This window comes from Nocardia nepalensis, assembly GCF_048910785.1.
GTDB classification, from domain to species: Bacteria; Actinomycetota; Actinomycetes; order Mycobacteriales; family Mycobacteriaceae; genus Nocardia; species Nocardia nepalensis.
Map to the genome: position 1 here is coordinate 1 of NZ_JBKBET010000040.1, position 230,686 is coordinate 230,686.

Genomic DNA, 230,686 nt, shown 5'->3' on the forward strand with positions numbered 1-230,686 from the left:
ACCCACACCCACCCCAGGGGGTTTGTGTGGTGCATCTGTATCTGTGTGTTGTTTCAGATACCGCACAGTGGACGCGTAGCTTCTTTGTTGGTAAGTCCTCGGCCGATTAGTACCAGTCACCTACACCCGTTACCGGGCTTCCAGTTCTGGCCTATCAACCCCATGGTCTGTGGGGGGCCTTAACCACTCGAAGGTGGTGAGAAACCTCATCTTGGAACAGGCTTCCCGCTTAGATGCTTTCAGCGGTTATCCCTTCCGAACGTAGCTAACCAGCAGTGCCCTTGGCAGGACAACTGGCACACCAGAGGTTCGTCCGTCCCGGTCCTCTCGTACTAGGGACAGCCTTCCTCAAGTTTCTGACGCGCGCGGCGGATAGAGACCGAACTGTCTCACGACGTTCTAAACCCAGCTCGCGTGCCGCTTTAATGGGCGAACAGCCCAACCCTTGGGACCTACTCCAGCCCCAGGATGCGACGAGCCGACATCGAGGTGCCAAACCATCCCGTCGATATGGACTCTTGGGGAAGATCAGCCTGTTATCCCCGGGGTACCTTTTATCCGTTGAGCGACACCGCTTCCACTTGCCGGTGCCGGATCACTAGTCCCGACTTTCGTCCCTGCTCGAGCTGTCACTCTCACAGTCAAGCTCCCTTGTGCACTTGCACTCGACACCTGATTGCCAACCAGGCTGAGGGAACCTTTGGGCGCCTCCGTTACATTTTAGGAGGCAACCGCCCCAGTTAAACTACCCACCAGGCACTGTCCCTGAACCAGATCATGGTCCGAGGTTAGAAGTCCAATACGATCAGAGTGGTATTTCAACGATGACTCCACCAACACTGGCGTGCCAGCTTCACAGTCTCCCACCTATCCTACACAAACCGTACCGAACACCAATACCAAGCTATAGTGAAGGTCCCGGGGTCTTTTCGTCCTGCCGCGCGTAACGAGCATCTTTACTCGTAATGCAATTTCGCCGAGTCTGTGGTTGAGACAGCAGAGAAGTCGTTACGCCATTCGTGCAGGTCGGAACTTACCCGACAAGGAATTTCGCTACCTTAGGATGGTTATAGTTACCACCGCCGTTTACCGGGGCTTAAATTCTCAGCTTCGCACCCCGAAGGGCGCTAACCGGTCCTCTTAACCTTCCGGCACCGGGCAGGCGTCAGTCCGTATACATCGTCTTACGACTTCGCACGGACCTGTGTTTTTAGTAAACAGTCGCTTCTCTCTGGTCTCTGCGACCACACCCAGCTCAGACCGCAAGGGCCATCACCAGACGTGGTCCCCCTTCTCCCGAAGTTACGGGGGCATTTTGCCGAGTTCCTTAACCACAGTTCTCTCGATCGCCTCAGTATTCTCTACCTGACCACCTGTGTCGGTTTGGGGTACGGGCCGTGTACCAACTCACTAGAGGCTTTTCTCGGCAGCATAGGATCACTGAATTCACCTCAATCGGCTACGCATCACCTCTCAGGCTCAATGTTGTGCGGATTTGCCTACACAACGCCCTACAGGCTTACACCAGTACAACCACTGACTGGCCCAGCTACCTTCCTGCGTCACCCCATCGCTTGACTACTACAGCAGGGGTCGTGCGCAGCCCCATCCAGCTTCCCGAAGGAAGTCTTTCAGGTTTTGGGCACTTAGCACCACTGATTCGCCATTGGGCGCGGATACACGGGTACGGGAATATCAACCCGTTGTCCATCGACTACGCCTGTCGGCCTCGCCTTAGGTCCCGACTCACCCTGGGCGGATTAACCTGGCCCAGGAACCCTTGGTCATTCGGCGGACGAGTTTCTCACTCGTCTTTCGCTACTCATGCCTGCATTCTCACTCGCATAGCCTCCACGGCTGGATCACTCCGCCGCTTCCATGGCTACACGACGCTCCCCTACCCATCCACACCACTGGAAGAAGATCCGTAGACCAACCTCGGTGTTATGTGTGAATGCCGCGGCTTCGGCGGTGTACTTGAGCCCCGCTACATTGTCGGCGCAGAATCACTTGACCAGTGAGCTATTACGCACTCTTTCAAGGGTGGCTGCTTCTAAGCCAACCTCCTGGTTGTCTTCGCGACTCCACATCCTTTTCCACTTAGTACACGCTTAGGGGCCTTAGCCGGCGATCTGGGCTGTTTCCCTCTCGACTACGAAGCTTATCCCCCGCAGTCTCACTGCCACGCTCTCACACACCGGCATTCGGAGTTTGGCTGATTTCGGTAAGCTTGTAGGCCCCCTAGACCATCCAGTAGCTCTACCTCCGGTGTGAAACACGTGACGCTGCACCTAAATGCATTTCGGGGAGAACCAGCTATCACGGAGTTTGATTGGCCTTTCACCCCTACCCACAGCTCATCCCCTCAGTTTTCAACCTAAGTGGGTTCGGGCCTCCACGACGTCTTACCGTCGCTTCACCCTGGCCATGGGTAGATCACTCCGCTTCGGGTCTAGAACATGCGACTGGAAACGCCCTATTCGGACTCGCTTTCGCTACGGCTACCCCACACGGGTTAACCTCGCCACATGCCACTAACTCGCAGGCTCATTCTTCAAAAGGCACGCCATCACCCACCCACCCGAAGGTGGCGCAGGCCCTGACGGATTGTAAGCGCACGGTTTCAGGTACTATTTCACTCCCCTCCCGGGGTACTTTTCACCTTTCCCTCACGGTACTAGTCCGCTATCGGTCACCAGGGAGTATTCAGGCTTACCGGGTGGTCCCGGCAGATTCACAGCAGATTTCACGGGCCCGCTGCTACTCGGGCACTTTTCACGAGAGCCAAGAAGTTTTCGTTTACCGGACTATCACCGTCTATGGCAGGCCGTTCCAGACCACTTCAACTAACAACTTGGTTTCTAACTCTCGCTCATCACGGCAGTGATGAGAAGAAAAGCCCCACTACCCCACACGGACAACGACTGCCGTCTATCACATCCGCATGGTTTAGCCTCATCCGCTTTCGCTCGCCACTACTCACGGAATCACTATTGTTTTCTCTTCCTGTGGGTACTGAGATGTTTCACTTCCCCACGTTCCCTCCACACACCCTATATATTCAGATGCGGGTAACACGACATCACTCGTGCTGGGTTTCCCCATTCGGAAATCCTCGGATCTCAGCTCGGTTGACAGCTCCCCGAGGCTTATCGCAGCCTCCTACGTCCTTCATCGGCTCCTGGTGCCAAGGCATCCACCGTACGCTCTTAAACACTTACTAACAAAGATGCTCGCGTCCACTGTGCAGTTCTCAAACAACACACCCACTCAAACCCCAACCCCGCACCAGCAGAAGACCTTTCAGCCTTCCCGGTATGACAGGAGATCCGAGCGGATCGTTATCTTGCCTGGAAAGAACGCCTGTTCTTTCAGGACCCAACAGTGTGTCGATATATTCACCGCGACCAACCACACAGGATTGATCGAATGCGATAAAGCTTGTCAGCGTTCCACCCATGAGCGTCCGCAGTTCTACATGTGAGAACTAAACGGTCTCTGACGCGGTCGAGGACGACTGTTCGAACCGACCAGCGTAGAAGTGCTCCTTAGAAAGGAGGTGATCCAGCCGCACCTTCCGGTACGGCTACCTTGTTACGACTTCGTCCCAATCGCCAATCCCACCTTCGACGGCTCCCTCCACAAGGGTTAGGCCACCGGCTTCGGGTGTTACCGACTTTCATGACGTGACGGGCGGTGTGTACAAGGCCCGGGAACGTATTCACCGCAGCGTTGCTGATCTGCGATTACTAGCGACTCCAACTTCACGGGGTCGAGTTGCAGACCCCGATCCGAACTGAGACCGGCTTTAAGGGATTCGCTCCACCTCACGGTATCGCAGCCCTCTGTACCGGCCATTGTAGCATGTGTGAAGCCCTGGACATAAGGGGCATGATGACTTGACGTCGTCCCCACCTTCCTCCGAGTTGACCCCGGCAGTCTCTCACGAGTCCCCGCCATTACGCGCTGGCAACATAAGATAAGGGTTGCGCTCGTTGCGGGACTTAACCCAACATCTCACGACACGAGCTGACGACAGCCATGCACCACCTGTACACCGACCACAAGGGGGCCTACATCTCTGCAGGTTTCCGGTGTATGTCAAACCCAGGTAAGGTTCTTCGCGTTGCATCGAATTAATCCACATGCTCCGCCGCTTGTGCGGGCCCCCGTCAATTCCTTTGAGTTTTAGCCTTGCGGCCGTACTCCCCAGGCGGGGTACTTAATGCGTTAGCTACGGCACGGATCCCGTGGAAGGAAACCCACACCTAGTACCCACCGTTTACGGCGTGGACTACCAGGGTATCTAATCCTGTTCGCTACCCACGCTTTCGCTTCTCAGCGTCAGTTACTTCCCAGAGACCCGCCTTCGCCACCGGTGTTCCTCCTGATATCTGCGCATTTCACCGCTACACCAGGAATTCCAGTCTCCCCTGAAGTACTCTAGTCCGCCCGTATCGACCGCAAGCCCACCGTTGAGCGGTAGGTTTTCACGATCGACGCGACGAACCGCCTACAAGCTCTTTACGCCCAGTAATTCCGGACAACGCTCGCACCCTACGTATTACCGCGGCTGCTGGCACGTAGTTGGCCGGTGCTTCTTCTACAGGTACCGTCACTTACGCTTCGTCCCTGTCGAAAGAGGTTTACAACCCGAAGGCCGTCATCCCTCACGCGGCGTCGCTGCATCAGGCTTCCGCCCATTGTGCAATATTCCCCACTGCTGCCTCCCGTAGGAGTCTGGGCCGTGTCTCAGTCCCAGTGTGGCCGGTCACCCTCTCAGGTCGGCTACCCGTCGTCGCCTTGGTAGGCCATTACCCCACCAACAAGCTGATAGGCCGCGGGCCCATCCTGCACCGATAAATCTTTCCACCACAAAACATGCATCCCGTGGTCATATCCGGTATTAGACCCAGTTTCCCAGGCTTATCCCGAAGTGCAGGGCAGATCACCCACGTGTTACTCACCCGTTCGCCGCTCGTGTACCCCGAAGGGCCTTACCGCTCGACTTGCATGTGTTAAGCACGCCGCCAGCGTTCGTCCTGAGCCAGGATCAAACTCTCCGTTGAAGACTCTCAATCACACCCCAAAGGATGCAATCAGAAGAATTAACCAGAGTCCGAAAACCTTGGCAAAATCAAACGCCAGCAAAAGTATTTGCTGACTAAAATGTCCAGCCCCACCACACGGGGGTATGAGGAGCCGGAACCAATAAATAATTGGCACTGACATTCATCGACACACTATTGAGTTCTCAAAGAACACACACACAAACCATCTCGCGGGTTTCATCCCGGTCGATCGGTGAGGCAACTTATCCAGCTTAGCTCAGCCTTGAACCCGAATCAAAATCGGGGTCTCGTTCGAGCTAGTGTGATCGTCAGGCGCTCTACGTCCTACCTCGTTTCCCTGGTCCTTGGCTCAGCCTTTCGGCTCAGCGCGTCGGCCCCGGGTCGGTGTCCGTGTCGCTCTGACTCGAATAAAGTTACGTGTCGGCGTGCACGATGTCAAATCGCCTGGTCAGGAACGGTTTTCGACGAAACGAAATCGTCGCCTGCCGTTCACATGATCAATCCGCGGCGCCGACTCGCTCCACCTGACCACCCAATGCCTGCAGCTGCTCAACGAAATTCGGGTAGCCGCGGTCGATGTGGAAGACGTCGTGCACCTCGGTGGTGCCGTCGGCAACCAGACCGGCAAGTACCAATCCTGCGCCCGCCCGAATATCCGAGGACCACACCGGCGCACTCGACAGCCGCGGAATTCCGCGCACCACCGCGTGATGTCCATCGGTGCGCGCATCGGCGCCCAGCCGGATCATCTCCTCCACGAAACGGAAACGCGCCTCGAAGATGTTCTCGGTGATCATCGAGGTGCCGTCGGCGATCGCGGCGAGACCGATGGCCATCGGCTGCAGATCGGTCGGGAAACCCGGAAAGGGCAGCGTCGAGAAATTGACCGCCCGCGGCCGCTCGGCCTGGATCACCCGGAAACCATCCGGTTCGAACGAAATACGCGCGCCGGCCGAGCGCAGCTTGTCCAGCACGAGGGACAGGTGCTTGGGATTCACCCCGGTGACCCGGACATCGCCCATGGTCATCACCGCGGCGATCCCCCAGGTCGCGGCCACGATCCGATCACCGATCACCTGGTGCGTGGTGGGCTCGAGGCGCTCGACACCCTGGATGGTGAGCACCGAGGTCCCCGCGCCGCTGATCCGCGCGCCCATCCGAACGAGCATGTTGCAGAGATCGACGATGTCGGGTTCGCGGGCGGCGTTGTCGATGACCGTCTCGCCCTCGGCCAGCACGGCCGCCATGAGGATGTTCTCGGTCGCCCCCACCGAGGGAAAGTCCAGCCTGATCCGTGCACCCTGCAGTTCGTCCGCGCGCGCGACCACACAACCGTGCTCGATTTCGCTGGTCGCGCCGAGCAGCCGCAGACCCGCCTGATGCATATCCAACGGCCGCGAACCGATCGCGTCACCGCCGGGCAGCGCGACAACCGCCCGCTTGCACCGCGCCATCAGCGGACCGAGCACACAGACCGACGCGCGGAACTGCGTCACCGCGGGGAAATCCGCGTGGTACTTCGGCTCCGCGGGCGTGTTGATCGTGACGACCGAACCGTCGATCATGACGTCGCAGCCGAGGCCGCGCAGCACATCACCCATCAACGGCACATCGAGGATGTCCGGGCAGTTCGTAATGGTGGTCGTGCCCTCGGCCAGCAAGGCAGCCGCCATCAACTTGAGGACGCTGTTCTTCGCACCCCCGACCGCGACCTCACCGACGAGTCGATTCCCGCCAGTAACCAAAAACCGTTCCATGCCGCCTCTCCGCGTATTCGGCGCACTGTTGGTGCAAAGGATAGTTGCGTTGCGGGCCGGCGGTAGCAGTGCCGGGGTTATATCCAGGTAGCTGGGACGCGTTCCGGGGTGTCCAGCAACTTTTGCGTGTCGCGCCGCGCACCATTGCGAGCGGCCAGTGGTTCACAGTCCTGTGTCGTAGGTCTCATTCAGAAGTTACCCACGCCCACACGAGATCAGTCGTGCGGTTCGCAACGATTACGTCTGTTCCCCACCAGGCTTCCACAGCACATCGCCGCCCGGGTTGGCGACTCGGCTGAGGATGAACAGCAAGTCGGAGAGGCGGTTCAGGTACTTCGCCGGGAGGATATTCGTATCGTCCGGATGCGCCTCGATCGCGGCCCAGGCGGAACGCTCTGCGCGCCGCGCCACCGTGCGGGCGGTGTGCAGCAGGGCGGCCAATGGTGTGCCGCCGGGCAGAATGAACGAATTCAGCGGTGGCAGTTCGGCATTGAACTCATCGCACCACGCTTCGAGCCGGTCGATATAGGGCTGGGTGATGCGCAGCGGCGGATACTTCGGCTCCGCGACGACCGGTGTCGACAGATCCGCACCCGCGTCGAACAGATCGTTCTGCACCTGCCGCAACACCTTCAGCAACTCCGGCGCGGGTTCGCCCAATGCGACGGCGACACCGATCGCGGCATTCGTCTCGTCACAGTCCGCATAAGCGACCAGCCGCGGATCCGTCTTGCCCACCCGCGAGAAGTCGCTGAGACCAGTGGTCCCATCGTCGCCGGTCCGCGTATAAATCCGCGTCAGATGCACACTCACACGTCCACCCTATCGCTGCCTACGAAACGGCTGATTCCGCAAGAACACGGGTAATTCGCCGGGTACGCCCAAAACTCAGTGGCCACTGGACCGCGAGCACCCACGTCTGGCAAACGGTTCGGGCAGGGGGCGAGCACGCTCACGGTTTCAACCTAGAGCCCCGGTAGGCGGCGGGTGCGATCCGACGGTCGGGATTCGACCCAGGACAGGAACGCCGCGAGTGAGCCGCGGTCCAGGGCCAGTTCGTAGTTGCCGTCATTGTCGGAGACCGCGGTCACCGCGATCTCATCGGTCATGATGTCGTATTCGTCGCCGCGCGGGCCGCGCCGATCACCGATCTCGATGCCCTGGCGTCGAATGGTGGAGTCCGGGCCCAGTTTGAGGCTGGAGAGTTTGTAGAAGACGACGCGATCCTCGTCGTATCGAATCAGACCGTGCCGCCAGCCCTGCCCGCCGCGCGCGGGCAGCACTCGCAGGATCGCGGCGGTTCCGCCGCGGCGCAACATGATCAGCCGATAGGTGGAGGCGAGGGCCAGGAGAACGAGCGTGAGCACCAGAATGATCAGGAGAACCATCCCGGTCTGCAATGCTGTTCGTCCCTTCGCTCCGCCGCCGTGTCGACGACACGGTATTCGATCGGCGGTGTTCGCAGGCCCTCCGTGGCTTCGCAGGCTACCGCCTCCGGGCCCTGATGCGCACACCGCCGTTCGGCCATTCAACCATGGCCCAAAGTTTACAAATGGCGGGGCCTTGTCTTTGAAAGATCGAGGCCGGAAATGCCACTGTCGGCGGCGAAGGAAGCCTTCGCCGCCGACAGTGTCGTACGCAATCCCGATGCGGTGCTTACGCGTTCGCGTTTGCCTCCTCGACCGCGCGCACCTGGCCCTCGGCCGCCACCTTCTGTTCCTCGGTGGCGTCGGCGTCGGCCAGCACCCGACGGGCCGCCTCGACGTCGATCTCATCGGCGAACTCCGCGGACTCGGCCAACACCCGGACCGAGGTCGCGGTCACCGAGAAGAATCCGCCGTGCACCGCCGCGGTGATCCGCTCACCCTCGGTGGGCACGATGCTCACGATGCCGCCCTCGACCAACTGGCCGAGCAGTGGCTCGTGGCCCGCCAAGATGCCGATCTGGCCCTCGGTGGTCTGCGCGCTGACGAACGTCGCCTGGCCGGACCAGAGCAAACGCTCGACGGCGACGAGATCAACTGACATCTCCGCCATGGGTGACTACTTTCCGGCGATCTTCTTCGCGGCCGCCTCGACGTCGTCGAGACCACCGCAGGAGTTGAACGCCTGCTCCGGGAAGTGGTCGAACTCGCCCTTGCAGACGCGGTCGAACGCCTCGATGGTGTCGGTCAGCGGCACCACGGAACCCGGCTGGCCGGTGAACTTCTCGGCCACGATGAAGTTCTGGCCGAGGAACTTCTCCAGACGACGGGCCCGGCCGACGAGGACCTTGTCCTCTTCGGAGAGCTCGTCCATACCGAGGATGGCGATGATGTCCTGCAGTTCCTTGTACTTCTGCAGGATCCGCTTCACCTCGTTGGCGACCCGGAAGTGCTCGGCGCCGACGATCGAGGCCTCCAGGATGCGGGAGGTCGAGGTCAGCGGGTCGACGGCCGGGTAGATGCCCTTCTGCGAGATCGGGCGGGAAAGCTCGGTCGTCGCGTCGAGGTGGGCGAAGGTGGTCGCCGGAGCCGGGTCGGTGTAGTCGTCGGCGGGCACGTAGATGGCCTGCAGCGAGGTGATGGACCGACCACGGGTCGAGGTGATGCGCTCCTGCAGCTCACCCATCTCGTCGGCCAGCGTGGGCTGGTAACCGACGGCGGACGGCATGCGGCCGAGCAGGGTCGACACCTCGGAACCGGCCTGGGTGAACCGGAAGATGTTGTCGATGAACAGCAGCACGTCCTGGTGCTGCACGTCGCGGAAGTACTCGGCCATGGTCAGGGCCGAGAGGGCGACGCGCATACGGGTGCCCGGCGGCTCGTCCATCTGGCCGAAGACGAGGGCGGTGTCCTGCAGGACGCCCATCTCTTCCATTTCCAGGTGCAGGTCGGTGCCCTCACGGGTGCGCTCACCGACACCGGCGAACACCGAGGTGCCGGAGAACTCACGCGCGATACGGGTGATCATCTCCTGGATCAGCACGGTCTTGCCGACACCGGCACCACCGAACAGACCGATCTTGCCGCCCTTCACGTACGGGGTCAGCAGGTCGATGACCTTGATGCCCGTCTCCAGGATCTCGGTCTTACCCTCGAGCTGGTCGAATGACGGGGGCTTGCGGTGGATGCCCCACTGCTCGCCGTCGCGGCCCAGGCCGGGGGTGTCGAGGCAGTCGCCGAGGGCGTTGAACACGTGGCCCTTGGTGATGTCGCCGACCGGCACCGAAATCGGCTTGCCGCTGTCGGTGACGGTGGCGCCACGGACCAGACCGTCAGTGGGCTGCATCGAGATGGTGCGCACGATGTTGTCACCGAGGTGCTGGGCGACCTCGAGGGTCAGGGTCTTGGCCACCGAGGTCAGGGTGATCTCGGCGTGCAGAGCGTTGAACAGCTCAGGGATCGAACCCCGCGGGAACTCGACGTCCACGACGGGGCCGATGACGCGGACGACGCGACCTGTTTTCGCGCCCGTCCGGCTCTCTTGAGTGACAGCTGCGGTCATTTGTTGGTTCTCTTCCTGCGCTTAGTCGCGGTCGGAGCTCGAAGCCAGCGCGTTCACGCCGCCGACGATTTCGCTGATTTCCTGCGTGATCTGGGCCTGCCGCACCGAATTCGCCTGCCGGGTAAGCACATTGGCCAGTTCGTTGGCGTTGTCGGTGGCTGCCTTCATTGCGGTGCGCCGAGCCGCGGACTCGGATGCCGCTGCCTCGAGCAACGATGAGTAGATGCGGGTGTTGATGTACTTGGGCAGCAGCGCCGCCAGCAGCACATCGGCATCGGGCTCGAACTCGTACTGGGCCGTCAACTCGGACGGGGCGACCCCGTCGGAGAAGGAGTCCTCACCCAACTCGAAGTTCTCGTCGACGAAGCTGACCTGGATCGGCGCCAGGCGGCGCACCTCCGGGGTCTGGGTCAGCATCGAGACGAAACGGGTGTACACAATGTGCAACTCGTCGACGCCCTCGATATTGCCGGTCCCGTTCGGCGCCGGCACCTCACCTTCGGAGCCCGCCATGAAGGCGTCAACGAGGTGGTGGCACGCGGCCGTGGCGTCGTTGTACTTCGGCTGCTGGGAGAACCCGGTCCACGCGTTGACCAGCGGACGACTCCGGAAGGTGTAGTACGTGAGGCCCTTGTTGCCCATCACGTACAGCACCGGCTCCTTGCCCTCGCCACGCAGGGTGACCATGAGCTCCTCGGCGCGCTTGAGCACGTTGGAGTTGTAGCCACCGCACATGCCGCTGTCACTGGTGATCACCAGGACGGCCGCACGGCGCGGGTTGGCCCGCTCGGTCAGCAGCGGGTGCGCCAGACTCGTCGACGCACTCGCCAGCTCGCTGAGGACCTTGGTGATCTCCTCGGCGTATGGCTTCGCGGCCGCAACCCTGGCCTGGGCCTTGGAGATTCGCGAGGTCGCGATCAGCTCCTGGGCCTTGGTGATCTTCTTGATCGAACTCACACCACGAATGCGGGAGCGCAATTCACGCAAGCTTGCCATCAGCGGTTCACACTCCCTTCATTCGCCAGAATCGAATAGCGCATCAGCTCGCTCGATTACTTCTCGACGTGCTTGCGGGTCACCGACAGCGATTCGACCTCTTCGTGGTCGAGCTCACCGGCGGCTGCCTCGTTCACGACGCGCGAACCGTCGGACGCGAGGAAGCTCTGCTTGAACTTGTCGGTGGCCGCCTTGATGGCATCGCCGTTCTCGTTGTCGAGCACCTTGCCGCCCTCGATGGACTTGAAGGCGTCGGCCGCGCTGCGGTGCAGATCCTCGAGCAGTTCGCTGTTGAAGCGACGGATGTCGCCGACCGGAACCGAGTCGAAGTAACCGGCGTCGACCAGGAAGATCGAGACGATCTGGTCCTCGACCGCGACCGGCGAGTACTGGTCCTGCTTGAGCAGCTCGACCCAGCGGGCGCCACGCTCCAGCTGCGCCAGCGACGCGGCATCCAGGTCGGAGGCGAAGGCGGAGAACGCCTCCAGCTCGCGGTACTGCGCCATTTCCAGACGCAGCGAACCGGCGACCTTCTTCATGCCCTTGGTCTGGGCGGCGCCACCGACACGGGAGACCGAGGTACCGACGTTGATCGCCGGACGGACACCCTTGTTGAACAGGTCGGACTCGAGGAAGACCTGGCCGTCGGTGATGGAGATGACGTTGGTCGGGATGAACGCCGAGATGTCGTTGGCCTTGGTCTCGATGATCGGCAGACCCGTCATCGAACCGGCGCCCATCTCGTCGGACAGCTTCGCGCAACGCTCCAGCAGACGGGAGTGCAGGTAGAAGACGTCACCGGGGTACGCCTCGCGGCCCGGCGGACGACGCAGCAGCAGCGAGATGGCGCGGTACGCCTCGGCCTGCTTGGTCAGGTCGTCGAACACGATCAGGACGTGCTTGCCCTGGTACATCCAGTGCTGGCCGATGGCCGAACCGGTGTAGGGCGCAAGCCATTTGAAGCCGGCGGAGTCGGAGGCGGGGGCCGCGACGATGGTGGTGTACTCCATCGCGCCGTGCGACTCCAGCGCGGTCTTGACGCCCGCGATGGTGGAGCCCTTCTGGCCGATCGCGACGTAGATGCAGCGCACCTGCTTCTTCGGGTCGCCGGTCTCCCAGTTCGCCTTCTGCGCGAGGATCGCGTCGATGCAGACCGCGGTCTTGCCGGTCTTGCGGTCGCCGATGATCAGCTGCCGCTGGCCGCGACCGATGGCGGTCAGGGCGTCGATGGCGGTGATACCGGTGGCCAGCGGCTCTTCGACCGGCTGGCGCTGCAGCACGGTCGCGGCCTGCAGCTCGAGCACGCGCTGCTCTTCGGCCTCGATCTCGCCGAGGCCGTCGATCGGCTGGCCCAGCGGGTTGACCACGCGGCCGAGGAACTTGTCACCGACGGGGACCGAGAGCACGTCGCCGGTGCGGCGAACCTGCTGGCCCTCTTCGATTTCCGCGAACTCGCCGAGGATGACCGCACCGATCTCGCGGTCCTCGAGGTTCAGCGCGACGCCGAGCACACCACCCGGGAATTCGAGCAGTTCATTGGCCATTGCCGAGGGCAGGCCGCTGACGTGCGCGATGCCGTCACTGCAGTCGGTGACAACACCGACTTCTTCGATGGAGGTTTCCGGGGTGTAGCTCTGGGTGTAGCTCTCGATCGCGCTACGGATCTCATCGGTGGAGATCGTCAGCTCCGCCATAGTCTTCCTGCTCTCGCTGTCTGGTCTGAATGTCGGGGGAGGTGGGTGTCAGGCCAGAGCCCGACGGAGCCGTTCCAAGCGGCCGGTGGCGCTGCCGTCGATGAGGTCGTCGCCGACCCGCACCACGACGCCGGTCAGCAGACTCGAATCGACCTGCACGTGCACCGTGACCGGCTTGCCGTAGATGCGCTGCAACGATGCCGCGAGATGGTCTCGCTGCTGGTCGGTCAGTGCGACCGCGGCACGCACATGCGCGACGATCTGGTCACGCCGGGCGGCCGCGAGGTCGGACAGTTCGGCGAACGCTTCGCCGATGCCCGCCTTCGGCCGGGTGATCACCTGGGCCGCCAGGGTCTGGGTGATGGGGTCGGCCTTGCCCGCGAGCAGCCGGTCGATCAGCTCGCGCTTGGCCTGGACAGGCTTTGCACGGTCCGAAACTGCCTGCTCCAGGTCGGGATTGTCGCCGATGATCCGGCCGAGCCGGAACAGTTCGTCCTCGACCGCCCCGAGCCGTCCGCTGTCGGCGGCCGACTCCAGCAGCGCCTCCTGGCCGAGCAACACCAGGGTGTCGACCAAATCGGCGGTGCGCGACCAGGTCTGGGCCACCGCGGTGGTCAGCACCGCCAGGGTGGCGGGGCTGACCTTGCCGCTGAAGACCCGCTCGCTGAGTTCGGCGCGCACCGAGCCGGGAACCGACACGTCCGCGAGCGCAACACGCAGCGAACGCTGGTCGTCCAGCACGGCGACAACGGCGAACAGTTCCGACCCCGTCGTGGCCGCAACACTGTCGCTTCCGGTCAGAGCGGCCCGAAGCGCCTCCCGTGCCCGGGAGCTTGCCTCGCGGCTCGCTGCGTACATGCTTCTCACTTTCGCGTCGCTACCTTCCGACCCCGATGCTGGCATTCGACTGATCGAGTTCGGACAGGAACCGGTCGATCGATGCCGCCTGCTTAGCTTCGTCCGAAACCGACTGTCCGATAATCTTTTCGGCCAAATCGACGGCAGTTTTGCCGACTTCGGCACGCAGCTCGGTCAGGATCTGCTGACGCTGAGCTTCCAGCTGGCTGTGACCGGCGGCGACGATGCGGTCGCTTTCGGCCTGGGCTTCCTCGCGCATCTGCGCGAGAATCTGCTGGCCCTGGGTGCGTGCGTCCTCACGGATGCGCGCGGCCTCGAGCCGAGCGTCGGCCAACTGCTGCTGGTACTGCTGCAGCGTCAGCTGGGCTTCTTCCTGCGCGGCCTCGGCCCGCTGGATGCCGCCCTCGATCTTGTCCGCACGCTCATCCAACACCTTGATCAGGCGCGGGATGACGTACTTGTAGAAAACGACGCCGATGATCGCGATGACGACCACCGACCACACGATGTCGTAGGTCTCCGGGAGCAGGGGATTGATGTCTTCCCCTGTCTCCGCGGCCAGTAAAGAAAGCGTGCTCATCGCAAACTCAGAAGATGAAGCCGGCGACGAGGCCGATCAGCGCCAGGGCCTCGGTGAACGCGATACCGAGGAACATGTTGGTGCGGATGGTGCCCTGCAGCTCGGGCTGACGGGCGATGCCCTCGATGGCCTTACCGACCACGATGCCCACGCCGATGCCGGGGCCGATGGCAGCGAGACCGTAGCCGATGGCGCCGTAGCCCTTGATCTTGTCGGGGGTAGCGGCTTCGGCGGCCAAGGTAGCGAGGCTCATGAGTCTTCCATTCCCTTTCTGTTGCTCACCCGCCGGTCGGCGTGGTGTAGCAGGTATTCGGTAGTCGTTCGGTCAGTGCGAATCAGCGTGTTGTGCGAGTCCGATGTAAACGGCGGTCAGCAGCGCGAAAACGTAGGCCTGCAGGAAGATGACCAACATTTCGAACAGCGTGAATCCGAGTCCGGCGAGCAGCGAGAACGGCGAGAACACCTTCATCCAGGCCGCGGCGTCGAACAGGAAGAACCAGGTGGCGCTGAAGAACAGCACCAGCATGATGTGACCGGCCAGCATGTTCGCCATGAGTCGGACGGTCAGCGTGAACGGGCGCAGGATGAACGTCGAGACGAACTCGATCGGAATCAGCAACACGTGCAAGGCGGGCGGAACATTCGGAACCACGATGCTGCTGCGCATGTAGGTGGCGAACCCGTACTTCTTGATACCCACGAAGTTGAACGCGAGGTACGCGATGAGGGCCAGCACCAGCGGCATGCCGATTCGAGCGTTCGACGAGATGTTCAGCCCCGGAATGATGCCGGAGAAGTTGAGAAACAGAACCGCGAAGAAGATCGTCGCGATCAATGGGAAGTACTTGCGACCGGATTCCTTACCGAGCACCTCGTCGCAAATCTGATCCTTGACGAACACCAAACCGGTTTCGGCTATGTTCTGCAGGCCGCGCGGGACGATGCGAGGATTGCGGAATGCCAGCACCATGACGAGCACCAGCACGGCGGTCATCAGCAGCCGGATCAGCATCAAACGGTCGAGTTCGAACGGCGTACCCTCGAACAGCACCGCTGGAGGGAAGAAGTCGGACAGCGATGGCGCGTGGAACTCGCCCGCCAAAGTGGTGACGCTCAGCGTTCTCTCCCGTGTTCGGGCCGCGGGTACGGTCATTCCCGCGGTTCGATCGGACATTGACGATCAATTGGGTCGACTCAGGTCGGCTCGAAATTCGTCAGCAGCTGTGCGGCATCCCGCATGGGCGTCTGTACGTAGTGTCGGCGACATCGTCGACATGCAGAACCGGAACCCCTCGGAGTCCGGTACGGCAGTAAGCATAGCTGCCGCTCGGCGGGATCTCGGTGATCCCCCCTTGCTTGGTCGCTTGCTTACCAACACTTTACCAAGTTATCTACGACAGCGTGTAGGTGGGTGCGATTATTGCTGCGCAGAGGGTGAATCGGACCTATCGGTCGGTATGTTTACATACGGAACCTTCTGCCGCAGAACGCCATACGTCTCCGCGCCGAGCACGATGAGCAAGGACCCGACCACGGTCAGGAACAGCGCCATTCGATCGTAGAAATCGAATCGCTGCAGCACCGCGATCACGATCATCGCGACCAGCAGCTTGCCCACCCAGCTCACCAACATGACCAGGCCAGCGGTGCTCGGCGGCAGCTTCGCGCCGAACAGCACCACGGCCGCGGTGGTGAGGATGAAGCCGCCGCCGATGGCCGCGCCGAGCAGCGCGCCCCAGAGTCCGGACAGGCCGGCGACCGCAGTGGCGATGGTCACCGAAAGCACCACCAACACGGCCAATCCGATCACGCCGTAACGCAGCGCCGCCTTCAGCGGAGCGTCGGGACCGGGGACGGGGTTAGTGAGACTCACGGACCGAACTTTACCCGGATATTGCCTTACGGATCCGCGGGCTCCTTGCGGCGCAGGCCGGGTATGGCGGTCACCACAAGCGCGAAAACCAGCCCGCCCGCCATCATCAGCACGACAATCCGGCGATCGTGGATGAGCGAAGTGCCGACCGCGCCGAAGGCGAGCACGCCGACCCATAAATAGATCACCAGCACAACGCGGCGGTGTGAATGTCCGATCTGCAACAGCCGGTGATGCAAGTGCATTTTGTCCGGTGTCGAGAAACTCACACCCGCACGCACTCGGCGCACGATCGCCAGCAGCAGATCCAACACCGGAATGAACATCACCGCACCGACCAGCAGCAGCGGCGAAAGCAGACCGATGATGTCGCGAGGTCCGTAGCCCGCCAAATTGATTCGACCCGAGGCGCCCGTCGACACCGCCGCCAGCATGAGCCCGATCAACATCGAACCGGAATCGCCCATGAATATCCGGGCTGGCGAAAAATTGTGTGGCAGAAATCCCAGACAGGCGCCCGCGAGCGCGGCGGCGAGCAGCGCGGGCGGATAGGTGTCGACCGAACCGCCCTGGCTGTAGAGCAGGCCGACGGAGAATACGAAGACCGCGCCCGCGCAGATCAGGCCCAGTCCGGCGGCCAAGCCGTCGAGTCCGTCGACGAAATTCATGGCATTGACCAGGGTCACGGTGATGCCGACGGTGACCAGGCCGCCCTGCAGTGCGTCCAACACCACGGTGGTGTCGTTGAACACGTTGTAGATGACGTACCAGCTCAGGCCCATGACCGCCATCACACCGGCGGCGGTGACCTGACCCGCGAATTTGGTCAGCGCATCCAGGCCCCACCGGTCATCGACGATGCCGACGAGCACGATGAGCGTGGCCGCGACCAGCACCGCCGGGATATCCGGCCGGTAGTCGAAACCCCGTCGCAGCGCGGGCAATTGGTGCGCGAAGAGCACGGCCGCGACCACCCCGACGTACATGCCGACCCCGCCCATCCGCGGAATCGGCTTGACGTGCACATCGCGTTCGCGCGGCACCGCGACCGCGCCGAAGGCGATGGCCAGCACTCGAATTCCGCCGGTGGCGAGGAAAGTAACCGTGCCCGAGATGAGGAGCACGAGCAGCAGCTCGCGCAACGGAACTACAGCACTCGAACCGATCATCCGATTATCTGATCCACCATGCGATCACTGCGTCCCGGGATCACCGCGTCGCGACGCTGGTCAGCGCCTCCGGGGACATCCCGAGCACATCGGCGATATCGCCGACCGATACCGCGCCCTCGCGCAGGATCCGCGGCTGATCTGCGGTGAGATCGACGATGGTGGAGGCGACGGCGTGTTCGGCCGGGCCGCCGTCGAGGTAGACCCCGACCAGATCGCCGAGCTGATCGCGCGCCTCGGCGGCGGTCTTGGCGGGCGGCTGTCCAGAGACATTGGCGCTGGACACCGCCAGCGGGCCGACCTCGCGCAGCAGCTCCAGCGCGACCGGGTGCAGCGGCATTCGCAGCATCACCGTGCCGCGCGTATCACCGAGGTCCCACGCCAGCGAAGGTGCTTGCTGCACAACAAGACTCAGACCACCGGGCCAGAACGCCCGGATCAGCTCGCGGGCCTGCGGGCGCACCGAGAACACCAGGCCGTCGATCGTGTGCCAGGAACCGACCAGCACCGGTACCGGCATATCCCGACCGCGCCGCTTGGCGGCGAGCAATTCGCTCACCGCGGTCGAATCGAACGCGTCGGCGGCCAGGCCGTACAGCGTGTCGGTAGGCAGCACGACCAGGCGTCCGGATTTAAGGGCGCTGGTGGCCGCGGTCAGTCCGGCGGCGCGCGAGTCGGGATCCGCGCAGTCGTAGACGGTACTCACGGCCCCCATCCTGTCACGCATGCCACTCGATGCCACCATCCCGGGGTGCGCGTAGCGGTCGGTGGCGCCGATCAGGTGCGGGTGGCGGCGACGAAGCGGGGCTTACCAGCGAGGTCCGGATGCTCGATGATGTCGGCGAATTCACCCTGTTTCGCCAGGAGGGCGGCCAGGTCGGAGCCGTTGGTGTCGTCGTGTTCGATGGCGCAGGAGCCGCCGGAACGCAGCAGGCGGGTGATGGTGGGAAGCATCTGCCGGATGACGTCGAGTCCGTCCGGGCCGCCGAACAGGGCCAGATGCGGGTCGTGGTCGGCGACTTCCGGATCGAGTTCGGCGTCTTCGGGTATATACGGCGGATTGGAGACGATGAGATCGACCTTGCCATTCAAGTCGGTGAGCAGATTCGGGTCGGTCACATCGTCGGCGTAGAGCGTGATCGGGGTGTCGCCCTCGGCAATGCGCAGGTCGGCATTGCGGCGCGCCCATTGCAGGGCCGCGGGATCGATCTCGATCGCGTGCACGTCCGCATCCGGGCGGGCCTGGGCGATGGCCAGCGCCAGCGCGCCGGAACCGGTGCACAGGTCGATCACGACCGGGGTGTGATCGTGCGGCAGCGTCTCCAATTGCGCCAATGCCCAGGCGAACAGCAGCTCGGTCTCCGGTCGCGGCACGAAAACGCCGGGACCGACCTCGAGATCGATCTCGCCCATCGAGGCGGTACCGGTCAAGTGCTGCAACGGAATTCGTTCCGCGCGCCGGGCGACCAGGGCGCGGTATTGCTCGATCACCTCGGGGGTGACCAGCGGTGTCAGCGCCAACCGGGTCCGTTCGACGCCGAGCAGGTGGGCGGCCAGATGTTCGGCGTCGGCTTGCGGACTGTGCACGCCCGCGGCGCGCAATGTCTCGACGGCTTGGTTGATGGCTGGGCGCAATGCCACACGAGTTCCGGACATGATGTCGACACTCCCCGTTCTGGGCGTACCCGGTGAGCTACCCATGTTGTCACCAACTCAGTTGATCTGTCCCGAACATCGGGCCCTGGCGTCGACTATTCCGCCGCCATGCGCGCTTCGCGATCCGCCTTGCCCAGTGCGTCCAGAAGTGCATCCATATCGCCATCGAGGACGGCGTCCAGGTTGTGCGCCTTGAAACCGATGCGGTGATCGGCGATCCGGTTCTCCGGGAAGTTGTAGGTGCGAATCCGTTCGGAGCGGTCGACCGTGCGGATCTGGCTGGCCCGGCCCGCCGCGGCCTCCTGATCGGCCTGTTCCTCGGCCAATGCCTGCAGCCGGGCCGCGAGCACCTGCATGGCGCGGGCCTTGTTCTGCAGCTGGGAGCGCTCGTTCTGGCAGGTCACCACGATGCCCGAGGGCAGGTGGGTGATGCGGACCGCGGAGTCGGTGGTGTTGACGCCCTGACCGCCCTTGCCGGAGGACCGGTAGACGTCGATGCGCAGATCCGATTCGTCGATCTGCACCTCTTCGACCTCATCGGGCTCCGGATAGATCAGTACGCCCGCCGCGGAGGTGTGGATGCGGCCCTGGGATTCGGTGACCGGAACGCGCTGGACGCGGTGCACGCCGCCCTCGAACTTCAGGCGCGACCACACACCGTCCCTGGTGGCGTCGCGGCTCTTGATCGAGAGCGTCGCATCCTTGTAACCGCCCAGGTCGGAGACGGTGACACCAAGGATTTCGACCTTCCAGCCGTGCCGCTCGGCGTAGCGCACGTACATGCGGGCCAGATCCGAGGCGAACAGCGCGGATTCCTCGCCGCCCTCACCGGATTTGACCTCGAGCACCACATCGTCGCCGTCGTGCGGATCGCGCGGGGCGAGCAGGTCGGCTAGTTGCTGCTCCAACTCGACGACCTGCGTCTGCAGGTCGGGGACCTCGGCCGCGAAGGCGGCGTCGTCGGCCGCGAGTTCCTGTGCGGCGGCGAGGTCGTCGCGCGCGGTCTTCAGTTTGCTGTAGGTGGCCATGATCGGGGCCAGCTCGGCGAAACGCTTGCCGACCCGGCGCGCGGCGCCCGGATCGTTGTGCAGCGCCGGATCGGCCAGCTGCGTCTCCAGGCCCGCATGCTCGGCCAGAATGTCATCGATCGCGGACGGTTGCGTCATGCTGCTTCCTCTCTTACCCGTACTGGCCACACAAAAGCGCCGACGCCCGGCCTGCTGAGCAGGACCGGGCGTCGGCGAGGAAGCTACTTGCTCTCTGCGTCGGCCTTCTTGCCGGCACGCTTGCCGTAGCGAGCCTCGAAGCGGGCCACGCGACCACCGGTGTCGAGGATCTTCTGCTTGCCGGTGTAGAACGGGTGGCACTGCGAGCAGACCTCGACGGTGATGTGTCCCGACTCCTTGGTGCTGCGAGTCTGGAAGGTGTTGCCGCAACCACAGACGACCGTGGTCTCGACATACGCCGGATGAATTCCTGCCTTCATGGATGTCCTCTCGATATTGGCCGCCGGGTCGCCCGTGCAGATCGCATGGACGTGAACCGGAGCCGACTAGGCGGGAGGTCTGCTCACCAGAGCAGACGCAACAGCCGTTCAGTATGCCAGAACAGCGGTTACGCTCCCAAAACGCCCCCGGCCCCGCCTTTGTTCCCGGCACCGTTCTCAGCCTGGTCGCCGCGCGCATACGCCCGCGCCCGATCCGTCCGGCCGCGAGTACTCCCCCCGCTCCTTCGCCCCAAGAAGTTCGGGCACGCGTGCGAGGAGCTCTTAGTGAACTCTTAAATCGAGTAGCTCGTAATTCAAGTAGCTCGTAATTCAAGTAGCTCGCTACTCGTGAATACGAACAGGCCTGTTCATAGAGTTTGAGGCTGATGCACATCGGCGTGCCGAGACAGAAAGGAGAACCCTGTGAACAGCCGCGTCGCTCTTGCGGTTTTCGTTTCGTTGATTCTCGCTGTCGCGGTCGGCTGGTTTGCCGCCCCGGACCGCCCGGACACCTACGCGTACGCGAAACCGACTGCCGCACAGTATGATCCGGCCAATACGGCCATGAGCTCCGGTAGCGGAGCCGCGACGACGGCAATCATCCTGGCCTTCATGATCGCGGGCGCGGCCGGCATCGGCCTAGCCTTCTTCAGCCCGAGAACGCCGCAAGGGCGCTCCCCCGCCGCCCCGCGCCTTTCGCCGGAGGTCGCGTACATCACGACCACCGCCGCGGACCGGCGACAGGTCGTGGATGTCAGTTCCCGACGAGTTACCCATGTGCGCACGAAAGTGGCGTCTGCGCAACGAGTACGGGGACTCCACCTCGGCGGAGTCCCCGTTCACTCATTCGTCGAGCGCGCCCGGCGCGGTCTTGCTTACCTGCATCAGGAACTCGAGGTTGTTCTTGGACTTCTTCAGACGGTCGATCAGCAGATCGATCGCCTGGTGCGAGTCCAGGCCGGACAGTACGCGGCGCAGCTTGTGCAGCACCGCCGCCTCGTCGGGGCTGAGCAGTAGCTCGTCCTTACGAGTGCCGGACGGATTGACGTCGACCGCCGGGAACACGCGCCGTTCCGCGATCTTGCGGTCCAGCTTGAGTTCGGCGTTACCGGTGCCCTTGAACTCCTCGAAGATCACCGTGTCACCGGTGGAACCGGTCTCGACCATGGCGGTCGCGATGATGGTGAGCGAGCCGCCGTTCTCGATATTGCGCGCCGCGCCGAGGAACCGCTTGGGCGGGTACAGCGCGGTCGAGTCGACACCACCGGAGAGGATGCGGCCCGAGGCGGGCGAGGAGTTGTTGTACGCGCGGCCCAATCGGGTGATCGAGTCGAGCAGCACCACAACGTCTTTGCCCATTTCCACCAGGCGCTTGGCGCGCTCGATGGCGAGTTCGGCGACCGAGGTGTGATCTGACGGCGGACGGTCGAAGGTCGAGGCGATGACCTCACCCTTCACCGAACGCTGCATATCGGTGACCTCTTCCGGACGCTCGTCGACCAGCACGACCATGAGGTAGACCTCGGGGTTGTTGGTGGCGATGGCGTTCGCGATGTCCTGCATGATCGTCGTCTTACCGGCCTTGGGCGGGGAGACGATCAGGGCGCGCTGGCCCTTGCCGATCGGCATGATCAGGTCGATGACGCGGGTGGTCAGCTTGTTCGGCTGAGTCTCCAGCCGCAGGCGCTGGTTCGGGTACAGCGGGGTGAGCTTGGCGAATTCGGGGCGCCGCTTGGCCGCCTCGACCTCACCGCCGTTGACCATGTCCAGCCGCACCAGCGGATCGAACTTCTGACGCTGGTTGCTCTGCTCACCGTCGCGCGGGGCACGCACCGCACCGGTGATCGCGTCACCGCGGCGCAGGCCGTTCTTGCGGACCAGGTTCATCGAGACGTAGACGTCGTTCGGTCCGGCCAGGTAACCCGAGGTGCGCACGAAGGCGTAGTTGTCCAGCACGTCGAGAATGCCCGCGACCGGCTGCAGGACGTCGTCCTCGCGGATCTCGAGCTCGCGGGCCTCACCGCCACCGGCGCCGCCCTCGCGGTCGCGACCACGACGACGTTCCCGGAAGCGACGTCCCCGCCGTCCGCGACCGCCCTCGTCCTCGTCACCGCCGCGGCTCGCGTCGCCGCGGCCACCGCCCTCGCCGCCGCGTCCGCCGTTGGCGCCGTTCTGGCCGCGCTCACCCTGACGTTCGCCCTGGCCGCGCTCACCCTGACGTTCGCCCTGGTTGCGCTCGCGGCGGCGTTCGCCCTGCTCCTGGTCCGACTTGGGCTCATCACCACGGGCCTCGCCCGCGGCGGCCTCGCCACCGGCACGCGCCTGGTCACGACCGCGACGCTGCCTGCCGCGACCGCGCTGACCGGCCTCGCGACCGGAATCCTCGGTGGTCTCCGACGGCGCGGCCTCGGCCTGCGCCTGCTCGGCCTTGGGTTCGGCCGACTTCTCGGCGGACTTCGGCGCGGCGGATTCGGCGACGGCCGCCTTCGCGGGAGCCTCCTTCGCCGGGGCTTCCTTCGCCGGAGCGGGAGCCTCCTTCGCCGGAGCGGAAGCAGCGGGCGCCACGTCGAGGGTGCCCTGCTCGGCCTTTACCGGCGCCGCCTTGGCGGTGTCCGCATCGGACTTCACCTCGCCACGCGCGGACTTTTCCGCCTTCGCCGACTTTCCGGCCTGATTTTCCTTGATGGCGGCGATCAAATCGCCTTTGCGCATTCCAGAGGTGCCTCGGATACCGAGCTCCCCCGCGAGCGCGCGCAACTGCGGCAACAACATTCCAGTCAGCCCCGATCGTGCGACGTCGGTTTGTTCGCTCATCTTCGAAATCTGTCCGGAGTCACTTTCGCGGTCCCCTGTCGGGCTGGAATCCACCCCGGGTGTCGCGAGCAGGTCCGTATCTGTCACGGAAATCCTTTCCTTCCCTCGACTGCCGTGTGCCGTTTCGAGGGTTCCGTCCCGCAGTCCGGGCGTTGTGCCGGACTCGGATGCGAGGGCCGAACAAAAAGCTCGGACCGGCGCTTTTGCCGTATCACCTGCCCCGCCGGACCGGCGGCTTCGCCACCAGTTCCTGAAAGGTGGGAGAGATCATTCCAGTTGCGCAGCTACGCAGCACCCCCATGGCCTGGAGGCTCGAGCCTGGAGCCTGCTGGAGCGATTGCCCTGATGAAGCACCGGCGTCTGATGCGCACGATGTACGGACGTGCTCAGGATAGCTGGCAACCTGGAACCTCGGCAAGGCAGACTCGCCGTTAGTCGACCTGGACGCCCTCCGCGAGCCCCGGCTCGACCACACGCAGCCCGTCGATGGCCGCGAGTGCACGGAGTTCGGCGGGGAATTCGCTGGTACCCAAGGCCAGTACGGTCGGCCCGGCGCCGGATACCGTGGCCGCGATACCGGCCGCACGCAGGCGGGCGATCCAAGCGGTGGTCAGCGGCAGCGCGGGCGCACGCTGGGTCTGGTGCAGTCGATCTGCCGTCGCGGGCAGTAGCAAGTCGGTGCGTTGGGTCAGGGCGACGACCGCGAGTGCGGCGCGGCTGACGTTGAACGCGGCATCGCCATGCGGCACGACCTCGGGCAACAGACCGCGGGTATGCGCGGTCGATGAGCGCTCTTCGGGAATCAGCACCACCGGACGCAACGTCGGATGCGGATCCAGGCGCACCGCGCGGTAGACACGGCCGTGATCGGTCGCCGCGGCGCCGTCGGTGACGGCGTCGGCGGCGGTTTCGGTCCAGGACACCACGACTCCGCCGAGCACACTGGCCGCGGCATTGTCGGGGTGGCCTTCGAATTCCGAGGCCAGCTGCACCAATTGGTCACTGCCGGTGGCCAATGCCGGATCCAGTTTCGCGGCCAGACCGCATCCGGCAGCCAGGCCGCCGACCACGGCGGATGCCGACGAACCGAGACCGCGCGAATGCGGAATCACGTTGCGGCACACCACATCGAGACCATCGGCCCAGACGCCCGCCGCCTCCAGGCCGCGTTCGATCGCGCGCACCACGAGATGCGAAGGGCCCCATGGCACATCGTCGGCGCCCTCACCCTCCACTCGGATGGTAAGGCCGGAATCGGTAGTGCGCACCTCGATCTCGTCGTAGATGCCCAAAGCCATTCCGAGCGAATCGAATCCGGGGCCGAGATTGGCGCTGGACGCGGGCACCCGCGCGGTCACGGACAGACCTGCCGGTAGCGTCCGAGTCATCAGCTGGCTTTCGCGCGAATTCAACTCAGGCCAGCTCGAGTTCGTGGGCGACCGCGATCGGGTCGACCGGAATCGCCTGCACCTGCGGCATTCCCGCGAGCGCGTTGTCCGGATCCTTGAGACCGTTGCCTGTCACCGTGCACACGACGGTCAGACCCGAATCCAGCCAACCCTCCGCGCGCGCGGCGAGCAGGCCCGCGATGCTGGCCGCCGACGCGGGCTCGACGAATACGCCCTCGGTCGCGGCGACCAGTCGGTACGCCGCCAGGATTTCGTTATCGGTGGCGGCACGGAAGGCGCCACCGGACTGCTCCTTGGCCTCCACCGCGCCGTTCCAGGACGCGGGCGCGCCGATCCGGATGGCGGTCGCGATGGTCTCCGGATCCTTGACCGGGGCGCCGTTGACCAGCGGCGCGGCACCGGCGGCCTGCACACCGAGCATGCGCGGCAGCCCGGTGGTGATGCCGTCGGCGTAGTACTCGCGGTAACCGCGCCAGTAGGCGGTGATGTTGCCCGCATTGCCGACCGGAAGGGCGTGCACGTCGGGGGCCTTGCCCAGCACATCGCAGATCTCGAACGAGGCGGTCTTCTGCCCCTCGATGCGAGCCGGATTCACCGAATTCACCAGACCGACGGTCGGGAATTCCGCGGTGACCTTGCGCGCGAGCTCCAGACAGTCGTCGAAATTGCCGTCGACCTGGATGATCTTCGCGCCGAGCATGACCGCCTGGGCCAGCTTGCCCATGGCGATCTTGCCCTGCGGGATCAGCACGGCACAGCTCATGCCGGCGCGGGTCGCGTAGGCGGCCGCCGACGCCGAGGTGTTGCCGGTGGACGCGCACAGCACGGCCTTCTGGCCGCGGTACTTCGCGTCGGTGATGGCCATCGTCATGCCGCGGTCCTTGAAGGACCCGGTCGGATTCAGGCCCTCGACCTTGAGATAGACATCACAGCCGGTCAGCTGCGAGAGGTGCGGTGCGGGCACCAGCGGGGTGCCGCCCTCGTACAGGGTGACCGGTTCCCAGTCGGCGGCGCCCGCCAGCCGATCGCGGTAAGCGGCGATCAGCCCGGGCCACCGGGAGTGCACTCCTGCCTGTGGCGCCACGCCAGTCGTACGCCCACCCGTCGCGCGACCGCCACCCCTCATCGAATCGCTACGCGATGCAGTCGTCATTCGTTCGTGCCTTCCAATCTCAGAACGCTGGTCACGGATGTGACGGATTCCATTTCCGCCAGGGCGGCGACGGTGTCCGCGAGCGCCGACTCCGAAGCATGGTGGGTGACGACCACCAGGCGCGCACCCTCGCCGTGCCCTTCCTGACGGACGGTGGAGATGCTCACCTCATGCTTGGCGAATTCGCCCGCCACCTTGGCCAGCACCCCGGGTCGGTCTGCTACCTGCAGGTTCACGTGGTAACGCGTGGGCGTATCGCCGATCGGCGCGATCGGTAGCTCAGCATAAACCGACTCGCCCGGAGCGCGGCCACCGTAGAACTTGTTGCGCGCGGCCATCACCAGATCGCCGAGCACCGCCGAGGCCGTCGGGGCACCGCCAGCGCCCTGACCGTAGAACATCAGCCGACCGGCGTTCTCCGCCTCCACGACTACGGCGTTGAACGCACCGGTGACGGCGGCTAAAGGATGCTTGCGCGGGATGAGGGCCGGGTAGACGCGCACCGAGACACGTTCCTTGCCGCCCTCGTCCGGACCCGGTTCGCCGGGGCCAGCCGCGACTCGCTCGCAGATGGCGAGCAGTTTGACCGTGCAGTCCAGCGCGGAGGCGGTCTCCAGATCCTCGGCGGTGATCTTGGAGATGCCCTCGCGGTACACATCGGCCGCGGTCACGCGGGTGTGGAAGGCCAGCGAGGCCAGGATCGCGGCCTTCGCGGCGGCGTCGTAGCCCTCGACGTCGGCGGTCGGATCGGCCTCCGCGTAACCGAGGCGGGTGGCCTCTTTCAGGGTGATCCCGTAGTCGGCGCCGGTCTCGTCCATGGCCGAGAGGATGAAGTTGGTGGTGCCGTTGACGATGCCGACCACCTTGTTGACCCGATCGCCGGACAGCGACTGGATCAGCGGGCGCACCACCGGGATCGCGCCCGCGACGGCGGCCTCGAAGTAGAGGTCGGCGCGGTTGCGCTCGGCGGCGGCGGCGAGTTCGCCGGTGTAGTCGGCAAGCAGGGCCTTATTCGCGGTCACCACGGATTTGCCCGCGTTCAGCGCGGCCAGGATGAGGCTGCGGGCCGGATCGATGCCGCCGATGACCTCGACCACCAGATCGACATCGTCGCGGGCGACCAGCGCGTCGGCGTCGGTGGTCAGCAGTTCGGCCGGGATGCCGCGGTCGACATCCAGGTTGCGCACCGCGACACCGCGCAGCACCACCGGCGCGCCCACGCGGGCCCGCAGGTCATCGGCATGATCGCGCAGAATGCGCACCACCTCGGTGCCGACATTGCCCATCCCGAGGACCGCGACTCCGATCGGACGGTCGGTTCCCCACACGCCGAACTTCACAACGTCGGTCATGATTCCACCTCCAGGCTGAGCAGATCCGCCACCGTTTCCCGGCGCAGAATGAGTCGCGCAACGCCATCGCGCACCGCGACGACCGCCGGACGAGTCAGCTGGTTGTACCGGCTGGACATCGAATAGCAGTACGCGCCGGTCGCGGCGACGGCGACCAGGTCGCCGGGGCCGACATCGGCGGGCATCCAGGTATCGCGGATGACGATATCCCCACTCTCGCAATGCTTTCCGACGACCCGGGCGACCACGGGCGCGGCGTCGGAGGAGCGCGAAACCAGGCGGCAGTCGTAGTCGGCCTGATACAGCGCGGGGCGGATGTTGTCGCTCATACCGCCGTCGACGCTGACGTAACGTCGGCGCAGTCCGGCGTCCAGCGAGACATCCTTGATGGTGCCGACCTCGTAGAGGGTGACGGTGCCCGGTCCGGCGATGGCACGGCCCGGCTCGACGGCGATCTTCGGTTCGGGCAGACCGGCGCGGCTCGCCTCGGTCGCGACCAGCTTGCGCAGGCTCGCGGCGAAGTCGTCCAGCGGCGGCGGATCATCCTGGGGCAGATACGAAATACCAAGGCCGCCACCGAGATCCAGCGTGGCGATCTGCATGGTGCGTTCGACGCCGAACTTGTCGATGGCCTCGCGCAGCAGACCGAGCATGCGGCGCGCGGCGATCTCGAAACCATCGATTTCGAAGATCTGCGAGCCGATGTGACTGTGCAGACCGACGAGTCGGAGATTGTCGGCCTCGAAGACGCGGGCCAGCGCCTCCATGGCATCGCCGCCCGCGATCGAGAAGCCGAACTTCTGATCCTCGTGCGCGGTCGAAATGTATTCGTGGGTATGGGCTTCCACGCCGACGGTGACGCGGACGAGCACGTCCTGCACCACACCGGCGCGGCCCGCGATGGCCTCCAGGCGCTCGATCTCGATCAGCGAGTCGACCACGATATGACCGACGCCCGCCTCGACCGCGGCCGCCAGCTCGACGGCCGATTTATTGTTGCCGTGCAAGGCGATTCGGTTCGCCGGGAAGCCCGCGTGCAGCGCGATGGCCAGTTCGCCGCCGGAGCAAACGTCGAGGGAAAGGCCCTCGTCGCGGATCCAGCGGGCGATCTCACCGCACAGGAATGCCTTGGAGGCGTAGTGAACTCGCGCATCCGGACCGAAGGCGGCGACCATATCGCGGCAGCGGGAACGGAAGTCGTCCTCATCGATCACGAACAGCGGCGTGCCGAACTGCGCGGCGAGTTCGTGTACCGGTACACCGGCCAGGTGCACGACGCCCTCGGCATCGCGAGATGCGTTGCGCGGCCAGACGTTTGCGGGCAGATCGATCATCTGCTTCGGATCGCTCGGTCGCTCCGCGAGGCTGGGTGCATGCGGAATCTCTGCGTGCCGGGGACCAGCGGGGTGCGCGCTCACGACTCCACCTCGCTGACGCTCGGCTCCGCCGTGACCGCGCGAGCGGCTGTGTCTATGGTTCGCTCGCTGCGCTCGCTCACTACATTCGCTCCGGTGCACTAACGCCGAGCAGCGCGAGGCCGTTGCTCAGCACCTGACGGGTGGCATTGGCCAGGGCGAGCCTGGCGGCATTGGTCGGGGTGACGGGTTCGTCGCCGAGAGGCAGTACGCGCAGGTTCTTATTGGTCTGGAACCGGTGGTAGGCGCCGGCCAGTTCCTCCAGATACCGCGCCACGCGGTGCGGTTCGCGCAGGCTCGCGGCGCTGGCGACGGCACGCGGGTACTCGCCGATGGTGCGAATGAGTTCGCCCTCTTCGTCGGCGGTCAGCAGACCGAAATCCGGTGTCACCGTGTCGTATTCGAATTCGGCGGCATTGCGCGCGATGGACGCGGTCCTGGCGTGTGCGTATTGCACATAGTAGACCGGGTTTTCGTTGCTCTGGCTGGTCCAGAGATTCAGGTCGATATCGATGCTCGAGTTCACCGAACTGCGCACCAGCGAGTAGCGGGAGGCATCGACACCGATGGCCTCGACGAGATCGTCGAGGGTGACCACGGTGCCCGCGCGCTTGCTCATCCGCACGGCGACACCGTCTTTGACGAGATTCACCATCTGTCCGATGAGCACCTCGACGGTGGCCGGATCGTCACCGAATGCGGCCGCGGCGGCCTTCAACCGGCCGATGTAGCCGTGATGGTCCGCGCCGAGCATGTAGATGCACAGATCGAAGCCGCGCGAGCGCTTGTTCTGGAAGTAGGCGATATCACCGGCGATGTAGGCGGCATTGCCGTCGCTCTTGAGGACCACCCGGTCCTGATCGTCGCCGTATTCGGAGCTGGCGATCCACCAGGCCCCGTCCTTCTCGTAGAGATCGCCGGAGTCCTTGAGCTTGGCGACGGCCTGCTCGACCGCACCGGAGGCGAATAGCGAACTCTCGTTGAAGTACACGTCGAAGTCGGTGCCGAATTCGTGCAGCGACTCCTTGATGTGGGCGAACATCAGCTCGACGCCCTCGGCGCGGAACAGCTCCAGTTGCTCCGGCTCGGGCAGGGTGGTGGCCTCGGGATGCCCGGCGACGATCTTGGCGGCGATTTCGCCGATGTATTCGCCCGCGTAGCCGTTCTCCGGGGTCGGCGCGCCGGTGGCGGCGGCGACCAGCGACTTGGCGAAGCGGTCGATCTGCGCGCCGTGGTCGTTGAAGTAGTACTCGCGGATCACGTCGGCGCCCTGCGCGGCCAGGATACGGCCCAGCGCGTCACCGACGGAGGCCCAGCGGGTACCGCCCAGATGCACTGGACCGGTCGGATTTGCCGAGACGAATTCCAGGTTGATCCGGATGCCCTTCAGGGTGTCCGAGGTGCCGTAGGCCGCGCCCGCGGTCAGCACCTGCTGCAGGATCGCGCCCTGCGCGGAGGCGGCGAGCCGGATGTTCAGGAAGCCGGGACCAGCGACTTCGGCCTTGTCGATGGCGTCCGCGCTGCCCAGGGCCTCGGCCAGCCAGGTCGCCAACTCGCGCGGATTCGTTCCGGCCTTCTTGCCCACCTGCATGGCCACATTCGTGGCATAGTCGCCATGTTCCGGATTACGGGGGCGCTCCACGTTGACCTCGTCGGGCAGGACCGCAGGGTCGAGTCCACGTTCGACAAGCACCTTCGCCGCGGTCGCACGAAGGAGATCTGCAAGGTCAGCTGGAGTCACGACTCTCTATCCTATGGTCTGGGCAGGTGCGCGCCTCGAGTGGGCACCTCGGCGGAGCACTCCGCAACCACCCAGCACCCATGCGTCAATACATGGAAAGAGCACAGCGAGCTATGCCGAGCAGCACGAGCGCCAAATCGGCCAAGGCCGTCCGGGCCGCGGGGAAGGTCGCACCTTCGCGCAAAAAAGGTGGCGGTAGAGCTTCGACGGGCAACGGTCCGTTGAAGAAGCGCCAGATTCCGTGGCTGGTCATCGGGGCCGCCCTGGTGATCGTCGCGCTGATCGGCGCACTCGCGTTCAGCCTGGTGCCGAAATACCGGGACAGGGCCGAACTCGAGAAGTTCACGCCGAGCGCGCAGAAGAAGGATCCCTCGGATCAGATTTCCGGGGTGACCAAGAAGGATTACCCCGCGGGATTGCACGTCGCGGGCACGCAGCGCGTCGCCTATGACCAGACGCCGCCGTTCGGCGGTCCGCACGATCAGGTCTGGGCGAACTGCATGGGCGTGGTCTACAGCAAGCCGATTCGCGTGGAGAACGCGGTGCATTCGCTGGAGCACGGCGCGGTGTGGATCGCCTACAACCCCGACAAGGTCGACGCGGCGGGCATCGACACGCTGAAGAAGAAGGTCGAAGGCAAGCCGTTCACGCTGATGTCGCCGTTCCCCGGCCTGTCATCGGCGGTATCGCTGCAGTCATGGGGCCATGAACTGAAGCTGGACAGCGCCGACGACAAGCGGGTCAACGAGTTCATCAGCGCCTTGCGCCAGAACCCGTACACCTACCCCGAGGTGAACGCCAGCTGCTCGAACCCCACGTTCGACGCGAACAATCCCACGCCGTACGACCCGACGCCGCCCGGACCGGACGCGGTTCCGATGGACGGTAAGGGCCTGTCCCAGGACCGGACCGAGCTCGGCGGAGCATCCGGCGGTCTGCCCGGTATGCCCAATATCCCCGGGGTGCCGAATATCCCCGGTCTGCCCACCGGAATTCCGACCCAGCCCGCGGAAGGTCAGTAAATGACCGCCGACACCAGCATCGAACCTGACGTTGCCACCGAGTCCGAGGGTTTGGGCGCACAGGCACGGCGGCAACGCACGCCGCTGCTGGTGCTCGGCGCGATCGGCATCCTGCTCATCGGTTTCGCCGTGGGGGTGCTGGCTCGGCTGCCGCTGGACGGCAATACCGAACCCGACCCGAGCGCGGTCGATATCGGATTCAGTCAGGACATGTCGGCGCATCACGCGCAGGCCGTCGAAATGGCCGGCGTCGCGCTCATCGGTTCCACCGATAACGACGTGCGCAGGCTGGCCTACGACATTCTGACCACCCAGCAGGGCCAGATCGGCCGGATGCAGGGTTGGCTGCAATTGTGGGGTAAGCCGAATCAGAACGTCGACGGCTATATGGGCTGGATGACCGAAGAGCCCGGCCACACGCATTCCGGCGCGGGCGCCACCTCCGGCCACACCATGTCCGGCCCCGCACCTTCGATGCCGGGCATGGCGACCACCGCGGAGCTGACCGCGTTGCGCCAGACCACCGGCCCCGCGCTGGACACGATGTTCCTGCAACTGATGCTGCGCCACCACCAGGGCGGCCTCACGATGATCCAGCACGCCGCCCAGCACGCCGAAACCACCGCCGTGCGCACCCTGGCCGCCACCATGGCGACCACCCAGCAGGGCGAAGCCCAACTGATCACCACCATGCTCACCGCCCGCAACGCGACACCATTGCCGCTGAACTGACCCCGGGGTGTCGGGCCGGAAACGAAACTCCCCGGCCCGACACACTTTTTGGCGGACGCCGATCAATGCGATACGCTTGCCCCGCCCGATCGGCCGCCGCAAGCGGCACCGTTCGAGAACTATCCCGCCCTCGTAGCTCAGGGGATAGAGCGTCTGCCTCCGGAGCAGAAGGCCGCAGGTTCGAATCCTGCCGAGGGCACAGTCGGGAAGCCTCATTTCCGCAGGTCAGCTACGGTCCGTGAATCGCGAAGGACTTAGCATGAACAGAAAAACCCCAGGTCGCGTGTCGCAGGTTCGAAACCTAGGGTGCTAGCTGTCAGCTAATCACTCAGCTCAAAGCGCCCGTGAAAACAGCGTAGCCAGGTTCGCCCTTGTTCTGCAGGTCGCCCACGTGTTCGTCGACGCTGACGAGATCACCGGCGTGCTCGACTGGTCCGAGGCGGCCAAGGGCGATGCCCTGTTCGACCTCGCCACCTTGATGCTCGGGCACGAGGAGCATCTCGGCGACGTCGTCGCCGGCCACGGCACCGACGTCGACCTCGACGTGATCCGCGCGTGGTGGTCGTTGCGAAGCCTGCTGGGGTCCGCTGGCGGTCGAGCACGGCTTCGACCCGACCTCGCCAGGCTGCGAGGTCGACGTGCTGAGAACCCGGGCGATGCGAGACCAACGAGAACGAGGCATCCAGTCATGCCGCTGAGCGCGTGATGGGTGGCGGTCGAGAGCGCAGGGGGAATAGAACCGGGACCGGCTCAATATTGTTGTTTTGCAACAAGTTCAGTGAAGCGGGGCGTCGTTGATCGAAGGGGGCGGGTGTGACGGCTCGTGTCTCGATCGGTCGGGTTGTTCGGTGCGGGCGGTCGCATTGCTCGGTGTGCGTTCCCACGTTCGTGGGGTGGCGGCACTCAATCTCTGGCCGGAGTTGATGCGACGTGGGCGATTGTGCTTTCACTCGTGAGCAACCACAGTGTGGTCAGGTCGTCGATGAACTCCTCGCGCGATACGGCGATGCTGTTGTCAAGCCAGTCGACCAGGGTGCGGATGCTGCCGTTGACCAGTACCGAGGCGGTGATGTCGATCATCGGGTGGTCGGTGTGGCTGATCGCGCGGGCGTCACCGGCAAGGATCGTCACTATGCGTCGGATAGCCAGGACGCGCTGCACGGAGGCGGCCTCCGTCGCGGCCATCTCACCAAAGAAGACGCGTGCTCGTCGAGGGTCATCGACCGCGTAGTCGACCAGTTTCTCGATCATGGTGCGCACGAGTTGCGGGCGCGGGACCGACAGGTCGTCGACCACGACGAGGGTGAGGATTTCGGTGGCCAGCTCGTCGATCACGGCTGCGGCGATCGCGTCGATATCGGTGAAGCTCTCGTAGAAGTATCGCTTGATCAGTCCAGCTGACGTGCATACCCGTTCGACGTTGAGCTGACGCCAACCTTGTTCGGCCACCACGGTGATCGCCGCATCGAGCAGCACCGCGCGCCGCCGAGCGGCACGTTGCTCGCCGGATTCTCCGCCGTAGTTCTGCTTGGTCGATGCGCTCACGCGGCTGATCCTCTCGTATTGCCTTTACCTCTTGACTGATCCCCCCAAGTCTGACACCTTTTCGTATCAGTATCTCTGATACGAATTAGTATCAGACTTGAGCCGGAGGAGCATCAATGGCGATTTCCGTAACCAGGACTCTGGATGTGGGCGAGGTCGGCGAGGCCGCGAGTGCGGAGCGGCACCCGGTGGAGTGGTGGTATGTGAACGCCATGCTCGACGCGCCGGGCACACCGATCGACGGCATGACGCTGGTGGTGGCGTTCTCGAAGTTCCGGGGCGTCATCGAGGAGGGGCGGCATGTGATCGTGTCACCGGACGGCGGGATCTTCGCCGACTTCGGTACCGGGCCGCTCGCGGAGGGCACCATTCGCGGTGATTCACAGCAGCTGGATGTGCGCAACGGGCGCAACTACCTGCGTGGCGGGTACCCGGATTACAAGCTGCACGCCGAGGGCGAAGCCGCCAGTGGCGCATACATATCCGCGACGCTGACCTATGTCGCCGAGGTGGAACCCGAACGCGAGGGCTACATCGACTCACAGTTCAAGCATTGGGTTCTCTACCGGGCGCGGGTCCAGGGCAGCATCGCCATCGGATCGCATACCTACCCGGTCGGCGGGCTGGGATACATCGAGCACTTGTTCGGCACCCTGGGCTGGCTGGAACCGTATCTGGGCGAGGTGGATCCGCCGCGTTTCGTCAATGGCTGGAACTGGTACTGGTCACCCGCCGCGGGTCCGTCCGAGTTGATCGTGCAGGCGGGCGGGTTCATCACCGAGGGCGAGCCGGTACCGTTCGTGTCGGCCTCGGCCGACGGAAAGACCTACGAGCACTTCATCACCGGCACCTTCCAGACACTGGAGACCCGCCGCGTGGACGGGGTGCCGCACGCACACAAGTTCCGCCTGACTGATCGCAACGACGCGGGCACCGTCGATCTGACCTTCACCCGGCGTGACGCCGCACAGCGAGCCGTCAAGCAGGCCCCGGGTGGCAACAAGGTCGTATTCGTCACCGGCTACACCGAATTGGAAGGCACCGTGACACTCGGTGACACGACCTACGACGTGACCGGCCGGGCGTTCGGCAGCGTATTCACCGTGTCGTTGAGCCCAGTGCTGGTGCGGGCCAGGAATCTCCCACCGGCGATACGGGTGCCCATCGGCAGAACGCTGCGGATCGTGCGGCAGCTCGCAAGGCAGGGGAATTGAATCATGGCTGCTCCCACCAAGTCTCGCCCTCTCCTCGACACTGAGACCGGGCTCATCCACGTCCGCCGTCCCGCCGACGGCAGCCACCTCGAAGACGTCGCGATCCACACCGCGCCCCAGGTCGCCGACATCGCCGCGCGATTGCGCGAGGCGCAGGTCGAGTGGGAACGCATCGGCGTCAAGGCCCGCGCGAAATGGCTGCTGCGCATGCGGCAGTGGCTGCTCGACAATGAGCACCGCCTCATCGAGATCAGCCAAGAAGAAGGCGGCAAGGTCCGCAACGAGCCGCTGCTCGAGACCATCCTGATGGTCGAGGTGATCGACTACTACGCCCGCGTCGCACCGAAACTGTTGTCGCCCAAGCAGGTTCGCGGCACATCACCGCTGGTGCTGGGGAAGCGATTCACGGTCAACCGCTCCGCGTTCCCGCTGGTCGGGGTGATCGGTGCCTGGAACTTCCCGTTGCTGCTCACTTTCGGTGACGCTATCCCGGCGCTGTTCGCCGGGTCCGCGGTGCTGCTCAAGCCGTCGGAGGTGACTCCGCTCGCCGTGCGTGAACTGGTGCGCGGCTGGCAGGAGATCGGTGCGCCGCCGGTGGTGGAAGTGCTGCTCGGCGGGGGCGAGACTGGCGCGGCGCTCGTCGATGCCGTCGATTTCGTGCAGTTCACCGGGTCGGTGGCCACGGGAAAGAAGGTCGCCCAGCGTGCGGCCGAATCGGTCACGCCGGTGAGCCTGGAGCTCGGCGGCAAGGATCCGTGCCTGGTGCTCGCGGGTGCGAATCTCGAACGGGCCGCCAATTGCGCCATCTACGGCGGCTTCGCCAACAACGGTCAGGTCTGCATGGGCTTCGAGCGGGTCTACGTCGAAGCCGGCGTTTACGACGAGTTCGTCGAACGTGTTGTGTCCAAGGTGAAGTCGCTGCGCTCCGGCGTCGATGAGCACAGCGATGTGGGTGCGCTGACCTCCGCACCCCAGATCGACATTGTCGACGCGCAGGTTCAGGATGCGATCGACAAGGGCGCGAAGGTGCTGACCGGCGGCCAGCGGCTGGACCGGCCGGGCACCTGGTACGCGCCGACGGTGCTGGTCGACGTCGATCATTCGATGACCGTCATGCGCGAGGAAACCTTCGGCCCGGTGCTGCCGATCGTGCGCGTCGCCGACGCCGACGAAGCAGTGCGCCTGGCCAACGACTCCGAATTCGGGCTCAGTGCAACAGTGTTCGCTGCCGACACCAAAGCGGGCGAACGCATCGCGGCCCGACTCGAGGTCGGCGCGGTGAATATCAACGACTTCCTGGCCAACATGACGTGTGCGGAAGTGCCGCAGGGTGGGTGGAAGAACTCCGGTATCGGCTCGCGCGCCTCGGAGTACGGTCTGCTGAAATTCACTCGCACCAAGGTGGTTTCGTCCAGCTGGCTCCCAGCCATGGACAGCGAACCCAATTGGTTCCCCTACACCCCCACCCGCTGGCGCATCTTCCGCGGCGCGGCCCGATTCGTCCACGGGCGCGGTCTCGGCCGCCTCGGCATTTCCTGAATTCCCCTACCCAGAACGGAACAACGATGTCCCTGTTCACCCGTTATCCCGAGATCCGCATCGCCGGAGCAACTGTCGCCATCACCGGTGGGGCGCGCGGTATCGGCCGCGCCACCGCCGAACTGTTCGCCGCCCACGGTGCGAAGGTCGCGATCGGCGATCTCGACGAGAAGCTCGCTGAGCGCACGGCCACCGACATCGGTTCGCGGTGCCGCGCCTTCGGTCTCGATGTGGCCTCGCGAGAGTCCTTCCGCGCGTTCATCTCCGACACCGAGGCTGCACTCGGGCCGATCGATGTGCTGGTCAACAATGCCGGCATCATGCCGCTGGGAAGCTTCCTCGAGGAACCGGACAACGCCTCCACCACCCAGATCAATGTGAACTTCCTCGGCCCGATCACCGGTATGCGCGCCGTGCTGCCTGGCATGATCGGCCGCGGCTACGGGCATGTCGTCAATGTCGCGTCCCTGGCCGGGAAGATGCCGACCCCCGGCGCGGCGGTGTACAGCGGCACCAAGCATGCCGTGGTCGGGCTCAGCGCCTCGGTGCGCGACGAGGTCGCCGAATATGGTGTCAGCGTCAGCACCGTGCTGCCGAGCCTGGTGCGCACCGAACTCGGTGCGGGTGTCGCCATGCCCGGCGCGGTGACCGTCGAACCGGCCGATATCGCGGCGGCCATCCTGGATTCGGTCCGCACCCGGCGCGCGGAGATCGTCGTGCCGCGCTGGCTCGGCGCGGCCGTGGACACCGCGAACCTGCTGCCGAGTTCGCTGCTGGAAGCGGGCCGAAAGCTGGCCGGTGCCAACAGCCGAAGCTCGGAGGCCAACAAGAGCACCGACCGCGCCGATTACCTGCGCCGTATCGCCGGGCAGGTGGGCGACGCATGATCACCGCGCTGACCAAACGCGTCACCGAGGCAGTTTGTGCCGCCACCTTGCACCTGCCGGTCACCGAGCGCGAGTTGGCCACGCCGCCCCAGGACAGCGGCCTTGCCCCGGTCCGGGGCGACGGTGGCCTGCCCGTACTCGGCTATTCGCTCAACGTCTTCGATGACCAGCTCGGATTGCAGCGGGTGCTCTACCGCCGCTACGGGCCGGTGCACTGGACCAACGCCTTCGGTACCCGGTTGGTGCTTGCCGTCGGGCAGGAGGCAATCGGTGAGGTACTGGCCAACCGGGACAAGGCATTCGCGAATGCGGGTTGGAGTCGCTTCCTCGGCCCGTTCTTCCATCGCGGCATCATCCTGATGGATTCCGACGAGCACATGTACCACCGCCGCATCATGCAGCAGGCATTCACCCGGCCCCGCCTGATCGGCTACCTCGAGGAGATGAATCCGGCCATCGAACGGGCGCTCGACAGTTGGCGGCCGGGCAGCGATTTCCCCATGTACCGCAGCGGAAAGCAGCTCGCCCTCGATATCGCGACCTCGGTGTTCATGGGCGCCGAACTCGGGTCGGAGGCGGCCACCCTGCACCGGGCATTCACCGCGACCGTCGAAGGCGGGCTGGCGATGGTGCGCGCCGACATACCGGGTGGGCGCTGGCATGCCGGTCTGCAGGGCCGCGCGGTGCTGGAACGCTACTTCCGACAGCACGTGGCCGCCAAACGCGCCGCGCCGGGCAACGAGATCTTCAGCGTGCTGTGCCAGGCCCAGGACGAGACCGGGGCCAAGTTCAGCGACGACGACGTGGTCAATCACATGATCTTCCTGATGATGGCCGCCCACGACACCTCCTCCACCACCCTGGCGATGATGACCTACTTCCTCGCCAAACACCCGCAGTGGCAGGACAAAGCGCGCGCGGAAAGCCAAGCCCTGGGCAAGTCCGCGCTCGCATTCGAGGACCTGGACCGGCTCACCGTGCTCGACCTGGTGATGAAGGAATCACTGCGGATGTGCTCACCGGTCGGCACACTGGCCCGCGAAACAATCCGCGACACAGAGCTTCTCGGCCACTACATTCCCGCAGGCACCCTGGTCGGTGTCGCGGTGGCCGCCTCGCATCGGATGGAACCGTGGTGGCGGAACCCGGACACTTTCGATCCGGAGCGCTTCGCCGAACCGCGCCGCGAGGACCGCAACCACCGCACCACCTTCGCCCCGTTCGGCGCCGGAGCACACAAATGCATCGGAATGTATTTCGGCGGAATGGAAGTCAAAGCCATCCTGCATCAGATGCTGTTGCGGTTCAGCTGGAGTGTGCCCGAGGGCTATGAACCGTCCATGGGCTACAACACCGGCCCGTACCCAGCCGACGGCGTGCCGATTCGCCTCACCCCTCGTCGGATCGTGACGGCATGACCGCACCTCGATCGCAGCGTGGGCACGCCTTCGACCAGCAGGTCGCCGAGGCGCGCCCCCTGCCAGTGACCGACGACGCGCACACCGCCGCCCCACCGCTGGGTGCCGACTCGCTGATCTGGAAGTTCTACGGCGATGTCCGCGTGCAATTGTTCGGATTCCAGCGCCTGGCCTCCACCGAGAACTCCATTGCCCAACTCGCCCAAGCGGTCTCGGACCACTCGGTCATATTCGGCGACTTTCTCGGCCGCGCCAAACGCACCGCGGTGCCGGTGCTGCGGACCGTCTACGGCCCCGACCCGCACGACTGGGGCCGCACCGTCCGCGACTTCCACAAACCGATCAAGGGCACCATGCCCGACGGCTCGCGCTACCACGCGCTCAACCCTGAGCTGTTCTACTGGGCGCACGCCACCTTCATCGACCAAATCCTCTACAACACCGACACTTTCATACGTCGCCTGTCCTATGAGGAGAAGGCTCGGATCTTCGACGAGGGACAGCAGTGGTACCGGCTCTATGGCGTGAGTTGCCGCAATCAGCCCCAGACCTACGACGAATTCCTCCGGTACTGGGACGACATGCTCGACCTCATGGCCGCCAATCCTATGGTCCGATACGGCACCGGCTACATCCGCAAGGGCATCCCCGGGCCACCGCGCATCCCGCGACCGGCGTGGAAACTGCTGTCCGCTCCGATCAACGGCTACACCCGCACCATGATCGTCGGCACCCTGCCACCGCAGACCCGCGCCGCGTGCGGGCTGCCTTGGAATGACAGACGGGAACGCAGGTTTCAACGCATCGCGGCGGCCATCCGCGCCATGAATCCGGCGCTGAATCGGCTGCCGATTCGGCTGCTGTACGCGCCGTGGGCAGTCGACGGCTGGAAGCACACCGGCGTCGACCCACGCGCACTGCACAACTGATCTTCCCGAACCGAAGGAGTTTCGGCGATGGCGGTTACCTACGCCTCCACCGCGCCCACCCTGTGCGCGGCATTCCAGGACACCGTGCGGCGCAATCCCGACAAGGTCGCGGTACGCACCGTCGGCGACGATGTGACCCTTACCTTCCAGGAGTGGGGTGAACAGGTCCGACGCCTCGCAGCCGGTTTCGCCGCACTGGAGGTGCGGCGCGGGGACACGGTCGCCCTGATGATGACCAACCGGCCCGAGTTCTATCCCGTCGACGTCGCGCTGCAACATCTCGGTGCCGCACCGTTTTCCATCTACAACACCTCCGCGCCCGAGCAGATCAAATATCTGCTCGAGGATTCCGGCGCGGTGCTCGTGGTCTGCGAAGCGCAATTCGTCGCCGGGGTGATCACCGCGCTCGACGGTGACGAGGCTCGTCGCGTGGTGTGCGTGGACAGCGCACCCACCGGCTGTGTGCACCTGAATCAGGTCGCGGCCCAGGGTGATCCGGCGTTCGATTTCGAATCAGTCTGGCGCGCTGTGCAACCCGATGACGTGCTCACCCTGATCTACACCTCCGGTACCACCGGCGCGCCGAAGGGCGTGCAGCTCACCCACGCCAATATGCTCGCGATGATCGATGCCACCGAACAGCTCATCGAACCCAGCGACGAGGAACGTGTCATCTCCTTCCTGCCTTCGGCGCATGTGGCCGACCGCTGGTCGGCGCTGTACACGCTGATGGTGGTCGGTAATCAAGTCACCACGGTGTCCGATCACAAGGACTTCGCCGCCGCACTGCTCGACACCCGTCCGACGTTCTTCGGCGCGGTCCCGCAGGTCTGGCAGAAACTGAAGGCAGCTATCGAACAGCGGCTCGAAGACGTGACGGGCATGCGGGGCGCGCTCGCGCGCTGGGCCGTGCGGGTCGGCCGTGAAGCCTCCGACGCGCGGCTGGACGGTCGGCCGGTCTCGGTGACCCTGGAGACACAACGACTTCTTGCCGACACACTGATCCTCGCGAAAATTCGAAAAGCGTTGGGCCTGGCCGACGTCCGCATGGCCGTCTCCGGTGCCGCACCGATCTCGTCGGAGGTCCTGCGGTTCTTCAACGGCGTCGGTATCCCGGTCTCGGACGCCTGGGGCATGTCCGAGCTGTCGGGCATGGCCACCATGAGCCCACCGGGACAAGTCCGGCTGGGCACGGTCGGCGTAGTGGTACCCGGCGCGCGACTGCGTCTCGCCGAAGACGGTGAGGTGCTGGTCCGCGGTCCCATCGTCATGAAGGGGTACCTCGGCAAACCGGCGCAGACCGCCGACACGATCGACGCCGAAGGCTGGGTGCACAGCGGCGATATCGGCGTCCTCGACGCCGACGGCTACCTGCGCATCATCGACCGCAAGAAAGAGCTGATCATCAACGCGGGAGGCAAGAACATGTCGCCATCGAATATCGAGAACCGGATCAAGGCCCACTCACCACTCATCGGCCAAGCGGTCGCGATCGGCGACAACCGCAAATACAACGTCGCGCTCATCTGCCTGGATATCGATGCAACAATGCCGTTCGCTGAAAAACACGGTCTTGCACACGATCCCGTCGTTCTGGCCGAGGACGCCGAAATCAACGCGATCGTCGCATCCGCGATCGAGCAGGCCAACAGCGAGCTGTCGCGCATCGAGCAGATCAAGAAGTTCGTGATCGTCCCCGACTTCTGGGAACCGGGTAGCGAGTTGCTCACTCCCACAATGAAATTACGGCGCAAACCAATCGACAACCACTACGCCGCCGCCATCGAGGAACTCTATTCCGGAGGCCCACGATGAAGAGGAGATGACGGGCGCGTCAGTGGTATTGGTCGTACCGGCCGAATCCAGCCGAACAACAGGCACCACCCGTCGCTACAGCTGGTCATCCGCTTCGATAACCAGCCGCCCGCCGAAAACCGCAGGTCGTTCCCGTTCTCATGTTCGACATGCCCAGCCCCGGGCGCCATAAAGTTGGGGCCGATTGACCAGCGGCCGCAGGGCATCGCGATCCCTCAGACGGGGTACGTACCCACGATGACCAGGCGTCTCCCAGTTGCCCATGTTTTGCGTGTCCTGCCGAGGGCACTCCACTCGCGGATGGCTCATGCTCAGGAAGAGCGTGAGCCATTGCTCGTTTCGTAGTGTCTTGTGGGGGTGCAACCCCCACACCCCCACCCGGAGGGCTTCGCCCCCGGACCCCCGAGTCTGGCCGGAGGGCTTCGCCCCCGGCAAAGATTGGACATGGGTCCGAACACCTTCGGGCGCACTTCACTCGCGGATGGCTCATGCTCACGAAGAGCGTGAGCCATTGCTCGTTTCGTAGTGCCTTGTGGTCCGCCCTGTCGGCGGGCCATGGTCGCCGCGCCGGGAAGGTCACGGCTGGTTGCTCGGTGGCGGCTCGAACGTGTCGGGCCACCGTGTCTCCTCGTATTGGATTCCCGTGAGATCGGTTCGCTCGTCGATAATTGCGTCGGTCAAATCAACTTGACGGAGGTGGGCGAAGTTGAGCATCGCGCCTCGAAGATCGACTCGCCGCATGTGCGCGTGGGAGAGCTTGACGCCGACCAACACGGCACCGGTCAGATTGCAATCGTCCAGATTCGGGTCGAATAGAACCGTCTTTTCCAGGCGGACTCTACGTAGGTCTGCGCCGCTGAGGTCCAACTTGCATTTGGACCAACCGTTTTCGGGCAGTTCGTTGTCGGAGGAGTACATGGTATGCAGGTGAATAGTTTTCACGAGCGCTGAGCGAACTTTGCGGTCGTCGTCGGTTTCGGTTCGCAGGTCCCGGAGATAGGCGCAGAGTAGATCGATACAAACCTGGCGCTCGCTATCGTTGCCGAAGGCGTGCCAGTCGTCCGCGAGCGCGGCCAATGCATAGACACCCGCGAGGCGGACGGCCGTAGCGTGGTGGGCCAACTGTTCGGCGACGGTCGTATATCGAGTCCGCAAGTCGCGAGCGGTTTCCAGCTTGCGCGTCTCCGATAGCTGCTTTCCCTGCTCGGCGAGTTGCAGCTCGAGGTGCTCGGCCTGCGCTTCGAGCTGCTCGGCGAGGCGATCCTTGTCCGCGGATATCTGATCCTGGGTGCTCTTCTTCGCTGCGTCGAGCTGCGCCTCGAGCTGCGTGGCCTGCTCACCGAGTTGCTTGGTGAGGCGGGACATGTCCGCGGATATCTGATCCCGAGTGTTCCTTTCCGCTCCCCGCCGGGTGACCCACGCACCGCACAGTGCGAGGGAACCCGCGATAATCGCACCGAAACTCGCCAACAGGGTCGCTTGGCCTGGGGTGAGGTCCTTCCAGGATTGTTGATACCTGAAAAAGAAGATGATTCCCCCGATAAGAGCGACAACGACGACAAGAATTACGAGAAACAGCCCGATCCCGCGCCAGGGGATCCTGCCGCGTCGCTCACCGCCTTGATCCGGGGTCGACTCGCGTGCCCTCCTCATTCAGATGATTATCGGCGGCTTGTGATCGCGGCACAATGAGCCCGCCACACACCGTGCGAAATCCAACCGGCTACGGCAAAGAATGGACTAATCCGCTGTCGGACCAATATGCGTGTTTCGTTGATTCCCGGTGGGGGCGGGTGTGCCGGTTTCGGCGAGCCCGGTCAGCGCCTGTGGCAATGGACCCTGGTGCAGGACGCCGAGGCGTTGGGTGGCGCGGGTGAGGGCGACATAGAGTTCGGCCGCGCCGCGCGGACCGTCGGCGAGGATTCGTTCCGGTTCCACGACCAGGACGGCGTCGAACTCCAGGCCCTTGGTCTCCGATGCCGTCACCGTGCCCGGTACGCCCGGTGGCCCGATCACCACGCAGGTGCCTTCACGACCGGCTTCGTCTTGTACGAATTCCTCGATGGCAGTGGACAGTTCGTCCTCCGCTACCCGCTTGGACCACGGCTGGACACCGCACGCGCGGACGGACTCCGGCGGCTGGACCCCGGGTGCGAACTCGGCGAGCAGCGCGGCGGCGACGGTCATGATCTCCGCCGGGGTGCGGTAGTTCACCGAAAGCGACCGGTAGACCCAGCGACCGGGCACATAAGGCTCGAATATCGTGTCCCACGATGTCGCTCCGGCCACCGACCGGCGCTGGGCGAGATCGCCCACCACCGTGAAGGATCGACCCGGGCAGCGCCGCATGAGCACCCGCCAGTCCATTTCGGACAGTTCCTGAGCCTCGTCGACCACGATGTGCCGGTAGGTCCAATCCCGGTCCGCGGCAGCGCGTTCGACGAGTTCCCGGGTGTCGCGCTCGAGGAAGCGTTCGGCGAGGTCCTCGGCGTAGAGCATGTCCTGGGCGAGCAGGCCGATATCGTCGTTCAGGTCCTCGCGCTCGATGAGAGTGTCGAACACGCCGGCGGCGTACTCGGCCTCGGCCTTGCGCTCCCGCTCGGCGGCACGCGCGGCGGCCTCGTCGGCGGCCTTGTCGCGGCCCAGCAGGTCGACCAGTTCATCGAGCAGTGGCACGTCCGACACCGTCCATGCCTCGCCATCGGCACGCCACAGGGACTGGTCGGCACCAGCCGCGCGCAACCGTTCCGGGGACGAATACAGCTGTGCCAGTAGCGTTTCCGGCGTCAGTATCGGCCAGAGTTCGTCGAGCGCGACGGTGAACTGGTCGTTGTCGGCGAGTTCGGCGAGCAGATCCGTCCGCAGGTTCTCCCAGGCTTCGCGGTCCTTCCTGGTCAGCCAGCCCCGGCCGATCCGGGCTATCGCCCGTTCGGTGAGCACGTAGGTGACGACCTCGCTGAACACCGTGCGAGCCTCGTTGTGCGGCAGTCCGCTCGCCAGTGCCTCCTCCCTCGCCCACTCCGCGGTCTCGGTGTCGATCCGCACCGTGACGTCCTTCAGTTCGATCGGTACCGGATACTCCGGTACCCGCTGCCGATCGGCGATCGCCGCCGCGAGCACGTCCAGGATCTTCAGCGAGCCCTTGAGCCGCGCGGCGTCCGGGGTGTCCTCGGCGGTGACGCGCAGACCGGGCAGCAGGTCGCCGGTGGTCATGAACACCACGTTGGTCTCGCCCAGCGACGGCAGCACGCGGCCGATGTGGTTGAGGAACGCCGGGTTCGGCCCGACCACGAGCACACCGTGGCGTTCCATCCGCTCCCGCTGGGTGTAGAGCAGGTACGCGACGCGGTGCAGCGCAACCACGGTCTTCCCGGTGCCCGGGCCACCCTCGATCACCAGCACCCCCGTGTGCTCGAGCCGGATGATCCGGTCCTGTTCGGCCTGGATCGTCGCCACGATGTCGCGCATCCCGTCACCGCGCGGCGCGTTGACCGCCGCGAGCAGGGCCGCGTCCCCGCGCTCGCCACCGCCGGGGCGGCCGAGCACCTCGTCGGTGAAATCGACCACTCGACGCCCGCGCGTGTGGAACTGCCGGCGCCGACGCATGTTCTCCGGCGTCGCGGCGGTGGCGATGTAGAACGCGCGCGACGCAGGCGCTCGCCAATCGAGCAACAGCGGTTCGTACTCGTTGTCCTCGTCGAAGATGCCGATTCGGCCGATGTAGGAATGTTCGCCCGAAAGGGTGTCCAACCGGCCGAAACACAGCCCGTTGTCGGCCACGTCCAGCCGCTTGGCCTCCTTGGCCAGCGCGCGCACCTCGACATCTCGTTCCATGGGCGTCCCGCCGGTTCCCCGCAACGCCGCGGTGTACCTCCCCCGCACTCGCGCGCGCTCGGCATCGAGCCGCGTGTAGAGCCCGGCGACGTAGCTCCGCTCGGACCGCAATTCGTCTTCATACCCCTGAGTCGGCACAAACCCCTCCTTTTCCTGGCTCGACGGTCCCGCGTGGTGCACGCGGACACTGTTTCTCGACTGACCGCGTCGAGCAGCCGCGTCGCGGCCTCGCATGTCGTGACTCCCGTCTCCGCAGGTTCTGGCTTCGGCCAGCGATTCTGCGGCACTGCCGGGGTCTTGCCGCAAGCCCCCGGGTGCGATATATGTTGAAAATGGAAGGGAGTTGCTACTCCTTTCCTTTTTTCGTCCGCTATTGCTGGATAACCTCCACGTGAAGCGGCGGCGCGTACGGCTCTTGGAAATCACCACCACTGGCACCTTCCGGGGGTGCATGGTGGTAGTGGGCGTCAACGACACCTTCGAGGAGCCACAATGGCTGCGAAGTACGAGCGAATCGCCGACGATATTCGCCACCGGATCGGGACGGGAGGGCGGATTCGACGTGCCGCCGAACGTCATCAGTGGGAGAAGGACCGCGCGCTCCTCTCGGAAGCAGTCCGAAGGTCAACCGGCGCAACCGAACACGACACCGGACTGACCATCGACGATCTGGAATTCTTCGCCCACTACCAAACAATCGAAGCGGATACCGGCGTTGCCGCCGTCTTCGATGTGCCGATCGGAACGCGCATTCTGCGCCGCGACTATCGAACCCAGCTCAAGGCCGCAGGCGCCGCGGTCAGCATCAGCACGTCGTATCTGGTCTACGACGTGGTGGCGGCGAACCCGCGGCTGCTCGATGCCGGTGAGGAACCGTGGCCCGGCGGCACCCAGCATCAGCTGCGGACCGTGAATATCGAGATAGATCGCGTTGTGGAGTCCATAACCGCGCATCTACCGAACGCGACCGAGATGGAGGAGCTCGACATACCGTCCGATGTCGCGGTCTTGGTGGTCCGCAAGCAGATGATCGATACGAGAGGACGTACCGTCGAGTTCTCCGACGTCGTGCTACCCGGTGACCGCACCGAACTCGTATTCGAAACTCAGCTCAGCCGATGGGACAGGCCATGACGCAACTCATCTCTGTCATCACCCCCGCTTACCGCCCGGTCGGCGAATACCTCACAGCCGCATGGAATTCCCTTGTGTCGCAAGAACTTCCGCCCGGCTGGCAGTGGGAGTGGATCGTCCAAGAAGACGGGACAACCGGCGACGTCGCGCCATTACTCCCACCGGATCCGCGCATCAAACCGGGATTCGGTCGACGTGGCGGTCCCGGCGTCTGCCGATCCCTTGCCCTCGGCCGGTCCACCGGAACCGTGGTGAAGGTTCTCGACGCCGACGACCAGCTGACGCCCGGCACGCTCGCACGCGACATCGCCGCGCTCCAGCAGACCGGCGTCGGCTGGACCACATCGTGTGTCCTCGACCTGCTTCCGGACGGTTCCACCGTGGGATTCGAATCCGACCCGGCGGATGGACGAATCCCCTCCGGCGCCGTCCTGAAACACTGGCGCGAGCACAACTATCGCGCTCAGGTCCATCCCGCGAGTCTCTGTATACGACGGGACCTGCTCTTGGCGGTGGGCGGATGGATGGCGCTGCCGGCCTCGGAGGACACCGGCCTGCTCCTCGCCGCCGATGCGCTCAGCGACGGGTGGTTCTCGGCGGAACCCGGCCTCCTGTACCGAAAGTGGACCGGACAGGTCACCGCCCATCCCGACCACACCGAGGCCAGGGAGATCGCCGCCCGAATGGGGCTGATCGCAGAACGGGCCGACATCCTGCGCTCGACAACGGAATTCCGGCTGACACCGCTCCCGGACCGACGGCCATTGGAGCAGATGTCCTAGCTCAGTGGGGATCCCGATCGTTGTTGCGGCCGCGGTGGCGCACGTTGCCGTAATCTTCCAGATAAGCCGGGGTTGATGGGAGGACGCGACGATGACATATCCGCCGGGCGGGCAGCCACCATACGGAGAGCCGCAGCAGCCGGGTTATGGGCAGCCGTATCCGCAGCAGGGTGGGCAGGGCTATCCGCAGCAAGGGGGCTATCCGCCGCCCGGTGGGCAGGGCTATCCGCCGCCACCGGGGTATCAGCCGCCACAGGGGTATCAGCCGCAGGGTGGTCCGGGCGGATATCCGCCGGGTTACCAGGGCTATCAGCCGCCGAAGAAGCGCAGGACGGGGCTGATCGTCGGGCTGTTGGTGTTGGTGCTGGTGATCGCGGGTGCGGTGGCCGCGGGCGTGGTGCTCACCGTGCAGGGAAAGACGCCGCTCGCCTCGGACGAGAAGAAGATCGAGGTGGCGATCCACGACTTCTACGACACACTCGGATCACATGGTTTCGCCGCCGCGGCGGCCAAGGCGTGCGCGGCCGATCGCGCGGAGTTCGACACACTGACCGAAGAGCAGAAGAAGGAATTCGATTCCGCCAAGGTCGAGGTCAAGATCGACAAGATCGCCGACATCGTCGTCACCGGCGACCGGGCCACTGCCAAGATCACCGGCAAACTCACGCTGACGATTCCCGGCGAGACCCCCGATACCGACACCGGCACCACCGAGCACCTGCGCAAGGAAGACGGGAAGTGGAAGGTCTGTTCGGCGGAGTCGGGTAAGAACTGACGTAATCTCGTCGAATGAGCTGCTGCGGACCGTCGCGTCGGACCTTCCTCAGCGCCATCGGACTGGCCGCGATGACCGTACTCGCGGCCCCGGGTTCGGTTCGGGCCCAACCGAATCCGCTCTTGGCGACCGATCTGGAGGTCGTGACGGTCACCGATCGATCGGTGATTCTCACCTGGACGACGGTGGCCCCGGATCCGAGCGGACGACTGCTGCCGGTCGATACCGATGCCGAGGTGCGCCTGGGTCCGGCGGACTCGCCAATGGCTCCGGCGACGGTCTACGCCGAGGACGAGCGCACCCCGTTCCACTACGCCGAAATCGACGGCCTCGAACCGGGTCGCAGCTACCGATTCGAGGCCTGGTCGAACGGCGCCCGGGCCGCGCCGGCCCTCTCGCTGACCACCCTCACCCCCGGAAGTCCGGAAACCACCGGCGAATTCACCACCCTGACACCGCCGCCGGGCCGCCCGCTGCGCACCCTCGCCCTCGCCAACGACGTGCACTACGGCGAACAGGTCAGCGGTCTCATCGTCAACAACCTGCCGCCGGGCTTCCGGCAGGAAACCGACCTGCCGCCCTATCCGGAAGTGATGCTGGCCGCACTGCTCGATGATCTGCGCCGCCCCGACCGCGGCGCCGACACACTGCTCATCGCGGGCGATCTCACCGCCGAAGCACGACCGGAGGAATCGCGCGCGGTCCGCACGCACCTGGACACCTGGGGCGCGCAGGGCCGCGACTACTTGGTCGTGCGCGGCAACCACGACCGACCACACGCCGGATCGGAATATCAGGGCTGCCGCGCAGCGTCCGCGGGTCATCACGACTGCTGGGCCGACAAGTTCAATCCCGGGCAGCAACTGATCGAGCACGAGGTGGGCGGCCTGCGGCTACTCGGCCTGGACACCAGCGAGCTCGACGGTTCGGGCGGCAGCATCGAACGCCCGCAATTCGACCGGCTCGGCGAACTGCTTCGCACAGATCCGGATCGCCCGACGCTGGTATTCGGCCACCACCCGGTGACCGCCGAATCCGGTTCGACCAATACCGCCGGGCCGCGTTTCGTCCTCAATCGTCCCGACAGCCTCGAACTACAGACGCTATACGAACGCGCACCCGGAGTATTTCTGCAGCACAGCGGCCATACCCACCGCAACCGTCGCACCCGTCCGGATACCGGCTGCGCGGTCGAATTCCTGGAAGTGGCGGCGGTCAAGGAGTATCCGGGCGGCTATAGCCTGCTGCGGCTGTACGAGGGCGGTTACATGATCAACTTCTACAAAACCCGCACCGCGGCCGCGCGCCGCTGGAGTGCGACGACCCGAGGCGAATACTTCGGGCTGCTGCCGGATTACACGCTCGGCACCTTCGCCGACCGCAATCACGTTGTGCTGCGGGACTTCTCGGGTCTGACCTGACCCGCGCGGAAATTCACCGCGGCCGCGGCCGTACCGATACCATCCGCGCACGTCGGACGCGGTATCTTGCTTAGGTAAGCCTCATCATATGAAGTGAAACCTTGCACGTGTCGGAAGGACTCGAACATGTCGATCAGATGGAAATCGATTTCCGCAGCGCTGGCCGTCGCCGTCACGGCGCTCGGCGTGGCGGCCTGCTCGAATTCCTCGGACGACAAGAACGAGATCACCGTCTACAACGCCCAGCACGAATCCCTCACCAAGGAGTGGGTGGCGGCGTTCACCAAGGAGACCGGCATCAAGGTCACGCTGCGCCAGGGCGGTGACACCGCGCTGGGCAACCAGCTGGTCGCCGAGGGCGCCGCCTCCCCGGCCGATGTCTTCCTCACCGAGAACTCCCCCGCCATGGCGCTGGTCGAGAATGCCGGACTGTTCGCCGACGTGGACAACAAGACCCTGGACCAGGTGCCAGCGCAGTTCCGTCCATCCACCGGCAAGTGGACCGGAATCGCCGCCCGCTCAACGGTTTTCGTCTACAACAAGGATAAGGTCGCGGCCGATCAGCTGCCCGCATCGCTGCTCGATCTGGCGCAGCCGCAGTGGAAGGGCCGCTGGGGCGCCGGCGTTTCCGGCGCCGACTTCCAGGCCATCGTCGCGGGTCTGCTCGCGCTCGAGGGCGAGGACGCCACCAAGGCCTGGCTCAAGGGCATGAAGGACAACGCCACCGCGTTCCCGAACAATGTCGCCACCATGAAGGCGGTCAACTCCGGCCAGCCCGACGGCGGTGTGATCTACCACTACTACTGGTACCGCGACCAGGCCAACACCAAGGAGAGCAGCAACAACACCGGACTGCACTACTTCAAGAACCAGGATCCGGGCGCCTTCGTCTCGGTTTCCGGTGGCGGCGTGCTGAAGTCGAGCAAGAAGCAGGAGTCGGCGCAGAAGTTCCTGGCGTTCATCACCGCCAAGGCCGGACAGGAGATCCTGCGCGACGGCAACTCGTTGGAGTACCCGGTCGCCAGTGAGGTCGCGGCCAATCCGGCGCTGCCGCCGCTGGCCTCGCTGCAGGCACCCGCAGTCGACCCGAGCAAGCTCGACGCCAAAAAGGTGACGGCACTCATGACCGAGGCGGGTCTGCTCTAGTCATGGCCGTTCGGACCGCTGTCGCCGCACCCCGGGTCGGGAGACCGGGGCCCCTCGTCACGACCGTCGCGCTGCTACTGGTGGCGGCGACGTTCGTGCCGCTCGGCTACATCGTGTCCACCGTCTTCTCGACCGGCCTGCACGAGGCGGCCGACCTGGTGTTCCGCCCGAGAGTCGGTGACCTGCTGCGCAATACGGCCGGGCTGGTGTTCGTCACCGTGCCCATCTGTGTGGTGCTCGGCGTCGGGCTGGCCTGGGTTGTCGAGCGGACGAATGTGCCGGGCGCGCCGTGGTGGGGGCCGGTCTTCGCGGCGCCGCTGGCCGTGCCCGCGTTCGTGAACAGCTACGGCTGGATCAGCGTCTTCCCGACCATGCACGGGCTGTGGGCCGGTGTGGTGATTTCCACGATGTCGTATTTCCCGCTGGTGTACCTGCCCGCGGCGGCCACGCTGCGCCGCCTCGACCCGGCGGTGGAGGAATCGGCGCGGGCACTGGGCTCCGGTCCAGTCGCGGTGTTCACCCGAATCGTATTGCCGCAGTTGCGATTGGCCATCCTCGGCGGCGGGTTGCTCATCTCGCTGCATCTGCTCGCCGAATACGGCGCGTTCGTGATGATCCGCTTCGACACCTTCACCACCGCGATCTTCGAGCAGTACCAATCCAGCTTCGCCGGTCCGGCGGGCAGCATGTTGGCGGGTGTGCTGGTGCTGTGCTGTCTGGTGCTGCTCGCCGGCGAGGCGGGGGCGCGTGGTAAGGCGCGCTACGCCAGGATCGGCAGCGGTGCACCGCGTGCCGCGGCTCGGGTTGCGTTGGGGCCGAGCACGATTCCGGTGCTGCTTGTTTTGGCGGCTGTTGTCGCCGGCTCGATCGGGGTGCCGCTGTGGACCATCGTGCGCTGGCTGCGCATCGGCGGTGCACAGGTCTGGGATCTCTCCGAGATCGGCACGGCGCTCGGACAGACCATCGGACTCGCGGCGCTGGCCGCGGCGCTCACCACGCTGTGCGCGTTCCCGGTGGCCTGGATCGCGGTGCGCTCCACATCGGCATTCGCCCGAATTGTGGAGGGCGCCAACTACATCACGAGCTCGCTGCCCGGCATCGTGATCGCATTGGCGATGGTGACCGTCACGATTCGGTGGGCGCCGCCGCTCTATCAGACGGTATCCATGGTCGTCGCCGCGTACGTGCTGATGTTCCTGCCGCGGGCGCTGGTCAGTGTGCGCGCCGGACTGGCGCAGGTGCCGGTCGGGCTGGAGGAGGTGTCGCGCTCGCTCGGACAGTCCGGTCCGGCCACCTTCCTGCGCGTCACACTGCGGCTGACCGCTCCGGCCGCGGCCGCGGCGGGGGCACTGGTCTTCGTGGCCGTTGCGACCGAGTTGACCGCGACATTGCTGTTGGCGCCCAGCGGAACTCGCACACTAGCGATGCGATTCTGGTCGCTGTCGGGCGAATTGGATTACGCCGCGGCCGCGCCCTACGCACTTATCATGATCGTCGCCGCGGTGCCGGTGACCTATCTGCTGTTCACCCAATCCAGGAAGGCGGCTGGGTTATGAGTCGGCTTGTCGTGGACGACGTTTCGAAGACGTTCGGCCATAACCAAGTGCTGGGCGGAATCAGTCTGGAAGTGCCCGACGGGAGTTCGACCGCGGTGGTCGGCTCGTCGGGTTGCGGTAAGACCACCCTGCTGCGGGTGATCGCCGGATTCGAGGCCCCGGACGCGGGTTCGGTCGCCATCGGCGCGGAAACCGTGACCCGCGACCGCTTTTCGGTGCCGCCGCAGCGGCGGAATGTCGGTTACGTCGCGCAGGACGGTGCGCTTTTCCCGCATCTGACCGTCGGCCAGAACATCGCCTATGGCCTGCGCAGTGGATTCTGCGGTCTGCGCCGTGGCAAGAATCGGGTGAACGAACTGCTGGAGATGGTTTCGCTCGATCCGTCCTACGCCGACCGTCGCCCCCATCAACTCTCCGGCGGCCAGCAGCAGCGCGTCGCCCTCGCCCGCGCCCTGGCCCGCAAACCCGACGTCATGCTGCTCGATGAGCCGTTCAGCGCACTCGACGCCGGACTGCGCGCCACCACCAGGCAGGCCGTGGCCGAGACGCTGCGCGCGGCGGGTATGACCAGCATTTTGGTCACCCATGACCAGGAGGAAGCGCTGTGCTTCGCCGAGCAGGTCGCGGTTATGCGCCAGGGTGTGTTCACCCAGGTCGGCGCTCCGGAAGAGGTTTACGCGGCGCCCGCCGACCTGTTCACCGCCAAGTTCCTGGGTGATTGTGTGTTGCTCGACGCGGTGGTCGACGGTGATGCGGCCAAGTGCGCGCTCGGCCGGATTCCGGTGCAGAAGTCCGCGTCATCCGGGCCGGCGACGATCATGATCCGGCCGGAACAGCTTGTGGCGCATGTGGTTTCGGATGGCGAGCCGAGCAGTGGAATCGTGTGCGATGTGGAATTCCGCGGGGCGGATGTGATGCTGACCATCGCACTCGACGGGGACACCGATCCGGTCCGTGTGCGCCGGGCCAGTGTCGCCGCGCCGACCGCGGGTCAGCGTGTCCATCTGGAGGTGCTCGGCACCGCCGTGGCCTTCGAAGGGGCCTGAACCACGGACACCCGGCTCGGTGGTGGCGTATCACCGAGCCGGGCACCCATGTGGCGCACCCCGCCTTGGAGCGAGCGGCGGGAATTGAACCCGCGTAAACGGCTTTGCAGACCGTTGCCTCAACCACTCAGCCACGCCCGCCTCGCCATGAATATTGCCGTCGCCCCATCGAATTGCCCACGGTTGCACTCACTGTGATCCGAACCGATGATCGAACCATCGCACTGCCGGTTCGACAGATCGCAACAACTGATTTCAAAGGGACATGGGTAACTCATCGGGTACGCCCAAACCTCGGCCAGGCACTGGACCGCCGGTCCGCAATGCGACTTTCGTGGCACGCACCGGTCGGTTGAAGATCCGGAGAGGCGAGCGAGCATGCAATGATCGAAACCATGTCACGGCCACGCCCACTCCCATTGGATCCGATCGAGGAGGCCCACCGTCAGTGGGTCGGGCACGGCTGGGGCGATGTCGCCGACGGAATGGCGGCGGTGACGTCGTTGGTGCGGGCCCAGCAAATCGTGATGGCGCGGGTGGACGAGGCTCTCAAACCCACCGGTCTGACCTTCTCCCGATATGAACTTCTCATGTTGCTATCTTTCAGTAAGACGGGTGGGCTACCCATGGCGAAGGCCAGCGCGCGCCTGCAGGTGCACCCGACCAGCGTGACGAATACCGTCGATCGGCTCGAGGCCGCGAAGCTCGTCGAGCGCGTGCCACACCCCAGCGATCGACGGGCCACTCTTATCGAAATCACCAATGCCGGAAGGGAATTGGTTGCGCAGGCAACCGAAGAACTCAACGCGAAAGTCTTCGCCGTCCCCGGACTTCCGCCGGATCGGCTGCACACTTTGTTGCAGTTGCTCGCCGAGTTTCGGCATGCGGCAGGCGACTTCGACACCGGTGGCGAACCGGCCCGCTGGTCGGCGCACGAGCAGTAGCGAATCATCCGAACCGGTCGGTCTTTACAGGGCTCGGACCACCTCCCGGTAACGGTCTGGCATCCAACTAGCGAATTGCCCGCCCCGTCGTCTTGGCAGCAGACCCGAAAGGGTCCACCATGGAAACCATGGTGCTGGTCCTGGGGGTATCGGCGGGCGCTGGTGGTGCTCGGGCGATGCTGACGCATTCCGATCAGCCGCATCTCCCCCCGATTGATCGATGCCAGGTGCCGCGTCGGGCGGGTGGTGGGGTCGAGGAACCGGTCTTCGAGGCGATCCGTCAGATGCGCGCGGCCGCCGACCGGCGCGACGAACTGATCACCGCAACCGCCGTGACCTGTCGCTGCCCGCTGCACGCCGACGCCATCCGCGCCACCGCTGGCCGCACCCGGCTCACCATCGTCGACGAACCGCTGGCCCAGCTGCGCTATCTGCGCTTCACCGGTCGCCTGCCCACCAGCGGCTCGGTAATCCTCTACGACCTGGGCAGTTCCGGTCTGACCATCACCCACGCCGACTGCCGCACCGACGCCATCCTGTCCAGCAAGCGCAGCACGGTACTCGGCGGCGACGGCTACGACGCACTGCTGCGCTGGCAGCTCGCCCGCGGCGGAGTGCTCACCGACAAGCTCACCAGCCGTAAGCACCGCGAAGAACTCAGCAGCGCCCGGGTGATCACCGCCATGGACGCCAGCTCCGGCGGGCGCGCGGTGGTCACCCGCAGCGACCTCGCCGAACTGTGCGCCGCTGGCATCCACCATTCGGCCTCGTTCGTCCGCCAAACGATCGAGGAAACCGGCGTCCAGCCGGAAGCGCTGGTCCTGCTCGGCGGCTGCACCCGCAACCCGAGCATCCGCGAAGAACTGGCCGAAATGATCGAACTCCCGGTCATTTACGACTCCGAGCCGGAGTGCGTCTCGGCCCGCGGCGCGGTGCTACTCGCCGCCGAACGCCGCACCGGCGATGTGCGCATGGCGCGCCTGCGCAGCGGAGCGCTGAGGGGTTCATTTATGCCGAACACCAGCGACCGCCGCAAACTCATTGCCGCCGTCGCGGTTACGGTCGCATTGGGCGCAACAATCGCTGGCCTGCTGGCCATGGACCACACCACCGCTCAGCCGCCGGATGGTGGTAACTCGCCGACTCCCGTCGAGATCGCAGGAATCCCGGCGAGACCGCACAACTGAGCCGTCTGCCCTGGTCGGAGCCGAAGGATGTTTCGGAAAGTCGCGAAATTCGGCGGCTCGGACGTCGGCCGTCGGGGGTGCCGCTTTAAGGAGTCTGCAAGCCATTGTTAGGGCGCTTGATGAATTGTGGACGCAATCGGTCAAGTGATCTTGGAGGTATGAATGGCGTTCGCAACCTCGTGGCAGATGCTCGAGACGTCGGCTGCGGTGCTCAAGTCGCGTAAGGAGTTGGCGGTTTTTCCGGCGCTGTCGGCGGTGGCGAGCATTGTGGTGGCCGTCACGTTCCTGGTGCCGATCTTTACCAGTCATTCCTGGGACAAGTCGTCGACGACTACCTATGTTTTGTTCGGGCTGATGTATCTGGTCTCGGCGTTCGTCACGATTTTCTTCAATGCGGCATTGATCTCGCAGGCGAATGTCGCGTTGCAGGGTGGGGATCCCAGCGTCGCGGACGGGCTCCGGGCGGCGGGCGCGCGGTCGCCGCAGATTCTGCTGTGGGCCGCGATTTCGGCGACGGTGTCGCAGGCATTGCGGTGGCTGCAGGATCGGGTTCCGTTTCTCGGGGTGATTCTGGCCGCGATTGCCGGGACCGCATGGGAGGTGATCACTTTTCTGGTGCTGCCGAAGATTGTGCTGGAGGATCGTAATGTTGTCGCCGCGGTAAAGGATTCGTCGACGGCGTTGAAGCGGACCTGGGGGGAGAATTTGGTCGGCAATGCCGGGCTCGGACTGTTCTCCGTGCTGTTCGCGCTGCCGGGCATTCTGGTGATGTTCGTGGGGTTCGCGATGTTCGCCACGGGCGCTGGGGCCGGGCTGGCGGTGGCCGCGCTCGGCATTGCGTGGCTCATCGTGACCGCAGTTGTCGTATCCGCGCTGTCCGGCATCTACCAGACGGCGCTGTACCGATACACCGTCGATGGCACCGCCCCGGTCGCCTTCGCTACGGCGGATCTGTCGCAGTCGTTCCGCAAGCGGCGCTGACATCAACCGAAAACAACTGTGCCCGACCGAGATCCACTCGGCCGGGCACAGCGCTTGCTCGTATACCTCAGTGCTGGAGGGTGTCAGCGGTTGGTGAACTTCGCCGGACGCTTCTCCACGAAGGCGCTCATGCCTTCCTTCTGATCCTCGATTGCGAAGAGCGAGTGGAAGACTCGACGTTCGAAGCGCAGGCCCTCGGAAAGGGTGGTTTCGAAGGAGCGGTTCACCGCCTCCTTGGCGATCATGGTGACTGGCAGCGACATCGACGCGATGGTTTCGGCGACCTCGAGTGCGGTGTCGAGCAGTTCGGCGGCGGGGACGATGCGGGAGACGAGTCCGGCGCGCTCGGCCTCCTCGGCGTCCATATTGCGGCCGGTGAGCACCAGATCCATGGCCTTGGCCTTGCCGATGGCGCGGGTCAGGCGCTGCGAGCCGCCGATGCCGGGGATGACGCCGAGCTGGATCTCCGGCTGGCCGAATTTGGCGTTATCGGCGGCGAGCAGGATGTCGCAGATCATGGCCAGCTCACAGCCACCGCCGAGGGCGTATCCGGCGACGGCGGCGATGGTCGGCTTGCGGAACTGCGCCAGCCGGTCCCAGCGGGCGAAGTAGTCGTTCATGAACATGTCCATGTACGACTTGGGCTGCATCTCCTTGATGTCGGCACCGGCCGCGAAGGCCCGCTCCGAACCGGTGATGACGATGGCGCCGATCGCGTCGTCGTGCTCGAGTTCGTCGAGCGCGGCGATGACATCGTCGAGGACCTGCGCATTCAGCGCGTTCAGCGCCTTCGGGCGGTTCAGCGTGATCCAGCCGACCCGGCCCTTGCGCTCCAGCAGAATCGTCTCGAAGTCGGGCCCTCCCGTCGCCCGACCGCCACCCCCCACGGAATCGCTTTGCGATGCTTGCATCTTTAGGCACCCTCTTGATCGGAACGGTCACGGATATCGGTGACAATAGCCGAGAAGTCCTTACCCGCCTGTGCCTGGTTGAAGCGGGTATAGATCTCGGCGGCGAGCACGCCGAGTTGCCCGTCGACGCCGTTATCGCGCAGGGCATTCGCGGCCAGGCCCAGGTCCTTGGTCATCAGCGCGGTGGCGAAACCGGGCTGGTAGTCGTTATTGGCCGGGCTGGTGGGCACCGGTCCGGGGACCGGGCAGTAGCTGGTCAGCGCCCAACTCTGGCCGGAGGCGGTGGAGACCACATCGAAGAAGGACTGGTGGCTCAGGCCCAGCTTCTCGCCCAGCACCAGCGCCTCGGACAGGCCGATCATCGAGATGCCGAGCAGCATGTTGTTGCAGATCTTCGCGGCCTGGCCGACGCCGGAGCCGCCGCAGTGCACAACCTTGCCGCCCATCACCTGGAGCACGTCGAGTCCAGCGGCGAAATCGGACTCGCTGCCGCCGACCATGAAGGTCAGCGTGCCCGCGGTGGCGCCCGCGACACCGCCGGAGACCGGCGCGTCCAGCGCGCGATGGCCGGCATCGCCGGCGAGTACGGCGGCCGCCTTGGCGTCGGCGACGTCGATGGTGGAGCAGTCGATGAACAGGGTGCCGGGGTCGGCGGCGGGCAGCAGCTCGGCGTAGACGTCGAGGACCAGCTTGCCGTTGGGCAGCATGGTGATCACGACATCGCGGCCCGCGGCGGCCGTGGCGGCCGAATCCACCACGGTGGCACCGTCTTTGCGCGCCTGCTCCTGTGCGGCGGGGACCGGGTCGAAGGCGAGTACGTCATAGCCGGCCTTGACCAGGTTCGCGGCCATCGGCCCGCCCATATGGCCGAGACCGAGGAAACCGATCTTCTTCGTCACTTGCTTGCCTCCGGTGTTGTCTGGTCGCTCGGCTGCTGCAATCGCAATTCCTTATCGCCCAATTCGGCGAAATAGGCGTCGACCTGGGCCGCGGTGACATCGGCGAGCGTCGCGGGCGACCACTGCGGATTGCGGTCCTTATCGATCACCTGCGCGCGAATGCCTTCGACCAGATCGTGCGAGGCCAGCGAGGCAATCGACACCCGGTACTCCTCGTTCAGCACCGCCTCCAGGCTCGTCGCGGCACGGGCGGCACGCAGTGAACGCAATGTCACCTTCAGCGCCACAGGCGATTTGGCGAGCAGTTCGGTGGCTGCCTTCGCGGCCTCCGGCGATCCGTGCGACCGCAACCGGCCGACGATCTCCTCGACCGTATCCGCGCTGTAGCAGGCATCGATCCAGTCTCGCTGGCCGATGAGATCGGATTCCGGTGCGTCCGTGGCGAATTTGGCGATGGCGATCTCGGCGGTCTCGGTCCGCAGGGTATCCAGCAGTGCCGGAATATCTTCCGAGGCGAGGTAATAGTCGGCGAAGCCCGCCGCGATGGCGTCACCGGCGGTCATCCGCGCGGTGGTCAGTGCGACGTGCGTGCCGATTTCACCCGGGGTGCGGGCGAGCAGGTAGGTGCCGCCGACATCGGGGATGAAGCCGATGCCGACCTCCGGCATGCCGATCTTGGAGCGTTCGGTCACGATGCGGTGGCTACCGTGGCCGGAAAGCCCGACACCGCCGCCCATCACGATGCCGTCCATGACCACGACATACGGCTTCGGGTATCGGCCGATCAACGCGTTGAGCACATACTCGTCGCGCCAGAAAACGCCGGTGGCCGAATCCGCGGTGGTGGCACCGCTTTTGGCGTCATTGTGAATGGCGACGATATCGCCGCCCGCGCACAGCCCGCGCTCCCCCGCACCGGTGACGACCACTGTGCGAACCTCGTCGTCATCCAGCCACGCCTGCAGTGCGGCGGTAATGGTCAGGGCCATCGGATGATTCAGCGCATTGATGGCCTTGGGCCGGTTCAACGTGATCAGACCGAGTCCGTCGCGCTTATCGATGACAACTTCGGACTCGTTCATGCTGCTCCTACCACCGAGCGGGCGACGACCACCCGCATGATTTCGTTGGTGCCCTCCAGAATCTGGTGCACCCGCAGATCGCGGACGATCTTCTCCACCCCGTATTCGGCCAGATAGCCGTACCCGCCGTGCAACTGCAGCGCCTTGTTGGCGACCTCGAATCCGGCATCGGTCGCGAATCGCTTTGCCATGGCGCACAATTCGACCTTGTCGTCGGCGTCCGCGTCCAGCGCCGCCGCGGCCCGCCACAGCAGGGTCCGCGCCGCCTCCAGTGCGGTGCGCATATCCGCGAGCTGGAATTGCAGTGCCGGGTTGTCCAGCAGTCGGCCGCCGAAGGCCCTGCGCTCGGCCAGATATGCCACCGACTTGTCCAGCGCCGACTGGCCGCCGCCGAGCGAGCAGGCGGCGATATTGAGCCTGCCGCCATTGAGCCCGTTCATGGCGATACGGAAGCCATTGCCCGGTACGCCGAGCATATTGGCGGCGGGCACCCGGGCGTTGTCCAGAATCACCTGGCGGGTGGGCTGCGCATTCCAGCCCATCTTCTTCTCATTGGCGCCGAAGGAGATTCCCGGGGTATCGGCGGGCACGATGAATGCCGAGATGCCCCGGGCACCCGCATCGCCGGTGCGCGCCATGATGACGTACACGTCGGTGCTGCCTGCGCCGGAGATGAATTGCTTTACCCCGGTGAGCAAATAGTCGTCACCGTCGCGAACGGCCTTGGTGCTCAGGGCCGCAGCATCCGATCCGACGCCCGGCTCGGTGAGTGCGTAGCTGCCGAGCCATTCCATCGAGGCCAGCCGGGGCAGCCAGTGATTGCGCTGCTCCTCGTTGCCGTAGCTGTCGATCATCCACGAAACCATGTTGTGGATGGAGATATACGCCGCGATGGCCGGACAGCCGGTGGCCAGCTGCTCGAAGATGCGCACAGCGTCGAGCCTGCGCAGCCCGGAGCCGCCGACATCCTCGCCGATGTAGATGCCCCCCATGCCGAGCGACCCCGCCTTGCGCAGCACATCCACCGGAAAGTGCTTCTGCTCATCCCATTCCAGGGCATTCGGGGCGAGGTATTCCTCGGCGAAATCGCGCGCCGTCTCGGCGATGGCGCGCTCGTCGTCATCCAGTACGAACACGATCGTCAACCTCCCGTCTATGGGCTCGGTCAGTCCATCGTCGGAATGACGAAGTGGTTGCTGTCCTTCAGACCGGAGGGCCAGCGCTGGGTGACGGTCTTGGTCTTGGTGTAGAAACGAATCGAATCCGGGCCGTGCTGGTTCAGATCGCCGAAGCCGGAGCGCTTCCAACCACCGAAGGTGTGGTACGCGATCGGCACCGGGATCGGCACATTGATGCCGACCATGCCGACCTGCACGCGGGCGGCGAAATCCCTTGCGGTGTCACCATCGCGGGTGAAGATCGCGACGCCGTTGCCGTATTCGTGCTCGTTGGGCAGGGCCAGCGCTTCGTCGTAGTCCTTGGCGCGCACGATCGAGAGCACCGGACCGAAGATCTCTTCCTTGTAGATCCGCATTTCCGGCGTGACCTGGTCGAAAAGCGTCGCACCTGTGAAGTAACCGCCCTCGCCGCCGTCCACCGACAGGCCGCGGCCGTCGATCACCAGTTCCGCGCCCTCGTCGACGCCGATCTGGACGTAGTTCTCGACCCGGCCGAGCGCATCCTTGGTGACCAGCGGGCCGAAGTCGGCGCCCGCGTCGTCGGAACGCCCGACGTTGAGCTTGGCGATCCGCTCGATCAGCTTCTCGCGCAGGCGATCCGCGGTCTCCTGTCCGACGGGGACGGCGACCGAGATGGCCATGCAGCGCTCGCCCGCCGAGCCGTAACCCGCGCCGATCAGTTGGTCGGCGACATCGTCGAGGTCGGCGTCTGGCATCACGATCGCGTGGTTCTTGGCGCCGCCGAAGCATTGTGCGCGTTTACCGTTCGCGGTCGCGGTCTCGTAGATGTATTGCGCGATCGGGGTGGAACCGACGAAGCCGACGGCCTTGACGGTCGGCGAGTGCAGGATCGCGTCGACCGCTTCCTTATCGCCGTTGACCACGTTGAACACGCCCGCGGGCAGACCGGCCTCGAGGAACAGCTCGGCCAGTCGCAGCGGCACCGAGGGATCGCGCTCGGAGGGCTTGAGCACGAAGGCATTTCCGCACGCCAGTGCCGGACCGGCCTTCCACAGCGGGATCATGGCCGGGAAGTTGAACGGGGTGATGCCCGCGACGACGCCGAGCGGCTGACGCATGGAGTAGACGTCGATGCCGGTGCCCGCGCTCTCGGTGTACTCACCCTTGAGCAGATGCGGGATGCCCGCCGCGAATTCGATGACCTCGATGCCGCGCTGGATATCGCCCTTGGCGTCGGGGATGGTCTTGCCGTGTTCGGCGGACAGCAGCGCCGCGAGGGAGTCCATCTCGTCCTGCACGAGCGTCAGGAACTTCATCAGCACCCGCGCGCGCTTCTGCGGGTTGAACGCGGCCCACACCTGCTGCGCCTCGGCCGCATTCGCGATCACGGCATCGACCTCGGCCCTACTCGCCAGCGGCACCCGCGCCTGCACCTGGCCGGTATTCGGATCGAAGACATCGCCGAAGTTGCCCGAGGCCCCGGCGACATGCTGCCCGCCGATGAAATGAGTGAGTTCGCGAACCATGCCAGTCCTGTTCTGGTAGACGACACCGCGCATCGCGCGATCTGCGGTCATCCTATAGTTGGATGTCCAAGTAAATACAGGCCGGCCGCCAGAGTGTGATTCATCCCACGGCAACCTTCCGGCGAACCGCTACACGCGCATGACCAGCGGCACGATGCGGCGCTGCGCGAATTCGCGGAGCTCGGACTCGGTGCGCAGCAGCGGCGGCGCATCCGGCGTGAGGGTGAGCGAATGCATCAGCCGCACCACTATCGCGGCCAACTCGGGCGCCTCGTCGGGCCGCGCCGGACCGACGGCGATGATCTGCTCGGTGACGAATGTCGTTGCCAGCGTGATGACTTCGGCAGCCTCAACAGTGACCGCGGGCAGCGTTTCCGACAGGACTTGTTGGACACCAACAGTTTTCAACACGTTTCTTGGACACTCGGTGAGTGGGAGCGACCAGGGACTCCGGTCCCGGCGGCCCGGTGTCGGTAAAACGAACGATTCTCGACATCCCGAAGTCCGTGAACACGGCGGGGGCAGCCGAGCGGAGTGGCAGACAACTTTGTCGGATAATCAGTGTTGTGGGAACTGAGATGGTGAGTCTGGTTGTTGCTCTCACGGGTGTTCTCGGAACCCTCAGTGCCACAGTCATCGCACAACGGGCGACCTTCAAGACTCAACAGCTGAAGGGGGAACAGCGCCGTCGGGAACTGGCGGACGATCGGGCAGAGAGTAACCACAGGTCAGTAAGGCAGGAGAAACAAGCTGTCTACGCTGAGCTCAATGCATCGGCGCGACACTATCGGTCCGTCGCTCATGACTGCCTCGTCGATAGGCGCCGTGGCCGTGAAGTCGACCTGACACTGTTGGAAACAGCACGAACGAGCTTTCGTGAGGTGGCAGCGCGAGCCCAGATGGTCATGTCAGAGCGCGCACTTGCGGTAGCCGACGAGGTAGGCCACGGGGTCGGAGTGGCGTTCCGCGCCGCGCGGGGCGACATGGACGATCTACTCTCCGACCCTGACGCATTCCAGAAACTGCACGATTGGATTGACCGCTCGCTGATCGAAGCCTTGAAACTGTTGCGTCGTGTCCTACGCGAGGACCTTGGGGTAGCAGAAACCGTTGAGGTCGAGACCGCCTGTAGATCACTTGCAGCTGAACGCGCCGCAGCGTATGACCACTCACGATACGTGGCAATGTTGAACGGCTTGATTGAGCACCCACCGCAAGAGCCGCCGCGAGAAGCGAGCATGTAACGCACAGGAAGCGCTCAGGGGTGTCGAGAACCGATCGATTCTCAGACGAGGGCCCTCACCCGACCAGGATTCGGGTGAGAGCCCTCAGCTATGTGTGGCGGCTACCTGTCGCCGGTCACAGCATCCTCGATGCCGATGGTGGCGTTGGCGAAGTACCGCACGGCGCCGGAGGCGGTGACATACGTACGCCATGTGCTGGTGCGGCGGTAGCCGTGGGTGATGAGTGTGCCATGGGCGTCGAGGGTCGCCGGGGCGTGCACCGATTCCCACCAGCCCTGGACGGTGCGCCCGGCCTCGGTGCCGTCTGGTAGCGGGAGCTCGAGGTTCGCTCGCGACACAGAGGCTGGTCCACGATCGCGCGGCCCGGATCGGCGTTCGTCAGGCGGGAGCTTCGGCGAGCGGGTGAGCCGCAGCGCGCCGACGGCAAGGAGGGCCGCGGGCGGCTGGTTGCGCGCCTTCACAACCAGCCGCCCGCGGCCACGTTGGGCCCACCGGGCGAGCCGAATTCGGTGATCGCCGCGACCACGACGGCATCGCGCATCGCGGTCGCCACGGCGGGCGCCTCGACCGTGGCCCAGGCCCCGGAACTGAACTCGCACCACTGCGCGATCCGATCGACGCACTCGGTAATCCACCGTCGGACCGGCCCACGGTCGGAATCCGGAGCGTCGAGGGCGCGCCATGTGTTCGCACTCATTTCGAAGCACCACCTTGCGAATTCGAAGAACCCCGCGATAGTTCCTGCCAGCGCAAAGGGTCGATATCCGGCAGCTGCCTCCATCGGAACTCGAGTCCGGATGGTTGTCGCCGGTTGCGGTCACGATGAGCCGAATCTCCCCGGCAATCGTTCGCCCGCCAGCGCGGGCGCGAAAGGCAGCGTGTTCGGCTAGCGATGTGACTGCCATCACCGTAGGATTAGTTTGACGTCCTAGTATCGGGCGCCATACAGGATCTCGCCGGAGGACCCCGTGGCCGATAGCACCGCGCTCCACACGCCGACCCATCCCGTCCGATTCGTGACCTCGGCCGCGCTATTCGACGGGCACGACGCCGCGATCAACATCATGCGGCGGATCCTGCAGGCGCAGGGGGCCGAGGTCATTCACCTAGGGCACAATCGCGCGGTCAGCGAGATCGTCGACGCGGTGCTCACCGAGGATGCCCAGGGCGTCGCGGTGAGTTCGTATCAGGGCGGGCACGTCGAATACTTCGAATATCTCGCCGATGCGCTGAAAAAGGCCGGGGCCGAACATGTTCGGATCTTCGGTGGCGGCGGCGGGGTGATCGTCGCCGAGGAGATCGCGCGACTTGCCGAATCCGGGGTCACCATCTTCTCCCCCGAGGACGGCCAGCGACTCGGCCTGCCCGGCATGATCAATCAGCTCATCCGCGCCTGCGATGTCGATCTCGCCGTGGAGCCGCCGGTGCTGGACGCGGTGCTCGCCGGTGAGCGGACGGCGCTCGCGCGTGCGATCACCTGCCTGCAGCAGGACACGCTGGCGGAGTGCGACCGGCAGACCCTTGCGGCGGCCGCTGCCGCGCGCAGCGTGCCGGTCCTCGGTATCACCGGTACCGGCGGCTCCGGAAAGTCCTCGCTCACCGACGAATTGGTGCGTCGCCTGCGTTCGGATCAGCAGGACAAGTTGCGGGTCGCGATTCTCGCGGTGGATCCGACCCGGCGGCGCGGCGGCGGCGCGCTGCTCGGCGACCGCATCCGGATGAACGCCCTCGATGGCGATCACATCTTCTTCCGTTCGCTGGCCACCCGGGGCGGACGCGAATTGCCGCAGAATATCGATGCCATCGTGACCGCCTGCAAGGCAGCGGGATACGACCTGGTGATCCTGGAGACCCCGGGCATCGGCCAGGGCGATGCCGCGGTCACCGAGCACGTCGACGTGTCGATGTATGTGATGACACCGGAATTCGGCGCGGCCTCCCAGCTGGAGAAGATCGACATGCTGGATTTCGCGGATGTGGTGGCGATCAATAAGTTCGAGCGCCGCGGCGCCGAGGACGCGCTGCGGGATGTCTCGCGCCAACTGGTGCGCAATCGTGAGGAGTTCACGAAATCACCCGATGATATGCCGGTATTCGGCACCAGCGCCGCCACTTTCAACGACGATGGTGTGACGGCGCTGTATCAGCACCTCACCGGATTGCTCGCCGCACACGGTCTGCACTTGGAGCCGGGCGTACTTCCCCGGGTGAATACCCGCACCTCCACCAGGTTCGCGCAGATCATCCCGCCCGCCCGGGTGCGTTATCTCGCCGAGATCGCCGAAACGGTGCGCGACTACCACGCCCAGACCGCCGAACAAATCGTTGCGGTACAGCGCCTGCAGCGCCTCGACCAGGTAGCGGCCGAGCTTCCCGATGACGCCGCGGTGGCCGAGCTGGCCGAAAAGGCTCGCGCCGCAGTACATGCCGACAATTCCGCACTACTCGCGGAGTGGCCCGAACTCGCCGAGTCCTATCGGGGCGAGGAGTTGGTGGTCCGGGTCCGCAATCACGAGATCCATACCTCGCTGCGCCGAGAGACGTTGTCCGGCAACTCCATTTCCCGCGTCGCGCTGCCTCGCTACACCGATCACGGCGAGCTGCTGCGATTCCTGCGCTCGGAGAATGTGCCCGGGCGGTTCCCGTTCACCGCCGGTGTCTTCCTGTTCAAGCGCGATAACGAGGATCCCGCGCGGATGTTCGCGGGCGAGGGCGATCCGTTCCGCACCAACCGGCGGTTCAAGGTGCTCAGCGAACATGCCGAGGCGACACGGCTTTCCACGGCCTTCGACTCGGTCACGCTCTACGGTCACGACCCCGCCGAACGCCCGGACATCTACGGCAAGGTCGGCACCTCGGGTGTCTCCATCGCCTCGCTCGACGATATGAAGGCGCTCTATGACGGTTTCGACCTGACCGCGCCGACCACCTCGGTATCGATGACGATCAACGGCCCCGCCCCGACCATCCTGGCCTACTTCCTCAACACCGCCATCGACCAAGCGCTGGAACGCTTTTCGACTACTGAAGGCCGCGAGCCCACGCCCGACGAGGCGGCGAACATCACCGCGCAGACCCTGGCGACGGTGCGCGGCACCGTGCAGGCAGACATCCTCAAGGAGGATCAGGGCCAGAACACCTGCATCTTCTCCACCGAATTCAGCCTGCGCATGATGGCCGATATCCAGGAATGGTTCGTGCGCAAGGGCGTTCGCAACTTCTACTCGGTCTCGATTTCCGGCTATCACATTGCCGAGGCCGGCGCGAACCCGATCAGCCAGCTGGCCTTCACCCTCGCCAACGGATTCACCTATGTCGAGGCCTACCTCGCGCGTGGCATGCGGATCGACGACTTCGCACCCAACCTGTCGTTCTTCTTCTCCAATGGCATGGATCCGGAGTATTCGGTGATCGGCCGGGTCGCCCGGCGCATCTGGGCCATCGCCATGCGAGATCGCTACGGCGCCAACGAACGTTCGCAGAAGCTGAAGTACCACGTCCAGACCTCGGGGCGCTCGCTGCACGCACAGGAGATGAGCTTCAACGATATTCGCACCACCCTGCAGGCGCTCATCGCCATTTACGACAACTGCAACAGCCTGCACACCAATGCCTATGACGAGGCGGTGACCACGCCCACCGAGGAATCGGTGCGACGCGCGCTCGCCATCCAGCTCATCATCAATCGCGAGTGGGGCGTCGCGATGAATGAAAACCCGCTCCAGGGCAGCTTTCTCATCGATGAGCTCACCGATCTCGTCGAGGAGGCCGTACTCGCCGAATTCGACCGCATCTCCGAGCGCGGCGGCGTGCTCGGCGCCATGGAGACCGGCTACCAGCGGGGCAAGATCCAGGACGAATCCATGCGGTACGAGCACCGCAAACACGATGGCTCGCTGCCGATCATCGGCGTCAACACCTTCCGCAACCCGCACGGCGAACCGCATCGGGTCATCGAACTGGCCCGCGGCACCGAAGCGGAGAAGCAGTCGCAGTTGCGACGAGTGCGCCAGTTCCAGAACGACCATCGCGACGCCGCGCACGCCGCCCTGGCCCGCCTCGACGCGGTGGCCCGCACCGACGACAACATCTTCGAGGTCCTGATGGACGCGGCGCGGGTCTGCACCCTGCAACAGATCACCGACACCTTCTTCACCGTCGGCGGTCAATACCGCCGCAACGTGTGAAATAGGTGGGGCGGTCAGAAGATTCGCACCTCGGGAATCGAGTCCATCTGGCGCGCCCACTCCGGGTACTTCGCCAGCTTCGCCTCGTGCAGCGCCATGATCTTCTCGCGCAGTTGGGGATCCGGCTCGTCCGATACGTCGGGTCCGATGGCGAGCGTCTGGAAGTGCGGGATGATCTGCGGATCACCGGCCAGGTGCACCGGATCGTATAGATAGCGCTCCAGCGCCGCGAGATCTTCGATGCCGACGCAGTAGGCGTGGGTCAGCCCCTCGGCGGTGTCACCCAGATTCTGGCCGACGGTCGCGAACGATACCGATTCGACCGATGCCGTGCGCTTCATCAGCGCGAGCACCTCGGCCTTCTGCTCCTCGGTGGTCTCGTCACGGAAGCCGAAGCGCAGCAGATGAACGATCATGGATACCTCCTCGTTTTGAACTTGCGAGTTCAATCTAGAGAACTAACTAGTAGATGCACAAGAGTGAACCCATTAGTTCATTCGAGCCTGCGCGGCGCTAACATGCAGGGGTGACGGGAACGACGGCGGCGCGCGGCCGCATCGATAAGCGGCAGGCGATCTTGGATGTCGCGTTCACCGTTTTCGCGCGGCGCGGCTACGACAAGGCCTGCGTGCAGGAGATCGCGGATGAGGCGGGTGTCGCCAAACCGACGGTCTACAACCACCTCAACGACAAGCAGACCCTGTTCCGGCACGCCGTGCTCGCCGCCGCCGATGCCGTATCCGCCGAAACCCTCGCGATCGTCGACCGGCTCCGCGAACCCGGCGACGACCTGACCGCCACCCTCATCGAGACGGCGCGCGAGCTGCTGGAGGAATGCTCCGGCGAGCGCGCTCGCGCACTGCGCGCACTGACCTACGCACAACTCGCCGCCTTTCCCGACCTGGCCGACACCGTGCTGGAGCGCACCTCGCGGCGCATTGCCGAAGCGTTGGCCGATCGGCTTGCGCGACTGGCCCTTTCGGGTCGATTGCGGATCGGCGACCCGACGCAGGCCGCCGAACAGCTGCTCGCACTGCTCACCGCACCGCTGGAAGCGCGGTCCAGGCTCGGCACCCGCGAGGTGAGCGCCGCCGAACGACGCGATATCGCCGACGCGGCCGTGCGCACATTCCTGTCGGCGTACGGTTCCCGCTGATTCCGAACGCTGCCACCTATACGGAGCCAATTTCGGCCCGCGCCGGGAACTGGCCGTCCGCTGGCGCGACGATCTCATCCGCACACGTCGGTTGGATCAGAGTTCTACCATGGTGTCAGCTGCGGACAGTTGTGCCGCGAACAGAGGAGTTCGCATGAATGCGGCATCGCGAAGCGATTCGATGAGAGATGACGGTCGGGCGACGAGTGGGCGTCCCGGGATCGATCATGAGGTGATCATCGTCGGGGCCGGATTCTCCGGTATCGGGGCGGCGATCAAATTGCGGGAGGCCGGGTTCGACGACTTCCTCATCGTCGACGAGGCCGATGGTGCGGGCGGCACCTGGCATTGGAATACCTATCCCGGCGTGGCGGTGGACATTCCGTCGTTCAGTTATCAGTTCTCCTTTGATCAACGGGCCAATTGGTCGCGGGTATACGCGCCCGGACACGAGCTGAAGGCGTATGCCGAATCGTGTGTGGACAAATACCGGCTGCGTTCCCATATCCGATTCGACACCACCATCACCGAAGCGGCGTTCGACGAGGACGGGCATCTGTGGCGGTTGCGCACCGGCGCGGGTGACGAGCTGACCGCACGCTTTCTGATCAGCGCGACCGGCGTGCTCACCCGGCCGAAGCTGCCGCAGATTCCCGGCGTCTGCGACTTCGCCGGGGTCACCATGCACACCTCACGCTGGGATCACGGACAGGACCTGCGCGGCAAGCGCGTCGCCATTGTCGGAACCGGCGCCTCGGCAGTGCAGGTGATTCCCGAAATAGCGCCGCGGGTCGAGCATTTGACGGTATTCCAGCGCACGCCGATCTGGTGTCTGCCCCGGCCGGATATGGCATTGCCGTGGCCGGTCCAGTGGGCGCTGCGGATACCCGGCGGCCGGACGCTGACCCGATTACTCAGCCAGACCTACGTCGAATTCACCTTCCCGATCTCGGCGCACTACTACGGCACAGTGCCGATGGCGCGGGTCGCCGAGCGGGCCGGGCTGGCCCATTTGCGCAAGCAGGTCCAGGACCCGGTGATCCGCGAAAAGCTCACGCCACGCTATGGATTGGGATGCAAACGGCCCAGCTTCTCCAATGACTACCTGGCCACGTTCAATCGCTCGAATGTCACGCTGGAGACCGATCCGATCGAGGAGATCACACCGACCGGAGTGCGCACCGCCACCGGCACCGAACACCCGGCCGATGTCCTGATTCTGGCGACCGGGTTCAAGGTGATGGAGTCCGGAAATATGCCGACCTACGATCTGCGTGGCATCGACGGCCTCGATCTCGAAAAGTGGTGGGACGACAACCGTTTACAGGCCTATGAGGGCGTGAGCGTCCCCGGTTTCCCGAACTTCTTCTCGATCATCGGTCCCTACGGCTACAACGGCTCGTCATACTTCGCGTTGATCGAGAACCAAACTCGGCACATCATGCGATGCCTGCGGCATGCGCGGGCGGACAATGCCACTCTGATCGAGGTCACCCGCGAGGCCAACGAACGATTCTTCCAGGAGATGCTGGCCCGGCGCGGCGGACAGGTGTTCTGGCAGGACAGCTGCGCGCTCGCCAACAGCTACTACTTCGACAAGCACGGCGACGTTCCACTGCGCCCGATGACGACTGTCGAGGCCGCTTGGCGCAGCGGGCACTTCGACCTGGCCGATTACCGCTTCACCAGGGTGGCCTAGCGGCGGAAGATGGCGTGCACCACATCTGGTTCGATTACGAACTCGACCGATCGCAGCTCGGGTCCGGAGCTGTCAGACGACGAATGCCGCGGCGATCTGGCGGGTCAACCTGTCCCGGGCGGTCGCGAGCGATGGGCCGTACCAGGTGAGGCTGCGTCCTTCGACCAGGGCGACCGGCAGCCCCGGGAAGGCTTCTGGGCCATCTGACCTGGTGAATACGTAGGGCTCGTCGGGCAGTAGGACGAGTTCGACGTCGCGGGTCAGCTCGTCCTCGCGGATGTGCGGATAGCGCTCGGGGCGGTCGGCATGCACGAGGCGTAGTCCGAGGCGCGCCGCCAGATCGCCCGTGAAGGTGTTGTGGCCGACCACCATCCAGGGGTTACGCCAGATCGGGATCACCGCATTGCGCGCCGGTTCGGGAGGTGGTGCGGCCCAGGATGATTCGGCTTCGGTGAGCCACTTCGGCACCGGGCCGCCCAGGGCTTCGGTGAACAGTCGTCGCAGCGAGGCGAAGCCTTCGTCCAATGTCTCGATTCTGGTGACCCACACCGGGATTCCCGCCGCGCGCAGACGTTCGACATCGATGCGGCGGTTCTCCTCCTGATTGCACAGCACGAGATCCGTTGCGAGCTCGGTGATTCGGCGCACATTCGGGTTCTTTGTGCCCCGGACGCGCTCGACATCGAGGTCGGCCGGGTGGGTGCACCAATCTGTCGCCGCGACAAGGATTTCGGGACGGCTCACCGCGACGGCTTCGGTCAGCGAAGGAACCAGGGACACCACGCGTCGAACCGGGCGGGTGATCGCCACTGCCGCGCCCAGATCATCGGTGGTCACGACAAAACCCGATGGCAGAGCACGCGCAACTGTTCGGGTGGCACGGTCGGCAGCACATTGCCGGCGCCGAGTACGAGGAGGTAGAGAATCTGCGCGGTCTCCGCCGCCGCGACCTCGTCGTATCCGCAGTCCGCGAGCAGGGCGCGTAGGACACCGAGCCGTGTGCTGTCGACGCGTTCCTTGGCCGCGGCGGCGATCGGATCGTCGAGCGCCCAGGCCCGCACGGCCACCTCGATGCTGGCGGGCTCGTCGTCCTCGAGCACCAGATCGATGAGCAGGTCGAGCCGACCGCGCGGATCGAGGTCGGCGGCATCGATGTCGCGCAGATATCGCGTGGTGTGCCGCTCCTCGAAGTAGCCGAGCAGCGCGGATCTATAGCCGGACATGCCCGAAAAGTGGTGGTAGAAGGATCCGGTGCTGAGTCCGGTCGCCGCGACCAGCTTGTCGATCGTGAGCCCCGTCGGACCGGCTGTGCCGAGGATCACCAGCCCCGATTCCAGCCATGAAGTCTTGCCTGCCACGCTCGACAGCCTATAACATAATTTTTGTTCTGTTCTGGAAGACTCCATAATCTCCCGCGTTCACGGAGGTCGCGATGACCGCGATGACCACCTCGTCCACATCCAGCGCCAGCAGATCCGCCCGCTGGGCCGCGCCCGTTCAGATGGCCGGCGCCACGCTCATCGGTCTCATCGGAGCGGCGCATCTGCTTGTCGTGCACGTCTTCAGCGGCGCCGACTCCACCGGCGAAGAGGTGATCAACGAACTGTCCAGGAGTACTACGACGACCCTGTTCGACGGTGGCAGACGGATCACCGTCTTCGACCTCAACACCGGCTACAGCGTCGGAATGGGTCTGTTCGGACTGCTTTTCGGGCTACTGGTGATCAGCGCGGTCCGTGCCGCGCCGCAGTTGATCGCCCGCTGGTCGTTTTTCAACGTCATCTGTGTGGCGATGGCCGGTGGCACCTGCTGGATCGCGGCGCTCTACTTTCCCGAGCCGGTCATCGTGGTATCCGCGCTCGCCACACTGTGTTTCGCGGCTGTGCTGGTCGCCGGGCCGGTCGAACACAGCTGAGGGCGGTCAGCGATCCAAGGCGTCATAGAGCGCACGCAGATCGCGCAGCCCCGCCGCGGCCATCGGTTCGTCCTCGGCGATCATCCGCAGCGCCCGGCGCAGTAGCAGCGGATCCAGATCGTCGACGGCGGGGCGGAATTCGACCTTCGGCAGGTCGGGCAGTTGGGTCCGATCGCCGTAGGGATCGTCGGATTCCGTTGGAAGCGTGTCACGTTCGATGCCGACGATGAGCGTGTCCAGGTCGATGCCGCGCAAGGTGAGGATTTCGCGGGGACGCTCGTCGAGGCGTTCGGCGAGCAGATAGCAGACCGCGGCCACATGCTTGCAGGGCCAGCCGGGATCCGGGCAGGTGCAGGAGAAGTCGAGATCCGCGGCCGTTGTCGGGAGCAGATGTTCGCCGAGGCTCGTCGGTAGCGCACCGGAGGCGATTTCGGCCAATACCCCTGGCGCGGTCCGGATGGTCTCGATGAGCAGTTCGAGTTCCTCGTCGCGCAGCGGTCGGATGGCGAAGACCGCCGTGAACGGGCGCGGCTGACTCCCTTGCACCTCCGCGGTGACCGCGCCCGGTTCGATCCGATAGCTCACGACCTGCCCGGCCCTGGCGTATGTGCGGCCGCGGGCGAGTCGACCGGGTTCGGCCATTGCCTCGACGGCCTCGATCAGCGCCTTCCCCCACCAGGTGCGCCCGAATCCGCCACGGCGGCTGCGTGCTTCGACCCCGCCCGCGACCGGACGGCGTTTGCCGTACTTGCTGTAGTCGTTGAAGGGGCTCAATCGCCGACCGCCTCGGCGCCGAGGGCGAAGAGCTGGCGCAGTTCGTCCGTGCTCAATTCGGTGATCCAGTTCTCGCCCGCGCCGATGGCCAGATCGGCGAGCTGGCGTTTGCCGCTGATCATTTCGTCGATCCTCTCCTCGATGGTGTCGACGCAGATCAGCTTGCGAACCTGCACATTGCGTTGTTGGCCGATGCGGAAGGCGCGGTCGGTGGCCTGGTTCTCGACCGCCGGATTCCACCAGCGATCCAGGTGCACAACATGATTGGCCGGGGTGAGGTTCAGCCCGGTGCCACCGGCCTTGAGCGATAACAACATCAACGGCGGGCCGTCCGGTTCCTGGAACCCCTCGACCATCTTGTCGCGCTGCTTCTTGGGCACCCCGCCGTGCAGGAAGGGGATCGCGGTGCCGAAGCGCTCGATGAGATATGGGGCGATGAGATCGCCGAATTCCCGGAACTGGGTGAACAGCAGCGCCTTCTCACCGTCGGCCAGCACCGCGTCGAGGACGTCCTCCACCAGCGCGAGTTTGCCGGAGCGGTGGCTGGCCCGGTGCAGTACACCCGAGCCGTCACCGAGGAAATGGGCGGGATGGTTGCAGACCTGCTTGAGCCGGGTCAGCGCGCCGAGCACGGCGCCCTTGCGCGCCATACCTTTCGCATCCTTCAGTTTGGTCATCATGTCGTCGACGACCGCCTGGTACAGCGCGGCCTGTTCCACGGTCAGATTGGCGCGCACCGTCATCTCCAGCTTCTCCGGCAGATCGCTGATGACGGTGGGATCGGTCTTCACCCGGCGCAGTACGAATGGCTGGGTGATGGTGCGCAGGCGCGAGATCGCGTTCTCGTCGCGGTCGCGTTCGATCGGCACGGCGAAGCGGGCACGGAAGGTCTGTGCGCTGCCGAGCACCTTCGGCATCGCGAAGTCCAGAATCGACCGCAACTCCTCCAGCCGGTTCTCCACCGGAGTTCCGGTGAGCGCCAAACGATGTCGCGCGGGCAGTGCGCGTGCCGCCTTCGCCTGGCGGGTGCCGGCGTTCTTGATGTGCTGCGCCTCGTCGAGTACCACCCGATCCCACTGCTGCCGTGCCAGTTCGGCTGCATCCCTGGCCAATAGCGAGTAGGTGGTGATCACCAGATCCGCATTCGCGACGGCCTCATCCAGTTCCGTCGCAGACTTGCGGCCGACACCGTGGTGCACCAGCACGCGCAGATCCGGCGCGAACCGCTCGGCCTCGCGCTGCCAGTTGCCGACCACCGACATCGGACACACCAGCAGTGTCGGTCCGGGCGCACCGTCGTCTCGTCCGCCGCCTCCGACAGCACTGTCGCTCAGGTCGGCGATTTCGCCGTCAGGATGCCGGTCGGCCCGGCGGCGTCTCATATCGCGATGCGAGATGACCTGTGCGTGTTCGGATCGCGCCGCGCTCCCGCCGCGTTCGGGCTGCTGGTGACCCGCCTCGCGTTCATGCACCAACAGCGCCAGTACCTGCACTGTCTTGCCGAGCCCCATATCGTCTGCCAGGATTCCGCCCACGCCGTAGCGGCTCATGGTCGCGAGCCAGGACAACCCCCGCTCCTGATACGGCCGCAGTTGCGCCTTCAGGCCGACCGGCATGGTGACCGGCTCGGGTTCGCGGGTCTGGTCCAAAAGGTCTGCGGCCCAGCCGGTTGCGGTGACCTCGGTGATCGGCACCTTCTCGACATGGCCGGTGACGAGTTCACCGACCAGATCGGCGAAGGTGATTTCGGTGTCGTCGAGATGGGCGGCCACATAGCGGGCGGCCGCGGCCAGCACCTTGTGGTCGGCCTGCACCCATTCGCCGCGCAACTGCACCAGATCCGATTTCGAGCGGATCAGCCGCTGCATTTCGGCCTTGGTCAGCACGGTATCGCCGAGCGCGAGTTCCCAACGGTAGGAGACGAGTCCGCGCATGCCGACGGTGCTCTCCGCGGCGGGGACGGCGCTGTCCACCCGCAGCCGCATGGTCGGGCTGGTGATATTCCAGGCTCGCGGCAGCAGTAGCCGGACACCCGCCGCCTGCAAGGCGTGCACGCCGTGCTCGACCAGATCGGCGACCACCTCGGTCGGCAGCAGCAGATCCATCGATTGCGGATCGTTCGGCAGGTCGCGCAGTCGCGGATAGGCCCGCGTCGCCTCCCCCAACTTCTCGATCGCCGTCCGGACCAGCACCGGATCGCCCAGCAGCGGAACCGGATCCGGCGCCTCGCCATCGGCGCGCAGGCAGACCTGCAGTCGCCACAGCGCCACCGAATCGTCGGCATCCATATCGGCCTCACCGAGTCCGATATCGCCCTCGGGCTCCAGCAGCCGCAATACCAGCTCCGGCTCGTCTCCGGTCAGACTCGCGCGCCAGCGTTCCAGCACCTCGGCCAGCTGATGACTGCCGCCATCGAGGGCGACGTCATCGATCAGCGCGGCCACCAGCGGATGCGCCGACGGCCGCGAATCGATCAGCTCCCTGGCAATCGGATCGGCGAGTTCGGTGACCATATCCTCGAGCAGCATCGCGGGCTTCCCCGCGACGCGCAGCGCGGGCGGCATCGCCACCGCCAACTCCGCCAGCCAGGCGCGCTGCCGCTCGCCACCGACCAGCCGCCATCGCACCCACCACTGCCCGTCATCGCGGCGCAGCTCCGGCGCGACCCGCCCGGCCCGCACCCACCGCTCGACGCCCTGCGCCACATGCGCGAGAAATCGCAGATCCCCCGAGACCGCATCGACGGGCAGCCGCTGCCGCAATGCCACCGCGGCCGCCGCAGGCACCATCGCATGCGCCCGAACCTGCTCTTGCACGCCGTTGACCAGCACCTGCGCCCGATGCCGGAACTTCGACGCCGCCAGCACCGCGCCCAGCGGCTCGGGTAGCGCGACGACCGGAGCCTGCTGCCACAGCAGCAGACCCGATCCCGGCGACCACAGACCGTGCAGCATCACCCCATCCAATCAGGTGCCTCCGACAACGATCGGACGGCGCCGACGCGGTTTCCCGGCACGGCGCAGCTTCTGCCGCGATCTCTGCACGGAATGCCGCGAGAGATCCCCGGATCCGCCAGCAAGTTGAAATAGTTCCGTTTCACAATGTGCGAGATTAAACTTGCGCCGCTAGTTTCTTGTCTGCTCGCAGCGCAGCGAGCAGATCGGAGTCAACACACATGCACATCACATCGACCATGCGCCGCCTTGGGATGGCCGCAATCACCCTGGTCACGACGGCCACCGCTGCACTCGGCATCGCCACGCCACAGGCCGCTGCGGCGCCGGCGCGAGATCCGATCCTGTTCGTCCACGGCTGGCAGGGCGGGGCGTGGAACTGGGATTACATGTGGGGCCGATTCCTGGAGGCGGGGTACTCCGCCGGGGAGATGGCGCGATTCAGCTACGACAGCTCACAGTCGAACAAGGACATCGCGCTGCAGGTGAAAGCGCAGGTCGATGCGCTACGCGCGAAAACCGGTGCCGCCAAGGTCGACATCATCACTCACTCGATGGGCGGTCTCAACACTCGCTGGTACCTGAAGAACCTCGGCGGCCTGGATTTCGTCGACGACTGGGTCTCCATCGGCGGCCCCAACCACGGCACCGACACCGCCAACGGATGCGCCGACGCCTCCTGTGTGGAGATGCGGCAGGGCTCGGCATTCCTGGCCGAACTCAACAGCGGCGACGAAACCCCCGGCCTGGTGAATTACGGCACCTGGTGGTCACCGTGCGACGAGATCATCAACCCCGATCAGAGCACGATTCTCAGCGGTGCCACCAACACCCAGACGCTGTGCCTCGGACATCTCTCGCTGCTGTCGTCGTCGACGGTTTTCGAGGGCGTGCGCGACTTCGTGAAGTAGTCGGCTGAACGGAGTTGCCCCATAAGGCCCGATGCCGTCGATCGCACTGCCTTCGGCGGCATCGGCCTGCTCTGACATTCGACGTGGTTCTCCACTCGACCTATCGGGTCTGAGCCGCTGTTCTCGTCATGCCGCGATGTCGAAGAGAGTCAGCTCATGCGCCGCCGCGGCGCGTTGCTCTGCGCGCTCACGCACCGCGCAGGTCGGACCGATTCCCTGCGAGACCGATTCCGCGGATACCAGCCAGCCGTGGCATCGGCGGCAGTGCGCAACGAGTCGTACCTCGGGCTTATCGTCGGTCACGGCCATATCGATCTCCTCCGGCCAGGGTCGTTCCACTCTGCAGCCTGACACGAGGCACCGACAGCCGCGGTGTGCGCGGATCGTCGGGTGACGCTCGCGCGGAATGGGTTTCGCTTTTCCGGGTGAAGCACCGCCCGGTGAGGGCGCGGAATCGACAGGGCGGCGGGTCTGAAAACCATGCTAGGCGTGCGACTTTCGGGAACGGAGTAGTTCGGCGTCCACAAGCGTTTACAAGCACCTACGCGCGGGCTGTGCACGTTAGGCTGGTCATATGGAGCCCGGTGCGCTGATGCGCGCCGCTCGCGAGGCGGCGGGTATCTCGCTGCGCGCGATGGCCGAGCGGAGCTACTACAGCCGCGCATACTTGTCGCTGATCGAGACCGGCCAGCGCCCGGTACCTGCCGGTGTCGTCGCTGCTTACGAAACGGTGCTGGGCGCGCACTTGGAGCGGCTGACGGCGGCGGCGCGAGCGCCAGCCAGCGTGGACGCCACCGCCCTCTCCGACGTCGCGGTGATGTTGGCGGCTACGCGCCGAATCGAGGACGCGGCAGGGGCTTTGACGGTTCTACCCGCCGTCCGGGGCATGGCCGAGATGACCGAGACCTTTGCCGGTGAGGCGCGCACGGGACGGAGCAATGCTGCGTCCCTCGCGTCAGAGATCACGCAGTACCGGGGATGGCTGGAGCACGCGATCGGAGCCGACGCCGCCGCCCGGCGCAGCCTCGGCACCGCAGTGAGCCTGGCGACGGAGTCTCGCGACCCCGACCGGCTTGCACACAGCCTGGGCTTCCTCGGCTACGTGACGTTGAGCGCGGGGGATTACGGCAAGGTCGTCGCCCTGTCGGACGCCGCGTTGGCGGTACGGGGCGCGCACCCGATCATCACGGCCTATGGGCGAATGAGGCGAGCCGAGCTGTTGGCCGCGCACGGAGAGCCGGGCGAAGCACAACGCGCGCTGGCTTTGGCCGACGCTGCGGCGGAAGCGGCGGAGGGTATCGAACCACCGCCGTCGATGTATTGGTGGAGCACCGGATTCGCGGCTGTGCAACGTGGCGGTGTGCTGGCACTGCTGGGGCATGCGGCCGAAGCAATTGGGGAAGCGACACACGGGCTGGCCGCGATGCCGGTCGAGCACCGCCGGTCCGAATGGTTGGCATCAGCGTTGCGCCGCGTCGATCCGGACATGAGCGCGGGCAATTCGCTCTGACCGCCGACGCCGACCTCCTGCTCGCCGCGACACCGTGGCGAAGGTGGGCGACGATACCGGATCGGCTCGGATGCAGCGTCGTGTCGGCGAAGTCGAGCAGGTGCTGACCGGCCGCCCCGTTCGACGCGCGCGAGACTGCCGCCTGCCGCGCAGGTCAGAGATGGTTTCCAGGGTGCCGACAGTGTGATAGGACAGGCAGGTAGAGGCTGGACATAGCGGTACGGGATGGACGCGAAAGAGTCTGTGACCTGGACGAGATGGACGGATCGCTACCACTTGGACCGAATTCGGAACATACTGGTATATCCGCTGGTCATCGCAGGAGAACCGCAGTTGGGTGTCAACGGAAGCGGAGGGCAAAGCATGACGATTCTGCTCCAGGTACTCGAGCAGAGCTTCACGCCGACTACGCCGTGGGAACGGCGCAAATTCACCTTCGTCAATGCCAGCAAGATCACCGGCATGCGCCTCGACGGACAGTCCGGCGTCTGGCTGGATCTGTCACGTCCCGGTGAATCACAGCGCTTGGCCCGAACCCTGGACCCGCGTGAGGCGGTCACGTTCCTGCTCGCCACCTTCGCCAAGATCGCCGAGTGCGAGGAGCGCGGCGGCTCGTGGCTGATCGGGCACGACGGGGCGCACCCCGAGTCCATCTCGGCCACCAGGTTCCCGCCGCGGACGAGTGAAGTCGACAGTGACGATCTGCTGGCTCGTGCGTGGTTGTGAGGCGTGACGGCTCCACTGTTGCGAGCGCTCCAGCTGAGTTCTACGAATGTCGGTGCCCGCGGGTACATCTGGCACCGTGCGTGCCGACATTCGACGATCGCTGCTTGCCCTGTTCGCGGCAGCGCTGCTCGCTCTGCCCGCGTGCGCCGACCTGGGCACCGAACCGGTCGCGGCCGCACCGGGATCCGCCGGAGTCAGCGGGGCGGGTGAGCCCAGGGGGACGGCAGCCGACGGAGTCGGCGGGGTGGGTGAACTCAGGGGGACGGCAGCCGACGGAGTCGGCGGGGTGGGTGAGCTCAGCCCGAGCCGGATACAGCTCGAGCATTTGCTCGCCTCGGTGCGGGTCATTGCCGCGCGCGGCCATCCGGGTGGTTATGAGCGCGGATGTAAGGAGGGGCAAGGCTGCGTATTCGGTCCGTCCTGGAGCGACGATTACGACGGACCCGGCGGGCACGACGGCTGCGATACCCGCGACAACGTGCTCAGCAAGCAGCTGACCGGACCGAGCTTCCGGCCCGGCACCCACGACTGCGTGGTCACCGCGGGCACCCTCGACGATCCCTACACCGGCAGCCGGATCACGTTCACCAAGGCCGATGCGGGCGATATCCAAATCGACCATGTCTATCCGCTGGCCGCGGCCTGGGATATGGGTGCGGCGTACTGGCCGCCCGAGCGCCGGGTGCGGTTCGCCAACGATATCGAGGTGAATCTGCTGGCCACCGCCGCGAGCGCCAATCAAGCCAAAGGCGATGGCACGCCATCCGAATGGCTACCGCCCGCGCGTGCGAACCATTGCTTCTATGCGGACAAGTACCTCACGGTCGCGGTCCGATACGACCTACCGGTGACCGCCGCGGATAACGCCGCGTTGAACGATATCGCCCGCAGCTGTCGGTGATTCGTATCCCGATGACCAGCGTCGACGACCCGCGACATCAGGGCTCCTGCGAAACACGTCCTGGAAGGGGGCTTACGCACCGCCTCGGAGGGGGTTCTTCTCAACGCCACCCCGGCAGATGCTTTTCAACGCCACTAGGACTCAGGCTCCAGTAGCAACCGGGCGCTTCGGGTCGTTCGACCATTGCGACCACGAACCCGGATACAGCGCCGCCTCGATCCCTGCCGCGGCGAGTGCGGCGACCTGGTGTGCGGCCGTCACGCCGGACCCGCAGTAGACCGCGACCGGCCCGGAACCGAATGCGGCGAACCGATCCCGCAGGACATCCGCGCTATGGAAACGTCCGTCGGCATCGAGGTTCTCGGCGGTCGGTGCGCTGATCGCACCCGGAATGTGTCCAGCCTGCGGATCAACGGGCTCCACCTCACCGCGATAGCGCTCGCCCGCGCGCGCATCCAGCAGTACGCCCGACCATTTGGCGGCCGCGTCGGCATCGATGACCGGCATCTGCCCCGGGTCGACCTCGATGTCGCCGAGTTCGGGATCGGGTTCCGCGCCGGTGGCGATCTCGCCGCCCGCGCTGATCCACGCGGGCAGGCCGCCGTCGAGAATCCGCACGTCCGCGATCCCGGCCCAGCGCAGCAGCCACCAGGCCCTGGCCGCGGCCATACCGCCGGTCGCGTCGTAGACGACCACCGGATCGCCGGTCCGCACACCCCAGCTGCGCGCACACTTCTCCAGCTGCGTCGGGTCGGGCAGCGGATGCCGCCCGCGCGCCGGTGAGGGTGGTGCGGCCAGTTCGGTTTCCAGATCGACGAAGACCGCGCCTGGGATATGTCCGGCCAGATAATGCTGCGGACCGTCCGGATCACCCAGCGCCCACCGCACATCGAGTAGACGAACCCGCTTGTCCGCCAATACTTCCCGAAGTTCATCCGTCGAGATCAGTACCGCGCTCAACAAAGCTCCCTGTTCCGAATCCGCACCCTTCGAGGACCGACGTTCCCCACCCTACGCACTCACGTGCGCCGATGTCAGCGCGCCTGGAAAGTACCGGCGGGTAAACGAGCCCTGCCAGAGCACACCTTCTAGATGGGATGTGCAGCCACGACACGGGGTGCGAGTCCGAGTAATTCAGTCCAGTTTCCAGCGACTGGCTGTGACAACTGGACTGATGAGCGGGGAGGATCCCAGGAATGCCCAGCCTTTCCCCGGCACTCGCCGACACCCCGACCACCGCACCGGCAGCACCGCAGGCACGGCTCACGCAGCCGATCGCGGCGGGTGTCGTTACCGCATTGGTCGGGTTCACCAGCGCATTCGCGGTAGTGCTCAGCGGATTGACCGCGGTCGGGGCCACATCGGCGCAGGCGGCATCGGGACTCTTGGCACTGTGCGTGACCCAAGCCATCGGCATGATGCTGCTGAGTTACCGGTATCGCCTGCCGATAACACTGGCCTGGTCGACGCCGGGCGCGGCGCTGCTCGCCAGCACGGGCGCGGTCGCCGGTGGCTGGGCGGCGGCGGTCGGCGCGTTCGCGATCACCGGTGTGCTGATCGTGATCACCGGGCTCTGGCAGCGGCTCGGCAATCTGGTCGCGGCGATTCCGGTGGAGATCGCGCAGGCCATGCTCGCCGGAGTGCTGCTGCCGCTGTGTCTCGCACCGGTGAAGGCCGTGCAGACCAGTCCGGCGGTGGTGGTCCCGGTGATCGTGGTGTGGCTTGCGCTGCAGCGATTCGCCAAGCGCTGGGCGGTGATCGCGGCCTTCGTCACCGCCGCGGTCGGGGCGGGCATCAGTATCGCGGTCCAGCACAAGCATCTGGATTTCGCCGCGATGACGCCCTCGCTCGAATTGACCGTGCCGCATTGGAGTTGGCAGGCGATGATCGGTATCGCCATCCCGCTCTACATCGTCACCATGGCCTCCCAGAACATTCCGGGCACCGCCGTGATGAAGTCCTTCGATTACCAAGTCCCTTGGCGCGCTTCGATGACCGTCACCGGCATCGGCACCATCCTCGGCGCACCCGCGGGTGGCCACGCCATCAACCTGGCCGCGATCAGTGCCGCACTCTCGGCAGCCCCCGCCGCGCACCCGGATCCGAAGCGCCGCTGGATCGCGGCCTGTACCGCCGGGGCCACCTACCTGATTCTCGCCCTCGGCTCCGCCGCGCTCGTCACGCTTATCGCCACCGCCCCGAAGGGCACTTTGGAAACCGTTGCGGGGCTCGCCCTCCTGGCCACCCTCGCCGCGGCTCTGGCCGGCGCCCTGAAATCCGAACAGCATCGCGAGGCGGGCGTGGTCACCTTCCTGATCGCCGCCTCCGGCGTCGGCTTCCTCGGCATCGGTGCCGCCTTCTGGGCCCTGGTCGCGGGTCTCGTTGTCCGCAAAGTCCTCGCCCACCACCGAGATTGATGCCTTCGCGGTCTGCGTCTCGATGGGACCGAACGAGACCCTGTTCTGGGTTCCGTCGAGCGTATGGTGGTCGCACACGCTGCTTTCAACCGCCATTTGGCTACGCTCGGCGAGCTGCTGGAGCGGATAGCGCTGCAATGAGCGGGTTGCTATATGCGGCTCAGAAGGGTCAGGGGATCCTCGAGTAGCCCCGCTACGGTTGCGAGGAAGCGAGACGCCAGTTCGCCGTCGATCATCCGATGGTCGAAGCTGATGCCGAGCGTGGTCACCCACCGGACGGCGAGTTCATCACGGAATACCCACGGGCGCTTGCGGATCGAGCCGAGGCACAGGATGGCCGCCTCGCCCGGATTGACCAGTGGAACTCCGGAATCGACGCCGAACACCCCGACGTTGGTGATGGTGAAGCTGCCGCCGCGCAGGTCCGCGGGGGTGGCGCGGCCCGAACGGGCGGTCTCGGCCAGCCAGCCGATCTCGCGGCACAGGTCGCGCAGGCTCAGCGTTTGGGCTTCCTTGAGGTTGGGCACCATCAGTCCGCGATCGGTGGCCACCGCGATGCCGAGGTTCACGTAGTGCTTGGTGACGATCTCCTGATTCGCCTCGTCCCAGAATGCGTTGATGCCGGGGTACTCCGCGAGTGCGGCGAGTACGGACTTGGCGATCAGGGCCAGCGGCGTCAGCGTCAGTCCCTCGAAGGATTTGGTGGTGCGCAGGTGATCGAGCAGTTCCATCGATGCGGTGAAGTCGATGGTGACGAAGGTGCTGGCCTGCGGGATGGTGCGGGCGCTCGCGACCATGGCGGCGGCGGTGCGTTTGCGGATTCCGCTGATCGGCGTGCGTTCCTCGCGGGCGGCGGGCCGGATGATGCCGCCGTTCGGCTCGGTGACCGAGGGCAGCGCCGGTAGGGCGGTGACCTGGTCGCCGGTGCGGGTCGCCACGGCACGCGGCTGCGATACCGGGACCGCGCCGCGCACATCCTCGACCGTCACCGCGCCATCGGGGCCCGAACCCGCGACGTACCAGAGGTCGATCCCGAGTTCCTTGGCGAGTTTGCGCGCCGCCGGCGTAGCCGCGGCCCTCCTCGCCTCGGGCGCACTGCTCGTCCCCAATTCAGCGGGCTCGCCTGTGGCGACCTGCGAATCATCCGGCAACGCAGCGGATTCCGCAGGCACCGGACGACGCCGCCGAGACACCGTCTCCCCTTCGGGCCCATACCCCACCAGCACAGAGGTCCGACCGTTCGCGCCTTCCTGCGCGACCGCCAGGTCATTGCGCACCCGGATCAACGGCGCACCCACCGCAATGGTCTGGCCGGGCTCAGCGAGCAACTCGACCACTGTGCCCGAGAACGGCGACGGCAGCGACACCACCGCCTTGGCCGTCTCCACCTCGGCGATCGCCTGATTCAGGTGCACCGTATCTCCGACACCCACCGACCACGACACCAACTCCGCGTCGGCAAGTCCCTCGCCGAGATCGGGTAGCCGGAATTCCAAGATATGACCCTGATCTTCGGCGGGGGCACGATCTTCCACTGGGCACCTCTCAGTCAGGCGGCGAGCGAGCGATCGACCGCGGCGAGGATGCGGTCCGGATCGGGCAGGTGGTGCTTTTCGAGCTTAGCCGGGGGGTAGGGGATGTCGAACCCGCCGACACGCAGCACCGGTGCCTCCAAGTAGTAGAAGCAGCGCTCGGTGATCCGTGCGGCGATCTCGGCGCCGAGTCCGGCGAAGACCGGCGCCTCGTGCGTCACGATCAGTCGGCCGGTCTTGGCCACCGATGCCTCGATGGTGTCGAAGTCGATCGGCGAGAGACTGCGCAGATCGATCACCTCGAGCGAATGCCCCTCCTCGGCAGCGATTTTCGCGGCGGTGATGGCGGAAGCGACGGTGCCGCCGTAGGCGACGATGGTGGCGTCATCACCATTGACGCAGACGCGAGCCCGGTCGAGCGGCAATCCCTCGCCGTCGAAGTCGACCTCGGCCTTATCCCAATAGCGCCGCTTGGGTTCGAAGAAGATCACCGGATCATCGAGCGCGATCGCCTGGCGGATCATGAAATACCCATCCTCGGGATTGCTCGGCGTCACCACCCGCAGTCCGGCCGTGTGGGCGAAATAGGCCTCCGGCGACTCGGAGTGATGCTCCACCGAACCGATTCCACCGCCGAACGGAATGCGAATCGTGATGGGCGCTATCACCTTTCCCTGCGTCCGGTAGTGGATCTTGGCGACATGCGAGACGATCTGGTCGAAGGCCGGATAGACAAATCCGTCGAACTGGATCTCACACACCGGCCGGTAGCCGCGCAGAGCCATACCGAAAGCCGTTCCGACGATGCCGGATTCGGCCAGCGGCGTGTCGATGACGCGATTGTTCCCGAAATCCTTTTGCAGCGTGTCGGTTACCCGGAACACCCCGCCGAGGCGACCGATGTCCTCGCCCATCAACACGACCTTCGGGTCGTCGTCCATGGCCCGTCGCAGCCCGGCATTGAGCGCTGCGGCGAAGGTCGTGATCATCTGGATGCTCCTTCCGGTCGAGCGGCGGTCTCGCCGGGATCACCGGCCAGATACGCCGCGTACTCGCTCCGCTCTTGGGTAATGAGCGGATGCGGGGTGGCATAGACGTGATCGAACAGCTGCGTCGGTGCCGGATCCGGCATGTCGATGGTCGCGGTGCGCACCTGGTGCGCGACTTCGTCCGCGCGAGCATCGACCTGTCGCTCGAATGCCTCGTCCCACAGGTTCTCTCGTTCCAGCAGCTTGCGCATCCGCTCGATCGGGTCGCGACGCGCCCACTCCTCGGTCTCGGCGGCGGAGCGGTAGCGGGTCGGGTCGTCGGCGGTGGTGTGCGGCCCCATCCGATAGGTGAGCGCCTCGATGAACGATGGGCCGCCACCGTTCCTGGCTCGGGCGGCGGCTTGCCGGGTTACCGCGAGGACGGCCAGGACATCGTTGCCGTCGACCTGTAGGCCCGGAATCCCATATCCGTAGGAGCGCCGCGCGATCGGTGTCGCGCTCTGAATCCGGACCGGGGAACTGATCGCCCAGTGGTTGTTCTGACAGAAGAACACGACCGGCGCGCTCCAGCTCGCGGCGAAGCCCAGCGCCTCGGCGAGATCGCCCTGACTCGAGGCGCCGTCGCCGAAGTAGGCGATGGTCGCGATTTCCGCGCCGTCGAGGTGGGCCGCGTAGGCGTAACCGGTCGCGTGCAGGCCCTGCGAGCCGACGATGATGTTCGGGTTGGTCATATTGACCGCGCCGGGATCCCAGCAGGAGTGCGCGACCCCGCGCCACATCCGGGTGAGTTCGGCGGGACGGACGCCGCGGCAGTAGGCGACGGCGTGCTCGCGGTAGCTGCAGAAGACGTAGTCATCGGGGCGCAACGCGTAGGCCGACCCGACCTGGGCGGCCTCCTGACCGAACATCGGAGCCCACAGTCCGAGCTGACCCTGGCGTTGCAAGGCGGTTGCCTCGGTGTCGATCCGGCGGGTCACGACCAAGTTGGTGTAGAGGGCGCGCAGTTGTTCCGGCCCGATGTCGGCGATCAGATCGGCATGTTCGCGATCGAACACGCGGCGGCCGTCGGGTTGGACCAACTGAACCGGATACTCGGATTTACTCGTCATTCGGGATCGCCTCCTGACCGTGGGCGCAGGGCGGGTGTGCCCTATATCACATAGCATCCACGAGATGGCGAACTGCGCAAGCGATCGACACGCGAGTAAGCAGAATGCCCAAATCTGAACGGCGATCTGATGTCATACTGCGTCGTATGACCAGTAGAGAACCCGCCGACGTGACCTTGGACGCCACCGACGCGCGGCTATTGCTGGAGCTGGTCGCCAATCCACGCGCGACCGGCGTCGAGCTGGCCACCAGACTCGGGCTGTCCCGCAACACCGTACAGGCGCGGCTTTCGCGCTGGGAGTCCAGCGGGGTGCTCGCCAGCTTCGAACGCCGGGTGCAACCGCGGGCACTCGGCTACCCGCTGGCGGCCTTCGTCGCGGTTGTCGCCGATCAGCACCGATTGGATTCGGTGGTCGACGAACTCGCCGAGGTGCCGGAAGTGACCGAGGTCTGCGGCATGACCGGGCTGACCGATCTCACCGTGCGAGTGGTCGCGACGGACGCGGACGATCTATATCGGATCGCCGGGCAGATATTGAAGATTCCCGGCGTGGAACGCACGAATATGGCATTGGTGATGCGGGAATTGGTCGGCCCGCGCACGGCCCCGCTGCTGGATCGACTCGCCGGATCCAGCTGATCCCCGCCGATCGCGAACGCCGCGGCGGCAGTAGCCGATTCGATCGGCGGTCCCTGCAACGCTGAAGGCCACGCGAATCCGACGGGCTTATAACAGGTCAAGGAATTCGGTGGCTGTCATTCCGGCCTGCCGGAGGATCGAGGCAAGCGTGCCACGCTTGATCGTGCCGCAAGACCTTCCGCACCGGAAGGTCCGACAGCGCCGGGCTCACGCTGCCGTGCCGGGAACCTGGAATGAAGTCACCAGTGGCGTGGCGGTTAGCTGAGGCTCGGGAACCTCGGCCAGATACAGCGCAACTGCTTCACAGAGATTGTTCAGGGCTTCCTCGATCGACTGCCCCTGACTGGCGACATCGACCTCGAGGCACTGCGCGACATACCAGTCCTCTTCCTGGTGTACCGCAGCAGTCAATACTCGCTGATCAACCATGGAAACAGTGTCCCACAATGTCTTCTGGTCCAGCGGCGGATCAATCAGTGACCAGGGCGGTCGCGGCGGTGCGGATTATCTCGGGGATTTCGACGGGCTTGCGGGTTTCGTTGTCGACGTAGACGTGGACGAAGGTGCCGGTGGCGGCCAGTTCGAGGGCGTCGCCGTCCTCGCGGAAGATGGCGAGGTCGTAGGTGATGCTGGAGCGGCCGAGGCGGGAGATGCGCAGGCCGACCTTCAGTTGGTCCGGGAAGCTGAGAGAGCCGTGGTACTGGCAGGAGGTCTGGGCGACTACGCCGAGGGCGGGCAGTTCGCGGATGTCCGTGCCGGTGGCGTGCATCAGCCAGGCATTGACCGCGGTGTCGAAGTACGAGTAGTACGTCACGTTGTTCACGTGGCCGTAGTGGTCGTTGTCGGCCCAGCGGGTCGGCATCGGCCAGAGGACTGGATACTGCTGCGTCACCCGGCCGACGATAGCTCAGCCGGGGCGGTGCCCTGCCGGTGGTCGCGTGGACTCACGCCGAAGTGGCGTTTGAATGCCGTACTCAGGGCGAACGCACTGCCGTAACCGACCTGGCGGGCGATGGATTCGATGGTGGCGTCGGATTCCTGCAGCAGATCGGCGGCCAGTGCGAGACGCCACTCGGTGAGGAACGCCATGGGCGGCTCGCCGACCAGATCGGTGAACCGGCGGGCCAGCGCGGCCCGCGAGACGCCGACCGCCTCGGCCAGGCTGGCGACCGTCCACCCGTGCGCCGGATTGTGTTGCAGCAGACGCAGGGCCTTGCCGACCAGCGGATCGCTATAGGCGTGGTACCAGGCCGGTGCGTCATTGCGCGCGAACCAGGCGCGCAGCGCACCGATCAGCACCATATCGAGCAGTCGGTCCAGCACGACGCCCTGTGCGGGCTCGTCCTTGGTGGCCTCGTCGACCAGGATGTCGAGCAGCCGGGTGTCGAAATCGCCGCGGCGCAGCACGATTACCGGCGGCAGGGCGCGCAACAGGCGCTGGCTGGCCGCACCCGCTGACTCATAGGTGCCGGTCACCATCAGCGTGGCGCCGTTCGCATCGGTCCCCCACTGACGCACGCCGAGACTCAGTGTTTCGCAAAGAATTTCACCGTCGGCCGTCTTGGTGACATTGCCGGGATCGATGAAGATCTGCGGTTCGGTGGCCGGATCGTCGGCGACCGTATACGGATCGGGACCGCGGAAGATCGCGATATCGCCCGCGCCCACCTGCCGCGGCTTGCTGTTCGCCGCATCGGTCATGATCCAGGCCGTGCCGCGGATCATCGAAACCACCGTCAGCGGCGCCTTGTCCTGGATGCGCAGTGACCATGGCGGGTCGAGTAGCGAACACATGACGAACGCACCTCGGGCGCGTGGACCTTCGAGCAGGCTGGCGAGCGCATCCACACGTCAACAGTAGACGCAGACGCATGATCACGAGCCGCTGAACTATGTTTCGTCGCGGCCAGCGCCGATGTACTGAAAACATGACAGATAGCACCTCGCACCAGCGTCTTACCCTCGTCACCGGCGGTACGGGCAAGACCGGCGGCCGTGTCGCGGCGCGGCTGCGGCAGGCCGGTCATCGGGTCCGGATCGGATCGCGCGCGGCCGAGATCCCGTTCGACTGGGCCGATCGCGGCAGCTGGACACCAGCGCTGTTCGGTGTCGACGCGGTGTATATCGCCTTCCAGCCGGATCTGGCGGTGCCGGGCGCGCCCGAAACCATTCGCGCGTTCACCGATGCGGCCAAGGCGAACGGTGTGCGCAAGCTCGTCCTGCTCTCGGGCCGTGGTGAGCCGGAGGCGGCGGAGTGCGAGCGGATAGTTCAGGGCTCGGGCCTCGACTGGACCATCGTGCGCTGCAGTTTCTTCGCCCAGAACTTCAGCGAGGGCGCGTTCCTGGAGTACATCCTCGCCGGTGCGGTGGCGCTGCCCAATGGTGATGTGCCGGAACCGTTCGTGCACGCCGACGATATCGCCGATGTCGCCGTCGCCGCGCTGACCGAGGACGGGCACCGCGGCGAAATCTACGAGCTGACCGGACCGAGGTCGTTGACATTCGCCGAGGCGGTCGCCGAGATCGCCGCAGCGACCGGGCGTGCGATCGACTTCATCCCGATCTCGCGCACCGACTTCGTTGCGGCACTGACCGAATACCAGCTCCCCGTCGATGTGGTCAGCCTGCTCGACTACCTGTTCGGCACCGTATTGGACGGTAGAAATTCCAGAACCGGGGACGGCGTATGGCGGGCGCTGCGGCGGGAACCGAAAGATTTCCGGGATTTTGCCAATGCGACGGCAGCTGCCGGAATCTGGAACATTCAGGGACCGTAAAATAGTTGAAAACTACAGAGACCACCGCGCGGGCGCCGATCTCAATGGCGAGATCCGCGGAGCCGGTCGACCGAGCCGACGATGTCCCGGACCGGCTCCCCGCGCGGTTCCCGATGACTGCGACCAGGAGTCGCGTGCTTCGGCGCGTCTTCGGATAGCCGGTTCGAGGTACCGATTGCCGCAGCGTGCGGGCTGATCAATCGGTACCGTCGAATCGGTGGCCACCACGACGATTGATCCGCAGACCCGGATAGCGCGCGCCGCGGTATTCGTCGTATTCGCACTGAACGGCTTCCTGCTGGCCATGTGGGTGGTGCACATCCCGGCCATTACCGACCGGACCGGTATCGCGCATTCCACGCTCGGCATGTTCATCCTCATGCTGGCCGGTGCGGGCATTGTCGGCATGCGCATCGCGGGCCCGCTCGCCGACCGATTCGGCAGCCGGACCATGGTCGGGGCCGCTGCGGCGATTACCGCGGTGTCGGTGCTCGGCCCCGGGTTGGCGACCGGGCCGGTCACGCTGGCGATCGCATTGGCCTGCTTCGGTTTCGGCAACGGCGCGCTCGATGTTTCGATGAATACCCAAGCGGTGCACGTCGAGCGGGCTTATGGCCGGCCGATCATGTCGGCGTTCCACGCGTTGTTCTCCGGTGGTGGATTTCTCGGCTCACTGTTGGGCGCGGCTGCTCAGGGTGCGGGTTGGGATGCGCGTTCGACGTTGTCGCTCGCGGCGGCGACCGGGTTGCTGGTGACCGCCGCACTCGTGCCGCGGTTGCTCGTCGAAACGGGATCGGCTGCGCACGAAGCGAATCCGGATGTGCCGAGCCCAGATCTGCAGAGCCGCACTCCGGATAGCGCGAGCCCGCACCGCCAGGATCACATTCCGGATCGTGGATCCGAAATGCCAAGTGAAACAACCGAATCGCACGGTGCCGAAGCCACCAGACCGATCACCGAAAGCACACAGTCGACCCCTGCGGCCGCTCCGGCGATCACGCAGAACCGCTCCGGAAAAGTCTTCGCGCTGGCCGCGATAGCATTCGCGCTCTTGCTCACCGAGGGCGTCGCCGCCGACTGGAGCGCCCTACAGGTCCGCGATCATCTCGATGTCGACGATGCCACCGCCGCACTGGCATTCGGCGCCTTCTCCTGCACCATGACCGCGGGCAGATTCGCCGCCGACCGGGTGGCCGGCGCCTTCGGCCGCGTCGCCGTCGTCCGCTACGGCACGCTGATCGCCGCATTCGGACTGGTGCTGATCATGGCCTCTGGTTGGGTACCGCTGACACTGCTCGGCTGGGCCATGTGCGGCCTCGGCCTCTCCGGCGGCATCCCGCAAATCTTCACCGCCGCAGGTAATCTCGGATCCAGCACGGCGGCGACCGATATGTCCCGAGTCTTCAGCCTCGGCTACCTCGGGCTGCTCGCGGGCCCCTCCATAATCGGCTGGATCACCACCGTCGTCCCCCTCACCACCGCCATGGTCGTCCCCCTCATCGCCGTCCTGATCTGCTGCCGCTACGCCGGTGTGGTTGCCCCACAGCAGAATTAGCGACCAAGCCGCGAGCGCCAATTCGAGATCTATTGGATGACGGCTCGCGCGAATGCCGAATCCCGGGCGAGCGTGCCGAGTTCGCGCCACTGCGGAAGGGGCAGCGTCATCGGATCGGCGGTGAGTACCTGCAAACACACGTGATCGGCACCCGCGTCCAGGTGCTGGCGAACGCGCTCGCCGATCACATCCACGTCCCCATACGCCACCACCGAATCCACCAATCGCGAACTCGGTCCGCCTACGATGTCCTCGTCGCCGAAACCCGATCGGCGCAGATTGGCCACCTGATGTGGCGCGGATTCGAGATATCCCGCGATATGGGCCCTGGCCACCTCGCGGGCCCGCGCCCGGTCGGTATCGAGGACGACGACCTGCTCGACACCGAGAAACGCCTGCGGCCCCATGATCCGCCGAGCGTCCGCGGTGTGTTCGACCGGTGCGTGAAAGGGATGCGCACCCCAGGTTCGTTCGGCGGCCAAGGCCAGCATTTTGGGTCCGAGCGCCGCGAGGACCCGTCGCGGCGCGGGGTCCGGCGTCGGCCCGTACAGCGGAACAGCGGCCATCGCATCGAGATATCCGCGCATCAACGCCAGCGGCTTGCCACCGGCTGGAACCGTGTAGCCACCGGCCGCTATGTCTCTGCCGCCGACCCGCTGGCCGCCGAGCCCGAGTACGTAGCGGCCGGGAAACGCCTCGCCGAGCGCGTGCTCAGCCGTGGCCATGGCCATCGGATCACGCAGTGCCACATTGGCAATGCCCGCGGCGACCACGATCCGCTCGGTCGCTGCGAGCAACAGCCACGCCTGCCCGACCGTATCGCGGCCGAATGCCTCACCGAACCACAGTGCGCCGTAACCCAATTCCTCTATTTCGGCGGCGGCATCGCGCACCCGCCCGACCGGTTGTCCGTCGAAGGCGAAGGTCCAGATGCCGACGCCACCGAGTTCATGCTCCACCATTCCGCGCTCCCCACTCTCTCAAACGGAGAAGTTCTCCGGTTATCCGAAGGTACGATATCGGAGAACTTCTCCGGTTAACAAGGGGTGCGTATGCGGGTCGACGCTCAGCGGAACTACGAACGCGTACTCGAGGCCGCGACGGCGGCATTCGCCCAGGACGGCCCCGAGGCCTCACTCAATGACATCGCCCGCCGCGCCGGAGTCGGTCCCGGGACTCTCTACCGGCACTTCCCCAACCGGCAAGCACTGCAGGCGGCCGTGCTACGCGAGCGGATCGAGGCGCTCTGCGGGCGTGCCGAGAAGTTGGCGGCGGCCGAGCCGATCGCGGCGCTCACCGACTGGCTGGGAGCCGTGCTCGTCCACGCCCGCACCGACCACGGCCTGGGCGGCGCGGTCCTGGCCGGACCGATCGACCTGGGTTTCGACTGTAAGCAGGCCATTCATCGAGCAGGTGCCGCCCTACTCGCCCGAGCACAACGCACCGGCAGCATCCGCGCGGATATCGCTATCGACGATGTCATCCAACTGGTCGCGGGCATTGCCCTCGCAGCACGTCATGGCGCCGACCCCGACCAACCCGCTCGCCTGCTCGGCCTCGTCATGGACGCACTGCGCTGTGCGAGCGAATAGCGCCACGCCCCAGCGGCATCGGTAAGTTCGAGAGATGTTCGACAACAACAGGCTCGAGCGCAGGATCGATCACCTCGAACGCAAGCTCGACATGATCATGAAGCACCTCGGTCTCCCCGGTCCCGAACCGGCGTCCCCCTATTACGAAATCGACGCACTCATCCGGCAGGGCAGAAAGATCCACGCCATCAAGCTCTATCGCGACCTCAACCCGGGTAGCAGCCTGAAGCAGGCCAAGGATGCGATCGAAGCGCGCGAACGGCACTTGCGATAGGGGCAAGTGCTGGATAGCGAACGGCCCCCTGTCCGTAGCGAACAGAGGGCCGTTGCTTTGAAAGTTACAGCACTGCAGCGAGTTACAGAGCCTTCAGTTCCTCGGTGACCGCGCCTACCGACTTCTTCGCATCGCCGAAGAGCATGGAGGTGTGGTCGGCGTAGAACAGCGGGTTGTCGATGCCGGCGAAGCCGGAGTTCATCGAGCGCTTCAGCACGATCACGCTCTTGGCCTGGTCGACGTTGAGCACCGGCATGCCGTAGATCGGGCTGGAGGAGTCCTCGCGGGCGGCGGGGTTGGTGACGTCGTTGGCGCCGATCACCAAAGCCACATCGGTGCGGGAGAATTCGCCGTTGATGTCGTCCATTTCCTTGAGCGCGTCATAGGAGACCTCGGCCTCGGCCAGCAGCACATTCATGTGGCCGGGCATGCGACCCGCGACGGGATGGATGGCGTATTTGACCTCGACACCCTTGGCTTCCAACAGGGAGGCCATTTCCTTGACCGCGTGCTGTGCCTGGGCCACGGCCATACCGTAACCGGGGACCACGATGACCTGGTTGGCATACGCCATCTGGATCGCGGCATCCGCGGCGCTGGTCGCCTTGGCCTGCTTCTGCTCACCACCGGAAGCGCCGGGAGCGGTTCCGCCGCCACCGAATCCACCCGCGACGATCGCCGGGATGGACCGGTTCATCGCCTTGGCGATCAGGTTGGTCAGGATGGTGCCGGACGCGCCGACGATCATGCCCGCCACGATCATGGCGGTGTTGTTCAACGCCAAACCCGCTGCGGCAGCCGACAAACCGGTCAACGCGTTCAACAGCGAAATGACCACCGGCATATCCGCGCCACCGATGGGCAGCACAACCATCAGACCGAGCACACCGGCCAACACGAGCACCGCGATCATCCAGTACTGCGGCACACCGTCATTGGTGGCACCGATACCGATCACCACCGCCGCCGCGATCGCACCGGCGAGCAGCAGCAGATTCAGCGGCTGCTGGAGTTTGCCGATCCCGATCGGACGCCCGGGCAGGATCTCCTGCAGCTTGCCGAAGGCGATCAGCGATCCCCAGAACGACACCGAACCGATGATCGCCGCGAACAGCGATCCGATCACGATGTGCACGGTGGGCTCTTCATCGAAGTGCGAAAAGCCTTGCGAGTTGATGAATTCCGACCACGCGATCAACGCGACCGTGCCACCGCCGACACCATTGAACGCGGCCACCAACTGCGGCATCGCGGTCATCTTGGTGAACTTCGCGGGCGGCACGCCGAGCGCGACACCGACGACCAGACCGGCGACGATCAGGATCCAGTTGGAGGTGTGGCGGATCGAGATCAGTGTCGCCACAACGGCGATCACCATGCCCGCCGCGGCGATCAGGTTGCCGCGCACCGCGGTCTTCGGGCCGGTCAACCCCATCAGACCGTAGATGAACATGCCGAAGGCGATGATGTAGAGCCCGTTGACCAGATAGGTCACATTGTCGAAGGTATGCATCACTGATCCGCCTTAACCGGTGCGGCTTTCTTACCCTTGAACATCCCGAGCATCCGGTCGGTCACCACGAAACCACCGATGACGTTCAGCGTTCCGAATACAACGGCGACGAACAGGATGATCTGGGTCAGGATCGAGGGATTCTCGATATTGCCAAGGGTCACCAACGCACCCAGCACGACGATGCCGTGAATTGCGTTGGTACCCGACATCAATGGCGTGTGCAGGGTGTTGGGCACCTTGGAGATCACGGCGAAACCGACGAACCCGGACAGCACCAGGATCGCGATATTCGCCAGCAGTTCGGTGTACATCAGGCATCCACCTCACGAGTAACACAGGAGTCCGCGAGCACCTGATCACCGAAGTCGGGCGCGAGCTTCCCGTCGACCAACATCAGTTCCAGCAGTGCCGCAATATTTTTCGAGTACAACTCCGAGGCATGCTCGGGCATGGTCGCGGGCAGGTTCAGCGGCGAGGCGATGGTCACCTCGTGCTTGACCACGGTCTCACCGGGTTCGGTGAGTTCGCAGTTGCCGCCGGTCTCACCGGCCAGATCCACGATCACGCTGCCGGGCTTCATGCCCTCGACCGCCGCGGCGGTGACCAGCCGCGGCGCGGGGCGCCCGGGCACCAGCGCGGTGGTGATCACCACGTCGAAGCCCTTGATCGCATCCTCCAGGGCCTGCTGCTGCTTGGCCTTCTCCTCGTCGGTGAGCTCGCGGGCGTACCCGCCCTCACCGGCGGCGTCGATACCCAGATCCAGCCACTGCGCACCCACCGACCGCACCTGATCGGCGACCTCGGGTCGCACGTCGTAACCGGTGGTCCGGCCACCGAGACGCTTGGCCGTGGCCAGTGCCTGCAGACCCGCGACACCGACGCCGAGCACCAGCACGGTCGCGGGCTTCACCGTGCCCGCCGCGGTGGTCAGCATCGGGAAGAACCGCGTCGATTCCGACGCCGCCAGCAGGACGGCCTTGTAGCCCGAAACGTTGGCTTGCGATGACAGCGCATCCATCACCTGGGCGCGCGAAATCCGCGGAATCGCCTCCACGGCGAAGGCTTGCACCCCGGCCGATTTCAGCGCGGCAATCTGGTTGTCGGCATTGCGGGGCGCGAGGAAGCCGATCAGGGTCTGTCCGCTGGCCAGCTTCGCCACCTCGGCGTCACTGGGCGGAGCCACCTTCACGACCACATCGGCCGACCACGGATCACCGATGGTCGCGCCCGCATCTGCATAGGCCGCGTCCGGAATGAGCGCGCCGAGCCCGGCACCCGCTTCGACCACCACTTCCACACCCTGCTTCAGCAGGCTGGGGATGATCTTCGGCACCAATGCGACGCGCCGCTCGCCCGCGTTTGACTCGCGAACGACTCCGACACGCGCTCCGCGCGGCGACTGCTCGCCCGCGCTCTGCGTTGTCTCCACTTGTCAGACTTCCTTCTCTGGCTGAGCTTCAAGCAACCGGTCGACGGCCGGACGATGTTACTACGGAGTAAGTTCGCCCAAATCCTCGCAACTGTACCCGGCTCGCGGTGAGCGTAGCTGAGATGACGGTCACAAGTTGCGGCCGGATTCCGCCGTTATGTCGGATTCGCGGCGTAGGAACGGACATGGTGGGCACCTCCGGCACACGCGGTTGATCAGGGCTTTATTGGTTTCGATGGTTGTCTTCGCAGGTGAGGACCACAAGAGCGAACGTAGAGGTCCATTACTAACCCTCAGGTTCGAATCCTGGTCCGTGGGACGCAATACCCGCGCGGAGTGACGTGCATCATGCCCGAGGCTGTCATCGTTGGGTCGTACGCCGTATGGTCGGCGTGTGAACGACTGCGTGTTCTGCCGCATCGCGGCGGGCGAGGCCCCGGCGACCAAGGTCTACGAGGACGACACGCTGTGCGCGTTCCTGGACATTCGTCCCATTGCCCGCGGCCACACCCTGGTCGTCCCGAAGCGGCACGCCGCCGAATTGGCGGATCTGGACGCCGAATTGGGTGCCCATATTTTCCGCGCGGGACACCGGCTGGCGCTGGCGATCCGGCGCAGCGATCTGGCCGCCGACGGCGCGAACCTGGTGCTCAATGACGGCACCGCGGCCTTCCAGACCGTCCCGCACGTCCACCTGCATGTGATCCCGCGCCGACACGGCGACAAATTGAGCTTCGCCGCCGGGCTACTGCTGCGGCGTCCGCACGATCCGCAATCCACCGCCGCCGCCATCCGGGCCGGGATATCGGCATTGGACAACGACGACGAGACGAGCACCGAGTCCCGACGACCCGGGCCTGGTCGATCAGATGAGGAAGGACCACGAGGATGACCGCCCCGACCCTGGACCGGGCCGAGCTGACCAGCCTGCTGTCGGAACAATGGGATGCGATCGCGGCGCTGGTCGCCGATCTGGACGAAGAGCGCTGGCGCGCACCGTCTCCGCTGCCGGGCTGGTCGTTGTTCGATGTGGTCGCCCATGTCGTCGGCACCGAATCGTGGCTGCTCGGCGAGCGCCCGCCCGCGCACGATCCGATCCGGCCCAAGACCGATGTCACCACGCTGCCGCATGTGCGCAACGAAACCGGTGTGCTCAACGAGATCTGGGTCGATCGGCTGCGGCCGCTGTCGGGTAGGCGGCTGCTTGCGCTGTACCGCGATGTCATCGAACGCAGGCGCGCGGCCCTGGCGAGCCTCGATGACGCGCAATGGCAGGCCGAGACCGTATCGCCGATCGGCAAGGTCAGCTACGGCCGGTTCATGCTGGTGCGGCTGTTCGACTGCTGGATGCACGAACTCGATATCGCCGACGGGCTCGGCGTTTCCGTCGATGAGGGCGGGCCGCGCGCCGAGCGGGCGTTCGCCGAACTCACCCCCTCCATCGGCCGGGCGGTGGCCAAGGGTGCGCAGGCGCCGGATGGATCCCGCATCACCTTCGAGCTGACCGGCCCATTGCCCCGGACGCTGCACGTCGCGGTGGACGGCCGGGCCAATATCGTCGAAACCCTGGACGCGCCAGCCACCGTGGTGGTCGGCATGGACTCCGGCCTGTTCGCCCGACTGCGCGGCGGACGCACTACCGCGGACGCGCACGAGGGCGAGTTCACCATCTCCGGTGACGAGGAACTCGGCAACCGCCTGGTCCGCAATCTGGCATTCACCATCTGAGCCTCGGTGCGACTGTTCCTGTCCAGCTACCGATTCGGCGCGCACTACGACCGGCTCGCCGCGCTCGTCGGCGAGCCGGGCCGAGTCGCGGTGATTCCCAACGCATGTGACGCCTGGCCTGCGGCCTGGGCGGGCGCGGTCGCCAGCGATGTGACCCCGCTGCGCAAGCTCGGCTACTCCCCCGATGTGCTGGATCTGCGCGATTTCGTCGGGCGTGCAACCGAATTGGAGGCTGCCCTGACCGAATACCCATTGGTGTGGGTGCGTGGCGGCAATACCTTCGTGCTGCGCGCCCAATTCGCCCGCAGCGGAGCCGATTTCGTACTGCCGAAACTGCTCGCCGCCGACGCGCTGGTGTACGCCGGATACAGCGCTGGCGCGTGCCTGCTCACCCCGGATCTGCACGGCCTGGAATCGAGCGATGATCCCGCCGAGGTCGCGCCCGCCTGTGGCATCGAACCAGTGTGGGACGGACTGGGTTTGGTCGATCACCGGATCGTGCCGCATCTGGAATCCGCGACCGACCCGGATGGGGCGTCCGCGTTATTGGCCGCCCGCTATCGGGCCGAGGGCATCCCACACTGGGCGCTGACCGACGATGACGTCGTCGTGGTCGACGGCGACCGAACAGAGGTGCTGCGGTAGTCAGCGAATACGCAGGCTAGGACGTGGCCTCACGGGCGAGCTCGGGTTCCGGCCGCACCGTCTCGCGACCGCGGAACACCACCCAGCGCATGGCGCTGTACATGTAGACCGCCTCGCAAGCCCCCGCGAACAGGCGCGACAGGTGGTACTCGAGGCCGAGCGCGGCCAGGCCGCTGCCGACGCCGAGGATGAAGGCGAGGTAGTTGATCACGACAACCGCCACATAGACCGCGGCTTGCCTGCCGACGGGTGCGTGCGAGTGGAAGTTGAAGCTGCGATTGAGCACGAAGCTCAGTCCGAACGCGCAGATGTAGGCCACCGTGACAGACAGCCAGACCGGCAGCCCCCACCAGCCGTGCAACGCCGTGAGCAGCGCCAGATCCACGCCGAAGGTGAATCCGTTGATCAACGCGAAGCCGAGGAGGGTCGGGGCCACGAGGCGATGCAGCCCCCAGGGCAGGCTCGCGACGACGCCCGCACACCAGCGGGTGAACCGATCCGCCGCGGAGTCCGTGCTCGTCACGCGGCCAGCGTGCCACCCGCAAGTGACTACCAAGTGATCACCGGGCAAACCGCGCCCTCGAGATCAGCCGATCCGAATGAGCGGTGAGCGGCGCTCCAGGGCCGACCAGGCGACCAGGCAGCGGTGGCGGGTGACGTCGTCGACGTCCTCCAGCAGGGCGTCCAACAGGATGCGCGGGTCGCGTTGCCACTGGTCGGACAGGGTCGCGACGGCCGTCTTGCCGAATATGCCGGAGCGATCCAGTGCCGTGATCCATTCGGTCAGGTCGCCGGCGTGAATGCGGCGCAGCGCGTCCGGATCGATGCCGCCATCGGCGAGTTCGTAGGAGAACACTGCGGCGACCAGTTCGCGGTAGTCCGGCGACTCGACGTGCATGAGGCCTCCTCGGTGCCATGCGCACCTACATTCGGGCACCCCCATCCGATAACGCGGGGTGCCTTTGCCGGAATTCTTACTGTCGAACCGGCCCGGCACCACTGGAACGCCCCACATCACGCCGGTCTCCGCGTTGTAGCAAATCTCCAGGGAGAACCGGGGCCGCGACTGTTACAGTCGACGGCCCGCCCCGGCATTCGGTCATGCCCGCCACCGGCCGTATAGCGTGAGTCGTGTGGACCTGGATGACCTGATCTCCCGCCTGCCCGACGGTGCGGTGCTCACCGACTCCGACCTGTTGGCGGGCTACCGGCAGGACTGGGCGCGTGACCCCGACGCGGGCACGCCGCTGGCGGTGGTCCGCGCGACCGCTACCAAAGATGTCGCGGCAACCCTGCGATGGGCGCACGAGCACCGGGTCGCGGTGGTGCCACGCGGAGCCGGATCCGGCCTGTCCGGTGGGGCGACGGCCGTCGACGGCGGCATCGTGCTCAGCACCGAACGCATGCGCGCGATCACCGTCGACCCGGTCACCCGCACCGCGGTGGTCCAGCCGGGCCTGCTCAACGCGGAGGTCAAACGCACGGTCGCCGAATACGGCCTGTGGTACCCGCCGGACCCGTCGTCGTTCGAGATATGTTCGATCGGCGGTAATGCCGCCACCAACGCGGGCGGCCTGTGCTGTGTGAAGTACGGCGTCACAACCGATTACGTGCTCGGCATGGAAGTGGTGCTCGCCGATGGCACGGTGGTGCGACTCGGCGGACCGCGGCTCAAGGATTCGGCCGGCCTATCGCTGACCAAGCTGTTCGTGGGCAGCGAGGGCACGCTCGGCGTCATCACCGAACTCACCCTGCGACTGCTGCCCGCGCAACCACCGCAGTCGACCGTGGTCGCGAGCTTCGCGACGCTGACCGCCGCCACCGAGGCCATCCTCGGCATTACCGGCACGCTGCGCCCCGCCATGCTCGAGTTCATGGACGCGGTGGCGATCAACGCGGTCGAGGACGAAATGCGGATGGGTCTGGATCGCGAGGCGGCGGCGCTGCTGGTCGCGCGCTCGGATGCGCCGGGCGAATTCGCCAGGCACGAGGCCGAGGTCATGGTGGGCATCTGTGAAAAGTTCGGTGCCACCGAGGTCTTCCACACCGAGGATCCGCAGGAGGGCGAGGCCTTCACCGCCGCACGACGTTTCGCCATCCCGGCGGTGGAGAAGATCGGGCCGCTGCTGCTCGAGGATGTCGGCGTGCCATTGCCGCGACTGGCCGATCTGGTCAATGGGATCGCGGCCATCGGCGCCCGCAACGAGGTGCTGGTCTCGGTGATCGCGCATGCCGGGGACGGCAATACCCACCCACTCATCGTGCACGACCCGGCCGATGCGGCGATGACCGAACGCGCACACCGCGCCTTCGGCGAGATCATGGATCTGGCCATCGAACTCGGCGGCACGATCACCGGCGAACACGGGGTCGGCCGGTTGAAGAAGGCGTGGCTGCCCGATCAGCTGGGCCCCGATGTGATGTCGCTCACCCGGCGCATCAAGGATGCGCTCGACCCGCATGGCATCCTCAACCCAGGCGCGATCCTCTAGGAACATTCCCGGCCGCGAAGGAGTTTCACTCGATCATGACCACCAGGCTCGAGCACAATGTCGCCGATACCCGATTCGAGATCTATCTCGACGACACCCTCGCCGGGTACGCCGACTACGCCGAACGCGATGATGCTGATCTCACCCGCCCCGTCGGCTCCGCCGACTACCGTCCCCGAAAAGTGCGTGACTTCCACCACACCATGACCTTTCCGGAGTTCCGTGGCCGTGGCGTGGCCGCCCAGGTGGTCGAATACGCGCTGGACGATTCCCGAGCCGCGGGCTTTGCCATCGTCCCGACCTGCTGGTACGTCGAGAAGTACATCGCGGAGCACGGCGAGTACGCCGATCTGGTCGCCTAACCGTAGCGATCGCTTGCGGGTCGCTCGAAAAGCTCAGCGCAGGTAGTCGGCCAGGATGGGACCGATCACCGCGAGGGCTTCCGGGCCGGTGAGTTTGTTGTGTTCCTGGTCGACCTGGTGGTCGGCGACGGTCCCGGTGATGTAGGGACGCCAGGTTTCGGCATTCGGGATGTACCCCGGTCGGCCGTTGGTGCTGCTGAAGAAGAGCACGTCGCCGTCGAAGACCTCCGGACGATAGTCGGCGCTTTCCCGGATGAGCTGCTGGTAGTCGAGGTAGAGGTTTTCCAGGTCGGCGGAGGTCAGCGCCGCGAAGGTGCCACCAGCGGCGTGCAGCAGGTCGGCGGCGCGGTCGGCGAGTTGTGCGTCTTGCGCTACGTTCTGCAGCAGTGCGGGGTCGATGCCGCCGAATTCGGCCAACAGTGCCTCGGGTGGTGGCATCTCGACGGCGCTCTCGGGTTCGACATCGGCGCGGCCGTCCATGATGACCAGAGCCGAGACCTGCGCGCCGCGGCGCTGGAGTTCGACGGCTACCGCGTGCGCGAGCGGGCCGCCCGCGGAGTAGCCGAGCACCCGGTATGGACCCGTGGGCTGGGTCAGCAAAATCTGGTCGGCATAGCGGGCGGCGCGTTCGACGAGGGTGATATCGGATTGGACGCCCTCGGCCAGGGCCGGTGACTGCACGCCGTAGATCGGGTGGTCGCCGTCGAGGTGTTGCACCAAACCGGCGTAGCACCAGGCCAATCCGATCGCGGGATGAATGCAGAACAGGCCCGGACCCGCGCCCGTCGCGCGCAGCGGCAGCACGGTGCGCAGTGCCGGATCGGCCCCTGGCTGATCCCCCTCGACGATGCGTTGTGCGAGGACGGCGGGGGTCGGTTCGCCGAACATCCACTGCACCGGCATATTGAACCCGCTGCGTTCGCGGATTTCGTTGACGAGCCGGACGGCGACCATGGAGGTGCCGCCGAGTTCGAAGAAGTTGTCGTCCAGGCCGATTCGGTCCGCACCGAGTACGGCTTCGAAGGCCTCGACCACTAGCTGTTCGGTGCTGGTGACCGGCGGGCGGTAGGGCAGATCGGTGCGCCGCGCGGCCCTCGGCGGGGCCTGGTGCACGACCGTGCCCGGCGGTGCGGTGACGTCGAGGTCGCCGATGACGACGGACGGGTCCGCGGTCACCTCCTGGAGTACCTGAACGAATCTGCGTGTCAGGATTTCCGCGGTCGTCTGCTCGAACAGGTCGCGGGCAAAAGTCAGTGTTCCGGTGATACCGGCGGGCGCGCCGTCGGCGTCGACCTCCTCGGCCAGCATCCACTCCAGGTCGTACTTGGCCCCGACCGCGGCGAGTGACAGCGTGTTGATTTCCAGGCCGGGCAGCTGGAGCTGTTCCCGCTCGAAGTTCTGGAACACCAGAATCACTTGGAACAGCGGCGAATGCGCGGTAGACCTGGCCGGTGCCAGCACCTCGACCAGGCGCTCGAAGGGCAGATCGGCATTGCCGAGGGCGTCCAGATCGGCGTCTTTGGTTGTGGCGAGGACGTTTTCGAAGGTCGCGTCCGGTTCGACCCGGGTGCGCAGGACCAGCGTGTTGACGAACATGCCGATGAGGTCGTCCAGTTCGCCGTCGCCGCGGCCCGCGGTGACCGAACCGATCGCCACATCCGTCGCGCCGGACAGCCGGGCGAGCAGCACCGCGAGCGCGGCGTGCGCCACCATGAAGACGCTCACACCGTGCCAGCGCGCGATCTCGCGAATCCGTCGCTGCACAGCGATATCGATATCGAACTCGACCATCCCCGCGCGGTGCGTGGCCACCGCCGGCCGCGGGTTGTCGGCGGGCAGCGCCGACACTTCCGGCAGCCCGTCCAGTGCGTCGCGCCAGTACGCCAACTGACGGTGCGCCGTGCTATCGGGATCGTCATCGGCGCCGAGCAATTCGTACTGCCACATCGCGTAGTCGGCGTATTGCAATGGCAATGGCTCCCATTGCGGTGCGGCACCGGCCCGGCGGGCGGCGTAGGCGAGCAGCACATCACGGGTCAGCGGCGCCAATGACCAACCGTCCGAGCAGATGTGGTGCATGACGACAACGAGCACCGAGCGATCGGGCTCGAGCCGCAGCAGCCAGACGCGTACCGGAAGTTCGCGGGTCAGATCGAAGCCCCTGGCGGTCGCGTGCATGGCCAGCTCCGCCGCGTTCTGGCCGCTGATATCGGAGATAACCACCGGTACAACGGCTTTCGTCGCAGGCAGGACGTCCTGGTAGGGGTCGCCCGCGGCGTCCACCGGATAGACGGTGCGCAGCGACTCGTGCCGAGCCAGCACATCCGCGACGGCAGCCCGGAGCGCGTCCGGGTCGAGCTCGCCCCGGACCTCGATCGCGATCGGCACGTTGTGCGCGGATGAGGACGGGTCGTAGCGGTTGAGGAACCACATGCGCCGCTGTGCCGCCGAGAGCGGGGGATGCGGCGGTCGTTCACGCGGTCCGGGTCGCGGGCCGGGTGGGGCGGCCGCGACCCGGATCGCCTCGGCGAGGTCGGCGACGGTGGGGGCGTCGAAGACGGTGCGGACCGGGATCCGAGTGTTCAGCGCGGCGCCGAGCCGGGCGACGATGCGGGTGGCGATCAGCGAATTGCCGCCCAGGGCGAAGAAGTTGTCGTCGAGGCCGACGCGCGCGACACCGAGCAGTTCGCCGAAGGTCTCGGCGACCGCTCGTTCGGTGGGGGTCTCGGGGGCACGGTATCGGCCGCCGCGCAGGTCGGGTGCGGGCAGCGCCTTGCGGTCGAGCTTTCCGCTCGCGGTGCGCGGCAGTTCGGTGAGCGCGATGACGACCGACGGCACCATATAAGACGGAAGACGCTGTGCCACAGTGCTCTTGAGCAGGTCGGGAGCGAACTCGGCGTCGGCCACCAAGACGACGTAGGCGACCAGCAGTTCGCCGACCGCGGGATCGGCGTGCACGCTCACGGCCGCTTGGTCCACCGCCGGATCGGTGAGCAGCGCCGATTCGATCTCGCCGAGCTCGATGCGCAGGCCGCGCAGCTTCACCTGCAGATCCGAGCGGCCGAGGTAGTCCAGATCGCGGCCGCGCCAACGCACCAGGTCACCGGTGCGGTACATGCGCTCGCCCGGCTCACCGTACGGGTCGGCGACGAATCGCGCCGCGGTCTGCCCGCCGCGTCCGTGATAGCCGCGGGCCAGCGCGATGCCCGCCAGGTACAGCTCACCGGCGACACCGTCGGGGACCGGGCGCAGCCGGACGTCGAGCACCAGCGCGGTCATACCCGCGATGGGACCGCCGATGGTGACCTCGTCGCCCGCGCGCAGCGGGTTGCTGCCGGTGGCCCAGATGGTGGTCTCGGTGGGGCCGTAGTCGTTGAAGTGCAGGCGGTCCGGCGCGCTCCAGCGCGCGACCAGTTCGGGCGGGCAGGGCTCGCCGCCGGTGATGATCACGCGCAGTGCGTCGCATCCGGATGGGTCGACGGAGGAGAGCGCCGATGGTGTCAGAGCGATGTGCGAAACACGTTCGCGCACCAGCAGTTCCGCGAGTTCCGGACCGCCGAATGCGGTGGGGCCCGCGATGACCAGGGTCGCCGCCGCGCCCACCGCGAGTAGGAGTTCCAGGACCGCGGCGTCGAAACTCGGTGAGGCGACGTGCAGGACGCGCGAGGCGCTGGTGGTGCCGACGCGATCGCGTTGTGCCACCGCGAGGTTGGCGAGTCCGGTGTGAGTGACGACGACGCCCTTGGGTCGACCGGTCGAGCCGGAGGTGAACAGGACGTAGGCGGGGTGCTCGGGGTATATCCGTCGCGGTTCGATCGGCGAATCCGATGTGGCGGCGAGAGATTCGATGAAGTTCCGATCATCGATGGTCAGCCACCGGACCGAACCCGGCAGGCTCTGCCCGAGCGAACTCCTGGTGATGCCTAGTCCGGCACCGGAGTCCGCGATGATCTGCTCGATCCGCTCGGCCGGGTAGCCCGGATCGACGGGTACGAAGGCGGCCCCGGTTTTGGCCACCGCCCAGACCGCGAGCACCGATTCGAGCGACCGGCGCAGTGCCACCGCGACCAGCGCCTCCGGGCCCGCACCCGCTCCGATCAGGACTCTGGCCAGCCGATTCGAACGCTCGTCGAGTTCGGCGTAGGTCAGTGCCGCAGTGCCGTCGACCACCGCGACGACCTGGGGGTTCGCGGCGACCGCGGCGGCGAGCAGGTCCGCGAGCACCCGCGGTGACCGCGCGACCGGCGTCCGGCGCGCCAGCAGATCCCGGCGTTCGGCGGGCGCGAGCAATTCGATATCACCAACGGATACCGCGGGATCGGCCACTATCGTGCGCAGCATACGCAGCCAGCGTTCGGCCAGGTGCGCGATCGTGGCACGTTCGAAGAGATCGGTGGCATACGCGATCCGAACCGACAGGCCGGACGAATCGGTCTCCGCGACGGTGACACTCAGATCGAAACGGATGCTGTGCTGATCGAGTTCGAGTACCTCGGCGCGCAGGTCCGGCAGTGTGAGTTCGACCGGTACGAGGTTCTGGAACACCAGCATGGTCTGGATCAAGGGGTGCCGGGATGCCGAGCGGGTCGGTTCCAGCAGGTCGACGAGCCGCTCGAAGGGCACATCGGCGTGCGCGAGCGCGTCGAGGTCGGTGCGCCGAACGCGACCGAGTAGCTCGGTGAACGATTCCGCGGCAATGATTTCGGTGCGCAGCACCAGGGTGTTGACGAACATGCCGACCACATCGTCGAGTTCGGCGACGCCACGGCCCGCGACCGGGGTGCCGATGGCGATATCGGTGGTGCCGCTCAGTCGGGCGAACAGCACCGCGAGTGCACTGTGCAGCACCTGGAATCGCGTGCTCTGGTTCGCGCTGGCGAGTGCGTCGATCCCGGCGGTGAGTTCGGCATCGAATTCGCGGTAGATCGCGCCTGCCCGCAGCGATGCCGTCGGCGGGCGGGGGCGGTCGGCGGGCAGTGGTAGCTGGTCGGGCAGTCCGTCGAGCCTGTCGCTCCAGTACCGGATCTGCTGTGCCATCGGCGATTCCGGATCGTGCTCGGAGCCGAGACGCTCGCGCTGCCAGAGCGCGTAGTCGGCGTACTGCACCGGAAGCGGGGTCCAGTCGGGCGCCGCGCCGTCCAGCCGGGCGGCGTAGGCCGTCATGACATCGCGGGCCAGTGGGCCCATCGAGAAGCCGTCGCTGCTGATGTGGTGGATCACCAGCACCAATACGTGCGTATCCGACGTGAGCCGGAACAGGCACAGCCGCAACGGCACCGCGGCGGTCACATCGAATCCCGCACTGACACAGGCCATGATCGCGCCGGGCAGTTCCTGGTCGGGGACGGTGATCGGCTCGAGCTCCGGCACAACGGAATCCGTCGGCATGATCACCTGGTATCCGACACCGTCACCGGCCGGATACATCGTCCGCAGCGATTCGTGCCGTTCCAGCACGTCACGCATCGCGGCTTCGAGGGCTGCCAGGTCCAGGTGCCCGGTGAGCCGCAGCGCGATCGGTACGTTGTAGGCGCCGGAATCGGGATCGTATTGGTTGACGAACCACATCCGCTGTTGCGCGGGTGAAAGTGGAATCCGCTGGGGTCGTGGTCCGCGTCGCGGGCCGGTGGCGTCCATCGCGGCGGTCGCGCTCAGTCGCGCGGCGAGCGCCCGGACGGTCGGCGCTTCGAAGATGATGGCGACCGGCACCGAAATCGCCAGCGCCGAGCCGAGCCGGGCGGCGACCCGGGTTGCCGAGAGCGAATCGCCGCCGAGTGCGAAGAAGTCGTCGGCCGCGCCGACCCGCTCGCGGCCGAGTACCGCGCCGAAGACATCGGCGACGACCTGTTCCCGGCCGACCGGCTCGACGTATTCCGCGACCGCCAGTTCGGGTTCGGGCAGCGCGCGCTGATCGACCTTGCCGTTTTCGGTCAAGGGCAGTTCCGTCAGCACGGTGATCGTCGCGGGCACCAGATGTCTCGGCAGGCGCTGGGACAGGTAGTCGCGCAACTGTGCCGCCGTCAGCACGGCATCCGCTGTCGGCACCACATAGGTGGCCAGCACCTGATCCCCGGCCGGGCCTCGACGCGGCACCGTGATCGCAGTCTCCACCCCGTGATACTTGCGCAGCACCGCGTCGACCTCACCCGGCTCGACGCGGATACCGTGCAGCTTCACCTGGGAGTCGTTGCGCCCCAGGAACTCCAGCCGCCATCGCGAAGCGCGACAGACCAGATCGCCGGTGCGATACATCCGCTCGCCCGCCGTGCCGAACGGGTTCGCCACGAATCGCTGCGCCGACAGTCCCGGCTGTCCGATATAGCCGCGGGCCAGTCCGGGGCCCATCACGTACAGCTCGCCCGCCGCGCCGAGCGGCACCGGTCGCAACCACGAATCCAACACGGCCAGACCGGTTCCCGGCAGCGGTGCGCCGAGATCGGCGGGGTCGTCCGGGCGCAGCGGGCCGGTGCACGTCGCCGCCACGGTCGTTTCGGCGGGGCCATACGAGTTCAGCACCACGCGGCCGTTGCCGAGACGCGCGGGCAGGTCGGGCGGAGCCGGCTCGCCGCCGGTGACCAGTACCCGTACCCCGGCGAATGCGCTATCGGGCAACGTCGTCAGTATCGAGGGCGTCGAGAACACATGGGTAACACCGGATTCGGTGATCACCGTGGACAGCTCGGCACCGGCACTCGCCTCCGGCGGGGCGATCACCAAGGTCGCTCCGGAGTGGAAGGTCGACAGCCACACCATGATGGCACCATCGAAACTCGGGTTCAGACAGTGCAATACGCGGTCGCCGGGCCGGGCTCCGATGTGCGCGGCGGCCCCCGCCACCAGCCCGCTCAGCCCGGCATGCGTGACCACCACGCCCTTCGGTAGTCCGGTCGAGCCGGAGGTGTACACGACGTAGGCCGGGTGACTCGCGCGCAATGGCGCAGGCGTCGGTGGAGTCGCCGTTCGCGCCGCGACCGCCGGGTCGTCGAGCACCTGCCACGGCAGCGAATCAGGCAGCCGGTCTCGCACCTGCGCCACGGTCAGTCCGAGCAGAGCGCCGCAGTCGACGGCGATTTCGGTGAGCCGCGGTGTGGGTTGTGCCGGATCGACCGGTACGAAGGCCGCGCCCGTCTTCGCGATGGCCCACACCCCGACCATCCACTCCGGCGAACGCGGCACCGCGAGCAGCACGGCGGTTTCCGGCTTCGCACCGGCATCGATCAGGACCCTGGCCAATCGATTCGACTGCTCGTCGAGTTCACGGTAGGTCAATTCCGTTGTGCCATAACGTATCGCGACCCGATCCGGTCGGACGCCACCCGACAGGATGTCGGGAAGCAGCAGCAGCGGCTGCGGCCGTGCCCGCAGCACATCTCCCGGTTCGGCGCCACTCACCTCGATAACCCGCTGTTTCGGATCCGCGCCCATTCGCGCGAGTATCTGGGCGAGCCGATCGGCAAGCGTATTCGCCTGGGCGGCCTCGAAATACCGCGCCGAACAATTCAGCACCAGACGCAGACCATCGCGCCCGTGCGCGGCCAGCGACAGCGGATAGTGCGTGCCGTCATAGGCGCGGAACCCGCTGACCCGCAGTGTCGCCCGCTCCGCTGCCGCGATAAGTGCCGCCGCATCCACCGGATACGACTCGAACACGAGCGCGGTGTCGAACAGCTGCCCCATCCCGGCCGCCGCTTGAATATCCGTGAGCCCTATCGTGTGATGCTCGAGCAGGGCCGCCTGTTCGCGGTGCACGCGCGCGAGCAGATCCGCGACCGACTCGGCAGGCGCGAGGGCGATCCGGACCGGAATGGTGTTCACCAGCATGCCGACGATGCGCTCGGCCCCTGGTAATTCGGGTGGACGACCGGAAACGGTGGACCCGAAAACGATGTCGTGCTCCCCTGTCAACTCCGCCAGCAGCAACGCCCATGCGACCTGCACGATTGTATTGAGGGTAATGCCGTACTCAGTCGTAATATGTTGCAGCGCTGACACATTCGATGCCGTCAATGGGACGGCTATGTTTCGGATCGACTTCGACGATCCGTTGTCGGACGGTTCGTTGCGCCGCTCGGCTGGTCCCGCCGAACCCGGCTGACCGTTCGAGGCCGCGCGGTCGAATGCCACCGAGTCGATCATCGACCGCCCAGCGGTCACCAGCGTCGGCCCGGAAAGGCCGTCCATAGCATCGGCCCAGGCGGCACGAGCGTCGGCGAGGCCGTCGCGGGACGCGAGCCATTCCAGGTAGCGGCGATAGGAGACAGTTGCCGCGAATCCCGCACTGTCGCCATCGGTTTCGTACAGCGCAAGCAGTTCGCCGAACAACAGCGGCATCGACCAGCCGTCGAGGATCAGGTGGTGATTCGTGATCACCAACCGAACATCGCGCTCGCCGCACCGCACGCACAGGAAGCGCAGCAGCGGCGGCCGATCCGGGGCGAACGGTGTCGCGAGTTCCGCATCGGCGAGCCCATCGCATTCGGCCGGATCCGCCTCGACGTAAGACCAGGGCACGGTGACCCTCTCCAGCACCAGCTGAACCGGCACATCGCCCCCGGACAGGAAGGCCGTGCGCAATACCTGGTGCCGCTGCACAAGCGCTCCAGCCGCCCGCTCCAGTCGCGCGGGGTCCACCTGCCCATCGAACTGAATCACCGCTTGCACCGAGTAGCCGTCGGTGCGCCCGGCGGCCAGTTGGGTATGGAACAGCAGTCCGCGTTGCAGTGGCGCCAGCGGCCAGACATCCTCGAACGCCGGGTACCGCGACTCCCATTCCTCGATCCGCTCTTGCGTCGCGGATACGAGCGGAAGATCCGAAGGCGTGAACCCACCCACATCCGGTGCACGCAGCAGATCCGCGAGCGCGCTGAGCTCCGACACCCATTGCTGTGCAATCGCTTCCACGTCGGCACGAGCCAGCATCGAAGGCATGAACTGCCAGATCGCCTGCAGAACAGGTCCTTCGGCGGTATCGACCGTCACGGCATCGACCGCGACCACACCGGCTCCGGGCAGGTCGGGATCGCCGATGCCGCCCAACGCCTCGACAATCGAGTCCGGCAACCAGGGCGCACCGGTACCGAGGGCCGTCACCTGGCCGAGATAGTTGAACCCGATCTGCGGCCGCACCGCCGACAACCGCTCCCGCCCAATCGAATTCAGATACCGCAGCAGCCCGAACCCGGTCCCGCCCCGCGGCACCGCGCGCAACTGCTCCTTGACCGCTTTCAACGCCGCGACCGGATCACCCGCCGTCTCGACGTCCAGCCGCACCGGGAACTGACTGGTGAACCAGCCCACCGTCCGCGAAAGATCCGCCCCCGGCACCACCCCTTCCTCGCGTCCGTGCCGCTCAACGCTCACCAACACCGATCCCCCGTCCCCGCGCCACCGCGCCACCGCAGTCGCCAAGGCGCTCAACAACGCCTCCTCCACCCCACACCGCAACGCCACCGGCAACCGCTCGACCAGCGTCTTCGTCACCTCGACCGGCAGCCGCACCACACTGCGCTCGCGCCTTCGCGCGTTCGCGTCGGTACTCGGCCGCATCCCGTCCGCGCCGAGGCTGCGAATCGGCGGATCAGCGGTGGCGAGCACCGTCGACCAGTAGTCCAACTCGCCGACCACGGAATTGTCGGCGGCGGCCACGGCCAGTGCGTGCGCCCACGTCCGCATCGACGTGCCAACGGGTGGGAGCAGCGGCTCGTCACCCGCCGCGATCCGACCCCACGCCGCGATCAGATCGGCAAGCACGATCCGCCAGGACACCGCGTCGATCACCAGATGGTGCGCGACAATGACGAGCCGACCGGCCCGTCCTGGGCCGGCGTCCAGCCACGCCATGGCCAGCATTACCCCGCGCTCCGGATCGAGACGATCCGTGGCGTCCGCGATCGCCCGGGCGCGGGCTGCCCCGTCCGGCGCACGGACCAGCAGTGTTTCCGCGTCGACCGCGCCGACCGGGCGAACCTCGAGCTCTGCGTGCATGAGGATGGCGCGCAGCATGTCGTGCCGATCGAGGACGGCCTGCACGGTGCGCACCAGGGTGGTTCGGTCGATGCCGACCGGCAGGGTCAGCACCATCGACTGGGCGAAACGGCGGATGTCGGTCGGCTGTTCGAGCAGCCAGGAGACGATCGGGGTGCGGGGTATCCGGCCGATGCCCGCGCCCGGTAGTTCACGCAGCACCGGACGGCCCATGGCCGGGGTCGTCACGAATCCGGCCAGTTCGGCAGGGGTCGGGTGCTCGAAAACGTCACGGGCCGTGAAGATCATGCCCTCGGCGCGGGCCCGGGAGACCAGTTGGATCGCCATGATCGAATCGCCGCCGAGGGCGAAGAACGATGACTCCGCGCCGACCGTCGACGCGCCGAGGATCTCCGCGAACATCGTGCACAGCGCGCGTTCGGTTGCCGTACCCGCCGCGCGGACCGGGGCGGTCTCGACCGGTTCGGGTTCCGGCAGGGCGCGGCGGTCGATCTTGCCGTTGCCGGTCAGCGGCAGTGCCTCCAGCACCGTGATCGACCCGGGGACCATATGTCCGGGCAGCCGGTGCGCACAGAACTCGCGTAGGTCTGAAATATCTAGGCGCACAGGGGTTTCGACCGGAACGACATACGACGCCAACATCGCTGCTCCCGACGGAGTGCGCCGCAATACCGTCACCGCGATCTCGACTCCGGGATGCGCGTCCAGCACGGCATCCACCTCACCCGGCTCGACCCGCATTCCGCGCAGTTTCACCTGGAAGTCCGTGCGGCCCAGGTATTCCAGCACCGGATCCGCGCGCGTGTGCGCCTTGCCGTTCCCGTCGACCGTCCGACCGTCCCCGTCAACCGTCGGTCCGCCCTGCCAGCGGACCAGATCACCGGTCCGATACATCCGAGTTCCGGCCGGTCCGAAGAGATTTGCCACGAACCGCTCGGCGGTCAACCCCGCTCGCCCGGCATAGCCCCTGGCCAGCCCGGACCCCACGATGTACAACTCCCCCGCGACCCCGATCGGCACCGGCCGCAACCTCTGGTCCAGCACCAGCAGCCCGACGCCCGGCACCGGCCGACCCAATCCGGATGGTCGAGCCACGGTCAACCGCTCGGTGAAGGTCGCCGCGACCGTAGCCTCGGTCGGCCCATAGGAATTCCGCAGCGTCCGCCCGATCCCGAACCGCGCCACCAACTCCGGCGGACAGATATCACCACCGGTGAAAACCGCCCGCACCCCCTCCAGCGCACCGGTGGGCAAGGTCGCCAATACCGCTGGCGTCGAACACAACTGCGTCACCCCGAAGTCGCGGATCACCCGCGCCAACTCACCCCCGGCCGCCTGGTCCCCCTCCGCGACCACCAACGTCGCCCCGGCCGAGAAGGCGATCAACAACTCGAGCAACGAGGCATCGAAACTCGGATTCAGACAATGCAACACCCGCGACCCCGGCCCAGCCTTAAACGAATTACGCAGTGCCACAACAAGTCCGGCCAACCCGACATGGGTAACCACAACACCCTTCGGCACCCCGGTCGACCCCGAGGTGAACACAATGTAGGCGGCCTGCTCCGCACGCACGACCTCGGCGTGCACTGGACGCGCGCACGACTCATCAGCGTCATCGAGCAAAACCCACGTCAGATCATCGGGCAACCCGGGAACCAGCTCCGACACGGTAATCCCCAGCCGCGCACCACATTCCGTCGCCATCCGCGCCACCCGCTCGCGCGGATTCCCGGCACCGATCGGCACGAATGCCGCACCCGATCGAGCCACACCCCAGAACGCCAGCGCCGATTCGATGGATCGAGGCAATGCGACCAGCACCGGAACCTCGGGACCGGCACCGAGCCCGATCAGCCTGCGCGCCAGCCGATTCGAAAGCCGATCCAGCTCACCATAGGTCAGCGTCCAATCGCCGCAGACCACCGCGGGTGCGCTGGAACCGGCGGCCCGCAACCCCGCCGCCAGCACCTCGGGCAACACCCGTGCCGCCGGAACCTCCGGCCCGCGCACCGGACCGTGCAGCTGCCGCTCGTCGTCGAGGAAGTATTCGAGATCCCGAACCGGCGTATCGGGTGCGGCGGCGAGCATCGATTCGAACAGCCCGATGAACCGGTGATGATGGCGCGCAAGGGAATCCGCGTCGTACAGATCGGGATTGGCGGTGAAGTCGACGTGGATCGGGCTGTCCGCGCCGTGCTGGTACAGGTTGACGAACAGGTCCTCGATCGGGCCCGAGGTCAGCACGTGCAGTGCGGTCCGGAGACCGCTGAATTCGACCTCGGTCGGGAACAGCATGATGTTGAAAACCGGTCCGACGAATCTCCGTCCCGGTACCGCATCCTCGGAATCGCCCGCACCGTGCCGGATTTCCTCGTGCCGATACCGCTGATGCCGCAGCGCACCCGACACCTCGAGCCGCACCGCCGCGACAATATCGGCGATCGTGCTGCGATCGCTGACCTCGATCCGCAACGGCACCACATTGGCCAGCATGCCGCCCGAACGTCGCAGCATCACATTGGCCCGACCGGAGACCGGCAGGCTCAGCACCACCTCCCGCTGACCGGTCATCCGCGCGTAATACAGCGCAAGCGCCGCCATCGCCAGCGCGGGTGATCCGACGCCGAAATGTGACTCCGCCGCATGGATCCGGGCGGTCGTCCGTGCCGAGAGCTCGATCCGATGCTGGCGCCCGAGCGCATGCGCGGGCGCCACCGCGTCCACCAGGCTGCACCGCTGCGGCATGTCCGCCATCCGCTCGGCCCAGTACGCCGCATCGGTCGCGAACCGCGTCGAGCCGTGATAGCGCATCTCGGATTCGTGCACCTCCCGCAGGCTCGACGCCGTCGCGGGCGGCGGCTCGACACCGGCCAGCTCCGCGTTGTACAGCTCGGCGATCCGATACAGCGCGCTCACCGAGCCGAAGCCGTCCAGCACGATGTGATGCACACGCGTGTACCACAGCACCCGTTCGGCGCCGACCCGCAGAATGGTCGACCGCCCGAGCCGATCACCGAGCAGATCGATCGGCGCGGCCACATCGTCGCGCATCCAGCGCAGCGCCGCGGCATCCGGATCGGCCGCGGACCGGAAGTCCAGATATCCGACCGGGGTCTCGAGCCGGTGGTCGACCACTTGATACGGCCGACCATCCTTTTCGATCAACCGCAGCACGCCGGATTCGAACTCGTGCGCGGCCTGACGCCCCGCCCAGATCAGCAGATCGATATCGAGCGGCCCGGACATCTCGAGGTACTGCGCCTCGTAGAGCGGCACATCAGGATCCAGCTGCTGGGCGTACCACATGCCCAGTTGCGCGGGTGAGAGCGGGAAAACCTGAGTATCGCCCGGAGCCGTTACCCAGGTGGGCGACAGACCGTGCGACATAACGAACCCGGATCAGTCGCCTCGATGCGGCCCGGCGGGCACCGGTTTACCGTTGGTTATAGCGCGCGTCACCTCGATCGGATCCGCCTCGGGCTCGAGGTGATACGCCTCGACATCGGTGATCGAACTCGCGGTCAGCCTGCTCACCACGACATGGCGCACATGGGCGGGCAGTGCGGGCGCGAACTTCTCGAAGTAGGCCGACATCCACTCCGGCTTCGCGACCAGGAAGGGGAAGTCCGTGGCCATCATGTCGCGCACGACGATCATCGGAATCGGCGCATCGAACGGTCGATAGTCCTTGTTCCACAGCCCCGGTTCGGCACAGCCGGGATAGAACTGTCCGAGCATGACCCCGCGCGCCACGAACGCACTCTTGAGCTCCGCGTGCAGCTCATCGATCAGGGTGTAGTCCTTCAGATCCGGCAACACCGCGATCAGCGTGCGCAGTACCGCCGCATCACCATCGGTGGGCGGCAGGGTCGGGTACAGCTGCATCGCGTCGGAGAGCACCAGCCGAACGAACGACGGCCATGGACGTGCGCCGGGTACGCGGCCGACCCACATCAGGTCGCGGCGAATGGACGGTCCGACATACGGACACACCGGACCGTCGCGGCCCAGTTCCGGGTCCTCGGCCATCAAATGGTCCTCGGCCCAGGTGCGGACCATGTCCATCGCGCCTCGGGTGAATGGACATGGCATTTCGGTCATGGACAGCGGGACCCAATTCATCCCCGACCGCGGCCCAATTACGATCTTGGTCATAAACCCACCTCGTAATTGTTTACGAAGTCGAGTATCCACCCAAAACGACTAGTTAAAAAGATAACGAGCTACCAAATTTCCTTGGACAACTTCTGTACGAAATGGGCTGCAAGAAAGCGTAACACGCTGCCCTTCCTGAGCGATTCACCTACGAAGACCGAGTTCAGCAAACCCCGGCCGGCATATTGCGCTGCGCCGATTTCCGGCTATCAGCCGAATCAGCCTCTTGCACAGGATTTATCCGGGACAGCTGTATCGACGCGCGGCCGACGCCCCCGATGATTGGGGGTTTCGAGGGTACAAAAAAGACCGGATGTCCGATGCTCGGAAAGAGCTGTCGGAACACCCGGCCGGTATGAAGCTGTCAGCCCCGCAGCAGCGCGCGCGACATGACGACGCGCTGAATCTGGTTGGTGCCCTCGTAGATCTGGGTGATCTTGGCGTCGCGCATCATCCGCTCCACCGGGAAGTCGGTGGTGTAGCCCGCGCCGCCGAAGAGCTGGACGGCGTTGGTGGTGACCTCCATGGCCACATCCGAGGCGAAGCACTTGGCGGCGGCGGAGATGAACCCGAGGTTCTTCTCGCCGCGCTCGGCGCGGGCGGCCGAGGTGTAGACCATGAGGCGGGCGGCCTCGATCTTCATCGCCATATCGGCGAGCATGAACTGAGTGTTCTGGAAGTCGGCGATCGCGGTGCCGAACTGCTTGCGGTCCTTGGTGTATGCGATCGCGGCGTCCAGCGCGCCCTGCGCGATGCCGACGGCCTGCGCGCCGATGGTCGGGCGGGTGTGGTCGAGGGTCTGCAGTGCGGTCTTGAAGCCGGTGCCCGGCTCGCCGACGATGCGGTCACCCGGCACCCGGCAGTTCTCGAAATACAGTTCGGCGGTGGGCGATCCCTTGATGCCGAGCTTGTGCTCGAGCGGACCGACCACGAAGCCCTCGTCGTCCTTGTGCACCAGGAACGCCGAAATGCCGTTGGCGCCCTTGTCCGCATCGGTCACCGCCATCACGGTGTACCAGGAGGACTTGCCGCCGTTGGTGATCCAGCACTTGGAGCCGTTGATGATCCAGTCGTCGCCGTCCTTCTTGGCCCGGGTGCGCATGCTGGCGGCGTCGGAGCCCGCCTCACGCTCGGACAGCGCGTAGGAGGCCATCTCGCCGTTGACGATGTCGGACAGCACCTTCTGCTTGAGGTCCTCGGAGCCGTTGAGGATCAGGCCCATGGTGCCGAGCTTGTTGACCGCCGGGATCAGCGAGGACGAACCGCAGACGCGGGCGACCTCTTCGATCACGATGCAGGTGGCGACCGAGTCCGCGCCCTGGCCGCCGTAGGCCTCCGGCACGTGCACCGCGTTGAAGCCCGCGGCGTTCAGCGCGGTGAGCGCCTCCTCCGGGAAGCGAGCGTTGCCGTCGACGTCCTTGGCGTAGGGAGCGATTTCCTTCTCCGCCAGTCCGCGGATGGCCGCACGCAGTTCGTCGTGGAAGTCCTCGAGCTGGAAGAGATTGAAGTCGGGGTTTCCCGCCATGGGACACACTCCTGGGTTTGTCGGTCGTGATGGTGCCGGGTCGAATCCCAGCGCTCGGCACTCAGTGCCATCGTTAGGTCGAGTGTACGCCTACAGAAGTGTGCCAAGTGCGGTTATAGCATGGCACTGAGTGTCAGATACTGCATACCGTGATTCCTGTCACAAATTTCCGAGCTGCCGGGTCACCAAGTCGGCGACCTGTCGCGGCGGCATATTCCTGGGGAACACCGCGACCACCAATTCCTCGGCCCCCAGCCCTCGCCCGCGCGGAATCGCCGCCAACTCCACCCGCAGATCGGCCGCCCCGGCATCCGACTCGCCGCGCACCATGCGCCGCAGCAGGTAGTTGTGCGTGGCCGTGACCGCCGCCGTGAACTGCACCCGCGCCAAATCCGGCACCTCGGGCAGCCGCTCGCGCAGATAGTCGGTGAACAGCCGCTCGTACCGGAACACGGTCACGATCTCGCGCTCCCGCAGCGCGGGCACCCGCCGCACCACCCGATACCGCCGCTCCGCGATCTCGCGCCACTGCGTGAACCGCTCGAACACCTGGACCACCGCGGTGCATACCGCCTCCCACGGATCCCCCTGCGCGGCCGCCAAGGACTGCGCCGCCTGCGCCAACTGCGATTCGTGATCGGCGAAGATCACATCCTCTTTCGACCGGAACTGCCGGAAGAACGTCCGCCGCGAAATCCCCGCCGCCTCGGCGATCTCGTCCACGGTCGTCGCCTCGTACCCCTGCTCGGCGAACAACCGCAGCGCTTGATCCACGACCGTCAGCCGAAACCGGGCAGTATCGTCGCCGTTCCGCGGCCGTGCACTCTCATTATTCGCCACCCGATCACCGTACTGACCCCCGCCGATACCGGATCCGCATGGCCGAGATCGTGGTGACTTCCGGGGGTCTGCGACCGTGCTCAGCCGAGAAGCTTGGTGCGGAGGGCTTGGTCTTTCTCCAGGACCATGGTTTCCAGGCCGGCCTGGAACTGTTCCATGCGGGTGCGCAGGGCGGGGTCGCTGGCGGCGAGGATGCGAACGGCGAGCAGGCCCGCGTTGCGGGCGCCGCCGATGGAGACGGTGGCCACCGGGACGCCTGCGGGCATTTGGACGATGGACAGCAGCGAGTCCATGCCGTCGAGGTATTTGAGGGGGACGGGGACGCCGATGACGGGGAGCGGTGTCGCGGAGGCGACCATGCCGGGCAGGTGGGCGGCGCCGCCCGCGCCGGCGATGATGACCTGCAGGCCGCGGCCCGCCGCGTCGCGGGCGTAGTCGAGCATGCGCTGCGGGGTGCGGTGGGCCGAGACGACGCCGACCTCGAAGCGAATGTCGAACTCCGCCAAGGCGAGTGCGGCGGCCTCCATGGTCGGCCAGTCGGAGTCGCTGCCCATGATCAGGCCAACTTGCGCATTACTCACCGTGGGGATCCCATCCGTCGGTCCAAATCGCGTGCGACATCCAGTGCGCCGCGCGCTCGGCCTGCTCGCGCACCACGGCGACGTCGTCGCCGAGCACGTTGATATGCCCGATCTTGCGGTCCGGGCGTTCGCTCTTGCCGTACATGTGCACCTTCGCGTGCGGCAGTCTGGCGAAGAGATGGTGCAGCCGCTCGTCCATCGACATGGTCGGCGCCTCGGCCGCGCCGAGAATATTCGCCATCACGGTGACCGGGGCCAGCGGACGGGTATCGCCGAGCGGGTAGTCGAGCACGGCGCGCAGATGCTGTTCGAACTGGCCGGTGCAGGCGCCGTCCATGCCCCAGTGCCCGGAGTTGTGCGGGCGCATGGCCAATTCGTTGATCAGGATGGCGCCGTCCTTGGTTTCGAAGAGCTCGACCGCCATCACACCGACAACGCCGAGTTCACCGGCCAGGTTCAGCGCGAGCGTCTCGGCCTGCGCGGCCGATTCGGCGTTCAGCTCCGGCGCGGGCGCGATCACCACGGCGCACTGGCCGTTGCGCTGCACCGTCTCCACCACCGGCCAGGTCGCGGCCTGACCGAACGGCGAACGGGCGACCATCGCCGACAGTTCGCGCTTCAGATCCACCTTGGCCTCGGCGAGCAGTTGCACACCGTGGGCGAGCTGGTCGGCAACGATCGTCTCGGCCTCGGCCGCCGACTCGGGCATCCAGACACCGCGCCCGTCGTAACCGCCGCGCACCGCCTTCAGCACGACCCGCCAGTCGTGCTCGTCACCGAAGCGCACCGCGTCGGCGACCGAGGCGACCGGCACGAACGCGGGCACGGGCAACCCGAGTTCGGACAGCTTGTTCCGCATGGCCAGCTTGTCCTGCGCGAAGACCAGCGCGCGCGGCGGCGGCTGTACATTCACACCCTCGGCGACCAGCGCCTCCAGATGTTCGGTCGGCACATGCTCATGGTCGAAGGTGAGTGCGTGCGAGCCGACCGCGGCCTTGCGCAGCGCGGTCAGATCGGTGTGACTGCCGAGCACGATCTCCGGGCTCACCTGTGCGGCCGGATCGTCCGGGCTCTCGACGAGCACCCGTAGCCGCTGGCCCAGCGCGATGGCGGCCTGGTGCGTCATGCGCGCGAGCTGGCCACCACCGATCATGGTGACGGTGGGCATGGCGGAAGGATCGAACGAACGGCGGGATCTCACGTCGTGCAATCTTGTCATGTCCTGAGCCCATGATCGGATTCGGGCACGGCCGGACGGAGTCCGTCGTCGGTCCGTTGCGCTCGGACGAGCGCAGGCGAGGCCACCGCCTACCGCTACACTCGGGCCTTGTGTCATTCGTCGACGACGTGGTCAACGTCCTCCCCAAGCCCATGCGGGAGATCGCATACCGCCACCGCGAACTGATCAAATTCGCCATCGTCGGCGCCACCACCTTCATCATCGACTCGGGCATTTTCTATGTGCTCAAGTGGACCGTGCTGGAGACCAAGCCGGTCACCGCGAAGATCATCTCCGGGGTGATCGCGGTCATCTGCTCCTACATCCTCAACCGCGAGTGGTCGTTCAAGAACCGCGGCGGGCGCGAGAAGCATCACGAGGCACTGCTGTTCTTCGGCGTCAGCGCCGTCGGGGTGGTACTGAGCTTCATCCCGCTGTGGATCTCCAGCTATGTCTTCGACCTGCGCCAACCCGATGTGAGCTTCACCGTCGAGAACATCGCGGACTTCATCAGCGCCTTCATCATCGGCAATCTGCTGCAGATGGCCTTCCGCTTCTGGGCGATGCGGCGCTGGGTCTTCCCCGACGAGATCAGTGAGCTCGTCGAGGAAATCGAGGAGCTGCTCGAGGAAGAGCAGCTCGGCCGCAGCTAGCGCGGCTCCGGCACCTGCGCGCCGTTGGACGTCCGCGGCGACGCACTGGATCCCAGGAACATCGCGAACAGCGCGGGCCTGCGCCGCTGTAACTCCAACCGTCCCCCATCGGCCTCGATGAGTGCCCTGGCCAGGGCGAGTCCGACACCGGTCGATCCGCCCGCCGAGAAGCCGCGGTCGAAGATGTGCGGGGCGAGTTCGTCACGCACACCATCGCCCTCATCGGCCACCTCGACCACCACCAGCGGCTCGCGATCACTGACCGTGCGCACCGTGCGCACCGACACCGTGCAGGTGCCGCCGCCGTGCATCAGCGCATTGTCGACCAGCACGGCCAATGCTTCGCGCAACCGGGATCCGGTGATCGGCGCGCGCAGCGATTCGTCACCGATCAGCCGCAGCGTCCGTCCGGCCTCGGTAAAGGGATGCGACCACTCCTCGACGACGCCGCGCAGTTCGTCCATGACCGGAACGGGATCGCGGTCGGCGGCATCCTCATCGCGGGACGCCCGCACCAGATCGTCGATGGCATCGGTGAGCCGATCGACCTGTGCCATCGCCTCCTCGGCCTCGTGCACGACGGCCGGATCGGAGTGCGCGGACAGCTCGTCCAGCCGCAACCGCACCGCCGTCAGGCGGCTGCGCAGCTGATGCGAGACGTCCGCGACGAGTGCGTGCTCGCGCTGCAGCCGCCCGGCGATCTCGACGGTCGCCGAATCGAGCACATCCGAAACCCGGTCCAGCTCCGAAATCCCATGCCGACGTGGATCGGGCCGGAAATCGCCCATGGCCAGCCGGGCGGCTCGGGCCGCCACATCGCGGAGCGGATCGGCGACCCGGCGCGCGGTGATCATCGCCACCGACACCGCCGCGCCGAGCGAGGCCAGCACCGCGAAGGCCACCACCGCGACGGCCTGGATCTGCCGCACGTGCATGGGACCCGACGGGATCTCCAGGCGCAACGAACCCTTGGTGCCCATCGAGAGCGATTGCACCAGTGGGTCGTCGATGCGCTCCGCACCGATATCGAGCCGGGACGCATTGTCCTGCGGCGCCGGATAGATGATGGTCAGCTTGCCGTCCTTGGGGATCAGCGGCCGCACCAAGCGGGTGTCGAGCTCGCCGAGCACCATGCCGTCGCCGTGTTCCTGGGCGATGATCTCGGTGGCGATGCGCTCGAGCCGGTTCTCCAGGTCGTTGCGGGTGATGTCCTCGACCCATAGCCACGCGGTGTAGATCAGCGGGACGCCGAGCACCACCGTGGTGATGGTCAGCACGGTGAGGATCGATCGCAGAATTCTGCGTCTCATATCAGTTGTGCCGCAACATCAGTCGGTGTTCAGACGAAAGCCGACCCCGCGCACGGTGACGATGCGCCGCTCGGCCATCGGGCCCTCGTCCCCGATCTTGCGGCGCAGCCAGGACATATGCATATCCAAGGTCTTCGAGCCGCGCAGCTCGGCATCGCCCCACACCTCGCGCAGGATCGTCTCGCGCGGCACCACCTGGCCCGCCCGGTCGATCAGCACCTTGAGCAACTCGTATTCCTTATTGGCCAAACCGACTTCGACGCCGTTCACCAGCACCCGGCGCGCCGCCGGCTCCAGCCGGATGCCGCCGACCTCGACCGCCTCATCGCCGATTCCACTGCGCCGCAACAGCGCTCGCACCCGGGCCAGCAGTTCGGCCAGCCGGAACGGCTTGCCAACGTAGTCGTCGGCACCCGCATCCAACCCGACGACGAAGTCCACCTCATCGGTGCGCGCGGTGAGCATCAGCACGGCCAGATCGGCACCGCGGGCACGGACCTGGCGGCACACCTCGAGTCCGTCCATGCCGGGCAGGCCGAGATCGAGGATGAGCAGATCGTGATCGCCTTCGAGGGCGCGCTCGAGCACTGCGGGTCCGAAGCGTTCGACGGTGACCGAATAGCCTTCGCGCCCGAGCGCCCGCGATAGCGGTGCGGCGATGGCCTCATCGTCTTCGGCCAACAGTACGGCGGTCATGTGCCCAGATTATCCCGGGACTGTTCGAATACCTGGTGGTAGAGCAGGGCGTGCACCCGCTGCACCTGTGGGATGTCGTCGTATTCGAGCGGTTCTTCCGAAGACGATCCGATGATCAGGGTGCCGGTGCCGAGCAGCCGGTCGAACAGACCGTGACGGAACTGCACACTCGAAATCCGGCTCATCGGGATATCGATGCCGGTGTGGGTGAGCACGCCGTGACGGATCAGTACCCGGCGGTTGGTCACGATGAAATGCGTGGACTTCCAGCTGACAATCGGTGCGACACAACGCCATAGGAGAATGCCGAGCCAGACCACGAGCACCACGATCAGCAGCACCGAACGAGCCTCGCCCTCGGCCTTGCGCGAGATGAACCCTCCGGCGAATCCGGCTAGCGCGGTGGCGACGATGAGCGTCACGATCGGCCAGAACAGCATTTTCCAATGCGGATGACGATGGAGTATCAACTGCTCGTCCGGGGCGAGCACCTCCTCCGGATAACCCATGTCGGAACCCTACCGCGAGAACACGCCGAAAGGCGTGGACAGCGACGCGTGCCGTGCTGCAGAATCGTCACCCCGTGCCGTCGGTTGCTCGAGTCCCTCTCGAGTTCGCTCGAGTTTCGGCACAGGTTCGCTACCTACCGTAGCGATTGCTTGCAGGTCGCTCGAAACAATCAGCCTCGATCCGACGGCAGTCGCTCGACCCGGCCGGGATCCGGCTCTGCCAGTTCGACAAGCTCTCGTTTTGTTCTGCGCGACGATCTGCCTGTGAAAAGACAAGTCCGGCTTGACAAGACGTCGATTACGAATTGTGGAGGCGTGTGTGACCAAGGATCTGACCCAGCTGGAAATCCTGACCGAACTCGAACCGGTGGCCGAACAGAACCTCGAGCGTCACCTGTCGCTGGCCAAGGACTGGCACCCGCACGACTATGTCCCGTGGGATGAGGGGCGCAACTTCGCCGCGATGGGCGGGACGGACTGGGAGCCGCAGCAGTCCAAGCTCAACGAAGTCGCCAAGGCGGCCATGATCACCAATCTGCTCACCGAGGACAACCTGCCCTCCTATCACCGTGAGATCGCCGAGAACTTCTCCCAGGACGGCGCCTGGGGCACCTGGGTGGGCCGCTGGACCGCCGAGGAGAACCGCCACGGCATCGTCATGCGCGACTACCTCGTGGTCACCCGTGGCGTCGATCCGGTCGCGCTGGAAAACGCCCGCATGGTCCACATGACTCGCGGCATGCACGCGCCCGACAACTGGGGCGGATTCCTGATCAACGTCGCATACGTGACCTTCCAGGAGCTGGCCACTCGGGTCAGCCACCGCAATACCGGCAGGGTCTGCGACGACGCCATCGCCGACCGCATGCTGCAGCGCATCGCCGCCGACGAGAACCTGCACATGATCTTCTACCGCAACCTGTGCGCCGCGGGCCTGGATCTGGTCCCCGACCAGGCCGTCGAGGCGATCACCAAGATCCTCACCAACTTCGTCATGCCCGGCTACGGCATGCCGAACTTCCGCCGCAACGGCGTGCTGATGGCCAAACACGGCATCTACGACCTGCGCCAGCACCTCGAAGAGGTGGTCCAGCCGGTGCTCAAGAAGTGGAACATCTTCGACCGCACCGACTTCGGCCCGCGCGGCGAGCGGGCGCGCGAGGAACTCGGCGTATTTCTGGAGAAGCTGACTCAGGATGTGCTCAAGTTCGAGGAACAGCGCGACCGCATGCTCGCCCGGGAAGCAGCCCGCGGCATCATGCAGCCCATCTAATCGAACGCCGATGCCCCGCAAGGGGTTCGGCGGTTCAGGAGTGGGCGCGCAGATGCGTGACGTCGGCCGCGGAGACGGCGTGGTCGCCGATCAGCAGACGGCCCGCGGTGTCGACATCAGTGGCGACGCCTTCCAGCGTCTGGCCGCCGGGCAATTCGGCGCGCACGAGTGCGCCGAGGGTGGCGCACCGCTCGCGGTAGACGCCGATCAGGTCGGTGGCATCCCAACCGGCGTCGTGCCACGCGGTGAAGCGGCGGGCGAATTCGGCCAGCAGTGACCGCACGAGCTCGGTACGGTCGGTGACCTTCGCGCCCGCCAGCGTGAGCGAAGTGGCATGCGGCACCGGCAGTTCCGCCTCGGTGAGACTGACGTTCAGGCCGACCCCGACGACGACGGCGGGCGCCCCACCACCGGAGGCGACTTCGGCCAGGATGCCCGCGACTTTGCGACCATCGATCAGCACATCGTTGGGCCACTTCAGATTCGCGTCCACACCGGCGCTCGCGCGCAGTGCGTCCACCACCGCGACACCGGTGAGCAGCGGCAGCCAGCCGAGCGCGGCCGGGTCGATGCCGCGCAGCCGCACCAACAGCGACATCGCTATCTGTGCGCGCGGCGGGCTGATCCAGGTGCGGGCGTGCCGCCCCCGGCCCTGCTCCTGAGTTTCGGCGAGGAGCACGGCGCGATCGGCGTCGGCGTCTCCGGCCCGGGCGATCAGGTCCGCATTGGTGGACCCGGTCGACTCCACCACATCGATCTGGGAGAAGAACGACAGCTCGGGCGACTCGATGAGACTGCGCCGCAACTGCTCTGCATCCAACGGTGGCCTGTGCACACCGGCAGGTTACTCGGTGCGCGCTGATCTACCGTGGAAGGTCGAGCCGTTGTCACCGCGGCAGGTCGCGAAGCTCGGAGCTATCCGACGAGGTCGTACTCGATGGATTCCGCCATGTCGGAGCTCTCCTCCGCCGTGGTGGACTCCTCAGCCCAGGGCTCCGCCTCGATTACGGTCGGTTCGGTCCGCACGCTCTGCCAGCTGGTCCAGGACGCCGCCGACGCGTACTCGGCGGTTCTTCGACTCCACTCCCACATTTGTTTCCCTCCCTCGTTTGTTCGGTACCGCTCAGGACCTCACGCGCGTAGTGCGCGCCCGCCTCCGATCCAACATTTCCCCGAACCTCCCCTCGGTCGAATTACCGACGCCCCCAGGCTATCTGGGCATGCTGAGGACCTGCCACCGATTTTCTGGGCGTCGAACAAGGCGCGGCCCTCGCCGCGGTTCGGTAATCAACCAGGAAGTTTGCGGTGATTCGCAGATCGGAACATGATCTAGCTGGGGTTTTCTACTGACCGGTAGCCCCCACTCGGTTACCGGGACCGACTGGCACTGGTTACACTCCGGAGCCATGACGAGTGTCCAGCAGCAGCCCGCATCGGAATCGGCGGGCACCCCCGATATCCACACCACCGCTGGGAAGCTGGCTGACCTGAGGAATCGGCTGGAAGAAGCCAAGCACCCGATGGGTGAGGCCGCGGTCGACAAGGTGCACGCCAAGGGCAAGATGACCGCCCGCGAGCGCATCCTCGCACTGCTGGACGAGGGCTCCTTCGTGGAACTCGACGCGCTGGCCCGCCACCGCAGCGTGAACTTCGGCCTGGAGAACAACCGGCCGCTCGGCGACGGCGTGGTGACCGGCTACGGCACCATCGACGGCCGCGACGTCTGCATCTTCAGCCAGGACGTCACCGTCTTCGGCGGCAGCCTGGGCGAGGTCTACGGCGAGAAGATCGTCAAGGTGATGGATCTGGCGCTCAAGACCGGACGCCCGCTGATCGGCATCAACGAGGGCGCGGGCGCGCGCATCCAGGAGGGCGTGGTCTCGCTCGGCCTCTACGGCGAGATCTTCCACCGCAACATCCAGGCCTCCGGTGTGATCCCGCAGATCTCGCTGATCATGGGCCCGGCCGCAGGTGGGCACGTCTACTCCCCCGCGCTGACCGACTTCGTCGTGATGGTCGACGGCACCAGCCAGATGTTCGTCACCGGCCCGGACGTCATCAAGACGGTCACCGGTGAGGACGTCACCATGGAGGATCTGGGTGGCGCGCACACGCATATGACGAAGTCCGGTGTCGCGCACTATGTCGCCTCCGGCGAGCAGGACGCCCTCGACTACGTCAAGGACCTGCTGAGCTACCTGCCGAGCAATAACCGCGCCGAGGCGCCGCGCTTCCCGGCCACCGACCCGATCACCGGCGCCATCGAGGATTCGCTCACCGACGAGGACCTCGAGCTGGACACGATCATCCCGGATTCGCCGAACCAGCCCTATGACATGCACGAGGTCATCCGGCGCCTGCTCGACGACGACGAATTCCTCGAGGTGCAGGCCGAACGCGCGATGAACGTCATCGTCGGCTTCGGCCGCATCGACGGCCGCAGCGTCGGCATCGTCGCCAACCAGCCCACCCAGTTCGCGGGCTGCCTCGATATCGACGCCTCGGAGAAGGCCGCGCGCTTCGTGCGCACCTGCGACGCCTTCAATATCCCGATCATCACCCTGGTCGACGTCCCCGGCTTCCTGCCCGGCACCGGCCAGGAATACAACGGCATCATCCGTCGTGGCGCGAAGCTGCTCTACGCCTACGGTGAGGCCACTGTGGGCAAAATCACCATCATCACCCGCAAGGCCTACGGCGGTGCCTACGATGTCATGGGTTCCAAGCACATGGGCGCCGATGTGAACCTGGCGTGGCCGAGTGCCCAGATCGCCGTCATGGGCGCCTCGGGTGCGGTCGGTTTCGTCTACCGCAAGCAGTTGCAAGAGGCCGCGAAGAGCGGAAACGATGTGGACGCGCTGCGCCTCGAGCTGCAGAACGAGTACGAGGACACCCTCGTGAACCCCTATGTCGCCGCCGAACGCGGCTACGTGGACGCGGTCATCCCGCCCTCGCACACCCGCGGCCAGATCGTCTCGGCACTGCGCCTGCTCGAGCGCAAGATGGTTACCCTGCCGCCGAAGAAGCACGGCAACATACCGCTGTGATCAAGCGATAACCTCGGTGGGCCGCGCACACTGGTTGCAGAGACGCAATGAGTGAATTCGAGGATGATGATCGCTTGATCCATATGACATCGAGTTGGGCATAGGCTCGGTAGAGATAGAGAGAGGATCTGGCACTGTGACGACCGTGGCAGAAGAGGACGTGTTGACCGCCGCCGAACTGGATCTCGTAGTCGATCCGATCGCGGATGTGGTCGAGGTGGTCGCACCCGCGACGCCCCCCGCCGCCGAGGCGACCGAGCAGCCGTTCATTCGAGTCATCAAGGGCGCGCCGACCGATGAGGAAGTCGCGGCGCTCGTTTGTGTGCTGTCAGCCGCCGCCAACAGCGCCGCGGGCAGCGGGTCGACCGGCCCGTCCGACTCCTGGGGCCGCCCGACCATGATGCACCGCGGCACCTCGCCGTTCTCTCCCTACGCCTTCCCGCAACTGTCACACCTGCGCGACTGAGCGGATGACGAGACTAGTTCTCGCCTCCGCGTCGCCCGCCCGCCGCGCGGTGCTTCGCTCGGCGGGCATCGAACCCGTCGTCCGGATCTCCGATGTCGACGAGGACGCCGTCGCCGCGGCACTGCCGCCGGGCACGGCACCCGATGTGGTCGTGATCGAGCTGGCGCGGGCCAAGGCCCGGTCGGTGGCCACGACTATTCCGGACTTCGCCGCGGATTGCGTTGTGGTGGGGTGCGATTCGATGCTGCTCATCGACGGCGCATTGCAGGGCAAGCCGCAGACGCCCGAGGTGGCGCGGTCCCGCTGGGCCGAAATGGCCGGGCGCAGTGCCGATCTCATTACCGGCCACTGTGTACTGCGGCTACAGGATGGCGCAATCACCGCCGAATCCGTCGACTGCAGTTCCACCACAGTGCATTTCGCCAAACCAGAACCCGAAGAGCTGGACGCCTATATCGCGACCGGTGAGCCGTTGCAGGTCGCGGGCGCGTTCACGCTCGACGGCATGGGCGGTTGGTTCGTCGATCGCATCGATGGCGATCCGTCGAGCGTTATCGGAATCGGGCTACCACTGCTGCGCCGACTGCTTGGCGACGTTGGGGTCGGCATTGCGCAGTTGTGGAGCCACTCGCCCCGCTGACGGCGGCGCGATCCGCGGCTCTGCCCCGGCCTCCGCGCCGATCGGCACCGGCGTCGCCTCGAGGCCGTGCTCCGGCTCCCGGTCCCGCCGCTGCGCCGTGAGCTCCAATCGGACCAAGCAGAGCTCCGGCTCGACGAAAGGGTGCAGCCGGACATTCACCTCGCCGCGCACGCCATTGCGGTCCAGGACCTCCTTGATCAAGCCCAGATGCACACCGCACACCACCTCGGAGTGCGTGCGCGCGAGTTCGCGCAGCGGGCAGGCGGTCAGCCGGATCAGCACCTGCTCGCTGGTCTCGGCGGCCGGATCGCGTTCGGGTGCGAAACCGAGTTCGGACATCAGCGTCATGGTGACGTCCTTGGCGTCCTCCAGCGATTCGACCGCATGGTCGCCCGCGTCGAGCTTGGCGCCCCAGGCCCGCCCGGCGGCTATGGCCGCCTCGGAGCGGCGGCGTGGATCGGGACCGAGTTGATCGGCGAGTACTTGGGCCAGCTCCTGATAACCGACCGATCGCTGGACCGCGCTATAGCCGATGCGCGGACGGCCGCGGCCGCGCGGAGGCTGCTGGAATTGGCGCACCAGCGATTCCCTGGTGAGTACATCCAGATGGAACCGAACAGTGGTGACGTGCTGTCCGGTGATTCTGGCCAGTTCTTGTGCGTCGAGAGGTTCGCTGGCGCCACGTAGGATCGCGAGCAGTCGACGCCTCGGCCAAGAATCGGACATAGCTCACCCCTCCTCCCGGGAGACTTTATCGGATGAGGGTGCGATTTATTCGCCCATTCAGCCGATTTGTGATCTGAAACGAGTTTCTCTAACGCCTCACACCTACCATCGCTGTGAGACCCGAACCGCTATAACCACCCGTCTACCTCGTGTGAAGGACCCACATCGTGCCCGTTGCCCCGGATCCTCATCCCGCGTTCGGTTCGTACGCGCATCCTCACCGACTAGTAACCACAGAGTGGCTGTCGGCAAACATCGGCACGCCGGGACTGAAGATCATCGAGTCCAACGAGGACATACTGCTCTATGACATAGGACACGTTCCAGGCGCCACCAAAATCGATTGGCGGGGCGACCTGAACGATCCGGTCACGCGTGACTATATCGATGGTGCCCGGTTCACCGAGTTGATGCGCGCCAAGGGAATCGAGCGCGACGATACCGTGGTGATCTACGGTGATCGCGGCAACGCGCAGGCAGCGCACACGTTCTGGGTCTTCACCCTGTTCGGGCATCCGGATGTGCGGCTGCTCGACGGTGGCCGGGACGCGTGGATCTCCGAGGAGCGCGACACCACCTTCGACCTGCCCTATCCGCTGCGCAGCGAGTACCCGACGGTCCGACGCGACGACGGCACGGTGCGGGCGTTCCGCGAGGACGTGCTCATGCACCTGGGCAAGCCGCTGATCGACGTGCGCTCGCCCGAGGAATACTCCGGCGAGCTGATCCAGCCGCCGATCAATCCCGAGGACGCGGCATTGCGCGGCGGGCACATTCCGACCGCGGTCAACATTCCGTGGACCGAGGCCTGCAATAGCGACGGCCGCTTCCGTCCCCGCGCCGAACTGGACGACACCTATGGCGCGCTGGCGGCCGCGGACGATCTGGTCGTCTACAGCCGGGTCGGCGAGCGATCCAGCCACACCTGGTTCGTATTGACCTATCTGCTCGGCTTCGACACCGTGCGCAATTACGACGGCTCCTGGACCGAATGGGGCAACTCGGTGCGGATGCCGATTGCCAAGGGGTATGAACCCGGTGATGCACCGGCGGGCAGTGCGCGCAAGGCCCGCACCAGGTAGACCTGATCTGCGCCATCACACCCAACCGCCCAGTGTGATCCGCGACCTACTGTTCAGTAGGGCTATCCGAGTTCGGCGTCTGTTGGCAGACTGCCTACACTCGCCCGAGACGTAAGTTTGTCGACCACGGGGCGACCAAAAAGATTGCTAACAGGAGGCTCAGTGCCCAGCCATGCCAGCGCGCGGATATCGAAGGTACTCGTAGCTAACCGAGGCGAGATCGCCGTTCGCGTGATCCGGGCGGCCAAGGATGCCGGGATCGGCAGTGTCGCGGTGTACGCGGAGCCCGACGCCGATGCCCCATTCGTGAAACTCGCCGACGAGGCCTTCGCCCTCGGCGGGCAGACCTCGGCCGAGTCGTACCTCGTCTTCGACAAGATCCTCGACGCCGCGGCCAAGTCCGGCGCCGACGCCATCCACCCCGGCTACGGATTCCTCTCCGAGAACGCCGACTTCGCCCAGGCCGTCATCGACGCCGGGCTGATCTGGATCGGCCCCTCCCCGCAGTCCATCCGCGACCTCGGTGACAAGGTCACCGCGCGCCACATCGCCGAGCGCGCCAAGGCGCCGATGGCGGCCGGCACCAAGGATCCGGTCAAGAACGCGGCCGAGGTGGTCGAATTCGCCAAGGAGTACGGCGTGCCCGTCGCGATCAAGGCCGCCTTCGGCGGTGGCGGCCGCGGTATGAAGGTCGCGCACTCCATCGAGGAGATCCCGGAGCTGTTCGACTCCGCCGTCCGCGAGGCCACCGCGGCGTTCGGTCGCGGCGAATGCTTCGTCGAGCAGTACCTGGACAAGGCCCGCCACGTCGAGGCGCAGGTCATCGCCGATAAGCACGGCAACGTGGTGGTCGCAGGTACCCGTGACTGCTCGCTGCAGCGCCGGTTCCAGAAGCTGGTCGAGGAGGCCCCCGCGCCGTTCCTCACCGACGATCAGCGCGCGCGCATCCACGCTTCGGCCAAGGCCATCTGCAAGGAGGCCGGCTACTACGGCGCCGGCACCGTGGAGTACCTGGTGCAGGGCGACACCGTGTCGTTCCTCGAGGTGAACACCCGCCTGCAGGTCGAGCATCCGGTCACCGAGGAAACCGCGGGCATCGACCTGGTGCGTCAGCAGTTCCGCATCGCCGAGGGCCACGAGCTGGCGATCACCGAGGATCCGGCGCCGCGCGGTCACTCGTTCGAATTCCGGATCAACGGTGAGGACGCCGGTCGCGGCTTCCTGCCCGCGCCGGGTCCGGTTTCGGTGTACCAGGAGCCCAGTGGCCCCGGTGTGCGCGTCGATTCCGGTGTGGTGCAGGGCAGCGTGATCGGCGGTCAGTTCGACTCGATGCTGGCCAAGCTGATCGTCACCGGCGAGAACCGTGAGCAGGCACTGCAGCGGGCCCGGCGCGCACTCGCCGAGTTCCACGTCGAGGGCCTGGCCACGGTCATCCCGTTCCACCGCGCGATCGTCGAGGATCCGGCATTCATCGGTGACGGCGAGAAGTTCGACGTCTACACCAAGTGGATCGAAACCGAGTGGAGCAACAACATCGAGCCGTACACCGCGGCCGGTGTCACCGCGGACGAGGACGAGGATCTGCCGCGGCAGAAGGTCGTCGTCGAGGTCGGTGGGCGTCGGGTCGAGGTGTCGCTGCCGGGCAGCTTCACCGTCGGCGCGGGCGCCTCGGGTGCGGGCAGCAATGGCGCCGGAGTGATCCGCAAGAAGCCCAAGCCGCGCAAGCGTGGCGGCGCCGGCGGCGGTGCGGCCTCCGGTGACGCGGTCACCGCGCCGATGCAGGGCACCGTGGTGAAGGTCGCGGTCGAAGAGGGCCAGTCCGTCGAGGCGGGCGATCTGATCGTGGTGCTCGAGGCGATGAAGATGGAGAACCCGGTCAACGCGCACAAGGCGGGCGTGGTCACCGGACTGTCCGTCGAGGCGGGCGCGGCCATCACCCAGGGCACCGTGCTGGCAGAGATCAAGTAAGTAAACAGCTGGCGAAGACCGCTTCGGAGCGGGCGCTGGACACCGACGTCCGCGCCCGCTCTGTCGTATCGTGGTCCGGTGACCAGCTCTGCCGTCGTGCCCACCGTCGCGGAGGTCATCCGCGGCCGACGTGAATCAGCTAGCCGTGCCGACGGATATCGCCTCGCCCTGGTCATCGAGGGCGGTGGCAGCCGGGGCGTCTACTCCAGCGGGATGGTGCAGGCGCTCGAAGAACTCGGACTGTCCTCGATCTTCGATGCCGTGTACGGCACGTCGGCTGGTGCGATCAACGGTGCGTGGTTCTTGTGCGGGCGGGCGCTGTCCGGCATGCGCTCCTGGACCGATCCGGTGATCATGCGGCGCGCGGTCGATCCGACTCGGCTGCTGCGCGGACGGCCTGCCTTCGATCTGAACTACCTGGTGCACCAGGTGTACGACGGCATCGAGCCGATGGACTTTCCGGCGATTCTGGCCAACACCACCACCTTTCACCCCATCGGCACCGATATTCGCACCGGGCACGCCATCGACCTGCGCCGCCACATCGTCGACAAACGCACCCTGATGACCGCGCTGCGGGCCTCCGCCGGACTGCCGATTCTCGCTGGTCCCCCGGTGCCGCTCGGCGATGCCGAGTACCTCGACGGCGGGCTCGCCGAAACCGTCCCGATCCGCACCGCGGTCCGCGACGGTGCGACACATGCTCTGGTGCTGCGCACCCGGCGCACCGACGAACAACGCCCACCCGCCTCCCGCCTGCACCAGGTCGTCGGCGGCGGCTACCTGCGCGTGCGAGCCCCCGGCGCCTATCGCGCCTGGCTGCAACGGCCACACCAGCAGTCCATCGAGGACCGCTTCCTCGCAGACCTCGGCAACGCCGTACTCCAGATCCACCCACCCCTCGGCTCCCCGAACATCGAAAGCGCCGCCCGCGACACCGCTCTACTCGCCGAGGCACTGACCATCGGCCGCCGAGCCGTGCACGCGTCCTTGGCCGCACTCGTCGACTCTGCCGAGAGCGCGAGCTGATCCCCGCCCTCCCGCATCCGCGCGCCGCCCGCTGCTCCCCGACCTAGTGCCGCGTCCGAATAGCTTCGTACCGAGCCTTCGCGCCGGGGAGTTCCGGCGAGCGGAGTCGAATGCTGGTCGGCCAGGCCGCATCCGACCGCCCTATGACTACGCTCGGCGAGCAGTTGGAGTGGGAGGGCCGCAATCTATGCGGGCTGGCCGAGCGTTGACACCGGCGACCTTGTGCTGCGCGCGTGGGTGACGATCAGCCTGTGGATTTCGCGATCGGCCTGGCCGAAGTGGCGCTGATCGGATTGGGGCGCAGGTTAATTCAGGTGGACGGTGACGCCGTTGGAGAGCATGAAGTCGTGTAGTTCGAGCTGGGTCGGGGTGGCGTCTTGCGGGACGTCGAAGACCAGTTGGGTGGTGGCGGACTGGCCGGGCTGGAGTTCGAACGAGTAGCCGTAGCGGCGCTGAGTGGTCTGCCACATGGTGGCGATCGCGTTGTGGTCGACCTCGCGGCCCTGGGTGTCGACGAGGCGCTGGCCCACCGGCAGGAACCACTTCGGCTCGTCGGAGATATTGCGCACGGCGACCGTGACCACGGAGTATGTGCCGCTCGCATTCTGCAGCCCGATCCGCGAGAGGCCGGAATCCACTGCGGTGACCACGAATTCGAACTTTCCGTCCCGCACGGGAGTATTCAGGCCGGAGAACGCCGGCGCGGGCGGTTCGGCAGATTGCGCGGGGTCACGATCGCGCGCCGCGACCGACGGATCGCCCGCGCGCGCTCCGCCGCCACTTCCGGTATTGCCGAAGGCGACCAGCGCCGCACACCCCGCCGCCAGCATGAACGGGGTCAGGAACATGACGACGAGCGCACCGACCATCCTGGACAGGAAGGACTTACGCCGCGGACGACGCCGTGGAACCCTGCGCTCGGGTGGCGCGACCCAAGGACGGCGCTGCGAGACCGTCCAGCGTGGAGCCAGCGGGACGCGCCCAGCCCGCTTCGGTTGCGGCACAGCTCGTCCGGCTGGGGACGGCGGGCGGACGAGGGATCTCGGCGGGACGGCAGCACGATTCGGCGGCCATGGCGAATTCTGTTGTGGTGCAGCATCTCCCAATGCGGCCGAGGGCGGCGCCAACCGGGTCGCCACCAGCGTCGGTGTCGGGCCCGGTTCCGGCAATACCTTGGTCGGCGTAAGCGGCCTCGGCGACGACTCGACCAGCGGCACTGGAGGTTCCACCGATGGCATCGGCGCACGCGTCTCGACCCTGGTCGGACTCGGCTGATGATCCGATACCGGTCGCTGTGGTAGCGCCGTCTGCGGCGGCGTCTGCGCGTGCAGCTGCGGCATCGGCGGCTGCGGCTGCGCCGCATTCGGCTCCGCCAGTGCGGATAGCTCAGCCGACACGGTCAACGGCTGACCCGATGCCCCCTGCTGCCCCGCTGAGACGGCCAACGGCTGACCCGACGCAGCCACTTGCTCAGCCGACGGTTTTGCCGACGCCGACGTTGACGATTGCGGTGCGGAATCGTGCGGCAGTCGCGACAGGGCGGTCGCCGCATATGCTGCGGCGGCGAATTCGCGCGCCGTGGGATAGCGCTGGGCTTGGTTCTTGGCCATGCCGCGGGCGATGACCGCGTCCAATTCCGCGGGCACCGTTGGGTTGACGGTGGACACGTGGGGTGGGGCGGTCATGAGGTGGCCGTGCATCTGGCGGGCCGGGTCGGTGTCGCCGTAGGGGCGGCGGCCGGTTAGGCATTCGTAGAGGACGCAGGCCAGGGAGTAGACGTCGGAGCGGGCGTCGACGGTGCCGTTGAAGCGTTCCGGTGCCATATAGGCCCAGCTGCCGATGGCCATTCCGGTGGCGGTGACGGATGTTTGGCCCAGGCCCTGGGCAATGCCGAAGTCGATGAGGTACGCGTGCCCGTCGGTGCCGACCAGGATGTTCGACGGTTTGACGTCACGGTGGATCAGCCCGGCCCGATGCGCGGCATCCAGACCCGAGGCCACCTGCGTCACGAAGTCCACGGCCGCGACAGGTGTCAATGTGCCGACCTTGTTCAGCATTTCGGCCAGGTCGATGCCGTCGACGTACTCCATATCGATGAACAGCCGGCCGTCGAGCTCCCCGAACCCGTGAATTCGCACGATATGCGGATGCCGCAGACTCGACCCGAGCCGCGCCTCCCGCTCGAACCGCTGCCGATACTCGGAATCCGCGGCCACCTGCTCCGCCAGCACCTTCAGCGCGACCGTGCGCCCGGTGCCGGTGTCGAGCGCCAGCCACACCGCCCCCATGCCGCCACGCCCGAGCAAACGCTCGAGCCGGTACTTCCCGAACTGCTCCCCCATCACTGACCTCCCGGTGGCCGCGCCATTGCGGAGTGGGGCGGCAACCCGATCGAAACCGCATCGCCCGAACCTATCCCGACCCTAGCCCCGCCCCCCGCCCGCGAACAGTGTGACGTCCCCTACGTACTCCTACTCATGGCCCACCCTCGACCCGATGCTTGTCGTCGGCCGAATCGCCGATGCTCGACGTGCCGAGCTTCCAGGGACCGCCGACCAGCGCCCGGCTGCTGGCGGATCGACGCCTACTTGGCCGGCTTGGGGCGGTGGCCGGGCTTGCCGTTGCTCGGCTTGTCGGTGCCCAAATCGCTGGTGCCCGGGGTGCCGGGGGCAGCCGGTCCGGAGGCTGATTGCTCGCCATTGGGCCTCGGGCCGGCACCGGAAGGCGGCGCGGGCATCCAGTTCGCCTTGTGGCCGCCCACGGACCGACATGTGAGTGGTGTGCCGTCGCTGGCGGCGGCATTGCCGTCGACATCGGGATTGCAGGGCTGTCCGGCAACCGGGGTGGATGCGTTCGGGACCGCCGCATGCGCCGACTCGGCCGGGAGCGATTCCAGTGCCGGACCGGGAAGCGTCGGCGTCGGGCGGGCCGACGACGGTGCGGCAGAAGTTGTTTCGGCTCCGCCGGGCCGCCCCAACCAGAGCCCCAGCCCGATCAAGGCGACAAGCACCGCGATGGCAGCGGCCGCATGGCCCGGCCCAAGCCCCCACCCCACCTCGCCACCACCGCACGGTTCGGCGACCCGCATCGGCTCGCCCACAAACCCGCCCACCAGTCTCGTCGCACCCACACCCCGCGACTCGACCACGGCCGCACCCCCCGACTCCACAGCAGTCACGCCAGGCGAGCCGACCACAGCCCACGACTCGGCCGCACCCGCACCCCGCGACTCGGCCGCAGCCACACTCCGCGACTCGGCCACCCCAGCCCATTGCGAATCCACCACACCCTGCCACCCCTCGGGTAGCGCACGAGTATTCGGCACGGTTACCGCCGCGATCTCGACCGTCGACGCCTCACGCCCGGTCACCGCGGCGTAAGCGGCGGATGCGAATTCGCCTGCGCTGGGCCAGCGTTCGGTCGGGGCCTTGGCCATGGCTCGGGCGATGACGTCATCGAGAGCAACGGGCACAGCGGGATTCAGAGTGGCGGCGCGGGGTGGCGCGGACATCAGGTGGGCGTGGAACTGTTGCGGAGTATCGATGTTGCCGAAAGGTCTTTCGCCGGTTAGGCATTCGTAGAGAACGCAGGCCAGTGAGTACTGGTCGGCACGGGCGTCGGTGCTGCCGCTGAAGCGCTCCGGCGCCATATATGCCAGGGTGCCGACCACATTGCCGTGGGCGGTGATCGCGGGCTGGTCGATCCGGAGCGCGATGCCGAAATCGATCAGCCGGACGAAGCCGCCGGGGCTCACCATGATGTTGGACGGTTTGACGTCGCGGTGCACCAAGCCCGCGCGGTGAGCGGCATCCAGGGCCGCCGCCGTCTGCCCGATGATCGCGACGGCCTTCGCCGGACTCATCGGCCCGTCACGTCGCAGCAGAGCCGCGACGTCGGTGCCCTCGATGAACTCCATTTCGATATATAGGCGGCCGTCGAGCTCGCCGAAGGTGTGGATCGGCACCATATGCGGCCCGGGCGCGTGGGCCGCGAGGCGGGCCTCTCTGGTGAACCGCAGCCGATAGGTCGGATCCGCGGCGTGCGTGGCGGCCAGTACCTTCAGCGCGACATCACGGTCGGCGACGGTATCGCGAGCGAGCCAGACCTGCCCGGTGCCGCCGCTGCCGAGTAATCGGTCGAGGCGGTAGTGACCGAACCGCGTCTCGCCCATATCGAAACCTCCCGCTTACCTTGCACTCATCATTGAGCTACCCCAAATCCACTCCGGCACCACACAATCCGGGAAACTGATGCCGCGGCCGAGGCGATCATGTCGTAATCGCACGGTTCAGCGTTGCGAAATTCGCCGACCGCGCCGCTAGCCTTGCTGATATGAGTGACCTGCCCGAGATCCGCATCGGCACCGCGGAGCGTGAGCACGCGATGCAGCGACTCTCCGATCATTTCGCCGCCGGGCGGCTCAGCGTGGCGGAGTTCGACGAGCGCAGCGCCGTGGTCGCGGCCGCGCTGACCCACGGCGACCTGGACAAAGTCTTCGTCGACCTGCCCGAACCCACCCTCGCCGCCGCGGTCCAGGCCAAACCCAACTCCGGTTTCCTCGACGAATGGCCGGAGCGAGTGATGGCGGTGATCCCGATCCTCGCCGTCATCCTGTTCTTCGTCACCGGCAGTTGGCTCTGGTTCCTGGCCATCCCGCTGTCGGGCGCGCTGTTGTTCGGCGATCGGCGCGCGCATCGGCACCGTGGCCGCCGCCATCGTGGCCGCAGGGAGATGGAGGACTGATGGAACCCGTCGAAATCAACGCGGGCACCTGGTACCTGCGCGCCCTGCGCGCCGACGACCGCATCGATGACCGTCCCGCCCTCGCCGACGGCGGCATCACCGATCCCGACTACGTCACCCTCCGCACCGAACAGTGGGATAGCGAAACCCACTTCTCCTGGGCCGTCTGCGAACCCACCACGGCCGAACTGGTCGCCGAAATCGTCGTGACGCCCGGTGCCGATGACACCGCCGAACTCACCGGCTGGGCCCGCCCCGGCTACGAATCCGCCCTCGAAACCGGCACCACCGCCGTCCGCCGCTTCGTCGAAGGCGGCCTCGGCTTACACCTGCACTGAGGGTTGCCACACAAATCCGCCTCGAGCGTGCACTTTTCACGAATGCGACAGCCATCGCTACCCAAAAGTGCACGCTCAGGCCCGAATTCACAGCCAGCTAGTGCCGCGTCCAGATAGCTTGCGGCAGCTCACCGAGCGAAGTGATATGGCGGTTGAATGTCGCGTGTGCGACCACTATTCGACTACGCTCGACGGAACTTTTCGCCCCCAAGGCGGCACTAGCGCATGACGCCGGTATGGCCAGTGGAGTAGCGTCCAGGTTGGGGCCAGATCGTGAGCCCGTGCGCGCCACGTCCAACAGGTATGCGCGCCAAGAGATTCCAGTTCACGATATCGATCGCGTAGACCTCACCGTGGTGGCGTCCGGAAACCCAGAAAACCCGCCCGTCCGCGGACAGATTGCCCATATCCGGACTGCCGCCGCCCGGGATCGACCACTTGTGCACCAACTTGTTCTCGGCGAAATCCCATACCGAGATGCTGCCCTCGTGCCGGTTGGTGATGAGCATCTGTTTGGAGTCGCGGGTGACATACAGCCCGTGCGCGCCCTTGCCGGTCGGCACGAAACCGGTGTTCTCCCAGGACGATGCGTCGATTGTGTAGATGCCGTCGGCGACCATATCGGCGATGAAGAAGGTGCGTCCGTCCGGCGAGAGCTTGACGTCCTGCGGTTTACCACCGCGGCCGTCCGGCAGGTCGATCATCTTGACCACCTTGCGCTCGGCGACATCGAAGACCAGCATCCGCCCGATGAATTCGCAACTGGCCAAGGCGAATCGGCCGTCGGCGGTGAAGTCCATATGGTCCACGCCCGCACAGTCGGGCACCGCGAGCTCATGCACCTTCTGCCAGGTGTGCGGATCGTAGAAGTCCAGTGATTTATCCGCCTCGGCGACGACGAGCGCGTATCGACCGTCCGGCGTGAAGTACATGTTGTAGGGATCGCGAACCGGGAATGGTTCCCCCGGTTTGCCGGTGCGCGGGTCGATCGGCAGCAGGCTGCCACTGCCGATCGGCAGATCATTGGTGACATACAGCGTCTGCATGTCATAGGACGGCACCACATGCTGAGGTTCGCGCCCACCCGCGGAGAAGTTGTCGATCACCCGAAAGGTGTCCGGATCGATCACCGAGACCGAATGCGATTCGCTATTCGGCACGTAGACCAGGGGCCGATGGTCGGCCACCGCCGGGCTCAGCTCCCGGTCCGCGGCATACACATCGGTCGGCGACAGCGGCGGCGGCATGCCGGGCAGCAGATTCTCCAGGTGCGGCGGCACGCTGGTGGCGACGACCGAGCTGGTAGGCGGGTTCGCGACGCCCGCAGATCCGGCCTCGCTCGCCGCGCACCCCGCGACCGTCACGAGGACGGTCAGCGAGGCGAGCAGCGGTCGAATGGCGGCGGTCCGGCCGTTCGGTGCGCAGCTTCGGTGATCGCGCTGTCGGTTCACGCGCTGCACCGTGCCAGGGGGTGGTGAAGACGAGATGACATGGATGCGAAGCCTAGGCGGTGCCGCCCGGATTCCGAAGCAATCCCCGCCCGGGAGCGGCGGATTGCCCGATTCATCCGGAAATGTGTACTCGGACAGCCAAATTTCCGATTGTGGCCAGCTGGCTATCCGACGTCGCAGAGCACCCGATCGAGCGCGTCGACCGCGGCGTCCAACTGGGCCTCGGTGACGGTTAGCGGCGGCCGGAACCGAATGCCACGCTCGCCCGTCCCGAGAATCAGCACATGCTCGCGTTCCAGCAGCGCGGTCAACACCTCGTCGCGCAGCTCGGCCGTGGCCAGCGTGATCGCGCACATCAATCCGCGCCCGCGCGGTTCGGTGACCCGAGGATGGTCCGCGGCAAGCTGTTCCAGGCGGCGCAGTAGATGCGCGCCGAGCGGCCGTGACCGTTCGATCAGCTGGTCACGCTCGAGCACCTCGAGGATGCGCCGGACGCGCACCATATCGGTGAGGTTGCCGCCCCAGGTGGAGTTGAGCCGGGATTTGACGGCGAAGACGTTCTCGGGCACCACGTCCACGCGCCCGCCCGCCATCACCCCGCAGATCTGGGTCTTCTTACCGAATGCGACCACATCCGGTTCGAGCCCGAATTGCTGGTAGGCCCAAGTGGTTCCGGTCATGCCGACACCGGTCTGCACCTCGTCGAGGATGAACAGCGAGTCGTGCTCGTGACAGAGCCGCTGCACGGCTTGCAGGAACTCCGGGCGCAGATGGCGGTCGCCACCCTCGCCCTGGATCGGTTCGGTGATGAAACACGCTATGTCGTATGGGTTTTCGGCGAAGGCGCGACGCGCCTGGTCGAGCGCGCTCGCCTCGGCGGCGGCGATGTCGACACCGTCGGCGAGGAACGGCGCGTCGATGCGCGGCCAATCGAACTTGGGGAAGCGGGCCGTCTTCACCGGATCGGTGTTGGTCAGCGACATGGTATAGCCGGTGCGGCCGTGGAACGCTCCGGTCAGATGCAACACCTTGGTGCCGAGTTCCGGTGCGCGCCCGTGGGATTCGTTATGCCTGCTCTTCCAGTCGAACGCGATCTTGAGTGCGTTCTCCACCGCTAGTGCGCCGCCGTCGATGAAGAACAGGTGCGGTAGCCGGGGGTCGCCCAGCACGCGCGCGAAGGTCTCGACGAAACGGGCCATCTCGACGGTGTAGATATCGGAGTTGCTCGGCTTATTGAGTGCGGCCACAGCCAGTTCGCTGCGGAACTCTTCGTCCTCGGCCAGAGCCGGATGGTTCATGCCAAGGGCATTCGAGGCGAAGAAGCCGAACATGTCGAGGTAGGAGCTGCCGTCACGTTCGTCGACGATCAGGCAGCCACGGGATTTCCGTAGGTCCAGCACCAGGTCGAATCCGTCGACGAGGATGTGCGCCGACAAGATCTCGTGTACCCGGGAGGCGGGGATGACCGGTGCAGTGTCACTCCCCGCGCGGGTGCGCTCCAGTTCCATGGTCACACCCGTAGGGTAACGTAAATCTTTACGAAAATTCTACGGAATAACGAAGTAATTACGGTCAGCGGCTACCTGTCGTAGAATGTCTGCAAGATGATGGTGCTTCGAGTTCGCACGTTGGCGGTCGCCCTGATCTCCTGTAGCAGTTGCTCGAGGTGCCGAGGAGAGGCCACCCGCACCAGCAACACGTAACTCTCGTCGCCGGCCACGGAGTGGCATGCCTCGATTCCCGGGATATGTTGCAGTACGGCAGGCGCGTCATCGGGTTGCGAGGGGTCGAGAGGAGTGATGGCGACGAATGCCGACAACAGCTGTCCCAGTGCCTCGGGATCGACATGCGCCGTGTAGCCACGAATCACCCCGCGTGCCTCTAATCTGCGGACCCGCGATTGCACAGCCGACACCGATAGGCTCGCCTTCTCGGCCAGATTCGACAGGGTGGCGCGACCATCGGCCATCAGTTCACGAATCAGCAGGCGATCGATGTCATCGAGTACGGGTCTTGCCGGTGTATCCGCCATCAGCGAAGGCTAACCCAGCGGAGGCTACTCGTGGCGAAAACTTTTGCTCGTTAACCCACCGTACCCATCCGACACCGTTCGGCGACCCAAAGCTACAGCGGAGCAACCGATGACATACATGCTCGACGACCACCTGACCGAGAACCTGGCCACCCGCGCGGCCGACCTGCTGCGCGCGCTCGGTGCGGCGCCGCCGGTAACGGGTGAGTTACCCGCGCGCACACCGATTACCGGTGGCACGCTGATGACCCTGCGCGCCGATTCCCTCGACGAGGTGGATGCCGCGATCGGGAGAGCGGCCCAGGCGTTCCGTGGTTGGCGCGGGGTGCCCGCGCCGGTGCGGGCCGCGGTAGTACGTCGGCTGGCCGAACTGCTCACCGCGTATAAGGCCGACTTGGGCGAACTGGTCACCCTGGAGGCGGGGAAGATCGGCGCCGAAGCGGTCGGCGAGGTGCAGGAGATGATCGATATCTGCGAGTTCGCGATCGGACTGTCGCGACAGCTCTACGGCAAGACCATGCCATCGGAACGGCCCGGGCATCGGCTGATGGAGACCTGGCATCCGCTCGGCGTGGTCGGGGTAATTTCGGCATTCAATTTCCCGGTCGCGGTGTGGGCGTGGAATACCGCGCTCGCGCTGGTCTGCGGTGACACGGTGGTGTGGAAGCCGTCGGAGACGACACCGCTGACCGCACTGGCCTGCCACACGCTGTTGCGCCGCGCGGCCGCCGATGTCGGCGCGGATCCCGAAGTGCACCAACTGATTCAGGGTGGTTCCGAGGTCGGGTCCCGGCTGGTCGACGACGAGCGGGTGGCGCTGGTGAGCGCGACCGGTTCGGTGCGGATGGGGCGCATCGTGGCACCGCGGGTGGCCGCCCGGTTCGGGCGGTGCCTGCTGGAGTTGGGCGGCAATAACGGTGCGATCGTCACGCCCACAGCGGATTTGGAGCTGGCGGCGCGCGGCATCGTATTCGCCGCGGCGGGTACGGCCGGGCAGCGCTGTACGACATTGCGTCGGCTGATCGTGCACGCAGATGTCGTCGGACCGCTGCTGGATCGAGTGGCCGGTGCGTATCGACAACTGCGCGTTGGCAATCCGCTCGATGACGGTGTGCTCGTCGGCCCATTGATCAACGGCAGCTCCTACGAAGGGATGCGTAGGGCGATCGATCGCGCCCTTGCCGATGGCGGTGAATTGGTCTGCGGCGGTGAGCGAGTCGACGGCTTCGGCGATGACGCCTACTACGTGCGTCCCGCGATCATGCGCATGCCCGCCCAGACCGCCGTAGTCCGCGAGGAAACCTTCGCACCGATCCTGTACGTGCTGACCTACCGTGACTTCGACGCCGCCATCGACCTGCACAACGGTGTGCCACAAGGCCTTTCCTCGGCCGTCTTCACCGCCGACCAGCGCGAGGCCGAACGCTTCCTCGCCGCCGACGGCTCCGACTGCGGCATCGCCAACGTCAATATCGGCACCTCGGGTGCGGAAATCGGCGGTGCGTTCGGCGGCGAGAAGCAGACCGGTGGCGGACGGGAGTCCGGCTCGGATTCGTGGAAGGCGTATATGCGGCGGGCCACCAACACGATCAACTACTCCGACCAGCTGCCGCTCGCCCAGGGGATTCAATTCGGCTGAGCCACTACCTGTCCCGCGATCCGTGGACTTCGTTCGGTAGCGGAAAAATCGTTCGCGCTACCCGCCGGCCTCGGCGTACCGTTGATCGCACGACGCAGGGTGGAGCAGCTAGGTAGCTCGCTGGGCTCATAATCCAGAGGTCGCAGGTTCGAATCCTGTCCCTGCCACTGACGGTCCGGGCCGGTCGGTTTCCAAACCGACTGGTCCGGGCCATTTTTCGTCGGTGGTGGTTTTGCGGCGAGTCGCCGCGAGTGTCGGTAACGGGTTGTCTGCTGGGCCGATGGAGCGTGTAGTCCAGGCACCCACACCCATTGACCGGCCTGGCAGTGTCTCAGTAGGGGAACATGAAAAACCGCTTCACCGCACTCGTCGGCACCGGCATCGCCCTCGCGGGCGCGCTGACACTCTTACTCGGCGGCTGTGCGTCGCCATCGAGCGGCCCCGGTCTCGTCGCCGCGTCGACGTCGACTACATCGAAAACCATCTCGGTACCGACTACGACGACGACAACCGCCGCACCCACACCGCTGAGCACCGCGACCTCGGCCTCACCACCGGCCGCCGCGCCCGCACCGATCGCCTCGATTCCACCCGCGACCACGGCATACCAACCGCCCGTGGCAGCCGCACCGCAGGCCCAGCCCATCTGCGGCGACGATTCCTATCTCAACTCGGACAACCAATGTGTCCACCGTCCGCAGTCGGCCCCCGCCGCACCACCCGGCGCCACCGCCCGCTGCACCGACGGCACCTACAGCTACAGCCAGCACCGCTCCGGCACCTGCTCCCACCACGGCGGCGTCGCCGCCTGGCTGTAGCCTTCGGCCACGAATGACGCGGCCGATCACCATTGGTCGGAATGTCTGCGGCTAGAGCTGCGGCGGTTCGATGCCGAGGTCGAGCAAGCCGTTTCGGTAGAGCTCGACATTGGCGAGCTTGATGTCCTCGTAGCCGCGAACCATATCGGGGAGGGCCGCGGCTCGGGCGGCGCGATCGTAGCCTGCCGGGTCGAGGTCGGCAGCCAAGGCGATCACCATTTCGGTGTAGTGAGCGAGCAGGGCCCGTTCCACTCGGCGGACATGGGCGTAGCCGAACGGGTCGAACTTGGTGCCGCGCAAACGCTTTCCTTTTGCCAGGACACGCAGTGCGAGGTGGCTGCGCGGGCCGAGGCCGATCTTCTTCTTGCGGCCCATGGCGCGCAGGATCGGGGGGTGTAGGCGGTAGGTGAGGTTGGCGCCGTCGGGGAGTTGGTCGCCGACCTGGTCGAGGAAGGCGGGATCCGTCAGGCGGCGGGCGACTTCGTATTCGTCCTTGTAGGCGGTGAATTTGTAGAGGCCGCGGGCCACTTGCTCGCTGAACTCGGTGCGATCGGTGACCCGCCGCTCGGCATCCCAAATGCTCTGCACAGTGCGCACATAATCGCGGGCAATCCGCACGCCTTGGAAGCCGATCAGCTCGACGGCGCGCAATTCGAGCAGCCGCCTGGTCTCACCCGACGCCGTGACACCGTCGAAAAGATCTGCCGGAATGGCGATCTCGGCGCGTTCGCGCATCTTGCCTCGGGTGGCGGCGGCGAATTCATCCGGGCGTGCGATCGCCGCTCGACCCCAACGGAACGCCGCGATATTGGCCTGCACCGCGACACCGTTGATCTCGATGGCCTCCTCGATCGCCGACGCGGGCAGGCGCAGGCCACCGATCTGGTAGGCGGCGCCGACGAGCAGGAAGTTGGCGGCGGCGGTATTGCCGAAAAGCACCTCGGCTGCGGCCAGTGCATCAAACGATCGCACCGAACGCGATACCTGCTCGAGCCGGGAAAGCAACTCGCCCTCTTCGGGATACGCGACGGACTTGTCGTAGACCATATCGCCGGTCGGGGTCCGACTGGTCGACGCGACCGATAGCGTCGTCTGCTTCGAGCCGTAGGCCAGGTTCTTGTTATCGGTGGCCGCGAGCAGGTCGAAGGCGACGATGCAGTCGGCCGAACCGGGAGTCAGACGGTTCGCCGGTTCCAACTCGCCGCTCGCGAAGCGCAGGTGCGACACGACCGGTCCGGCCTTCTGGCTCAGGCCGATCTGGTCCAGGCTCGCCACTTCGTATCCGGCGCGCAATGCCGCGGTCGCCAGCACCTGATTCACCGTCACGATCCCGGTCCCGCCGATGCCAGCGAGGAAGACGTTCTGCGTCGTCGCGGGGGCGGCATTCGGGAGGTCGGGCAGTGCCGGCGGCTCGGCGCGTCGAATTGCCTTGCGCTTCTCGGCTTTCGCCGGATCGGGCAGTTCGACGGTGACGAAGGACGGGCAGTCGCCGTCCATGCAGCTGTAGTCGGTATTGCACGAGGTCTGATCGATCCGGGTCTTGCGGCCGAATTCGGTGTCGACCGGCTGCACCGAGAGGCAGTTGCTCTTGACACCGCAGTCGCCGCAGCCCTCGCAGACCGCCTCGTTGATGACCACCCGGGTCCGCCGCACCGGCAGCGTGCCCCGCTTGCGCTGACGGCGCGCGTCGGCGGCGCAGTGCTGCTCGTAGATGAGCACGGTCACGCCGGGAATCTCACGCAGCGTGCGCTGCGCCTCGTCGAGCCGATCCCGGTGCCAGAGCATGGTTCCGGCGGCGAGGTCGCGCTTGCGGTACTTCTTGGGTTCGTCGGCGCAGATGATGATCTGCCGCACGCCCTCGGTGCTGAGCTTGTGGGTCAGCATCGGCACCGCGAGTGCGCCCTCGGCGTCCTGTGCTCCGGTCATCGCGACGACATCGTTGTAGAGCAGCTTGTAGGTGATGTTCACACCCGCGGCGATGCAGGCCTGCACCGCGAGCTGACCGGAGTGGAAAAACGTTCCGTCGCCGATGTTCTGGAACAGATGCCCCACCGTGGTGAACGGGGCCTGCCCGATCCACTGCGCACCCTCGCCACCCATTTGGGTCAGCCCGGTGACCTTGCTGTCGTCGCGGCCCGACATCGTCACCATGGTGTGACAGCCGATGCCGCCACCCGCCAGCGACCCGTCCGGTACGGCGGTGGACCGGTTGTGCGGGCAGCCGCTGCAGAAGTAGGCGGCGCGCTTGGCGGGCAGAACCGCGAGCGACAGCGGTTGCGGCAAGGGACGTTTCATCTCCAGGTAGTCCTGCAGCGCGCGGCGCAGCGGTGCCACGATGCGGCCGGAGGTGAGCTCGCCGTCCTGGGCGAACAGCGGCCGGTTCGCGGCATCGCGCTTACCGACGATGTGTGGGGCATCGGCCGTGCCGTAGAGGATTTCGCGGATCTGAGTTTCGATGAACGCGGTCTTGTCCTCGACGACCACGATGCGCTCCAGCCCTGCCGCGAACTGCCGGACCCGTTCGGGTGCAATGGGATACGGCATCCCGATGCGCAGCAATCGGACTCCGGCGCGCATCAGCGCGTCATCGTCGACTCCCAGGTCGATCAGCGCTTGGCGCACGGCGTCGAATGTGGTTCCGGTGGCGGCGATTCCGATCGTGGCCCGCGGCGGATCGACCTCGATGACGTCCAGTTCGTTGAGCGTGCTGTAGGCCTTGACCAGCTCCCAGCGTGGTCCGTACAGATCCGCCTCGGCGATCACGCTGTCCGTCGGTGCGGCCATCGGGCGCTGCAGGTAGGTGAACGGCCGGCCCTCCCACTCGATTTCGGGCACCGTGATGTCGATATCGCCCACTCGGCCGTCGACCGTCCATGCGCCATCGGCCACATCGGCGACGATCTTCAGTGCCACAAGGCATCCCGACACCCGCGACAGTGCGACACCGTGCAGACCCATCGTGATGATCTCGCGCGCATTGCGCGGAAACAGCACCGGGATACCCATCGCGGCCAGCGAACGCTCACTCACCGCTGGCACGGTCGAGGATTTCGAGGCCGGATCGTCGCCGACCAGCAACAGCACGCCGCCACGGGCATTCGCGCCGTACATATTGGCGTGCCGCAGCGCGTCCGTCGCGCGATCGAGCCCGGGCCCCTTGCCGTACCAGACCCCGACGACGCCGTCATGCGTCGCGTTGCCCGCGGGCAGATCGGCCTGACTGCCCCACACCGAGGTCGCGGCGAGTTCCTCGTTCAACCCCGGCACAAAGGAAATATCGTGCTCGGCAAGCACATTCGGCATCCCGTTCAGCATCTTGTCGACGCCGCCGAGCGGACTGCCCTGATATCCGGAGACGAAGGTGCCGACCCGCCGCCCGGCGCGCAGATCACGAACGTGCTGCTCGACCAGTTGTCGGGCGATCGCCTGGACGCCGGTGAGCACAACGGTGCCCGAGCCGACGCGGTAGCGGTCGGCAAGGTCATATGGGGCTGGGATCAGTTCGCGGTCCGCGAGCTCGGTCATCTCGTCCACCCGTCCGCTAGGCGCCGATCCGGCGCTTCGCTTCGTTGAGCATTTGTTGCCGCCATACTGTCGTTGAAGAGCTGAACGCACAACCGATGCGTATCAGATTGAGCATCTTGCTCAATTTTGACAACTCTCATTGGGCAAGAGATATGCAGGATGCGAAGTGAGATGTGACCCCGGACACGCGAGCGGAATGAGCCGTGTCACGCTCCGGGCTCGACCGTCCAGCGCCGACCGCGCACACGATCTTGTGTCGTCGGTCCTCACGACCCGCGATCTTCGTTGTGAGGTATCTCATTCCATCGGGATCACATCGCGAGATCGCCCATTGTTGCGCTAATTTCGCACCGGATGGTGCCGCGCTCGCGGCAACCGGGTGGCCGCGGAGCCGAAGGAGGTGCGAAGAGTCTGCCGCGATCGGCTCGCGTTCGGTTCGGCCGCCGGTTCCTTCTCCCCATCCGTGCAGTGAACGAAGCAGTTCACTGCGATCCCCCCTTGTAGTGCCGGTCCGTCCGACGACGGCCGAGGTGTGTCGGGGCCTTCGGTCGTGTCGTCGGTGGCGGCTGACCATCGAAGGAAAGACTTGTCCAGAGTTCCATTCAGGATCGCGATCCTGATGCTGAGTATCGTCTCGCTCGGGCTGTTGGGCCTGCCGGCGCAGGCCGATCCGCTCTACCCCACCCCCGACCCCGATCCGTTCTACAGTGCACCGGCCGATCTCGGAGCGCTGCAGCCCGGCGATGTCGTGCGCACGCGCAAGATCGACACCGGACTCTACGTCGGCACCGAGGGCTGGCAGGTGGCGTTCCGCTCCACCAACTCGCAGGGCAACCCGGTCATGGGCATGACCACCGTGCTGCTCCCGGTCGGTGTCAAGAACCCGCCGCTGGTCTCCTATCAGGCGCTGATCAATTCCCTTGGCACCCAGTGCAGTCCATCGCGGTCGTTGTTCAACGGCGAATTGCAGGACGCGGTCGGCGCGATGCTGCCCATCGGCCGGGGCTGGGCGATCTCACTGCCCGACTATCTCGGCCCCACCGCCGCCTATGGCGCGGCACGGTTGAGCGGCATGATGACCTTGGACAGCGTCAAGGCCGTGCAGAAGGTGGCCGACCTCGGTCTGGCCAACTCGCCGGTCGCGATCGCGGGTTACTCCGGCGGCGGCATGGCCACCGCTTGGGCGGCCGCGCTGCAACCGAGCTACGCCCCCGACCTGAAGCTCACCGCCGCGGTCGCCGGCGGTATTCCCGCGGACATGGAGGAGATGGCGCTCGCCCTCGGCTTCGATCCGCACCCGGGCTTCGGGTTGGCCTTCGCCGCCGCCATGGGCTTGGAGCGTGAATACCCGAACCGGCTGCCGATTTCGGATCAGCTCAACCAAAACGGTTTGTGGTTCCGGGAATTCACGCACGACGCCTGCCGTCGCTTCCTGCTGTTCCACGGAGCTTTCCGTAGTGCCGAGCAGATGGCAGCGTCGAAGAGTCTGATGGACAGTCCGGAGGCGCGAGCGGTGTTGCGGGAGAACAGCTTGCGGTACTTCCCCGGAGTTCCGACAGTCCCCACCTTCATCTGGCAGGGCCGCTTCGACACGCTGACCTTCTTCAATCCGGTGGCCGAGGTCGCCGACCGCTATTGCAAGGCGGGAGCACCGGTCGACTTCCATCCCTATGAAATCGCGGAGCACATGACCACCGCGGTAGCCGGTTTCCCCGACGCATGGAACTACGTGGAGGCACGCTTCCACGGCGACCCGATCCCGACCAGCTGCTGACAACAGACGCGGCCCCGGAGTGTTCTCCGGGGCCGTGTTTCATTCCTGCTATTCGGTGATCGAGCGGACCTGTTCTTCGTACTTCGCACGGGTCTCGCCGTCGGCGGGGTGCAGGGCGCGGTCGCCGTCGAAAAGTCTGCGTACCAGGCGGACCGCGCGTTCGGGGGCCGCGGCCAGGGCTATGTCGATGGGGCCCAGGTAGTTCGGGACGGCTACCTCGGCCTTGCGGGTGCGGCAGGTGTGCAGGATGGCGGCCGCGACCTCTTCGGGGTCGACGGTGGGCATGCCCTTGCCGAGGGTCAGGCCCGAGGACAGGCGGGTGCGTACCGCGGACGGCATGACGCAGCTGACGCTGATGCCCTGCGGCGCGAACTCCAAACGCGTTGCGGCGGACAGACCTACGGCGGCGAACTTGCTGGCGTTGTAGACGGCGAGACCCGGAACCGGGATCTTGCCAGCGAGCGAGGCGACATTGACGACGTGGCCGCGGCGGCGCTCGATCATGCCGGGCACCACGGCGCGCATGCCGTGAATGAGACCCCAGACGTTGATGTCGATGGTGGCGTGGCCGACCGCATCGGGTTCGTCGAGGAACGCGCCGGCGGGCATGACACCCGCATTGTTGACCAGAACGTCCACCGCACCGAAGTCGGCGACCACCTTGTCCCACTGATCGCGGGCACGCACATCGAGCTCGTATGCGCGAGCGCCGATCGCGGCCGCCGCCGATTCCGCCGCGGCGGTGTCCACATCGGCGATGGCGATCCGAGCGCCCTTGGCCGCGAACAGTTCCGCGGTCGACTGGCCGATGCCGCGTCCCGCGCCGGTGATCAACACCCGCGCGCCATTCAGATCGATATCCGGATAACCGTGACCGAGGATGTTCATACGAAGACTCCTTGTTCCAGCGCCGTACGGGTGCTGTCCAGACTGTGTTCGAAGGTCGCGAGACGGCGGCGGCCGTCCATGAAGTTGGGGCCCATCACCGCGAGATCCGCAGCGGTGGCACCGATCACGAGCACGCGCGTGCCCGCCGAACGCAGCACGGCGACCTCGGCCGCGAGCTGGGCGCTCATCCGATTGCGCAGCTGGCGTTCCAGGAAATGGCCCGGACCGGTCGCGGGAATTTTGTCGACGGAGGCCATCGGCGCGAGCACCAATACCTCGTCGAGTTGCTGTGCGGCAAGCAGATCCACCGATGCCGTCGATCCGGCGCCGCCGTCGACGAAGCGCCGCCCCGCGATCGGTACGGGCGGGAACCAGCCGGGCACCGCCCACGATGCGCGCAACGCCGCACCCAACGTCGCCGGTGGTGCGTCGGGCGCGCCGAACGGAACCCGTTCTCCCGTCGCGTAATCCATGCTCACCAGCCAGGTCGCGGGGTGAGATACCCAGTCGCGACCGGGATTCAGGCGCTCCGCCAGATGCTGCAGCCAGCTCGCATCGCCACCACCGACCGGCAAAAGGCCGCTGCCCGCGGTGAGCAATCGCTGTCCGGTCTTGGGCGCGTGCAAGCTCAAGGCCAACTCACCCAGCCGCGGCCGGGGCAGCGGCGGAAACCGTCCGGGCTCGGAGCGCATATGCGCCAGCAGAATCGGATTGGTCGAGGTACCGCGCTGCATCGCGACGAGCTCGTCCACCGCGATGCCGCTGCCGAGCATGGTGACCGTCTCCGCACCCGCGGAGGTGCCGATGAGCACATCCGCCTCGCGCGGATCCCAGTCCAGCACGTCGCGGGCGGCGGCCAGCGCGGCGACGATCCAGGCGAATCCGAGCGTGCCGCCGCAGCCGATGGCCAGGCCGCGCCGCTGCGACCCGTTTTTGTTACCCATGGTTCCAAACACTAGCAGAATTCAAATACCTTCGGTATCCGAAATCCATCGGTACGTAGAATCGTCGGTATGGCACGTCTGACCCGGTCCGAAAGTCAGGCCCGCACCAGGGCCGACCTGATCGCGACCGCACGCGACCTCTTCCTGGCCGAGGGCTATGCGAAGACCAGCTTGGAGCGCGTCGCCGAGGAGGCGGGCTATTCGAAGGGCGCGGTGTACTCGAACTTCCGCACCAAGAAGGAGCTGTGCCTGGAGGTGCTCGGGCTGATCCACGCGACGAAGTTCGGCGAGGTGACCGATCTGCTCGCGGCGGGCGAGACCCTGGACGATCAGCTGGCGCGGTTCCACGAGTGGGCCGAACGGACCATCGGCGATGTCGGCTGGACCCTGCTCGAATTCGAATTCGCCACGGTGGCGCGCGACGATCCGGAACTGCAGGCAGCCCTGGTCTCCAGCCTCGCCGTGATGCGCGGCGCGGTCGCGGCGCAGGTGCAGACGCTCTCGGACACCATCGGAATCCCGCTGCCGATACCCGCCGAGGATGCCGCGACCGCGATTCTCAGCCTGGGTATCGGCCTGGGTATGCAACGGGCCGTCGATCCTTCGATACCGGCCCGGCTGATCACCGACGCGGTACGGCTGCTCGTGACGGTGGGCGAGGGACCGCTGCGCGGGATGAGCGCGAATCTCACGCCGTGAAGTGCAGCGTCCATTCGCCGCGGTAGTGCAGCCGGGTGACGCTGCCCGGCGGAATGTCGATCCGCCAGAATGATTTCGGCGGCGCGTCCAGGGTTACCAGCAGTGCGGCGCGGATCACCGCCGGATGGGTGACCGCGATGGTGGACATGCCCTCGGAGGCGATTTCGGCCATCCAGTACCTGGTCCGCTCGACCACGTCGACCACGGATTCGCCGCCGTGACCACGGAATTGCGGGTCGGTCAGCCAGGCATACAGCTCGTCCTGCGGTACCGACATCAGCTCACCGCCGCGCCACGCGCCCGCGTCCAGATCGCGCAGCCGGGCGTCCTCCTCGCCCGGAAGTCCCATCAGCGCAGCGGTTTCCACGGTTCGGCGCTCGGGTCCGGTGAGTACGCGAGCCGCCGCCAGGCGTCCACCCGCCGCGATTGCCCGGCGACCGGCCTCGGTCAGCGATTCGTCGACTGGAAAACGTGCCTTTCGCATCGCCTCGGTCATGCCATGGCTGACCAGGTCGAGTCTGAGCACCTTTTGCACGGATGGAAGCGTACGGCGCGGCGATGGCGGCCGTACTTCGATTGCCACCCCTTCGCTCGGGCGTCCGCCTCGCCCGGGACCATTTGCCGGTCTCGGGCGTGTCACGAGCGCCCGCGGGGTTGTCGGTGCCCGGGTGCACACTGAATGCTATGGCTCAGTTCTCCACCGCGACCCAGGAGTGGTTCGACGGCGCCTTCCCCGCGCCCACGGCCGCTCAGCTGGGCGCCTGGAAGGCCATTGCCGCAGGTGAGCACACATTGGTCGTCGCGCCGACCGGTTCGGGTAAGACGCTGTCGGCATTTCTGTGGGCCATCGATCAGCTCGCTGCCAGGGCGAAGCCGGAAGGGAAGGCGGCGCGCGGCACGTCGGTGCTCTATGTGTCGCCGCTCAAGGCATTGGCGGTGGACGTCGAGCGGAATCTGCGGGCGCCGCTGGTCGGGGTCACCCAGACCGCCAAACGGCTCGGGCTGGATCCGCCCTCGATCACCGTCGGCGTGCGGTCCGGCGATACCAGTGCGGCGGATCGGCGATCGATGCAGCGCACGCCACCCGACATTCTGATCACCACACCCGAATCGCTGTTCCTGATGCTCACCTCGGCGGCCAAGGAGACGCTGCGCGATGTCGGCACGGTCATCGTGGACGAGGTGCACGCCATCGCGGGCGGCAAGCGCGGTGCGCATCTGGCACTCTCGCTGGCCCGGCTGGACCTGCTGACCGAGCGACCCGCCCAGCGGATCGGACTCTCGGCGACGGTGCGGCCGCCCGAGGAGGTGGGGCGATTCCTGGTGGGGAATGCGCCTATCACCATTGTTTCGCCACCCGCGCCCAAGACCTTCGATTTGTCCGTCCGGGTGCCGATCGCGGATATGACCGAGCCGGGCGATTCCGATCAGCCCGGGTCGATCTGGCCGCATGTGGACGAGGCGATCGTGGATCTGGTGCTGGAGCACCGGTCATCGATCGTCTTCGCGAATTCGCGCAGGCTCGCCGAACGGTTGACCGCGCGGCTCAACGAGGCCTATGCCGCGCGGCTCGGTGATGCGGTGGAGACCGAGCACAAACCGCCCGCCCAGTTGGGCGCGTCCACCGAAGTGATCCACGGCGCCGAACCGCTGCTGGCCCGCGCGCACCACGGTTCGGTGAGCAAGGAGCAGCGGGCGATCATCGAGGACGATCTGAAGAGCGGGCGGCTGCGCTGTGTGGTGGCCACCAGCAGTCTCGAGCTCGGGATCGATATGGGTGCGGTCGATTTGGTGGTGCAGGTGGAGGCGCCGCCGTCGGTGGCCAGCGGATTGCAGCGGGTCGGGCGGGCCGGACACCAGGTCGGCGAGATCTCGCGCGGGGTGCTGTTCCCGAAGCATCGCACCGATGTCATCCACTGCGCGGTCGCCTCGCGGCGAATGACGGCGGGGCAGATCGAGGCGCTGCAGATTCCGGCGCATCCCTTGGACATCCTGGCCCAACAGACCGTCGCCGCCTGCGCGCTCGAGTCGGTCGATGTCGACGCGTGGTTCGAAACCGTGCGCGGCACCGGCAGTTACGCCTCGCTGCCCCGATCGGCGTACGAGTCGGTGCTGGATCTGCTCGCCGGTCGCTATCCATCGGATGAGTTCGCCGAGCTGCGGCCCCGGCTGGTGTGGGACCGCGACGCGGGCACGCTCACCGGTCGGCCCGGGGCGCAGCGACTGGCGGTGACCTCCGGCGGCGCGATTCCGGACCGTGGTCTGTTCGCGGTGTACATGGTCGGCGGCAGTGACTCATTGGGTCGCTCCGCAGGCTCCGCTCCCGGCACCTCGCGGGTGGGTGAACTCGATGAGGAGATGGTGTACGAGTCGCGGGTGGGCGATGTCTTCGCCCTCGGCGCGACCAGTTGGCGCATCGAGGAGATCACCTTCGACCGGGTGCTGGTCACGCCCGCGTTCGGGCAGCCGGGACGGCTCCCCTTTTGGCATGGCGACGGACTCGGACGACCCGCCGAACTCGGTGCCGCCCTCGGCGAATTCATTCGCAAAGCCGGTGCGAACTCGCCGCCGCGAATGGCGTCCGATCCGGACTCGGATCTGAAGACTCCGGCCAACGCAAAGAAGAGAACGACTTCGGTGGACCCGGCGGTCGACCAGCTCGTGCGCGGCGCGGGCCTCGACGACAATGCCACCGCGAACCTGGTGGCCCTGCTCGACGAACAGCGCACTGCGACCGGACAACTGCCCACCGACAAGACCTTGATCGTCGAGCGGTTCCGCGACGAACTCGGCGACTGGCGGCTGGTGCTGCATTCGCCGTACGGGCTACCGGTGCACGCGCCGTGGGCGCTGGCGATCGGGGCTCGACTGCGGGAGCGGTTCGGGGTCGATGTGGCGCCCAACGCCTCCGACGACGGCATTGTGGTGCGGCTGCCCGATACCACCGACGATCCACCCGGTGCGGAGCTTTTCGTCTTCGAACCCGATGAGATCGACGAGATCGTCACCGAGCAGGTCGGCGGGTCGGCGCTGTTCGCATCGCGGTTCCGGGAGTGTGCGGCGCGGGCGCTGCTGCTGCCCCGGCGCGATCCCGGTAAGCGTGCGCCGCTGTGGCAGCAGCGACAGCGGTCGGCGCAGTTGCTGGACGTGGCGCGGAAGTTCCCGGACTTCCCGATCCTGTTGGAGACGGTGCGCGAATGTCTGCGTGACGTCTACGATCTGCCGTCGCTGCGGGATCTGCTCGGGCGGGTGGCCCGGCGCCAGGTGCGGCTGGTCGAGGTGGAGACCGCGACACCCTCGCCCTTCGCCAATTCCCTGCTGTTCGACTACATCGGGCAGTTCATGTACGACGGTGACAGCCCGCTTGCCGAACGCCGGGCGGCCGCGCTGTCACTCGATTCGAGTCTGCTCGCCGAACTGCTCGGACGGGTGGAACTGCGAGAACTGCTGGACGCCAGCGTTATCGAGCAGACCGAGCAGGAATTGCAGCGCCGCACACCCGAGCGGTTGGCGCGGGATGCGGAGGGATTGGCCGATCTGTTGCGGCTACTCGGACCGCTCACCGCCGAGGAGGCCGCGCAGCGGTGCGTAGGTGCAGCACAGAGCACTGCCGTTCCGCTCGACGATGACGAGCCCGGCGAAACCGAGGAAGCACCGCATGGTGACGCGACCGAGTGGTTCGCCGGCTTGGTGAAAGCCAAGCGCGCACTGGAGGTTACGTTCGCCGGACGAACCTGGTGGGTCGCCGTAGAGGACGCCGCACGCCTGCGCGATGCGCTCGGCGTACCGCTGCCCATCGGCACCCCGGCCGCATTCATCGAACCGGTCGCCGACCCGCTCGGCGATCTGATCGGGCGTTACGCCCGTACCCACGGACCGTTCACCACCGAGGCGGTGGCCGCCCGATTCGGCCTCGGCACCGCGGTCGCCGCGACCGCACTGCATCGGCTGGTAGTCGAAAAACGGGTGGTAGAAGGCGAATTCACACCGGCGGCCGGTGGTTCCGAATGGTGTGATGCCCAGGTGCTGCGCCGGTTGCGTCGCCGCTCGCTGGCCGCTGCCCGGCACGAGGTGGAACCGGTCGCCACCGCCGCCTTCGGCCGCTTCCTACCGTCCTGGCAGCACGTCGGCACCGGTGAACTGCGGGGCGTCGACGGGGTCGCGGCCGTGGTGGAACAGCTCGCGGGCGTCCCGATTCCCGCCTCCGCGTGGGAATCGCTGGTCCTGCCCGCGCGGGTTCGCGACTACTCCCCTGCCATGCTGGATGAACTGATGGCCACCGGCGAGGTCATCTGGTCCGGGCACGGTGCCATCACCGCGAAGGACGGCTGGATCGCGCTGCATTCGGCCGACCAGGCACCGTTCACCTTGACTCCCGCCGACGAGATCGAACTGTCCGAGGTGCACTTGCGCCTGCTGTCGGCATTGGGCGCATCGATCGCTCCCTGGACCCCCATTGATTCAGATGCACGGCTCGGCGTGCAGCCCGGCACGGCCGGATCGGGCACCGACCAGGTCGTGGCGCTGGATGATGCGGCACTGGATGTTTCGGCGACACCGGGTGCTTCAAGGGCCCGGGATATCGGCAACGGCACCGCCGACCAAGGCGGTTCGCCACTGCGACTTCCCCCGGTCCTGCACGGCGGCGGCGCATACTTCTTCCGGCAACTCGCCGACACCACCGGACTACTCGACGACACCAGGGTCGCCGCCGCACTCTGGGAACTCGTATGGGCAGGCGTGGTCTCCGGTGACACATTCGCACCCGTGCGGGCACTGCTCTCGGGTACGGCCCGCACCACCACCGCCCATCGCACGCCCCGCCGCGCACCGCGCGGACGGGCCTACCTCCCCCGGCCGAACCTGCCGACCAGATCCGGACCGCCCGCGGTGGCGGGCCGCTGGTCGCTTTTGCCGGAGCGGGTGGCCGACAACACCGTGCGCGCCCACGCGACCGCGGACACCCTGCTGGAGCGGTACGGCGTGCTGACTCGCGGCTCGGTGCAGAACGAGGGCGTACCGGGCGGATTCGCGCTCATGTACCGCGTGCTCACCGAATTCGAGGATCGCGGCCGGTGTCGCCGTGGCTATTTCATCGATTCGCTGGGCGGCGCACAGTTCTCCACCACCGATGTGGTGGACCGACTGCGCTCCTTCGACACCGATCGCGCACGCCCGGGAACCACCGGACAACGCCGAAACACCGCACTCGCCTTGGCCGCAAGCGATCCCGCCAACCCCTACGGCGCGGCACTCCCCTGGCCGAAGGGCCCATCCGAGGGCGCTGGTCACCGGCCCGGGCGCAAGGCGGGCGCGATAGTCGTGCTCATCGATGGCGAACTCGCGCTGTATCTGGAGCGCGGCGGCAAAACCCTGCTCACCTTCACCGAGGACCCGAACGCCCGCCAGGCCGCTGCCGCCGCCCTGGGCGATCTGGTGCGCGACCGCCGCGTCGACGCACTGGTGATCGATCGGGTCGACGGAGAAACCGTGCACGGCAACACCTTCGCCGGTTTCCTGACCGAGGCCGGATTCTCGGCGACTCCTCGTGGCCTCCGACTACGGAGCAAGCCGTGACCAGACGAGCGACCACTGCACGGCCCGAACGCCGCGGTGAAGCTAGGCCCGGCACGGCCACGAGCGGACTCGTGCGGAGCCGACAATGATCCGTTCGATCCCGACCGATCTATGGTCGAGCCATGCCTGAAGGCGATACCGTGTTCCGCACCGCGGCCCGACTGCGGCTCGCGCTGGACGGAAAGACGCTGACCCGCAGCGATTTCCGGGTACCGCGCTATGCCACGGTGGATCTGGTCGGGCAGCGGGTCGAGGGAGTCGCCAGTTACGGCAAACACCTGTTCGTCCGCACCGACCAGGTCAGCGTCCACACGCATCTGAAGATGGAGGGCGAATGGCGGACCTACTGCACCGGTGAGCGCTGGACCAGGCCGCCGGTCACCGCCCGCCTCGTGCTCGGCACCGACGACACCGAGGCGGTCGGCTTTTCGCTGGGCACCGTCGAGGTGCTGCGGCGCGCGGACGAGCACACCGCCACCGACCATCTCGGTCCCGACCTGCTCGGCGACAACTGGGATGTGACCGAGGCGGTACGGCGGCTGGAACGGTATCCCGCCCAACCGATCGGCCTTGCCCTGATCGACCAGCGCAACCTCGCCGGAATCGGCAATATCTACCGCAGCGAAATCTGTTTCCTGCGCCGCGTGCACCCCGCCACCCCGGTCGGCGAGGTCCCCGACCTACTCGCCTTGGTGCACGAGGCGCATCGCGTGCTCACCAAGGCCGCCACCGAACCACCATGGCGGCCGCTGGCCTACGGCCGAGCCCGCCGCCCATGCCAGCGCTGCGGCACCCGCATGGTCGTCCATCTGCTCGGCGAGACCGAATCCGGGCCCCAGCCCGGCAGGACCGCCCGGATAACGCAGTCCGACCGCATCACCCAGCGTGAACGCGGCATCTACTTCTGCCCGCGCTGCCAGCCCGAACCGGCCTGATCGCGGGCGAGCCGAATTGCCATTTGCCATTCAGTTGCTAACACTTGTCCACGTTTCCACGACTAGCACCCTGGAGTACGGACAAGCAGGTTAGGAGCTGGCAAGAGTGATGGCACTGGACACGGGCGCGCGCCGCCTGATCGCGATTGCCGGTCGGCTGTTCACCGCTCTGCTCGCGATCACCGCCATCGCGGTTTTCAGTTATCTGCTCCTGCACGCAGTTTCCCCCGTCGGCGACTCGAGCACGCCGAAACCAGCACCACCCGCCACATCGACGCTGCACCAGTTTCCCAATTCACTAGACCGGTCGTCATAGTTCACGTACCGTAAGGCATGTGGCACCTCGCACCGACTCGCGCCAACGCTTCATCGATGCCGCGGCCGACCTCTTCCACACCCAGGGCTATCACGCCACCGGCTTGAATCAACTCGTCAGCGCTGGCGGCGCACCCAAGGGCTCGCTGTATTTCCATTTCCCCGGCGGCAAGGAACAGCTGGCCGCCGAGGCCGTCACCCAGTCGGGCAATCAACTGCGCGACCAACTCGAGGCGATCCTGACCAACGGCGGCGATATCAATACCGTCTTCGACGCCCTCACCGCACTGCTCGTCGATTCCGACTTCGACCGCGGCTGCCCGATCGCGACCATCGCACTCGACGCGGGGCGCGAGAGCGAACCGATCAGGCAGGCGTGCGTGACCAGTTTCGAATCCTGGCGGGCATCGATCGAAAAGTTCCTGCGGGACAAGGGAATCGACCGAGCGCGCGCCGCCGAGTTGTCCACCGTTGCCCTCGCCACGATCGAGGGCGCCCTCTTGCTCGCCAAGACCCAACGCGATACCGCCCCACTGCGGGCGGTCGCCGCTCATCTGCGCACCACCTTCGAACGGGAGCTTTCCTGATGCGAGTGCACCACCTCAATTGCGGCACCATGCGCCCACTCGGCGGGCGACTGATCGACGGCACCGGCGGCATCTTCCGCCGCGCCGAAATGGTCTGCCACTGCCTGCTCATCGAACTCGACTCCGGCCTCGTCCTGGTGGAGACCGGCATCGGCGAGCAGGCGGTGCACCGGCCCGAGGAATGGCTCGGCCGCCGGTTCCTCCGGCTCACCAATCCGGTCCTCGACCTCGCCCAGACCGCGGCGCACCAGATCGAGGCGCTGGGCTATCGCCGCGAGGATGTCCGCGACATCGTGCTCACCCATCTCGATCTCGACCACGCGGGCGGCCTCGCCGACTTCCCGCACGCGCGGGTGCACGTGCACGCCGAAGAGTTGCGCGCCCTGCAGGGCGGACATACGACCGAAGAACGCCTGCGCTACAAGGAACCTCAGTTCCGGCACGGTCCGCGCTGGGAGTCGTACGCGGATACCGGCGAAAGCTGGTTCGGTTTCGACGCGGTGCGCGAATTGACCGGGCTGCCACCGGAAATCCTGCTCGTCCCGCTCGCCGGACATACCCGCGGTCATACCGGCGTCGCCGTCGATACCGGCGACGGCTGGCTGCTGTCCGCGGGCGACTCCTACTACCATCCCGGCGTCCTCGATCCGGTCCGTCCGCGTCAGCCGCTCGGGTCGGCGATATTCGAGAGGAGCGTGCAGACACTGCCGGCGACCCGCATCGAAAATCAGCAGCGCCTGCGCGAACTCGTGCGCGAGCACGGCAATGAGGTCACGGTGTTCTCCGCGCACAGCGGGATCGAATTCCACGCCCTGGAGAAAGTCGCCGCCTAGCGCGGATCCCCAAACCCTTGACGGCCCAAGCACTCCCGGTTAACTTACAAAATGCAAGTTAATCCAGGGAGTGCATCGTGAACGATCCGCGGCGGTATGTGGTCATCGGTGGCGGTCTGGCCGGGCTCGCGTCCGCGGTCTGGTTGGCCGAGGCGGGTAAGCATGTCACCCTGCTGGAACGCCGCGGTCGGCTCGGCGGCCGGACACATGCGATGAAAGTCGAGGCGGCCGACGATCTTCCCGATAACGGCCAACATGTGATCGCCAGCGGTTACGACCATCTGTTCCGCTACCTGACCAGCGTGGGCACCCGCCAGTACGTCACCTTTCCGCATGGTGGGACGCTGCGCTGGCCGGGCGGGCGCAGCGTGTACATGTCGACCAAGGGCTGGCGCGCCTGGCGCACCCTGTTCGGCGCACATCCCGACGCGAGCCTGCTCGATCGGCTGCGCGCGGCCCGGGCCACGGTGCGACTGGGCTGGCAGAGCCTGCACCAGCCCGACGATCTCGCCGACCTCACCACCGAACAGTGGTTCAACCGGGTCGGTATGCCAGCGCCCGCGCGAGAAGCGTTGTGGGACTGGCTCGCTCTCGGTCTCGCGGCCGAACCGGTGCAGCAGGAATCGGCCAAGATCCTCGCCGATCTGCTGGCCACCGGCATCCGGCTCGGCATCGAACACCGTCAGGCGATCACCATCGGCTATCCGACCACCGACCTCGATACGCTCTACATCACCGGGGCCCAAAGGGTTTTCGAGAAATTCGGCGTCGAGGTCCGGCATCGCGCGGTGGCTCGCTGCATCAATATCGACAATGGCGCTGTGACCGGGGTGGTGCTCGCCGACGGCTCGGTCGTCCCGGCCGATGCCGTCGTATGCGCGGTACCGAATTCGAATGTCGGCGGACTGCTCGACGAACTACCCGAACATCCCGAAATCTACGCCGCCGCAGATAAATTAGGCTTCACGCCGATCGTCAGCACCAACCTGTATCTCGACCGCCCGCTGGGCACCAAGGCCGAATTCGAGGCGCTGATCGGCGGTACCGGCGTCATCGACGAGGTCTTCGACCGGCAGTTGATGACCGGGCGCAGCACCGACAAGGCCTGGCTGTACTGCCTGACCACCAGCGGCGCGTACGAGCAGATACACAAGACCAACGAGCAGATCATCGACGAACAGATGTGCCTGCTACGCCGCTACTACCCCGCGGCCGAAAATGCGAAAGTCATTCAGGGGCATGTGGTTCGGATGCCCAAGGCGACCTTCTCCCAGGTGCTCGGCACGCACGGCCTGCGCCCGGACCAGCGCACCTCGGTGCCGACGCTGGTGCTGGCCGGTGACTGGACCGCGACCGATTGGTCGGCAACCATGGAAAGCGCGGTCCAAAGCGCCGCCAAGGCGGTAGATCTGCTGCTTGCGCTACCGTCGATGCCGTGACCACGGAGCGCTCGACGTCCGAGCACCCCAGCGCGAAGCCATGCAACACGCCCAAGCGCCGCATGTCCGCGGCCGACCGGCGGGCCCAGCTACTCGACGTGGCGCGCGATATCGTCGCCGCCGATGGATTCGGCGCGGTCAGCATCGATCGGGTCGCGCGCGAGGCGCAGGTCGCACGGGCGCTGGTGTATCAGCAGTTCACCGATCTGTCCGGGATGATGACCGCCCTGCTGGATCGGGAATCGGCGATCGCGCTGGCGGGCATCGGCAGTGTCGATTGGGCTGGCACCGTCGACGATGTGGATCAGGTGGGCCGCGGCATCCTCACCTATCTGCATGCCGCGCCGACCAGTTGGCGGATCATCCTCAGCCCACCCGAGGGCGGACCACCCGATCTGCGCGACCGGCTCGAACTCGGCCGGGCCTATGCGCGCGCGATCGGCGCACGGCACCTGTCGCGCTATGCCGGGGTCACCGTCGATCCGGACGGCGCGACCGAGCGCATCCTGCTCGCGGCGTTGGAGGAACTGGCCCGGCTGCACCTGGCCGATCCGCGGCAATATCCGGATGAGCTTGTGCTGCAGTACATTCGGTCGCTCGTGTCATGGGCCACCCGTGTCGAAGCCCCGAAAAAGACGCCCTGAACACCGGTTTCCCCTTCATCACGAAATTCTCACGGACGCATTGGTTTTCTTGTCCCAGCGCGGGAACGACCCGCGAGAACGAGAGGAAAGACCATGAAGATCCGCTCCGCAATCGCCGCCGGAATGTTCGCTCTCGGCGCCGTCGCCGCGGGCGCCGGTGTCGCCTCGGCCGCACCCACTCCGATGCACACCCCGTTCATCGGCAACTACGCGACCTACGAGGCCTGCGCCGCCGACGGGAACTCGCCCAAGACCGGTGGCACCCAGTGGGAGTGCCGCGAGGTCGCGGACGGCTGGGATCTGTACACCTACTGAGCACGGCAATCGGTTCGAGTGGCCGGAGGGGGTCGGCCACTCGAACTCCGGTCTGCGCGCGGGGTGTGAAATACCTTATTCTCTGACCTCGTGCGGGTGCTGGTGATCGAGGACGATGCAGGGCTTGGCAACGAAGTCGCCGCGGGACTGCGATCGGCCGGTTTCGCGGTGGACCTCGCACCCAATCTCGCGGATGCCGATTTCAAGATCTCCGTCAATGTCTACGACGTGCTCGTCGTCGATCGCGGCCTGCCCGACGGCGATGGCCTGCAGCTGGTCTCGGCGCATCGGGCCAGGGGCCAGCGGGTCCCGGTCCTGATGCTCACCGCCCGCGACGGACTCGCCGATCGCATCGCCGGATTCGAAAACGGCGCCGACGACTACCTCGTCAAACCCTTCGCACTGCCCGAACTCGCGGCCCGGGTCCGGGCGCTGTCGCGACGGCGCGAGCATCCGGCGCCGGCCCGGATCGTGCTCGGCGATATCGATATCGACCTGCCCCGTCGACGGGTGCAGCGCGCGGGCATCCTGCGCTCGCTGACCCCGAAGGAATTCGCCGTCCTCGAACTGCTCGCCACCCGGGCCGGCAGTGTCGTCTCGCGCTCGGAGCTCATCGAATGCTGCTGGGACGAAATGGCCGAACCCGCGTCGAATGTCGTCGACGCCGTGATCGCGCAACTGCGCCGCAAGCTGGGCGCACCGCCGGTGATCGAGACCGTGCGCGGCACCGGCTTCATGATCGGAAGTGACTCATTCGCACCCTGATTTCCACGGCGGACGCCCGCCCCGCCGTGGCCCGGCTGCGCCGCACCCGCTGGCTGCTGACCGCACTGATCACCACGATCACCGCGACCTGTCTGATCATTCTCGGCGTCGTCGCGGCGACCATCGACGCCCGCTCGCGCGCGGCTGCCATCGACGATTCCCTCGATCGGGTGGTGAGCGGGCTGTTCCGCGCGGTCAACCTGCCCGAGGGCGAGGAAACCATCGACGTGAGCCAGCTCGAGAACGACGCGCTCGCCAATGGCGAGGTGGCGGTGCTGGTGCTCAGCGCACCCGGCGATGGCAAGTGGCAGGAGAGCTTCGCGCATCTGCGCTCCTGGCTGCCCAAGGACGACGGTGTCGCCGGGTTGGCCGATGATGCCGACCTGGCCGGTGAAACCGTCTTCCGCGACGGATACGACGGAGCCGGGCGCCCGGTCCGGATCGCGGCGACACCGATCACCTGGGAGGACTCCAAGACCAAGGCGGTCGTCATCGCGGGCACCAATCCCGGTATGTTCGACCGTGATCGGGCCCTGCTGATCTGGGCGCTGGTCGTCGGCGGGCTCACGCTGGTCGCGGTAGCCGCGGTGGCCGGACATCTGCTCTCGGGCCGGAGCATGCGGCAGGCAATTGTGATGCTCGAAGAGCAGGAGCGTTTCCTCGGCGACGCCGCGCACGAATTGCGTACGCCGCTCACGACTCTCGGCTTGGTCACCGCGCCGCGCCGCCGCGATCCGCACGAGGTCGAGCGGGCGCTGGTCGATGCCAGGGCGCTGGGCGCCCGGATGGAGCGAATCGTCGCCGGGCTGTTGGCGCGCGCCCGGATGCAGGCGGGCGTCACCACGATGGAGAAGGTGCAGCTGCTGCTGGATCAGCTCACCGAATCGGTGGTCGAGGAATTCCCGAAGGCCAATATCGTGCTGCAGACCAGTCCCAGTGTGGTGGTCGGGGATCCGAATCTGCTGAGCCTGGCGGTGCGCAATCTCATCGAGAACGCGATCACCCACGGCGCGGTCAATCGCGGTGCGCCCGTTGAGGTGCATGTGGCCGACGGCCGGGTCAGCGTGCGCGATCACGGCGCGGGGTTGACGCCTCAGCTGTCGAGCAATCCGTTCGAGCGTGGGGTGACCGCGGGGCGCGGCAGCGGAATCGGCCTGGCGCTGGTGGCGTGGATCGCCGAATTGCACGGCGGCACCGCGACAATGGAACCGGCGGCCGGTGGCGGCACCATCGCTTCGATCGTGCTGCCGCCACCGCCGGTTGGGTAATCCTCAGGTGTCCAACGGAACCGGTTCCAGTATCTCCGGACGCGGTTCCGGGGCCGCGATGCGCAGTGCGTCGGCGGATTCATCGTCCGGCTGGGTCTGGGAACGGATCTCGGCCGCGACGCGCGCCTGGTAAGTCGTTACCTCCCGGTCGATTTCGTCGTCGTCCCAGCCGAGCACCGGCGCGACCAGCCGGGCCACCTGCTCGGCGCAGTTCGCGCCGCGGTGCGAGTATTCGATGGAGATCCTGGTCCGGCGGGCCAGAATGTCCTCCAGATGCAGCGCGCCCTCGGCCGCCGCGGCGTAGACGGCCTCCACCTGCAGATACGACGGTGCGTCCATAATCGGTTGCAGCAGTTCTGGTTTGCCATCGGCCATGGCCATCACCTCGTCGATGAGCGAGCCGTAGCGATCGAGCAGATGCTTGATCCGGTACGGGTGCACGCCGTAGGCCTCGGCCAGTTGCACCGTCTGATTGATCAACGCGAAATAGCCGTCGGCGCCGAGCAGCGGGACCTTCTCGGTGATCGATGGCGAGACGCGCGCCGGAATGTCCTGGGCCGCTTCGTCTACCGCGTCATAGGCCATCACCCGGTAGGTGGTGTACTTGCCGCCCGCGATGCCCACCAGACCCGGTGCGACCCGGGCCACCGCATGCTCGCGCGACAGCTTGGAGGTCGAATCGCTTTCTCCCGCAAGCAAAGGCCGCAGGCCGGCGTAGACGCCGTCGATATCATCGGGGGTGAGCGGGGTGACCAGCACCTGGTTGACCCGGTCCAGCAGATAGTCGATATCGGCCTTGGTCGCCGCCGGATGGGCGAGATCCAGATTCCAGTCCGTATCGGTGGTGCCGATGATCCAGTGCGCACCCCACGGGATCACGAACAGCACCGAGGTGGCGGTGCGCAGGATTATCGCCGCATCGCTGACAATGCGGTCGCGCGGCACCACAATGTGCACCCCCTTGGATGCGCGCACATGGAAACGGCCGCGATTGTGCGAGAGCGCCTGCACCTCGTCGGTCCACACGCCGGTCGCGTTGATCACCACATGCCCGCGGACTTCGCCGGTGCGGCCGTCGTCGCTGTCGCGCACCTTCACCCCGACGACCCGGTCGGCCTCGCGCAGGAAACCGACGACCTGGGTGGAGGTGCGGATCACCGCGCCGTAATGCGCGGCGGTGCGGGCGACCATCATGGTGTGACGGGCGTCGTCGACGACGGTGTCGTAGTAGCTGACGCCGCCGATCAGCGAGTCACCGCGCAGGCCAGGCGCCAGCCGCAGTGCCCCGTGCCGGGATAGATGATGTTGGCCGGGAACGGATTTCGCGCCGCCCATGGTGTCGTAGAGCACCAGCCCGGCCGCCACGTACGGGCGTTCCCAGCCGCGATGGGTCAGCGGGTAGAGGAAGCGAAGCGGTTTCACCAGATGCGGCGCGAGGGTGGACAGGGTGAGTTCACGCTCCCGCAGGGCCTCGCGCACCAGCCCCAATTCCAGCTGCTCCAGATACCGCAGACCGCCATGGAACATCTTCGAGGACCGGCTGGAGGTACCGGAGGCGAGATCACGCGCCTCGACCAGCGCGACCTTCAGACCACGCGTCGCGGCATCTAGCGCGATGCCCGAGCCGACCACGCCGCCACCGACGACGACCACGTCGAAGTGGTCCTTGCCGAAGCGCTCCCATGCCGTAGCGCGCTGCTCAGGGCCGAGAAACTGCGATTCCGGTTTCATGGTCATGCTCGATTCCTCCAACCGACGCGGCGTCGGATGTAGACGGCGATTTGTTGGTCTTTCGGACATTCGCTCGAGCTGCTGTGTCAGAGGCGGTGTTCTGTTGTCCAGGCTAAAGGAATCGGCGACGATCGCGTGCCGGGGCCACAGCCGTGTCGCCCGAGGCCGACGACCTGCACTACCTGCCGGTAACCGAACCCAACACTAGTCCAGTTACCTGCTGGCCGCGATGTCGCTGCGCTGTTTCCCACGCGCGCGGTGCTGCTTTTAGTAGCCTGCACGAATGCGTCGCTATGTGGCCGCCATTGATCAGGGCACGACCTCGAGTCGGTGCATCATCTTCGACCGGCAGGGCCGCGTCGCCGGTGTCGCCCAGCGCGAGCACGAGCAGATCTTCCCGCGGCCCGGCTGGGTCGAGCATGATCCGGAAACCATTTGGCGCAATACCGAATTCGTGCTCGGCGAGGTGTTGCGGAGCGCCGGTATCGCCGCCGACGAGATCAACGCGGTCGGAGTCACCAACCAGCGCGAGACGACGGTGGTGTGGGATCGCACCAGCGGCAAGCCGATTCATAACGCGATCGTCTGGCAGGACACCCGCACCGATCGTCTGGTGACCGAACTGGGCGGCGAATTCGGCGCGACCCGCTACCAGGACCGCACGGGTCTGCCGCTGTCCACCTATTTCGCCGGGCCGAAATTGCGCTGGATCCTGGACAATGTCGAGGGCGCGCGGGCGCGGGCCGAGGCGGGCCGGCTGTGTTTCGGCACCATCGACAGCTGGGTGCTGTGGAATCTCACCGGCCAACACATCACCGACGTCACCAATGCGTCACGCACCATGCTGATGGATCTTCGCACCCTGCAATGGGATCCGCAGATCTGCGCGGAATTCGGGATACCGCAGTCGATGCTGCCCGAGATTCGCAGCTCATCGGAGATCTACGCGCAGGTCGGTTCCGGTCCGCTGGCGGGTCTGCCCGTCGCGGGCATTCTCGGCGACCAGCAGGCGGCGACCTTCGGTCAAGCCTGCCTGTCCCCCGGCGAAGCCAAGAACACCTATGGCACCGGCAATTTCATGCTGCTCAATACCGGAACAACGCCGGTATTCAGCAAGCACGGCCTGCTCACCACCGTCTGCTACCAGCTCGGCGGCGAGGCGGCGGTATACGCGCTGGAGGGTTCCATCGCGGTGACCGGCTCACTGGTGCAGTGGTTCCGGGACAATCTGGGCATCATCTCCAGCGCCGACGAGATCGAGCCGCTGGCCCGCAGCGTCGAGGACAATGGCGGCGCGTATATCGTCCCCGCGTTCTCGGGCCTCTTCGCACCGCGCTGGCGGCCGGATGCCCGCGGCGTGATCGCGGGCCTCACCCGCTTCGTCAATAAGGCGCATCTGGCGCGAGCGGTGTTGGAGTCCACCGCATTTCAGACGCGCGAGGTGATGGACGCGATGCGCGCCGACGCCGAATCCCAGCAGCTGCGGCTGGAACTGACCACACTCAAGGTCGACGGCGGCATGGTCGGCAACGATCTGCTCATGCAGTTCCAGGCCGACATTCTCGACGTCCCGGTGGTCCGCCCGGTCGTCAACGAAACCACCGCGCTGGGTGCGGCCTACGCGGCCGGGCTGGCCGTCGGGCTGTGGGAGAGCACCGAGGACATCCGGGCCAACTGGGCCGCGGATAAGACCTGGCAGCCCGCGATGTCGGCCACGGACCGCGAAACCCACCTGGCCGCTTGGAACAAAGCCGTGGAACGGACCTACGACTGGGTGGACTCCCCCGCAGCCCCGAATATTTAGCCGGTCGTCTCGGCAGCTCTGGCCATCCGGTCGACGGCCGCTTCCAGTGTCGGCGGGTCGAACGTGGTGAAGCACATGCGCATGGAATGGCTGTAGTCGGTGTCGACGGCGAAGGCCGAGCCGGGGACGAAGGCGACGCCGTGCTCCAGCGCTCGGGGCAGCAGCCGGTCGGTATCGGTGCCGTCGGTGAAATCGACCCACACGAACATGCCGCCGGCGGCGTCGGTGCAGGTGACGCGGTCGCCGAAGCGGGTGCGCACGGCGTGCACGAGCGCCTTGGCGCGGTGGCCGTAGGCGGTGCGAACGGTATCGATGTGGCCGGTGAGCCAGGATTCGTCGGTGAGCAGCTCGGCGGTGATCTGGTGGGTCAGCGCCGAACCGCACAGATCCGCACCCTGTTTCAGCAATTCGACCGCGCGACAGACCCGGTCCTGGGCCACCATCCAGCCGACGCGCAGCGCGGGCGAGAGGATCTTCGACGCGCTGGAGAGCCGAATCACGTTGCGGGAGTAGGTCGCCACCGGATCGGGGGCGGGCTGGTCGAACCAGAGCTCGCCGTATGGGTCGTCCTCGATCACCCAGAAGCCGTGCGCGTCGGCCAGTTCGGCCAACTCGCGGCGGCGCGGCGAACTCATCGTGACACCGCCCGGATTGTGGAAGTTGCTCACGGTGTGCACGACCGCGGGACGTTCACCGCGCGCCAGCAACTCCTTCAGCACCTCCAACCGCATGCCCTCGGAGTCCAAGGGCACCGCCACAATTCGCGCCCCGGCCGCCCGGAAGACCTGCAGCGCACCGACATACGCCGGATCCTCGACGACGACCAGTGCGCCCGGATCCAGCAGCACCTCGGCGAGCAGCGAAAGCGCCTGCTGCGAACCATGGGTCACGAACACCTCGTCGAGCCCCACCGTGCGGCCGAGCTTCGCCGACTCGCGCTGCCGCAGCACATCGCGCAGCGGAGCCCACCCGGGCGACTCGGTGTACTGCAACACCGCGCAATCACCCAGCGCCGCATCGGCCGCCGCGGCGAGCCGTTCCCGCGGCATCAGCGCCGCATCCGGCAAACCGCCCGCGAGGCTGATCACCTCTTCGCGCGTGGTCAGCTTCAACAGGTCACGAATCGCCGAACTCTTCAGTCCGCCCAGTTTGGCCGCGAGCGGTGGATTGGTCGGCGACATGGAAAACCTCCGAGGGGACGCCACGGTACGCGAAATCCCACTCTCCCACATCGCTATCGAATTGGGAAATATTCATCCCATGATCTGAGAGCTCAGATGCGCTGCCGGATGGCGAAGATCACGGTCTTGCCGTCCCGAACCACCGTGATGATGGTCTGCCGGTAGACATTGGTCGTGCCGTCGGGACGGTGTTCGGTCAGATCCACCTCGAAGGTGTCGCCGGCCACCTCGGCAATCCGCAGGCAATGCGTGGTGCCGACCGGAATCTGTTCATTGATGGCCTGCTGGATGACATCGGCCGCCGATACATTCTCGGCATCGGGCGCGACGAATCTGTGTGCGCCCTCACCATTGCGGTCGACGTAGAACTCGTACTGGAAGCCGAGGATCGCGCCGGGACCGGTCGAGGTGTCGCCCTGCCCGTTGCCGCGGGTCACCTTGCCGTCTCTACTCGCGGGGCAGCTCAGTGCGGCGGAGGTGCTCGGCGGTGCGGGCGGCGCCGCCTTCGGACCGCCGTTGTCGTCGCGACTGACCGCGACAAAGGTCACCACCAGCGCCAGGACCACCACGACCGCGGCGAGCACACCGAGCACGATCCACCGGCCGCGCGAGCTGTGCCGGGCCGGGGTCGCGGTGATGGTGTCGGAGATCAGCTTCGGCGCAAGGCGTTTGGCGATCGGGTCGTCGGCCCAGGACAGGCCGGATGGCTCGGGCGGCGGCGTCGGCACTGCGCCGGACTCGGTGGGGCTGTTCCACCAGGTGTCGCGCTGGCCCGCGGGCGCTGTCGCATGCCGGACGGTGGCCTCGGTGGGATCCGGCTCGACCGGTGGTTCCGGGCGTCGGGTCGGCGGCTCCGGTTGCCGGGTCGGTGGCGGCGGCGCATCGCCGAACACACCGGAATCCGGTGCGCGGTATTGCGGTGGTGGCGGCGGCACCGTCGGCGGTTCGTCGGCGGGACGCCAGATCAGCTCGGGATGATCGGTGGCAGGCTCGGGCACCGACCACTGCGGTCGAACCTGCCCACCCGTCGGCGGACCGAATTCGCCCACCGGCGGGCCGAATTCGGAGACCGGCGGGCCGAAATCGGAGACCGGCGGGCCGAAATCGTCCAACGGAGGACCGAACTCCGACCGGGACTGGTCGGATTCGTTGTCCCTGCCATCACCCTCGGAGCCCACACCAAATCCTTTCCCCAGGACACACGTGTGGGGCGGTCGCGAACGACCGCCCCACCCGTCGAATCAGCTCGTGTCAGTACTGGAGTGACCCACCCCACTGGGTGGTGACCCCGGCGACGTTGACCGTCTGCGGAGCCAGTTCGCCTGGCGGCACCGGAAGTTTAACTTGTGCGGCCGCCTCGAGTGCGGCCACGCCGCCCGGCTGTTCCCGAATCCAGTGCTCGACAGCGGCCTTGGCGAGGTTCGCCTGCGTGGTGTCGAGGATCACCTCGGTCTTGTTGTCGGCCAGGCCTTCACCACCGGTGTAGCTGGTGACCTTGACGGTGTTGGCGCCGATGTATTCGACCGAGACACCGGCCTCGCCCTGTCCGGTCGGCGTGCGGTACCCGATGGTGCCGACGTAGCCCGCGGCATTGTTGAAGTGGTGGGTGTTGGCTACGTAACCGGGCGCCAGGCTGCCACCGTCGATATTGGCGCCGATCTCCTGGTGCGGACCGTCCATCTCGACCACCGGCGCGGCCGGGGCCTGCTGGAAGCGCGGAGCCTCCCAGCGCGGCTGCTGCACCAGCGTCTCGGTCTCCGGCTGCTGCGCGGTCTTGGCGTTCGGGTCGGTCGGCGTGACCGCACCCGGCGCGGTGGTACCGGGCTGCGCGGGCTTCGGCGTGGCGCCGGGGGCCGTCTCCGGGACGACCGCGGGAATCGCGGGTCCGGTCTGGCCGGGGACCGGCAGCGGCGCGACGCGCGGGGTGGTGACACCCGGCTGAGTCGGCGCCGAAAGCTTCGGATCCTTCGGCGGATTCGGCATCACCTGATTCGGATCCGGCGTCGTGACACCCGGCTGACTCGGCGTCGGCTGGCTCGGCGACGGCTTGGTCTCCGGCTTACCGGGATCCGGCTTGGTGGTCTCCGGCTGACCCTGATCCGTCGGCGCGGTCGTGCCCGGATCGGCCGGAGCCGGTGCCGGTGTGGTCGGTGTCGCCGGCTGATCCGGAACTGCCCCCGCCGGTGCCGCGAAGAGAGTGGCCACAGCCGCCGCGGTGGCCAGTGGCAACGATGTGCTCGCCATCGCTCGCTGCGCCCGACTCGGCTTACGATGTTTCACTTTTCGCAATCCCTTTCCCGTGTGCGACCCGTGGGTCGCACGCAGTTATCCCTGGTGAGACGCTTGGCCCACGAACGAGGACCGGCGAACGACCAAGCGGTGCGTTCACCGTTCCCGTTGGAAAGGATCGATCCCCCCACACAGAACCTCGCGATCGCCCGCCGATCGCATCTCTGCGGGAAGTGAACCACATGCGCGCCGGACTGGCAACGCGGTGAAAAGCCCCACAAGACAGTAAGACTGGGGGCGGGCGAGATCAGCGTAAATTAATCCAGGTCGTCGTGGCGCATGAGCAGGCGCGCGGCCTCGGTGACCGAGCCGGTGAGCGATGGATACACCGAGAACGTCTGGGCGAGATCGTTCACGGTCAGATTGTTCTGTACCGCAAGCGCGATCGGCAGAATGAGCTCCGAGGCGATCGGGGCGACGACCACACCGCCGATGACCACACCGGTCGCGGGCCGACAGAAGATCTTGACGAAACCCCTTCGCAGACCCGACATCTTGGCCCGCGGATTGGTATTCAGCGGCAGCATCACCGTGCGCGCCGGCACCTCGCCGTTATCGATGGCGGTCTGGCTCACGCCGACGGTCGCGATCTCCGGGCGGGTGAATACCGCCGAGGCGACCGTCTTCAGCCGGATCGGGCTGACGCCCTCGCCCAACGCGTGATACATCGCGATGCGACCCTGCATCGCGGCCACCGAGGCCAGCGGCAGCAGGCCGGTGCAGTCGCCCGCCGCGTAAATACCGGGCACCGAGGTCCGCGACACCCGGTCCACTCGCAAGTAGCCGCCACGGTCGAGTTCGATGCCGACGCGCTCCAGTCCGAGATCGTCGGTGTTCGGGACCGAGCCGACGGTCATCAGCGCATGCGTACCGGTGACGGTGCGGCCGTCGGAAAGCTTGACCACGATGCCCTCGGCGGTGCGCTCCACCGCATCGGCGCGTGCGTGCTTGACCAGTTCGACGCCGCGTTCGGCGAGTGCGTCCTCGAGGACGAGTGCGGCGTCGGCGTCCTCACCGGGCAGCACTCGGTCGCGGCTCGAAACCAACTTCACCCCCACGCCCATCTCGGTATAGGCGGAGACGAATTCGGCACCGGTCACACCCGAACCGACCACCACCAGGGTCTCCGGCAGTTCGTCCAGGTCGTAGAGCTGACGCCAGTTCAGGATGCGCTCGCCATCGGGCTCGGCGCCCGGCAACACGCGCGGGCTCGCACCAGTGGCGAGCAACACTACTTCGGCCTCGATGGTCTCCTCGGTGCCGTCGGCCAACAGCGCGCGAACGCGATGCGCGGCCATCCCGCTGGCCGGATCGCTCAGCTGTCCGCGTCCGGCGAGCACGGTCACTCCGGCGGCCTGCACCTTGGATCGGATATCGGAGGACTGGGCCAGCGCGAGCGCCTTCACGCGCGCGTTCACCTCGCCCAATTCGATCCGGGCCTGGCTCGGATCGAGGGTAATGCCCAGGTCACGGGCGCGCCGCAGATCGGTGCGCACGCCGGTCGAGGCAATGAATGTCTTGGACGGCACGCAGTCCCACAGGACGCACGCCCCGCCGATGCCGTCGCGGTCGATCAGGGTGACCGTGGCCCCGTGCTGTGCCGCCACCAATGCCGCTTCGTAACCGGCCGGTCCGCCACCGATGATCGCTATGCGGGTCATGGATACCTCCGCTCGAGCTGTTCGACCGGGATCTCCGGTGCCGGTAATCAACGTTAGCTGGCGAACACACGGTCATCTCGCCGGGATAGAGACGATGCGCGCAGGTTATTGGATACCCTTGCCTCGTGCCGATCTACGCCGCCTACGGGTCCAACATGGACTCGTCCCAGATGCTCGAGCGCTGTCCGCACTCCCCGATGTCCGGGACAGGCTGGTTGGAGGGCTGGCGTCTGACCTTCAGCGGTGACGACATCGGCTGGGAGGGCCCGCTGGCGACCGTCGTCGAGGAGCCGGGCTCGCGGGTGTTCGTCGTGCTCTACGACGTATCCCCCGAGGACGAGCAGCGCCTCGACCGCTGGGAGGGCTCCGACTTCGGCATCCACCGCAAGGTCCGGCTGCGCGTCACACCGAGCCCGGGCAGTGGCTCCGAGCCCATCCTCGCCTGGCTGTACGTGCTCGACGCATACGAGGGCGGGCTGCCATCGGCGCGGTATATCGGCGTGATCGCGGACGCGGCCGAAAAGGCCGGCGCACCAGCGGAATACGTGCACGCGCTACGCACTCGCAACAGCAAGAACGTCGGTCCCGGCTTCTTCGGCAATTGAGCGGAGACGGCCGACCCGGAAGGATCGGCCGCGTCTGAGCGTCTGCTGTCAGCTCGCGTTCAGCACGATATTGCTGAGCACCCGGACCCCGACCGCGAGCGCACGCTCATCGATATCGAAGGTCGGCTGGTGCAGATCCAACTGCTCGCCGTGCCCGGACCAGACGCCCAGGCGCGCCATCGCGCCGGGCACCTCCTCCAGGTACCAGGAGAAATCCTCGCCGCCGCCGGACTGCATGGTGTCGGCCAGCGCGTCCGGGCCGAGTGCGCGGATCGCGTCCTCGAACATCCGGGTCGAGTGCTCGTCGTTGACCACCGGCGGCACGCCGCGCCGGTAGTTCAACTGGTAGCGCACCCCGGTCGGGGCGAGCAGGCCGTCCACGATCTCGCGCACCATCGGTTCCAGCAGCGACCAGGTCGCGTGATCGCCGGTGCGGACGGTGCCGGTGAGCATGCCGGTCTGCGGGATCGCGTTCGGCGCCTTGCCAGCGCTGACGGCGCCCCACACCATGACCGTGCTGGTACGCGGGTCGATGCGGCGGCTCAGCAGACCCGGGAGTCCGGTGATCACGGTGCCGATGGCGTAGACCAGGTCACTGGTCAGATGCGGGCGCGAGGTGTGTCCGCCCGGCGAATCGAGGACCAATTCGATGGTGTCGGCGGCCGAGGTGATGGCACCGACCCGGATGCCGACCCGGCCGACCTCGAGGCGCGGATCACAGTGCAGCGCGAAGACCCGGTCGACGCCCTCCATCGCGCCCGCGGCGACCATATCGATCGCACCGCCGGGCATGATCTCCTCGGCGGGCTGGAACACCAGCCGCACGCCCACCGGCAGCTCCTGATCGGCCAGCGCGAGCGCGGTGCCCAGCAGCATCGTGGTGTGCGCGTCGTGTCCACAGGCATGGGAGACGCCGGGAACGTTCGAGGCGAAGCTGAGCCCGGTGAACTCCTGCAGCGGGAGCGCGTCCATATCGGCGCGCAGACCGATCCGCGGTCCGTCGGCCGGACCGATGTCACAGAGCACGCCGGTGCCGTTGGGCATCTTCTGGGGATTCAGTCCGGCCTTGATCAGCCAGGACGAGACGAACTCGGTGGTCGCGAACTCGGTCCGGGACAGCTCCGGGTTGGCGTGGATATGCCTACGCCACTGAACGAGGTCGACGGTGTGCTCGGCAAGCCACGCCTCGACCGCTTCGTGCCCGGTCTGTGCGATGTCCGTAGCGGCGTTTACGGGATCAACCGTGATAACGCGCGCTGCCGCGGGGCCCGCCGCGCGCGCGGCGGGGCGGCCGGTAGTGCTCACCGAATGTCCTCCTGTCGTTGAACGAGCCGTTGCAACAACCTGTCTCTATGTAATGCATCGCGGGCCACGGCGATAGCGGTACGCGCGAGCGCGATCGCACCGTCGGTGACCGCGCGATCCGCCGAGGCGTTGATACTCGCCGCGGCGAAGGCGGGCTGATGCGTCACCGCCCCACCGGCATCGATGCCGATGACCGGATGGATGCCCGGAATGACGTTGGTGACATTGCCCATATCCGTACTCCCGAGCGGTCGCTGCGCCTCGAGCTCCGGTGCGATCGGCACCCTGCCCAAACCGACGATCTGCTCGCGATAGGCACACAGTAATGCCGAATCGGAGGTTAGCTCCGTATATGTAGGAGCAACCGTCCGGATTTCGTGGGTGCAGCCAGTTGCCAGCGCACCCGCCTCGAAACAAGCCGACGCTCGTCGCATCAGATCGCCGAGGGATGCGGAGTCGACTGCGCGTAGGTAATACAGCAGTTCCGCACGTCCGGGAACGATGTTGGGGGCTATGCCACCGTCGCTGACTATACCGTGCAGTTGCTGTCCAGGTTGGAGATGTTGACGCAGCAATCCCAGAGCAACCTGCGCGACGGTGACCGCGTCGCCCGCATTGCGGCCCAATTCCGGCGCGGCGCTCGCATGCGCCTCGACACCGTGGAACACCACCGAGAGATCCGCCAGCGCCAGCGACCGCGCGTCGACGATGTCGAAGGGGCCCGGATGCACCATCATCGCCATCGCGACATCGTCGAAGACGCCGCGCTCCAGCATCAGCACCTTGCCGCCGCCGCTCTCCTCGGCGGGCGTGCCGAATACGACGACGGTAATGCCGAGCGCATCGGCCACCTCGGCAAGGCCGAGCCCCGCGCCGACCGAGGACGCCGCGATGATGTTGTGCCCGCAGGCATGTCCGATCCCGGGCAGCGCGTCGTACTCCGCGCAGATGCCAACGGTGAGCTCGCCGGATCCATAGCTGGCGCGGAATGCGGTCGGCAGGTCGGCGATGCCGGTCTCGATCTCGAAACCGCGCGCGGCCAGCGGCGCGATGGTCTTGGCGACGCTGCGGGTTTCCTCGAAGGCCAGCTCCGGTTCGGCGTGGATCGAATGCGAGAGCGCGATCAGTTCGGCCGCCGCGGCCAGGATCGCCGCATCCGAGGCCCCCGAATCCGCGCTATCTCGATCGACCGGCGAGCAGTCGCGCGCGACCTGGTCGTCCGTGCGTGATTCGGGGTGCCCGCTACGCGGTGGTGGCATGGCACACAGTCTCGCACTGCGCCGCCGATCGGTCGCACCCTGCGCCCAGGGGTGCTGCCGCACCGCGGCCTGGGATTGCGATCACGCTGAGGTTATTCCCCGGCGAATGCCAGATTCTCCGGGGTGGTCGGGGTCGCGAGACCGGCCAGCGCCTTGGCGTGCAGCGCGCGCTTGATCACCGCCAGATTGGGCTTGCGGTTTGCCGCGAGCGCGGCGGCGCGCTCGATCGCGGACTTCAGCAACACATCAGCATCCGCCTTCGCGTCGACAATGCCCGCCGTAATGGCCTCGTCGGCGGCGAAGCGGTGCCCCGCGGTCATGGCCTGCACGCAGACCTGGTTGGCGAGTCGCTCGGTGAGCAGCGCGTTCATGCCGACGGTGAATGGCATGCCCAGGTGCACCTCGGGCAGGCACCAGAAACCGCGGTCGGCGCGCATCACGCGGAAGTCGTGCGAGGTGGCAAGCATGGCGCCGGCGCCGAAGGCGTGGCCGTTGATGGCGGCCACCGTCGGCATCGGGAAGGCGAGCAGCCGGGTGTAGATGGTGTGCACACGGTCCAGGTAGCCGTGCATTTTGTCCAGGTTGCCGAACAGCCAGTCGGTATCGAGGCCGTTGCTGTAGAACTTCCCGCTCGCCGTGGTGACCAGCGCCGCCGGCCCCTCGGACGCCTCGACCCGGTCCAGCAGACCGTGGAATTCATCGATCCAATCCGGATGGAAACGGTTCTCGCTGTCGGTCTGCCCCTCGTTCCCGAGGTAGACGACGAACACATCCCCTTCACGTTCCAGGTACGGCATGCGTGCAGCGTAACGGGTGCGCCGCGGAAAACCTACTCGCGGGTAGCAAATCCTCGGCAGGTCCTGAGACCGACCCCTTTGCACCCAGTCGCCAGTTCCGCTGCCCCAAAGCTGCCGTCTGGCATTCGACCGGTCGCATTGCGGCGCAGCCGTGAACTCACCCGCTTGCCCAGCCCGACGAAGCGAGTCTTACGTGCGAGGAGTTCGACCCGTCTCGCACTCGAGTCGTCGAAGCGGATGCGCCGTAGGCCCTGCAAATCGAACTCGGAGTGCAGCGAAGCCGTGACTCACCCGCTCACCAACCCCGACGGAGCGAGCCTTACAAGCGAGGAGTTCGCGACCCGTCTCACGTCCGCGCCGAAGGCGCGGCCATCGAACTCAGCCGAGTCGTCCAAGCGCATGCGCCGAGGTCTCGAGTCTCGACCGCTGGTCCGGTGTACGTCGGATGCTGAACGATCCGCACATCCGTGACCAGCACGGAGCGAGTCTTACGAGCGACCGTTCGCGGCCCGTCTCGCGGCCGAGTCGTCGAAGCGCATGCGACGAAGTCGCGAGTCTCGACGGCTCGGACGCGAGACAAAAGGGGGCCGCGAACACGCCGCGCCGGAGGCGCGGCAAATCAAACACAGCTATCGTGACCTCATGCTTGCCGAACAGGCCGCGAGGGCGATTGCCGAACGTACGGGAGTGGAACGGCACCGGGTTGCGGTGGTGCTGGGATCGGGCTGGCAGGAGGCGGCCGCGGAGATCGGTGCGCCGTCCGCGTCGGTGCCGATGCCGGAGCTGCCGGGGTTCGGAACGCCCAGTGCCCAAGGGCATGTCGGGATGGTGCATTCGGTTGCCGTCGACAACACTCCGGTGCTGCTGCTGATGGGACGTCAGCATCTGTACGAGGGGTATCGGCCGAGCGAGGTCGTGCATCCGGTGAGCGCGGCGATCGCGGCGGGCGCGGAGACCGTGGTGCTCACCAATGCCGCGGGTGGGATCCGGGAAGGTCTGCGCGTCGGTGATCCGGTGCTGATCAGCGACCATCTCAATCTCACCGGCCGCACGCCGCTGAACGGCGCGACCTTTGTCGATCTCGTGGACGCGTGGGATCCCGAATTGCGCTCGCTGGCAAGGGAAATCGACCCGAGTCTGACCGAGGGCGTGTACGCGGGCCTGACCGGACCGCAGTACGAAACCCCCGCCGAGATCCGGATGCTGCGCACCATCGGCGCGGATCTGGTCGGCATGTCGACGGTGCTCGAGGTGATCGCGGCGCGCGCGCTCGGCGCACGGGTGCTCGGCATCTCACTGGTCACCAATCTCGCCGCGGGCGTCACGGGTGCGCATCTGTCCCATGCCGAGGTGCTCGCCGAAGGGCATGCGGCCGCCCCGCGACTCGGCAAACTGCTGCGCGGCGTACTGGAACGGCTGTAGATGCTGCGCTTCGGCACCGCCGGACTCCGCGGGCCGCTACAGGACGGCCCCGACGGCATGAACCTGGACACGGTGAGCCGGGCGACCGCGGGGCTGGTGGACTGGTTGCGCGGGCGCTGTCTCGGCGGCGGCGCGGTGGTCGTCGGGCGCGACGCCCGGCACGGCTCGGCCGAATTCGCCATCGCAACGGCGGAAATCTTTGCGGCCGCGGGCTTTCCGGTGACGCTGCTGCCACGACCACTGCCCACCCCGATCGTCGCCTACGCGGTGCGTGCGCTGGGAGCCGTTGCCGGAGTACAGATCACGGCATCGCACAATCCCGCGACGGACAACGGCTACAAGGTGTATCTGGACGGCGGTTCGCAGCTGATCGCCCCGGCCGACACCGAAATCGAACGCTGCATCGAGGCGGTCACCGAACCGATCGCCCGCACGCCGGTCACCCCGGCCGACGATGACCTGGTGCGCCGCTACCTCGATCGGGTGGCCCGCCTGCCCGAGCTGATCGGCGGGCCCGGCGAACGCGCCGATGTGCGGATCGTGTTGACCCCGCTGCACGGCGTCGGCGGCGATACGGCCGTGGCGGCCCTCGCCGCGGCGGGATTCCAGCATGTGCACGTCGTCGGTGAGCAGTTCGCACCCGACGCCGACTTCCCGACCGTCGCCTTCCCGAATCCCGAAGAGCCCGGCGCCACCGACCTTTTGCTCGCGACGGCCACCCGGATCGACGCGGATATCGTCATCGCCCTCGACCCGGACGCCGATCGCTGCGCCATCGGGATTCCGGACGGCGCCGGCGGCTGGCGCATGCTGCGCGGCGACGAAACCGGTGTGCTGCTCGGAGCTTGCGTATTGCGTACCGCACCGCCGGATTCGCTGGTGGCGACCACCGTCGTATCTTCCAGGCTGCTCGCCAAGCTCGCCGCCGCCCGCGGCGCCCGCTACGCCGAAACCCTGACCGGCTTCAAATGGCTGGCCCGAGCGGGCGAAGGCCTGGTCTACGCCTACGAGGAGGCCATCGGTCACTGCGTCGACCCGGCCGCGGTCCGCGACAAGGACGGCATCTCCGCCGCAGTGCTCGCCGCCGACCTCCTCGCCCGCCTGAAGGCCGCTGGCCGCACCCTCGCCGACGAACTCGACGACTACGCGGTCGAATTCGGCCTGCACGCCACCGACCAGGTCTCGCTGCGCCTCCCGGACCCCGCCGCCGCAGCGGATCTGGTGAACCGCCTGCGCGCCGCGCCGCCCGAAGAAATCGCGGGCGAGCCGGTCGAATACACCGACCTGCTCCAGGTCCGCGGCCGAATGCGCACCGACGCACTGATTTTCGAGGCAGCGAGTTCGCGGATAGTGGTCCGCCCATCCGGTACCGAGCCGAAACTCAAGTGCTACTTGGAAGTGGTCCAGCCGGTCGCCGACCGGAAGGCGCTGGCCGCCGCACGAACCGCCGCCGAGCAGCGCCTCATCGAACTGCGCGCTTTCTGCGAAGCACTGTCGTGAAGCAGATGCATCGCGGCGCAACGGATCTGGGCACGCGCTGATTGATCAGCGGGGGCCGAATTGGCGGTCGCCCGCGTCGCCGAGCCCGGGGACGATGTAGGCGTCGGAGTTGAGGCCGGTGTCGACGACGGCGGTGACCAGGCGCACGGGCAGGCCCGAATCGGCAAGGGCGGCAATGCCTTCGGGTGCTGCGACGACGCAGACGGCGGTGATGTCGGTGGCGCCGCGCGCGGCGAGCAATTGCAGGGTGTGGCGCATCGAGCCGCCGGTGGCCAGCATCGGGTCGAGCACGTAGACCGGGTGGCCGGACAGGTCGCCGGGCAGCGACTCCATATACGGCACCGGCTGATGGGTCGTTTCGTCGCGGGCGATACCGACGAAACCGACTCTGGCATCAGGGATCAGCTCCGCGGCCGCGTCGACCATGCCGAGTCCGGCACGCAGCACCGGTACCAGCAGCGGCGGCTGCGCCAAGCGCGTCCCCTCGGCACCAGCCACCGGTGTGGTGATCGGGAAGCGGGTCACCGGCGCTTCGCGCAGCGCCTCGTAGATCAGGATCCCGGTGAGATCGCGCAGTGCCGCTCGGAAGGCCGAATTGGCAGTGCGGACATCGCGCATCGTGGTCAGCAGGGCGGCGGCGAGTGGATGGTCCACGGTGTGCGTGCGCATGAGGGAACGATAAGGTCGAAATCGAGTTCGGCGGCGGACCTCCACCCGAATTTTTTTCGAACGGCTGGAACCAATCGGCAAGGCAGCGCGTCGAAGTAGGTGGATGACGTACTCTGCCTGGGAACAAACAGATGGGGGAAGCACTATGCGAAAGATGTCGGCCGACACCGAGGGGATCACCGCCTACGGCGCAACGGCCGCGACCATGTCCGGTGATCTCGCCGCCGCCGGGGTGAGCGCCGCGGCCGCCGATCCCACTCTCCTCGGCCCGATCATGGGGTTGATCGGCGGTGATTTCATGGCCGCCTACGCCGCGGCGCACGCCGGGCACGTCGCGTCCATCGGTCAGTTGTCGGCGGTGCTCGCGAGCATGAGTGGTACGGCCACGGGCTCGGCCGTCGTACTCGAAGAGACCGACCTGAACAACGCCGCCGGCCTTGATGCCACCGGACTGGACGGGTGATGTGGTGATCGACGTCAGCGCCCTGGTCCAGCCACTGCTCGACCTGCTCTCCAGCTTCGGCACCGGCGTCCTGGCCACCGGTGGGCCCGCCGATGCTCTGACCTCCACCTCGACCGCCGTCGACCAGGTGCACGCGCTCGGCCGCAACAGCATCAACCAGGTGAACGACGCATGGGACGGCGCGGCCGCCGATGCCGTCACCGCCAAGGCGCTGCGGGTGCAGACCTCCGCCGCCACCATTTCCGATCGCGGCAACGATATGGCTACCGTCGTGAGTCAGGCTGCGGCCCAAGTCGAATCGGGCCAGAAGGATCTCAACGGGATCGTCCAGTCGTTCGTGAACCAGGCGACCAGCCTCGGGCCCGCGCTGGCCACGCCCGAGGGGCTGACGGTGCTCGTCAGCTCGGCGATCGACCACATAGGCCAGGGGCTGAACGTGGTCGGCCGGGTGCGCAACGAGTTGGATACGCAGACGGCGTCGATGAACGAGCTGACTCCGGCGCCGTCGACACCGTCACTGTCCAATGTCGCCAGCACGGTCAGCACCGCCACTCAGGGTGCGGGCCAATTGTCCTCGACCGTGAGCAGCGTCGCGAGCGGTGCGGGCAGCGTGCTGAGCAGCTTGATGAGCACCGCGAGCAAGAGCGCGACCACCTCGGCCGCGGCCGCGACCACGAGCAAACCGAGCACCTCCAACTCCGGCACGACGAGTTCGTCGACCGCCACCGGCAAGGGCGTGAAGATCACACTGCCCGACGGGAGTGTCGTCGAGGCCCCGAACGAGAAGGCGGCGACCGCGGTCAAGGCGGCCATCGGCGCGGTCGGCACACCGTATGTATGGGGCGGCAATTCGCCCGGCTCCGGACTCGACTGCAGCGGCCTCACCAGATACGCCTACGGCGAAGCGGGCGTCGACCTGCCCCGGCTGGCCCAGGAACAGGGCAACGGCCACATGCAGGTATCCCCCGGCGATCTGATGCCGGGCGATCTGGCCGTCTGGGATGGCCACGTCGCCATGGTGATCGGCAACGGGCAGTTCGTCGAGGCCGGTAATCCGGTCCAGATCAGCTCGGTTCGAACGGACAACATGGGTATGAACTTCTATGGCTTCTACCGGCCGACCTCATAAGTGAGCGGAGCGAACGAATAATGTCCCAGCCCCAGACCCCACCGATACCCAATGTGACGGTGGCGTCGAGCAGCAACCGATCGGGCACCATCTCGGTTCGTGCCACCGATCAGGGCATGCCGATCGAGATCAAGTTCGAGCGCAGCGAATACCGTTACGGCGCGCAGACTCTCGCCGACGAAATCCTGCGGCTCACCAAGCGCTCCACCGTCGCCGCGCGAGCCCGCCGACGCGAGCTGCTGGCCGAGGCGGGCATGCCCGCCGACATCCTGGACAGACTCGGACTGCCGACGCGCCAGGCCGCGGTGGACGAGCTGGACCGGATCGATGACGCGGACACGGGACCGACGAGCTGGATGAGGCCGGTATGAGCGAGCGAATCACAGGCACAGCTGCGGTCGCGGTCATGCCGGAACCGAGCGCTAGCGAGGTGGAGGCCATGAGTGAGCGAAGCGAGCGAATCATAGACACAGCTGCGGTCGCAGTCATGCCGGAACCGAGCGCTAGCGAGGTGGAGGCCATGAGTGAGCGAAGCGAGCGAATCATAGACACAGCTGCGGTCGCAGTCATGCCGGAACCGAGCGCTAGCGAGGTGGAGGCCATGAGTGAGCGAAGCGAGCGAATCATAGACACAGCTGCGGTCGCAGTCATGCCGGAACCGAGCGCTAGCGAGGTGGAGGCATGAGTGCGGAAATGGACGCGTTGGTCGCCAATGCGACGGCGAAACTGGAAGCGCTCGAGGCCGCGCTGTACGGCCTCCAGCAGGTGCACGGCCGGTTCCGCTCCGACGATGGCACGGTCAGTGTCGAGGTGAACAGCGACGGCGCACTGGTCGCGCTGAGCCTGTCGGAGTCGGTCACCTCACTGCCGCCGGCCGAGGTCGGCCAGCTGATCGTATGGGCCTGTAGACAGGCCGCCGAGGATGCCGGCGCACAGCGATCGAAGGTCGTTGCGACACTGAACGAGTCGTTCACGGCAGCGCCGGAGGGTGCTCAGGGAAGCGTTGGAGGCGGGCCGGATAGTCACTGACTCGGAAGGTCGATAGGCTTCCGCACATGGCTTCTGGAGACATCGTCCCGATCGAGCTCGGCCTGACCGACGGCGATCTCGTCACCCTCTGGGCACCGCGCTGGCGCGACGGTGACGACGAGTGGGAGGCGTTCCTCGGACATGAGGACTCTCTCTACGGTTTCGAGACCGTCGCGGAGCTGGCCGCGTTCATCCGGACCAACTCCGATAACGACCTCGTCGACCATCCCGCGTGGAAGGTCGTGGCCGGGCTGTCGGCGGTCGAACTGGAGCCGGAGGAGAACTTCACCTTCGACCTGGTCGGCGTGCCGGAGCTGGTCGCGAGCGATCCCGATGTGGACACCATCGCCGAGCTCGACGACACGCTCAGCATGGTGCGCAACATCGGTGAGGTGTGCGAACTGGAGACGGTGACCAAGTTCTTCGGGTCCCATCCGGTGGTCGGCGCGCTGGCCAGCGGCGTCAGCGCCTTCGTCGGGCGCGACGGCGAGGAGCTGTGGGACCAGATCGGCGCCGCCATCGCCAAGGGCTGGGACGATGTCCTCGACGCCATCGACTCCGTGGTGCAGACCCCCGAGGTCGACGCCGAGGCGGTCGCGGTCGCGGAGGCCGAGCTGCTCGCCGCGGAGGAGAACGTCGTGGACGCCGACGACGCGGCCGACAGCGAGGAGGACGAGGAGTTCGAATCCGTCGACCTCGACGAGGACGAGGAAGACGAGGAAGAGGAAGACGACTCGTTCTGGCATGAGGTCGGCATCGACCCGATCAAGATCGTCACCTCCGACGGCAACTACTTCACGTTGCGCTGCTATCTCGACGACGAGCCGATCTTCCTCGGCAAGAACGGCGAAATCACGGTCTTCGGCTCCGAACGCGCGCTGGCCCGCTATCTGGCCGATGACCACGAGCACGATCTGGCGCGGGTGAGCACCTATACCGACGTGCAGACCGCCGCCATCGACGGCTCGCTCGAGGTCGAGGTCACCGACGAGAACGTCTACGTGCTGCCCGGCCTCGCCGACGATCTGGGCGAAGGCCCGGAGGCGGTCGATATCGAACAGCTCGACCTGGCGGTCGAATTGTTCACCGACGCCGCCGATTACGCCGACGACGACACCGTGGAGCGGGCCCTCGCCCAATCCACCCCACTCGGCTGGTACATCTCCTACCTGCTGAACCCGGACCCAACCCGCCTCGCCCCGAACCCCCCATTCACCGCGGAGGCGCAAAGCTGGCGCGACCTGGAACGAAACTTCGAGTCCCGCCTCACGCCGCAGAAGTAGCTTCGGCAACGCCGCCACCCCGCGACCACGGATCGGCGGCAAGTGCCGGGGCCCGGTCGAGCGGCAACATCGGCGGCGACAGGTGCCGGAACCCGATCAAGCAGCAACATCGGCAGCGACAGGTGCCCGGACCCGATCAAGCAGCAACATCGGCAGCGACAGGTGCCCGGACCCGATCAAGCAGCAACATCGGCAGCGACAGGTGCCCGGACCCGATCAAGCAGCAACATCGGCAGCGACAGGTGCCCGGACCCGATCAAGCAGCAACATCGGCAGCGACAGGTGCCCGGACCCGATCAAGCAGCAACATCGGCAGCGACGTGGTGTCGCCGCTTATGGCCGAGCGCGCGGCCTGTCGTCGAGCGGAATCGCCGCTAAGCGGCCGAGCCCGTCACGGCTGCTAGTTGAGCGCGATCACGACCGGCAGCTGGACCGAATCCCAGCAGGTAACCGCCAGCGCCGCTGGCCGGACGGCACCGCCCCCGCCGCCCGAGCAGCACCCCGTCCAGCACTCCCGGCTGACGACACCCACTCGCCCCAACTGCCTGGTCGGCCGATCAGGTGGAACTGGTGGCGGCATCGGCCGAGAAGGGTCCGCCACCAATTCCACGTGATCACTTGTCCAGTAGCGCATCTCGGACGGAACGCCGCGCGCGCGGATCGCGGGCTGCGGGGGTTCGTGCTCGGTGTGGGCGAAACCCGTTGCTGGGGAAAGTTATCCGAGGAGGACGGCGTAACCGGGCTTGATGATGTCGTCGATTATTCGCAGGCGTTCGGGGAACGGGATGAACGCGGACTTCATCGCGTTGATGGTGAAGCGTTCGAGGTCGCTCCAGCCGTAGCCGAACGTATCGACGAGCTTCAGCATCTCCTGGCTCATGCTGGTGTCGCTCATCAGGCGGTTGTCGGTGTTGACCGTGACGCGGAAGCGCAGGCGCGCCAGTAGGTCGAAGGGATGCTTATCCAGCGATGGGACCGCGCCGGTCTGCACGTTCGAGGACGGACAGAGTTCCAGCGGAATTCGCATGTCCCGCACGTAGTTCGCGACCAGACCGAGTTGGGCGTCCTCGATCGCGCCGGGCACGTAAATGTCGTCGGTGATCCGCACGCCGTGGCCGAGTCGATCGCAGCCGCAGAACGCCAGCGCTTCGTGGATGGATGGCAAACCGAACGCCTCGCCCGCGTGAATCGTGAAGTGCGCGCTATTGGCTCGCATGTATTCGAAGGCATCCAAGTGGCGGCTGGGCGGGAAGCCCGCCTCCGCGCCCGCGATATCGAACCCGCCGACGCCACGGTCGCGCCAACGCACCGCGAGTTCGGCGATCTCGCGCGAACGCGCGGCGTGCCGCATGGCGGTGAGCAGGCAGATCACCACGATCGGGCGACCCGCCGACGCCGCGGCCACGGCACCCTCGCGGAATCCGGCGAGGGTGTGCTCGACCACCTCGTCCAGGGTAAGGCCGCGCTCCAAATGCTGTTCGGGCGCGAAGCGCACCTCGGCGTAGACCACACCATCGGCGGCGAGGTCTTCCGCACATTCCCGAGCGACGCGACGCAGGCCCTCAGGGGTCTGCATCACCGCGACCGTATGCGCGAACGTTTCCAGATAGAGCTCCAGCGAGCCGCTGTCGGCGGCGTCGCGGAACCACGCCGCCAATGCGGCCTCATCTGCGGCGGGTAGGTCGTCGTAACCGCAATCGGCGGCGAGCTCCAACACCGTCGCGGGCCGCAGACCACCGTCGAGATGATCGTGCAGCAGCGCCTTGGGAGCTTGGCGGATCGAGGCAAGGGTCAAAGGCATCGGTCCTGTCATGACCACACGTTAGCCGCACCGACCCATCCATGCGCCTGTGATTGCGCTCTCCGCCACCCCCACCCGAGACATCGCCCTCAATATCCCTGCTCGAGTGGACGATCGCCCCGCCATGGCGTACCGCAACCCCCCTCACCGGCCAAGAATCGACGTAGCGGTCGTTTCCGACCCCACCTCAGTCTCCGAGCGCCCGACAACTCGGTGCGCACCAGTTCACTCACGCGCAACTCGACATGACGCAGTCATTCGATGCACGGCATCGTTGCCGCACCCACGCTCGCGCGCATACCGAATAAATCCGACGGGCGCACTCACCACGATCCCGCCGACACACGCGATCGGCCCGCGTCGCCGAGCTGGTGCGGGCAAACCACGCGCGGCGGGCGAATTCCGGCACGGCGGTGGCGGGTGCGTCAGGGCGCGATGCGGTCCAAGACCAGTGGGGGCGCTGGGTGGTCGGACGGGGGGCCGATGGTGACGGAATTGGCGAGGGCGGCGCGGGCGGCAGGGAAGGCGGCTGGGGTGTCGGTGTGCAGGGTTAGGAGAGGTTGGCCGGTTTTGACGGAATCGCCTGGTTTGGCGTGCATTTCGATTCCAGCGCCGAACTGGACGGGATCGCCTTGGCGGGCGCGGCCTGCGCCGAGCCGCCAGGCGGCGATGCCGACGCCCATAGCGTCGAGGCGGGTCAGGACCCCGTCTTCGGTGGCAGGCACGATTTCGGTGTGCTTCGCGCGCGGCAGGGGCGCGTCCGGGTCGCCGCCCTGCGCCTCGATCATCGCGCGCCAGTGGTCCATCGCGCGACCGTCGGCGAGGACATCGGCCGGGTCGACGTCGAGTCCGGCCTGGGCGACCATCTCGCGTGCGAGGGTGAGCGTCAGTTCGACGACGTCGGCGGGGCCGCCGCCCGCAAGCACCTCCACCGACTCCGCGACCTCGAGCGCATTGCCCGCGGTGCGGCCGAGCGGGGTATCCATCGCGGTCAGCAACGCCACCGTCCGGACCCCCGCATCGGTGCCGAGTTCTACCATGGCCGTTGCCAATTCGCGCGCACCGTCCAAGGTCTTCAGGAAGGCTCCCGAGCCGACCTTCACATCGAGCACCAGCGCGGCGGTGCCCTCGGCGATCTTCTTGCTCATGATCGAGCTGGCGATCAGCGGGATCGATTCCACCGTCCCCGTGACATCACGCAGCGCGTAGAGCCGCTTGTCGGCCGGTGCCAGATCCGCGCCCGCCGCACATACCACCGCCCCGATCCCGGGATCGGCCAAGATCTCCCGCATCCGCGCCACCGGAACATCGGCCCGCCACCCCGGGATCGCCTCGAGCTTGTCCAGCGTCCCGCCGGTATGCCCGAGCCCACGCCCCGACAGCTGCGGCACCGCCGCCCCGCACGCCGCGACCAACGGCGCGAGCGGCAGCGTGATCTTGTCCCCCACCCCACCGGTCGAATGCTTGTCCACGGTCGGCCGCGGCAGATCGGTGAAGTCCATCCGCCGCCCCGACGCGATCATCGCATTGGTCCACCGCGCGGTCTCCCGCCGCGTCATCCCTCGCCACACGATCGCCATCGCCAACGCCGCCATCTGCTCGTCGGCCACCGCCCCCTTGGTGAATCCATCCACCACCCAATCGATCTGCGCATCCGACAGCTCCCCGCCGTCCCGCTTGGCCGTAATGATCGAAACCGCGTCCAATGCCGTCACATCGGCCAGTCTGGCACGAGACACGCTCGAACCCTGGTCCTTGTCGGTGCCCTCCGATAGCCTCTGCCCATCATCGAGTCGATGTTTGGGGGAGCAATGACGTACGCACACATGGACCGCCGCGCGACGAATCTCGAGGCCCGTATCCGCGAGGTCGAAGAGGGCTTCAGCGAGTCCCAGTTGAAGCTGACGCGACGAGTCACGGCAATCGAAATCGTCCAAAAACGAAGCTTCTGCCGCATCCTCGAGCAACTCGGCATCCCCGCCGACGAAGTCTCACAGATCACGGTCACAACCGAGTCCGAGATCGACGCGGTCCTCGAAGAAGACTGCTGAGTGCCACCATGACATCCGTACACATCGATCGCCGCTTGGCACGGCTCGAATCCCGGTTCGCCGATATCGAAGACAGCCACAGTGAGTCGCTGCTGAAACTCACCAGGGGTGATACCCGCTGCCACATCGAAACCGGCCGACTGATCGACCATGCCAACAGCGTGAGCCGAGCCTTCACTCTCATCATGGAGCGGCTGGGCATTCCGCCGATCGATTTTCCGCCCGTTACCCGCGCCACCGAGTCCGAGATCGACGCGGTCCTCGAAGAAGACCCATGACATCCGCACACATCGATCACCGCTTGGCACGGCTCGAATCCCGGTTCGCCGATATCGAAGACAGCTACAGTGAGTCGCTGTTCACACTGACCACGTGCGGCGCCAAGAGTGATCTCATGGACAGCCGAACATGGCTTCAATCGCCCGGGGGCGCGGGATAGCGCTGATGATGTAACGAATGGGACTCGCGCCGATCGAGGTTCCGTTGGTTGCCGCGCCGACCGAAGAAGAGATCGACGCACAGCTCGAAGGGAACTGTTGATCGCTGCGGCATCCCCAGCTATCCCCCGCGCTCATTACGTCTGACCGGCATCCAGATCGGCGGGGCCGAAGGCATCGGGCAGCAGGGTTCGTAGTGGGACGGGTCCGGACTTGTGATCGACCAGGAGGTCGGGTCCGCCGTGTTCGTATAGCAGCTGACGGCAACGGCCACAGGGCATCAGGATTTCGCCGCGGGAATCGGTGACCGAGAGCGCGCGCAACCGGCCGCCACCGCCCGTGAACAGATTCCCGATCAGTACACATTCGGCGCACAGGCCTAATCCGTAGGAGACGTTTTCCACATTGCAGCCCACGACCACCCGGCCGTCGACGAGGCCGGCCGCCCCGACCGGGAATCGCGAATACGGCGCGTATGCCCGCCGCATTACCTCATATGCGCTGTTCCGTAATAGTTTCCAGTCGATATCCACGTATTCGCTGCCTTCCGTAGTCGAGGGTATGGAGTGGGCGACTCGGCTCATCGGATTGTCCCGCCTCAGCCCGCTGTCGCCCAGCTCGACCCCACGGCTGATCGTGGGAGGGGAGATTCGGGTGCCGTTGCAGGCACATGCGAATCTGGGCGGCGCCGATTAGCCGTGCCGCAGCCCGGCGATCGACTCCTCGGGCCGGGCATCCGGATACCCGGCCCAGATCTCCATGCGCGGCAACAGATTTCGGATATCATCGAATTCCCTTCGGCCACTTCGGAAGGTGAAATCGGTGTCCGGTCCGATCAGTGACGGCCTGTGGAATTCGCACGTCACGCCGGACAGCTATGCGGGCCGGTATCAGGACGCGGTACTCGAGCAGTACAAGCTGTATGTAGAGATGGCAGACCGGGTCAGCGCCCGCCGCAGCCTGACCAACAGCTTCTTCCTCACCCTCAACACCAGCGCCTTCACGATCATCGGCATCCTGTTGCAGCTCCATCCGAGCCGCGGGGTGTGGACGCTGGTGTTCCCGACGCTGGCGCTGGTCGTGCAGTGCGGGGCCTGGTACTACCTGCTGCGGTCCTACCGTCAGCTCAATGCCGCCAAATATCTGGTCGTCGGCGCGCTGGAGGAGCGACTGCCCGCGTCACCGTACTGGCGTGCGGAGTGGACCGCACTCGGTCATGGCCGAAACCGGCGAATCTACTGGCCGCTCACCCATCTCGAGCAGTGGGTTCCGGTCATATTCGCGCTCACCTACGTGGTCACCTATGTCGTCGCCGTGCTGATGTGATCGGGGAGTGTCGGCATGACCGCGGAGGATCTCCGGCAACGTGTGCGCGCGACCGAATCGAAGGCGCTGTGGTCCGGGCTGGGCAACACCGCACTTACGCTGCCGTGGGCCGCGGCGATCATCGGATTGATCTTCTTCGCACCGGATCCGCTGCACAACGGTATTCCCGAGGTGTCCTTATCGCAGTGGCATCAGCTTGTGCTGTTTGCGGTGGTGCCGTGCGGGTTCGGGTTGTGGGAGCGCGCCTCCGAAGGGGCGCGCAACTGGTATGCCTGGTACAGCGCGCATCGGGTGCGCCGCAACGTCGACCGCCATCCCGAGCGCGCCGCGCTGCTGGTTCCACCGCTCGAGGCGCATCTGAGCGAACTGCGCGCGATCCGGGGGCACCGTCAGGTGGCGTTCCGGCGGGTGCGCTGGGTCGCGATTCCGATCGGGCTGATCATCGCGGTGCTGCTGTTCGGCGTGCGGCTAGAGGATCCCGACGGCACGCTGCGCGATGCTCCGGAAGCCGTGGCGCCGACGGTCGCGGTACTCGCGGCGACGTCGCTGGTCATCATCGCGTTCGCACTACCGCGTTGGCGACGCTGGTACGCGGCGTATACCGCCGAGAAGTGGTCGGGTGACCCGGCATATGCCGCGGTGCTCAGTCATCTCGGTCCCGACCCCCAGTACGTTCGCGCGTCCGAGATTCCCCCGTTGCGAGTGCAGTTCGTGACGCCGAAGCCGGTCGACCATCGGTTGACCGTGGTGTCGTCGGCGCGCAACGTGTTCAGATCGCCGCCGCTGCAGATCGCCTATCTGCGACTGTTCGAGAACCAGGCCAGGGTCCGCAATTTCCTGCACGGAGCGTGGCGCGAATTCGGCTACGTCCACATCCTGCGTAGCTCGGGTTCGGTGAGCCCGGCCGAGATCGCACGAGCGCGGGCCGACAATGCGATACGCACCATGTTCGCCGCATCGCCGCGCACCTTTCGTACCGCACTCGCCGGATTCGGATCCGAACCGCTGCCACCGGGTAAGCACCGGCTGACCGGGATCACCAATATGCCCGAACGCGTGGACGATCCGGCCGGGAGCTACCCCGTCCGCGCACTGCTGTGCCACGGCAGTTTCTGGAAGAGCGCGGTCGACCTGCTGCTGGCCAGGGTCGATCTGGTGGCGGTCGATCTGTCGGGATATGTTCCGGCCAACGCCGGAACGCAGTTCGAACTGCAGCGGGTGATCGACCGGTTTCCGATCAATCGCGCGGTGCTGCTCTGCGATGCGGGCACCGACCGCGCGTTCATCGAGGCTCAGGTGCGCTACCACTGGTCGCAGATGGCTTCGGGTTCACCCAATGCCGGGACCGCCGAACGCACGATCCTGATCGCCATCACGGGCGCGGGGCGACGCGCGGACCGCGAACTCATGGTGCGGTTGCTGGAACGGCGCCGATCGATGTCGTAAGCGAAATTCAGCCGTAGTGGACCGCAATCCGGGATAGTCTCTGTTACCGATGAGTAGGTTAACTCCGGGCGATTGAGACATTTTCCACATTGCAGCCGCTCACAATTCGGCCGCCGGAACTGAGAGCTGCGGCGCCGACCGGAAACCGCAAGCGCAAATCATAGGCGTTGCACATAATTTGAATTGCCTTGTCGCGCAAGATTTTCCAGGCGATATCCGACATCGACACCCCCTCCCGAGCCGAGCGTCACTTGCCCGCGCGAGGGCCACGGCGGAACCCTTCACGCATCAAGAAAGGTAAACCTAACTCGGCCGACTGTAGCGCAACGCACGGCACGCCGAATTAGTTCCGCGATTCGGAGGGGATTAGAGTCCAGATCAGATCGGTTCAGGTTCCCGGCGGCGGGCCCCGCGCGAGCTATTTGGAGCAGCAAAGCGCAGCCACCTGGGCATTTACATCCACGTCGCCTGCCTCGGACTTGCAACCGGGTCCATCAACGACGTTGGAGGCACCGCACTCTATGACCACGATCGAAGCTCCGGCACAGCCGAAGCGGAAGACGCTGTACCGAGGCGACCCCGGAATGTGGTCCTGGGCGCTGCACCGGATCACCGGTGTCACCATCTTCTTCTTCCTCTTCGTGCACGTCTTGGACACCGCACTGGTTCGGGTCAGCCCCGATACCTACAACCGCGCCATCGAGACCTACAAGAACCCCATCGTCGCGCTGATGGAGATGGGTCTTGTCGTCTGTGTGCTGTTCCACGCGCTCAACGGCGTACGCGTGATCCTGGTCGACTTCTGGGGCAAGGGCCCGAAGTACCAGAAGACGATGCTCTGGGTGATTCTCGCCATCTGGTTCCTGCTGGTGGTTCCGGCCGTCGGTCGCCAGTTCTTCTACCTGTTCACGGAGCACTGACATGAGCGCACCTGTTCTCGGTAAGTCTTATGACCGGCCCGCGAGCCTGGATCTGCCCCGCTCGCCGCGTGCCCGCTCCAACAACAACTTCGAGAAGTACGCGTGGCTGTTCATGCGCTTCTCCGGCTTGCTGCTGATCGTGCTGGTCCTTGGCCATATGGCGATCATGCTGCTGCTCGATGGTGGCGTGAAGCGCCTGAACTTCGCCTTCGTGGCGGGCCGCTGGTCCAGCCCGTTCTGGCAGTTCTGGGATCTGACCATGCTGTGGTTGGCCCAGCTGCACGGCGGCAACGGCCTGCGCACCGTGATCGCGGACTACTCCCGCAAGGATTCGACTCGGTTCTGGCTGAACACCCTGCTGGCCATCTCGATGATCCTGGTCGTCGGCGTCGGCACCTACGTCATCTTCACCTTCGACCCCAACATCAGTTAGGAACAGGCGAACTCGATGAGTGAATCCCGGATTCAGGAGCACCGCTACGACGTCGTCATCGTCGGTGCCGGTGGCGCCGGTATGCGCGCGGCGATCGAGGCCGGTCCCCGGGCTCGCACCGCCGTTCTGACGAAGCTCTACCCGACGCGCAGCCACACCGGCGCCGCACAGGGTGGCATGTGCGCCGCGCTGGCCAATGTCGAAGAAGACAACTGGGAATGGCACACCTTCGACACCGTCAAGGGTGGTGACTACCTGGTCGACCAGGACGCCGCGGAGATCATGGCCAAGGAGGCCATCGACGCGGTGATGGACCTGGAGAAGATGGGTCTGCCGTTCAACCGCACGCCCGAGGGCAAGATCGACCAGCGGCGCTTCGGCGGCCACACCCGCGACCACGGCAAGGCCCCGGTTCGCCGCGCGTGCTACGCCGCCGACCGCACCGGCCACATGATCCTGCAGACGCTCTACCAGAACTGCGTCAAGCACGACGTGGAGTTCTTCAACGAGTTCTATGTGCTCGACCTGGTCATGTCCGAGACCGAGCGCGGTCCGGTCGCGACCGGCGTGGTCGCCTACGAACTGGCCACCGGCGAACTGCACGTCTTCCACGCGAAGTCGATCATCTTCGCCACCGGTGGTTCCGGCCGGATGTACAAGACCACCTCGAACGCGCACACGCTGACCGGCGACGGCATGGCGATCGTGTTCCGCAAGGGTCTGCCGCTGGAGGACATGGAGTTCCACCAGTTCCATCCGACAGGCCTTGCCGGTCTCGGCATTCTGATCTCGGAGGCCGTCCGCGGCGAGGGCGGCATCCTGCGCAACGCCAGCGGTGAGCGTTTCATGGAGCGCTACGCCCCCACCATCAAGGACCTCGCGCCGCGTGACATCGTCGCCCGCTCGATGGTGCTCGAGGTGCTGGAGGGCCGCGGCGCGGGACCGAACAAGGACTACGTCTACATCGACGTGACCCACCTCGGCGAGGACGTGCTCGAGGAGAAGCTGCCCGACATCACCGAATTCGCGCGCACCTACCTGGGTGTGGACCCGGTGAAGGAACTGGTGCCGGTCATGCCGACCTGTCACTACGTGATGGGTGGCATCCCGACCCGGATCCGTGGCGAGGTGCTGCGCAACAACACCGATGTGGTGCCCGGTCTGTACGCCGCCGGTGAGTGCGCGTGTGTGTCGGTGCACGGCTCCAACCGCCTCGGCACCAACTCGCTGCTGGACATCAACGTCTTCGGCCGCCGCTCCGGCATCGCCGCCGCGGAATACGCCCAGCGCAGCGAGTTCGTGGACATGCCGGAGAACCCGGCGCAGATGGTGCAGGACTGGCTGGCCATGCTGCTGTCGGAGCACGGCAACGAGCGCGTCGCCGATATCCGCACCGAGCTGCAGTACACGATGGATATGAACGCCGCGGTTTTCCGCACCGAGGACACCCTCAAGCAGGCGCTCACCGATATCCACGCGCTCAAGGAGCGCTACACCCGAATCACGGTGCAGGACAAGGGCAAGCGCTACAACAGCGACCTGCTCGAGGCCGTCGAGCTCGGCTTCCTGCTGGAGCTGGCCGAGGTCACCGTGGTCGGCGCGCTCAACCGCAAGGAATCGCGCGGCGGCCACGCCCGCGAGGACTACCCGGACCGCGACGACGTGAACTTCATGCGGCACACGATGGCCTATAAGGAGGGTGCGGAGCTCATCTCCGATATCCGCCTCGACTTCAAGCCGGTGGTGCAGACCCGCTACGAGCCGATGGAGCGTAAGTACTGATGACTTCCGTACTCGAAACACCCCCGCAGAAGGCCGCACCGGTCCCCGAGGGCTCGGTCATGGTCGACGTCAAGGTCGCCCGGTTCAACCCGGAGGACGACAAGGGCGCGCACTGGGAGACCTTCCAGGTGCCGGTGCTGCCGACCGACCGGTTCCTGAACGTGCTCATCTACATCAAGTCCTACTTGGATGGCACGCTCACCTTCCGCCGCTCCTGCGCACACGGTGTCTGTGGTTCGGACGCCATGCGGATCAACGGCGTGAACCGGCTGGCCTGCAAGGTGCTGATGAAGGACATGCTGCCCAAGGGCGGCAAGACCCTCACCATCACCGTCGAGCCGATCCGCGGCCTGCCCGTGGAAAAGGACCTCGTGGTCAACATGGAGCCGTTCTTCGACGCGTTCCGTGCCGTGAAGCCCTACCTGATCACCTCGGGTAACGAGCCCACCCGCGAGCGCATCCAGAGCCAGGCCGACCGCGCCCGGTTCGACGACACCACCAAGTGCATCCTGTGCGCCTGCTGCACCACATCCTGCCCCGTGTACTGGAGCGACGGCAGCTACTTCGGCCCGGCCGCGATCGTGAACGCGCACCGCTTCATCTTCGACAGCCGCGACGAAGGCGCCCGCGAACGCCTCGACATCCTCAACGACGTCGAAGGTGTCTGGCGCTGCCGCACCACCTTCAACTGCACCGAGGCCTGCCCCCGCGGCATCGAGGTCACCAAGGCCATCCAGGAAGTCAAGCGCGCCCTGCTCTTCGCCCGCTGACCCCTACCGGCATCCGAAGGCCGCCTCCATCGAAAGATGCGGGCGGCCTTCGTCGTCTCCGGATCAGCTGGCAGCGCTCGCCAACGAGCGCTCTATTCCCTTTCCGCGCTGGGCGAAACTCGCAATAGACGATAAAGGGGCGGATGTTCCAGGGGGCATGACTGGAGATGGGGCCGTGGAGGTCGTCGATGTTCCTGAGCGGAATGTGTATGAGATCAGGGTCGATGGGAAGGTGATCGGGCAAGAGTTCTATTTCGATGTTGGTGTGCAGCGGGCGTTCTATGCGACCGAGGTGGATCCCGCGTTCGGAGGGCGGGGGTTGGGTGGGGTACTGATTCACGATGCGCTCGCGGATGCGGTGGCCGGTAATCGTCGGATCGTGCCGATTTGTCCGTTCGTGGTGCGGTGGGTCGGCAAGCACAACGAATTCGCGACGAGCATCGATGAGCTGATGCCCGCTCTGCTGCAGCGGATTCCGGCGCTCCCGAAGTCCAAGTGATATTGGAATACCCAGTGCCACAGGAGATTTCATTCGCAGGACCGGGTCAGCGGGGCCGCGCTGGCCCAGACCTCGCCAGCGATCACCACGTGGTCGAGGAAGCGTAGGCCGACGGTGCGGGCGGATTCGAGCAGCAGGGTGGTGGCGCGGCGGTCGTCGAAGCTGGGGGACGGATCGCCGGAGGGGTGATTGTGCACGACGGCGAAGGCGCGGCCGTCGTATCGCAGCACGGTGTTCAGGATTTCGCGGACCGGAACGGCGACGCGGTCGATGGCGCCCTCGGCGACGAAGACCTTCTGCCGCAACCGGTTCTGGGCATCACACACGAGCACGAGCAGCCGCTCCACCCGAGCACCCGCGAACAGGGGCAGCGCGATCCGAACGATATCGGCGGCACCGTCGAGGCGGGGCGCGGTTTCGGGACTGTTGCGGGCCCTGGTGCCGAGGTGGAAGGCGGCGGTGATCGCGGCGGCCTTCGCTACCCCGACACCGGCCCGTCGCGATAATTCCTCGGGCCGCGCGGACGCCAAACCGGCGATGCCACCGTGTTCGGCGAGTAGTTCGACGGCCATGTCCAGGGCACTCTCACCCGGGCGGCCCTGGCCCAACAGCAATGCGAGCAGCTCACTGTCGCTGAGCGCGTGCGGCCCCAGCGTGAGCAGGCGTTCCCGTGGTCGTTGACCGAAGGGCAGGTTGGCAATGGGTACCGACATCAAATCCCCCTCGAATGCGGTGCGATAGCTCGGATCATGCCAGCACCCACCGACAGGTCCGTCGTGGTCGATATCGGTGCGCGGACACCGGTCTGCGCGCCGCGACCCGGTCGGGCAAACTAAGGCGCGACGTCGCAACGATGGGGATCGAATGCTCAACTGGCGCAGTCGGAATGCGTGGGGAAGACAACGACCGGTCTGGCTCGCCGCGGTACTCGTATTGGCGGCCGCATGCGGCACGCAGCCCCAGACCGTCGAGGGCCCGCACCTCGACAACAGCCCTGGCCTGGGCAAGTACTACCACCAAACGCTGGTGTGGGGTTCCTGTGACGGCTACGAGGGCGGCGCGGACCTCACCTCGGCCGGACTCGAATGCGCTCGGGTCGCGGTACCCATCGATTACGCGCAGCCCGACGGCAATACGGCGCGCCTCGCGATCTCACGACTGCGCGCCCGCGGGGCGAAGGTCGCCTCGATCCTCACCAATCCGGGCGGACCCGGCGGTATCGGATTGAGCCTGCCCGCCGAACTCGCGAAGACGCCGCTGACCGAACGCTTCGACGTGATCGGCATCGATCTGCGCGGACTCGGCGCGTCGACGCCGAAGCTCGTCTGCGACACCCCTGAAGAACTGGCGGCCGAACGCGCCGGCCGCACAGCCGAATACGTGCCCTTCTGGATGTCGCGGGCCGAACACGACAGCATGAATCTGGCCGCCAGATGCGTGCAGCGCACCGGATTGGATCTGCTCTCGCATGTCGGAACCCGCGAGTCCGCCGCCGACCTCGACATCATCCGCGCGGTGCTCGGTGAGGAGAAGCTGACCTACTTCGGAGTCTCCTACGGCACCCGGCTCGGCTCGACCTACGCCGAGATCTTCCCGGACCGGGTCCGGGCCATGGTCCTCGACGGCGCGGCCGATCCGGCCACCAATATCGCCGATCCGGTCATCGTCTCCGCCGGTCTGCAACATGCCTTCGACGCGTACGCCGCGGACTGCGTCAAGGCCCCGGACTGCCCCATCGGCACCGAATCGGCCAAGGCGTCCGAGCGCATGGCCGCACTGCTGCGGCCGCTGGCCGACCGGCCCGCCACCACCAGCGACGGTCGCGGCCTCGGCTACTCCGACGCCTCGACGGCGGTGATATCGACCATGTACACCTCGCGGGCCTGGCCCGTGCTGACCCGCGGCCTGACCGAACTGACCAAGGGCAATGGCGACATCCTGCTCACCCTGGCCGACGCCTATCTCGCACCCGAGGCCGTTGACACCGGCTACAAGACCGCCGTGCACTGCCTCGACGATGTGCGCATCGCCGATCGAGACAGTGCGCTGGAACTGGACCGTCGCGTCCGCGCCGCCGCCCCGGCCTTCGACAGGGGTCACGTGAGCGAGTGGATTCCCTTCGACGCCTGCGCATTCTGGCCCGTGCCCCCGACCAGTCGCCCGCATGTCCCGACCGTGACCGGACTCCCGAAATTGGTGGTCGTCTCCTCGACCGGCGATCCGGTCACGCCCTATCAGGGCGCGGCGAATCTCGCCCGTGCGTTGGGCGCCGCGTTGGTCACTTACGAAGGCATCCAACACGGTTCGTTCCTGGACGGCGTCAAATGCGTCGACGAACCGGTCCTGAAATACCTGATCGAGCTGACCCCACCCCAGGAAGGGCTGCGCTGTCCAGCTCAATAAATCAGCCGGTCAGCCGTCGGCCGTGATCACCTCCGGGCCGGGCAGGGCACACTCGCTGGCGACTGCATGCAGGTCGCTGGAAAGGGCCAGCACACCGGAGGCCAAACGCTCCAGATGGTGGAGTTGCCGTTCGTGCACAACGATTCGGCGCAGCGCCTCGTTGATGGTGGCGTTACTCGTCGACGTGCCCATGATGGCGGCCGCGGCGGCGAGCAATTTCTGGTCGAGATCGATCCGCACGGTTTTCATGCGCCCTCCTTCGTACATTCGCCATATTGCTTTATAGGACTCGCTCATGTCCGGCAAATCGGATACACCGGCAGAATCCGGATTCGATGAACCGTGGCACGACCACCACTGATCAGCTGGCCCTCGCAAAGGCCGGTCCGCGGCCGGTATTCACCCGAAAAAGCACACTCAGCTAGGCAGTTTGACCACCTGGGCGGGCTTTTGTTGTAGCAACGGCCCAGCAGTGCTTGCATCGACGTATGTTCACCGAAGCTCGGCTGTACTCGCCGGTGACCCGGTCCGGCGATGGCGATGTCATGGTGCACCTGAGCGACGAGCACCCCGGCGTACACGACCCGGAATACCGGGCCCGCCGTAATGCGATCGCCGCGCTGGCGCTGGATTACACACCGGGTAAGCCGCTGCCGCATATCAGCTACACCGATGAGGAAGAGCAGGTGTGGCGCATCGTCTCGGCGGAACTCGCTCGCAAACACCAGAAGTACGCCAGCGCGGAAGTGCTGGAAGCCGCCGCCAGGCTCGGTTTGCCCAGCGATCACATCCCACAGCTCGAAGAGGTCTCCGCGGCACTGACCCCGCTGACCGGATTCCGCTATGTCCCCGCCGCGGGCCTGGTGCCGCTGCGCGAGTTCTTCGGCTCCTTCGCCGACCGCGTCTTCCATTCCACCCAGTACATCCGGCACCACTCGGCCCCGCTGTACACCCCGGAACCCGATGCCATCCACGAGATCATCGGGCACGCCAACCAGATAGCCAGCCCGCGCTTCGCCGCCATCTACGAGACGGTCGGTGCGGCCGTGGCCCGATTGACCACCGAGACGGCACTCAAATTCCTGGCCGACGTCTTCTGGTTCTCGATGGAATTCGGCGTGGTCCGGGAGAAGGACGAAATCCGTTGCTACGGTGCCGGATTGCTCTCCTCCTACGGTGAGATCGAGGAGTTCCGGCACGCCGAGCTGCGACCGCTCGACGTCGCGACCATGGGCACCGCCGTCTATGACATCACGCACTACCAGCCGATTCTGTACTGCGCGCAGTCGATTTCGGAGATCGAGGACGTGATCGGCGGATTCTTCGCCACCATGGACGACGACTCGCCGCACCGCGCGCTGCGCGACCGTCGGGTAGCAAGCTCGAATGTTGCTGGCACACATTAGCGTTCACGACTGTTTCACATATCGCGACAACCGACCTGCTGACTGTTAGCCTGCCTCGCGTCCAATCTCTTTTTGAAGGGGCGAGAGCCGAGATGACAGTTGATACAACGGATTCCACATCGCAGACGCCGCTGTGGTTGCAGGGCCGGGACGCGGTGGTCGCCGCGACGCCCGCCGCGGATTGGCGCGGCAACGCACCCGATTACCACCTGACCAACGAAATCGTGCCGCGCGAGCGCACAACCAACCACGAGGCCGGCTCGCTCGAGGCCATCGTCGAGGACCTGGTGCGGGTCTTCGAGATGGAGGTCTCGCACAAGAAGGATCCGGCGACCTGGGTCTCGCTGGTGGCCGAGCACTACCGCGGCCGGGTCAACGGCGGACCGTGGCAGGACGCCGAGGAGTTCGCCAGGATCGGCAGCTACAACATCCTGATCGGCGATAACCCGTACTACGAGGTCGAGCAGGAGACCTTCGAGTCCTCGCACGCGACCTTCCACACCGCATTCCCGAACGGCTTCTTCTGGGAGGTCCTGGAGGTGCTGGCCGGGCCGCCCGCGGTCACCTTCCGCTGGCGGCACTGGGGCCGCTACGACGGCGAGTACAAGGGCCACCAGCCCACCGGTGAGTTGATCGAGATGTTCGGCGTGACGATCGCCAGGGTCAGCGACGACCTGCGCATCCTCGAGCTCGAGCATTTCTACGACAACAACAAGCTGCTCGGGCCGCTGGCGCATGGCTGCCCGGTGACCAAGTCCGCCTAGGGTTTTCGGCCGCTCGGCAGGCTACTGATTGCCGAGCGGCAACCCCTCCTCGAGGAAATCCAGGGCGCGATTGAGGTTCTCGGCGTTCAGCGGGGAGATCGTCGCGATGCCGAGTGCGGCGCCGGCGATGGCGCCAGCGGTCACCCGGATCTCGAAATCGTCCGGATCCCGGCCCATATGCTCGGCGAGCAGACCCGCCATCAGGTCGATACTGCGTTCCAGCTCCAGTCCGATGGCGGCGCGCAGCTCGGGCACGTGGTACAGCAGAGCCTGACGCTCCTGTTCGAATGCCAACTCGGCCGCGGGCAGCTTGGCGAACACCCCGGCCGCCGCATTGCGGAACGCGGTCAGCGGCGGGACATCGCGCGGCTGCGCCCGCAGCGCGTCGATCATCAGCGGATCGAGATCGTCGGCGAGCACCAACTGTTCCTTGGTCGGGAAGTAGCGGAAGAAGGTGCTGGGTGATACCTCGGCCGCCGCGGCGATCTGCTCAATGGTGGTCTCGTTGTATCCCTGCTCACGGAACAGCCGGAACGCTTCTTCGCGAATCGTGCGGCGGGTCCGTTCCTTCTTCCGCTCACGCAGGCCCTGCGCGGCCGTCCCGTCAGCGGGTAGCTCAACCGACATGTGTCGATTCTGGCCCATCGACGGCGACCAGCGCGTCCGGTATCGCCTCCGCGCCCTTCTCCGCGTCCGCGGCCCGCCGCGGCAGCACCCGCAGCGCGAACGGCACCGCCACGGCGCAGATGGCCGCGCATACCCACAGCATCGCGCTCATCCCGCTGACGAAGGCCGACTGCACCTGTTCCAGCATGGCCGCGTTGCCGGTCGATTTCGCCACCGCCACACCGGCATTCACGCCGTCGCGGACCGGTTCGACATTCAATGCGCCGAGATCGCCGCGGTACACGGTAGCCAGCACGGTGCCGAGCAGCGCCACCGCGATGGTGCCCGCCGCCTGCCGCAGCGCCTGCAGCACCGCCGAGCCGACGCCAGCGCGGGCCACCTCGAGATCGTCCATCGCGACCGCCATGCCGACCGGCAGCCCGAGGCCCATGCCCGCACCGGTCAGCGCGACCCAGAGTGCGACGAACCAGTACGACGTGCCCAGCTCGGTCAGCGCACCCAAACCCAAGCCGAGCGCGAGCACCGCCAGCGCCGAGGCCACCATGAGCGCCGGTCCCAGCTTCGGCCGCAGCCGGTCCCCCAGCCGCGAACCGATCAGCAGTCCGCCGATCATGGGCAGCAGCCGCACTCCGCTGCCGAGCGCGTCGACACCGAGGACCGCCTGGTAGTACTGCGGCACCGTGAAGAACAGGCCGAACAAGCCGAAGGTGATGATCACGGTGAACGTCGCGCCCCAGCGGAAGCCGGGACTGGCGAACAGGCCGAGATCGATCAGCGGGAAGCCGGCGCGGCGCTGCCACGCGATGAACACCGCGAATATCGCGACACCGCCGAGCAGCGCGCTCCAGCCGAGCCCGTTGCCCCAGCCCTTGTCGCCGAGTCGGATGAATCCGTAAGTGACACCGAGCATTCCGAGGATCGACAGCACGACACCCGGCAGATCCAGCGGCCGTTGTTCCGGGTTCCGCGATTCCGGAACCAGGGCCGCGACGGCCGCCGCGCCGATCACGACCATCGGGACATTGATCAGGAATACCGAGCCCCACCAGAAGTTATCGATCAGCCAGCCGCCGAGGATCGGCCCCAGCGGCAGCCCGAGTGCGGTCGAGGTGATCCAGATGTTCATGGCCTTGGCCCGCTGCGCCGGGTCCGGGAACAGCACCGGCAGCACCGCCATCGACAACGGCATCATGACCGCCGCCGCGACGCCGAGCACCACGCGCGCCGCGATGAGTTGACCGGCGGTGGCGGCGAAGGCACAGGCCAGTGACGCCGCTCCGAATACCACCAGCGCGCCGAGCAGCAGCTTTTTGCGGCCATAGCGGTCGCCGAGTGCACCAGCGGGCACCATCACGGCCGCGAGCGCAAGTGTGTACGCGGTGCTGAACCACTGCAGCGCACCGGTATTCGCATTCAGGTCGATGGCGAGGGTGGGCAGCGCGACCGTCAGCACGGTCATATCGAGGCCGATGGTCAGCATCGCCACGGCCAGCGCCCCCAGCGCCAGCCAGCGGCGCGTCGAATCCGTCTTCATACGCCCTCCAGAAAATGATAGTTACAACTTTTTGATAGTAGCTCTCATTTACTAGTTTCTGTCAATACCCGGAGCAGGCGTGCCGAGGACGGCCGCGCCAGCCCGGCACCGGCGCACCCCACCCGTTACGCTCTGATCCGATGACGATCCGGGACCTTCGCCACTTCGCCAGGCCGAATCGCGGTTCCGTGGGCCCTGCGCCGACGAGAATCCGGGATGTTCGCCGCCTCTGCGTGCTCTGCCTCGGCACCGTGCTGGCCGCTGCCGCGGTGACCTGGGGCGGCGCGGCGACGCCATCGCAGGCGACGCCGTCGGTCATCACGACAACGCCGTTCACCACCCCGAATACCGATGGGTGCCCGCAGAAGACGAAGCCGCCGAACCCGATCGACGAATCCGAGGTTCCGGAACCGGGCGAGCCCACGCCGACGCCGCTGTCCGTGCCGATTCCGCCGGTCGGCGGCTCGCGCTTGGGCGAATGCGGCGTCGTCCTCCCCCGCGGCGCACCGGCGGTGCCGCAGGACATTTCGGCGACGGCCTGGCAGGTGACCGATCTCGATACGGGAGAAGTGCTCGCCGCCAAGGATCCGCACGGGCGCTACCGACCCGCCAGCACGATCAAGGTGCTGCTCGCGACCGTCGCGCTGCGCTCCCTCGATCTGAACAAGACGGTCACCGGCACCCAGGAAGACGCGAACGCCGACGGCACCCGGGTCGGCATCGGCCCCGGCGGCCGCTACACCAACCGTCAGCTCATGCAGGCGCTGATCATGGCGTCGGGCAACGATGCCGCGCACGCCATCGCCGCCCAACTCGGCGGCGACGCGGGTGCCGTGCAGAAGATGAACGAACTGGCAAAGTCGTTGTACGCCTTGGACACTCGCACCGCCAGCCCGTCCGGCCTGGACGGTCCCGGCATGAGCACTTCGGCCTACGACCTGTCGGTGCTGTTCCGCGAGGCCATGACCATCCCGCTGTTCGCCGAACTCATCCACACCGAACAGATCGACTTTCCCGGCTTCCCCAAGGATCCGAAAAACCCCGACGACAAAGACCATCCGGGCTTCGCCGTCGCCAACGACAACCACCTGCTCTACGAATACGAGGGTGCGATCGGCGGCAAGACCGGTTACACCGACGACGCCAGGCAGACCTTCGTCGCCGCCGCCCAACGCGACGGCCGCAGGTTGGTCGTGACGCTGCTGAAAGCCGATGTGCTGCCGCTGCGTCCATGGGAGCAGGCCGCCCGCCTGCTCGACTACGGCTTCGCGCTGCCCAAGGGCTCCACCGTCGGCAAGCTCCCCGAAACCAAGTCCGGATCCCCGAAAGCCACTGCGGGACTTGCCTCCCCACCCCCAAAGGACACCGACCACGAGGCGCAGCCCGCGGACGAGCCCGACAACCACTCGGGCACCCGCACGCTACTGCTGATAGGCGGCGTCGTCCTGATCCTCGCACTGCTGCTCGGAGCGCGCCGGGTAAACCGCCACCGATAGCGCCGCACACACGTTTCCTCGGGAAGTTCCGATGTGGTGATATGCCTCCGGATAAGCGCGACTGATGGACCGGGTTGGGGTTGGCGATGCGGCTCGGCTTTGCCGTGAGCTTGGTCGCGGTCCGGTGGCGGCGTCATCGCTGTCAGCAGGCGGCCGGTCACCTGCGTCAGTCCCAGCCCGATGTGCGCCTGGCCCCGGACCAGACCGGTCGATCCGGTAGTAGCGGACTTTGTTCGGGCGTCAGAGACAGTTACCGGGTGCGAATCGGCTCCCTCGAGCATCTGATCGAGGTGTCCAAGACTCAGCAGGATCGCGGCGCGGACTGGTGGCGCCCGACTCGCGGGGCTCGAGCGGCGGATCAGGGGATCGGTTGTGCCAGGCGGGTGATTTCGCGGCGGATGGTGGACTGGTCGCAGGGGGCGATGTGGAATTCGTTGTACTGGTGGCGGTAGTGGTAGCGACCGTCGCCTTCGATATCGAACCAGTTCAGATATTCGGGTGCGGCAGGATGCGAATCGCTTAGGCCGCGAAGGATTTCCACGGTTCCGGAACCGGAGCGAGGGGCGCGCAGTAGGCGGTAGATCCGGTCGGATGCCGTCTCTTTCAAGCCGGTCCAGGATTCGAGATTGTCGACCAGGCTTTGGACATCCTCGGCCTCGGCCGGATGCCGTCCGGGCGGCACGTCGCCGAGCACCGCCGTGAATACGGCGGGCACGATCGCGGCGCCGCCGACCTCGAGCACGACATTGCCGCCGAATTCGATTGTGGGGCCCGGCCGTTGCACCAGGGTGACGCCGATGTCGGCGTCGATCGCGCCGAACGCGCGGATCGGGCGTCGCCGAGTTCCGGTGAGCGTCAATGCGATTCGCGGATCGGCTGCCACACGCAAGGCGGCTGATAGGTCCGGGTTGGCGTGCAGCGGCATGCGGCGGTCCAATTCGCGGGTGAGCCGGTCGAATTCGTCCTCCCAGCGCACCGAGGCGATCAGGCGCAACGGAAAGGGGTAGCGATCCGACCGCGTCTCGCGCCAGATGTGCATAAACTCATCGGGCGTGAACTCGAACTTCACCCGCGCCCACCGCTCGGGTGCGCTGAGGGCGCGTCGGCCCCGATCGCCGGGGGAATCGCCGGATCGTCCGGGCCGACCAGCTCTTCGTACTCGCCGATCAGGTAATCGGGGACCTTGCGGCTCGCCTCGTCCTCCCCCGATTTGCGCCCCGCTCCGGGCGACATGCCCGACATGCCGTTGCGGCCGGTGCTGACCGCGCTGGTCTCGGCAGTGGAAACCGTTGCCGCGCTGGAGTTTCCGGCAGTCGGAACGCCGGTGATGCTACGTCCCGGACTCGGTGTGGTGCTGCTGTCGGGTCCGGATGCGCCGCCCGATCCAGAGGTGCCGAGGCCGCCCGAATGTCCCGGGGTCATCTGGGTGCTGGTTGTCGCGGCGGGCGAGGTGGCGGTGGTGCTCGCGGCCGTCGTCGGGGACTGCGTCTGTTGTCCGGTAGTGGAATTCGAGTCGAGACTCGTGGGGGTCACCGTGCCCTGATCGGACCCCGGTGTCCCCGATCCGTTCGACTCGCCGTTGCCACCGCCGGTGTTTCCGTTGCCAGATCCGGTGGTGCCGCCATTACCGCCCCCACTACCACTACCGCCACCGTTACCGCCGCCCGGCCCGGTACCGCCCTCGTTGCCCCCGCCGCCCGGCGACGTGACCGGTACGAATGTCGGGACTCCGGACCCGGCGGGACCGTAGGACGGTTTGTAGTTGTTGTTCATGGTGTCGATCGCCGTGCGATGCAGCGCCTCGATACCGCGCTGATAGGCGACCTCCTGGCTGTCACCGGCCCCGACAAGTCCCGCGCCGACCGCGGAAATAATGACCTGCGCAGGGTCCAATGAGCTCGCCGAACCCCTGCTCCCTTGCGCCGCGGACGGTGGCGGCACCGTCATCTTCACCACTTCGGCAGCCGACGCCACGCCCTTTATCCGGTGCCCGCATGCATTGATCACCTGCTCGACTTCACTGGCCTGCCGATAGAACGTCTGCGCCGCGTTGAGCGCCGCATCGGCCATGGCCCCCTCGATGCCCGAAGCCAATGCCTTCTGAATCGCGAGATTCGCACCGAACAGCCCACCGCTCAGCGCGGTGGCAATGCTGATCCAGGTATCGGCCTGCTGATGCATGATGCCCGGACTCATCTGCTGGGCGTGGGTGTAGATCTCCTCGTGAGTGATGCCCTCGAACTGCTCCAGCCGAGTGATGTACGCCGGATCTTGCCCGTCCGCAGCGAGTTTCGTCCCGTACTGCTCCGCGCCCTGCTGCTGACCGCGTGAAAGCGTGCTCTGCTGGGTGGTGTCGGGCTTGCGGCTCGAATCGAATGCACCGAGCGCCGAGGGAACATCGTTGATGTTGAGCGGGCCGGTCATGGTTAGTTGTCCTTGCCGATCTCCGGTTCGATGGTGGAGGCGATGTCGGTGATGCCGTCACAGGCGTTGAGGGTTTGTGGGGCGCGGTCAGTGAGGTCGACCGCCATCTGCACGAACCCGACCTTGGTTCGGACATCGACTTGGCAGCCACGGTGCACTTCCGGGTCACGGACCAACAGGGCCTCGCGGCCGTTCACACTGGTTGACTCGCTGAACGCGCCCACCTTCGCGAGGTTTTCCTGCCAGGTCGCGTTTCCGGACAGCAAACTCAGGTCTCGCAGTTGGGAAGAGAAGTGGCAGACCAGAAAACTGTACTCAGCGATGAGATCTCTTCCGCGCCCCCGTGATGCGGGATCGAACCCGGCCTTTTGAATGGTCTCGTCGCTGATCCATGTGCACGGGTCGAAGACGATCTTGGGACGTCCCGTACTGGCGGTGTATTGATTGTCCTGCGAAGGCGGCTGGAGCTTCGGGTTCGTCAGTGTCGGCCGAGCCGATTGCGTGCCAGCGGACGATGTCGAGGTTTGACTTGAGTCGGCCGGTGTCGAGTTGCCGTTGGATGAACAGCTCGCTGCCAGCACAGCGACGGCTATCGCCAGCATTGCCAGCAGAGGATTGCGGTTTCCGGTCATGTCGAGTGAACCTCCGTGGTGGCGGTATTGATCGACCTCGCGTTCATGGCGTCGGCTTCGTCCACCAGCTGACCCGCGCGTAGGTAGGCCGCCGCCATCTTCAGTGCCGCCTCTTTCATCCCGTTCAGAGCCTCCGTCATCTTCACCGCCTTGCCGGAAAATCCGTCCTGAAGCTGCTTGGCGGATTCAAACCCACCGAAGCCTTCCATCCGGTGCAAGTCTTTTGACGCGGTGATCTGTGGATTGAGTGTGGTTTCGACGAACCTGGTGTAGACCTCAGCGCACCGCCGTGCGGCGTCGGCCTCCATCCGAAACGTTCCCCCAGTGGCCTGCTGATACAGCGCATTCGCGGCCGATTGTCCCACTTCCATCGACTGCCCCTCCCTCGCTGTCCGTGCGCTTACTGTACTGGACGCGTGAAACGGTCAATCGGTTCCATTGGGACGCAAAGACAGTCTCGATTGGTTTCTATCCTGCGGGTTCAGACCACTGGTGCCGCGTTCTGTCCGAGCCCGTTCACCCAGCCGTGTACCGCCACAGCGGTTCATGGCGGGTCTCAAGGAACCCACGGATCGGGAACGCGCAGGTGCTGATGGCCCCAGCGAATATGCCGCTGGATGCAATCTGTCCTGGGGTTATGTCCTGATCGCATGGAAATCCACACTGCTGCCGCCGGACGGGATCGCAGCGTGATCTCCTGATGCGAACAGTGAATCCTGATGGGAGGCAGGCATGTCGGAGGACGGATCTACCCTGGCACGGCGACAGTTGGGGAAGTATCTGCGTGATGGAAGGGAGGGGCGCGGGCTCACACTCCACGAAGCGGCCAAGCTGATCCAGCGCAGTGCCAGCACCCTCCAGCGCATGGAGAAGGGCGGCATGGCCCACATGCGCGATGTGGACATCGAGGCGCTGTGCAAGATCTACGAGTTCGATGCCGATCACGCTGCGGCAATGAAAGGGCTTGCGGCACAGGGAAACGAGCTGAGCTGGTGGTGTGAGTACGGCGATCTGTTACCGGCGAACTTCGACTTCTATGTTGGGCTGGAGTCATCGGCGCAGCGTCTGAGGACCTATGAGCCCGAACTCGTACCAGGGCTGTTGCAGACCCCGGCATACGCGAGCGTACTCATCCGATCGGTCTACCCCGACGACGACGCCGAGGAGCATGCGCGCAGGGTGAGGTTGCGAATGCGAAGGCAAACCAGAATCACCCGCAAGTACCTTCCGGCGTCGCTCGATGTGATCCTTCGAGAGTCGGTGCTGCGGGGAATGGTTGGCGGGCCGCACATCATGTCGCCCCAGATGAGGCATCTCGCCGACATGAGCACCCGGTCCAACGTGAACTTGCAGGTTCTCCCGTTCAGCGTAGGGTTTCCCGTCGGAGTCGCGGTTGGTCCGTTCGTCATCCTGGAGTTCGGTACGAGCAAACATGGGCAGGTGATCGAGCCGCCAGTGGTCTACACGGAAAATTTCACGGGGAGCTTGTATCTTGCGAAATCAGCCATGGTTCAGCGATACGATCAGACGTACGAGAGCCTTCGGCGAAGCGCGATGGATGCTGTTGCCAGCCGGGCTCTACTCAGGCAGATGGCGAAGGAGTATGCGTGAACAGCGATTTGGCCCATGCCGTGTGGTTTAAGAGCAGCCGCAGCGGCGGAGCCGAGAACTGTGTTGAGGTCGCCTTCCTCCCGAACACCCTCGTCGGCGTCCGCGATTCGAAGAACCCATCCGGTCCCGCACTCGTGTTCACCCCAGCCGAATGGTCAGCCTTCACCGCCGCGACAACCCGCGGAGAGTTCGACCGCTGACGGCCCACGGGTCTCGTGGCGAGCAGGTCGTCTGCACTGAGGCAGCTTCCTGCTTACTGTTCGATAGCGGCAGTTCCAAGTGCCCGACTTTATTGCCCAAGGTAGCGAGTCAACCTGATGCAGAATTCAGCGACTTGCTGCAACTGTTCATCGGTTAACCTCAGGCGGCCACTGGGAGTCTGTGCGCGCTCTTCATATATTTGGACTACCCCTTCCCGCTCGTTGCTGTAGGTAGTGATTTCGACAAGACCCTGGGGCCGATTATCGAAGAGCCAGACCGGTTCCGACGTGCCGCTGATCCGCTTCATCAGCGGGCTGGGAGTCCAAGGGGTACTTGGATTAGCAATACGCGTGATTGAAGCACGTCCGACCATTTCTGAATTCGAATCAACGAAACAGTCTCCAGCCCGGTAGATTGTTGATCCAAGATCCCGGTCGGCCCTGATCCTTATGTCTTGCACCTTTAGATCGTTCACAAAAAAACTTGACAATGCATTGCACAGATCTCTCAACGTGGATGCTGCTGGCACGGTTGGAACAGGCTGGGCGACAGTAGGGCCCGGGGCAGGGGTAGGATCTGCGCACGCCGCAGAGATCGCCAGAACAACAGCACCAACAGCCGTTCGCGTCAGTCTATTCATTACTAACTTGCTTTATGCTTCCAGTCCGAACCGTCGCCATCGAGTACGCTGGCGTCGGTGTATTCAAGATTGTATTTGTAGCGCTTACCGTCACTGTCAACTCCTTCGGCCTCAACATGAATGGATGGCCATTTGTTGAAAGGCAGGCCCGATTGCGTTGCGACTTCTGCCGCAATATTGTTGCCTGCAATCATGCTGTTCTGCGCCATAGTGGCACATTCCCCGAATATGTTGAATATTTTGGTCTGTAGCACGCCTACCGTTTTCACCAAATCATCGAGGGTAAAAACAGCAGCTGGACCCTTCATCCAGATACCCGTCATCTTATTGGCGATTTCATTCTTGAATTCCAACAGTGCAGTGACCAGCTTCTTGTAAAGATCAAGGATGGCCTTGGCTAGCGTTTCCAGTTGGCCAGCGATCTTTTCACACAGGCCATCCATCGAAGTGAATGCCTCATTTTGCAGACCATATACGATGAAATACCGCCCTGCGGCCACTCCTTCCCATTCGCTGTTAAGATTGGTGGTCTTTGCTTGGCCACCCGCGTCTTTGATCTTGTTTCGGATCAGACGCCAATTCTCCGCAGTTTCGATAAAGGTAATAGGTGTTTTGACGCCAGTTTGGAACTCGGTCAACTTGTTGAGGACTGACGTGATGGTCTCCTCTATAGATTTTCTGTGGTCTTCAATCTTGTCGATAAGATACTCACTCGCGAGCATGCCCAGCCCCAGTGTGGTGACTGTCAAACCGATCTCGCCGGTCCGTAACAGGTCGATCAGCTTGTTGACATCGTCTTCATATCCTGAGGGTAATAATTCGAGATCTTTGGCGACGAGGCGCATCGCATCGATCTGCTTGTCTAGATCGGTGCGGGAGTCGGGTGTGGGTGCTGTCATCGAGTGCCATCCCTAACCATGAGCCTTGAGCTGCTGTGCACGGGCGGCGTCTTCCTCGTCGTAGGTATTTGCAGCCTGCCTCAGAATGTTTGCAATATTCTGGCACGCGGTAACACCCTCCGCGAGCCGATCGTTAACGTACCCTGGCGCTGGCTCATACTTCGATAAGGATGGAGCGAACACGCCGGCTTCGGCGACCGTCATCTTAACGCGATTAGTCATGCCCTGAGCCTCTCCGAGCCACCAGGCTGCAAGCTCCCATGCCGTTGCAGCCGCGCGCATACGATTTGTCGCAGCCTTGAAGTCGTCTGCCATTATTAGTAATACACCTGCTCGAGTAGTGAACGAACGTGTTGGTCATGCTGAAACTCGAGGTCGGATACCGAGTACCGTGTATAATCTCCCCATACCCTAAATTGTGGCCGCTGATTGCGGACTTGATCAGCACACCACAACAGCTCATCAACAAGAGTTGCGGGGTCTACGGTTTCTGCCCAACCCGACCAAATGGTTACTGAGTTAATTCTCATCCGGTCGGCGGTCATGAGCATCGCTGGTTCACCCTGGTACAACATGCGACCATTTACTAGGTACTCATTCTTTGCGATCATGGCGTCGAGCTTGTCTTGATATTCGGACCACCGCGGTGTCTCGAGTAGTATCATCAGCTGTGTTCGCCGGTCCGGAACCCCGCAATCAAGATCGAGCCCACCATCGGGAAGAAAACTTCGGGATGATAGGATCCGCGACAGTTCTTGCGCGATAGCGAGTTCATAGGCCTTAAGAAACTCTGTCCCATACTCATGGGGCTGAATATAGCGACTCCAATGACGGTCCAAATCGATTCTAATTGGGAGAAGTCCGCGGTCGAGCTGCATCGATGCAAAGGATGAGCCTGCAAGTTTCCAAGTGTTTACTAAAGAATCTTGGAGTTCGTTCCCTGGTTTGACATAGCCGCGTTGGGAAGCGCGATAGACCTCAGACTCTTCAATGCGAGGTCGCGACCTAGATTGTCCGCCACCCTGCGTGGGAAACAATGTATGTTGAGGTTGTTCCCAGGGAGCTGCCGGGCGATTCGCAGTTACAGGAGATGTTGCGAGGTTGGGGTTGATCGGGGTGGTTGGCGGCGGGGTAGGCGGGGTACCCTGCGCAGGTTTAGCAGCCTTGGTGAGAGGCTCATCGTCATCCCAGAACTCATCTGGATCGTCGTAGTGGTTGTAGAATCCGCCCGCCATTACGACACCTCACGGCGGTGTACGGCGCCCCGGGCGAGCGCCGTTTTCGTCCGGTTAACCTCCATTGAAGACCCCCATTCGCTTTAGTTGGCTCGTCAGGCAGTAGCCGCGACCACCCTCGCCGTCTCCTGCGGGGTTTGTCAACCCGGGGGCCGGAGAGGCGGCTCGCGAAAGCTGCTGTGACAGAGTGACTTAGCCTCGATTTTACGTGCCGCCGACAATCAGCGCTCAAGCCGCCGAGCACCCGCTTCCAGCGCATACGGCTCGATGTACAGAGCCCTGATCGTGCCGCGAGCATCGGCTTCGACATACACGCCACCATCCGCCGATCGCGAGTTCCCGCGCACCTCGGAGACCACGGCGTTCAATCGTTTGAGGTGCGCTGCCCGACGCTCGATGTACTCGTCCATTGCCCCCAACCCAGATCGATACGTGGATCTTCCTCGACGTACCGCGGAACTCTATCGGTCACAAGTTCACGGCGGCAAACCCGTTGGGACCAGGTGCGCCTGTGTCGCGTTGTTGGTCTCGGGAGCTGTCCAGCTGGCGAACCGAATGGCTCTCACGACCCGGTTGCCATACGGATCTATCCGGGTCAGCCACTGACACCGCTCCGGGTCAACGGCGGCGCAGCCCCGAAAGCACCAGCGCGGCAAGGGCACCCGCGCCGAAGTAGGCGGCGCCGGTGCCCATCGAGAGACCGGGGGCGCTCATGCGGGGCATGATCACGGCGGCGCTGGGTGGGGGGATTTCGGGTTCGGGCTCGTTCTCGGATGCTGTTGCGGCCCAGGCAGTTGCGAATAGGAGGATTCGGTAGGTGATGTAGGTGAACACCATCAGGCCGATGATCGAGCCGAATGTCGCGCCCGCGGGGCTGGTCAGTACCATCTGCAGGTAGAACGACGCGACGTATTTGAAGATCTCGAAGACCACCGCGGCCAGCGCCGCGGCCCGTGCGGCACTGCGCAAAGTGACCGGCTCCCTGGGCAGGCGCGCGATCATCCAGGCGAATACCGCCCAGGACGCGAGGAAGCCGAGCAGTATCGAGACGAGCACCAGCAACAGTCGCGCGCCCGGCAGATCCGCCATGCGGAACGTGATCAGCAGCCGCGCACCGAGTGTGCTCGACCCCAGCGCGGATAGGCCGATCGACACCACGAAGGCCAGCCCGAGTCCGATCAGCGCACCCAGGTCGGAGAGCTTGGTCAGGAACCAATTGCGTTCGAGGCTCTTCTGTTCCCACTGTTCGGTCAGTGCCGCCCGCAGATTCGCCATCCAGCCGAGACCGGTGTAGCCACCCACCAGCAGACCGAGCGTGCCGACGGTGCCGCGCGATCGAACCGCCTTCTCGATCAGATCATTGAGCTGACCACCGAGCGATCCCGGAATCTTCTCGAAGATCTTGTTCTGTAGATCGGCGAACAGGTCCGGGTGGCCCGACAGCACGAAGCCCGCGACCGCGAAGGCGACCATCAAGAGCGGAAATAGCGACAGCACCGTGAAATACGTGATCCCGGCCGCGTAGTAGTCGCCGCGTTGGCGCTGGTAACGCCCGCCTGCCCGGACCAAATGATCCAGCCACGGCCGTGATTGGATCCGGCGTTCTGCCGACGCCTTGACATCGTCGATCACCTGCACCTGTCACGCCCCTTCAACAGAGACCGCGGTGTGGATCCGCAAGCGGTCGATACCGGTATTCCCCGGCTAGCGAGCCAAAAACCCGACCCGGTCATAAACCTGCGCCAGAGTGTTGCCAGCAATCTCGCGGGCCCGCTCGGCACCCGCGGCGAGGATGCGGTCGAGTTCGCCCTGATCCGCTAAATACTCTTCCACCTTCGCCCGCAACGGCGTGACAAATTCGACCAGCGCGTCGGCGACGTCGGACTTCAGATCGCCGTAACCCTTACCGGCATAGTCGCGTTCCAGCGTGACGATCGGGGTGCCGCTCAGTGCACTCAGGATCACCAGCAGGTTGCTGACACCCGCCTTGGCCTCCGGGTCGTAGCGGATCTCGCGCTCGGTATCGGTGACCGCGGAGCGAATCTTCTTGGCGGTGATCTTCGGATCGTCGAGCAGGTTGATCAGACCGGCGTCGGTGGAGGCCGACTTGCTCATCTTCGAGGTCGGATCCTGCAGGTCGTAGATCTTCGCGGTGCCCTTGACGATATGTGCCTCCGGCACCACGAACGTCTTCTTGAACCGAGTATTGAAGCGCTGGGCCAGATTCCGGGTCAGCTCCAGATGCTGGCGCTGATCCTCGCCCACCGGCACCTGATGCGCACGGTAGAGCAGGATGTCCGCGGCCATCAGCACCGGATAGGTGAACAGTCCGACGCTGGCGTTCTCCGCACCCTGTTTGACCGACTTGTCCTTGAACTGGGTCATCCGGCTGGCCTCGCCGAATCCGGTGATGCAGCTGAGCACCCAGGTCAGCTCGGCATGCTCGGGCACCTGGCTCTGCACGAAGAGCGTGGAGCGCTTGGGGTCGATGCCGAGCGCGAGCAACTGCGCGGCCGCCGCCTTGGTGCGCCGGCGCAGTTCCTTCGGATCCTGCGACACGGTGATCGCGTGCATATCCGGGATGAAGTACAGCGCGTCGTAGTCGTCCTGCATGGTCACCCAGTACTGCAGCGCGCCAAGGTAGTTGCCGAGATGGAAGGACGCGCTGGTGGGCTGGATCCCGGACAGCACCCGCTGTTTGCGTTCAGCGGCCGGGTTCGTCTGAGCAGGACTGGACATGTCCCGATCTTCGCATGCGTGTCACGCGGAATTTCGCGCCGCCCAGTTGCGCGGGTCGACACCGGGCATGCTCGGGCGGCCGGTGCTGAGAAGTTCATGTTCGCGCTTGGACACCAATCGGTAGACGGGCGCGCTCGGACCGGCCAGAGTGCCGCGCAGCACCGGCGGCACCAGCGGCGGGGCGATATGCGCGGTGCGCACGCCCTGGGCCAGCGCGCGGAAGGCGATATGTTCGGGAAACCCCCAGCGCATCCCGTACATATCGCGGATGCGCGGCGGCAGGCTCCCCTGCACCAGCAGGAAGAACGCGTCGACGACCTGGCGCAACGGCCTGCGCTGCGGATAGGGCACGCGTTGACCGGCCAGATACGAGCCGACCAGCCGGGCCTCATCGGTGAGGAACAGCTCGTCCGAGGCGAGGTAGTCGTCGAAGGACTTGCGGAAGAGCCGGTAGCTACCGGGCGCGGCCTCGCGCGGCATGCCGAACAGTTCGGCCCAGCGGACGTAGTCCTGGTACAGGCCCTCACGCTCGCCGTCGGTCAGCGGGCGAACCAGCAGATCGTGCATCACCTCGGCCGAGTCGAAGGTGAAGGCCATGGTCATGTACATCAGGTGCGGGTCGAGCGCGGAGTAGCCGGTGCCCGCCGGATGGTGCGCGCCCGCGTCCTCGGGCAATTCGCCGACTACCTTCGCATGCTTCTTGGTGGTGAAGGCGAGCGCGCGGTCCGCCTCGTCCTTGCTGCCGAGGAAGACGGCCTCGAAGAGCTTGCCGGTCAACGCGAGTCGCGTGTAGGGCGTCATCCGATGCTCGGTGTTCTCGGCGGTCCCGACGTACAGCAGCGGATTGACCGCGCCGATGACAAGGGCGCGCTGGCCATAGGTGAGACCCACCGCGCGTTTGCTCATGACCCGCCGGGCCATCGAATTGTCGGTGAAGTAGCCGGGCTCGGACATCGCTGCCTCCTCGTTGAGCGCGTGCCATCTGGCATCTGTGACCCGCAATCCCGGCGCACCCGGGATCCACAGCATCTGGCAATAGAATCCCCCAGAATTCAGAATCTGGCAATAGTCTCTGCCAGATTGTGTCCCGACCCGGCAGCCGCATCGCACCGCGATCCGGTCAGCCGCAACCGCGCCCGTGCCAGAATCGCAAGGTGACTGCATCGCGTAACGACTCCACCAAGGGTGGCGGTCAAGCGACAGACCGGCCAGCACCACGCAACGACTCCACCAAGGGCGGCGGTCAAGCGACGGGCGGGCCAGCGCGGCGGACATACGGTGGGGTCTCCGCCGACGAGCGTCGAGCCCAGCGGCGGGCGGCACTGCTCGATGCCGCGCTGGAGATCATCGGCACCCAGGGCATCGCCAAACTCACCGTCTCCGGACTGTGCGCGCAGGCCGGACTCAACGAGCGGTACTACTACGAAAGCTTCGACAGCCGCGACGCGGTGCTGGCCGCGCTCATCGACAGGATCGCCGAGGAGTTGGCGGAAGAGATCGTCGGCGCACTGCGGTCCGCACCGGCGGACAGCCGCGCCAAATCGCATGCCGCCATCGCCGCGGGCATTCACCTGCTGACCGACGATCCGCGCAAGGCACACGTCGCGCTGATCGCGGGCATGGCGACGCCGGAGCTACGTTCGCGCACGAACCAGTTGGTGCGGGTGTTCGCCCGGCTGGTCGCCGCCGAAGGCATCGACTTCTACGGCGTCACCGACCCTCCCGACCCCACCATCGACTTCCGCGCCACCTACCTCGTCGGCGGCCTCGTCCAAACCCTGACCGCCTGGCTACAGGGCGACCTCCCGCTCACCCGCGAAGAACTGATCGACCACACCACCGATGTGTTCGTCCTCCTCGGCGAAGACCTCGCCCGCCGCCTCACCTGAGCGAGTCGAATGGCGGCTCTCTACGGGCTCGGGAACAACCACATGACTCACCGCAGGTCTACGGGCTCAGCCGGACGATCTCTGGGTCGGCCGGTTCGCCCTGTAGGACAACGCGGAAGGCGAGGCCCTGTTTGGACCAGTACTCGGCGGCATCGCGCATTGTTTCGGTGAACCAGGCTCGCTGTTCCGGTTCCTCGGCGAGCAGGTCGGCCGAATCTCGGATCACCGCAACGTATCCGGCTGCGGAGCCGACGAAATCATCTAGATCACGCAGGCATTCGTCGAAGGCGTCCTTATTCGCGCCGAAGTAGTACGGGAACTGGAAGGCGGCGGCGAATTCGTCGAAAACGCCCGCGGTGGTGCGCATCTTGGGGCCGCGCAATTCGCGCACCGCGTAGTCGACGGGGGCGTCGTAGCGCACGCCGCTGAGCGTCGGGGCGTCGACGGGGAGGGCACCCAGAACCGGTGTGGGTGCCGAGGCCGCCGCGGTAGGGGGCCGATCGGGCTCGGGGCGGGCAAGGAACTGCGATAACGGGACTGTCATCAGCGCATCCTCGTGAAGGTTTCGTAGTGGTCACCGGTGTACCAGGCGGAACCGTCGCTGCCGGTGACGATGCGCTCGGCGTCGCGAGACTGGTTGCGCTGCTTCGGGTTCACATCCCACTCCTGATAGGTGATGGGCTTGCCCGCCGAATCCTTGGCGGGCAGGGTCCCCGCGCGGTTCATCCAGCGGTCGCCGCCCTTGGTACCCGGCGCGTTCGCCGAATCCGGCCAGCGGCCCGCATCGATTTCGGTCAGGGTCGCGTAGGCGCGGTCCGGGACGCCGGGGGCCCGAGCGGTAGATGTGGTTGTCACATCCGGGCCGCGCGCCGGAATCACCACACTGGCGCTGCGAGTGGTGGAGGTGACCGAGGCGGCGGTCGGCTTGCTGTCGCCGCCGCGGGAAGTCAGCAGCGCTAGCACCAAGGCCAGCAGGGCGACGCCGAGCGCGGCGAAGGCGCGAACCCGTTTCGAGGAAATGTTCATGCGATCCCGATCTCCAGCACTGCCATATCGCGAAGCATCTTCGTCGCGAACCTTATCGGTACTGCACCGTGACGGGCGCATGGTCGGACCAGCGCTCGGCATAGGTGGCGGCGCGTTCGACCACGGCCTGCTTGGCCCGGGTGGCCACCTCGCCGCGCGCCAGGTGGTAGTCGATGCGCCAGCCGGCGTCGTTGTCGTAGGCACGGCCGCGATAGGACCACCAGCTATACGGGCCGGGGACGCCGGGATACAGGCCGCGCACCACGTCCACGTATCCGGCGGCCACCATGCCATCGATCCAGGCCCGCTCCTGCGGCAGGAAACCGGAGTTCTTCAGGTTGCCCTTCCAGTTCTTGATATCGAGTTCGGTGTGCGCGACATTCCAGTCGCCGCAGATCACGAAATCACTGGTCTGCGCCCGCATATGAGCACCGATCTCGTCGAGGAAGCGGTATTTCTCGTCCTGCATCGGGGTATCCGCCTCGCCGGTGTGCACATACACGCTGGCCACGGTCAACTCATCGAATTCGGCCTCGACATAGCGGCCGGTACCGGCGAATTCGGCGCTGGGATGCCAGATTCGGTCCTGCCAGCGCCCGAGTCCGATGCGCACGGCCCGAGGTTCGCGACGGGACAGGATGCCGACCCCGGCCCGCCCCTTCGCTCCCGGCTCCGCATGCGTCAGATGCCAGCCCGCGTCCAGCGCGGGGGCGAGCGCGGCGCGGGTCTGCTCATCGGTTGCCCGGGTCTCCTGCAGGCAGATGATGTCGGCCTCGGTGACCGCCAGCCACTCGAGCATCCCCTTGCCCGTCTTGCCCGTCGCCGCACGGACGCCGTTCACATTGATCGACGAGATGATGTATGGCACCTGACGACCGTACAATGCTGGTCAGACGAACTCCCCCGGACATCGCCGTCCAGGAAGGGGTGATGACGATGACGTCAGGCACCACCAACTCCTCCGCCCCTATCGCGCCGATCAAGGCGCTGCATGTCGGATCCGGTGACCCGGTCCTGCTCCTGCACGGGTTCATGCTCTCGCCGCATTGCTGGGAACAGGTTGCGCTGCGGCTGTCCTCGCATTGCGAGGTCTTCGCCCCGGCCTTCGCCGGCCACTGGGGTGGCGAACAGATCGACGGCTGGCTCCTCGATGTCTATGCCCTCGCCGACCGGATCGAGGATCAACTCGACGAACTCGGTTGGCGCACCTGCCATATCGCGGGCAACTCGCTCGGCGCCTGGGTCGGCTTCGAACTTGCCCGGCGCGGCCGGGCCCGCACCCTCACCGCGATCGCACCGGCGGGCGGTTGGCGGTCGCCTTCGCTCACCCAGTTCCGTGTCGGTGCGAAGTTCGTGGCCCTGGCCTCGATCGTCGAAATCGGCAAGCGCCTGGGCGGATTCGCGATCAACAACCCGATCGCCCAGCGCTTCGCGCTGCTCGCGTTGTGCAAGAACGCCGCGGCCGTCTCCCGGCGCGACATCGCCGCCATGATCACCGCGGCCCTGCACTGCGACGCCATGATCCCGCTGATCCTGGGCTGCGTACGGTCCCAGGCCCTCGAGGACCTGTCGAACCTCCCCACCCCCGTGCGCCTGCTGATGGCCGAATACGACCGCATCATCCCGAACCGCGTCTACGCGCGCCGCTTCCTCCAGGAACTCCCCGACTCCGCCGACCGCATCCTCGTCAACGGCGTCGGCCACGTCCCGATGCTGGAGGCCCCTGACCGGATAGCCACGCTGATAGCCGAACACATCTACGCCAGCCGCACCCACTTGCGCGCGGTCTGACACACCGAATATCCACAGGTCAGCGAGTCATCCACAATTCGGCAGCAGCCCCTCGATTCGGTCCGCGCCGACGTCTACTGTTGCGGCCATGGGGAGCCCACAGCGAGATCACGAGGTCCGGCAACTTCGCGGCGATGTCGACGGCCTGTACGACTTGACGAGCGATACAAGCGATACCGCGATGGCGACGAAACGCGCGGTTCGAGAGGTCGACCTACGGCTCCGCAAGCTACAGGTGACCACTGGCCGACAGTTCGGGGTTGTCATCGCAACCCTCCGTCAACACGGCAAGCGGCTGGATCGGGTGGACGAGCAGCTGGATCGCGTGGGCGGGCAGCTGGATCGAGTCGACGAACAGCTGGGGCAGGTCGACGGACGACTGGGCCAGGTCGACGGACAACTCGGCCAGATCGGCCAGCGGCTGGATCAGATCAACGGGCAGCTGCTCGACATGTCGCAGACGCTCGAGACCGCTGTCGGCATGCTGAGAGTGCAACAGCCGCCGACGGGATGAACGCCCTTTTGAAACTTCAGGAAACTGCGCTCGCCTGCCGAGAGCCGTCCCCTGCCAGGAATTCCAGGATGAGTCGGCCGACGTCTTCGGGAACATCCAGTTGCGGGCAGTGGCCGACTCCCGGCAGGACGACGAATTCGCTGCCGGGGAGGAGGGCGTGGAGGGCACGGCTGGCGGCGACCGGGATGATGGCGTCTCTTGCGCCGTGGACGACGAGGGTCGGGCACTCGATGGTGAGCGACGGGTGGCCTGCGGGGTGTTCGCGGGCGTAGCGGACCGCGTCGCGGCCGCGGGCCGCTACGGCGGGCATGTCGGGGACGGAACGGGTTGCGGTGGTGAGGAATTCGGGATCGGCGGGATAGCCGGGGCCATAGACGAAGCGGGCGACCGCGGTGCGAACGGCCCAACGGACGATCGGGCCGGGAATCGGGAGGGCGGCGACAAAGCGGAAGAACCAGGTGTATTCGTACCGGCGGCCGACGCCGGCCAGCCAATGACGGGCCAGCAGCGGCTCGTCGAGGGTGGCCAAGGCGCTGACCCGGTCGGGGTTGCGGGAAGCGGCGTGGACCGCGGTCGCCGCACCGAGTGAATTACCCACGAGCACAAGGGGACCGTGCGCGGCGATGATCGCATCGACGAAAGCGTTGAACTGCGGTGTCATCGGGCCCGGTGTGCGTGGATCGGCGAGGCCGAAACCGGGGAGGTCGACGGCGAAGGCGACGCGGTCGGCGGCTTCGAGGGCGGTGAGCACGCCGCGCCAGGTGTCGGCGCTGTCGGCGTAGCCGTGCAGGAGCAGGATCGGGATACCTTGTCCGGCAACGGAAAGCACCCTGGTCTCGACTCCACCATAGCGGGCACGGCCTTCGCTGATCATCGGACTTCCTTGTTCGAAGAGCCTCTCGGCGTCTGCGTTTCGATCGATCGCAAAGGCAAACGACCTACAGCACAGGCGGATTCGTCGCCCCACGCATGCGATCGCCCGCGTGGGGCGATGATCGGCAATCGCCGGACGGCGCTACCGGGCGAGCAGCCCCTTGGCTATGTGGGTGACCTGAATTTCATTGCTACCCGCGTAGATCATCAGCGACTTGGCGTCGCGGGCGAGCTGTTCGACGCGGTATTCGGTCATATAGCCATTGCCGCCGAACAGTTGCACCGCGTCCATGGCGACATCGGTGGCGGCCTCGGAGGCGTAGAGCTTCATGGCCGAGGCCTCGGCGAGGGTCGGCGGCTTGCCCGCCTTGCCGCGCTCGAGGGTATTGAAGACCATGTTCTGCACGTTGATTCGGGCGATCTCCATCTTCGCCAGCTTGAGCTGGACCAGTTGGAAGCGGCCGATCTCCTGACCCCAGAGCTTGCGGCTCTTGGCGTATTCCACACAGAGCCGGTGACATTCGTTGATGATGCCCAGCGCCATGAAGGCGACGCCGATGCGTTCGGCGGTGAAGCTGGAGCGGGCGCTGTCCCGGCCGTCGCCGCCCTTGTGCTCCTCGGTCTCGCCGAGCAGTCGGTCCTTGCCGAGCCGGACATTGTCGAAGAACAGCTCACCGGTCGGCGAGGCGTGCAACCCCATCTTCTTGAACGGCTTGCCCTGGGTGAGGCCCTCCATGCCCTTGTCCAGGACGAATGTGAGCACGCGACGCTCGCGCTTATCGCCACCGTCACCCTCGTCGAGCTTCGCGTAGACGATCATCACATCGGCGAACGGACCGTTGGTGATGAAGGTCTTCTGCCCGTTGAGGATGTAGTCCTCACCGTCACGCTTGACATAGGTCTTCATGCCGCCGAACGCATCCGAACCCGAGTCGGGCTCGGTAATCGCCCATGACGCGACCTTTTTCATGGTCACGATGTCGGCGAGCCAGCGCTCCTTCTGGGCGAGGGTGCCCCGCGACATGATCGTGGTCGCACCGAGGCCGATGGACACGCCCATCGCGGTCACCAAACCCATACAGACGCCCGATAATTCGGCGATCAGCACGGCCATCAGCGACTCCTGGCCGCTGAACGGGCTACCTTCGGAAGCCTTTTCCTTCTTCGTCGGCTTCGGCTCCCCGGCCGCGATGGCCGCCGCACGTGCCTTCTGCTTGGCGAGCATCTTCTCGATCGCCTCGCCGCCCATGGCATCAATTCCGAACTCGCTGAACAGCTTCCGGATGATCGGATACGGCGTCATCTCGCCGCTGTCGAGCGCGTCGAGGTGCGGACGGATCTCCTTGTCGATGAACGTCCGCACGGCGTCGCGGATCATCACATCGGTTTCGGACCATTCGAACATCAGTGTTCTCCTAACCGGGGGTGGCAGTCGGCGAAGCCGACGGGTGGGTCAGCTCAGGGAAGCCGAGCGGCGATGTCATCGATGAGCCAGGGGCCCTCGGTCTCGATCGTCTTCACGTCGTGCCAACCGGCGAGTTCGGAGATGGCACCGCCCTGCACCGCGAACACCTTGCCGGTGATCGCGCACTTATCGGAAGCCAAGTATGCGACCAACGGGGAGATATTGGCCGGACTGAAGGCGTCGAAACCGCCCTCGGCCTCCGCGGCCTCGGCCTCGGCCGCCATGATCTCGCCCATGCCGGGAGTCGCCAGGGTGAGGCGGGTGCGCGCGATCGGGGCGATGGCGTTGACCCGGACGCCGTAGCGCGCCAGTTCGTCGGCCGCGACCAGGGTCAGCGCCGCGATCCCCGCCTTGGCGGCGCCGTAGTTGCCCTGACCGGCATTGGGCACCGTGACACCCGATGCCGAGGCGGTGTTGACAACCGCCGCATTGGGCTGGTTGCCCGCCTTGCTCTGGTCCTTCCAGAACGCCGCGGCGTGATGCAGCACGGCCGCGTGGCCCTTCAGGTGTACGGCGACGACCGCATCCCACTGTGCCTCGTCCATGCCCGCGATGAAGACGTCGCGCAGAATGCCCGCGTTGTTGATCACGATATCCAGGCCGCCGAACTCCGAAACCGCCTGATCGACGAGCTTCTTCGCACCGTCCCAGGTCGCGATGTTCTCGGTGTTCGCGACGGCCTTGCCACCGGCCGCGACGATCTCATCGGCGACCTCCTGCGCGGGACCGACATCGGTACCCTCGCCGGAGTTGCTGCCGCCCAGGTCATTGACGACGATGCCGGCGCCCTCACGAGCGAACAGCAGCGCGTGCTCGCGGCCGATACCACGGCCCGCGCCGGTGATAACGGCGACTTTTCCTTCCAGTGCACCCATGTGCGTCGACTCCCATCCTCTGCCCCGGTATCCCGTGGCGATATGAATGTCGCGGCTCTCGCCGAGACAAGTGGCTAATCGGCGATTTCCGCGAGGCCGTCGCTCAGGACGACGTCCTCGCCACGGACCGTTTCGAAGGCGTAGGTGGTGACGCCGTCGGCCGAATCGACCTTCCAGATCCGGGTCTCCAGGTCATCGCCGGGGAAGACCATCTTGGCGAATCGAACGGCAAATCGCTTCAGCCGGTTGACATCCGAACCGGCTACTTCGGTGAGTACTGCCCACGACGCGAAGGCCATGGTGCACAGGCCGTGGGCGATGATGCCGGGCAGACCCGCATCCTTGGCGACCTGATCGTCCAGATGCAGCGGCACCGGGTCACCGGAAGCGGGCGAGTAGCGGTAAGTCTGATCGAGATCGACATGCTGCGGCACGACTGCGACCGGATCCTGCGCCCGCAGGTTCTCGTCGAACTTGTGTGCCGGGGCTGCCAGCCCCTCCGACTTGCCCGCGTCGATATTGCGGAAGAAGGCGGTCAGATACTGCTCGTTGACCAAATCCCCATCCTCGGTGCGGCATTCGATGAGGATGGTGATGGTGGTGCCATTGGAGCGACTGGTGTACCCGACGGCCTTGGCCCGCGAGACCAGCTTGTCCCCTGGCTGGATCGCGCGGTGGAAATGGAAGTCCTGCTCCCCGTGCACGACCCGCCCGAAGATATCCATCGGCACCACGTCGATCACCGGCATCATCATGGCCTCGAAGACCGGGACGATGCCGAAGATCGGCGATGCGACCTCGCCCGTCAGATGGGCCTCGATCGGGTCATTGGTGGCCGCCGCGTACTCGGCGAGCCGGTCCCTGGTGACCTCGAAACGCTCTTCATCACACCAGATTTCCAGACCGGCGTCGTCGAACTCCACCAAGCGGGCCGCGGTGGTCTCCGCTGTCATCGCACTCTCCTTCGATGGCGGTATCAGGCCGCCGCGACGGCGAGCGTGTCGAGCTGCTCCAGCGACTTGTCGAGCTGTTTGAGGCCGTCTTTCTCGACCGCCTTGCCCAACGCGCCCTTGATCAGCGCGCCCTCGAAGTCACCGGACACCGATACGGTGGAGCCGCCGCCGTCATTGGGCTGGATATCGAAGGTGAATTCGGTCTTCACACCGGCCATTCCGGTGCCGCCGAGGGTCAGCTTGTTCGGCTGTTCGACGGCCACGACCGACCACTCCAGCTTGTTGGCCATGCCGAGCATCACGATCTTCGCGACCAGCTTCGCGCCGGGGGTCAGCACGGCGGGCGGCTCCTCGATGAAGCGCTCGTGGATGGTGAACCATTTGTCCCAGGTCTGCGGGTCGGAGACAACGGCCCACAGGGCCTCGGGAGTGGCGTTGACGTCCTTGGTGGCTTCGATGTGGCCCATGGTTTGACTCCTCGTCGAGTGTTGTTGTGGCAGTTGGAATGTCAGCGCTGGATCGGATCGACGCTCAGCGATCGGCACGCTGGTATGCGGTCACCACGGCAGCGCCGCCGAGCCCGATGTTGTGCTGCAATGCGGCGGTAACGTTGTCGACCTGCCGCTTGTCCGCGGTGCCGCGCAGCTGCCAGGTGAGTTCGGAGCACTGCGCCAAACCCGTCGCACCCAACGGATGTCCCTTGGAGATCAACCCGCCGGAGGGGTTCACGACCCACTTGCCGCCGTAGGTGGTCTGGTTGTCGTCGATGAGCTTTCCGGCCTCACCCGCACCGCAGAGCCCGAGGGCCTCGTAGAGCAGCAGTTCATTGGCGGAGAAGCAGTCGTGCAGCTCGATGACCTGGAAGTCCTGCGCACCCAACCCGGCCTGCTCGTAAACCTTCCGCGCGGCTCGGACATTCATGTCGTAGCCGATGAGATTCTTTGCGGTGTTGTCGAAGGTGGAGGCGAAGTCGGTGGTCATCGCCTGGCCGACGATCTCCACCGCCTGCCCGGCGAGATCGTGCGAGTTCACGAAATCCTCGCTGGCCAGGATGACCGCGCCGGAGCCGTCGGAGGTCGGCGAGCACTGCAGCTTGGTGAGCGGGTCGTAGATCATCCGCGAGGCCAGGATGTCATCGAGCGAATACGCGTCCTGGAACTGCGAATACGGGTTGTTCACCGAATGCTTGTGGTTCTTGTAGCCGATCTTCGCGAAATGCTCTGCGGTGGTGCCGTATTGCTTCATGTGCTCGCGACCGGCCGCGCCGAACATCCACGGCGCCACCGGGAACAGCACCTCGGAGATCTCGGCCAGCGCCATGATGTGCTTGGCCATCGGCTGCTCGCGGTCGTCCCAGGTGGAGCCCAGCGAACCCGGTTGCATCTTCTCGAAGCCGAGCGCCAGCGTGCAATCGGCCAGACCGCCCCGAATCGCCTGTGCCGCAAGGAAAAGTGCGGTGGAACCGGTCGAGCAGTTGTTATTGACGTTGACCACCGGAATACCGGTCATCCCGAGTTCGTAGACCGCGCGCTGGCCGGAGGTGGATTCGCCGTAGACGTACCCGACGTAGGCCTGCTCGACTTCGCGATAGTCGATGCCGGCGTCGGCGAGCGCCTTGGTGCCCGATTCCCGCGCCATATCCGGGTAGTCCCAATCGCTGCCGTCTTCGTTCTTGCGGCGGCCCGGCTTCTCGAACTTCGTCATGCCGACGCCGACGACGTAGACCTTGTTCGCCATCGAACTCCTCACGTAGTACCTGATCCGGGGCGACCACCCGCCGGAATCGGCAGCTCACGGTGGTCGATCCAGCCGGATCGAACAGAAACAAACATACAGATCTGTATGTAACACCGCAAGGGTGTCGCCCGTGCGAAGGCGCGAAAAGCCAGAATTCCCAGCTCAGACCAATCGGTACGGACATACCGCCAGAAGCGAACTTTGCGCCATCAGCCAAGGGCAATCGGGCACTACACGACAAGACGGCCAGCCATGACCGGTGTCGGTCGCGATTACACAGATCCGCCAATGCCTACTCGCCGGACGGGACCGGCCGATAGATACGGGTGCACCCGCCACATAAGCACAGAAACAGAAATGGCTGTCGGGCCGAAAAGCCCTGCAGCCGTCGCCTATTCGACGACAGACCGCTCCGCCAGCGGTCGCCCGGCCAGCGCCGCGGCCGCGATCTCGCGCAGATGCACCGAGGCTCGCCGCCAACGCCGGTGCGCCCGTTCGGAATCCGGATCGATGAAGTTCGACACCAGAATTCCGCGCAGCGCGTCCATCGCGGTGTAGACGAAATCACGAGCTTCCTTGCGCCGCATCTCATCCGGTACGAATCGGGCAACCGCCATCAGCACCGCATTGTTGACGAACGGCTCGACCTTCTCCATCGCCGAGGCCAGCACCGGATCGGTACGACCCGCCACCCATAGTTCGACGGTGGCGATGAACAGCGGCCCCTGATGCAACTCCCACAGAAAGTCCAGCGCCGCCCCGACCGGATCGTCGCCACCCTGCACCTTGGACATCTCCCGCATCGCGGTCTCCGCGCGCAACTGCGCCAAATGACTGATCGCGGCCACCACCAGATCGGCCTTGGACCCGAAGTGGTGCACCTGCGCACCGCGGGTGACCCCGGCCCGCTCGGCGACCCGCGGCGTCGTCGTCCCCGCATATCCGTATTCGACCAGGCAGTCTATGGTCGCGTCGAGCAACCGGGTGCGCATCTCGCTACTGCGCTGCTCCTGGGTGCGGCGCTGCTGCTTGGACGCTTCGGACCTGGTCATTCCGGCGATTCTACACTTACATACAGATCTGTATGTTGATACGCCCCCGTCAGAGTTTCCGGCCGACGTAGGCGGCCAACCGGCGGTGCGCAGGAGCGTCGGCAGGCGCCTCGACCTCTGGGCCGAACATACCCGGCCCGCGAAAGTTTTCCATACCGACCTCGCGCATGATCGCCAGCATCTCCTCGCACAACTGCTCGTCGAGCAATTGCTCCTGTCCGGTGGCCACCGCCAAATCGACGCCGTGCACGAGAACTTCGGTCAGGTGGATCACCGCCGCCATCGGCCCGGGCACCTCGCCGAAGCCGAGGCGGACCGTCCGCTCGAGCGCGTCGGGGCGATGCCAGGCCGCGCGGTCGAGCACGGCCGCTTCGGCATAGGCGGCCTGCGGATCGGTTCCGAGCCAGTCGTCGTGATGGTCACGCACGGGAGTCAACCCTTCGAGTTGCGCGGCGAAGATATTCATCCCACCCACTACGTGATTGAGCAGTTCGCGAAGGTCCCACTCCGGGCAGGGCGTCGGCACGCCCATGGCGTCCGCGGCAATGCCTTTGACGACCGCACCGGTCATGTCGATGGCCCGGTCGATGCGATTGATCACGGTCATGTCGTACTCCCGAAAAAGTTGTCGGACAGCGGCCCGGTCGACCAGTCCTAACGGAAAGTCAGTCGCCGGGGAAGAAGATCGGGTTCCTCGCCAGCCCTTAACGCAGTCAATGGCGGCGTTAATAGGGACATTAGCGGGCGTCTGCACACAAACGCAAGTGCCAACTGCGTTAACATGGCCCGCATGGACGAATCCCCGCGCGCCCGCCGCCTTGGAGGTCGCAGCGCCCGAGTGCGTGCGGCGGTGCATCAGGCGGTCACCGAGCTGATCGCCGAGCGCGGCTACGGCAACTTCACCGTCGCCGACGTCGCAGCACGCGCCGGCGTGGCCGACACCAGCATCTACCGGCGCTGGGGCAATCTCGAGGCGCTGGCCATGGAGGTGACCGTCGACCGACTCACCACCGAGTCATCGATGCCCGATACCGGTTCCCTCGCGCGCGATCTGCACGCCTATGCCGCGCAGGCCGCCCGAGATGTGAACGGCCCCAACGGACTTGCACTGCTGCGCACGATCCTGGCCCTCATCGATACGGGCGCGGACGGCGAACGCACCCGCGACCGGTTCCTCGCCATACGAGTCGAGCAGATCCAGCACATGCTCGACCGGGCCACCGCCCGCGGCGAAAACGCCCCCGACGTCCTCCAGGTCGTCGACATCATCCTGGCGCCCATGTACACCCGCACCCTGTTCGGCATCGGGCCGCTGACCGACGAGTACGTCGACATTCTCGTCGACCGCCTGCTGAGCATCAGCGCCGTTCGATAAGTAGTAGTGATCGGATCGGCTCGAAAACGGCGTTGTTCCCGCATTGCCGCAAGCACCACGCTGAAACGGCATGTCGGCACGACCCGTTGGAGCTGAATTGTCCGAGATCGAACCCTTCCGCATCGATATACCGCAGGCCGACCTGGACGACCTCGCCTTCCGCCTGACGCACACCCGGCTCGTCTCGGAACTGCCCGCCATGGCAATCGCGGGCCGGGTGGACGTCGGCCCATCGGTACGGCCCGACTTGGAATACGGAGTCCCGCTTTCCTATGTCGGTCCGCTGCTCGAATACTGGCGCGACACCTTCGATTGGCGTGCACAAGAGCGGCGGCTCAACTCCTTTGCGCAGTTCACCACCGAAATCGACGGGCAGAAGATCCATTTCGTGCACGTCAGGTCGCCGGAGCCGGATGCCATGCCGCTACTGCTCGCCCATGGGTGGCCCAGCTCGTTCACCGAATTCCTCGGCCTGGTCGGCGAATTGACCGATCCGCGCGCTCATGGCGGTGATCCGGCGGATGCCTTCCACGTGGTGATCCCGTCCTACCCCGGCGTCGCGTTCTCCGGGCCGACGCGTGCGGCGAGCTGGCATCCGGTACGGATCGCTGCGACGTTCAACGAGCTGATGATCCGACTCGGCTATGACCGCTACGGCGTGCACGGCAATGACAGCGGCGCCACCATCGCGCCCGAAATGGGCAGGCTCGCACCGGAAAAGGTGGTCGGCGTGCACGTCGATCAGATCTTCTCCTTCCCGAAGGGCGAGCCGGGCGAGCTGGACGGACTCAGCGACCAAGAGCTGATGCTCATCCAATTCGGCCGGAAGTTCCTGGAGCACTCCAGCCACGAGCGGGCCCTGCCACAGCCCCTCGGGCACGCCCGCTTCGATTCGCCGATCGGCCAACTCGCCCGCAGCGGGCAGTTGCTCACCGATTCCATGACACGGGAAGAGATCTTGACCAATGTCTCGATCTATTGGTTCACCAACACCTGCGCGCCCGTTGGCCGCTGCTACGTCCACAATGATCATCCGACCCCGACTACCGTGCCGATCGGGCTCGCCTCCTTCGGCCACGACTTCAAACCGCCGCGCAAGTTCGCCGAACGCGATCACAGCAATATCGTGCAGTGGCACGAATATACCCGCGGCGGACACTGGGCCGCCCACGAAGCGCCGGACCTGCTGCTCGCGGATATGCGCGATTTCTTCCGGAAAGTCATCTGAGAGATGGGCATTCGACGTGTGGTCACCGGCCATGACACGAATGGAAAGGCCGTCGTGGTCAGCGATGCGGAGATCGCGCCGAGCGGGCACGGTCCGGACACGATCTGGGCAGCCGATACACCACCCACATTCCCCGACGCGGGGGCTCCGCCCGAATTCGAGGGTCCGCTGATCCCTCTCCCCGGGGGCGTCCATGTCATGCGACTGGTCTTCCCGCCGCGCTTCGATCCGGACGACTGGGCCGCCCCCACGGATCCGGTCCAGGCCGCGGCGGCCGCCATGGCACAGATGACGGCCTCGGTGTCCGTCGTCGATGATCCGAACCCGCCCGGAACCTACGGTGCGGCAGCGGGTTTCACCGGGTTCCACGCGACCGCGTCGGTGGACTGCCTGATGCAGCTCACGGGCGAGTCGGTGTGCCTGCTGGAGGACACCGAGATTCGCCTGGCGCCCGGGGACTGGCTCGTCCTCAACGGTGTCGTGCACGCCTGGCGCAACGACAGCGATCAGGAGGCGGTGCTGATCGGCGTGATCGCCGGTGCGAAGCACAGCGGCGCGCCGCTGCGGGAGCACCGATGACGCCGTAATGTTCGGGGAGCACGTCTGAAGGACCGAGCGGGAGGATCTCGTTGGAGCTCAGAGACATCGAGATCTTCCTGATGCTGGCCGAGGAACTGCATTTCGGCAGGACCGCGCAACGGTTGCACCTGTCCCAGGCGCGGGTCAGTCAATCCATCAAGAGTCAGGAACGCCGTATCGGCGGTCGTCTGATCGACCGGTCCAATCCCCGTAACGTCCAGCTCACCCCGCTCGGCCGCCAACTCCTCGTCGAGTTGCTCCCGAATTATCGGGGCGTGGTCCGGGCGATCGAGAATGCCCGGCGGGCGGCGCAGGGCGTCTCCGGCGTGCTGCGCGTCGCCATGATCGGCTACAACCCTTACGACTATCAGCCGTTCTGGGACGCCTTCCGCAAGCGACATCCGGCCTGGGAACTGCAGATCCGCAGCAGCGAGTTCAGCGACCAGTTCGGCCCGCTCAGTCGCGACGAAGCCGACATCGTCATCGCCTGGGTGCCCGTCGAAGAACCCGGCCTGACGGTCGGGCCGATCATCTCCGCGGAGCCGATGGTGGCGATGATGCCCGACCGCCACGAGCTCGCGGGCGAGAAATGGGTGTCGCTGGAGGTCTTCGGCGACCGCGGCGTGCTGGAACCGGCGGCACCACTGCCCGACTACTGGGAGGACGCCGTCAGCCCCTTCCACACCCCCTCGGGCCGTCCCATCCACCGAGTCGCGCCGATCTCGACACTCGAGGACATCCTGACCACCGCCAGCACCAGCGACGTCTTCACCAGCTGCATGAGCCACATCGCCCGGTACTACAACCGGCCCGGCATCAGCTACGTGCCCATCACCGATTCGCACATGGTTCGATGGGCGCCGGTCTGGCGCAGCGACTCC

General features: G+C 65.9%; 208 protein-coding genes, 3 tRNA genes and 2 rRNA genes (1 of these 213 cut by a window edge). 96 read left to right on the top strand and 117 right to left on the bottom strand.

Annotation, left to right across the window (positions count from 1 at the left end):
* Positions 1–86 precede the first annotated feature (86 nt).
* The 25 genes from ACHQ4I_RS37405 to argS form a co-directional block, all read right to left on the bottom strand.
* Positions 87–3,223: ribosomal RNA gene (locus ACHQ4I_RS37405) — 23S ribosomal RNA — on the bottom strand.
* Between the two features lie 329 nt (positions 3,224–3,552).
* Positions 3,553–5,069, bottom strand: a 16S ribosomal RNA gene (locus ACHQ4I_RS37410).
* The 16S and 23S rRNA genes sit together here, the layout of an rRNA operon.
* A 500-nt stretch (positions 5,070–5,569) precedes the next feature.
* The gene (gene murA, locus ACHQ4I_RS37415) at positions 5,570–6,829 is read right to left on the bottom strand and encodes a UDP-N-acetylglucosamine 1-carboxyvinyltransferase (RefSeq protein WP_420776655.1); all 1,260 of its coding nucleotides are present in this window, start codon (positions 6,827–6,829) and stop codon (positions 5,570–5,572) included.
* Positions 6,830–7,066: 237 nt separating this feature from the next.
* Complete coding sequence (locus ACHQ4I_RS37420) at positions 7,067–7,642, bottom strand: cob(I)yrinic acid a,c-diamide adenosyltransferase (RefSeq protein ID WP_420776656.1); 576 nt, start codon at positions 7,640–7,642, stop codon at positions 7,067–7,069.
* 152 nt (positions 7,643–7,794) lie between these two features.
* A complete protein-coding gene (locus ACHQ4I_RS37425) occupies positions 7,795–8,217 on the bottom strand; it encodes a DUF2550 domain-containing protein (protein WP_420776657.1) in 423 nt (140 codons plus the stop codon).
* Between the two features lie 268 nt (positions 8,218–8,485).
* Positions 8,486–8,866, bottom strand: coding sequence for a F0F1 ATP synthase subunit epsilon (locus tag ACHQ4I_RS37430; RefSeq protein ID WP_420776658.1), 381 nt, complete (start codon positions 8,864–8,866; stop codon positions 8,486–8,488).
* 6 nt (positions 8,867–8,872) lie between these two features.
* On the bottom strand, positions 8,873–10,315 hold the full coding sequence (gene atpD, locus ACHQ4I_RS37435; protein WP_364785252.1) for a F0F1 ATP synthase subunit beta: 1,443 nt from the start codon (positions 10,313–10,315) through the stop codon (positions 8,873–8,875).
* Positions 10,316–10,336: 21 nt separating this feature from the next.
* A complete protein-coding gene (locus tag ACHQ4I_RS37440) occupies positions 10,337–11,311 on the bottom strand; it encodes a F0F1 ATP synthase subunit gamma (RefSeq protein WP_420776659.1) in 975 nt (324 codons plus the stop codon).
* Between the two features lie 56 nt (positions 11,312–11,367).
* On the bottom strand, positions 11,368–13,005 hold the full coding sequence (atpA, locus tag ACHQ4I_RS37445) for a F0F1 ATP synthase subunit alpha (protein ID WP_420776660.1): 1,638 nt from the start codon (positions 13,003–13,005) through the stop codon (positions 11,368–11,370).
* A gap of 48 nt (positions 13,006–13,053) precedes the next feature.
* Positions 13,054–13,863 carry a F0F1 ATP synthase subunit delta gene (locus ACHQ4I_RS37450; RefSeq protein ID WP_420776661.1) on the bottom strand — a complete coding sequence of 270 codons (810 nt, stop codon included), beginning with the start codon at positions 13,861–13,863 and terminating at the stop codon, positions 13,054–13,056.
* 19 nt (positions 13,864–13,882) lie between these two features.
* A complete protein-coding gene (locus ACHQ4I_RS37455) occupies positions 13,883–14,443 on the bottom strand; it encodes a F0F1 ATP synthase subunit B (RefSeq protein WP_420776662.1) in 561 nt (186 codons plus the stop codon).
* Between the two features lie 7 nt (positions 14,444–14,450).
* On the bottom strand, positions 14,451–14,696 hold the full coding sequence (locus ACHQ4I_RS37460; protein ID WP_420776663.1) for an ATP synthase F0 subunit C: 246 nt from the start codon (positions 14,694–14,696) through the stop codon (positions 14,451–14,453).
* A 72-nt stretch (positions 14,697–14,768) separates the two neighbouring features.
* Complete coding sequence (atpB, locus tag ACHQ4I_RS37465) at positions 14,769–15,617, bottom strand: F0F1 ATP synthase subunit A (RefSeq protein ID WP_420776664.1); 849 nt, start codon at positions 15,615–15,617, stop codon at positions 14,769–14,771.
* A 243-nt stretch (positions 15,618–15,860) separates the two neighbouring features.
* Positions 15,861–16,316, bottom strand: coding sequence for a Cg1360 family ATP-synthase-associated protein (locus ACHQ4I_RS37470; RefSeq protein WP_420776665.1), 456 nt, complete (start codon positions 16,314–16,316; stop codon positions 15,861–15,863).
* A gap of 26 nt (positions 16,317–16,342) precedes the next feature.
* On the bottom strand, positions 16,343–17,485 hold the full coding sequence (locus ACHQ4I_RS37475) for an MraY family glycosyltransferase (protein ID WP_420776666.1): 1,143 nt from the start codon (positions 17,483–17,485) through the stop codon (positions 16,343–16,345).
* A gap of 40 nt (positions 17,486–17,525) precedes the next feature.
* Positions 17,526–18,191, bottom strand: a complete 666-nt coding sequence (locus ACHQ4I_RS37480; protein WP_420776667.1) for an L-threonylcarbamoyladenylate synthase — start codon at positions 18,189–18,191, stop codon at positions 17,526–17,528.
* A gap of 71 nt (positions 18,192–18,262) precedes the next feature.
* On the bottom strand, positions 18,263–19,141 hold the full coding sequence (gene prmC, locus ACHQ4I_RS37485; RefSeq protein ID WP_420776668.1) for a peptide chain release factor N(5)-glutamine methyltransferase: 879 nt from the start codon (positions 19,139–19,141) through the stop codon (positions 18,263–18,265).
* A 95-nt stretch (positions 19,142–19,236) separates the two neighbouring features.
* Positions 19,237–20,307 carry a peptide chain release factor 1 gene (gene prfA, locus ACHQ4I_RS37490; protein WP_420776669.1) on the bottom strand — a complete coding sequence of 357 codons (1,071 nt, stop codon included), beginning with the start codon at positions 20,305–20,307 and terminating at the stop codon, positions 19,237–19,239.
* Positions 20,308–20,390: 83 nt separating this feature from the next.
* The gene (rpmE, locus tag ACHQ4I_RS37495) at positions 20,391–20,627 is read right to left on the bottom strand and encodes a 50S ribosomal protein L31 (protein ID WP_330252538.1); all 237 of its coding nucleotides are present in this window, start codon (positions 20,625–20,627) and stop codon (positions 20,391–20,393) included.
* 843 nt (positions 20,628–21,470) lie between these two features.
* A complete protein-coding gene (rho, locus tag ACHQ4I_RS37500; protein WP_420776670.1) occupies positions 21,471–23,528 on the bottom strand; it encodes a transcription termination factor Rho in 2,058 nt (685 codons plus the stop codon).
* 344 nt (positions 23,529–23,872) lie between these two features.
* Entirely contained in the window at positions 23,873–24,829 is a 957-nt protein-coding gene (thrB, locus tag ACHQ4I_RS37505; protein WP_420776671.1) for a homoserine kinase, read from the bottom strand.
* Positions 24,830–24,854: 25 nt separating this feature from the next.
* A complete protein-coding gene (gene thrC / locus ACHQ4I_RS37510; RefSeq protein ID WP_420777068.1) occupies positions 24,855–25,976 on the bottom strand; it encodes a threonine synthase in 1,122 nt (373 codons plus the stop codon).
* Between the two features lie 23 nt (positions 25,977–25,999).
* Positions 26,000–27,355 (bottom strand): homoserine dehydrogenase, encoded by a 1,356-nt coding sequence (locus ACHQ4I_RS37515; protein ID WP_420776672.1) that lies wholly within the window; start codon positions 27,353–27,355, stop codon positions 26,000–26,002.
* A complete protein-coding gene (gene lysA / locus ACHQ4I_RS37520; RefSeq protein ID WP_420776673.1) occupies positions 27,352–28,773 on the bottom strand; it encodes a diaminopimelate decarboxylase in 1,422 nt (473 codons plus the stop codon). Before lysA ends, ACHQ4I_RS37515 begins: the two co-directional genes overlap by 4 nt.
* A 79-nt stretch (positions 28,774–28,852) precedes the next feature.
* Complete coding sequence (gene argS / locus ACHQ4I_RS37525) at positions 28,853–30,511, bottom strand: arginine--tRNA ligase (RefSeq protein WP_420776674.1); 1,659 nt, start codon at positions 30,509–30,511, stop codon at positions 28,853–28,855.
* Positions 30,512–30,624: 113 nt separating this feature from the next.
* Here argS and ACHQ4I_RS37530 point away from each other — a divergent pair, with 113 nt between their 5' ends.
* The 4 genes from ACHQ4I_RS37530 to ACHQ4I_RS37545 all read left to right on the top strand — a co-directional run bounded on the left by ACHQ4I_RS37530 (position 30,625) and on the right by ACHQ4I_RS37545 (position 32,971).
* Positions 30,625–31,533, top strand: a complete 909-nt coding sequence (locus ACHQ4I_RS37530) for a DUF3105 domain-containing protein (RefSeq protein ID WP_420776675.1) — start codon at positions 30,625–30,627, stop codon at positions 31,531–31,533.
* Positions 31,534–32,265, top strand: a complete 732-nt coding sequence (locus tag ACHQ4I_RS37535; RefSeq protein WP_420776676.1) for a DUF305 domain-containing protein — start codon at positions 31,534–31,536, stop codon at positions 32,263–32,265.
* Positions 32,266–32,391: 126 nt separating this feature from the next.
* Positions 32,392–32,464 (top strand) — tRNA-Arg (locus ACHQ4I_RS37540).
* Positions 32,465–32,656: 192 nt separating this feature from the next.
* Complete coding sequence (locus tag ACHQ4I_RS37545) at positions 32,657–32,971, top strand: protein kinase family protein (RefSeq protein ID WP_420776677.1); 315 nt, start codon at positions 32,657–32,659, stop codon at positions 32,969–32,971.
* A gap of 197 nt (positions 32,972–33,168) precedes the next feature.
* Here the strand turns inward: ACHQ4I_RS37545 and ACHQ4I_RS37550 are convergent, their stop codons facing one another.
* Positions 33,169–33,810 (bottom strand): TetR/AcrR family transcriptional regulator, encoded by a 642-nt coding sequence (locus tag ACHQ4I_RS37550; RefSeq protein ID WP_420776678.1) that lies wholly within the window; start codon positions 33,808–33,810, stop codon positions 33,169–33,171.
* A gap of 116 nt (positions 33,811–33,926) precedes the next feature.
* Here ACHQ4I_RS37550 and ACHQ4I_RS37555 point away from each other — a divergent pair, with 116 nt between their 5' ends.
* From ACHQ4I_RS37555 to ACHQ4I_RS37580, 6 genes are read left to right on the top strand one after another with little or no spacing between them, the layout of a single operon-like run.
* Positions 33,927–35,024, top strand: a complete 1,098-nt coding sequence (locus ACHQ4I_RS37555) for a hypothetical protein (protein WP_420776679.1) — start codon at positions 33,927–33,929, stop codon at positions 35,022–35,024.
* 3 nt (positions 35,025–35,027) lie between these two features.
* On the top strand, positions 35,028–36,563 hold the full coding sequence (locus ACHQ4I_RS37560; RefSeq protein WP_420776680.1) for an aldehyde dehydrogenase family protein: 1,536 nt from the start codon (positions 35,028–35,030) through the stop codon (positions 36,561–36,563).
* A 26-nt stretch (positions 36,564–36,589) separates the two neighbouring features.
* Positions 36,590–37,450 carry an SDR family oxidoreductase gene (locus ACHQ4I_RS37565; protein ID WP_420776681.1) on the top strand — a complete coding sequence of 287 codons (861 nt, stop codon included), beginning with the start codon at positions 36,590–36,592 and terminating at the stop codon, positions 37,448–37,450.
* Positions 37,447–38,868, top strand: a complete 1,422-nt coding sequence (locus tag ACHQ4I_RS37570) for a cytochrome P450 (protein ID WP_420776682.1) — start codon at positions 37,447–37,449, stop codon at positions 38,866–38,868. The genes ACHQ4I_RS37565 and ACHQ4I_RS37570 overlap by 4 nt, the downstream gene beginning before the upstream one ends.
* The gene (locus ACHQ4I_RS37575) at positions 38,865–39,797 is read left to right on the top strand and encodes an oxygenase MpaB family protein (protein ID WP_420776683.1); all 933 of its coding nucleotides are present in this window, start codon (positions 38,865–38,867) and stop codon (positions 39,795–39,797) included. The genes ACHQ4I_RS37570 and ACHQ4I_RS37575 overlap by 4 nt, the downstream gene beginning before the upstream one ends.
* A 27-nt stretch (positions 39,798–39,824) precedes the next feature.
* Positions 39,825–41,612, top strand: coding sequence for an AMP-dependent synthetase/ligase (locus tag ACHQ4I_RS37580; protein ID WP_420776684.1), 1,788 nt, complete (start codon positions 39,825–39,827; stop codon positions 41,610–41,612).
* A 576-nt stretch (positions 41,613–42,188) separates the two neighbouring features.
* Here the strand turns inward: ACHQ4I_RS37580 and ACHQ4I_RS37585 are convergent.
* Both ACHQ4I_RS37585 and helR read right to left on the bottom strand, forming a co-directional pair.
* Positions 42,189–43,265: a pentapeptide repeat-containing protein gene (locus ACHQ4I_RS37585; protein ID WP_420776685.1), complete on the bottom strand. Its 1,077-nt coding sequence runs from the start codon at positions 43,263–43,265 to the stop codon at positions 42,189–42,191.
* An 87-nt stretch (positions 43,266–43,352) separates the two neighbouring features.
* On the bottom strand, positions 43,353–45,584 hold the full coding sequence (gene helR / locus ACHQ4I_RS37590) for an RNA polymerase recycling motor ATPase HelR (protein WP_420776686.1): 2,232 nt from the start codon (positions 45,582–45,584) through the stop codon (positions 43,353–43,355).
* 354 nt (positions 45,585–45,938) lie between these two features.
* On the opposite strand from helR, the gene ACHQ4I_RS37595 reads away from it, so the two are divergent.
* From ACHQ4I_RS37595 to ACHQ4I_RS37625, 7 genes are all read left to right on the top strand, one after another.
* Positions 45,939–46,580, top strand: a complete 642-nt coding sequence (locus ACHQ4I_RS37595; RefSeq protein WP_420776687.1) for a UTRA domain-containing protein — start codon at positions 45,939–45,941, stop codon at positions 46,578–46,580.
* On the top strand, positions 46,577–47,362 hold the full coding sequence (locus ACHQ4I_RS37600; protein ID WP_420776688.1) for a glycosyltransferase family 2 protein: 786 nt from the start codon (positions 46,577–46,579) through the stop codon (positions 47,360–47,362). Before ACHQ4I_RS37595 ends, ACHQ4I_RS37600 begins: the two co-directional genes overlap by 4 nt.
* Positions 47,363–47,453: 91 nt before the next feature.
* A complete protein-coding gene (locus ACHQ4I_RS37605; protein WP_420776689.1) occupies positions 47,454–48,137 on the top strand; it encodes an Rv0361 family membrane protein in 684 nt (227 codons plus the stop codon).
* A 14-nt stretch (positions 48,138–48,151) separates the two neighbouring features.
* Positions 48,152–49,558 (top strand): metallophosphoesterase, encoded by a 1,407-nt coding sequence (locus ACHQ4I_RS37610; RefSeq protein ID WP_420776690.1) that lies wholly within the window; start codon positions 48,152–48,154, stop codon positions 49,556–49,558.
* 126 nt (positions 49,559–49,684) lie between these two features.
* Positions 49,685–50,704 (top strand): iron ABC transporter substrate-binding protein, encoded by a 1,020-nt coding sequence (locus ACHQ4I_RS37615; RefSeq protein WP_420776691.1) that lies wholly within the window; start codon positions 49,685–49,687, stop codon positions 50,702–50,704.
* Positions 50,705–50,706: 2 nt separating this feature from the next.
* Positions 50,707–52,260, top strand: coding sequence for an ABC transporter permease (locus tag ACHQ4I_RS37620; protein ID WP_420776692.1), 1,554 nt, complete (start codon positions 50,707–50,709; stop codon positions 52,258–52,260).
* On the top strand, positions 52,257–53,306 hold the full coding sequence (locus tag ACHQ4I_RS37625; protein WP_420776693.1) for an ABC transporter ATP-binding protein: 1,050 nt from the start codon (positions 52,257–52,259) through the stop codon (positions 53,304–53,306). Before ACHQ4I_RS37620 ends, ACHQ4I_RS37625 begins: the two co-directional genes overlap by 4 nt.
* 66 nt (positions 53,307–53,372) lie before the next feature.
* On the opposite strand, the gene ACHQ4I_RS37630 is transcribed toward ACHQ4I_RS37625, so the two are convergent.
* A tRNA-Cys gene (locus tag ACHQ4I_RS37630) sits at positions 53,373–53,447 on the bottom strand.
* Between the two features lie 254 nt (positions 53,448–53,701).
* On the opposite strand from ACHQ4I_RS37630, the gene ACHQ4I_RS37635 reads away from it, so the two are divergent.
* The 3 genes from ACHQ4I_RS37635 to ACHQ4I_RS37645 all read left to right on the top strand — a co-directional run bounded on the left by ACHQ4I_RS37635 (position 53,702) and on the right by ACHQ4I_RS37645 (position 56,418).
* The gene (locus tag ACHQ4I_RS37635) at positions 53,702–54,250 is read left to right on the top strand and encodes a MarR family winged helix-turn-helix transcriptional regulator (protein ID WP_420776694.1); all 549 of its coding nucleotides are present in this window, start codon (positions 53,702–53,704) and stop codon (positions 54,248–54,250) included.
* Between the two features lie 119 nt (positions 54,251–54,369).
* Positions 54,370–55,437 carry an Hsp70 family protein gene (locus tag ACHQ4I_RS37640; protein ID WP_420776695.1) on the top strand — a complete coding sequence of 356 codons (1,068 nt, stop codon included), beginning with the start codon at positions 54,370–54,372 and terminating at the stop codon, positions 55,435–55,437.
* A 162-nt stretch (positions 55,438–55,599) separates the two neighbouring features.
* Positions 55,600–56,418, top strand: a complete 819-nt coding sequence (locus ACHQ4I_RS37645; protein WP_420776696.1) for a DUF6159 family protein — start codon at positions 55,600–55,602, stop codon at positions 56,416–56,418.
* Positions 56,419–56,501: 83 nt separating this feature from the next.
* Here ACHQ4I_RS37645 and ACHQ4I_RS37650 read toward each other — a convergent pair whose 3' ends face one another.
* The 6 genes from ACHQ4I_RS37650 to ACHQ4I_RS37675 all read right to left on the bottom strand — a co-directional run bounded on the left by ACHQ4I_RS37650 (position 56,502) and on the right by ACHQ4I_RS37675 (position 62,386).
* Positions 56,502–57,329: an enoyl-CoA hydratase gene (locus tag ACHQ4I_RS37650; protein ID WP_420776697.1), complete on the bottom strand. Its 828-nt coding sequence runs from the start codon at positions 57,327–57,329 to the stop codon at positions 56,502–56,504.
* Between the two features lie 2 nt (positions 57,330–57,331).
* The gene (mmsB, locus tag ACHQ4I_RS37655) at positions 57,332–58,228 is read right to left on the bottom strand and encodes a 3-hydroxyisobutyrate dehydrogenase (protein WP_420776698.1); all 897 of its coding nucleotides are present in this window, start codon (positions 58,226–58,228) and stop codon (positions 57,332–57,334) included.
* Positions 58,225–59,310 (bottom strand): enoyl-CoA hydratase/isomerase family protein, encoded by a 1,086-nt coding sequence (locus ACHQ4I_RS37660; protein WP_420776699.1) that lies wholly within the window; start codon positions 59,308–59,310, stop codon positions 58,225–58,227. The genes mmsB and ACHQ4I_RS37660 overlap by 4 nt, the downstream gene beginning before the upstream one ends.
* A complete protein-coding gene (locus tag ACHQ4I_RS37665) occupies positions 59,307–60,446 on the bottom strand; it encodes an acyl-CoA dehydrogenase family protein (protein WP_420776700.1) in 1,140 nt (379 codons plus the stop codon). Before ACHQ4I_RS37665 ends, ACHQ4I_RS37660 begins: the two co-directional genes overlap by 4 nt.
* A 29-nt stretch (positions 60,447–60,475) precedes the next feature.
* Positions 60,476–61,975, bottom strand: coding sequence for a CoA-acylating methylmalonate-semialdehyde dehydrogenase (locus ACHQ4I_RS37670; RefSeq protein WP_420777069.1), 1,500 nt, complete (start codon positions 61,973–61,975; stop codon positions 60,476–60,478).
* Positions 61,976–62,104: 129 nt separating this feature from the next.
* Positions 62,105–62,386 (bottom strand): hypothetical protein, encoded by a 282-nt coding sequence (locus ACHQ4I_RS37675; protein ID WP_420776701.1) that lies wholly within the window; start codon positions 62,384–62,386, stop codon positions 62,105–62,107.
* Positions 62,387–62,541: 155 nt separating this feature from the next.
* On the opposite strand from ACHQ4I_RS37675, the gene ACHQ4I_RS37680 reads away from it, so the two are divergent.
* Positions 62,542–63,219 (top strand): hypothetical protein, encoded by a 678-nt coding sequence (locus ACHQ4I_RS37680; protein WP_420776702.1) that lies wholly within the window; start codon positions 62,542–62,544, stop codon positions 63,217–63,219.
* Between the two features lie 101 nt (positions 63,220–63,320).
* Here ACHQ4I_RS37680 and ACHQ4I_RS37685 read toward each other — a convergent pair whose 3' ends face one another.
* Together ACHQ4I_RS37685 and ACHQ4I_RS37690 are read right to left on the bottom strand one after the other, a co-directional pair.
* The gene (locus ACHQ4I_RS37685; protein ID WP_420776703.1) at positions 63,321–63,557 is read right to left on the bottom strand and encodes a hypothetical protein; all 237 of its coding nucleotides are present in this window, start codon (positions 63,555–63,557) and stop codon (positions 63,321–63,323) included.
* A gap of 119 nt (positions 63,558–63,676) precedes the next feature.
* Positions 63,677–63,916 (bottom strand): hypothetical protein, encoded by a 240-nt coding sequence (locus tag ACHQ4I_RS37690; protein WP_420776704.1) that lies wholly within the window; start codon positions 63,914–63,916, stop codon positions 63,677–63,679.
* 271 nt (positions 63,917–64,187) lie between these two features.
* On the opposite strand from ACHQ4I_RS37690, the gene icmF reads away from it, so the two are divergent.
* Positions 64,188–67,406 (top strand): fused isobutyryl-CoA mutase/GTPase IcmF, encoded by a 3,219-nt coding sequence (gene icmF / locus ACHQ4I_RS37695; RefSeq protein WP_420776705.1) that lies wholly within the window; start codon positions 64,188–64,190, stop codon positions 67,404–67,406.
* 14 nt (positions 67,407–67,420) lie between these two features.
* Here icmF and ACHQ4I_RS37700 read toward each other — a convergent pair whose 3' ends face one another.
* Positions 67,421–67,822 (bottom strand): Dabb family protein, encoded by a 402-nt coding sequence (locus ACHQ4I_RS37700; protein ID WP_420776706.1) that lies wholly within the window; start codon positions 67,820–67,822, stop codon positions 67,421–67,423.
* Positions 67,823–67,932: 110 nt separating this feature from the next.
* Between ACHQ4I_RS37700 and ACHQ4I_RS37705 the strand changes: the two genes are divergently transcribed.
* Together ACHQ4I_RS37705 and ACHQ4I_RS37710 are read left to right on the top strand one after the other, a co-directional pair.
* Positions 67,933–68,562: a TetR/AcrR family transcriptional regulator gene (locus ACHQ4I_RS37705; RefSeq protein WP_420776707.1), complete on the top strand. Its 630-nt coding sequence runs from the start codon at positions 67,933–67,935 to the stop codon at positions 68,560–68,562.
* 181 nt (positions 68,563–68,743) lie between these two features.
* Positions 68,744–70,261, top strand: coding sequence for a flavin-containing monooxygenase (locus ACHQ4I_RS37710; protein ID WP_420777070.1), 1,518 nt, complete (start codon positions 68,744–68,746; stop codon positions 70,259–70,261).
* Between the two features lie 72 nt (positions 70,262–70,333).
* On the opposite strand, the gene ACHQ4I_RS37715 is transcribed toward ACHQ4I_RS37710, so the two are convergent.
* Positions 70,334–71,098: a helical backbone metal receptor gene (locus ACHQ4I_RS37715; RefSeq protein ID WP_420776708.1), complete on the bottom strand. Its 765-nt coding sequence runs from the start codon at positions 71,096–71,098 to the stop codon at positions 70,334–70,336.
* A complete protein-coding gene (locus ACHQ4I_RS37720) occupies positions 71,095–71,619 on the bottom strand; it encodes a TetR/AcrR family transcriptional regulator (RefSeq protein ID WP_420776709.1) in 525 nt (174 codons plus the stop codon). Before ACHQ4I_RS37720 ends, ACHQ4I_RS37715 begins: the two co-directional genes overlap by 4 nt.
* A 74-nt stretch (positions 71,620–71,693) precedes the next feature.
* Here ACHQ4I_RS37720 and ACHQ4I_RS37725 point away from each other — a divergent pair, with 74 nt between their 5' ends.
* A complete protein-coding gene (locus tag ACHQ4I_RS37725; RefSeq protein ID WP_420776710.1) occupies positions 71,694–72,176 on the top strand; it encodes an LIC_13387 family protein in 483 nt (160 codons plus the stop codon).
* A gap of 6 nt (positions 72,177–72,182) precedes the next feature.
* Here ACHQ4I_RS37725 and ACHQ4I_RS37730 read toward each other — a convergent pair whose 3' ends face one another.
* Together ACHQ4I_RS37730 and ACHQ4I_RS37735 are read right to left on the bottom strand one after the other, a co-directional pair.
* Entirely contained in the window at positions 72,183–72,950 is a 768-nt protein-coding gene (locus ACHQ4I_RS37730; protein WP_420776711.1) for an SWIM zinc finger family protein, read from the bottom strand.
* On the bottom strand, positions 72,947–75,904 hold the full coding sequence (locus ACHQ4I_RS37735) for a DEAD/DEAH box helicase (protein WP_420776712.1): 2,958 nt from the start codon (positions 75,902–75,904) through the stop codon (positions 72,947–72,949). Before ACHQ4I_RS37735 ends, ACHQ4I_RS37730 begins: the two co-directional genes overlap by 4 nt.
* A gap of 221 nt (positions 75,905–76,125) precedes the next feature.
* Between ACHQ4I_RS37735 and ACHQ4I_RS37740 the strand changes: the two genes are divergently transcribed.
* A complete protein-coding gene (locus ACHQ4I_RS37740; RefSeq protein WP_420776713.1) occupies positions 76,126–76,815 on the top strand; it encodes an esterase/lipase family protein in 690 nt (229 codons plus the stop codon).
* A 126-nt stretch (positions 76,816–76,941) separates the two neighbouring features.
* On the opposite strand, the gene ACHQ4I_RS37745 is transcribed toward ACHQ4I_RS37740, so the two are convergent.
* Positions 76,942–77,124: a DUF6011 domain-containing protein gene (locus ACHQ4I_RS37745; RefSeq protein ID WP_420776714.1), complete on the bottom strand. Its 183-nt coding sequence runs from the start codon at positions 77,122–77,124 to the stop codon at positions 76,942–76,944.
* A gap of 265 nt (positions 77,125–77,389) precedes the next feature.
* On the opposite strand from ACHQ4I_RS37745, the gene ACHQ4I_RS37750 reads away from it, so the two are divergent.
* The 3 genes from ACHQ4I_RS37750 (at position 77,390) to ACHQ4I_RS37760 (ending at position 79,952) form a co-directional block, all read left to right on the top strand.
* Positions 77,390–78,325 (top strand): helix-turn-helix domain-containing protein, encoded by a 936-nt coding sequence (locus ACHQ4I_RS37750; RefSeq protein WP_420776715.1) that lies wholly within the window; start codon positions 77,390–77,392, stop codon positions 78,323–78,325.
* A gap of 363 nt (positions 78,326–78,688) precedes the next feature.
* Entirely contained in the window at positions 78,689–79,051 is a 363-nt protein-coding gene (locus ACHQ4I_RS37755) for a hypothetical protein (RefSeq protein WP_420776716.1), read from the top strand.
* Positions 79,052–79,295: 244 nt separating this feature from the next.
* Positions 79,296–79,952 carry an HNH endonuclease family protein gene (locus ACHQ4I_RS37760; protein ID WP_420777071.1) on the top strand — a complete coding sequence of 219 codons (657 nt, stop codon included), beginning with the start codon at positions 79,296–79,298 and terminating at the stop codon, positions 79,950–79,952.
* Positions 79,953–80,093: 141 nt separating this feature from the next.
* On the opposite strand, the gene ACHQ4I_RS37765 is transcribed toward ACHQ4I_RS37760, so the two are convergent.
* Positions 80,094–80,912 carry a rhodanese-like domain-containing protein gene (locus ACHQ4I_RS37765; protein ID WP_476445419.1) on the bottom strand — a complete coding sequence of 273 codons (819 nt, stop codon included), beginning with the start codon at positions 80,910–80,912 and terminating at the stop codon, positions 80,094–80,096.
* A gap of 236 nt (positions 80,913–81,148) precedes the next feature.
* On the opposite strand from ACHQ4I_RS37765, the gene ACHQ4I_RS37770 reads away from it, so the two are divergent.
* Positions 81,149–82,369: a benzoate/H(+) symporter BenE family transporter gene (locus ACHQ4I_RS37770; RefSeq protein WP_420776717.1), complete on the top strand. Its 1,221-nt coding sequence runs from the start codon at positions 81,149–81,151 to the stop codon at positions 82,367–82,369.
* A gap of 149 nt (positions 82,370–82,518) precedes the next feature.
* Here ACHQ4I_RS37770 and ACHQ4I_RS37775 read toward each other — a convergent pair whose 3' ends face one another.
* Genes ACHQ4I_RS37775 through pdhA form a run of 3 tightly spaced genes read right to left on the bottom strand, consistent with a single transcriptional unit; the run spans position 82,519 to position 85,999 of the window.
* Positions 82,519–83,904 (bottom strand): dihydrolipoamide acetyltransferase family protein, encoded by a 1,386-nt coding sequence (locus ACHQ4I_RS37775; protein WP_420776718.1) that lies wholly within the window; start codon positions 83,902–83,904, stop codon positions 82,519–82,521.
* A gap of 14 nt (positions 83,905–83,918) precedes the next feature.
* Complete coding sequence (locus ACHQ4I_RS37780) at positions 83,919–84,890, bottom strand: alpha-ketoacid dehydrogenase subunit beta (protein WP_420776719.1); 972 nt, start codon at positions 84,888–84,890, stop codon at positions 83,919–83,921.
* On the bottom strand, positions 84,887–85,999 hold the full coding sequence (gene pdhA / locus ACHQ4I_RS37785; protein ID WP_420776720.1) for a pyruvate dehydrogenase (acetyl-transferring) E1 component subunit alpha: 1,113 nt from the start codon (positions 85,997–85,999) through the stop codon (positions 84,887–84,889). Before pdhA ends, ACHQ4I_RS37780 begins: the two co-directional genes overlap by 4 nt.
* 146 nt (positions 86,000–86,145) lie before the next feature.
* Here pdhA and ACHQ4I_RS37790 point away from each other — a divergent pair, with 146 nt between their 5' ends.
* Positions 86,146–86,640 (top strand): Lrp/AsnC family transcriptional regulator, encoded by a 495-nt coding sequence (locus ACHQ4I_RS37790; protein ID WP_420776721.1) that lies wholly within the window; start codon positions 86,146–86,148, stop codon positions 86,638–86,640.
* Between the two features lie 207 nt (positions 86,641–86,847).
* On the opposite strand, the gene ACHQ4I_RS37795 is transcribed toward ACHQ4I_RS37790, so the two are convergent.
* From ACHQ4I_RS37795 to ACHQ4I_RS37805, 3 genes are read right to left on the bottom strand one after another with little or no spacing between them, the layout of a single operon-like run.
* Positions 86,848–87,069, bottom strand: a complete 222-nt coding sequence (locus tag ACHQ4I_RS37795) for a type II toxin-antitoxin system HicB family antitoxin (RefSeq protein WP_420776722.1) — start codon at positions 87,067–87,069, stop codon at positions 86,848–86,850.
* A gap of 40 nt (positions 87,070–87,109) precedes the next feature.
* On the bottom strand, positions 87,110–87,502 hold the full coding sequence (locus ACHQ4I_RS37800; protein ID WP_420777073.1) for an acyl-CoA thioesterase: 393 nt from the start codon (positions 87,500–87,502) through the stop codon (positions 87,110–87,112).
* Positions 87,503–87,528: 26 nt separating this feature from the next.
* Positions 87,529–88,488: an AraC family transcriptional regulator gene (locus ACHQ4I_RS37805; protein WP_420776723.1), complete on the bottom strand. Its 960-nt coding sequence runs from the start codon at positions 88,486–88,488 to the stop codon at positions 87,529–87,531.
* A gap of 80 nt (positions 88,489–88,568) precedes the next feature.
* On the opposite strand from ACHQ4I_RS37805, the gene ACHQ4I_RS37810 reads away from it, so the two are divergent.
* Both ACHQ4I_RS37810 and ACHQ4I_RS37815 read left to right on the top strand, forming a co-directional pair.
* Positions 88,569–89,417, top strand: coding sequence for an SDR family oxidoreductase (locus ACHQ4I_RS37810; RefSeq protein WP_420776724.1), 849 nt, complete (start codon positions 88,569–88,571; stop codon positions 89,415–89,417).
* Between the two features lie 217 nt (positions 89,418–89,634).
* The gene (locus tag ACHQ4I_RS37815) at positions 89,635–90,972 is read left to right on the top strand and encodes an MFS transporter (protein ID WP_420776725.1); all 1,338 of its coding nucleotides are present in this window, start codon (positions 89,635–89,637) and stop codon (positions 90,970–90,972) included.
* 29 nt (positions 90,973–91,001) lie between these two features.
* On the opposite strand, the gene ACHQ4I_RS37820 is transcribed toward ACHQ4I_RS37815, so the two are convergent.
* On the bottom strand, positions 91,002–91,934 hold the full coding sequence (locus ACHQ4I_RS37820; protein ID WP_420776726.1) for a TIGR03620 family F420-dependent LLM class oxidoreductase: 933 nt from the start codon (positions 91,932–91,934) through the stop codon (positions 91,002–91,004).
* A gap of 90 nt (positions 91,935–92,024) precedes the next feature.
* On the opposite strand from ACHQ4I_RS37820, the gene ACHQ4I_RS37825 reads away from it, so the two are divergent.
* Both ACHQ4I_RS37825 and ACHQ4I_RS37830 read left to right on the top strand, forming a co-directional pair.
* A complete protein-coding gene (locus ACHQ4I_RS37825) occupies positions 92,025–92,564 on the top strand; it encodes a TetR/AcrR family transcriptional regulator (protein ID WP_420776727.1) in 540 nt (179 codons plus the stop codon).
* 34 nt (positions 92,565–92,598) lie between these two features.
* Complete coding sequence (locus tag ACHQ4I_RS37830; RefSeq protein WP_420776728.1) at positions 92,599–92,838, top strand: hypothetical protein; 240 nt, start codon at positions 92,599–92,601, stop codon at positions 92,836–92,838.
* An 82-nt stretch (positions 92,839–92,920) separates the two neighbouring features.
* Here the strand turns inward: ACHQ4I_RS37830 and ACHQ4I_RS37835 are convergent, their stop codons facing one another.
* The 3 genes from ACHQ4I_RS37835 to ACHQ4I_RS37845 are packed head-to-tail and all read right to left on the bottom strand — an operon-like array spanning position 92,921 to position 95,783.
* On the bottom strand, positions 92,921–94,351 hold the full coding sequence (locus ACHQ4I_RS37835; RefSeq protein WP_420776729.1) for an NAD(P)(+) transhydrogenase (Re/Si-specific) subunit beta: 1,431 nt from the start codon (positions 94,349–94,351) through the stop codon (positions 92,921–92,923).
* The gene (locus ACHQ4I_RS37840) at positions 94,351–94,665 is read right to left on the bottom strand and encodes an NAD(P) transhydrogenase subunit alpha part 2 (protein ID WP_420776730.1); all 315 of its coding nucleotides are present in this window, start codon (positions 94,663–94,665) and stop codon (positions 94,351–94,353) included. Before ACHQ4I_RS37840 ends, ACHQ4I_RS37835 begins: the two co-directional genes overlap by 1 nt.
* Positions 94,665–95,783: a Re/Si-specific NAD(P)(+) transhydrogenase subunit alpha gene (locus tag ACHQ4I_RS37845; RefSeq protein ID WP_420776731.1), complete on the bottom strand. Its 1,119-nt coding sequence runs from the start codon at positions 95,781–95,783 to the stop codon at positions 94,665–94,667. The genes ACHQ4I_RS37840 and ACHQ4I_RS37845 overlap by 1 nt, the downstream gene beginning before the upstream one ends.
* Positions 95,784–96,177: 394 nt before the next feature.
* Between ACHQ4I_RS37845 and ACHQ4I_RS37850 the strand changes: the two genes are divergently transcribed.
* The 3 genes from ACHQ4I_RS37850 to ACHQ4I_RS37860 are packed head-to-tail and all read left to right on the top strand — an operon-like array spanning position 96,178 to position 98,156.
* Positions 96,178–96,675: an HIT family protein gene (locus ACHQ4I_RS37850; RefSeq protein WP_420776732.1), complete on the top strand. Its 498-nt coding sequence runs from the start codon at positions 96,178–96,180 to the stop codon at positions 96,673–96,675.
* Complete coding sequence (locus ACHQ4I_RS37855) at positions 96,672–97,511, top strand: maleylpyruvate isomerase family mycothiol-dependent enzyme (RefSeq protein WP_420776733.1); 840 nt, start codon at positions 96,672–96,674, stop codon at positions 97,509–97,511. Before ACHQ4I_RS37850 ends, ACHQ4I_RS37855 begins: the two co-directional genes overlap by 4 nt.
* Positions 97,512–97,517: 6 nt before the next feature.
* Complete coding sequence (locus tag ACHQ4I_RS37860; RefSeq protein WP_420776734.1) at positions 97,518–98,156, top strand: Type 1 glutamine amidotransferase-like domain-containing protein; 639 nt, start codon at positions 97,518–97,520, stop codon at positions 98,154–98,156.
* 16 nt (positions 98,157–98,172) lie between these two features.
* Here the strand turns inward: ACHQ4I_RS37860 and ACHQ4I_RS37865 are convergent, their stop codons facing one another.
* Together ACHQ4I_RS37865 and ACHQ4I_RS37870 are read right to left on the bottom strand one after the other, a co-directional pair.
* Positions 98,173–98,679, bottom strand: coding sequence for a GtrA family protein (locus ACHQ4I_RS37865; protein ID WP_420776735.1), 507 nt, complete (start codon positions 98,677–98,679; stop codon positions 98,173–98,175).
* Between the two features lie 63 nt (positions 98,680–98,742).
* On the bottom strand, positions 98,743–99,054 hold the full coding sequence (locus ACHQ4I_RS37870; protein WP_420776736.1) for a hypothetical protein: 312 nt from the start codon (positions 99,052–99,054) through the stop codon (positions 98,743–98,745).
* Between the two features lie 235 nt (positions 99,055–99,289).
* Between ACHQ4I_RS37870 and ACHQ4I_RS37875 the strand changes: the two genes are divergently transcribed.
* On the top strand, positions 99,290–100,648 hold the full coding sequence (locus ACHQ4I_RS37875) for an FAD-binding oxidoreductase (protein ID WP_420776737.1): 1,359 nt from the start codon (positions 99,290–99,292) through the stop codon (positions 100,646–100,648).
* A 35-nt stretch (positions 100,649–100,683) separates the two neighbouring features.
* Positions 100,684–101,010: a GNAT family N-acetyltransferase gene (locus tag ACHQ4I_RS37880; protein WP_420776738.1), complete on the top strand. Its 327-nt coding sequence runs from the start codon at positions 100,684–100,686 to the stop codon at positions 101,008–101,010.
* Positions 101,011–101,043: 33 nt separating this feature from the next.
* Here the strand turns inward: ACHQ4I_RS37880 and ACHQ4I_RS37885 are convergent, their stop codons facing one another.
* The 6 genes from ACHQ4I_RS37885 to ACHQ4I_RS37910 form a co-directional block, all read right to left on the bottom strand.
* The gene (locus ACHQ4I_RS37885) at positions 101,044–114,384 is read right to left on the bottom strand and encodes an amino acid adenylation domain-containing protein (protein ID WP_420776739.1); all 13,341 of its coding nucleotides are present in this window, start codon (positions 114,382–114,384) and stop codon (positions 101,044–101,046) included.
* 12 nt (positions 114,385–114,396) lie between these two features.
* A complete protein-coding gene (locus ACHQ4I_RS37890; protein WP_420776740.1) occupies positions 114,397–115,152 on the bottom strand; it encodes a DUF6875 domain-containing protein in 756 nt (251 codons plus the stop codon).
* A 364-nt stretch (positions 115,153–115,516) separates the two neighbouring features.
* Complete coding sequence (locus ACHQ4I_RS37895) at positions 115,517–116,677, bottom strand: acyl-CoA dehydrogenase (protein ID WP_420776741.1); 1,161 nt, start codon at positions 116,675–116,677, stop codon at positions 115,517–115,519.
* Between the two features lie 159 nt (positions 116,678–116,836).
* Positions 116,837–117,460 carry a TetR/AcrR family transcriptional regulator gene (locus ACHQ4I_RS37900; protein WP_420777074.1) on the bottom strand — a complete coding sequence of 208 codons (624 nt, stop codon included), beginning with the start codon at positions 117,458–117,460 and terminating at the stop codon, positions 116,837–116,839.
* A gap of 137 nt (positions 117,461–117,597) precedes the next feature.
* Positions 117,598–118,098, bottom strand: coding sequence for a 5-(carboxyamino)imidazole ribonucleotide mutase (gene purE / locus ACHQ4I_RS37905; RefSeq protein ID WP_420776742.1), 501 nt, complete (start codon positions 118,096–118,098; stop codon positions 117,598–117,600).
* Positions 118,091–119,317, bottom strand: coding sequence for a 5-(carboxyamino)imidazole ribonucleotide synthase (locus ACHQ4I_RS37910; protein ID WP_420776743.1), 1,227 nt, complete (start codon positions 119,315–119,317; stop codon positions 118,091–118,093). Before ACHQ4I_RS37910 ends, purE begins: the two co-directional genes overlap by 8 nt.
* A 110-nt stretch (positions 119,318–119,427) precedes the next feature.
* On the opposite strand from ACHQ4I_RS37910, the gene ACHQ4I_RS37915 reads away from it, so the two are divergent.
* On the top strand, positions 119,428–119,970 hold the full coding sequence (locus ACHQ4I_RS37915) for a GtrA family protein (protein WP_420776744.1): 543 nt from the start codon (positions 119,428–119,430) through the stop codon (positions 119,968–119,970).
* On the opposite strand, the gene ACHQ4I_RS37920 is transcribed toward ACHQ4I_RS37915, so the two are convergent.
* Genes ACHQ4I_RS37920 through ACHQ4I_RS37930 form a run of 3 tightly spaced genes read right to left on the bottom strand, consistent with a single transcriptional unit; the run spans position 119,967 to position 122,485 of the window.
* A complete protein-coding gene (locus ACHQ4I_RS37920) occupies positions 119,967–121,280 on the bottom strand; it encodes a sensor histidine kinase (RefSeq protein ID WP_420776745.1) in 1,314 nt (437 codons plus the stop codon). The two genes, ACHQ4I_RS37915 and ACHQ4I_RS37920, sit on opposite strands and share 4 nt — an antisense overlap.
* A gap of 18 nt (positions 121,281–121,298) precedes the next feature.
* Entirely contained in the window at positions 121,299–121,976 is a 678-nt protein-coding gene (locus ACHQ4I_RS37925; RefSeq protein WP_040686995.1) for a response regulator transcription factor, read from the bottom strand.
* A complete protein-coding gene (locus ACHQ4I_RS37930) occupies positions 121,973–122,485 on the bottom strand; it encodes a PH domain-containing protein (protein WP_420776746.1) in 513 nt (170 codons plus the stop codon). Before ACHQ4I_RS37930 ends, ACHQ4I_RS37925 begins: the two co-directional genes overlap by 4 nt.
* 319 nt (positions 122,486–122,804) lie before the next feature.
* On the opposite strand from ACHQ4I_RS37930, the gene ACHQ4I_RS37935 reads away from it, so the two are divergent.
* Entirely contained in the window at positions 122,805–123,758 is a 954-nt protein-coding gene (locus ACHQ4I_RS37935) for an acyl-ACP desaturase (protein ID WP_420776747.1), read from the top strand.
* A gap of 34 nt (positions 123,759–123,792) precedes the next feature.
* Here the strand turns inward: ACHQ4I_RS37935 and ACHQ4I_RS37940 are convergent, their stop codons facing one another.
* Together ACHQ4I_RS37940 and ACHQ4I_RS37945 are read right to left on the bottom strand one after the other, a co-directional pair.
* Positions 123,793–124,593, bottom strand: a complete 801-nt coding sequence (locus ACHQ4I_RS37940; RefSeq protein WP_420776748.1) for a biotin--[acetyl-CoA-carboxylase] ligase — start codon at positions 124,591–124,593, stop codon at positions 123,793–123,795.
* Between the two features lie 80 nt (positions 124,594–124,673).
* Positions 124,674–124,850, bottom strand: a complete 177-nt coding sequence (locus ACHQ4I_RS37945; protein ID WP_420776749.1) for a hypothetical protein — start codon at positions 124,848–124,850, stop codon at positions 124,674–124,676.
* A 314-nt stretch (positions 124,851–125,164) separates the two neighbouring features.
* Here ACHQ4I_RS37945 and ACHQ4I_RS37950 point away from each other — a divergent pair, with 314 nt between their 5' ends.
* From ACHQ4I_RS37950 to ACHQ4I_RS37960, 3 genes are all read left to right on the top strand, one after another.
* Entirely contained in the window at positions 125,165–126,805 is a 1,641-nt protein-coding gene (locus tag ACHQ4I_RS37950; RefSeq protein ID WP_420776750.1) for an acyl-CoA carboxylase subunit beta, read from the top strand.
* Positions 126,806–126,941: 136 nt separating this feature from the next.
* Entirely contained in the window at positions 126,942–127,271 is a 330-nt protein-coding gene (locus ACHQ4I_RS37955; protein ID WP_420776751.1) for an acyl-CoA carboxylase subunit epsilon, read from the top strand.
* Between the two features lie 4 nt (positions 127,272–127,275).
* Positions 127,276–127,911 (top strand): Maf family protein, encoded by a 636-nt coding sequence (locus tag ACHQ4I_RS37960; protein WP_420776752.1) that lies wholly within the window; start codon positions 127,276–127,278, stop codon positions 127,909–127,911.
* On the opposite strand, the gene ACHQ4I_RS37965 is transcribed toward ACHQ4I_RS37960, so the two are convergent.
* On the bottom strand, positions 127,837–128,637 hold the full coding sequence (locus tag ACHQ4I_RS37965; protein WP_420776753.1) for a helix-turn-helix transcriptional regulator: 801 nt from the start codon (positions 128,635–128,637) through the stop codon (positions 127,837–127,839). The genes ACHQ4I_RS37960 and ACHQ4I_RS37965 overlap by 75 nt on opposite strands.
* A 167-nt stretch (positions 128,638–128,804) precedes the next feature.
* Between ACHQ4I_RS37965 and ACHQ4I_RS37970 the strand changes: the two genes are divergently transcribed.
* From ACHQ4I_RS37970 to ACHQ4I_RS37980, 3 genes are all read left to right on the top strand, one after another.
* Positions 128,805–129,719 (top strand): sulfurtransferase, encoded by a 915-nt coding sequence (locus ACHQ4I_RS37970; protein WP_420776754.1) that lies wholly within the window; start codon positions 128,805–128,807, stop codon positions 129,717–129,719.
* A gap of 162 nt (positions 129,720–129,881) precedes the next feature.
* A complete protein-coding gene (locus tag ACHQ4I_RS37975; protein ID WP_420776755.1) occupies positions 129,882–131,687 on the top strand; it encodes an acetyl/propionyl/methylcrotonyl-CoA carboxylase subunit alpha in 1,806 nt (601 codons plus the stop codon).
* A 78-nt stretch (positions 131,688–131,765) separates the two neighbouring features.
* Positions 131,766–132,716, top strand: a complete 951-nt coding sequence (locus ACHQ4I_RS37980) for a patatin-like phospholipase family protein (protein ID WP_420776756.1) — start codon at positions 131,766–131,768, stop codon at positions 132,714–132,716.
* A 305-nt stretch (positions 132,717–133,021) separates the two neighbouring features.
* On the opposite strand, the gene ACHQ4I_RS37985 is transcribed toward ACHQ4I_RS37980, so the two are convergent.
* A complete protein-coding gene (locus ACHQ4I_RS37985; protein WP_420776757.1) occupies positions 133,022–135,058 on the bottom strand; it encodes a serine/threonine-protein kinase in 2,037 nt (678 codons plus the stop codon).
* A 242-nt stretch (positions 135,059–135,300) separates the two neighbouring features.
* Positions 135,301–136,887, bottom strand: a complete 1,587-nt coding sequence (locus ACHQ4I_RS37990) for a serine/threonine-protein kinase (RefSeq protein WP_420776758.1) — start codon at positions 136,885–136,887, stop codon at positions 135,301–135,303.
* 161 nt (positions 136,888–137,048) lie between these two features.
* On the opposite strand from ACHQ4I_RS37990, the gene ACHQ4I_RS37995 reads away from it, so the two are divergent.
* Positions 137,049–137,459, top strand: coding sequence for a DUF1707 SHOCT-like domain-containing protein (locus ACHQ4I_RS37995; protein ID WP_420776759.1), 411 nt, complete (start codon positions 137,049–137,051; stop codon positions 137,457–137,459).
* Positions 137,459–137,797 carry a hypothetical protein gene (locus ACHQ4I_RS38000; RefSeq protein WP_420776760.1) on the top strand — a complete coding sequence of 113 codons (339 nt, stop codon included), beginning with the start codon at positions 137,459–137,461 and terminating at the stop codon, positions 137,795–137,797. Before ACHQ4I_RS37995 ends, ACHQ4I_RS38000 begins: the two co-directional genes overlap by 1 nt.
* A 218-nt stretch (positions 137,798–138,015) precedes the next feature.
* Here ACHQ4I_RS38000 and ACHQ4I_RS38005 read toward each other — a convergent pair whose 3' ends face one another.
* From ACHQ4I_RS38005 to ACHQ4I_RS38015, 3 genes are all read right to left on the bottom strand, one after another.
* On the bottom strand, positions 138,016–139,248 hold the full coding sequence (locus tag ACHQ4I_RS38005) for a YVTN family beta-propeller repeat protein (protein WP_420776761.1): 1,233 nt from the start codon (positions 139,246–139,248) through the stop codon (positions 138,016–138,018).
* A 164-nt stretch (positions 139,249–139,412) separates the two neighbouring features.
* Entirely contained in the window at positions 139,413–140,756 is a 1,344-nt protein-coding gene (gene lat, locus ACHQ4I_RS38010) for an L-lysine 6-transaminase (protein ID WP_420777075.1), read from the bottom strand.
* Positions 140,757–140,827: 71 nt separating this feature from the next.
* The gene (locus ACHQ4I_RS38015) at positions 140,828–141,280 is read right to left on the bottom strand and encodes an Lrp/AsnC family transcriptional regulator (RefSeq protein ID WP_040686931.1); all 453 of its coding nucleotides are present in this window, start codon (positions 141,278–141,280) and stop codon (positions 140,828–140,830) included.
* Positions 141,281–141,389: 109 nt separating this feature from the next.
* On the opposite strand from ACHQ4I_RS38015, the gene amaB reads away from it, so the two are divergent.
* The gene (gene amaB / locus ACHQ4I_RS38020) at positions 141,390–142,919 is read left to right on the top strand and encodes an L-piperidine-6-carboxylate dehydrogenase (protein ID WP_420776762.1); all 1,530 of its coding nucleotides are present in this window, start codon (positions 141,390–141,392) and stop codon (positions 142,917–142,919) included.
* A gap of 93 nt (positions 142,920–143,012) precedes the next feature.
* Positions 143,013–143,086: transfer RNA gene (locus ACHQ4I_RS38025), tRNA-Met, on the top strand.
* Between the two features lie 164 nt (positions 143,087–143,250).
* On the opposite strand, the gene ACHQ4I_RS38030 is transcribed toward ACHQ4I_RS38025, so the two are convergent.
* Positions 143,251–143,520 carry a hypothetical protein gene (locus ACHQ4I_RS38030; protein WP_420776763.1) on the bottom strand — a complete coding sequence of 90 codons (270 nt, stop codon included), beginning with the start codon at positions 143,518–143,520 and terminating at the stop codon, positions 143,251–143,253.
* A gap of 16 nt (positions 143,521–143,536) precedes the next feature.
* Here ACHQ4I_RS38030 and ACHQ4I_RS38035 point away from each other — a divergent pair, with 16 nt between their 5' ends.
* Entirely contained in the window at positions 143,537–143,737 is a 201-nt protein-coding gene (locus ACHQ4I_RS38035; protein ID WP_420776764.1) for a DUF3761 domain-containing protein, read from the top strand.
* A gap of 51 nt (positions 143,738–143,788) precedes the next feature.
* Here the strand turns inward: ACHQ4I_RS38035 and ACHQ4I_RS38040 are convergent, their stop codons facing one another.
* A complete protein-coding gene (locus ACHQ4I_RS38040) occupies positions 143,789–147,262 on the bottom strand; it encodes an indolepyruvate ferredoxin oxidoreductase family protein (RefSeq protein ID WP_420776765.1) in 3,474 nt (1,157 codons plus the stop codon).
* Positions 147,263–147,881: 619 nt separating this feature from the next.
* On the opposite strand from ACHQ4I_RS38040, the gene ACHQ4I_RS38045 reads away from it, so the two are divergent.
* Positions 147,882–149,036: a lipase family protein gene (locus ACHQ4I_RS38045; RefSeq protein WP_420776766.1), complete on the top strand. Its 1,155-nt coding sequence runs from the start codon at positions 147,882–147,884 to the stop codon at positions 149,034–149,036.
* 48 nt (positions 149,037–149,084) lie between these two features.
* Here ACHQ4I_RS38045 and ACHQ4I_RS38050 read toward each other — a convergent pair whose 3' ends face one another.
* Positions 149,085–149,924 carry an SDR family oxidoreductase gene (locus ACHQ4I_RS38050; RefSeq protein WP_420776767.1) on the bottom strand — a complete coding sequence of 280 codons (840 nt, stop codon included), beginning with the start codon at positions 149,922–149,924 and terminating at the stop codon, positions 149,085–149,087.
* On the bottom strand, positions 149,921–150,868 hold the full coding sequence (locus tag ACHQ4I_RS38055) for a patatin-like phospholipase family protein (protein WP_420776768.1): 948 nt from the start codon (positions 150,866–150,868) through the stop codon (positions 149,921–149,923). The genes ACHQ4I_RS38050 and ACHQ4I_RS38055 overlap by 4 nt, the downstream gene beginning before the upstream one ends.
* Before the next feature lie 69 nt (positions 150,869–150,937).
* Here ACHQ4I_RS38055 and ACHQ4I_RS38060 point away from each other — a divergent pair, with 69 nt between their 5' ends.
* Positions 150,938–151,567, top strand: coding sequence for a TetR/AcrR family transcriptional regulator (locus tag ACHQ4I_RS38060; RefSeq protein WP_420776769.1), 630 nt, complete (start codon positions 150,938–150,940; stop codon positions 151,565–151,567).
* Here ACHQ4I_RS38060 and ACHQ4I_RS38065 read toward each other — a convergent pair.
* Positions 151,557–152,102, bottom strand: coding sequence for a histidine phosphatase family protein (locus ACHQ4I_RS38065; protein WP_420776770.1), 546 nt, complete (start codon positions 152,100–152,102; stop codon positions 151,557–151,559). The genes ACHQ4I_RS38060 and ACHQ4I_RS38065 overlap by 11 nt on opposite strands.
* A 149-nt stretch (positions 152,103–152,251) precedes the next feature.
* On the opposite strand from ACHQ4I_RS38065, the gene ACHQ4I_RS38070 reads away from it, so the two are divergent.
* From ACHQ4I_RS38070 to ACHQ4I_RS38110, 9 genes are all read left to right on the top strand, one after another.
* Complete coding sequence (locus ACHQ4I_RS38070) at positions 152,252–157,144, top strand: ATP-dependent helicase (RefSeq protein WP_420776771.1); 4,893 nt, start codon at positions 152,252–152,254, stop codon at positions 157,142–157,144.
* A 122-nt stretch (positions 157,145–157,266) separates the two neighbouring features.
* Complete coding sequence (locus tag ACHQ4I_RS38075; protein ID WP_420776772.1) at positions 157,267–158,079, top strand: DNA-formamidopyrimidine glycosylase family protein; 813 nt, start codon at positions 157,267–157,269, stop codon at positions 158,077–158,079.
* Positions 158,080–158,414: 335 nt separating this feature from the next.
* Positions 158,415–158,981, top strand: a complete 567-nt coding sequence (locus ACHQ4I_RS38080; RefSeq protein WP_420776773.1) for a TetR/AcrR family transcriptional regulator — start codon at positions 158,415–158,417, stop codon at positions 158,979–158,981.
* Complete coding sequence (locus ACHQ4I_RS38085; protein ID WP_420776774.1) at positions 158,981–159,814, top strand: MBL fold metallo-hydrolase; 834 nt, start codon at positions 158,981–158,983, stop codon at positions 159,812–159,814. The genes ACHQ4I_RS38080 and ACHQ4I_RS38085 overlap by 1 nt, the downstream gene beginning before the upstream one ends.
* Positions 159,815–159,888: 74 nt before the next feature.
* Complete coding sequence (hpnE, locus tag ACHQ4I_RS38090) at positions 159,889–161,253, top strand: hydroxysqualene dehydroxylase HpnE (RefSeq protein WP_420777076.1); 1,365 nt, start codon at positions 159,889–159,891, stop codon at positions 161,251–161,253.
* A 62-nt stretch (positions 161,254–161,315) separates the two neighbouring features.
* Positions 161,316–161,897: a TetR/AcrR family transcriptional regulator gene (locus ACHQ4I_RS38095; RefSeq protein WP_420777077.1), complete on the top strand. Its 582-nt coding sequence runs from the start codon at positions 161,316–161,318 to the stop codon at positions 161,895–161,897.
* A gap of 93 nt (positions 161,898–161,990) precedes the next feature.
* Positions 161,991–162,212 carry a hypothetical protein gene (locus tag ACHQ4I_RS38100; protein WP_420776775.1) on the top strand — a complete coding sequence of 74 codons (222 nt, stop codon included), beginning with the start codon at positions 161,991–161,993 and terminating at the stop codon, positions 162,210–162,212.
* A gap of 90 nt (positions 162,213–162,302) precedes the next feature.
* Complete coding sequence (locus ACHQ4I_RS38105) at positions 162,303–162,977, top strand: response regulator transcription factor (RefSeq protein ID WP_420776776.1); 675 nt, start codon at positions 162,303–162,305, stop codon at positions 162,975–162,977.
* 26 nt (positions 162,978–163,003) lie between these two features.
* The gene (locus tag ACHQ4I_RS38110) at positions 163,004–164,245 is read left to right on the top strand and encodes a sensor histidine kinase (RefSeq protein WP_420776777.1); all 1,242 of its coding nucleotides are present in this window, start codon (positions 163,004–163,006) and stop codon (positions 164,243–164,245) included.
* Between the two features lie 3 nt (positions 164,246–164,248).
* Here the strand turns inward: ACHQ4I_RS38110 and ACHQ4I_RS38115 are convergent, their stop codons facing one another.
* Complete coding sequence (locus tag ACHQ4I_RS38115) at positions 164,249–165,982, bottom strand: glycerol-3-phosphate dehydrogenase/oxidase (RefSeq protein WP_420776778.1); 1,734 nt, start codon at positions 165,980–165,982, stop codon at positions 164,249–164,251.
* 277 nt (positions 165,983–166,259) lie between these two features.
* On the opposite strand from ACHQ4I_RS38115, the gene glpK reads away from it, so the two are divergent.
* Positions 166,260–167,780, top strand: a complete 1,521-nt coding sequence (glpK, locus tag ACHQ4I_RS38120) for a glycerol kinase GlpK (RefSeq protein ID WP_420776779.1) — start codon at positions 166,260–166,262, stop codon at positions 167,778–167,780.
* Here glpK and ACHQ4I_RS38125 read toward each other — a convergent pair.
* The 4 genes from ACHQ4I_RS38125 to ACHQ4I_RS38140 form a co-directional block, all read right to left on the bottom strand.
* Positions 167,777–168,961 (bottom strand): aminotransferase-like domain-containing protein, encoded by a 1,185-nt coding sequence (locus ACHQ4I_RS38125; RefSeq protein ID WP_420776780.1) that lies wholly within the window; start codon positions 168,959–168,961, stop codon positions 167,777–167,779. The genes glpK and ACHQ4I_RS38125 overlap by 4 nt on opposite strands.
* 92 nt (positions 168,962–169,053) lie before the next feature.
* Positions 169,054–170,139: a DUF8176 domain-containing protein gene (locus tag ACHQ4I_RS38130; protein WP_420776781.1), complete on the bottom strand. Its 1,086-nt coding sequence runs from the start codon at positions 170,137–170,139 to the stop codon at positions 169,054–169,056.
* 73 nt (positions 170,140–170,212) lie between these two features.
* Positions 170,213–171,205 carry a hypothetical protein gene (locus ACHQ4I_RS38135; RefSeq protein WP_420776782.1) on the bottom strand — a complete coding sequence of 331 codons (993 nt, stop codon included), beginning with the start codon at positions 171,203–171,205 and terminating at the stop codon, positions 170,213–170,215.
* Between the two features lie 302 nt (positions 171,206–171,507).
* Positions 171,508–172,911, bottom strand: a complete 1,404-nt coding sequence (locus ACHQ4I_RS38140; RefSeq protein WP_420776783.1) for an NAD(P)H-quinone dehydrogenase — start codon at positions 172,909–172,911, stop codon at positions 171,508–171,510.
* Positions 172,912–173,036: 125 nt separating this feature from the next.
* Between ACHQ4I_RS38140 and ACHQ4I_RS38145 the strand changes: the two genes are divergently transcribed.
* Positions 173,037–173,516: a gamma-glutamylcyclotransferase family protein gene (locus ACHQ4I_RS38145; protein ID WP_420776784.1), complete on the top strand. Its 480-nt coding sequence runs from the start codon at positions 173,037–173,039 to the stop codon at positions 173,514–173,516.
* A 48-nt stretch (positions 173,517–173,564) separates the two neighbouring features.
* Here ACHQ4I_RS38145 and ACHQ4I_RS38150 read toward each other — a convergent pair whose 3' ends face one another.
* The 3 genes from ACHQ4I_RS38150 to ACHQ4I_RS38160 all read right to left on the bottom strand — a co-directional run bounded on the left by ACHQ4I_RS38150 (position 173,565) and on the right by ACHQ4I_RS38160 (position 176,877).
* Complete coding sequence (locus ACHQ4I_RS38150; protein ID WP_420777078.1) at positions 173,565–174,731, bottom strand: M20 family metallopeptidase; 1,167 nt, start codon at positions 174,729–174,731, stop codon at positions 173,565–173,567.
* A gap of 86 nt (positions 174,732–174,817) precedes the next feature.
* On the bottom strand, positions 174,818–176,080 hold the full coding sequence (locus ACHQ4I_RS38155; protein ID WP_420776785.1) for a M20 family metallopeptidase: 1,263 nt from the start codon (positions 176,078–176,080) through the stop codon (positions 174,818–174,820).
* Positions 176,081–176,172: 92 nt separating this feature from the next.
* Positions 176,173–176,877 carry an enoyl-CoA hydratase-related protein gene (locus tag ACHQ4I_RS38160; RefSeq protein WP_420776786.1) on the bottom strand — a complete coding sequence of 235 codons (705 nt, stop codon included), beginning with the start codon at positions 176,875–176,877 and terminating at the stop codon, positions 176,173–176,175.
* A gap of 642 nt (positions 176,878–177,519) precedes the next feature.
* On the opposite strand from ACHQ4I_RS38160, the gene ACHQ4I_RS38165 reads away from it, so the two are divergent.
* On the top strand, positions 177,520–178,299 hold the full coding sequence (locus tag ACHQ4I_RS38165) for a purine-nucleoside phosphorylase (RefSeq protein WP_420776787.1): 780 nt from the start codon (positions 177,520–177,522) through the stop codon (positions 178,297–178,299).
* A complete protein-coding gene (locus ACHQ4I_RS38170; protein WP_420776788.1) occupies positions 178,300–179,799 on the top strand; it encodes a phospho-sugar mutase in 1,500 nt (499 codons plus the stop codon).
* A gap of 45 nt (positions 179,800–179,844) precedes the next feature.
* Here ACHQ4I_RS38170 and upp read toward each other — a convergent pair whose 3' ends face one another.
* The gene (upp, locus tag ACHQ4I_RS38175) at positions 179,845–180,468 is read right to left on the bottom strand and encodes a uracil phosphoribosyltransferase (protein WP_420776789.1); all 624 of its coding nucleotides are present in this window, start codon (positions 180,466–180,468) and stop codon (positions 179,845–179,847) included.
* A gap of 154 nt (positions 180,469–180,622) precedes the next feature.
* Between upp and ACHQ4I_RS38180 the strand changes: the two genes are divergently transcribed.
* The 6 genes from ACHQ4I_RS38180 to ACHQ4I_RS38205 are packed head-to-tail and all read left to right on the top strand — an operon-like array spanning position 180,623 to position 184,372.
* Positions 180,623–180,931 (top strand): hypothetical protein, encoded by a 309-nt coding sequence (locus ACHQ4I_RS38180; protein WP_420776790.1) that lies wholly within the window; start codon positions 180,623–180,625, stop codon positions 180,929–180,931.
* Between the two features lie 4 nt (positions 180,932–180,935).
* Positions 180,936–182,060, top strand: coding sequence for a C40 family peptidase (locus ACHQ4I_RS38185; RefSeq protein ID WP_420776791.1), 1,125 nt, complete (start codon positions 180,936–180,938; stop codon positions 182,058–182,060).
* A 20-nt stretch (positions 182,061–182,080) separates the two neighbouring features.
* On the top strand, positions 182,081–182,431 hold the full coding sequence (locus tag ACHQ4I_RS38190; protein WP_420776792.1) for a hypothetical protein: 351 nt from the start codon (positions 182,081–182,083) through the stop codon (positions 182,429–182,431).
* Complete coding sequence (locus tag ACHQ4I_RS38195; RefSeq protein WP_420776793.1) at positions 182,428–182,745, top strand: hypothetical protein; 318 nt, start codon at positions 182,428–182,430, stop codon at positions 182,743–182,745. Before ACHQ4I_RS38190 ends, ACHQ4I_RS38195 begins: the two co-directional genes overlap by 4 nt.
* Positions 182,742–183,089: a YbaB/EbfC family nucleoid-associated protein gene (locus tag ACHQ4I_RS38200; protein ID WP_420776794.1), complete on the top strand. Its 348-nt coding sequence runs from the start codon at positions 182,742–182,744 to the stop codon at positions 183,087–183,089. Before ACHQ4I_RS38195 ends, ACHQ4I_RS38200 begins: the two co-directional genes overlap by 4 nt.
* Before the next feature lie 26 nt (positions 183,090–183,115).
* Entirely contained in the window at positions 183,116–184,372 is a 1,257-nt protein-coding gene (locus ACHQ4I_RS38205; protein WP_420776795.1) for a primosomal protein, read from the top strand.
* Positions 184,373–185,087: 715 nt separating this feature from the next.
* Here the strand turns inward: ACHQ4I_RS38205 and ACHQ4I_RS38210 are convergent.
* Both ACHQ4I_RS38210 and ACHQ4I_RS38215 read right to left on the bottom strand, forming a co-directional pair.
* Entirely contained in the window at positions 185,088–186,185 is a 1,098-nt protein-coding gene (locus ACHQ4I_RS38210; protein ID WP_420776796.1) for an adenosine deaminase, read from the bottom strand.
* A 413-nt stretch (positions 186,186–186,598) separates the two neighbouring features.
* Positions 186,599–187,888: a thymidine phosphorylase gene (locus tag ACHQ4I_RS38215; protein WP_420777079.1), complete on the bottom strand. Its 1,290-nt coding sequence runs from the start codon at positions 187,886–187,888 to the stop codon at positions 186,599–186,601.
* A 96-nt stretch (positions 187,889–187,984) separates the two neighbouring features.
* Here ACHQ4I_RS38215 and ACHQ4I_RS38220 point away from each other — a divergent pair, with 96 nt between their 5' ends.
* Both ACHQ4I_RS38220 and ACHQ4I_RS38225 read left to right on the top strand, forming a co-directional pair.
* Positions 187,985–188,224 (top strand): hypothetical protein, encoded by a 240-nt coding sequence (locus ACHQ4I_RS38220; protein WP_420776797.1) that lies wholly within the window; start codon positions 187,985–187,987, stop codon positions 188,222–188,224.
* Positions 188,225–188,232: 8 nt separating this feature from the next.
* Positions 188,233–188,502, top strand: a complete 270-nt coding sequence (locus ACHQ4I_RS38225; protein ID WP_420776798.1) for a hypothetical protein — start codon at positions 188,233–188,235, stop codon at positions 188,500–188,502.
* Between the two features lie 296 nt (positions 188,503–188,798).
* Here the strand turns inward: ACHQ4I_RS38225 and ACHQ4I_RS38230 are convergent, their stop codons facing one another.
* Positions 188,799–189,245 carry a cytidine deaminase gene (locus tag ACHQ4I_RS38230; RefSeq protein WP_420776799.1) on the bottom strand — a complete coding sequence of 149 codons (447 nt, stop codon included), beginning with the start codon at positions 189,243–189,245 and terminating at the stop codon, positions 188,799–188,801.
* Positions 189,246–189,483: 238 nt separating this feature from the next.
* Here ACHQ4I_RS38230 and ACHQ4I_RS38235 point away from each other — a divergent pair, with 238 nt between their 5' ends.
* Complete coding sequence (locus ACHQ4I_RS38235) at positions 189,484–189,987, top strand: RipA family octameric membrane protein (RefSeq protein WP_420776800.1); 504 nt, start codon at positions 189,484–189,486, stop codon at positions 189,985–189,987.
* A gap of 15 nt (positions 189,988–190,002) precedes the next feature.
* A complete protein-coding gene (locus ACHQ4I_RS38240; protein WP_420776801.1) occupies positions 190,003–191,433 on the top strand; it encodes a hypothetical protein in 1,431 nt (476 codons plus the stop codon).
* A 58-nt stretch (positions 191,434–191,491) separates the two neighbouring features.
* Here ACHQ4I_RS38240 and ACHQ4I_RS38245 read toward each other — a convergent pair whose 3' ends face one another.
* The gene (locus ACHQ4I_RS38245; protein WP_420776802.1) at positions 191,492–191,656 is read right to left on the bottom strand and encodes a cytidine/deoxycytidylate deaminase family protein; all 165 of its coding nucleotides are present in this window, start codon (positions 191,654–191,656) and stop codon (positions 191,492–191,494) included.
* Positions 191,657–191,954: 298 nt separating this feature from the next.
* Here ACHQ4I_RS38245 and sdhC point away from each other — a divergent pair, with 298 nt between their 5' ends.
* From sdhC to ACHQ4I_RS38270, 5 genes are all read left to right on the top strand, one after another.
* Entirely contained in the window at positions 191,955–192,353 is a 399-nt protein-coding gene (gene sdhC, locus ACHQ4I_RS38250; protein WP_420776803.1) for a succinate dehydrogenase, cytochrome b556 subunit, read from the top strand.
* Between the two features lies 1 nt (position 192,354).
* Positions 192,355–192,786: a succinate dehydrogenase hydrophobic membrane anchor subunit gene (locus tag ACHQ4I_RS38255; RefSeq protein WP_420776804.1), complete on the top strand. Its 432-nt coding sequence runs from the start codon at positions 192,355–192,357 to the stop codon at positions 192,784–192,786.
* Positions 192,787–192,801: 15 nt separating this feature from the next.
* The gene (gene sdhA / locus ACHQ4I_RS38260) at positions 192,802–194,568 is read left to right on the top strand and encodes a succinate dehydrogenase flavoprotein subunit (RefSeq protein ID WP_420776805.1); all 1,767 of its coding nucleotides are present in this window, start codon (positions 192,802–192,804) and stop codon (positions 194,566–194,568) included.
* Positions 194,568–195,338, top strand: coding sequence for a succinate dehydrogenase iron-sulfur subunit (locus ACHQ4I_RS38265; RefSeq protein ID WP_420776806.1), 771 nt, complete (start codon positions 194,568–194,570; stop codon positions 195,336–195,338). Before sdhA ends, ACHQ4I_RS38265 begins: the two co-directional genes overlap by 1 nt.
* Before the next feature lie 157 nt (positions 195,339–195,495).
* Positions 195,496–195,837, top strand: coding sequence for a GNAT family N-acetyltransferase (locus ACHQ4I_RS38270; protein WP_420776807.1), 342 nt, complete (start codon positions 195,496–195,498; stop codon positions 195,835–195,837).
* 29 nt (positions 195,838–195,866) lie between these two features.
* Here the strand turns inward: ACHQ4I_RS38270 and ACHQ4I_RS38275 are convergent, their stop codons facing one another.
* Entirely contained in the window at positions 195,867–196,550 is a 684-nt protein-coding gene (locus ACHQ4I_RS38275; RefSeq protein WP_420776808.1) for a JAB domain-containing protein, read from the bottom strand.
* Between the two features lie 151 nt (positions 196,551–196,701).
* Here ACHQ4I_RS38275 and ACHQ4I_RS38280 point away from each other — a divergent pair, with 151 nt between their 5' ends.
* Positions 196,702–198,240, top strand: a complete 1,539-nt coding sequence (locus tag ACHQ4I_RS38280; protein WP_420776809.1) for an alpha/beta hydrolase — start codon at positions 196,702–196,704, stop codon at positions 198,238–198,240.
* Positions 198,241–198,249: 9 nt separating this feature from the next.
* Here ACHQ4I_RS38280 and ACHQ4I_RS38285 read toward each other — a convergent pair whose 3' ends face one another.
* Entirely contained in the window at positions 198,250–198,489 is a 240-nt protein-coding gene (locus ACHQ4I_RS38285; protein ID WP_420776810.1) for a type II toxin-antitoxin system VapB family antitoxin, read from the bottom strand.
* Positions 198,490–198,728: 239 nt separating this feature from the next.
* Here ACHQ4I_RS38285 and ACHQ4I_RS38290 point away from each other — a divergent pair, with 239 nt between their 5' ends.
* Both ACHQ4I_RS38290 and ACHQ4I_RS38295 read left to right on the top strand, forming a co-directional pair.
* On the top strand, positions 198,729–199,646 hold the full coding sequence (locus ACHQ4I_RS38290) for a phenylalanine 4-monooxygenase (RefSeq protein WP_420776811.1): 918 nt from the start codon (positions 198,729–198,731) through the stop codon (positions 199,644–199,646).
* 92 nt (positions 199,647–199,738) lie between these two features.
* Positions 199,739–200,410, top strand: coding sequence for an ester cyclase (locus ACHQ4I_RS38295; protein WP_420776812.1), 672 nt, complete (start codon positions 199,739–199,741; stop codon positions 200,408–200,410).
* Positions 200,411–200,431: 21 nt separating this feature from the next.
* Here ACHQ4I_RS38295 and ACHQ4I_RS38300 read toward each other — a convergent pair whose 3' ends face one another.
* Together ACHQ4I_RS38300 and ACHQ4I_RS38305 are read right to left on the bottom strand one after the other, a co-directional pair.
* The gene (locus ACHQ4I_RS38300; protein WP_420776813.1) at positions 200,432–201,037 is read right to left on the bottom strand and encodes a TetR family transcriptional regulator; all 606 of its coding nucleotides are present in this window, start codon (positions 201,035–201,037) and stop codon (positions 200,432–200,434) included.
* Positions 201,027–202,571: an MFS transporter gene (locus tag ACHQ4I_RS38305; RefSeq protein ID WP_420776814.1), complete on the bottom strand. Its 1,545-nt coding sequence runs from the start codon at positions 202,569–202,571 to the stop codon at positions 201,027–201,029. Before ACHQ4I_RS38305 ends, ACHQ4I_RS38300 begins: the two co-directional genes overlap by 11 nt.
* Before the next feature lie 140 nt (positions 202,572–202,711).
* Here ACHQ4I_RS38305 and ACHQ4I_RS38310 point away from each other — a divergent pair, with 140 nt between their 5' ends.
* On the top strand, positions 202,712–204,067 hold the full coding sequence (locus ACHQ4I_RS38310; protein WP_420776815.1) for a D-alanyl-D-alanine carboxypeptidase family protein: 1,356 nt from the start codon (positions 202,712–202,714) through the stop codon (positions 204,065–204,067).
* A gap of 358 nt (positions 204,068–204,425) precedes the next feature.
* Here the strand turns inward: ACHQ4I_RS38310 and ACHQ4I_RS38315 are convergent, their stop codons facing one another.
* The 4 genes from ACHQ4I_RS38315 to ACHQ4I_RS38330 are packed head-to-tail and all read right to left on the bottom strand — an operon-like array spanning position 204,426 to position 207,494.
* Positions 204,426–205,136 (bottom strand): ESX secretion-associated protein EspG, encoded by a 711-nt coding sequence (locus ACHQ4I_RS38315; RefSeq protein ID WP_420776816.1) that lies wholly within the window; start codon positions 205,134–205,136, stop codon positions 204,426–204,428.
* Positions 205,133–206,491 (bottom strand): hypothetical protein, encoded by a 1,359-nt coding sequence (locus ACHQ4I_RS38320; protein ID WP_420776817.1) that lies wholly within the window; start codon positions 206,489–206,491, stop codon positions 205,133–205,135. The genes ACHQ4I_RS38315 and ACHQ4I_RS38320 overlap by 4 nt, the downstream gene beginning before the upstream one ends.
* Positions 206,492–206,493: 2 nt before the next feature.
* Complete coding sequence (locus ACHQ4I_RS38325) at positions 206,494–207,123, bottom strand: DUF3558 domain-containing protein (protein ID WP_420776818.1); 630 nt, start codon at positions 207,121–207,123, stop codon at positions 206,494–206,496.
* A complete protein-coding gene (locus ACHQ4I_RS38330) occupies positions 207,120–207,494 on the bottom strand; it encodes a hypothetical protein (protein WP_420776819.1) in 375 nt (124 codons plus the stop codon). The genes ACHQ4I_RS38325 and ACHQ4I_RS38330 overlap by 4 nt, the downstream gene beginning before the upstream one ends.
* Positions 207,495–207,855: 361 nt before the next feature.
* Between ACHQ4I_RS38330 and ACHQ4I_RS38335 the strand changes: the two genes are divergently transcribed.
* Both ACHQ4I_RS38335 and ACHQ4I_RS38340 read left to right on the top strand, forming a co-directional pair.
* Positions 207,856–208,734, top strand: coding sequence for a helix-turn-helix domain-containing protein (locus tag ACHQ4I_RS38335; RefSeq protein WP_420776820.1), 879 nt, complete (start codon positions 207,856–207,858; stop codon positions 208,732–208,734).
* Positions 208,731–208,934 carry a DUF397 domain-containing protein gene (locus ACHQ4I_RS38340; protein WP_420776821.1) on the top strand — a complete coding sequence of 68 codons (204 nt, stop codon included), beginning with the start codon at positions 208,731–208,733 and terminating at the stop codon, positions 208,932–208,934. The genes ACHQ4I_RS38335 and ACHQ4I_RS38340 overlap by 4 nt, the downstream gene beginning before the upstream one ends.
* 643 nt (positions 208,935–209,577) lie before the next feature.
* Here the strand turns inward: ACHQ4I_RS38340 and ACHQ4I_RS38345 are convergent.
* The 7 genes from ACHQ4I_RS38345 to ACHQ4I_RS38375 all read right to left on the bottom strand — a co-directional run bounded on the left by ACHQ4I_RS38345 (position 209,578) and on the right by ACHQ4I_RS38375 (position 215,402).
* Positions 209,578–210,474, bottom strand: a complete 897-nt coding sequence (locus ACHQ4I_RS38345) for a hypothetical protein (RefSeq protein WP_420776822.1) — start codon at positions 210,472–210,474, stop codon at positions 209,578–209,580.
* 12 nt (positions 210,475–210,486) lie between these two features.
* On the bottom strand, positions 210,487–210,789 hold the full coding sequence (locus ACHQ4I_RS38350) for a hypothetical protein (protein ID WP_420776823.1): 303 nt from the start codon (positions 210,787–210,789) through the stop codon (positions 210,487–210,489).
* A gap of 2 nt (positions 210,790–210,791) precedes the next feature.
* Positions 210,792–211,709 carry a hypothetical protein gene (locus tag ACHQ4I_RS38355; RefSeq protein ID WP_420776824.1) on the bottom strand — a complete coding sequence of 306 codons (918 nt, stop codon included), beginning with the start codon at positions 211,707–211,709 and terminating at the stop codon, positions 210,792–210,794.
* A 221-nt stretch (positions 211,710–211,930) separates the two neighbouring features.
* A complete protein-coding gene (locus ACHQ4I_RS38360; RefSeq protein ID WP_420776825.1) occupies positions 211,931–212,119 on the bottom strand; it encodes a hypothetical protein in 189 nt (62 codons plus the stop codon).
* A 208-nt stretch (positions 212,120–212,327) separates the two neighbouring features.
* Entirely contained in the window at positions 212,328–213,347 is a 1,020-nt protein-coding gene (gene yhjD / locus ACHQ4I_RS38365; protein WP_420776826.1) for an inner membrane protein YhjD, read from the bottom strand.
* 66 nt (positions 213,348–213,413) lie between these two features.
* Positions 213,414–214,448, bottom strand: coding sequence for a tryptophan--tRNA ligase (gene trpS / locus ACHQ4I_RS38370; protein ID WP_420776827.1), 1,035 nt, complete (start codon positions 214,446–214,448; stop codon positions 213,414–213,416).
* A 21-nt stretch (positions 214,449–214,469) separates the two neighbouring features.
* Positions 214,470–215,402 carry an oxygenase MpaB family protein gene (locus tag ACHQ4I_RS38375; protein ID WP_420776828.1) on the bottom strand — a complete coding sequence of 311 codons (933 nt, stop codon included), beginning with the start codon at positions 215,400–215,402 and terminating at the stop codon, positions 214,470–214,472.
* 200 nt (positions 215,403–215,602) lie between these two features.
* Here ACHQ4I_RS38375 and ACHQ4I_RS38380 point away from each other — a divergent pair, with 200 nt between their 5' ends.
* Positions 215,603–216,337 (top strand): TetR/AcrR family transcriptional regulator, encoded by a 735-nt coding sequence (locus ACHQ4I_RS38380; RefSeq protein WP_420776829.1) that lies wholly within the window; start codon positions 215,603–215,605, stop codon positions 216,335–216,337.
* A 58-nt stretch (positions 216,338–216,395) separates the two neighbouring features.
* On the opposite strand, the gene ACHQ4I_RS38385 is transcribed toward ACHQ4I_RS38380, so the two are convergent.
* The 3 genes from ACHQ4I_RS38385 to ACHQ4I_RS38395 are packed head-to-tail and all read right to left on the bottom strand — an operon-like array spanning position 216,396 to position 218,231.
* Positions 216,396–216,881 (bottom strand): barstar family protein, encoded by a 486-nt coding sequence (locus ACHQ4I_RS38385; protein WP_420776830.1) that lies wholly within the window; start codon positions 216,879–216,881, stop codon positions 216,396–216,398.
* The gene (locus ACHQ4I_RS38390; RefSeq protein ID WP_420776831.1) at positions 216,881–217,363 is read right to left on the bottom strand and encodes a guanyl-specific ribonuclease; all 483 of its coding nucleotides are present in this window, start codon (positions 217,361–217,363) and stop codon (positions 216,881–216,883) included. The genes ACHQ4I_RS38385 and ACHQ4I_RS38390 overlap by 1 nt, the downstream gene beginning before the upstream one ends.
* Positions 217,364–217,415: 52 nt before the next feature.
* A complete protein-coding gene (locus tag ACHQ4I_RS38395) occupies positions 217,416–218,231 on the bottom strand; it encodes an exodeoxyribonuclease III (RefSeq protein ID WP_420776832.1) in 816 nt (271 codons plus the stop codon).
* Positions 218,232–218,293: 62 nt separating this feature from the next.
* Here ACHQ4I_RS38395 and ACHQ4I_RS38400 point away from each other — a divergent pair, with 62 nt between their 5' ends.
* Together ACHQ4I_RS38400 and ACHQ4I_RS38405 are read left to right on the top strand one after the other, a co-directional pair.
* Positions 218,294–219,154: an alpha/beta fold hydrolase gene (locus ACHQ4I_RS38400; RefSeq protein WP_420776833.1), complete on the top strand. Its 861-nt coding sequence runs from the start codon at positions 218,294–218,296 to the stop codon at positions 219,152–219,154.
* An 88-nt stretch (positions 219,155–219,242) separates the two neighbouring features.
* Positions 219,243–219,668, top strand: a complete 426-nt coding sequence (locus ACHQ4I_RS38405; protein ID WP_420776834.1) for a hypothetical protein — start codon at positions 219,243–219,245, stop codon at positions 219,666–219,668.
* Between the two features lie 16 nt (positions 219,669–219,684).
* Here the strand turns inward: ACHQ4I_RS38405 and ACHQ4I_RS38410 are convergent, their stop codons facing one another.
* From ACHQ4I_RS38410 to ACHQ4I_RS38445, 8 genes are all read right to left on the bottom strand, one after another.
* Positions 219,685–220,542: an alpha/beta fold hydrolase gene (locus tag ACHQ4I_RS38410; protein ID WP_420776835.1), complete on the bottom strand. Its 858-nt coding sequence runs from the start codon at positions 220,540–220,542 to the stop codon at positions 219,685–219,687.
* Between the two features lie 141 nt (positions 220,543–220,683).
* Complete coding sequence (locus tag ACHQ4I_RS38415) at positions 220,684–221,946, bottom strand: acyl-CoA dehydrogenase family protein (RefSeq protein ID WP_420776836.1); 1,263 nt, start codon at positions 221,944–221,946, stop codon at positions 220,684–220,686.
* A gap of 53 nt (positions 221,947–221,999) precedes the next feature.
* Entirely contained in the window at positions 222,000–222,881 is an 882-nt protein-coding gene (locus tag ACHQ4I_RS38420; RefSeq protein ID WP_420776837.1) for an SDR family oxidoreductase, read from the bottom strand.
* A 74-nt stretch (positions 222,882–222,955) separates the two neighbouring features.
* Complete coding sequence (locus ACHQ4I_RS38425; RefSeq protein ID WP_420776838.1) at positions 222,956–223,834, bottom strand: MaoC/PaaZ C-terminal domain-containing protein; 879 nt, start codon at positions 223,832–223,834, stop codon at positions 222,956–222,958.
* Between the two features lie 23 nt (positions 223,835–223,857).
* The gene (locus ACHQ4I_RS38430; protein ID WP_420776839.1) at positions 223,858–224,301 is read right to left on the bottom strand and encodes a type II toxin-antitoxin system Rv0910 family toxin; all 444 of its coding nucleotides are present in this window, start codon (positions 224,299–224,301) and stop codon (positions 223,858–223,860) included.
* Between the two features lie 64 nt (positions 224,302–224,365).
* Complete coding sequence (locus ACHQ4I_RS38435) at positions 224,366–225,571, bottom strand: lipid-transfer protein (protein ID WP_420776840.1); 1,206 nt, start codon at positions 225,569–225,571, stop codon at positions 224,366–224,368.
* A gap of 392 nt (positions 225,572–225,963) precedes the next feature.
* Complete coding sequence (locus tag ACHQ4I_RS38440) at positions 225,964–226,623, bottom strand: TetR/AcrR family transcriptional regulator (RefSeq protein ID WP_420776841.1); 660 nt, start codon at positions 226,621–226,623, stop codon at positions 225,964–225,966.
* Between the two features lie 49 nt (positions 226,624–226,672).
* Complete coding sequence (locus ACHQ4I_RS38445; RefSeq protein WP_420776842.1) at positions 226,673–227,230, bottom strand: TIGR03086 family metal-binding protein; 558 nt, start codon at positions 227,228–227,230, stop codon at positions 226,673–226,675.
* A 183-nt stretch (positions 227,231–227,413) separates the two neighbouring features.
* Between ACHQ4I_RS38445 and ACHQ4I_RS38450 the strand changes: the two genes are divergently transcribed.
* The 4 genes from ACHQ4I_RS38450 to ACHQ4I_RS38465 form a co-directional block, all read left to right on the top strand.
* A complete protein-coding gene (locus ACHQ4I_RS38450; RefSeq protein WP_420776843.1) occupies positions 227,414–227,998 on the top strand; it encodes a TetR/AcrR family transcriptional regulator in 585 nt (194 codons plus the stop codon).
* Positions 227,999–228,095: 97 nt separating this feature from the next.
* Positions 228,096–229,226: an epoxide hydrolase family protein gene (locus ACHQ4I_RS38455; protein WP_420776844.1), complete on the top strand. Its 1,131-nt coding sequence runs from the start codon at positions 228,096–228,098 to the stop codon at positions 229,224–229,226.
* Positions 229,227–229,229: 3 nt separating this feature from the next.
* Entirely contained in the window at positions 229,230–229,805 is a 576-nt protein-coding gene (locus tag ACHQ4I_RS38460) for a cupin domain-containing protein (protein ID WP_420776845.1), read from the top strand.
* A 50-nt stretch (positions 229,806–229,855) separates the two neighbouring features.
* Positions 229,856–230,686: the 5' portion of a LysR family transcriptional regulator gene (locus tag ACHQ4I_RS38465; RefSeq protein ID WP_420776846.1), read on the top strand. Its footprint extends 66 nt past the window's final position; the window shows 831 of its 897 coding nt (coding positions 1–831); the start codon lies at positions 229,856–229,858; its stop codon lies beyond the right edge, outside the window.

Bases quoted from the DNA above. Each gene is read 5' to 3' on its own strand.
- ACHQ4I_RS37425 (WP_420776657.1), bottom strand. From the start codon at position 8,217: ATGGTTCTCCTGATCATTCTGGTGCTCACGCTCGTTCTCCTGGCCCTC.
- ACHQ4I_RS37930 (WP_420776746.1), bottom strand. From the start codon at position 122,485: ATGGGTTATCCGGAGGAGGTGCTCGCCCCGGACGAGCAGTTGATACTC.
- ACHQ4I_RS37890 (WP_420776740.1), bottom strand. From the start codon at position 115,152: ATGACCAAGATCGTAATTGGGCCGCGGTCGGGGATGAATTGGGTCCCG.
- ACHQ4I_RS38355 (WP_420776824.1), bottom strand. From the start codon at position 211,709: ATGGCGGGCGGATTCTACAACCACTACGACGATCCAGATGAGTTCTGG.
- ACHQ4I_RS37885 (WP_420776739.1), bottom strand. From the start codon at position 114,384: ATGTCGCACGGTCTGTCGCCCACCTGGGTAACGGCTCCGGGCGATACT.
- ACHQ4I_RS38420 (WP_420776837.1), bottom strand. From the start codon at position 222,881: ATGGGTGCACTGGAAGGAAAAGTCGCCGTTATCACCGGCGCGGGCCGT.
- ACHQ4I_RS38440 (WP_420776841.1), bottom strand. From the start codon at position 226,623: ATGACCAGGTCCGAAGCGTCCAAGCAGCAGCGCCGCACCCAGGAGCAG.
- ACHQ4I_RS37430 (WP_420776658.1), bottom strand. From the start codon at position 8,866: ATGGCGGAGATGTCAGTTGATCTCGTCGCCGTCGAGCGTTTGCTCTGG.
- ACHQ4I_RS38430 (WP_420776839.1), bottom strand. From the start codon at position 224,301: ATGGGCCACATCGAAGCCACCAAGGACGTCAACGCCACTCCCGAGGCC.
- pdhA (WP_420776720.1), bottom strand. From the start codon at position 85,999: ATGACGAGTAAATCCGAGTATCCGGTTCAGTTGGTCCAACCCGACGGC.
- upp (WP_420776789.1), bottom strand. From the start codon at position 180,468: ATGCGCACGCACACCGTGGACCATCCACTCGCCGCCGCCCTGCTGACC.
- ACHQ4I_RS38200 (WP_420776794.1), top strand. From the start codon at position 182,742: ATGAGTGCGGAAATGGACGCGTTGGTCGCCAATGCGACGGCGAAACTG.
- prfA (WP_420776669.1), bottom strand. From the start codon at position 20,307: ATGACGCAACCGTCCGCGATCGATGACATTCTGGCCGAGCATGCGGGC.
- ACHQ4I_RS37515 (WP_420776672.1), bottom strand. From the start codon at position 27,355: ATGACCGACGTTGTGAAGTTCGGCGTGTGGGGAACCGACCGTCCGATC.
- ACHQ4I_RS37790 (WP_420776721.1), top strand. From the start codon at position 86,146: ATGACCAGTAGAGAACCCGCCGACGTGACCTTGGACGCCACCGACGCG.
- ACHQ4I_RS38045 (WP_420776766.1), top strand. From the start codon at position 147,882: ATGCTGAGTATCGTCTCGCTCGGGCTGTTGGGCCTGCCGGCGCAGGCC.
- ACHQ4I_RS37670 (WP_420777069.1), bottom strand. From the start codon at position 61,975: ATGGTTCGCGAACTCACTCATTTCATCGGCGGGCAGCATGTCGCCGGG.
- ACHQ4I_RS37455 (WP_420776662.1), bottom strand. From the start codon at position 14,443: ATGAGCACGCTTTCTTTACTGGCCGCGGAGACAGGGGAAGACATCAAT.
- ACHQ4I_RS37585 (WP_420776685.1), bottom strand. From the start codon at position 43,265: ATGAGGAGGGCACGCGAGTCGACCCCGGATCAAGGCGGTGAGCGACGC.
- ACHQ4I_RS38320 (WP_420776817.1), bottom strand. From the start codon at position 206,491: ATGACCGGCCCGCTCAACATCAACGATGTTCCCTCGGCGCTCGGTGCA.
- sdhA (WP_420776805.1), top strand. From the start codon at position 192,802: ATGAGTGAATCCCGGATTCAGGAGCACCGCTACGACGTCGTCATCGTC.
- ACHQ4I_RS37460 (WP_420776663.1), bottom strand. From the start codon at position 14,696: ATGAGCCTCGCTACCTTGGCCGCCGAAGCCGCTACCCCCGACAAGATC.
- ACHQ4I_RS37770 (WP_420776717.1), top strand. From the start codon at position 81,149: ATGCCCAGCCTTTCCCCGGCACTCGCCGACACCCCGACCACCGCACCG.
- ACHQ4I_RS37920 (WP_420776745.1), bottom strand. From the start codon at position 121,280: ATGAGACGCAGAATTCTGCGATCGATCCTCACCGTGCTGACCATCACC.
- ACHQ4I_RS38060 (WP_420776769.1), top strand. From the start codon at position 150,938: ATGGCACGTCTGACCCGGTCCGAAAGTCAGGCCCGCACCAGGGCCGAC.
- ACHQ4I_RS37570 (WP_420776682.1), top strand. From the start codon at position 37,447: ATGATCACCGCGCTGACCAAACGCGTCACCGAGGCAGTTTGTGCCGCC.
- ACHQ4I_RS37795 (WP_420776722.1), bottom strand. From the start codon at position 87,069: ATGGTTGATCAGCGAGTATTGACTGCTGCGGTACACCAGGAAGAGGAC.
- ACHQ4I_RS37995 (WP_420776759.1), top strand. From the start codon at position 137,049: ATGAGTGACCTGCCCGAGATCCGCATCGGCACCGCGGAGCGTGAGCAC.
- ACHQ4I_RS37755 (WP_420776716.1), top strand. From the start codon at position 78,689: ATGACGATTCTGCTCCAGGTACTCGAGCAGAGCTTCACGCCGACTACG.
- ACHQ4I_RS38170 (WP_420776788.1), top strand. From the start codon at position 178,300: ATGCTGCGCTTCGGCACCGCCGGACTCCGCGGGCCGCTACAGGACGGC.
- ACHQ4I_RS38265 (WP_420776806.1), top strand. From the start codon at position 194,568: ATGACTTCCGTACTCGAAACACCCCCGCAGAAGGCCGCACCGGTCCCC.
- ACHQ4I_RS38160 (WP_420776786.1), bottom strand. From the start codon at position 176,877: ATGCCGTACCTGGAACGTGAAGGGGATGTGTTCGTCGTCTACCTCGGG.
- ACHQ4I_RS37535 (WP_420776676.1), top strand. From the start codon at position 31,534: ATGACCGCCGACACCAGCATCGAACCTGACGTTGCCACCGAGTCCGAG.
- ACHQ4I_RS37440 (WP_420776659.1), bottom strand. From the start codon at position 11,311: ATGGCAAGCTTGCGTGAATTGCGCTCCCGCATTCGTGGTGTGAGTTCG.
- ACHQ4I_RS37620 (WP_420776692.1), top strand. From the start codon at position 50,707: ATGGCCGTTCGGACCGCTGTCGCCGCACCCCGGGTCGGGAGACCGGGG.
- ACHQ4I_RS38270 (WP_420776807.1), top strand. From the start codon at position 195,496: ATGACTGGAGATGGGGCCGTGGAGGTCGTCGATGTTCCTGAGCGGAAT.
- ACHQ4I_RS37635 (WP_420776694.1), top strand. From the start codon at position 53,702: ATGTCACGGCCACGCCCACTCCCATTGGATCCGATCGAGGAGGCCCAC.
- ACHQ4I_RS37710 (WP_420777070.1), top strand. From the start codon at position 68,744: ATGAGAGATGACGGTCGGGCGACGAGTGGGCGTCCCGGGATCGATCAT.
- ACHQ4I_RS37660 (WP_420776699.1), bottom strand. From the start codon at position 59,310: ATGAACGAGTCCGAAGTTGTCATCGATAAGCGCGACGGACTCGGTCTG.
- ACHQ4I_RS37580 (WP_420776684.1), top strand. From the start codon at position 39,825: ATGGCGGTTACCTACGCCTCCACCGCGCCCACCCTGTGCGCGGCATTC.
- ACHQ4I_RS37605 (WP_420776689.1), top strand. From the start codon at position 47,454: ATGACATATCCGCCGGGCGGGCAGCCACCATACGGAGAGCCGCAGCAG.
- ACHQ4I_RS37595 (WP_420776687.1), top strand. From the start codon at position 45,939: ATGGCTGCGAAGTACGAGCGAATCGCCGACGATATTCGCCACCGGATC.
- ACHQ4I_RS38205 (WP_420776795.1), top strand. From the start codon at position 183,116: ATGGCTTCTGGAGACATCGTCCCGATCGAGCTCGGCCTGACCGACGGC.
- ACHQ4I_RS37565 (WP_420776681.1), top strand. From the start codon at position 36,590: ATGTCCCTGTTCACCCGTTATCCCGAGATCCGCATCGCCGGAGCAACT.
- atpB (WP_420776664.1), bottom strand. From the start codon at position 15,617: ATGTCCGATCGAACCGCGGGAATGACCGTACCCGCGGCCCGAACACGG.
- ACHQ4I_RS38425 (WP_420776838.1), bottom strand. From the start codon at position 223,834: ATGACAGCGGAGACCACCGCGGCCCGCTTGGTGGAGTTCGACGACGCC.
- ACHQ4I_RS37600 (WP_420776688.1), top strand. From the start codon at position 46,577: ATGACGCAACTCATCTCTGTCATCACCCCCGCTTACCGCCCGGTCGGC.
- ACHQ4I_RS38100 (WP_420776775.1), top strand. From the start codon at position 161,991: ATGAAGATCCGCTCCGCAATCGCCGCCGGAATGTTCGCTCTCGGCGCC.
- ACHQ4I_RS37960 (WP_420776752.1), top strand. From the start codon at position 127,276: ATGACGAGACTAGTTCTCGCCTCCGCGTCGCCCGCCCGCCGCGCGGTG.
- ACHQ4I_RS38190 (WP_420776792.1), top strand. From the start codon at position 182,081: ATGTCCCAGCCCCAGACCCCACCGATACCCAATGTGACGGTGGCGTCG.
- ACHQ4I_RS38155 (WP_420776785.1), bottom strand. From the start codon at position 176,080: ATGCCACCACCGCGTAGCGGGCACCCCGAATCACGCACGGACGACCAG.
- ACHQ4I_RS38000 (WP_420776760.1), top strand. From the start codon at position 137,459: ATGGAACCCGTCGAAATCAACGCGGGCACCTGGTACCTGCGCGCCCTG.
- ACHQ4I_RS38070 (WP_420776771.1), top strand. From the start codon at position 152,252: ATGGCTCAGTTCTCCACCGCGACCCAGGAGTGGTTCGACGGCGCCTTC.
- ACHQ4I_RS38280 (WP_420776809.1), top strand. From the start codon at position 196,702: ATGCTCAACTGGCGCAGTCGGAATGCGTGGGGAAGACAACGACCGGTC.
- ACHQ4I_RS38375 (WP_420776828.1), bottom strand. From the start codon at position 215,402: ATGTCCGAGCCCGGCTACTTCACCGACAATTCGATGGCCCGGCGGGTC.
- ACHQ4I_RS37825 (WP_420776727.1), top strand. From the start codon at position 92,025: ATGCGGGTCGACGCTCAGCGGAACTACGAACGCGTACTCGAGGCCGCG.
- atpA (WP_420776660.1), bottom strand. From the start codon at position 13,005: ATGGCGGAGCTGACGATCTCCACCGATGAGATCCGTAGCGCGATCGAG.
- ACHQ4I_RS37910 (WP_420776743.1), bottom strand. From the start codon at position 119,317: ATGACAAGATTGCACGACGTGAGATCCCGCCGTTCGTTCGATCCTTCC.
- ACHQ4I_RS38335 (WP_420776820.1), top strand. From the start codon at position 207,856: ATGTCGGAGGACGGATCTACCCTGGCACGGCGACAGTTGGGGAAGTAT.
- ACHQ4I_RS37835 (WP_420776729.1), bottom strand. From the start codon at position 94,351: ATGCATACCTTCGACAATGTGACCTATCTGGTCAACGGGCTCTACATC.
- thrB (WP_420776671.1), bottom strand. From the start codon at position 24,829: ATGACTCGGACGCTACCGGCAGGTCTGTCCGTGACCGCGCGGGTGCCC.
- ACHQ4I_RS37870 (WP_420776736.1), bottom strand. From the start codon at position 99,054: ATGCACGTCGAGTCGCCGGACTACCGCGAACTGGTCGCCGCAGTGTTC.
- ACHQ4I_RS38300 (WP_420776813.1), bottom strand. From the start codon at position 201,037: ATGTCGGTTGAGCTACCCGCTGACGGGACGGCCGCGCAGGGCCTGCGT.
- ACHQ4I_RS37725 (WP_420776710.1), top strand. From the start codon at position 71,694: ATGACCGCGATGACCACCTCGTCCACATCCAGCGCCAGCAGATCCGCC.
- ACHQ4I_RS38240 (WP_420776801.1), top strand. From the start codon at position 190,003: ATGACCGCGGAGGATCTCCGGCAACGTGTGCGCGCGACCGAATCGAAG.
- ACHQ4I_RS38460 (WP_420776845.1), top strand. From the start codon at position 229,230: ATGGGCATTCGACGTGTGGTCACCGGCCATGACACGAATGGAAAGGCC.
- ACHQ4I_RS38075 (WP_420776772.1), top strand. From the start codon at position 157,267: ATGCCTGAAGGCGATACCGTGTTCCGCACCGCGGCCCGACTGCGGCTC.
- ACHQ4I_RS38015 (WP_040686931.1), bottom strand. From the start codon at position 141,280: ATGGCGGATACACCGGCAAGACCCGTACTCGATGACATCGATCGCCTG.
- ACHQ4I_RS38295 (WP_420776812.1), top strand. From the start codon at position 199,739: ATGACAGTTGATACAACGGATTCCACATCGCAGACGCCGCTGTGGTTG.
- ACHQ4I_RS37645 (WP_420776696.1), top strand. From the start codon at position 55,600: ATGGCGTTCGCAACCTCGTGGCAGATGCTCGAGACGTCGGCTGCGGTG.
- sdhC (WP_420776803.1), top strand. From the start codon at position 191,955: ATGACCACGATCGAAGCTCCGGCACAGCCGAAGCGGAAGACGCTGTAC.
- ACHQ4I_RS38345 (WP_420776822.1), bottom strand. From the start codon at position 210,474: ATGACAGCACCCACACCCGACTCCCGCACCGATCTAGACAAGCAGATC.
- ACHQ4I_RS37855 (WP_420776733.1), top strand. From the start codon at position 96,672: ATGACCGCCCCGACCCTGGACCGGGCCGAGCTGACCAGCCTGCTGTCG.
- ACHQ4I_RS38445 (WP_420776842.1), bottom strand. From the start codon at position 227,230: ATGACCGTGATCAATCGCATCGACCGGGCCATCGACATGACCGGTGCG.
- ACHQ4I_RS38050 (WP_420776767.1), bottom strand. From the start codon at position 149,924: ATGAACATCCTCGGTCACGGTTATCCGGATATCGATCTGAATGGCGCG.
- atpD (WP_364785252.1), bottom strand. From the start codon at position 10,315: ATGACCGCAGCTGTCACTCAAGAGAGCCGGACGGGCGCGAAAACAGGT.
- ACHQ4I_RS38115 (WP_420776778.1), bottom strand. From the start codon at position 165,982: ATGACCATGAAACCGGAATCGCAGTTTCTCGGCCCTGAGCAGCGCGCT.
- ACHQ4I_RS38275 (WP_420776808.1), bottom strand. From the start codon at position 196,550: ATGTCGGTACCCATTGCCAACCTGCCCTTCGGTCAACGACCACGGGAA.
- ACHQ4I_RS38230 (WP_420776799.1), bottom strand. From the start codon at position 189,245: ATGAGCCGAGTCGCCCACTCCATACCCTCGACTACGGAAGGCAGCGAA.
- ACHQ4I_RS38435 (WP_420776840.1), bottom strand. From the start codon at position 225,571: ATGGCGAACAAGGTCTACGTCGTCGGCGTCGGCATGACGAAGTTCGAG.
- ACHQ4I_RS37735 (WP_420776712.1), bottom strand. From the start codon at position 75,904: ATGCTGCACGGTCTGTGGTCGCCGGGATCGGGTCTGCTGCTGTGGCAG.
- ACHQ4I_RS38385 (WP_420776830.1), bottom strand. From the start codon at position 216,881: ATGACAGTCCCGTTATCGCAGTTCCTTGCCCGCCCCGAGCCCGATCGG.
- ACHQ4I_RS37740 (WP_420776713.1), top strand. From the start codon at position 76,126: ATGCACATCACATCGACCATGCGCCGCCTTGGGATGGCCGCAATCACC.
- ACHQ4I_RS38410 (WP_420776835.1), bottom strand. From the start codon at position 220,542: ATGATCAGCGAAGGCCGTGCCCGCTATGGTGGAGTCGAGACCAGGGTG.
- ACHQ4I_RS38085 (WP_420776774.1), top strand. From the start codon at position 158,981: ATGCGAGTGCACCACCTCAATTGCGGCACCATGCGCCCACTCGGCGGG.
- ACHQ4I_RS38095 (WP_420777077.1), top strand. From the start codon at position 161,316: ATGTCCGCGGCCGACCGGCGGGCCCAGCTACTCGACGTGGCGCGCGAT.
- ACHQ4I_RS38040 (WP_420776765.1), bottom strand. From the start codon at position 147,262: ATGACCGAGCTCGCGGACCGCGAACTGATCCCAGCCCCATATGACCTT.
- thrC (WP_420777068.1), bottom strand. From the start codon at position 25,976: ATGAGGGGTGGCGGTCGCGCGACGGGTGGGCGTACGACTGGCGTGGCG.
- ACHQ4I_RS38350 (WP_420776823.1), bottom strand. From the start codon at position 210,789: ATGGCAGACGACTTCAAGGCTGCGACAAATCGTATGCGCGCGGCTGCA.
- ACHQ4I_RS38225 (WP_420776798.1), top strand. From the start codon at position 188,233: ATGACATCCGTACACATCGATCGCCGCTTGGCACGGCTCGAATCCCGG.
- ACHQ4I_RS38140 (WP_420776783.1), bottom strand. From the start codon at position 172,911: ATGACCCGCATAGCGATCATCGGTGGCGGACCGGCCGGTTACGAAGCG.
- ACHQ4I_RS37810 (WP_420776724.1), top strand. From the start codon at position 88,569: ATGACAGATAGCACCTCGCACCAGCGTCTTACCCTCGTCACCGGCGGT.
- lat (WP_420777075.1), bottom strand. From the start codon at position 140,756: ATGGAACTGGAGCGCACCCGCGCGGGGAGTGACACTGCACCGGTCATC.
- ACHQ4I_RS37880 (WP_420776738.1), top strand. From the start codon at position 100,684: ATGACCACCAGGCTCGAGCACAATGTCGCCGATACCCGATTCGAGATC.
- ACHQ4I_RS37750 (WP_420776715.1), top strand. From the start codon at position 77,390: ATGGAGCCCGGTGCGCTGATGCGCGCCGCTCGCGAGGCGGCGGGTATC.
- ACHQ4I_RS37610 (WP_420776690.1), top strand. From the start codon at position 48,152: ATGAGCTGCTGCGGACCGTCGCGTCGGACCTTCCTCAGCGCCATCGGA.
- ACHQ4I_RS37650 (WP_420776697.1), bottom strand. From the start codon at position 57,329: ATGCAAGCATCGCAAAGCGATTCCGTGGGGGGTGGCGGTCGGGCGACG.
- murA (WP_420776655.1), bottom strand. From the start codon at position 6,829: ATGGAACGGTTTTTGGTTACTGGCGGGAATCGACTCGTCGGTGAGGTC.
- rpmE (WP_330252538.1), bottom strand. From the start codon at position 20,627: ATGAAGGCAGGAATTCATCCGGCGTATGTCGAGACCACGGTCGTCTGT.
- ACHQ4I_RS38245 (WP_420776802.1), bottom strand. From the start codon at position 191,656: ATGTCGGATATCGCCTGGAAAATCTTGCGCGACAAGGCAATTCAAATT.
- ACHQ4I_RS37985 (WP_420776757.1), bottom strand. From the start codon at position 135,058: ATGGGGGAGCAGTTCGGGAAGTACCGGCTCGAGCGTTTGCTCGGGCGT.
- ACHQ4I_RS37450 (WP_420776661.1), bottom strand. From the start codon at position 13,863: ATGTACGCAGCGAGCCGCGAGGCAAGCTCCCGGGCACGGGAGGCGCTT.
- ACHQ4I_RS38135 (WP_420776782.1), bottom strand. From the start codon at position 171,205: ATGGCGAGCACATCGTTGCCACTGGCCACCGCGGCGGCTGTGGCCACT.
- ACHQ4I_RS38125 (WP_420776780.1), bottom strand. From the start codon at position 168,961: ATGTCGCCGACCAATCCACCGCTCGCGGCCAAACTGGGCGGACTGAAG.
- ACHQ4I_RS38195 (WP_420776793.1), top strand. From the start codon at position 182,428: ATGAGCGAGCGAATCACAGGCACAGCTGCGGTCGCGGTCATGCCGGAA.
- ACHQ4I_RS37990 (WP_420776758.1), bottom strand. From the start codon at position 136,887: ATGGGCGAGACGCGGTTCGGTCACTACCGCCTCGACCGATTACTCGGC.
- ACHQ4I_RS38180 (WP_420776790.1), top strand. From the start codon at position 180,623: ATGTCGGCCGACACCGAGGGGATCACCGCCTACGGCGCAACGGCCGCG.
- ACHQ4I_RS37945 (WP_420776749.1), bottom strand. From the start codon at position 124,850: ATGTGGGAGTGGAGTCGAAGAACCGCCGAGTACGCGTCGGCGGCGTCC.
- ACHQ4I_RS37840 (WP_420776730.1), bottom strand. From the start codon at position 94,665: ATGTACACCGAACTGCTGGCGAATATCGCGATCCTGGTGCTGTCCGGG.
- amaB (WP_420776762.1), top strand. From the start codon at position 141,390: ATGACATACATGCTCGACGACCACCTGACCGAGAACCTGGCCACCCGC.
- ACHQ4I_RS37965 (WP_420776753.1), bottom strand. From the start codon at position 128,637: ATGTCCGATTCTTGGCCGAGGCGTCGACTGCTCGCGATCCTACGTGGC.
- ACHQ4I_RS38450 (WP_420776843.1), top strand. From the start codon at position 227,414: ATGGACGAATCCCCGCGCGCCCGCCGCCTTGGAGGTCGCAGCGCCCGA.
- ACHQ4I_RS37530 (WP_420776675.1), top strand. From the start codon at position 30,625: ATGCCGAGCAGCACGAGCGCCAAATCGGCCAAGGCCGTCCGGGCCGCG.
- ACHQ4I_RS38415 (WP_420776836.1), bottom strand. From the start codon at position 221,946: ATGTTCGAATGGTCCGAAACCGATGTGATGATCCGCGACGCCGTGCGG.
- ACHQ4I_RS37690 (WP_420776704.1), bottom strand. From the start codon at position 63,916: ATGAGTGCGAACACATGGCGCGCCCTCGACGCTCCGGATTCCGACCGT.
- ACHQ4I_RS37950 (WP_420776750.1), top strand. From the start codon at position 125,165: ATGACGAGTGTCCAGCAGCAGCCCGCATCGGAATCGGCGGGCACCCCC.
- ACHQ4I_RS38165 (WP_420776787.1), top strand. From the start codon at position 177,520: ATGCTTGCCGAACAGGCCGCGAGGGCGATTGCCGAACGTACGGGAGTG.
- ACHQ4I_RS38310 (WP_420776815.1), top strand. From the start codon at position 202,712: ATGACGATCCGGGACCTTCGCCACTTCGCCAGGCCGAATCGCGGTTCC.
- ACHQ4I_RS37780 (WP_420776719.1), bottom strand. From the start codon at position 84,890: ATGATCACGACCTTCGCCGCAGCGCTCAATGCCGGGCTGCGACGGGCC.
- ACHQ4I_RS38330 (WP_420776819.1), bottom strand. From the start codon at position 207,494: ATGGAAGTGGGACAATCGGCCGCGAATGCGCTGTATCAGCAGGCCACT.
- trpS (WP_420776827.1), bottom strand. From the start codon at position 214,448: ATGTCCAGTCCTGCTCAGACGAACCCGGCCGCTGAACGCAAACAGCGG.
- ACHQ4I_RS37830 (WP_420776728.1), top strand. From the start codon at position 92,599: ATGTTCGACAACAACAGGCTCGAGCGCAGGATCGATCACCTCGAACGC.
- ACHQ4I_RS37640 (WP_420776695.1), top strand. From the start codon at position 54,370: ATGGAAACCATGGTGCTGGTCCTGGGGGTATCGGCGGGCGCTGGTGGT.
- ACHQ4I_RS37700 (WP_420776706.1), bottom strand. From the start codon at position 67,822: ATGATCGTTCATCTGCTGCGCTTCGGCTTCCGTGACGAGACCACCGAG.
- ACHQ4I_RS37575 (WP_420776683.1), top strand. From the start codon at position 38,865: ATGACCGCACCTCGATCGCAGCGTGGGCACGCCTTCGACCAGCAGGTC.
- ACHQ4I_RS37925 (WP_040686995.1), bottom strand. From the start codon at position 121,976: ATGACCGCCGTACTGTTGGCCGAAGACGATGAGGCCATCGCCGCACCG.
- ACHQ4I_RS38405 (WP_420776834.1), top strand. From the start codon at position 219,243: ATGGGGAGCCCACAGCGAGATCACGAGGTCCGGCAACTTCGCGGCGAT.
- ACHQ4I_RS37800 (WP_420777073.1), bottom strand. From the start codon at position 87,502: ATGCCGACCCGCTGGGCCGACAACGACCACTACGGCCACGTGAACAAC.
- ACHQ4I_RS37555 (WP_420776679.1), top strand. From the start codon at position 33,927: ATGGCGATTTCCGTAACCAGGACTCTGGATGTGGGCGAGGTCGGCGAG.
- ACHQ4I_RS38285 (WP_420776810.1), bottom strand. From the start codon at position 198,489: ATGAAAACCGTGCGGATCGATCTCGACCAGAAATTGCTCGCCGCCGCG.
- ACHQ4I_RS37615 (WP_420776691.1), top strand. From the start codon at position 49,685: ATGTCGATCAGATGGAAATCGATTTCCGCAGCGCTGGCCGTCGCCGTC.
- ACHQ4I_RS38220 (WP_420776797.1), top strand. From the start codon at position 187,985: ATGACGTACGCACACATGGACCGCCGCGCGACGAATCTCGAGGCCCGT.
- ACHQ4I_RS37895 (WP_420776741.1), bottom strand. From the start codon at position 116,677: ATGGCGGGAAACCCCGACTTCAATCTCTTCCAGCTCGAGGACTTCCAC.
- ACHQ4I_RS37560 (WP_420776680.1), top strand. From the start codon at position 35,028: ATGGCTGCTCCCACCAAGTCTCGCCCTCTCCTCGACACTGAGACCGGG.
- ACHQ4I_RS37820 (WP_420776726.1), bottom strand. From the start codon at position 91,934: ATGGTGGAGCATGAACTCGGTGGCGTCGGCATCTGGACCTTCGCCTTC.
- ACHQ4I_RS38210 (WP_420776796.1), bottom strand. From the start codon at position 186,185: ATGACAGGACCGATGCCTTTGACCCTTGCCTCGATCCGCCAAGCTCCC.
- ACHQ4I_RS38400 (WP_420776833.1), top strand. From the start codon at position 218,294: ATGACGATGACGTCAGGCACCACCAACTCCTCCGCCCCTATCGCGCCG.
- ACHQ4I_RS38325 (WP_420776818.1), bottom strand. From the start codon at position 207,123: ATGACCGGAAACCGCAATCCTCTGCTGGCAATGCTGGCGATAGCCGTC.
- ACHQ4I_RS38290 (WP_420776811.1), top strand. From the start codon at position 198,729: ATGTTCACCGAAGCTCGGCTGTACTCGCCGGTGACCCGGTCCGGCGAT.
- ACHQ4I_RS37475 (WP_420776666.1), bottom strand. From the start codon at position 17,485: ATGATCGGTTCGAGTGCTGTAGTTCCGTTGCGCGAGCTGCTGCTCGTG.
- glpK (WP_420776779.1), top strand. From the start codon at position 166,260: ATGCGTCGCTATGTGGCCGCCATTGATCAGGGCACGACCTCGAGTCGG.
- ACHQ4I_RS38255 (WP_420776804.1), top strand. From the start codon at position 192,355: ATGAGCGCACCTGTTCTCGGTAAGTCTTATGACCGGCCCGCGAGCCTG.
- ACHQ4I_RS38390 (WP_420776831.1), bottom strand. From the start codon at position 217,363: ATGAACATTTCCTCGAAACGGGTTCGCGCCTTCGCCGCGCTCGGCGTC.
- ACHQ4I_RS37745 (WP_420776714.1), bottom strand. From the start codon at position 77,124: ATGGCCGTGACCGACGATAAGCCCGAGGTACGACTCGTTGCGCACTGC.
- prmC (WP_420776668.1), bottom strand. From the start codon at position 19,141: ATGTCCGGAACTCGTGTGGCATTGCGCCCAGCCATCAACCAAGCCGTC.
- ACHQ4I_RS38055 (WP_420776768.1), bottom strand. From the start codon at position 150,868: ATGGGTAACAAAAACGGGTCGCAGCGGCGCGGCCTGGCCATCGGCTGC.
- ACHQ4I_RS38305 (WP_420776814.1), bottom strand. From the start codon at position 202,571: ATGAAGACGGATTCGACGCGCCGCTGGCTGGCGCTGGGGGCGCTGGCC.
- ACHQ4I_RS38360 (WP_420776825.1), bottom strand. From the start codon at position 212,119: ATGGACGAGTACATCGAGCGTCGGGCAGCGCACCTCAAACGATTGAAC.
- ACHQ4I_RS37625 (WP_420776693.1), top strand. From the start codon at position 52,257: ATGAGTCGGCTTGTCGTGGACGACGTTTCGAAGACGTTCGGCCATAAC.